Here is a 226,974-nt window from a genome sequence, read left to right on the forward strand (position 1 = left end):
GCAAGTGGCACGGAGCCGCAGACGCTGAACGCACGGGAGGGGTCGTGGCGGGATGACCGAGCGCAGCGTGCCAAGCAACACACTGACGGCGCGATACAACCAGGCAGTGTCCACTACGCGAGCACGGCCATCCCGCCACGACCCCGCCACCCCCACAAACGGAAAGGCGAAAACGCCACCCCCACAACCGGAAAGGCGGGCAAAAACGGCGGCAACCCCCGGCACAAGAACGAAACCCCCCCACGACGAACCGGAGGACAATTGCCGCCCCTAGCCCCCTTGCCGGGCCCACCCCGCCACGTAGGCCCGTACCGACTGCTGGCCACGATAGGAACCGGCGGCATGGGCGAGGTGTACCTGGCCCACGACCCACGCCCGGGCACCAAGCTGGTGGCGGTCAAGACGGTGCGCGCAGGACTGGACCTGGACGACGGCTTCCGGGTGCGCTTCCGGCGCGAGATAGCGGCGGCGCGCGCGGTGAGCGGCGCGGGCACGGCGGCCCTGATCGACGGCGACGCGGACGCCGACGTCCCCTGGCTGGCCACGGAGTTCGTGCCGGGCCCTTCCCTGGCGGAGACGGTGGCGCGCTGCGGCCCCCTGCCGGTGCCCGCGACCCGGGCCCTGGGCGCGGGCCTGGCACGCGCCCTCGCCGCCGTGCACGCGGCCCAGGTGCTGCACCGCGACCTGAAACCGGCGAACGTGCTCCTGACGGCCACCGGCCCCCGGCTCATCGACTTCGGCATCGCCCAGGCCTTCGACGCGACGGCCCTGACGAGCACGGGCCTGATCGTGGGCACGCCCGGCTTCCTCGCGCCGGAACAGGTGGAGGGCAGCCACGCGGTGGTCCCGGCGTCGGACGTGTTCTCGCTCGGCGCCGTCCTGTGCTTCGCGGCGACGGGCCGAGGCCCCTTCGACGACGAGGAGATGGCCTCGGTGGTCTTCCGCGTGGTCCAGGGCGACGCCGATCTGACGGACGTACCGGAGGAGCTGCGGGAACCCGTCACCGCGTGCCTGCGCCCGGCACCGGAGGACCGCCCGACACCCGCGGACCTGGAGCGCACGCTGGCGGCCCCGAAGGCCACAGCAAGGAGCGCTGCCCCGACCGGGACCCACGCGGAGCCGACCGGCCACGCCGTCCCCTGGCCGACCCCGGTCCTGTCCCTGTTCGCGGAGCACCGCGAGGCAGCCGACCACTGGGAACGGGACCTGGCCCGGAGCACGTTCGCGGAGGCGGAGACGCACACGGGCGGGTACCCGGGCACAGGCGCCGCGCACCCGCCACGGCCCCGCCGCAGGAACTGGCCCTGGCTGGTGGCGGCGGCAGCGGTGGGTGTGGCGGTGGCGATCGGCGCGGTGTACGTGCCGGGTGACGGAACATCGGGAACCACACACGGAACAACAGGAACCGCAGACGGAACATCGGGAACGACAGACGGAACGCAAGGAACGGACGACAACTCCCGAACAGACCGAAAAACCCCGCCCACCACAGTGACCCCCTACGGCAACGCGACCCACAGCGGCGACTTCGGCACCACAGCCACGGCGACAGGCGAGCGTCCAGCGGGCTGGAAGCCATGGACGAGACCGCGTGGGGACGGCATGGACGACCTGGGCAGGGGCTGTGTCCTGGTCACCGGGAGTCTGGTGTGCCGGGACGGCAAGGGCGCGGCCACGGCGCTCGACGCGGCGACGGGCGCGCGCAGGTGGACGACGAAGGGTTTCGGGGGCCTGCTCCAGGGCGTGCAGGACAACCCGCCGGACTCCGACGGCAAGCGGGTGTTCGTGCCGTCGGCGCTGGGCACCACGGCCGTCGACGTGGCGTCGGGCAGGGTCGTGTGGCGGCACGGCCTGGACGCGGACGAGGGGCTGATCAATCTTACGTACGCGGACGAGGTCGTGTACTCGGTCGAGCTGGCCCTGGACGCCTCGCCGGCGGACGGCGGCGACCCGGCGGTCGTGCGGGCCAGGCGGGCGGGGGACGGCCGGGAGCTGTGGCACACCCGGCTGCCCAAGCCGCAGCCGGGCGTGCCGCTGCTGGTGAGGGGCGGCCGGGTGTTCCTGGCGTTCGAGGACGGCGGGGTGGCGGCGTTGTCGACGCGGGACGGATCGGTGGCGCGCAGGGCGGACGCGGAGTGCGACGGGGTGTTCGGGCACGGTGGGTCCGTGGTGTGCTGGAGCAGCACGGCGGCGGGCGTCCGCGTCCTCGACGCGGACACGCTGCGGACCACCCGTACGCTGGCGCCCGGCCGCAAGCCGGTGCTCGCGCCGGTCGTCGGGGACGCGGGCGTGCTGGTGACGGCGGCGGAGAACACAGACGAGGACGTCTACACCTCGCACCGTCTGGTCGGCTACGACTGGCGCTCGGGGAAGCAGTTGTGGGACATGCCCGCGCCGGAGCAGGTCAGGGCGGTCGCCCTGGCGGGCCGCCGGGTGCTTTCGGTGGGCGCGTACGAGATCCGGGGCATGGCGCTGAGCGGCGACCCCGACAGCGTACGCACCAAGAGCATCCCGACGACGGACGGCGACGGCACGGACGGCGAGGGCAAGGGCGGCGGCAGTGAGAACGGCGCGGGGGAGTTCCCGGAGCTGGCCCCGCCGCTGTACTGGGGCGGGGTGATGTTCGTGCAGCGGGACGACGGCGGGCTGATCTCCGGGTACGCACCCTGACCCGCCGCCGCCCGCGAGGTCATGTCACCGTCCCTGGGGACCTGTTGGGGCCGGGGGGAACGGGACCTGTGCCAGCACGGGAACCAGCCATGTCTCCTCGTACTCCAGGTGCGCCGTCAGCTCCCCCGCCAGACGGTCGAACGCCGTGAGGAAGACGTCGGCGTCGACCGTGGCGATGTCGGCGAGCAGGGCGAGGAGCCGCTCCTTGGTGCGGCTGAGCGCGCGGTGCTCGTCGGCGAGCCGGTCGAGGGTGGCCCGCAGCTGGGGGTGGTGGGTGAGGACGCCGGGGAGGATGTGGTCGTCCTCGGCGGTGTGGTGGAACGTGAGGGTGTCGCAGAACTCCAGGCAGCGCTGCCGGATCTGGAGGCCGAGCCCCGGGGCGGGCGGCTGCCCGGGCCCTTGGTGGGCGGCGCGTGCGGCGAAGTGCGCGTCGGCCTCGGCGCGCAGGTGGACCAGCTGGTCGCGGAGCCAGTCGTGGATCTCGAGGAGCTTGTCGGCGAGGGAGTTGATCTCTCGGGGTGCGGATGTGGGCACGGTCATGGGGAGGTGCTTCTCCAGACGGGTGGGCGACGCGGAGGAACGCGATGGCGACGTCGCGAAAGGGGACACGGAAGCGTGCAGGCATCGGCGCGCCGAGACGGTTCGGGACCGGCCGATCGGGCCGGACGTGACCAACCGCTGAGGCGGAACGCAAGGGACCGCTCAGAGGGGAAGGGACCGACCGCTCAGGCCGGACGCCCTCGGCGCGCAGGCACGGTCAGGTCGGCGAAGTGCCGTCGCCGTGCGGCGAGGTGAAGTGAGTACGCAAGGTGGAGTCCCTTGGTGAAGGCGCTCGCCCGGTCACCGGCCTGCCCACTGCTCTCTGGCCGGTGCCACGCGGCACCCGCCCATTACAGACAACGCCGACGCCCCCTGTCAACGCGGACCGGGGCGCCCGGTCCTGCGGGACGGGTCGGCACCCACACCGTCACTTGCCGCAGTCCGGACTGCGGCGAGATTCCGAAGCGGGTTGCCGCCCGGGGCCCTGACCGGATCATCGTGCACGACGAAAACCCAAGTCAATCCTCAGCCTTGCTAGCAGGTACCCAAGCAAGGCCTTGGGTCTACTTCGCACCGGAGCGACAGCGCGTACGCGACCTCGCCGGGTACGCCGATGGCGGCACCGCACGTCGCGGGGCGCGGCGGCACGGTATCTCTCCGGCCATCCCTGGAGGCGGCCCGCCGGGGTGGCACAGGCAACCGTGAGGCACGCGGCCCGGGGCCGGTGTCCGGCGGGGGACTCGGTTCACCGGACAAGTCGTCGCAGGTGAACTGGTGTTGGGCGACGGTCCGAGGCCGTGCGTCGCCGCGGCGGGAGCCGTTCCCGCGGGCTCGCGGGGACCCCTCGGGGGTGGCTCGCGGCGGGCGATCGGCGAGGCCGGACTTGTACGGGCCCATACGCACTAGTAGTTAACAAAGCGCCGGATTGCGCACCCGAACAGGGTGGGAAGGCTCCTCCGGTACGCACCCGCACCCGCCGTCGGCGGCCTCGTGCGTGCCGCGGAACCTCTCCACGACCCAGCTGCGCCCACTCGTACGCGGAACAGGAGCGGTCATGTCCCGACCCCGCACTTCCTCGGCGGAGTTCGACGCGCCGAGCGATCCCCCGAGCGACGCCCCGAGTGATCCCCCAACCGCCTCCGAACCCGTTTCCCGGACCGGCCCCCCGACCGGTCCCCCGAGTGGCCACCCACCTCTCACCGGCCGGATCCCCGTACTCGACGTGGGCCCGGTGGTACACGGCGGCCGCAGGCCGGCCAAGGCCGTCGTCGGCGAGACGTTCCAGGTGACGGCGACTCTCTTCCGCGAAGGCCACGAGGCGGTGGCGGGGAACGTCGTGCTGCGCGATCCCGCGGGGCGCCCGGGGCCCTGGACGCCGATGCGTGAGCTGGCGCCGGGCACCGACCGGTGGGGGGCGCGGGTCACGCCCGACCGCGAGGGCGAGTGGACCTTCGCCGTGGAGGCGTGGGGCGACCCGGTGACGACGTGGCGCCACCACGCGGGCATCAAGATACCCGCGGGCATGGACACGGAACTGGTCCTGGAGGAAGGCGCGCGACTGCACGAACGCGCCGCGGCCGCACTGGGAACCAGGCAAGCCGCCGGAGACGCGGCAGCAGCAGCCCGAAGCACGCGAGCGGCCGGAAGCACGGCAGCCCCCGACACCACGCAGGCCACCGGAACCACCGCACCTCCCGAAATCCTGGAAGCCGCAGAGGTCCTGCGCGCCGCGGCCGCCTCCCTGCGTGACCGGAACCGTCAGCCCGCGGCAAGACTCGCCGCCGCCCTCACCCCCGAGGTGGACGCCGTCCTCGCCCGGCACCCGCTGCGCGAACTCGTCACGTCCAGCGCGGAGTTCCCGCTGCGCGTGGACCGCGGGCGGGCGTTGTTCGGTTCCTGGTACGAGTTCTTCCCGCGCTCGGAGGGCGCGGTGGTGCGGGAGGGGCAGGCGCCGGTCTCGGGCACGTTCCGCACCGCCGCCCGGCGGCTGCCCGCCATCGCCGCGATGGGCTTCGACATCGTGTATCTGCCGCCCGTGCACCCCATCGGCACCACCTTCCGCAAGGGCGCCAACAACACCCTGTCCGCGGGCCCGGACGATGTGGGCGTGCCCTGGGCCATCGGCTCCCCCGAGGGCGGCCACGACGCCGTCCACCCCGACCTGGGCACTCTGGCGGACTTCGACGCCTTCGTCGCCGAGGCCGGGCGCCTCGGTCTCGAAGTGGCCCTGGACTTCGCCCTCCAGTGCTCGCCCGACCACCCCTGGGTGGACAAGCACCCCCACTGGTTCGCCCACCGCGCCGACGGCACCATCGCCCACGCCGAGAACCCGCCCAAGAAGTACCAGGACATCTACCCCCTGGCCTTCGACCGCGACCTGCCGGGGCTGGTCGCCGAGACCGTCCGCCTGCTGCGGTTCTGGATGGGCCACGGCGTCCGCGTCTTCCGCGTCGACAACCCCCACACCAAACCCGTCGTCTTCTGGGAACAGGTCCTCACCGACATCCACCGCACCGACCCCGACGTCCTCTTCCTCGCCGAAGCCTTCACCCGCCCCGCGATGCTGAGCACCCTCGCGGCGATCGGCTTCCACCAGTCGTACACGTACTTCACCTGGCGCAACACCAAACAGGAGCTGACCGAGTACCTGACGGAGCTGTCGACGCAGACGGCGCACTTCCTGCGGCCGAACTTCTTCGTGAACACCCCCGACATCCTGCACGCCTACCTCCAGGACGGCGGGCGCCCCGCCTTCGAGGCACGCGCGGTCCTGGCCGCCACGCTCTCGCCGACCTGGGGGGTGTACGCGGGCTTCGAGCTGTGCGAGAACACACCGGTACGGCCCGGCAGCGAGGAGTACCTGAACTCCGAGAAGTACCAGCTGCGCCCCCGCGACTGGGCGGCCGCCGAGCGCGAAGGCCGCACCATCACCCCCCTGATCACCACGCTCAACCGCCTCCGGCGCGCGAACCCGGCCCTCGGCACACTGCGCGACCTGCACTTCCACGACACGGACAAGGACTCCGTGATCGCCTACTCCAAGTCGGCGGAGGGCGCGCGCGGTTCGAACACGGTTCTGGTGGTCGTGAACCTCGACCCCCACCACACCCAGGAAGCCACCGTCTCGTTGGACATGCCACGGCTCGGCCTCGGCTGGCACGAGTCGGTGCCGGTGCGCGACGAGCTCACCGGCGAGACCTACCACTGGGGCAGGACCAACTACGTGCGCCTTGAACCGGGCCGGCGCCCCGCGCACGTACTCGTCCTGCGACCGTCCTCACCGCAGATCGGAGGGTCACCCACACCATGACCGTCAACGAGCCCGTCCAGGACACCTTCGAGGACACGCCCGCCAAGGACCGTGACCCCGACTGGTTCAAACGCGCCGTCTTCTACGAGGTCCTCGTCCGGTCCTTCCAGGACAGCAACGGCGACGGCATCGGCGACCTCAAAGGCCTCACCGCCAAACTGGACTACCTGCAATGGCTCGGCGTGGACTGCCTGTGGCTGCCCCCGTTCTTCACGTCCCCGCTGCGCGACGGCGGTTACGACGTCTCCGACTACACCGCGGTCCTGCCGGAGTTCGGGGACCTCGCCGACTTCGTGGAGTTCGTCGACAGCGCCCACCAGCGGGGCATGCGCGTCATCATCGACTTCGTCATGAACCACACCAGCGACCAGCACCCGTGGTTCCAGGCGTCCCGCGCCGACCCCACAGGGCCCTACGGCGACTACTACGTGTGGGCCGACGACGACAAGCAGTTCCAGGACGCCCGCATCATCTTCGTCGACACCGAGGCCTCCAACTGGACCTTCGACCCGGTCCGCAAGCAGTACTACTGGCACCGCTTCTTCTCCCACCAGCCGGACCTCAACTACGAGAACCCGGTGGTCCAGGAGGAGATCACCTCGGCGCTGCGCTTCTGGCTCGACCTCGGCATCGACGGCTTCCGCCTGGACGCCGTGCCCTACCTCTACCAGGAGGAGGGCACCAACTGCGAGAACCTCCAGGCCACCCATGAATTCCTGAAGCGGGTCCGCAAGGAGATCGACACGCACTACCCCGACACGGTTCTCCTGGCGGAGGCGAACCAGTGGCCCGAGGACGTCGTCGACTACTTCGGCTCCTTCCAGGACGGCGGCGACGAATGCCACATGGCGTTCCACTTCCCCGTCATGCCCCGCATCTTCATGGCCGTACGCCGCGAGTCCCGCTACCCCGTCTCGGAGATCCTCGCCAAGACCCCCGCCATCCCCAGGAACTGCCAGTGGGGCATCTTCCTGCGCAACCACGACGAACTCACCCTGGAGATGGTCACCGACGAAGAACGCGACTACATGTACGCCGAGTACGCCAAAGACCCCCGCATGCGCGCCAACATCGGCATCCGCCGCCGCCTGGCACCCCTCCTGGACAACGACCGCAACCAGATCGAACTGTTCACCGCCCTGCTGCTGTCCCTGCCCGGATCACCGATCCTGTACTACGGCGACGAGATCGGCATGGGCGACAACATCTGGCTCGGCGACCGCGACGCGGTACGCACCCCCATGCAGTGGACCCCCGACCGCAACGCGGGCTTCTCCTCCTGCGACCCCGGCCGCCTCTACCTCCCCACGATCATGGACCCCGTCCACGGCTACCAGGTCACCAACGTCGAAGCCGCCATGAGCAGCCCCTCCAGCCTGCTCCACTGGACCCGGCGCATGATCGAGATCCGCAAGCAGAACCCCGCCTTCGGACTCGGCTCCTACACCGAACTCCCCTCCTCCAACCCCGCCGTCCTCGCCTTCCTGCGCGAGGCGCCCGCGGGCACGGACAACGATCAGGACAGTGACGACCTCGTCCTGTGCGTCCACAACTTCTCCCGCTTCGCCCAGCCCACCGAGCTGGACCTGCGCGCTTTCAACGGCCGGCACCCGGTGGAGTTGATCGGTGGGGTGCGCTTCCCCGCCATCGGTGAACTCCCCTACCTCCTGACCCTCGCAGGACACGGCTTCTACTGGTTCCGGCTGCGCGACGACTCGGCGTAAGGTCGCCGATACGGGCGGCGTGGGTCGGCCTCTCCCGGCGTGACCCACCCCGCACTGGGCACTCGTACACGGCACGCCCCTGCTCGGCACCTGATCCCACAGATCGCGTCTCTGCCTCGTGTCTGACCTCGTACCTGACTTGTCCGCGACGCGGAAAGGACGGGACATCATGTCGGAAGCCGTCACTCGCCCCAGTGCCCACTCCGGCGCGCTCCTCGCGTCGCTCGATCCGCTGCTGCGCGGCTGGCTGCCGCGACAACGGTGGTTCGCGGGCAAGGGGCGGCCCGTCACGGGGTTCGAGATCGCGGCGGCGACGGAGCTGCTTCCGCCCGGTGCCGAGCCGGGACTGCTGCATCTGCTCGTACGGGTGCACCAACCCCTGCCCGCGGCCACCCCGGCGGCCGACCACGAACACCTCACCCCCGACTGCTACCAACTGCTGCTCGGCGTGCGCACCGAACTCCCGCCGCGCCTCGCGCCCGCACTGATCGGCCACGTCGCCGCGGGCGCGCTGGCCGGGCGCACGGTGTACGAGGCGCTGCACGACCCGCGCCTCGCCGCGCTGCTCCTCGAGCGGCTGCGGCGGCCCGGCCGGCTCGGCGCCCTCCGCTTCACCCGCGCCGACGACACCGCGGGCGCCGACATCCCCACCGGGCTGACGCCGCGCGCGCTCGGCGCCGAGCAGTCCAACTCCTCGATCGTGTACGGCGACCGACTGATACTGAAGGTGTTCCGGCGGGTCGTGCCGGGCATCAACCCCGACCTGGAGCTGCCCCTCGCCCTGGCCGGGCGGGACTGCCGCCGGGTGCCGCCGCCTGCCGCCTGGATGACGGCCGAGGGCGGTGCCGAGCCGCTGGTGCTCGGGGTGCTCCAGCCGTACGTGGCCGGGGCGGCGGACGGCTGGGAGCTGGCCCTCCAGGTCCTCGCCAAGGGGGAGGACTTCAGCGCGGAGGCCCGCGCCCTCGGGCAGGCCACCGCCGAGGTGCACGCCGCGCTCGCGGCGGCGCTGCCCACGGTGACGCTCGGGCGGGCGCAGGTGGAAGGGCTCGTCCGCGGCATGACCGAGCGCCTGGACGCCGCGGCGCGCGCGGTGCCCGCGCTGCGCCCGTACGCGCCCGCGCTGCGCACCGCCTACGACGCACTCGCCGACCTCGCCGCGGAGGGTGGCGGCGGTTCCGGGCTCACCGCCCAGCGCGTCCACGGGGACCTGCACCTGGGGCAGTTCCTGCGGGCGCCGTCCGGCGAGTGGACCCTCATAGACTTCGAGGGCGAGCCCGCGCGGCCGCTCCCGGAGCGCCGCATGCCGCAGCCGCCCGCCCGGGACGTCGCGGGTATGCTCCGCTCCTTCGACTACGCCTCCCGCAGCCACCGCCCCTGGTCCCCGCAGTGGGCCGCCACCTGCCGTGCGGCGTACTGCACCGGCTACGCCGACGTGGCCGGCCTCGACCCGCGCACCTCCCCCGTCCTGCTCCGCGCCCACGAGACCGACAAGGCCGTGTACGAGGCGCTGTACGAGGCCCGCCACCGCCCCGACTGGCTCCCCGTACCCCTGGCCGCCCTGAACCACCTGGCGACCGGGGAGGACGCCCCCGGCCCGGAGCCGGACACCGCCCTATGAGCACCACCCGACCCCCCCGGGCCCCGGCGCCCGGGCCCACGCACCCCGCCCCTCCGACCAGCCCCTGACTGGAGGCCGCCCCCGTGACCCCCCGCCCCACCTCCCGCAATCCGTCGGACGAGCCCGCGCCCGAGGTCACACCCCCGCAGCCGGAACCGGCCGGGCCGACCGGGCCGACCGGGACCCCCGAGACGGCAGAGGCCGCGCGTGCCGCGGAGGCCACCGAGGCGGCGGAGGCCGTGGAGACGGCCAAGGCCGCCAAGAAGACCGGGCCACCCCGCCCGGGCAAGCCCCCCCGGCCCACCAAGGCCCCCAAGTCGGCGCGCCCCACTAAGACCTCCGAGTCGGCGCTCCCCGCCGAAGCCGCAGAGTCGGCCCGGCCCGCCGGGTCGGCCGGGAGCACCGGCGCCGCGAAGGCCCCCGCGGGCCTGCGGGGCAAAAAGGTCGCGAAGACCGCGAAGTCGGCGAAGTCGGCGAAGCCGACCGGCACCGCGAAGACCCCCGGCACCGCCAAGCCGAAACGGACCGGCGCCACCAAGCCGACCGGCACCGCGAGCCCGTTCGGCGTCGGCCAGGCCGCCAAGTCCCCCAAGCTCCCCAAGTCCCCCAGGACCCCGGACCCCACAACAACCACCGGAGCCACAGGCACCGCCGCGCCCCCGAAGCCCCCAAAGCCCGCAAAAACCGCAGAGGCCACCGCGCCCAGCGAACCCTCCCCCGCAGTCCAGGATCCCGCCACCCCCCAGACCACGTACACAGCACCCGTACTGCCCGGCGCGGGCGTGCCAGGTGGGCCCGTGAAGGCCGATGCCCCGATGGCCGCCGGGGCGGGGGTCTCCCCCGTGGGTCCGGAGGACCGCAGCCGGCTGTTGGCCGGAACGCATCACGACCCGCACGGCGTGCTGGGAGCGCACCGCGTCGCCGGCGGGGTGGCCTTCCGCGCGCTGCGGCCCTACGCCCGGTCGGTGACCGTGATCGCGGGAGAGCTGCGCGCCGAGCTGGCCGACGACGGCGACGGATTCTTCTCGGCCGTCGTGCCGCTGCGCGACGTGCCCGCCGACTACCGGCTGCACCTCGTGTACGACGAGGCGACCCTGGAGATCCCGGACGTCTACGCGTTCCTGCCCGCGCTCGGCGAGTTCGACCTGCATCTGATCGGCGAGGGCCGGCACGAGCGGCTGTGGGACGCGCTCGGTGCGCGGCCCATGACGCACCAGGGCACCGAGGGCACCCGCTTCACCGTGTGGGCGCCCAACGCGCGCGGCGTACGCGTCGTCGGGAACTTCAACTACTGGGACGGCATCGGCTTCCCGATGCGCTCGCTCGGCGGCAGCGGCGTGTGGGAGCTCTTCGTGCCGGGGGTCGGCGCGGGCGAGCTGTACAAGTTCCAGATCACGCGCCCGGACGGCAGCACGACGTTCCGGGCGGACCCCATGGCGCGCCGCACGGAGACACCACCGGCCAACTCCTCCGTCGTGGACGTGTCGCGGCACGAGTGGCGGGACGAGGAGTGGCTGCGCGGGCGCGGTGACATACCCGTGCACGAGGCGCCGTTCTCCGTCTACGAGGTCCACCTCCCCTCCTGGCGCCCCGGCCTCACCTACCTCCAGCTCGCCGAGCAGCTCCCCGCCTACGTCGCCGACCTGGGCTTCACGCACGTGGAGCTGATGCCGGTTGCCGAGCACCCCTTCGGCGGCTCCTGGGGCTACCAGGTCACCGGCTTCTACGCACCCACCGCACGCCTGGGCACCCCCGACGACTTCAAGCACCTCGTCGACGCACTCCACCAGGCGGGCATCGGCGTCCTCATGGACTGGGTACCCGCCCATTTCCCCCGCGACGACTGGGCACTCGCGCAGTTCGACGGGCTTCCGCTGTACGAGCACCAGGATCCGCGGCGGGCCGCGCACCCCGACTGGGGCACGCTGGAGTTCGACTACGGCCGCAAGGAGGTGCGCAACTTCCTGGTCGCCAACGCCACCTACTGGTGCGAGGAGTTCCACATCGACGGCCTGCGCGTGGACGCCGTCGCCTCCATGCTCTACCTCGACTACTCCCGCGAACACGGCCAGTGGACACCCAACGAACACGGCGGCCGGGAGAACCTGGACGCCGTCGCCTTCCTCCAGGAGATGAACGCCACCGTGTACCGCCGCTGCCCCGGGGTGGTCACCATCGCCGAGGAGTCCACCGCGTGGGACGGCGTCACCCGCGCCACCCACCACACGGGACCCGGCGGCTTCGGGGGGCTCGGCTTCGGCCTGAAGTGGAACATGGGCTGGATGCACGACTCGCTGGGCTACATGGCCAAGGAGCCGGTGTACCGCAGGCACCACCACCACGAGATGACGTTCTCGATGGTGTACGCCTACAGCGAGAACTACGTCCTGCCGATCTCGCACGACGAGGTGGTGCACGGCAAGCGCTCCCTGGTGTCGAAGATGCCCGGCGACTGGTGGCAGCAGCGCGCCAACCACCGCGCCTACCTGGCCTACATGTGGGCCCACCCCGGCAAGCAGCTCCTCTTCATGGGCCAGGAGTTCGCCCAGGGCGCCGAATGGTCGGAGGGGCACGGGCCCGACTGGTGGCTCCTGGATCCCGCGTACGGGGCCGAGGCCGAGCACCGCGGGGTCCGGGACCTCGTCCGTGACCTGAACACCGCCTACCGGGCGCTGCCCGCCCTCTGGAAGCGGGACACCGACCCCGCGGGGTTCGCGTGGGTCCTCGGGGACGCCGCCGAGGACAACGTGTTCGCGTTCCTGCGGTTCGACGCGGAGGGGGTGCCGCTGCTCGCGGTGTCCCATCTGGCGCCGGTGGTGCGGCACGAGTACCGGATCGGGGTGCCGGAGGAGTTCGCCGGGTGGCAGGAGATCCTGAACACGGACGCCGCCCGCTACGGCGGCAGCGACGTCGGCAACCCCTCCCCCCTGAAGCCGGACCCCACCCCCGCCCAGTCCCGCCCCGCCTCCCTCCTGCTCACCCTGCCCCCGCTGACCACCCTCTGGTTCCGCCCCACCTGACCCTGCCCCCGCACCCGTACGCACCCCGGTGCCGCCCCCGCGCGCGAGGCGGACGGCTTCCTTACTTCGTGGTGCGTAGCTGACTAATTAGTCGGTACTTGTGAGCCCTCTCGCGCGAATCAACGATGGAGGCATGCCCAACGACGCGAAGAACGCAGACACCGCAAACACCGCGCAAGCCGCGCGCACCGGAGCACCCGCGACCGCTGCGGCCACCGCACACGCCACAGGCGGCGTGACCAGCCGCACCACCCCCGTCACCGTCATCGGTCTGGGAGCGATGGGGCGGGCCCTCGCCGGGGCCCTGCTGGACGCCGGGTATCCGACGACCGTCTGGAACCGTACGGCCGGGAGGGGCGAGGACCTCGTGGCCCGGGGCGCCACCCTCGCCGCGTCGCCCGCGGAGGCGGTGCGCGCGGGCGAGGTGGTCCTCGTGTGCGTCGTCGACTACGCCGCGTCGCAGGCGATCCTGGAGCCGGTCGTCGCCGATCTGGCGGGGCGTGTCCTGGTGAACGTCACGTCGGACTCCCCGGAGCGCGCCCGGGAGGCGGCGAAGTGGGCGCAGGAGCACGGCATCCGGTATCTGGACGGTGCCGTGATGATCCCGACCGTCATGGTGGGCACCCCGGAGGCGCTGCTCTTCTACGCCGGTGACAAGTCCGCGTACGAGGAGCACGAGCGGGTGTTCACGTCCCTCGGCGGGCGGTCGGCGTACGTCGGCGCGGACCACGGGCTCGCCGCCGTCTACGACCTGTCCATGCTCGACTTCTTCTGGACCTCGGTGTCCGGCCTGGTGCACGGGTACGCGCTCGCTGCGAAGGACGGCGTCGCGGCCGCGTCGCTCGCCCCGTTCCTGAAGGCCCACATCTCGCTCCTGTCCCTCATGGTCGACGAGACGGCCAAGGACCTGGACGCGGGCGAGTACCCGGGTGACGAGGGGAACCTCGCCATGGAGGTGGAGGGCATCGAGCACATCCTGCACGCCGCCGAGCTCCGCGGTCTCGACGTCTCCGTGCTGCGGGCCGTGCGCGACGTGGCCCGGCGGGCGGTGGACCTCGGGCACGGCGCCGACGGCTGGTCCGCCACGGTCGTGGGCGCCCGCAACCCCGCCTGAACCCGCCGCCCCGGGGCTCTGGACTTGACGCCCACGTCAAGGCCTACGGTCGCGGTATGCGGATCGGCGAACTCGCGGACCGGGTGGGGACGACCACGCGGACGCTGCGTTACTACGAGTCGCGCGGGTTGCTGCCCGCGCGGCGGGACGGCAACGGCCATCGCACGTACGGCGAGGCCGACGTGCGGCTCCTGGTGCAGATCAGGACCCTTCAGGACTTCGGGTTCGAGCTGGAGGAGACCCGGCCGTTCGTGGAGTGCCTGCGCTCCGGCCGTCCGGCGGGCGACGCGTGTCCGGCGTCGGTCGCCGTCTACCGCCGCAAGCTCGGCGAACTCGACGCGCTGATCGGCGAGTTGACCGCCGCGCGGGCCGAGGTCGGCGCGCAGCTGGCGCGCGCCGAGCGGGCGATGGCCGGGCTCGCCGCCGAAGCGCGGGCACCGGGGGGACCGGAACCCCGGTGCGAACTGGGTGACGCGACCGATGTGACCTGATGTGACCTGATGCGACCGATGTGAGGGGTGTGCGGGGATGAGTGGGATGCGGGTCGAGGGTGTCGACGAGGTGACGGACGCGGACTTCGGTGTCGCGGTGCTCTCCGGGGAGCGGCCGGTGCTCGTGCAGTTCACGGCAGAGTGGTGCGGGCCGTGCCGGCAGTTGGCGCCGGTGCTCGGGGAGATCGCCGGGGAGGAGGCGGACCGGCTGAAGGTCGTACAGCTCGACGTGGACCGCAACCCGGAGACGACGACGGCGTACGGGGTGCTCTCCACGCCGACGCTGATGGTGTTCCGCGACGGCGAGCCGCTGTGGCAGAGCGTGGGCGCGCGGGCGAAGCGGCGGCTCGTGCGGGACCTGGAGGGCGCGGGGGTCCTCTGAGCGCGCCCGCCTCGCGACAGCGGGAGCTGCGCAACAGTGCAGCGCATAACAGCGCACCGCGCGACAGTGGGCGGTAGCAGCAGGAAAAAGCCCCGGACGAATTGACGTCCGGGGCTTTTCTCTGGGTATATTGGATTCTTTCGCGAAGCCCTGCCCTTTTGGGCACGACAGCTTCACGGGAATCTGTATAAAGTCACTGTAACTGGCGAGGGGCTGAATTGTCAAGCGAGGAATTGCGGGAAGAGCAGCAATTCGTCTCCGAGCTGTACGCGCGCCTCGACGCGCTGCGCGAGGAGGCCGAGTCCGCCGTACAGGCGTCGTTGGCGCAGGTGGGCAACGGACTACAAGCGCGTCTGGAGCGCGACGTCATGGTCGCCGAGCAGTCCGGGCTGCTCACCGCCCTCGACGCGGGCGAGAACGGTCTCTGCTTCGGGCGCCTCGAATTCGGCGACGGGCGTGACCACCACATCGGGCGGATCGGAATCCGCAGGGCCGACACCGAGCGCACTCCGCTCGTCGTCGACTGGCGCGCGGAGGTGGCACGGCCCTTCTATCTCGCGACCGGCCACACACCGATGGGCCTGCGCAGGCGCCGGCACATCACCACGGAGGGCCGCCGGGTCACGGCCCTGCACGACGAGATCCTGGACCTCACCGACACCACCCGCACCGGGCACGAGGCCGCGGACTCCGACGAGGTGCTGCTCGCGGCGCTCGACTCCGCGCGCACCGGCCGCATGCACGACATCGTGCAGACCATCCAGGCCGAGCAGGACCGCATTATCCGCGCCCCGCACCGGGGCGTGCTCGTCGTCGAGGGCGGCCCCGGCACGGGCAAGACGGTCGTCGCGCTGCACCGCGCCGCCTACCTCCTGTACGAGCACCGGGAGGTGCTCGCCAAGCGCGCCGTCCTCGTCGTCGGCCCCAACCCCGCCTTCCTCGGCTACATCAGCGAGGTGCTGCCCGCGCTCGGCGAGACCGGCGTGCTGCTCGCGACGCTCGGCGAGCTGTTCCCCGGTGTCACGGCGACGGGCACCGACTCGCCCGCGGCGGCGCGGGTCAAGGGCCGGGCCGAGACGGCCGACGTCCTCGCGCGGGCGCTGCGGGACCGGCAGCAGCTGCCCGAGCCCGGCGAGCCGCTGGTCATCGAGCACGACGACGGCGAGCTCGTCCTCGACTGGACGATCGCGTACGAGGCGCGGGACGCCGCCCGCGCGACGGAGCTGCCGCACAATCTGGCGCGGCCCACGTTCGCCTTCCAGATCATCGACGCGCTCACCGCGCAGCTCGCCGAGCGCATCGGCCACGACCCGTACGGCGGGCCCAACTTCCTCGGGCCCGACGACATCGCGCAGCTCGGCAAGGCCATCGCGGTCAGCCCCGACGTGCACGCCGCGATCGACGAACTGTGGCCCGTCCTCACCCCGCAGCGCTTCGTCGCCGACTACCTCGCCGAGCCCGTGCACCTGTCCAAGGAGGACGCCGCCGCGGTCCGGCGCCCGCCGGGCGGCGCCTGGACGGCGGCCGACATCCCCCTCCTCGACGAGGCCGCCGAGCTGCTCGGCAAGGACGACAGCGCCGAGCGGGCCCGCGCGGAGGCGGAGCGGCAGCGGGCCGTCGCCTACGCGCAGGGGGTGCTCGACGTGTCGTACGCCTCCCGTACGTACGAGTTCGAGGACAAGGAGGAGAGCGACCCGGACGGGTCCGAGGTGCTCCTCGCGCACGACATCATCGACGCCGAGCGGATGGCCGAGCGGCAGGAGGAGGCCGACCACCGCAGCGCCGCGGAGCGGGCCGCGGCCGACCGGACCTGGGCGTTCGGGCACATCATCGTGGACGAGGCGCAGGAGCTGTCCGCGATGGCGTGGCGGCTGCTCATGCGGCGCTGTCCGACGCGGTCGATGACGCTCGTCGGGGACCCGGCGCAGACCGCCGAGTCCGGCGGCCTCGGTTCCTGGCGGGAGATCCTCTCCCCCTATGTCGCCGACCGCTGGGAGTACGCGCGCCTCGGCGTCAACTACCGTACGCCCGCCGAGATCATGGAGGTCGCGGCGGAGGTGCCGCGCGCCGCGGGGGTCTTCGGCTTCCAGCCGCCCTCCTCCGTGCGGTCCACCGGGGTGCGGCCGTGGGCGCGGCGGGTCGGGGACCTCGCCGCGGGCGTCGCGGAGGCGGTGGCCGCCGAGACGCCCGCCGCGGGGCGGCTCGCGGTGATCGCTCCCCGCGCGCTGCACGAGGAGATCGCCGGGAAGCTGGACGGCGTGCCCGCCGGGGGTGAGCCGGACCTGACGCGGCCCGTCGTCCTCATCGACCCGCGCCAGGCCAAGGGCCTGGAGTTCGACACCGTCCTGGTCGTCGAGCCCGCGCTGTACGGGACCAGTGATCTGTACGTCGCCCTGACGCGGGCCACGCAACGGCTCGGCGTCCTGCACGCACAGGCGCTGCCCCCGGCGCTGACCCGCATCGGCTGATCCCACCGCCCGCCCCGGAGGCCGTGTGCCGGGGCGGGCGGGGCCAAAGGCGGGCCCGGGGGCGGGGGCCGGTTCGAGAGATTGACGGTGTGCGGCCATTGACGGCACCTCCGCCCACAACTACAAAACTGTGAGAGCGCTCTCAGCGACGGACCCGCACCCCACTCCCCACGGAGGTGCCCCATGGGCACGAGCCGCACATCCCGCGCGACCCGCTTCCGCACGAGACGCACCACGCCCCTGCTCGCCGGGCTCGCCGCCGCGGGCCTGTGCGCCGCCCTGCTGAGCCCCGCCGAGGCCCGGGGCGACGTGCCGCCCGCCCCCGGCTGGACCCTTCAGTGGAGCGACGACTTCAACGGGCCCGCCCGCTCGCTGCCCTCGGCCGCGAACTGGCAGATCGACACCGGCCACCACTACCCCGGCGGCCCCGCGAACTGGGGCACGGGCGAGATCCAGAACTACACCGCGTCCCCGGACAACCTGAGCCTGGACGGCAGCGGCAACCTGCGCATCACCCCGCTCCGCGACGGCGCGGGAAACTGGACGTCCGGCCGCATCGAGACCAGGCGCGCCGACTTCAAGGCCCCCGCGAACGGCACCCTCGCCATCGAGGGCCGCATCCGGATGCCGAACGTCACCGGCGAGCAGGCGCTCGGCTACTGGCCCGCCTTCTGGGCGCTCGGCGCGCCCTACCGCGGCAACTACTGGAACTGGCCGGGCATCGGCGAGTTCGACGTCATGGAGAACGTCAACGGGATCAACTCCGTGTGGGGCGTGCTGCACTGCGGTGTGAACCCGGGCGGCCCGTGCGACGAGACCAGCGGCATCGGCGCGAGCCGCGCCTGCCCGGGCGCCTCGTGCCAGTCCGCCTTCCACACCTACCGCTTCGAATGGGACCGCTCCGCGAGCCCGAACGTCCTGCGCTGGTACGTGGACGGGCAGCTGTTCCACAGCGTCGACCAGAACCGGGTGGGCGCCCAGGCGTGGAACGACATGACCGGCCACGCGGGCTACTTCATCCTGCTGAACGTGGCGATGGGCGGCGCGTTCCCCGACGGTGTGGCGGGCCGGTCGACGCCGGTCGCGGCCACCGTGCCCGGCCGTTCGATGGCTGTGGACTACGTGGCGGTGTGGACCCGCGGCGGCGGGGGCGGCGACCCCGGCACTCCCTCCGCGCTGCACCTGCGCCAGGGCGGCACGCTCGGCCCCGCGGCCGGCTCCGCGTCGGCCACCGCGCTGGCGTCGGCGGGCGGCGCCAACCACGACGGCACGCCGCACGCCCCGGCGACCTTCACGGCGACCGGCGTCGACGGCACGTACACCGGCGGCTCGACGGAGTTCGACCTGCTGGCCGACGCGGGCACGGCCGTCGGCAACGGGCAGCAGGTGCGGGTGAGCTACGACCGTACGGGCGACGGCTCCTGGGAGCGCACGGAGACGTACCAGTACTTCGCGACCGACCCGGTGCCGGGGTACGAGCGCTACACCCAGGCCAGAGGCCTCAGGTCGGCCACCGGATCGCACGGCGCGATGTCCGGCGGCACGGTCCGCGTCGAGGTGTGGAACGCCATCGGGAACGCCCCCAGCACGATCGGCACCGGCAACCAGTCGGTGGTACGGATCCCCTTCGGCTGAGGCTTCCCGCAAGACTCGTACAGCACACAGCACACAGCACACAGCACGCAGGGCGCCGTCGCGGAACGACGGCGCCCTGGCGGCTGTGCGCAGCTCAGCCCTGCCCAGCTCTGCTCAGCTCAGCCCTGCTCAGCTGCTCAGCCCTGCTCAGTTCTGCCCAGCTCCGCTCAGCGCGGGGAAACCGGTTCCTTCCCGGCGTCGGCCGCGTCCGCGGGCCTCTCCACGTCCGGCTCCGCGTCCGCCGCCGCCCCGGCCCTGCCCTTGCGCGGCAGCAGCAGTGCGACGAGCACCGTGCCCACGCCGAGGACCACCGCGCCGACCAGGCTCGTGTGCGCCACGGCGTCGGAGAACGAGGCGCCGACGGCGTGCCGCATCTGCTCGGCGCCCTGGGCGAGTTCGCCCGCCTGGGCCTTGAGTTCCGCCGCCTTCTGGGGCGTGGTGCCCGGGGCCCCGGCGCGTTCGGCGAGCTGCCTGGCCTGCTCGCCGATGGCCTGGGCCACGCCACCGCCCGCGCCGACGGAGTCCTGCGCCTGCTCCAGGGCGGACGCCGGGAGCTTGCTGCCCGCCGTCTCGTCGGCGAGGCCGGAGGAGTAGGAGCTGGCGAGGACCGAGCCGAGGACCGCGATACCGAGGGAGCCGCCGAGCTCCAGCGAGGTGTCGTTGACGGCACCGCCGACACCCAGCTCGGACTCGGGGAAGGCACCCATGATCGCGTCCGTGCAGGGCGAGACGGCGAAGCCGAGGGAGAGGCCGAGGATGATCAGGGACGGGACGAAGTCCCCGTACGAGGACGAGGCGGAGACCTGCGTGAGCAGCGCGAGCGCCGTCGTGCCGCCGACCATGCCCGCGCTCACCATGACCTTCGCGCCGAGGCGCGGCGTGAGCACACCGGTGAGGGCGGAGCCGACGAACACGGCGCCCGCCAGCGGCAGCATCCGCACGCCCGTCTCCAGCGGGTCGTACTGGAGGACGAACTGGAGGTGCTGGGTCAGGTAGTAGAAGGCGCCGAACACGGCCACGAAGAACAGGGCGACGGCGAGGTTCGAGCCGGAGAAGCCGCGCTCGGTGAACTTCCGCACGTCGAGGACCGGCCGCGGGTGCCGCAGCTCCCAGACGACGAACAGGACGAGGCCCACCCCGGCGATCACCGCGGCGGTCACCGCGCTCGCGCCCCAGCCGAAGCTCGGGCCTTCGATGATCATGTAGATCAGCGCACCGACCCAGACGACGGAGAGCAGTCCGCCGACGTAGTCGATCCGGCCCGCGTCCTTCGCCTTCGAAGGCGGTACGAGGACGAAGGCGCCGATGATCGCCAGTACCGCCACGGGGATGTTGATGAGGAACGTCGACGCCCAGCCGTAGTCCTTCAGGAGCGCTCCGGCGATCAGCGGTCCGGCCGCGATCGCGATGCCGGAGGTCGCCGCCCACAGCGTGATCGCCTTGGCCCGCTCCGCGCGCGGGAACGTCGCGGCGAGCAGCGAGAGCGTCGCGGGCATGATCATGGCGGCGCCCACGCCCATCACCGCGCGGGAGGCGATGACGGCCGCCGAGCTGTCGGACAGCGCGCCGGCGCCCGCGCCCGCGCTGAGGACGACGAGCCCGAGCACGAGCGCGCCCCGGCGGCTGTACTTGTCGCCGATCGCGCCGAGCAGCAGCATCAGCGCGGCGTAGGGGACGGTATAGGCGTCGATGACCCACTGGAGGTCGGAGCTGGACAGATCGAGGTCGCGGGTCATGTCGGGCGCGGCCACGGTGAGCGCGGTGTTCGTCATGACCGCGATCAGCAGGCTCAGACACAGGACGAGCAGCGCCCACCAGCGGCGGGCGTAGGGCCGGTCCATCCGCTCGACCGGCTCCTTGATCAGCAAAGGCATCGGGTCATCCCCCAGGAAGGTCTTCGGGCGCGGGCAGGTCCCGCACAGCATCTTGCACAGCGCTGTGCAATTACACGACAGTGTGCAATGTAGTCGACGAGCAGCGATCTTGCACATTGCTGTGCAAGTGCGGGAGGGGGCGGCACAATGTCGGCATGAGCCGTACGAAGCCGACGCCGCCGAAGGCCGCGTCAGCCGTCTCCGCCGCGTCAGCCGCGCCGACCGCCTCGGCCACGCCGACCGCCTCGGCCACGCCGACCGCTTCCGCGGCCTCGGCCACGCCGGCGGCCTCGGCCACGTCGGCCGCTTCCCCCGCGCCGGCCGCATCCGCCGCCTCGGTCCGCGCCGACGCCAACCGGCGCCGCATCCTCGATGTCGCCTTCGCCGAGCTGACCCGGGACCCGGACGCGTCCATGGACCAGATCGCGCGCGCCGCGGGCGTCGTCCGCCGGACCGTGTACGGCCACTTCCCGAACCGGGAGGCCCTGGTGACGGCGATCCTCGACGAGGCCGTGACGGCGGTGACGGCCGCGCACACGGCGGGCTACGAGGGCGTCGACGACCCCCCGCGCGCCATCGCCAGCGCGATGCTCGCCGTCTGGGACGTCACCGACCGCTACCGCCTGCTGCTCTCGCTCGCGCAGCGCGCGGTCACGATGGAGGGCATCCGCGAACGCCTCGCCCCCGTCCACGAGACGGGCACCCAGATGCTGCAACGCGCCCTGGACGAGGGCAGGTTCACCACCGCGCTGCCCGCGCGGGCTCTCGTGTACGTCCTGGAGAACATCATGTTCGGCCTGATGGAGGCCGTGAACGACGGTGTGCTCGGCACGGAGGAGGCGGGGCGGGCCGCCGCCGTCACCTTCCTGACCGGCGCGGGCCTGCCCGCCCAGGAGGCGACTACCCTCGTCTCCGAAGTGGCCTCGACCAAGGCCCCGTAAGGGGCGTGGGGAACGGCGCGCTCAGCCCAGGAAAAGCCGCAGACGCATCTGCCGGGTGGCTGTGCGGACGCGTCTGCGGCTTTTCTGCGGCTGGCCGCGCCGTTGCCCGCGCCCCTTGCGGGGCACAGGTCAGGGGCAGGGGTGGGGCCCGGGGCCCCACGCCGCCCGCACGTCGCCCCGCGCGACGACCCCACACACGAGAGCGGTCCGCGGCCCCGTGGGACCCCCGCGTTCGACGAGCACCAGCTTGTCCTCGGTGAACCTGCCGCCCCCGGCGGCACCGTGCGCGTCGGTCCGGCCCGTGGCCCCGTCGAAGCCGCCCTCACCGAGGCCCTGGTGGAGCACGGCCTGGAGGAGGCTGCGGTTCAGGCGTTCGTCGTGCCCGCCGGTGCCGCGCCACGCCTCGTCGATGCCCAGGGCGAGATAGCGCATGGCGTCCCAGGCGAGCCCCACATGGGCGTCGTCCCGCATCGTCGACGTCCGCGCGTCGTGGTCCTTGCCGTACACGGCGTCGTACGCGGAGAGGAAGGCCGCGGCCTCGCTGTTGCCGAGGGCGGCCAGGGGTGCGGCGCGGCCGTGGGAGACGTGGTGGAGGGTGAGGCCGCCGAAGACCTCCCAGGGGCGCGGCACCTCGGAGAGCGCGGTGGTCACGTCGTCGTCACCGAGGACGCTGAGCTTCGGGCAGCGGCGGGAGATCCGCGCGATCTCGTTCAGGAACAGCTGCAACTGGCTGCCGCGCGCCGCCCACACGACGGCGGTGCGCGGCTCGTCGGCGACGGCGTCGCACACCTCGCGCGCCAGGTCCTCCACCGCGTCGAGCTTCGTGCCGTCAAGGCCGTCGGTCAGGGGTGCGGGCTCCGGGGCGTCGGCGGGCGTGTAGAGCAGGACCTCGGCCCTGCCGCGCCGGTGTTCCTTCAGGAAGGAGGTGGCGACGCTGGCGCTGTAGGCGTCGGCCGGGTCGGCGACCAGCAGGGTGCGGCGCGCCGTCCTGCCGTCCGCCGTCATCCGGGCGTGCTGGACGAAGGAGGCCATGACGGCGGCGGCGCGCGAGTCGGTGGGCGCCATCTGGTAGTAGTGCCCGCTCTGGCGCAGGAGGGCGTCCGCCGTGCCCGAAGTGCCGACCATGGGGATGCCCGCCTCGCCGAGGGTCCTTATCGCCTTGTACGTCTGCCTGCGGCTCTGCCCGAAGCCGATGACACCGACGACGGACCGGTCGCGCTCGGCCAGTTCCACCACGTGCCGGGCCACGTCCGGGGCGTCCTTGAAGCGGTCGCCCGCGTTGGCCGCGAGCACCCTGAGCGGCACGCGCTCCCCGGAGCGCAGCGCCTGCGCGTTGACGTACCGCTGGGCGAGGGCGATGCCGCGCAGTTCGGCGAGGGTGCCGCCGCGCACCGGGTCCTCGGCGCCCGCGCCGCCGCTGAGCGGCCCGAAGTACACCACGGTGCGGCTCGCGGGCCCGCCGGCGGCGCTCCCGCCGGTCCGCTTCTGCACCTCGCCGTTCTGTCGTTCGATCAGTTCGAGTACGTCGCGCACGGCACGCTCGCCGCTGCCGCTGCCGAACGAGGCGGCGCCCTCGGCGACGCCCACGCACTGCCCGTCGGTGCCGAGGAACATCGAACCCCGGCACGCGTCGCCCGCCCGGTCCCCGAACGGCACCCCTGCCACGAGTGCGGCCACGGTCACCAGGGCGAGGGACACCACCGCGAACGTGCTGGCGGCCTCGGTGCGCGGGCCCCAGCGCGGGGCGGGCGGAGCGAGGGTCGGTCTGCGCCGCAGCCAGTACGTCGCCGCCGGGTCGTCCGCCGCGGCCCCGTCGAGGACGGACACGACCATGCCGGTGGGCCGCCCGGGCGCGGTGCCGTGCTCCGCGACGTTGGCCAGCTCCGCGCCCGCCGCCGACAGCGTCGCGACCTCGATGTCGGGGATCCGGTGGGCCAGGGACCGCACGCCTCCGGCGACCGCGACGACCGACGTGCAGCCGAGGTCCTCCATGGCGGAACGCAGCTCGCGCAGGAAGCGCTGTTCGCGCGAGTGCTCGTCCCCCGCCTCCGCCACGAGCAGGACGAACCGGCACACGCGCCGGCGCCGCCACGGGTGGAACAGCCGCTTGCGGCAGGCGGCGTCCAGGTCGGCGAGCAGGGCGAGCAGCAGGATCCGGTCGAACTTCTCGGGGTCGACGCCGTGCACGAGGTCGCGCGCCGAGCGGAAGAAGTCGGTGGGCGGCGTGCCCTGCTGCAACCGCGCCCACTGCGCGTACCACCGCGGTCGCCGTCGTGATCCGCCGAGCATCAGCCGCTGGGAACGCCAGGCGTAGACGGCCCGGGGCAGCCGCTGGAACAGCGGTCCCGCGAGGAAGTTCCACAGGAGTTCGAGCAGGGTGCCGCCGCTCGCGTGGTCGCGTCCGCCCAGCCACCACAGCGTCCTGGCGGGCCCCGAACCCTCCCGGTGGGCCTCGTACGCGCGGTCCTTCAGCTCCTGGTGGTGCTCCATCGCGAAGTCCGCGGCGGGCGGCGCGGTCACGATGGACCGCAGCAACTGGTAGCAGGGCAGGCGCAGTCGCCCCGTGCCCTGCGGCATGCTCTCCGTCAGCTGCCGGATGACGTGCGAGAACAGATGCAGTTGCGCGAGCACCGGGTCGTCGGGCGACGCCCCCGCGGAGCCGTCGGGGCAGCCCAGGTGGGCGTGCGGGGCGAGCATCGCCTCCCGGCCGTGCAGCCGCCCGTGCAGTCCCGCGACGATACTGCGCCCGACCTGTCCGTCCCCCGGTTCACTGAACAGCACCACCGGCACCCGACTGCGGTGCCGCCGCGGCTGCGTGACGAGTCTGTCGAAGGCCTCGACGAATCGCTCGATCCCCGCGAACGCCGGGATCCCTCCGTTGCGCGGCTCTCCCATGGACACTCCGCCCTTTCCCCCGACGCGGGCCTCAGGCCGGTGTAGCACCGCCGGGCGGAGGTACGCAGCGCTTCGCGCAACTAGCGCACGACGGGACGACGGTGTGCGACTCGATCGCACCGGCACCGGCGAGAGGGGTTGCCACGGGCCTACCTGCTGGGTTTCGATCCCGCGGGCGACGGCCGCGCGATCACCGCGAACGCACGGCGTGCGAAATAGGAGAACCAAGACGTGCAGATCACAAGGCGTGCCGCAGTGCCCGCCGTATCCCTCGCACTCACGATTCTGACCGGATGTGGCATGACCGACGACAACAACAGCGATGGCGTCCCGTCCGCGGGCACGAGCACCACGCGTGCTGCCGCCGACGCGATGAAGAAGACCTCCCGTGCCCTCTACGACGTGATCGGCGTGAAGGGAAAGACCTCGGAGAACCTTCCGGGAGTCACCGGCTGCTCGGGAAAGGACAAGAAGAAGTACTTCCGCATCTACCACCCGTGGAGCTTCACCCCCGCCTCGGCGGACGACCTCGACGAGGCGATGGCGCACCTCAAGAGGGAATTACCGCGGCACGGGTGGAAGATCGTCGGATACGGGCCGAACAACAGCAAGAACAGAAGCATCACCCTGACCGCCGACAACGACGGGAGGAAGGCCGGCGTAAAGATCATCAAGATGTCCAGGAGTGATCCGCCGATGCTGAGCCTGGACGTGGTCTCCGGCTGCTACAAGGTCCCGGACGGCCAAGAGGCCGACCTCTACCCGTCATGAGGCCCCCGCCCGGGCGCCATGCCCCCGGCCTCCGCCACCGAGGCCGGGCGGCCCCCCCCCTGGACGGCGGAAGGCCCCGCGGCCGTTCTAGTCGCGTCGGATCAGTTCGGGGTTGATGCGGCGGCCGGCAAGAGGAAGAGCCCGGCAGCATAAGCGCCGACCGCCACCTCCGCCTTTCTGCCGTCGTGCTGTAGCGCCATTGACCATATCCACGATCAACAGTCACGGAGCGCGATGCCGTTACGCGACCGGCGTCTTCTGCAACGGCACGGGTTCGGCAGCCCCGCCCTCGGGCACCGCTCCGGGGGAACCGTGTCCGTCGTCCAGCAGCGTCCGCTCGTCGAACGGCAGCTTCCCGGCGAGGACCAGAGCGACCCGGTCCCGGTCCACCTCCTTGGTCCACGTCCCGATGAGCACCGTGGCAACCGCGTTACCCGCGAAGTTCGTCAGCGCGCGCGCCTCACTCATGAAGCGGTCGACGCCGATGATCAGGCCGACGCCGTCGACCAGGGCGGGCTTGTGGGACTGGAGGCCGCTCGCGAGGACCGCGATGCCGGAGCCGGAGACGCCCGCCGCGCCCTTGGACGCGATCATCATGAAGAGGAGCAGCGAGATCTGCTCGCCGACGCCGAGCGGCTGGTCCATCGCGTCGGCGATGAACAGCGAGGCCATCGTCAGGTAGATCATCGTGCCGTCGAGGTTGAAGGAGTAGCCGGTGGGGACGGTGATGCCGACGACCGGGCGGCTCACGCCCAGGTGTTCCATCTTCGCGATGAGCCGGGGCAGGGCCGACTCCGAGGAGGAGGTGGAGAGGATGAGCAGGAACTCACGGCCCAGGTAGCGAAGCAGCTTGAAGAGGTTCACGCCGGTGGCCAGGCGCAGCAGCGTACCGAGTACCACGAGGATGAACAGGGCGCAGGTGACGTAGAAGCCGATCATGATGGTGGCGAGTGCCCGCAGGGCGTCGGTGCCCGTCTCGCCGATGACGGCGGCCATCGCGCCGAACGCACCGAGCGGCGCCGCCCACATGATCATGCCGAGGACGCGGAAGACCAGCTTCTGGATGTGCTGCACCCCGCGCAGGACCGGCTCGCCCGTCTTGCCCATGGCCTGGAGGGCGAAGCCCACGAGGAGCGCGACAAGGAGGGTCTGGAGGACCTCGCCCTCGGTGAAGGCGGACACCATCGTCTTGGGGATCATGCCGAGCGCGAAGTCGACGAGGCCCTCGTCGGCGCTGTCGGCTGCGGTGTGGCCCGCTTTCTTGTCCGACGGCGAGAGGTCCATGCCGGAGCCGGGGTGCAGGATGTTGCCGACGATCAGGCCGATCGCCAGGGCGACCACGGACATCGCCATGAAGTAGGCGAGCGCTAGCCCGCCGACCCTGCCGACCTTGGCTGCCTGCCGCACCGAGCCCACGCCGAGCACGATCGTGCAGAAGATGATCGGCGAGATCATCATCTTGATCAGGTTCACGAAGCCCGTACCGAGCGGCTTGAGTTCCTTGGCGAAGTCCGGGGCGATGAAGCCGACGGCGATGCCGATCAGTACGGCGCCGATGACGGCGATGTACAGATAGTGGGTCCGGTCCCGCTTCGCGGGCGGTGTGCCCGTACCGGCGGCGTCGGCCGGCGTCTGTCCCTGTGCCACGGGGTGCCTCCTAGGGCTGCGTGCGGCTGTGTACGGGTGTGCACGGTTGTGTACAGGTGTGCACGGCTGCGTATGTGTGGGTGCGTCTTCGTACGTTTGGGTGCGTCTTGTACGTGTGGATGCGTCTGTGTACGTGTGGGTGCGTCGCGTCCTCGGATGTCCTCGTCCGGCCGTGCGGCTCACGCCCCGCGATGTCCCGGAACGCGCCGACGAAGTCCAGGCGGACGGGCCGGCGAAGTCCTGGCGGACGGGCCGGTGGACGTGTCGGTGGGTGCGCCGGCGGACGTGTCGGTGATTCCGGGTGACTATCTCCCGGCCTGTGACGGCGGTCACCGTTACGTTCATTTAGTTCGCACACGGACGCCACGGCAGACTGGCACCATGCCCCAGGCCCCCCGACCGCCCCGCAGACCCCGTGGCCCGCGCAGCCTCGCCGGTCAGCTCTTCGCGATGCAGGTGGTCCTGGTCGCGGTCGTGGTCACGGGCTGCGCCCTGTTCACCTACCTCAGCGACCGGCACCAGGCCGAGGAGGCCGCGCGCCGCCAGGCCACGGCGGCGGCCCGCGCGGTCGCCGACGCCCCCTCGGTGCGCGCGGCGGTCCACGCCGAGGACCCCTCGCTCAGGCTCCAGCCGTACGCCTCGGACGTGCAGCGGCACACCGGCGTCGCCTTCGTCACGATCATGGACGTACGCGGCATCCGCTGGACCCACCCCGACCCGGACCGCATCGGCGAGCGCTTCCTCGGCCACACCGCGGAGGCCCTGCGCGGGGCGACCTTCACCGAGACCTACACCGGCACCCTCGGCCCCTCCGTGCGCGTGGTCACCCCGATCCGGGACGGCGGCGCCGACGGGGCCGGGGACGACGGCCGCGTCGTGGGCCTGGTCAGCGCGGGCATCACCATCGAGACGATCAGCGAGAAGGCGCGCGGCCAGCTCCTCGCGCTGCTCGGTGTCGCGGTCGGCGCGCTCGCCATCGGCGCCGTCGGCACGTACGTCGTCAACGCCCGCCTCCGCCGCTCCACCCACGGCATGAACGCCGCCGAGCTGAGCCGCATGCACGACTACCACGAGGCCGCGCTGCACGCCGTGCGCGAGGGGCTGCTCATGCTCGACGGGCGGCGGCGCGTCGCCCTCATCAACGACGGCGCCCGCGACCTGCTCGGCGCGCCCGAGGGCGTCGTCGGCCGGTACGTCACCGACCTCGGCCTGCCCGCGCCCCTCACCGGCGCGCTCCTCGACGCCCGGCCGCGGGTGGACGAGGTGCACCTGACGGCCGACCGGGTCCTGGTCGTCAACACCTCGCCGGTGTCCGGCGGCGACCGCGAGGGCACCGTGGTGACCCTGCGCGACCACACCGAACTCCAGTCCCTGGCGGGCGAGTTGACCTCCGAACGCGGGTTCACGCGGGCGCTGCGCTCGCAGGCCCACGAGGCCGCCAACCGCCTGCACACCGTGGTGTCCCTGATCGAGCTCGGCCGCGCCGACGAGGCGGTGGAGTTCGCCACCGCCGAGCTCGAACTGGCCCAGGCCCTCACCGACCAGGTCGTCGCCGCCGTCAACGAACCCGTCCTCGCCGCCCTGCTCCTCGGCAAGGCCGCCCAGGCCAACGAGCGCGGCGTGGAGCTGGTGGTCTCCGACGACACCCGCGTCGACGACGGCATGCTCCCGCCGGGCCTGCCCCCGCGCGACCTCGTCACCATCCTCGGCAACCTCGTCGACAACGCGGTGGACGCGGCGCAGGGCTCCCCCGCGGCCCGGGTGACGGTCACGGTCCGCGCCACCCCGCAGGGCATCCTCCTGCGCGTCACCGACACCGGCCCCGGCGTGGACCCCGGCCGGCGCGAGTCCGTCTTCGAACACGGCTGGAGCACCAAGGCCGCCTCGGGCCGCGGCCTCGGCCTGGCCCTGGTCCACCAGACGGTGGCACGGCACGCGGGCACGCTGACCCTGGCGGAGCCCCGCGAGGGCGGCGCCGAGTTCACCGCGACGCTCCCTCAGACGGCGACCGCCACCCCGGCCCCCGCTCCCGCGGTGCCGGGCACCGGCGGACCAGGCGCCGACGAGGGCCCCCGTACGGAAGGAAGGCCCGGCAGATGACCGAGCCCGACATCAGAGTCCTGGTCGTCGAGGACGACCGGGTCGCGGCGGACGCCCACGTCCTGTACGTCAACCGGGTGCCGGGCTTCGAGGCCACCGCCACGGCCCACACCGCCGCGCAGGCCCGCCGCGCCCTGGACCGCACCCCGGTCGACCTGATCCTCCTCGACCTGAACCTCCCGGACGGCCACGGCCTGGCCCTCGCCCGCACCCTGCGCGCGGCGGGCCACCGCGCGGACGTCATCGCGGTGACGTCGGCCAGGGACCTGGCGGTGGTCCGCGAGGGTGTGTCCCTCGGCGTCGTCCAGTACGTACTGAAACCCTTCACTTTCGCGACGCTCCGCGACCGCCTCACCCGCTACGCCGAGTTCCGCGCCGCCGCGGGCGAGGCCACCGGCCAGGACGAGGTCGACCGCGCCCTCGCCACCCTGCGCGCCCCCGCGCCCGCCGCCCTGCCCAAGGGCCTGAGCGGTCCCACCCTGGAGCGGGTGACCCGCACCCTCCAGGACGCCGCCCCCGGCGGCCTCACCGCGGCGGCGACCGGGGACACCACGGGCCTGTCCCGCATCACCGCCCGGCGCTATCTGGAGCACCTGGTGGGCACCGGGCGCGCCGTCCGCAGCCCCCAGTACGGCCATGTGGGCCGCCCGGAGCTGATCTACCGCTGGCACGCCGGGGACTGAGCCGCCGACCCACCGGGGCGGAGCCGCCGACCCCGCCGGGGACCGGGCCGCCCACTCCCCCGTGACCGAGGGCGCAGCCGCCGCGGACACGCGGCACCACCCACCCGGCCCAAGCCCGTTGCAAGGGCATTGACCTTGGTCGGAGGCCACGCTTACGTTCACCGGCAGCAGCCTCGCGCGGCAGCGCCCCGCGCCGCGGCGCGGCCGCGCCGGACCGTAGGAGGTCGTGACCCGTGCGCCCCACCGCCCCCGTACCTCTGCTCCTGACAGCCGCCCTCACCGCGACCGCCCTGACCGCGTGCGGCGGCGGCTCCGATGACGACCCGGACACCGTCAAGGTCTCGTACAAGCAGTCGATGGACAACAAGATCCGCGTCATGGACGACTACCTGGAGTCGATGAAGAAGCAGTTCGAGAAGGCGAACCCGGGCAAGAAGGTGAAGCTGGTGCCGATCAAGGCGCCGGACGCGGAGTACTACACGAAGGTGCAGCAGATGCTGCGCTCCCCGAAGACCGCACCGGACCTGGTGTACGAGGACACCTTCCTCATCAACTCCGACATCACCAGCGGGTATCTGAAGCCGCTCGACTCCTATCTGGACAAGTGGAAGGAGTGGCCGCAGTTCGTCGACACGGCCAAGGCGGCGGCGAAGGCCGAGGACGGCAAGACGTACGGCGTACCGGACGGCACCGACACGCGCGGCCTGTGGTTCAGCAAGGACATCTTCAAGAAGGCGGGCCTGCCCGCGAACTGGCAGCCGAAGAACTGGGACGACATCCTCGATGCGGCCCGCACCATCAAGAAGAAGGTCCCCGGCGTCGTCCCGCTGAACGTGTACACGGGCAAGCCGGGCGGTGAGACCTCGTCCATGCAGGGCCTGGAGATGCTGCTCTACGGCACCGGCGAGAACCCGCTGTACGACCCGAAGGCGAAGAAGTGGGTGGTGGGCAGCCAGGGGTTCAAGGACTCCCTGGAGTTCGTGGAGACCGTGTACGAGGAGAAGCTCGGCCCCGACGTCGAGGACGCCCTCGACCCGAACATGGCGACGCGGGTGCGCGGCGAGTTCCTGCCCGAGGGCAAGCTCGGCATCAACCTCGACGGTTCCTGGCTGCCGCAGGACTGGCTGGAGGGCTCCGGGCACGAGTGGCCCGAGTGGCCGAAGGAGCTGGGGCTCGCCGCCATGCCCACGCAGAGCGGCCAGGCCCCCGGCAGGGTCAGCATGTCCGGCGGCTGGACGTGGGCGATCCCCGCGAAGGCGGGCAACCCCGACCTGGCGTTCTCGTTCATCGAGACGATGCAGACCAAGGAGAACGCGAAGAAGTGGTACATCGCGAACTCCGGCATCTCCGTACGGAAGGACGTCGCCGAGGACCCGGAGTACGTGCGGGCGCAGCCCGGCACCGAGTTCTTCACCGACCTGGTCGCCTCGACGCACTACCGGCCCGCGTTCCCCGCGTACCCGAAGGTGTCCACGGCGATGCAGGAGGCGATGGAGCTGGTGACGACGGGTGACGGCTCGGTGGACAAGGCGGCGTCCGGCTACGACGACGAGGTGCGGTCGGCGACGGACGGCGAGGTGATCGAGAAGTGACGGAGCCCCCGGGCCACCGGCGGCTCACCCGCTCCCTGGCCCGGGCCCTGCCCGTGTCGCCCGCGGTCGTCCTGCTGCTCCTCTTCCTCGCGGGGCCGATCGGCTACTGCGCCTACATCGCCTTCACCGACCTCCAGCTGACCGGCCAGGCCCACGAGTCCTTCGTCGGCCTGGAGAACTTCCGCACGGCCTTCGGCGACGAGGACTTCCTGAACGCGGTCCTGCTGACGCTCGTGTTCACGTTCCTGTCGTCGATCGTCGGGCAGAACACGCTGGGCCTCGCCCTCGCGAGCCTGATGCAGCGCGCCTCGAAACCGGTCCGCACGGTCACCGGAGCCGTCGTGATCACGGCGTGGGTGCTGCCCGAGGTGGTGGCGGGCTTCCTGCTCTACGCCTTCTTCCGCCGCGACGGCACCCTCAACGCGGTCCTGGACGTGCTGCACCTGCCGTCCCAGAACTGGCTGTACACGCTGCCGATCATCGCGGTGTCCTTCGCGAACATGTGGCGCGGCACGGCCTTCTCGATGCTGGTGTACTCCGCCGCCCTCAACGACATCCCCAAGGAGATCACCGAGGCCGCCGAGGTGGACGGCGCCGGGGGCTGGCGCCGGATGTGGCACATCACGCTCCCGATGATCCGCCGCTCCATCGGCACCAACCTGATGCTCAACACGCTCCAGACCCTCTCCGTCTTCGGTCTGATCTGGGTGATGACGCGCGGCGGCCCGGGAAACCGCAGCCAGACCCTCCCCTTGTTCATGTACGAACAGGCCTTCCAGAAGAGCATGATCGGCTACGGCACGGCGGTGGCCCTGCTGCTGCTCGTCGTGGGGTCCCTGTTCTCGCTCGTCTACATGCGTCTGCTGCGCACGGAGGTCTGAGTGTCACGGCGTACGAGAAGCCGCAGACTGGCCGCGGACATCGGCCTCCTGGCGGTCGCGGCGGCCTTCGCGGTGCCGCTCGCGTGGGTGCTCCTCTCGGCGGTCGACCCCAAGGCCGACGTGGGCATGAAGACCCCCGACGGCATCACGCTCGACAACTTCGACGCGGTCCTGACCGACGAGATCACGTTCACGCCGATGCTGAACAGCCTGCTCCTGTGCGGCGGCGGCACCCTCCTCACGGTGGTGAGCGCGGCCCTCGCCGCCTACCCCCTGTCCCGCTACACCTCCCGGCTCAACCGCCCCTTCATGCTCACCATCCTGTTCGCGACGAGCCTGCCCATCACCGCGATCATGGTTCCGGTGTACGCGCTCTTCGTACGGGTCGACCTCATCGACACCATGCACGGCACGATCTTCTTCTTCGCCGCCTCCCAACTCCCCTTCGCCATCTGGCTGATGAAGAACTTCATGGACGGGGTGCCGAAGGAACTCGAGGAGGCCGCCTGGACGGACGGCGCGTCGCCCTTCCAGTCCCTGCTGCGCATCGTCCTGCCGTTGATGGGGCCCGGCGTGGCCGTGGTGACCGTCTTCTCCTTCGTGATGATGTGGGGCAACTTCTTCGTCCCCTTCATGCTCCTGCTCTCGCCCGAGCAGATGCCCGCGGCCGTCAGCATCAACGACTTCTTCGGCAGCAAGGGCGCCATCGTCTACGGCCAGTTGGCCGCCTTCTCGCTGATCTACTCGACGCCGGTGATCCTGCTGTACGTGCTGATCGCCCGGCGCCTCGGCGGCGGGTTCGCGCTGGGGGGCGCGGTGAAGGGGTGAACCGGGCCGCCCCGGAACCGTCACGGCATGTCACACGGGAGGGGTGGGCCACCGTCTGCTCGTGGAAGGAACACCTGAGCACACGGGGGTCCACATGCTCGGCGACATGCTGCTGCACACCGAGGACCTGCCCGCGGCCGACCGCTTCGACCGCTGGCGGGACCACCTGTCCCAGACGTCCGTCCCCACGGAACTGACCTGCGCCGACACCACCGACTTCGTCGCCACCCAGCGCCTGGTCGACTTCGGCGCCGTTCAGCTCCTCGCGGTGGCGCACCCGGCGCTGACGCTGGCCCGCACGCCGGAGCTGATCCGGCGCTCGGACCCGGGGCTGCTCCATCTGTCGCTGCCGCACAGCGGCACCGTGGACGTGTCCTCGTCCCACGGCACGTACCGCCACCGTCCCGGCGACGTCGTCGTCCAGGACACCTCGCGCCCCGCCCTGATGACGGCGACGCCCGAGGCCGTGCCCGGGCAGGCCACGGGCACCTGCGTGTTCGTACCCAGAGAGCTGCTCCCGCTGCCCGCGGGGGACCTCACGGAGGCCTTCGCCGGGCGGCGGCTCAGCCACCGCTCGGGCCCCGGCTCCCTGCTCGGCACGTTCCTCGGCCAACTCCTCGCCGACACCGCGTCCTTCTGTCCCGCCGACGCGCCGCGCCTTGAGCGAGTCGTCGTCGACCTCGTCACCGCGCTGCTGTGTCACGCCCTGGACACGGACTCGGCGGTGGCCCGCGACGCCCGGCACCGCACCCTCGTCCTGCGCGTCAAGGACCACATCGGCCGCCATCTGCACGACCCCGGCCTGAGCCCCGGCACCGTGGCTGCCGCCCACCACATCTCCCTCAGCCATCTGCACCGCCTCTTCCGCGGCGAGGAGACCACGGTCACCGCCTGGATCAGGACCCGGCGCCTGGAGGGCGTGCGCCGCGACCTCGCCGACCCGGCACTGCGCGCGCTGCCCGTCCACGCGGTCGCCGCGCGCTGGGGCCTGGTGCGCCCCGCCGACTTCAGCCGCGCCTTCCGCGCCGCGTACGGCACGACACCCCGGGACTTCCGTGCACGCGCTGCGCAGGAAGCGGCCACCGACAGCTAACGACTCGGCGGCGCCCGCTCGGCAGAGTGGGAGTCGACCACCCCGGACGGCCGGGGGCACGGGGAACCGACAAGGGGTATCGACATGCTGCGCGGCAAGAAGAGCTGGGCGCTCATCGCCGGGATCGTCCTTGGGACGAGCACGCTGACGGGTGTGACCACGGCGTCGGCGGACGCGTTCTCCTGCGACAACGGAGAGTTCTGTCTGTGGGAGAACCCCCAGCACAACGGCGGGTCCTGGAACACCTACGGCGTGGCCCAGTGGAACGGGACGGACAAGAGCTACGGCAACAACAAGTGGCGCGACAAGCGGGTGCAGTCCCACGACCGCGTCGACGGCCTCGACAACGAAGCCAGCTCCGTGCAGAACAAGGCACGTTGCAAGGTCAGGCTCTTCCAGCACGTCAATCTCCAAGGAAAGAGCCTCCTCCTGGAGCGCGGGGACAAGAGGGCCGTGCTCAGGGACACGCGCCTCGGTGACAACAGCGCGAGTTCGCACCGGTACGAGTGCTGAGACCTCCGCCGTGAGACGACACGTCCTCCCCGTGTCGGCGCGGCGAGGAGCCGCCCTGCTGTGCCTGGCCCTCACCCTCACCGCGTGCGGCTCCGGCGCCGGTGAGAAGGACGGGCACGGCGGGGCGTTCCGGGGGGGGGGGGGGGGCCCGGGGGGGCCCCCCCCCCCCCCGGGGGCCCCCCCCCCCCCCCGCCCCCGGGGGGGGGGGGGGGCCGGCGCGGGCGCCCCACTGGGGGCGGGGGGGAAGACGCGGGGGGGGGGTTGGGGGGGGGGGGGGGGGGGGGGGGGGGGGGGGGGGGGCGGGGGGGGGGGGGCCGCCCCCCCTCGACCGGTACTCCGACGGCCACGACGGCCTCGGGCTCAGGATGAGCCTGGCCGAGGACCGACTGGTGCGCGCGTGCATGAAGCGGCGCGGTGTGCCCTGGAACCCACCGCCCGTCGCCCGCACGGACACCGACCCGTCCACGGGCCGGTACGGCCTCACCGACGCCGACGACGCCCGCGCATCCGGCTACCACGTGCCGGAGGACCCGGCGCGCGCACGCCGCAACCACTACTTCCTCGACGAACTGACGGCCCGGCAGGAGGCGGCTCTGGACGGCGACAGGAGCCACCCCGGGTGCCAGGCGCAGGCAACCGCCGTGCTCCAGCGGGGTGTGCCCCGGCAGCGACAGCAGCAGCAGCGCCTGCTGGTCTTCAGGCTCGGCTCGCAAGCCATGGAGAACTCCAGGCGGACGCCCGGCGTACGCGCCGCCGAGAAGGCGTGGAGCACCTGTATGCGCGAGCGGGGCCACCGTTACCCGAGCCCCGGGGCCGCCGAGCGGAGCACGCGGTGGGACGCCGACTCCGGGGGCGTCACGCGCCGCGAACGGGAGGTGGCGCTCGCGGACGTCACGTGCAAGGAGGAGGTGTCGCTGGTACGGGTGTGGGCGCGGGCCGAGGCCGCGGAACAGCGCCGCCTGATGAAGGGGTACGGCCCGCAGCTCGCCGCGGTCCTCGACGCGAACGCGGTTCGGCGCGCCAACGCCGAGCGCGTCCTGTCCTGACTCCCCGGCCCCCGACCCCCGGCTCCCGTCCCCTCGCCCCGTGGGCGGGAGCCGGGCCTCCGCGGCACCGGACCTCGCGGCGCGGGGCCGGGCCCGGGCGGCGCGGGGGCGTGCGGTGGGGCGTCCCGGTGGATGTGGCTTCCTACGAGTGCGAGCCTCGTGCGAACACACCGTAGTCGCACCGTCGCCGCACGCATACCGTGTGCCCGTGCGACCCAGCCAGCCCCCACCCCCCTTCGACTTCCCCGCCGCGCGCCGCCTCCGTGAAGCACTGGGGATGGCTCCCGGCCACGTCGCCTACGGCATGCGGGCGAGCTACGGCCTCTCCCATGTCACCCCGGACACGATCGTGTCGTGGGAGCGCGGTCTCACCACCCCGGACGCCACCGAACTCGCCGCGCTCGCCGCCACGCTGTGGTGCTCGCCCGGGGAACTCATGGGCGCCCCCGCGACCCTGCGCGAGCACCGCCTCGCCCGCGGTCTCGCCCCCGAGGACGTGGCGCGCGGCGCGGGCATGGAGATCCAGGCGTACCTCCACATGGAGGAGACGGACCGCTGGCACGGCACCGACCGCCAGTCCACGGCCCTCGCGCGCACCCTCGACCTCTCCCTGCCCGACTTCGTCACGGTGACGGGCCGCGCCGACGAACTGGCGGACCTGCTCCGCAGCGCCGTACAGAACCGCTGGCAGGCCCAGCTGCGCCCGGTCGCCAAGCTCCTGGCGGTGGAGAAACGCGACCTGGAGGGCCCGCTGCGACGGCTCCACGAGGACTACCAGTCCCGGATGGTGCGCACCCTCAACTGGGGCGGCGGCGCAAGCGCGGACGCCTCGGGCCACGCGGGCCGAGACTTCCTCACCCGCATCCTGGACCACTTCTGGCCCCTGCTGCCGACGCATTGAGCCCGTCCGGCGCTTGAGGACGAGCCCGCAGGGCGATGCATGTCAGCCGGTCCGGCGCTTGAGGACAAGCGCGCAAGCGCGGGCAGTTCAAGCCGGTCCGGCGCTTGAGGACGAGCCCGCAGGGCGACAACCCCCCACCGGCCCGCACGGGCATCCGCACAGCAGCCCGCACGGGCAGGGCACCCGCACAGCAGCCCGCACGGGCAACGCACACCTAGAAGACCGACTCGGCCTCGTCCATACGGTCCCGCGGGACCGTCTTGAGCTCGGTGGTCGCCTCCGCGAGCGGGACCATCACGATGTCCGTACCCCGCAGCGCGGTCATGTTCCCGAAGTCCCCGCGGTGCGCGGCCTCCACGGCGTGCCACCCGAACCGGGTGGCGAGCACCCGGTCGTACGCCGTCGGCGTACCCCCGCGCTGGACGTGCCCGAGGATGACCGGCTTGGCCTCCTTGCCGAGGCGGCTCTCCAGCTCGTACGCGAGCGCCGTACCGATGCCCTGGAAGCGCTCGTGCCCGAACTGGTCGATGGCGCCCTTGCCGTAGTTCATGGTGCCGTCGACGGGATGGGCGCCCTCGGCGACGCAGATGACGGCGAACTTCTTGCCGCGCGCGAACCGCTCCTCGACCAGCTTGACCAGGTCGGCGGGGTCGAAGGGCCGCTCGGGCAGGCAGATGCCGTGGGCGCCGCCCGCCATGCCGGACTCCAGGGCGATCCAGCCCGCGTGCCGCCCCATGACCTCGACGACCATGACGCGCTGGTGCGACTCGGCGGTGGTCTTCAGGCGGTCCATCGCCTCGGTGGCGACACCGACGGCGGTGTCGAAGCCGAAGGTGCGGTCGGTGGAGGAGATGTCGTTGTCGATGGTCTTCGGCACGCCGACGACCGGCACACCCGCGTCCGACAGCATCCGCGCCGCGGTGAGCGTGCCCTCGCCGCCGATCGGGATGAGCGCGTCGAAGCCGCTCCTCTCGATGAGCTCCTTGGCGTTGTCGCAGGCGGCGCGGAAGCGGGCGCGCTCCAGGCGGGAGGAGCCGAGGATCGTTCCGCCACGGGCCAGGATGCCGCTGACCGCGTTCAGGTCGAGGGCGCGGTAGCGCCCGTCGAGGAGGCCCGCGTATCCGTCCTCGAAGCCGATGACCTCGTCACCGTGGTGCGTCACGGCGCGGTGCACGACCGACCGGATCACTGCGTTGAGGCCCGGGCAGTCGCCGCCCGCGGTGAGAATTCCGATACGCATCGCGCTGTGTCTCCTGCTCGCTGCTGATACTTGTGAGCCGATCCGATTCTTCCACGGCCCCGACAGGGCCGCCGCCTCTTGTCCGGCGGGCGGCTTATCCAGCCACAGAGGTATTGTCAAGAGGGCACGGCCAACAATATCGGGTGTTTTTCCGGCTCCGTCGGGACAGCCGGAACAGACGAGACCAGCGAAGCAGCCAAGCAGCCAAGCAGCCAAGCAGCGAAGGAACGGAGAGCACGCGTGACGCGCAGCGTGTACGTGACCGGGATCGACCGGGGCGACGGCCGGCAGGTCGTCGAACTGGGAGTCATGGAGCTCCTGACCCGCCAGGTGGACCGGGTGGGCGTGTTCCGGCCCCTGGTGCACGACGGACCCGACCGCCTCTTCGAACTGCTGCGCGCAAGATACCGGCTCTCGCAGGACCCGGCGACCGTGTACGGCATGGACTACCACGAGGCGTCCGCGCTCCAGGCCGAGCAGGGCACCGACGAGCTGGTCTCCCGGCTCGTCGACCGCTTCCACGCCGTCGCGCGCGCGTACGACGTGGTCCTCGTGCTCGGCACCGACTTCGCCGCCACCCAGCTCCCGGACGAGCTGTCGCTGAACGCGCGGCTCGCGAACGAGTTCGGCGCGTCGGTCCTGCCCGTGGTCGGCGGCAAGAACCAGACGGCGGACTCGGTACGCGCCGAGACCCGCAACGCCCACCGCGCGTACGAGTCCCTCGGCTGCGACGTCCTCGCGGTGGTGACCAACCGGGTGGCGCCCGCCGACCGGGACGCGATACAGGAAAGCCTGACGGCCGACCTGCCCGTGCCCTGCTACGTCCTGCCGGACGAGGCCGCCCTCTCGGCGCCGACCGTCGCCCAGATCACCCACGCCCTCGGCGGCAGGGTGCTCCTCGGCGACGACTCGGGCCTGGCGCGCGACGCCCTTGACTTCGTCTTCGGCGGCGCCATGCTGCCGAACTTCCTGAACGCCCTGACACCCGGCTGCCTGGTCGTCACCCCCGGGGACCGCGCCGACCTGGTGGTGGGCGCCCTGGCCGCGCACAGTGCGGGGACGCCGCCCATCGCGGGCGTCCTGCTGACCCTGAACGAGCAGCCGGGCCCGGAGATCCTGCGCCTGGCGGACCGGCTCGCGCCCGGCACGCCGGTCGTCGCGGTGGCCGGCGGCTCCTTCCCGACGGCGGCCGAGCTGTTCGCCCTGGAGGGCAAGCTGAACGCCGCGACGCCCCGCAAGGCGGAGACCGCGCTCGGCCTCTTCGAGCGGTACACCGACACCGCGGACCTGCTCGGGCGCCTCTCGGTCCTCGCCAGCGACCGGCTGACGCCCATGATGTTCGAGCACAAGCTCCTGGAGCGCGCCCGCGCCGACCGGCGCCGCGTCGTGCTGCCCGAGGGCACCGAGGAGCGCGTGCTGCGCGCCGCCGATGTGCTCCTGCGCCGCGGGGTGTGCGACCTGACGCTGCTCGGCCCGGCGGAAACCATCCGCAAGAAGGCCGCCGACCTCGGCATCGACCTGAAGGACGCCCAGCTCACCGACCCGGTGACGTCGGAGCTGCGCCAGGGCTTCGCCGAGGAGTACGCGCGGCTGCGCGCCCACAAGGGCGTGACGGTGGAGCTCGCGCACGACGTGGTGGCCGACGTGAACTACTTCGGCACGCTGATGGTGCAGGGCGGTCTCGCCGACGGCATGGTGTCGGGCTCCGTGCACTCCACGGCGGCGACGATCCGCCCGGCCTTCGAGATCATCAAGACCAAGCCGGACGCCTCGATCGTGTCGTCCGTCTTCTTCATGTGCCTCGCCGACAAGGTCCTGGTGTACGGCGACTGCGCGGTCAACCCCGACCCGAACGCGGAGCAGCTCGCGGACATCGCCGTCCAGTCGGCGGCCACGGCGGCGCAGTTCGGCGTCGAGCCGCGGATCGCGATGCTGTCGTACTCCACCGGCACCTCGGGCTCCGGCGCGGACGTCGACAAGGTCCGCGAGGCCACCGAGCTGGTGCGGGCGCGGCACCCGGACCTGAAGATCGAGGGCCCGATCCAGTACGACGCGGCCGTCGAGCCGTCCGTCGCGGCCACCAAGCTGCCGGGCTCCGACGTCGCGGGCCAGGCCAGCGTGCTGATCTTCCCGGACCTGAACACCGGCAACAACACCTACAAGGCCGTGCAGCGCTCGGCGGGCGCGATCGCCGTCGGCCCGGTCCTCCAGGGTCTGCGCAAGCCCGTGAACGACCTGTCCCGCGGGGCACTCGTCCAGGACATCGTGAACACGGTCGCCATCACGGCGATCCAGTCCCAGGCCCCCGCCCCCGCCCCTTCCTGATCCCCGGCACCCCCGCTCCTCCCACAGAAAGCATCTCCTTCGTGACCGCGACCCGCGTACTCGTCCTCAACTCCGGCTCCTCGTCGGTGAAGTACCAGCTGCTCGACATGGCGGACGGCACCCGGCTCGCCGCGGGCCTGGTCGAGCGCATCGGCGAGGAGTCCTCACGGCTCAAGCACGCGCCGCTCGCGGGCGGCGGCGGGAGCCGGGAGCGCACCGAGCCGATCGCCGACCACGAGGCGGCGCTGCGGGCGGTCGCCGAGGAGCTGGCCGCGGACGGGCTCGGCCTCGACTCGCCGGAGCTCGCGGCGATCGGGCACCGGGTGGTGCACGGCGGTCTGAAGTTCACCGCGCCCACGGTGATCGACGACGCCGTGCTCAAGGAGATCGAGCGCCTCGTGCCGGTGGCGCCGCTGCACAACCCCGCCAACATCACCGGTATCCGCACGGCCCGGGCGCTGCGGCCCGACCTGCCGCAGGTCGCCGTGTTCGACACCGCGTTCCACACGACGATGCCGGAGTCCGCCGCGCGCTACGCCATCGACGTCGAGACGGCCGACCAGCACCGGGTGCGGCGCTACGGCTTCCACGGCACGTCGCACGCGTACGTGTCGCGCGCGACCGCGAAGCTGCTCGGCAGGGCGCCCGAGGACGTCAACGTCATCGTCCTGCACCTGGGCAACGGGGCGTCGGCCTCGGCGGTGCGCGGTGGGCGCTGCGTGGACACCTCGATGGGCCTGACCCCGCTCGAGGGACTGGTCATGGGTACGCGCTCGGGCGATGTGGACCCGGCGGTGATCTTCCATCTGACGCGGGTCGGCGGCATGTCCATCGACGAGATCGACGTCCTGCTGAACAAGCGGAGCGGTCTGGTCGGCCTCTGCGGCGACAACGACATGCGGGAGATCCGCCGCCGCGTGGACGCGGGCGACGAGCGGGCGGCCCTGGCCTTCGACATCTACATCCACCGCCTGAAGAAGTACATCGGCGCCTACTACGCGGTGCTCGGCCGGGTGGACGCCGTCGTGTTCACGGCCGGGGTCGGCGAGAACGCGGCGCCGGTGCGGGAGGCTGCCGTCGCGGGCCTCGAGGAGCTGGGCCTCGCGGTGGACGGCGAGCTCAATTCCGTACGTTCCGACGAGGCGCGGCTGATCTCGCCGGAGTACGCGCGGGTCGCCGTCGCCGTGGTGCCGACCGACGAGGAGCTGGAGATCGCCGACCAGACGTACGCGCTCGTCGGCAAGGGCCGTTCCTGACCGACCGGTGGCACGGCTGAGCGCCCGTCCGCCCATTTGTAGATTCCACCAGACGGAATATTCCGAAGCGAAACAAACCGATAGGATCGCCCCATGCGCCGTTCCAAAATCGTCTGCACGCTGGGTCCCGCCGTCGACACCGAAGAGCAGCTCGTCTCGCTGATCGAGGCCGGCATGAACGTGGCCCGCTTCAACTTCAGCCACGGCACGCACGCCGAGCACCAGGGCCGGTACGACCGGGTCCGTGCCGCGGCCGAGCGGACGGGTCGCGCGATCGGCGTCCTCGCCGACCTCCAGGGACCCAAGATCCGCCTGGAGACCTTCGCCGAGGGCCCCGTGGAGCTGGTGCGCGGTGACGAGTTCGTCATCACCACCGAGGACGTGCCCGGCGACAAGTCGATCTGCGGCACCACCTACAAGGGCCTGCCCGGCGATGTGAGCAAGGGCGACCCGGTCCTGATCAACGACGGCAACGTCGAGCTGAAGGTGACGGGCATCGAGGGCCCGCGCGTGAAGACGATCGTCATCGAGGGCGGCGTCATCTCGGACCACAAGGGCATCAACCTGCCCGGCGCGGCCGTGAACGTCCCCGCCCTGTCCGAGAAGGACATCGAGGACCTGCGCTTCGCCCTGAAGATGGGCTGCGACCTGGTGGCCCTCTCCTTCGTGCGGGACGCGAACGACGTCAAGGACGTCCACAAGATCATGGACGAGGAGGGCCGCCGGGTCCCTGTCATCGCCAAGGTCGAGAAGCCGCAGGCGGTGGCGAACATGGAGGCCGTCGTCGCGGCCTTCGACGGCGTGATGGTCGCCCGCGGCGACCTGGCCGTCGAGTACCCCCTCGAGAAGGTCCCGATGGTGCAGAAGCGCCTCGTGGAGATGTGCCGCCGCAACGCCAAGCCGGTGATCGTCGCGACCCAGATGATGGAGTCGATGATCACCAACTCGCGCCCCACGCGCGCCGAGGCGTCCGACGTCGCCAACGCGATCCTGGACGGCGCGGACGCGGTGATGCTGTCGGCCGAGTCCAGCGTGGGCGCGTATCCGATCGAGACCGTCAAGACGATGTCGAAGATCGTCCAGGCGGCCGAGCAGGAGCTGCTCTCCAAGGGCCTCCAGCCCCTGGTCCCCGGCAAGAAGCCCCGTACGCAGGGCGGTTCGGTGGCCCGCGCCGCCGCCGAGATCGCCGACTTCCTCGACGGCAAGGCCCTGGTCGCCTTCACCAAGTCCGGCGACACGGCCCGCCGCCTGTCCCGCTACCGCGCGGCCCAGCCGATCCTCGCCTTCACCACGGACGCGAGCACCCGCAACCAGCTCGCCCTGAGCTGGGGCGTGGAGACCTACGTCGTCCCGCACGTGGACAACACCGACGCCATGGTCGAACTGGTCGACGCCGAGGTCCTCAAGCTCCAGCGCTACAACGAGGGCGACACCATGATCATCACCGCGGGCTCGCCCCCCGGCATCCCCGGTACGACGAACATGGTCCGGGTGCATCACCTGGGCGGCGGCGAACGCGACTGACACCCCCCCCCGCAATGCGCGAAGGGCGTCCCCTGGATCATCAGGGGGCGCCCTCGCCGTTGTGCGCGACCGCGTCAGTCGGTGATCGACTGGTGGAGGCCCGGGATGGTGAGGTCGCCGCCGAACTGGCCCGCCTGTTGGACCTTCACGTTCGTGAAATAGATCAGCGGCAGGTTCAGGGGCGGCGGGTGCTCCGGGTCGAAAGTGATCGGGATCAGGCCGAAGAGGTTGCCGGAGATCCGCTCCGTGTACATCGTCGTGTCGCCGTTGCGGATCGTGGACATCGAGCCCTTGGCGGCCTCGACGTGGTACTTCTTGCCGCCCGGTCCGTCGACGATCTGGTGCAGGTCGCCGATGTCCGTGCCACCGCTGATGATGTACTTCAGCGCCTGCTTGGTCCGGCCGTCGGGCATCCTCAGGTTCACGACGCCCTTGTAGTCCGCGCCCTTCAGGAGCAGCGAACTGGCCTCCAGGTGCCACGGCTGGTTCGGGATCGGCGCGGGTGACTGTTCGTCGTCCCCGTCGACCTTCTTCTCCACCACGCACGGGAACGGCTTCTTGCCGTCCTCGTCCGGCGCCATGGGGTCATCGGAGTCCGCGGAGGCCTCCGTGCCGGCGTCGGGGTCGGCCTCGTCCTTGGCCTGCTCCGCGGCCCTCTCCGCCTTCTCGGCGGCTTCCTCCGCCTTGTCGAGGGCCTTGTCCGTGGCGTCGTCCGCGGTGCCCTTCAGACCGTCCCGCATCTTGCCGAGGGTGCCGTCGACGGGCTTGGTGACCTTGTCGGTGACCTTGTTCTTGGAGTCGTCGGAGTCGTCGGAGTCTTTGGAGTCCTGAGAGTCCGCTGAGCCGCTGGAGTCCTTGGAGTCGCTGGAGTCCTTGGGGCTGTCGGCCTCGCCGTCTCGGTCGCCCTCGGACTTCGACGCCCCGGAGCGAGCCGACTCCTTCCCGTCCGGTGTGAGGACGTCCTTGATGGCGTCGCCGACGCCCAGCGGGTCCAGGGGGTTCCTGGTCCTGGCGGGGGCGGGACTCCTGGCCGAGTCCTCGTCAGCCTTGGCGTCCTTGTCGCCCTGGGCGTTCCTGACGTCCTCGTTCTTGCCAGAGTCGCCCGACGTACCGCGGGACGACGGCTCGGAGCGAGACCCGCCCGCGTCCTCGGAGCTTTCGGAGCCCTCGGAGTCCTCGGAGGTCCCGGAGCCATCGGAGCCCGCCGAGTCGGCAGAGTCAGCGGAGTCCTCGGCGCCCTCGGCCTTCTTCTTGGCCTTCTTCTCGGCCTCGTCCGCCCTCTCGCGCGCGGCCTCCGCCTTCTCCTCGGCCTTCTTCGCGGCCCTGTCCTTGGCGTCCTGCTCGGCTTCTTCCCTGGTCTTGGACTGCTCGTCGGGCGCGGTCACGCACGGGCCGTCCCGGAAGGGGTTCTTGGGGAGGCCCGGCTTGGCCTGGGCGAGCTGTGGGGTCAGGCCCATGCCCATCAGCACGGCGGTGGGCATGGCCGCGATCGCGATCGCTTTGCCCGCGGGCATCTGGAGCCGGGTAAGGAGTGGCTTCTTCGGGGCCGCGTGGCGCGGCCCCGTTCTCGCGCGGGACCTGGCCGCGTCGGTCCCGCGGTGCACCTCGTCAGCCGGCACGGTGCCTCCCGTTCGTCCCGTTCATCGGGCTCGTTCCTGACAAGTCATCGGTTGCACCGCCCGCCACCGGTACGGTCCCGTTCGCGGCCCCCGCGGCCGCGGGCCCGGGAGCCCCGTCGTGGTCTCCGGCGTCCGGAGCCTTCGCGCGCCGCTTCGGCCGCTTCTCCAGCCTCGTCGGCATCCAGGAGACGCCGAGCGCGCCGCCGATGAGGGCGAGCAGAAAGCCCATGACGAAGCCGCCGAAGTTGGACACCACGAGGGAGACCAGGGCGAGCAGGATCGCGGCGACGCCCGCGAACACGCGGGACTGCGGCTGGAACCACATGGTCAGGCCGAGCACGACCAACAGCACACCGATGATCAGCGATCCGGCGCCGGCGGTGGTCGCCATCCGGATGGTCATCGTGCCCAGTGTGAGGTTCGCGTACGGGAAGTACATGATCGGGATGCCGCCGAGCAGCGTCAGCAGGCCTCCCCAGAACGGGCGCTGACCGCGCCACCCTCGGAACGATCGGCGCATCCGGCCAAGCCTGTTGCCAAGGCCCACTTGCGCTTCGGCGCTCATGTCGTACAGCTCCTCGGGTAGGGCGTTTGGTTCTGTGTATGCGGATTCGGGCACGGGGACGACCGGTTCACGGTGTACGGATGTGAAGACGTACACGGCAAAGACGTACAGCGGTAAAGGCGCCCCCGCGCCCGGCCGTTCGGCACGACAAGTGCGGCTCAGGACAGCAATGGCCTCTGGCACGGCCTCAACGACGGCCTCGATCGAAGACGAAACGAAGCAGCTGGGTTCGCGTCGGCGTGACCGGGGCCGCTACTGCCTCAGTAGCACTCGTGCTTGCCCTTCTTGACCGCCATGTGCAGGCCGGACAGCTTGAAGGTGCCCGCGCTGGTCGCCCAGGCGCGCTGCTTGACGTCGGTGAAGCGCACCTTGTCGGCCTGCTGGGCGAACGAGTCCGGGACGTACTGCTTGCCCGGCTTGTCCTGCGGGTTCGGGCCGGGCCCCTTCGTCGTACGGTCCACCGAGACACCGATGTCGATGTTGGTGAACGTCGCGTTGGCGCTCAGGTCGTCGGCGTCGATGAAGAGCTTCTTCGCGTAGACACGCGGGGAGCCCTTGCCGCCGGCCGTCAGCTTCATCGACACGTCGCCGAACACCGGGACCGGCACGACCACGGACTGGCACAGATTGGTGATGTAGGCCGAGTCCATGCCGACGACGGTGACCGGGTGATTACCCGACTTACCGACGTCCATCGCCCCGTACTGGACGAATCCCTTGCCGTCGAGCTGCTTCGCGGTCACTTTGAACTGTTGACCGGACACACTGAACGATGCCGCGAGCGCGCCCTGTGCGAGGGCCACGCCTATCGCGGCAGTCGCCGCGACGCTCGGCACCATGACCACGGCGAACCGCTTCCATCTGGTTCCGCCACGAGCCACGGACTCCATGACTTTCCTCCTTCTCGGACGTACATCTCCGGCCCTGGCCGCTCCCTCAGGGGCTGTTCAGCCGGGCGGGGATGGGAGAAGTGCTACGTCCTCGGCAAGGAGAGCGCCCGTGTGGGAGGACGCGCTGTGCGCCTCGATCACCGGCGATCACCCCCGAGCGACAACCACTGGTCGCGCCTGACGCATCACGCACAACCTTGCTGGACAGGCCCTGCCGGGAGTGGCAGAGACCCCCCTGTCCCAGACCGGCGACGGCGCCGCCGGCCTGCTCGGTGGGGACCCAGAAGTTCCGTCTCCCGACTGGCGGTCGGGCTGCGGGCAATGGACCGAGCGTGGCCGATCGTGGTGCATTCTCGGCGCCCGCACAAGGGGGTTCATTACTCGCTGGTAACGGGCGGATAACCGGGCGACGACCGCCCGGCATCGATCAGCAACAGACGGTGGCTTCAACAGTCGGGCAAGATCGGGCGATTGACGTACAGGATCGGACAGATCGGTGCCCTGCTCTTACTCCGAGTAACAGTGGCCGCGTTTGCCAAGTTTTGGCAAAACGCGGCCACTGTGGTGTCGCTCGGGCAAGCTGTTCACTTACGCCTCAGGGGTGCGGGGTGCGGAGCCGCGAGACCCCACAAAAAACCTCAGAAAAGCACCCGTGCGAGCGCCGTGCGCGCCGACGCCACGCGCGGGTCGTCCGCGCCCACCACCTCGAAGAGTTCGAGGAGGCGCAGCCGGGCGGCGTCCCGGTCGTCGCCGAAGGTGCGCCGGACCGTCTCGACGAGCCGCCCGAAGGCGTCCTCGACGTGGCCGCCGACCAGGTCGAGGTCGGCCGCAGCGATCTGGGCGCCGACGTCGCCGGGTTTCTCGGCGGCGTCCTTGCGGACGGCGGCCGGGTCCAGGTCCTGCACCCGCTGGAGGAGTTCGGCCTGGGAGAGTCCGAGCTTGGCCTCGGTGTTGCCGGGGTCGTCGCTCAGCACGTTCTTGTACGCCTGGACCGCGCCGGCCAAGTCGCCCGCGTCCAGGGCCTGGACGGCCGCTTCGAGCAGGGCGTCGTACGGCCCCGCGGGGGCGGGGGTCTCGGCGGTGGGGCCGCTGTCCGCGTCGGCGGCGTTCGGGTCGACGGTGAGGCCGGTGAGGCCGAAGCGCTCCTCGCCGACCTGGATGAGCTGGTCCAGCGTGCCGCGGATCTGCGCCTCGGGGGCCGCGCCCTGGAAGAGCGGCAGGGCCTGGCCCGCGACCACGGCGAAGACGGCCGGGATGCCCTGCACCCCGAACTGCTGCATCAGCATCTGGTTCGCGTCGACGTCGATCTTCGCGAGGACGAAGCGGCCGTTGTACTCCCGCGTCAGGCGCTCGAGGAGCGGGCTGAGCTGCTTGCACGGCTCGCACCACTCGGCCCAGAAGTCGATGACGACAGGCACTTCGGTGGAGCGCTGCAAGACATCCCGCTCGAATCCCGCCTCGTCTACGTCGATGACGAGGCTCGCGGGCGACACTCCGGCACCGGCGGCGCCGCCGCCCTGCCTGGCCGCTTCGGCGCGGGCCTGTTCCGCCTTCGCCTTCGCCTCCTGGGCCGCCTTCACCGCGGCGAGGTCGACGACTCCGCTCATGGACATGTTCCGTGGCTGCATGAGTACATCCTCCCCCAAGCCGCGCGGGAACCGTGCCCGTCCGCACCCCTCGCCGGATTGCGGGGCCGCCGGACGGAGCCGGTTCGCTCGATGTCCTTCGTACGATGTCCTGCGGGGCGCGGGGTCCCCACCCCGCTCTGTGGTTGCCGCTCGGGCGTCGGCGCTGGGCGCCCACACCGTCCTACGCGGCTTTCGCTACGGCTCGTAGCGTAACTGGGCAGATGCGGGGCGGGTCGCGCGGGTGGACGTGATCTGCCTCACTCGGTGCTGGTCAGGGCGGTCGTACCGGCCGGTATGGTCGCGGGATGCAGAGCCGCAGCACACCGTCGACGCCCGCCGGGGGGCGCCCGCGCAGCACCGAGGCGGACACCGCCATTCTCGAGGCGACCAGGCAGGCCCTGGTCGACCTCGGCTGGACCAAGCTCACCCTGGGCGACGTGGCCACCCGGGCGGGGGTCGCCAAGACGACGCTGTACCGGCGCTGGGCGGGCAAGAGCGAACTCGTCGTGGACGCGGTCGCCGAGCTGTTCGACGAGTTGGAGCTGCCGGACAGCGGCAGCCTGGCCACCGACATCGAGGGTGTGGTGCTCCAGTTCGCGGCGCTGCTCGGGCGGCCCGAGACGAAGACGGCGCTGATGGCGGTGGTCGCGGAGTCCACCACGGACGAGCCGCTGCGGGAACGTATCCGCGCGTCCATCGTCGACCGCCAGAAGCGGCTCGTGCTGGCCGGGCGGGCCCGGGCCCAGGACCGCGGGGAGCTGCCCGCCGAGCCGGATTCCGTCGCCGCGGCCCGTACCGCCGACCTCATCTTCGATGTGATCGCCGGGGCGGTGGTGCATCGGGCTCTGGTCAGTGCGGAGCCCGTGGACGCGGAGTGGGCGGGGGAGTTCACGTCCCTGGTGCTGGGTGGCCTCACAGCGGTTTCTGGCCGGGGGCCCGCTGCGATGCCCTCCGCCTCCCCCTCCCCTGACGCGTCTCCCTGACTCTGCGGTCCCCGCCGCTACCGCGACCGCGGCGGGGGCTTCCCGCCCGCCCGCCCGTGGCGCTCTGCCCGGGGATGGCCGCCCCTGCGGGGAGTTGCCCGCCGTCGGCGGCTTACCCGTCGTGTCCTGTCCCGCCGCTACCGCGACGGACAGCTCCCCACCCGCCCTCCCATAACCCCCCACCCGAACGGTGAACGCCCCCCGCGGGGGTTGCCCGCCATCGGCGATCGACCCGCCGCCCCTTCCCCCCGCCGCTACCGCGACGGGTGGGTCCCCACCCGCCCACCCATAACCCCCCACCCAGAGGGTGGACGCCTCCCGCGGGGGTTGCCCGCCGTCGGCGACCTCCCCCGCAGGAAGCGTCCACCCTTCGACTAGAGCGCCGAGCGCCACGGACGGGACGGGAATCCACCCGCCGCGACGGCGACAGGACAGGACACAAGGGCCAGCCGCGAAGGACGAGCACTCCCGCAGGGAGCGCCCACCCTCGGGCAGGGGGCCACGGGCGGGCGGGTGGGGAACCAACCGCCGCGAAAGCGGCGGGACAGGACACGACCGGCAAGCCGCCAAGGGCGAGCAACCCCCACAGGGAGCGCCCACCCCCAGGCAGAGCGCCACGGGTGGGCGGGCGGGGGACCAATCCGGCGGGACAGGACACGACGGGCAAGCCGCCGACGGCGAGCACCCCCGCAGGGAGCGCCCACCCCTCAGGCAGGGGGCCACGGGCGGGCGGGTGGGGAACCATCCGCCGCGACAGCGGCGGGACAGGACACGACGGGCAAGCCGCCGACGGCGAGCAAGCCCCGCAGGGAGCGGCCACCCCTCAGGCAGAGGGCCGCGGGCGGGACGGGTGGGGAGCCGTCCGCCGCGACAGCGGTGGGGCAGGGCGCGACGGGGCGACCCCGGGGGGTGGCGAGCCCCACGCCCCCAAGGCGCCCCGCCAGCACCCTCAGACCCCGTACACCCGCGGAGCGAACAGCGAGAGGTTCGCGGCGACCCACGCCGACGTCCGGGCGAGTCCCTCCCGGAGCGGAACGACCGGCGCCCAGCCGGACAACCCCCGGACAGGGAGTTGTCCGAAACAAGCCGCTCGACGTACGGGTCGCTCCGCCAGTGGAGCACCTGTGAACGCGGCACGCGGCCACTGGCCCGTCGTCGCCTTCACCCTCGCCACCGCCCCCGGCGCCGACACTCCCCTCGGAGTGCCGTCGAGGCTCTCCCGCCTGGTCACCAACCTTCCTCGACAACGCGGCGAAGTTCAGCCCGGAAGGCGCGTCGGTGAGGTCTCCTCACCTCCACCGACCCGACCGTCCGCGACCACGGCCCCGGTATCGCGCCGGAGGACCTCCCGCACGTCTTCGACCGCTTCTACCGCGCGGAGCGTGGCACACGCTTGGTGACGAGCCCGGTTCCGTCGGACTCCGGGACAAGCGATGAGTTTCCCCGCCTGCCTCCGTCCTACCTTGTGCAGACCTTCATCCAAAGCTCCTGGACAGGCGGTATCCGTGATGGACAAGCAGTTCACAGCAACCTTGCGGAAGAGTCCGAACAAGGGTGGCTGGACTTACGTCGTGTGGCCCGAGTTGGCCGAGTTCTTCGACACCCGCGGCCTGGTGAAGGTCCGGGGCACGATCGACGGACACCCGTTCCAGAGTTCGTTCATGGCCCTCGGGGACGGCACGCACAAGCTCCCTGTGAAGGCGGAAGTGCGCAAGGCGATCGGCAAGGAGGAAGGGGACACCGTGACCGTCCGTCTACAGGAGCGAGTCACCCCCTGACACTGGGGCCACACCCGAGGGGCCCGGCCTTCACGCCGCCCACGAAGTGGGCGAACGCCTGAGCGGTAACGTCCAGGACCGGGCCGTTCGGGAGCTTGGAGTCGCGTACGGGGACTATGCCGTGGGTTGCGATCAGGTTGGCGGCGATCTCGATGCAGGCGCCCCCGTTGTTGCTGTAGGAGGACGTGAACCAGCGCGGGGATCCGGCCGCCTTCACGCCGTCCACGAACGAGGCGAACGCGTCGGCGTGCACCGCCAGGAGCGGCCCGTTCGAGAGCTTGGAGTCACGAACGGGGACCACGCCCTGCGAGGCGACCAGGTTCGCGGCGACCTCTACGCACTGGCCGCCGTTGTCGCTGTAGGAGGACTTGAACCAGCGCGGGGATTCGGTAGTCATGAGGTGCCCTTCAGACTGGGCCGAACTGTCCTTCCCTCAGGCAGTCCACGAAGGACGAGAACGCGTCGGTGTGGACGGCCAGGACCGGACTGTTCGGGAGCTTCGAGTCACGGACAGGGACTATGCCGTGGGTTGCGACGAGGTTGGCGGCGACCTCTATGCACGCGCCGCCGTTGTCACTGTACGAGGACTTGATCCAGCGGGGAGACCCCGCCGCCTTCACACCGTCCACAAACGAGGCGAACGCGTCGGCGTGCACCGCCAGGAGCGGCCCGTTCGAGAGCTTGGAGTCACGAACGGGGACCACGCCCTGCGAGGCGACCAGGTTCGCGGCGACCTCTACGCATTGGCCGCCGTTATTGCTGTAGGAGGACTTGAACCAGCGCGGGGATTCGGTAATCACGAATGGCCCTTCAGGCTGTGCCGAACCGTCCGGCCTTCAGGCCGTCCACGAAGGACGAGAACGCGTCGGTGTGGACGGCCAGGACCGGACCGTTCGGGCGCTTGGAGTCACGGACAGGAACCACGCCACACGAAGCGACGAGGTTGGCGGCGACCTCTATGCACTGGCCGCCATTGGCGCTGTACGAAGATTTGAACCAGCGGGGGGATTGGGTCGTCACTGAGTGCCCTTTCGCAACTGGTTGATCATGGCTACAGACGCCGCCTGGGAAAGCGCTTCGGCCTGTAGCTGATGGTAGGCCGTCAACATGGGGAGCACGAAGGTGTTGTCCCGCTCGAGGTGCCCGCGCTGGGCAGACTCCGCGTACGACATGAGAGAGCGATCGGGCAGGGTCAGCACCGTGATCGGCAAGTACAGGGGGTGACGCACCCCCAGGTCGAACGGGGCGATTTGCAGAACGGTGTTCGGCAGCTCCGCAAACTCAACCAGGCGAGCCAACTGGGCCTCCCTGACTGTCGAATCGCCGATGGGACGACAGAGGCAGCTCTCGTCCAGCACTACGAAGACCAGAGGGGTTGGTGTCCGCGCGAGGGCAACTTGCCGCTCCGCTACGAGCCTGACCCGCTCCTCGGCCTGCTCGCTTGTGATGGCGCCCCGCTTGACAGCACTCTCCGCGATCGCCGTCGCGTACTCCGGAGTCTGAAGGAGACCGGGAATGACACAGACCTCAAAGAGGCGAATCTCCGCAGCCTCCGCCTCGTGGTCCACGAACTGGGGGAACCCCTCGAGCAGGCCCGCGTTCCGGACCACGCGCCACGCGCGCTCGAACGTCTCCTCGGCTGCGAAGGCCACATCGGCCCGCCGAGCGAGGCGCAAGGTTGGCGCTTTTCGTCCAGTTTCGATTGACGAGAGGTGCGTACTGGAATAACCCATGCGTTCGGCCAGGTCATCCTGGGTCCAGCCCCGCTCGTCGCGCCAAGTGCGCAAACGCGCTCCGAAGGCGGCCTTGGGCGAACTGTCCGGGTCCAGCTCCTTGCGGTTGACCAACTTTCCCTCCCCAGCGTCCACGTTGAATGGTTCTCCCAACGTAGGTCACGCTGACACCCCTTGGTAGTGGATTCGCTACGGAGAGGTACGAAAGATGGTCGACATCCCCCCACGAGGCACCCTCCTCCTGGACGTCTCACGTGACCTGATCGGAGAGTTCCGGGGCGAGTGGTGCGGGGTCTGGTCCCTGCGTCCGATGGCCGGCGGGCGGGAGTGGACCGTCGCCCCGGAGGACGTACGACCGGCCACCCCGGCGCAGCAACTGCGGGCGCGCGCCGCGAGGGCGAACGCCCGCAGTCGGGGTGAGCTGCTGTGACCGCCCACAACCCGATGGCGACCCCGAGGAGCCGGGCGCAGCGGACGGCGATGTTCGGCACGCCCGCGGAGATTCACCCGGCGGCGGTGGTCTTCGACCGGACGTACGACATGCCGGGCACCGTACGGGAGGTGGACGGCGCGTTCGTGGTCCTGGACCGGCCCACGGGCATGACCTGGCGGGTCCACTTCCGGCACCTGCGCCGGGCCACGGCCTGGGAGCACCGTCAACTCCTGGCCCTGGCCCGACTGCACGCGCAACGCCTGCGGGGCGCCCGCTGAGGGCGGGCGGACCGGCGGGCTAGAAGCCCGGCGGCTCCACGTACACACCCCACTCGTCCCGGAGGACCCCGCAGATCTCCCCCATGGTGGCCTCGGCCCGGACGGCGTCCAGCATGGGGGCGATCATGTTGGAGCCGTCCCGCGCGGCGACGAGCATCGCGTCCAGGCAGGAGCGGACCCGGGCGTCGTCCCGGGCGGCCTTGCGCTCCGCGAGGGCCCGCACCTGCTCGCGCTCGACCTCGTGGCTGACGCGCAGGATCTCCAGGTCGCCGGTCACGGAGCCGTGGTGGACGTTGACGCCGACGACCCGCTTGTCGCCCTTCTCCAGGGCCCGCTGGTACTGGAAGGCGGACTCGGCGATCTCGCCGGTGAACCAGCCGTCCTCTATGCCGCGCAGGATGCCGGAGGTGACGGGACCGATGGGGTGCTGCCCGTCGGGGTGCGCACGGCGGCCCCGCTCCTTGATCTGGTCGAAGATCTTCTCGGCGTCGGCCTCGATGCGGTCGGTGAGCTGCTCCACGTACCAGGAACCACCGAGGGGGTCGGCGACGTTGGCGACGCCGGTCTCCTCCATGAGGACCTGCTGGGTGCGCAGCGCGATCTCGGCGGCCTGCTCGCTGGGCAGGGCGAGGGTCTCGTCGAGGGCGTTGGTGTGCAGGGAGTTGGTGCCGCCGAGGACGGCGGCGAGGGCCTCCACGGCCGTGCGGACCACGTTGTTGTACGGCTGCTGCGCGGTCAGGGAGACGCCCGCCGTCTGCGTGTGGAACCGCAGCCACTGCGCCTTCTCGGACTTCGCGCCGTAGACGTCGCGCATCCAGCGGGCCCAGATCCTGCGGGCCGCGCGGAACTTGGCGATCTCTTCGAAGAAGTCCACGTGGGCGTCGAAGAAGAAGGAGAGGCCGGGGGCGAAGACGTCGACATCGAGGCCGCGGCTCAGGCCGAGCTCCACGTACCCGAAGCCGTCGGCGAGGGTGTACGCCAGCTCCTGCGCGGCCGTCGCCCCGGCCTCGCGGATGTGGTACCCGGACACCGAGAGGGGCTTGTACGCCGGGATGTCGCGGGCGCAGTGCTCCATGAGGTCGCCGATGAGGCGCAGGTGCGGCTCGGGTTCGAAGAGCCACTCCTTCTGGGCGATGTACTCCTTGAAGATGTCGGTCTGGAGCGTGCCGTTGAGCACGGCCGGGTCGATGCCCTGCCGCTCGGCGGCGACCAGGTACATGCAGAAGGCGGGGACGGCGGGGCCGCTGATCGTCATGGACGTCGTGACGTCGCCGAGGGGGATGTCCTTGAAGAGGACCTCCATGTCGGCGGCGGAGTCGATGGCGACGCCGCAGTGGCCGACCTCGCCGAGCGAGCGGGGGTCGTCGGAGTCGCGGCCCATGAGCGTCGGCATGTCGAAGGCGACGCTCAGACCGCCGCCGCCCGCGGCGAGGATCATCTTGTACCGCTCGTTCGTCTGCTCGGCGTTGCCGAAGCCCGCGAACTGGCGGATCGTCCACGTGCGGCCGCGGTAGCCGGTGGCGTAGAGGCCGCGGGTGTACGGATACTCACCCGGCCACCCGATCCGCTCGAAGCCCTCGTAGGTGTCCCCGGGCCGGGGCCCGTAGGCAGGCTCGACCGGGTCACCGGAGAGCGTCGTGAAATCGGCGTCGCGCTTCTTCGCGGCGTCGTACCGGGCCTGCCAGCGGCGGCGGCCCTCCTCGATGGCTTCAGCGTCCATGCCCTTGAATTTACTTGGACGTCCTAGTACATGTCCAGGGAAGACCGCCGGGACGTGGCCCGGCGGGTGGGTCAGGCCTTGGCGAGCGGGCTCGGCGCGTCCGTGAGCAGGGGCTCGACCTCGCGTACGACCTTGCGCTCGACGAAGAACGCGGCCGTCGGGATGGTGCCGGACACCAGGACCCAGAGCAGCTTGCCGAACGGCCACTTCGCCTTGGAGCCGAGGTCGAAGGCGAAGACCAGGTAGATGATGAAGAGGACGCCGTGGATCTGTGAGACCGCGAGCGTCAGGCCCTCGCCCTTGTCGAAGCCGTACTTCGCCACCATGCAGGCGCACAGGACCAGCAACATGACGGCGGTGACGTAGGCCATTACCCGGTAGCGGGTCAGCACGCTGCGTTTCATGCCCACGAGCGTAGCCCGCTCCCCTCCGCGATCTTCCCCCGCCCCACATCCCACCCCTCACCCCATATGGGGCTACGCCCCTCTCTCCCCTCTTTCCCCCACCCACCCACCCTCTCCTGGGGCTCCGCCCCTCGCCCCCCATCGGCCCTTCGGGCCTCGTCCTCAAACGCCGGACGGGCTGGAAATCCCACCCGCCCGGGTGCGCGGGGGCGCCGCCACACAGGCAGGTGGGGCTGATGCTCCAGCCCGCAGGGGGAGGAGGAGTAGGAGGACGGGTGGGTGGGATATCCGGCCCGTCCGGTGCCCCAGAGGGGGTGGTGGCTGGGGCATTCAGCCCGTCCGGCGTTTGAGGACGAGGGCCGCCAGGCCCGACGGGGGCGAGGGGCGAAGCCCCAGGAGGGCGGGTGGGTGGGGTATCCAGCCCGTCCGGCGTTTGAGGACGAGGGCCGCCAGGCCCGATGAGGGGCCAGGGGCGAAGCCCCAGAAGGGCGGGTGGGTGGGGTATCCAGCCCGTCCGGCGTTTGAGGACGAGGGCCGCCAGGCCCGATGAGGGGCCAGGGGCGAAGCCCCAGAAGGGCGGGTGGGTGGGGTATCCAGCCCGTCCGGCGTTTGAGGACGAGGGCCGCCAGGCCCGATGAGGGGCCAGGGACGAAGCCCCAGAAGGGCGGGTGGGTGGGGTATCCAGCGCGTCCGGCGTTTGAGGACGAGGGCCGCCAGGCCTGATGGGGGGTTAGGGGCGCAGCCCCAGGAGGGTGGGTGGGGGAAAAGCTGTTCGGGGTTTGGAGGTGCGGGGCGGCAGGGCGGGGCGAGGGAACGGGGGCGCAGGGGCGGTGGAGCTACTGGTCGGAGAAGTCCTGCGCGGCTACGCGAAGCGGCCGCAGCATGGCAAAGATCTCCCCACACTCCTCCGCGTCGTAGACGCCGAGCCCAAAGTCCATACCCATCAGCTCCCGCGTCGCCCCCTCGACAACCTCACGCCCCTTCTCCGTGATGGAGGCCAGCGTCCCACGCCCGTCATTGGGGTTGGGCCGCTTGGCGACCAGACCGGACCGGACCAGCCGGTCGACGGTGTTGGTGACGGACGTCGGGTGCACCATCAGACGCTCGCCGATCTTGGACATCGGCAGCTCCCCCGCCTTGGAGAAGGACAGCAGCACCAGCGCCTCGTACCGCGCGAAGGTCAGTCCGTACGGCTTGACGACCGCGTCGACCTCGGCGAGCAGGATCTGCTGCGCACGCATGATCGAGGTGATGGCACCCATGGCGGGTACGGACCCCCAGCGCTGCTTCCAGAGCTCGTCGGCGCGGGCGATGGGATCGAAGGGGAGACTGAGCGGCTTCGGCACAGCGACGACCTTAGTCCCCGGTCACATACCGGTCAGCCCCGGTCTCAACATTCGGCCCGCCACCGGCCCCCGGCGAACACGACGGCGTCGACGGCGACGCGGACGGCCCGGACGCTGGGGACGCCCCGGGCGCCCCGGGCTGCCCGGACGGCGCCAACTCCCCGGACGAAGACGGCGGCAAGGGTGACGACAACGGCAAGGGCGGCAAGGGCGGCGGCGACGGCGACGGCGGCACCGAAGCCGTCCACCCCGCCGTCGCCCGCACCTCGCGGGCCAACAGCAGGCAGCACACCGTACCGAGCACCCCCGCCCCCGCCACCACCGTACTCACCGCGAAGAACTCGGCGGCGAGCCCGGCCAGGGCCATCCCCACGCCTTGGAGCGTCATCAGGCCCGCCGTGTGCACGGTCATCGCGCGCCCCCGCAGCTCCGGCGGCACCGCGTCCACGAACCAGCGGTCGAGTCCCAGGGTGTACGCCGATCCGGCGCCGGCGAGCACCAGCGCGGGCAGCGCCCAGGCGAGGCCGGGTGTGCAGCCGTACGCGAGGAGCGGGAGCAGTGTGGTCGTGGCCAGCGGAAGGACGATGCGGGCACGGGCGGCGGACGTGAGGGCGGACCCGGCGTACACCTCGCCCGCGACGGTGCCGATGGGCATGGCGCACATCAGCAGCCCGACCCCTGCGGTGCCCGCCCCGATCTGCTCCGCGTACGGGGCGGCGAGCGCCTCCGGCGCGACGGCGAACATCGGGGGCGCCCAGAGCAACAGCAGGAGGGCGCGTACGCGCCGGTGGGCGAGGACGTCGCGAGCCCCGGCCAGGGAGTACCGCACGAGCGCGGGCTGCGGCACCCCTGGGCCAGGAGCACCCCCGCCGCAACCGCCCTCGCCGGAAGCACCCCCGCCGGAAGCGCGCGCCCCCGCGGGCCGCCGCCTCGTACCGAAGCGCAGCAGCAGCGCCGACGCGGCGAACGTCGCCACGGTGATGGCGAGGGCCCCGCGCGGGGAGACGGCGGTGAGCAGCACCCCGCCGAGGCCGAAGCCCACGAGGACGGCGCTCTGCGACACCATCCGCAGCAGCGAACGGCCGAGCACGAACAGGTCCCCGTCCCCGAGGACGTCGGTGAGGGTCGCCATCCGGGTGCCGTTGAACACCGGTGCCACCGCGGCGATGAGGCAGCGCAGCGCGAGCAGCCCGGCCACCGGCGTCACGGGCAGCGCCATCAGCGCGGCGCACCCCGCGCACAGCAGGTCGCAGACGACCAGGACGCGGCGCGGCGCGAAGCGGTCCGCGACGCCCGCGAACAGCGTCCCGCCCACCAGGTACGGCAGCAGGCCGAGCGCGAAGGCGAGCGCGCTCAGGAGCGGCGACCCGGTGAGGTCGTACACGAGGACGGTGAGCGCGATCTCGCTGACGACGACGCCGAGCAGCGAAAGGGCGTGGGCGGCGAACACGGCACGGAACTCCGGCACGGCGAAGACCCGCCGGTAGCCCTCGTCCCCCGTTTCCCGCGCTGCCTCGTCGGTTGGTGGTGACATGCGCACACCCTGGCCGTCACCGCCCCTGCTCCCTAGAGTTTCGGCTCCAGGCGAATCAGGCGCGGAGCAGAGGCGTATCGGGGCAAGGGAAGGTGAGGGTTCGCGTGCCGTTCCAGCTGCACTTCGGTAAGGACGACCTGCTGTGCTGCCGGTTCGCCGTGTCGCCGCTGTGGGAGACGCAGGAGGCGGTGCGGACGCTGAAGCGGCCCGACCGGCACGGCTACCACCCGCGGTGGCTGCGGGAGGTGCGGGCGGCGGGCGCCCGTCTGGACCTGGCGGCGGTGTGGCTCCTGATGCCGTCGCGGGGGCACAGCCCCGACTTCCTCGGGCCGCCGCCGCTCGGGCCCGCCGCGACCTTCGAGGAGGAGATCGCGGCGGTGCGCGCCGCCGACCCCGACGCGGCGCGGCAGGACATGGCGAAGGCGCTCGCGGAGACGCCCGGCGCGGCGGGGAGTGTGATCGGGCGGCGGCTGCTCGCGGATCCGGCGGGCGCCGTGCGCGCGCTGGCGGACGCCGTGGAGGCGGCCTGGCACGCGCTGGTCGAGCCGTACTGGCCGAGGCTGCGCGCCCTGCTCGAAGCCGACGTGGCGTACCACTCGCGGCGGCTCGCCCAGATCGGCCTCGGCGCCCTGCTGCCGGAGCTGGACCGCCGCCTGGCCTGGGACTCCGGGACACTGACCGCGCAGTGGCGCGGGCGGCACACCCGGCAACTGGACGGGCGCGGCCTGGTCCTGATGCCCAGTGTCTTCAGCTGGCCGGAGGTGATCAGCGGCTACGACCCGCCGTGGCAGCCGACCCTCGTGTACCCGGCACGGGGCCTCGCGGGGCTCTGGTCGGCCCCGGCGGACCGCGCCCCCGACGCCCTGGCCCGGCTGCTCGGCCCCAACCGGGCCGCCGTCCTGACCGCACTCGCCGAACCCTCCACCACGTCGTCGCTCGCGCAGCGCCTCGGTCTCGCCCCGTCCTCGGTGTCCGCGCACCTGGCGGCGCTGCGGAACGCGGGCCTGCTCACCTCGCGGCGGTACGGCCACCAGGTCCTGTACGAGCGCACACCGCTCGGCGCGGCGCTTGCGGCGGGTGGCTGACGGGGCCCGCGCGGGCGGTGTCGCGCACGGACGTGAATGAACCCTTATGTCACGATTGCCGCGCGACTCGTCCGTCCGCCTGCCCGTCACCGTCGCCCAAGGGGTCTGGATGCACCGGCTGCTCCGTACGTTCACGGCACTCACGGCCGCCGCCGCCCTCGGGCTCACGGCCGGCTGCTCGTCCGGGTCGGACTCGGGACCGGGCCCGGGCAGGGAGAAGGACGAGGCCACGCCGACCGCGAGCCGCGAGGCCGCACGCTCCGCGCCGCACAGCTTCTGGGTCGATCCGCAGAGCGAGGCGGCCCGCCAGGTGCGCGAGTGGGAGCAGCAGGGCCGCACCGGGGACGCCGACGCGCTGCGGCGGATCTCCGAACAGCCGCTGGCGACCTGGCCCGCGGGGGACGACCCGGCGCCGGACGTCGAGAAGGCCACCGCGGGCGCCGCGCGGGACGGCCGCACGGCGGTCCTCGTCGCGTACAACATCCCGCACCGCGACTGCGGCCAGCACTCCGCGGGCGGCGCCCCCGACGCGGACTACTACCGGCACTGGATCGACGCGTTCGCCGACGGCATCAAGGACCGCAGGGCCCTGGTGGTCCTCGAACCGGACGCGATCCCGCACATCGCCGACGGCTGCACGCCCCCGCAGTACCACGAGGAGCGCTACGAACTCCTCTCGGAAGCCATCGAGCGGCTGAAGCGGCAGCCGAACGTCAAGGTGTACCTGGACGCGGGCAACCCCGGCTGGATCACCGAGGCGTACAAGCTCACGACGCCGCTGCGCCGTGCGGGCATCGCGCGCGCGGACGGCTTCTCGCTCAACGTCTCCAACTTCCAGAGCGACAAGGCCACCAAGAGGTACGGCCGTGAGCTGTCCGCGGGCGTGGGCGGCAAGCACTTCGTGATGGACAGCAGCCGCAACGGCCGCGGCCCGCTCGCCGGTGACCGCGAGGACGCCTGGTGCAACCCGCCGGGCCGCGGCCTCGGCACCCCGCCCACCGACCGCACCGGCGACCCGCTCCTCGACGCCTACCTGTGGATCAAGCGGCCCGGGGACTCGGACGGCCCCTGCCGCGGGGGCCCCGCCGCCGGCCAGTGGTGGCCCGACTACGCGCTCGGCCTCGTACGCAACGCCAAGGCCTGACACCCGTCCGCGGAAAGCCCGTTGACCGGCTGGCCAAAGCGCCACGACACCTGGCAGCCTCGGAGCGCATGGGGCGCGAAGACTTCTCACAGGCGGGCTACGGCGTACGGTTCGAGTGGGGTGCCTCCGGCGCGAAGCGCCTCGCGCCCGCGGTCCGCTGTCTGGTGATCGTGGACGTGCTGTCGTTCAGCACCTCGGTGTCCGTCGCCGTGGAGTCCGGCTCCCGGGTCTTCCCGTACGCCTGGCGCGACGAGAGCGCCACGGCCTTCGCCCGCCAGATGGACGCGCGGCTCGCGGTGGGCCGCCGCGCGGTCAGCGCGGCCAGCCCCTGGTCGCTGTCCCCTGCCGCCCTGCGCAGGGCGCCGCGCGCACAGCGCCTCGTCCTGCCGTCGCCGGGCGGTTCGGCGATCGCCGCGAGCGCGGGAAACGTCACCGTCGCCGCCGGGTCGCTGCTCAACCCCGCCGCCGTCGGCCGCTGGCTCACCGGCCGGGGCGAGGGCACCCCCGAGCACCCCGTCGGCGTGATCGCGGCGGGCGAGCAGTGGCCCGACGGCAGCCTGCGCCCCGCCCTCGAGGACCTCCTCGGCGCCGGCGCCGTGATCGCCGCGCTGCGCGCCGGGAGCGGCACCGACCTCTCCCCCGAGGCCGCGGCCGCGGCCGCCGCGTTCGTCTCGGCCGTCGACGTGGGCGAGGCCGTGGCGTCCTCGTCGTCGGGCCGGGAGCTGGCCGACGGCGGTTACGCGGAGGACGTGGCCGTCGCGACCGAGCTGGACGCGTCCAGCGTGGTGCCGGTCCTGACGCACGGGGCGTTCGTCGCGGCACGGTGAGCGGTACGCGCGCACGGGGCGTTCGTCGCGGCACGGTGAGCGGTACGCGCGCACGGGGCGTTCGTCGCGGCGCCGGTGAGCGGTCCTCCCGCACGCCCGCGCGCCGCGGCTCTCACTTCACGTGCACCCACTTCGCCTCCGACGAGGCGCCGTCCGCGTCCGTCACGAACAGCATGTACCAGCCGGGCGGTACGAGCGCGGTGTCCTCGCGCGGCACGTCCACGGTCACCGCGCCGGGGCCCTTGGTGAGGCCGAGCGCGATCGACCGCTGCTCCACGTCGGTGGTGTGCGTGACGGCGCTCGGCCGCATCAGGCGGGCCGAGGTGATCTTCTCGGGGTGCGCGGTGCGGAACGTGGCGCGGCCGTCGGCGGGCAGCACCTCGGGGCCCGTACCGAGTACGGGACGGTCATCGCCCGCCCGGTGCCGGGACGGCGGGGTGAAGATCTCCATGCGCTGCTCGAAGTGGCCGAGCTTGGTGTTCTGCTGGTTGTCGAACAGCGGGTCCGAGCCGAACGTGGCGACGCGCCCGTCGGGCAGGAGCAGCGCCTCGGAGTGGTAGTTGCGGCCCACCTCGGGCTCGGCGGCGGTGCGGAAGGCGTTCTTCCTCGGGTCGTAGAACTGGGCCTTGAGGATGTTGCTCCCGCTGCGGCCGCGGTAGTCGGACGAGCCGTTGCTGGTGAACACCGAGTCGTCCGGCATCAGGACGCTGTTCAGATAGCGCGTGCCCTGCGGCAGGTCGGGTCCCGTCCTGAAGGTGGGGTTGTCCTCCTTCAGGTCGATCACGGCGGTGCGCTCGGTGGCCTTCTCGGACTCGCCGACGCCTCCCCCGCCGAGGATCATCACCTTCTGGTCCTGGGCGGGCGGCAGGAGCACGGACCCCGACGTCTCGGTCTGGTCGAGGTCGGTGAGGCCGGGGACCTTCTCGAACTTGTTGGTCCTCAGGTCCCACAGACCGGGCTCGCGCCCCATCTCCGCGGGCCCGTAACCGGCGTTGGAGGCGGGGTAGAAGAGCTTGCCACCCTTGGTGAGGAAGAGCGCGGGGTAGGTCGGGAAGTAGCGCTTGGGCCCGTCGGTCCACTTCTTGGTCCGCGGGTCGTAGATCTCGTTGTCGCCGGGGTCGACGACGCCGACGTCGTCGAGCCCGGACACGGCGAGCACGCGGCCGTCCTCCAGACCGACGAGCGTCGGGTACCAGCGGGCCTTCTTCATCGGCTCGACGGCCACGTACCTCTCGGCCTTCGGGTCGAACTCGTACGCCGCCCTGATGCCCTGGAAGTCCTGCTTGTCCATGGTGATCTTCTCGGCGATGCCGTACGTGTTGTCGGCCGCCTTGCCCGTCAGGCCCTCGACCTCGTACTGCGCGGACTCCTTCGTCACCGACTCCTCGCCCTCGTGGACGGCCTCCACGAAGACCCGTGCCTCGCTCGCGACGACCTTCGTCTTCCAGGGCCGCATCGTGCCGGACTTGGAGTACGTGATCTCGTAGTCGCGTTTGGCCTCGGGGACCTTCACGTCGAACTTGCTGACGTACTCGACACCGGAGGGCGAGCGGAACTTCGTGCCCTTCTTCAGGACGACGGGCGCGTCCGGGTTCTCGTTCTTCACCCGCATGCCGCCGCCCGCCCGGTCCACCTCGCCGTCGAGGAGTTCGTAGCGCGCGGTGCCTCCGGCCACCAGGAGGCGGCCGTCGGGGAGCTGGGCGTGGCCCGAGCAGAAGAAGTCCTCGGGGGTGTCGATCTTCTTGAAGGTGTTCTTCTTCGGGTCCCACAGGACCGTGTCGAAGGACCCGGCGTCGAACTTCTTCTGCTCGTTGCCCGATCCGGCGACGATCAGCACCTTCCCGGTGTGCAGCAGGGCCGCGTGGATGGCGTTGGTGCGGAACTCCCGGGGGATGGCGACCTGCTGCCAGGACCCGTACTTCTTCTTGTAGCCGGGTTGATTGATCTTGTACTCGTGGTACTTCTCCTCGGCGAAGGAGACGGCTGCGGGGGCGTTGAGGCCGATGAGGACGGCACCCGCGCCCACGCCGAAGGCGATCTTCTTGGTGCGCTTGGAGAACTCGGGGAGGCGAGGGGGCATGGGTCAGTTACCTCCAGTCGTCGTACCGGTGACGAGGGCGGGCTCCGGCTCGCCGTCGGCGGGGGCCGCGGCGCGTTCGGCGCGTTCCCTGAGCCGCTGCCTGGCCGCCTCGCGGACCTTGCGCGTGCGGCGCTCCCGCAGCTCGGTCACGCCCCACACCGCGACCGGTGCCAGCGAGATGGCCATGGCGAGCACCGCCCACGTCCGCATCGCCACATGGGTGTGGCCGAGCACGAACGAGGCGACGAGCGACACGGCGAGGAGCACCGCCCAGAACAGATGGATACGGAAGGTCAGCAGCCGGTCGGCGGTGGCACCGCCGCCCTTGGGCGTGACGACGAAGCGGCTCGGGCGGCGCAGCACGGCGGCTCCGAGCGACTTGGCGTAGATGGGCGCCGAGAGGGCGGACATCGCCATGCCGGCGAGCCCGCCGGAGCCCTCGGGTTCGTGCGGTGACACGTTGTGCCGCCGGTTCCAGAGGTACAGGCCGATCTGGAGGGCCGCCGCGTCGCTGTAGAGCATCAGCCACACGGAGGCCGCGACCTGCGTCCCCGAGGCGCCGAACCACAGGAACAGCACGCAGCTGAGGACGCCGAGGAGCCAGTTGACGGCCGTCATCGGGTAGTAGACGAGCATCAGCGTGTACGAGAAGAGACGGCCGGGCGGCATGCTGGAAGGCGCCCGCCAGTACTGCTTGAAGAGGGTCTCGTAGGTGCCCCGCGACCAGCGCATCTGCTGGGTGAAGAAGTCCGTCCAGGAGGCCGGGCCCTCGCCGACGGCGAGCACGTCCGGTGTGTACACCGACCGCCAGTGCCTGCCGGTGCGCGGGTTCTTGCGCCGGTGCAGCTCGAAGCCGGTGGCCATGTCCTCGGTGATGGAGTCGTACAGGCCGCCGATCTGGCGCAGGGCGGCGATGCGTACGACGTTGTTGGTGCCGACGAACATGGGCGCCCGGTAGCGGTTGCCGGCGCGCTGGATCAGGGCGTGGAAGAGGAACTGCTGGGACTCGGCGGCCTTGGTGACCGGTGAGGTGTAGTTGCCGTACACCTGCGGGCCGACGACGAAGGCGACGTCGAGGTCACGGAAGAACCCCATCATCCGCTCCAGGAAGTTCGGCAGCGGCACGTGGTCGGTGTCCACGGAGGCGAAGAAGTCGTAGTCACCGCCGTGCATGGCGAGCCAGGCGTTGTAGTTGCCGTGCTTGGTCCTGGTCCTGTGCGGGCCCTTGGAGCGGTTCCACTCCGGTACGCCGAGGCGGGTGAAGTGGCGTACGCCCAGCTCGCGGCAGAGCGCCTTGGCCTCGTCGTCGTCGCCCTCGTCGAGCAGCCAGACGTCGAGCGGCCCGGTGTGGTGTATCCGGACGGCGCCTTCGAGGGTGGCGCGGACCATGGAGAGGGGTTCCTTGCCCGGTACGTACGTCGTCAGGAACGCGACGCGGGTGCCCGCTTCGGGCACGACCGGGACGGGGTCGCGGGCGACCATCGTGGCGTGCGCGATGGACACCACGTTGACCAGCATGAACACCTCGATCAGGCCGATCGCGACGAGCATCGTGACATCGAGTCCGACCAGCCAGGTCTCGCCGCCCTCGCGTTCCGTCCAGTGGGAGGGCCAGACGAGGTACACCAGGAGCGCGCCCGTGAGCAGCGGGGCCAGCGTCATCAGCAGGATGGCGCGTATTCGGTGCGGCTCGCCCGCGAGGAGCGGGCGGTACTGCACCCGGTAGCCGCCGTGCCCGGCGCCGCCGCCACTGCCTTCCGGCTCGGTGAGCGGTCCGGCGAGCCGGCTGTGGGTGTCGTAGTCGTAGCCCTCCGGCCGCACAGCGCCCTCCAGGTATTCGAACTAGTCGATACCCTCACAAAAGTGGAGATTCCCCGGCGTGTCGAACCAGACGCGTCCGTGCGGGGGTTTTACGCCCCGCTCCCCCCTTTCTCCCTCGCCTTGCTCCCCCCGTGAGCAACAGGCCCGCTCCCCCTCTGGGCAACCGCTCCGCCCCCTCTGTGGGCAGCTGGTCCGCCAGGGGCGGAACGGGTGGGCACAGCCCAACCCGCCGGGCAACCGTCAAAGCCCCCGCCGAGAATCCCCGGCAGGGGCTTGGGACGCGCCAGGCAAAGGCGGCGAAGGTGCCGAACCCGGCGGCGGGGCGGTCAAGCGGACAGATACCGCTCCACAGTCTCGACCTTGGTCGTCATCCCGTCCGTCACCCCGGGACGAACATCGGCCTTGAGGACGAGAGAAACACGCGGCGCCCGCGCCTCAACCGCGGCGACGGCCCGCTTGACGACATCCATGACCTCGTCCCACTCACCCTCGAGGGACGTGAACATCGCATCGGTCCGATGCGGCAGCCCCGACTCCCGGACGACACGGACGGCGTCGGCGACGTACTCCCCGACGTCCTCACCGACCCCGAGCGGGGTCACGGAGAAGGCGACGATCACGCGTTCACCACCCCTTCGCGACGGGCGCGCGAGGCGATGACCGCGGCCTCGGCCTCCTGCTTGAGCCTGCGGTCGGCGAAGAAGCCGCCGCCGGGCAGGACGGAGAGGACGAGGTAGAGGGCCGCCGTCCTCAGCTGCCACTTGGCGCGGTTCCAGGCGTCGAGCCAGAACAGCACGTACAGGACGAAGAGCAGACCGTGGATCATGCCCATCGCCGGCACGGCGTTGAAGTCCGTGGTCCGCTTCAGCACCGAGCAGACGATGAGAAGCAGGAAGGACACGGCCTCGGGGATCGAGACCAGACGGAGGCGGCGGAGTGCGGAGGCGGTCTTGATGTCCACGGGTCACCTTCGGGGCGGGGTCGACGTCGATCTTGTGAACGGATGCACAAGCGCCCCCCATTGTGGCATCAGGGCTTTTCCGGGGTGCGTTCAGGGTCGGGTCCCCCTGTCGGGCGGCACCGCGCTGCGACTACCTTCGCTCTCGTGGCTACGTTCCGATTGCAGGGCAGCAGAATGCTCGCCGTCGACATGACCGGGGACGCCGTCAAGGCGAAGAACGGCTCCATGGTCGCCTACGACGGCACGATGATCTTCAAGAAGCTCACGGGGGGCGGCGAGGGCATACGGGGCATGGTGACCCGCCGTCTTACCAACGAGCGCATGACGGTGATGGAGGTGAAGGGCCACGGCACCGTCTGGTTCGCCGACTACGCGACGGAGATCAGCCTGGTCCACCTCCAGGGCGAGAAGCTGTACGTGGAGTCGAGCAACCTCCTGTGCACCGACGCGGGCTTGCGCACGGGCACCACCTTCACGGGCCTGCGCGGCGCGACGCAGGGCAACGGCATCTTCACGACCACGGTCGAGGGCGCGGGCCAGGCGGCGCTCATCTCCGACGGACCCGCGGTGATCCTGCGCGTCACCAAGCAGAACCCGCTCACGGTGGACCCGGGCGCGTACGTCGCCCACCAGGGCAAGCTCAAGCAGAGCTTCCAGTCCGGCGTCACCTTCCGCACGCTGATGGGCGAGGGCGGCGGCGAGGCCTTCCAGATCCGCTTCGAGGGCGAGGGCCTGGTCTATGTCCAGCCCAGCGAGCGGAACACGATCGCGGGGGACGTGTGACATGCCCTTCAGGGAGATCAACCACAAGATGGTCGAGGCGGTAGTCCAGCCCGGCACCAAGATGTTCTCGCAGCGCGGCGCCATGCTCGCCTACAAGGGAGACGTCTCCTTCACCCCGAACATCCGCGGCGGCCAGGGCGGCCTCGCGTCCATGCTCGGACGCCGGCTCGCCAACGAGTCGGTCCCCCTGATGACGGTGGAGGGCGACGGCACGGTCATGTTCGGGCACGGCGGCCACCATGTGCACGTGATCAGCCTGACGGGCGACACGATGTACGTGGAGGCGGACCGCCTGCTCGCCTTCGACGGCACCCTCCAGCAGGGCACGATGTTCCTCGGTTCGCAGGGCGGCGTGATGGGCATGGTGCGCGGCCAGGTGTCGGGCCAGGGCCTGTTCACGACGACGCTCAAGGGTCACGGCGCGGTCGCCGTGATGGCGCACGGCGGCGTGATCGAACTGCCGATCACCCCCCAGCGCCCGGTCCACGTGGACCCCCAGTCGTACGTGGCGCACCACGGCGACGTGCGCAACAAGCTGTCCACGGCGCTCAGCTGGCGCGACATGGTGGGCCGCGGCTCGGGCGAGGCGTTCCAGCTCGAGTTCAGCGGCAACGGCGTGGTGTACGTCCAGGCATCGGAGGAGAAGCTGTGAGCACGCCCGTGATCTTCGACCCGATGACGCTGCCGAGCGACGACAACGTCAACGCGTTCACCTTCTGCGTGGAGCTGACCGGCAGCCAGTGGTTCCTCCAGAAGGGCAAGATGATCGCCTACTACGGGCGCATCGACTTCAACGGCATCGGGCACGGCCGCCTTGAGCGCCTCGTGCGCACGTCGTTCCACTCCCCGCTGCACGCCAGCGACTGGGTGGTGGCCGAGGGCACCGGCAAGATGCTGCTCGCCGACCGCGCCTTCGACGTGAACTCCTACGACCTCGAGGACGGCAACCTCACCATCCGCTCCGGCAACCTCCTCGCTTTTCAGCCAAGTCTGTCCCTGAAGCAGTCCATCGTTCCGGGCTTCCTGACCCTGATCGGCACGGGCAAGTTCGTGGCGGTGTCGAGCGGTCCCGTGGTGTTCATGGAGCCTCCGATCAGGGTGGACCCGCAGGCGCTGGTCGGCTGGGCGGACTGCCCCTCGCCCTGCCATCACTACGACCACCAGTACATGTCCGGGGTGATCGGCGGCCTGCGGGCGCTCACCGGGATCGGCGGCACCTCCGGCGAGGAGCACCAGTTCGAGTTCGTGGGCGCGGGCACGGTGCTGCTCCAGTCCTCGGAGTCCCTGATGGCGGAGACGGCGACGGGCGCGCTGCCGCAGCAGGACGGCGTGCCGGGCGCGCACGGCGGACAGGGCGGGCAGGGGTCCCAGGGTTCATCGGGACACCGCGGGCAACCTGGCCAACGTGGACAGCAGACGCAGGGACCGCGCCTTCCCGGACAACTAGGAGACCTCCAGCGTCGCTTCGGCCTGTGAGCGGTAGTCTGCGGAGTGTGACGGCGAACGCCTGTACCCCTCGCAAACCGAGGGGTGCGAGACGCGTCACACCCCGACACTCGTTCACCATTCAACTTCTTAGGTAGAATCGATTCCATGGAGACCGAGACGGCCCCGCAGTGGCTGACCGACGAGGAACAGTGCGCCTGGCGCACCCACGTGGAGGTCAACAGGATGCTGACGTACCAGCTGGAGAAGGATCTCCAGCCGTTCAACCTCACCATGAACGACTACGACATCCTCGTACATCTCTCCGAATCCGACGACCACCGGATGCGCATGAGCGACCTCGCGGCCGCCACGTTGCAGTCCAAGAGCCGGCTCTCCCACCAGATCACCCGTATGGAGAACGCGGGCCTGGTGCGACGGGAGAACTGCGAGTCCGACCGGCGCGGGCTCTTCACCGTGCTCACCGACGAGGGCATGGACACCATGAAGCGCGTCGCGCCGCACCACGTCACCTCGGTGCGGCAGCACTTCGTCGACCTCATCTCACCGGAGGCGCTCAGCGACCTGCACAAGGCGCTGACACCCATCGCGGAACACCTGCGCGGGCTGCGCGGCAAGCCCTGACACGGCAAGCCCTGATGCCGCCCCGGGTCAGGACGCCGCCGTGGCCGCGGGCAGGCGCAGCACGAAGACCGCTCCCCCGCCCGGGGAGTCGTCGACCGTGAGCGTCCCGCCGTGGCGCGCGGCCACGTCGCGGGCGATGGCGAGGCCGAGGCCCGCGCCACCCTCGTCACGGCTGCGCGCGTCGTCGAGCCTTACGAACCGCTCGAAGATCCGCTCCCGCTCCTGACGCGGCACACCGTCGCCGTCGTCGGCCACCTCCAGGACCGCCCACACCCCGTCGGCCCGGCTGGTGACCGTCACCCCGGACCGGGCGTGCCGCTGCGCGTTGGTCACCAGATTGCCGAGCACGCGCGCCAACTGACCACGGGAACCGGCCACTTCGACGCTGTCGAGATCCGCTGTGACGACCACCCGGTCCCCCGTGCGCTGGGACAGCTCCTCGCGGGCCAGGGCCGCGAGATCCACGCGTCCCCGGCCCGGCTTCTCACCCGCGTCGAGGCGGGCGAGCAGCAGCAGGTCGGCGGCCAGTTCCTGGAGGCGCACGGTGTCCTCGACGGCGCCCGGCACATCGAGCAGCCCGGGATGGGCGGCACCCACTTCGAGCTGGGTGCGCAGGGAGGCGATGGGGCTGCGCAGTTCGTGGGACGCGTCGGCGACGAAACGGCGCTGGCGCTCCACGGACGCCTCCAGCGCGGCCAGGGTCTCGTTCGTCGTCCTTGCCAAACGCGCGATCTCGTCGTGCGTGTCCGGCTCGGGCACCCGGCGCCCCAGGTCCTCGGACGCGGTGATCACGGCCATCTCGGCGCGGATGGCGTCCACCGGGCGCAGGGCGCGCCGGGTCACCAGCCAGGTCACGGCCGCGATCACGGCGAGCAGCAGCGGGAAGCCGATCAGCATCGCGGTCAGGGCCGTCCGCACCGCGTTCTGCTCCGTGGCGAGTGTGGCACCCGCGTGCACGGTCAGTTCACCCCTCGACTCGGTGTTCACCGTCAGCTCCGCGAAGCGGTAGTCCTGGGTCTCGCCGTCGACCCTCGCCGAGCCCTCGCTCGTGTGGGGGTCGTCGGAGATCTCGCCGCGTTCGAGGGGGTCGTCGCCGGAGTCACCGTTGTCGGCCGCGTCGTCGGCGGCTTCCTCGGCGGCTTCCTCCGCGGCCTCGGCGGCCTCCTGCTTCTCACCGGCGTCGTCGGTCTGGTCGCCGTCGTTGCTGTTGTCGCTGTTGTCGGTCGACGTGGGCTGTGGCGTGGGCTTCCGGGGGGTGGGGACAGGGGTCACTGCGGGCACTCCCGTGCCGGTGATCTCCTCCAGGTCGTCGCTGGCCGCGACGAGCCGGTCGTCCTCGCCCACGACCTGAACGGGATGGTCGTCGTTGTCGGGCAGTTCGAGCCTGTCGGGCGCCACACCGGTGGAGAGCTGGGTGGCCACATCCCGGGCGGCGGAAGCGGCCTGCGCGTCGGCCTGGTCGATGAGGCTCGTGCGCAGGGACAGCAGCACGGCGGTGCCCGCGACGACGAGCGCGAGCGCCACCACGAGCGTCGCGCCCACGGCGGCGCGGGCGCGCACGGAGGCGAACAGGCGCTTCACCGGGGTGCCTCCGCGCTGGGCGCCTCCGGACGGGGTTCCTCGAGGCGGTAACCGGCCCCCCGGACCGTCTGGATGAGCGGCGCGCCCAGCTTGCGGCGCAGCGTGCTCACGTACACCTCGACGATGTTGGGGTCGCCCTCGTACGCGAAGTCCCAGACCTGGTCCAGGATGTCGGCCTTGGACACCACCTGTCCGGCCCTGAGGAGCAGCTGCTCCAGGACGGCGAACTCCTTCGCGGTGAGGGTGATCTCCGTGCCGGGTCCGCCCTCGCCGCGGTCGCGCACCACGCGCCGGGCCGCGGTGTCGATCCGCAGGTCGCCCAGGGTGTGGACGGGTGAGGGGGGCGCGGCGCGGCGGCGCAGCAGGGCCTTCACGCGGGCGACGAGGACGACGTACGAGAACGGTTTGGTCAGATAGTCGTCGGCGCCGGTGTCCAGGCCCTCGGCCTCGTCGTACTCGCCGTCCTTCGCGGTGAGCATCAGGATCGGTACGTCGTGTCCCGCGGCGCGCAGCGCGGAGCAGACGCGGTAGCCGTTCATGCCCGGGAGCATGATGTCCAGGACGACCAGGTCGTACGTGCCCTCCGTCGCCCGGTGCAGGCCGTCCGCGCCGTCGTGGACGACGTCGACGGCGTAGCCCTCGGCGGTCAGGCCCCTGGCCAGGGACAGGGCCAGACGCTTCTCGTCCTCCACGATCAACAGGCGGAAGGGGTGACGCGCAGCGTCTGGAGCAGGGTGGTGGTGGGAGACGGGCGGGAGCATGCGTTCAGGATGCCCGAGCGAAGCTGAAGAGTTCTTCAGGCTTCTTCAGGGGGGCTTCAGGATCGTTCAGGCAGCTTGGTTCCCGTCGGAACGGACGGCCCCACCACGGGGCCAACCACTCGGGAGGAACCCTCATGAAGCGCAACATCGTCATCGCCACCATCACCGCCGCCGCGCTCGTCGGAGGCGGGACGGCGACGGCCTTCGCGCTGGGCGGCGACGACGAGCCGTCCGCGGCCGGCAGGGCCGGCGTGCAGCTGAAGGACCACGACGACCGTGGTGACCGGGACGACCGCGACGACGACCGTGGCGATGCCCGGGACGACGCTCGGGACGACAAGGACGACGCCCGCGACGACGCCCGGGACGACAAGGACGACCAGGACGACAAGGCCGAGAACGCCGCCGAGGCCAAGGGCGCGAAGGTCGGTGCCGCCGAGGCGATCGCCGCCGCCCTGAAGTCGACGCAGGGGACCGCGGTCTCCGCCGACCTCGACGAGGACGACGGCGGCCTGGTCTGGGACGTGGACGTGCTGGGCAAGGACGGCCGCACCTGGCACGGCGTCGAGGTCGACCCGGGCACGGGCAAGGTGCTCGGCTCGCACGTCGAGCGTGACGACAACGACAACGACGACGGTGACGACGCCGCGGAGGACTCGCGGGTCGCGGCCGCGGTCAAGGGCTCTTCGGTGACGGCGGGCGAGGCCGCGAAGGCTGCCGCCGGCAAGGGCACCGTGACCTCCGTCGACGTCGACGACGACGGCTCCCGCGTCGGCGTCTGGGACGTCGAGACCGTTTCCGCCGACGGCGCGGAGGGCCACTGGAACGTGGACCTGAGCAGCGGGAAGGTCACCGTCGACCGTTCGGACGACTGATCTTTTCTCGCCCGGGGGCGTTTGGCGTCCCCCTGGAGCCGCCCCCGTCACTGCCCCCCGGTGGCGGGGGCCACCCCTTGTTTGCGGGTGCACCGGCGCTGTGGGTGTGCCCGCCCGTTCCGCCCCCTGGGCGGCCCAGCCGCCCACAAGGGAGGGGCAGGCGCGGTGGGGCGGGCTACGTCGACGTCAGGCCCTCCACCAGGGAGTCCGCCGCCGCGTACGGGTCCAGGTCCCCCGCCACGATGCGTTCCGCGAGGGCGCCGAGGCGGACGTCGCCGCGCAGGTCGGCGATGCGTGCGCGCAGGGCGGTGACGGCGATGGCCTCGACCTCGCCCGCCGCGCGTGCGGTGCGACGCGAGGTGAGGACCCCGTGCTCCTCCATCCACGCCCGGTGCTTCTCCAGGGCCTCGACGAGTTCGTCGGTGCCCTCGCCGCGCGCCGCGACAGTCTTGACGATGGGGGGCCGCCAGTCCCCGGGCGCCCGGGCCTCGCCGAGGCCCAGCATGTGGTTCAGCTCGCGCGCGGTCGCGTCCGCCCCGTCGCGGTCGGCCTTGTTGACCACGTACACATCACCGATCTCCAGGATCCCGGCCTTCGCCGCCTGGATCCCGTCGCCCATGCCGGGCGCGAGCAGCACCACCGAGGTGTCGGCCTGCGCGGCGATCTCGACCTCGGACTGGCCGACGCCCACGGTCTCCACGAGGATCACGTCGCAACCCGCGGCGTCGAGCACCCGGATGGCCTGCGGCGCGGCCCAGGCGAGCCCGCCGAGGTGGCCGCGGGTCGCCATGGAGCGGATGTAGACACCGGGGTCGGACGCGTGGTCCGACATCCGGACGCGGTCGCCGAGCAGGGCTCCGCCGGAGAACGGCGACGAGGGGTCGACGGCGAGCACACCGACCCGCTTGCCCGCCCTGCGGTACGCGCTCACCAGGGCCGACGTCGACGTGGACTTGCCGACGCCGGGGGATCCGGTGAGCCCGACGACGTACGCGTGCCCGGCCAGTGGGGCGAGCGCCGCCATCACCTCACGCAGCTGCGGTGACGCCCCCTCGACCAGGGAGATGAGCCGGGCCACGGCTCGCGGCCTGCCCTCGCGGGCCTGCTCGACCAGGGAGGGGACGTCCTGCATTGCGGCTCCGTTCCGTACGTGTGTGCGTACGCGAATGACGTACGTGCACGAGCGCGAGAGGGGTCAGTGGCAGCGGCGGCGGGAGACCCGCGTCAGCTCTTCGTCACCTTCAGGATGAGCGCGTCACCCTGGCCGCCGCCCCCGCACAGCGCCGCCGCGCCGACACCGCCGCCGCGCCGCTTGAGCTCCAGGGCCAGGTGCAGGACCAGGCGGGCGCCGGACATCCCGATCGGGTGGCCGAGGGCGATGGCGCCGCCGTTGACATTCACCTTTTCTGAGGACAGCCCGAGGTCCTTCATTGACTGCACCGCGACCGCGGCGAAGGCCTCGTTGATCTCGACGAGGTCGAGGTCGTCGACGCCGAGGCCCTCCTTCTTCAGGGCGTGCAGGATCGCGTTCGACGGCTGCGACTGGAGGGAGTTGTCGGGGCCCGCGACATTGCCGTGCGCGCCGATCTCGGCGATCCAGCCGAGGCCGAGCTCCTGCGCCTTGGCCTTGCTCATCACGACCACGGCGGCGGCGCCGTCTGAGATCTGCGAGGAGGTGCCCGCCGTGATGGTGCCGTCCTTGGCGAAGGCGGGGCGCAGCTTGCCGAGCGACTCGGTGGTCGTCTCCGCGCGGATGCCCTCGTCACGGGCGACGAGCACCGGGTCGCCCTTGCGCTGCGGGACCTCGACGGGCGTGATCTCGGCGTCGAAGACGCCGTTCTTCTGGGCGGTGGCCGCGCGCTGGTGGGAGAGGGCCGCGACCTCGTCCTGCTCGGGGCGGGCGATGCCGAGGCGGGTGTTGTGCTTCTCCGTGGACGCGCCCATGGCGATGGACTCGAAGGGGTCGGTGAGGCCGTCGTGCGCCATCGCGTCGAGCATCTCGATCGCACCGTACTTGTAGCCCTCGCGGGACTTCGGCAGCAGGTGCGGGGCGTTGGTCATGGACTCCTGGCCGCCCGCGACGACGACGTCGAACTCACCGGCGCGGATCAGCTGGTCCGCGAGCGCGATGGCGTCGAGGCCGGAGAGGCACACCTTGTTGACGGTGAGCGCGGGGACGTTCATGGGGATGCCCGCCTTGACGGCGGCCTGGCGCGCCGGGATCTGGCCCGCCCCGGCCTGGAGCACCTGGCCCATGATCACGTACTGCACCTGGTCGCCGCCGATGCCGGCCCGGTCGAGCGCCGCCTTGATCGCGAAGCCCCCGAGGTCCGCGCCGGAGAAGGACTTGAGCGATCCGAGCAGGCGCCCCATGGGCGTGCGCGCGCCCGCGACGATCACTGAGGTGGTTCCGGTCGTTCCAGACATGTGGCACGGCCCCTTCCAGCTGGCGAGCTGAGGAGAGTGAACGATTGGGGGGTCTGGGGGCATTCCCCCAGGGAGGAGGTGCACCTGAATGTACTGAGCGGTACGGCGCCCGTCACCGGCCAGCCGGTGTGATCGCGCGCACGTTGCGTAATCACGGTCGCGAGCGCTGCACTTGAGGCATGCTGACGCGCATCGATCACATTGGAATCGCCTGCCGGAACCTCGACGAGACCGTCGAGTTCTATCGTGCTACATACGGCTTCGAGGTGTTCCACACCGAGGTCAACGAGGAGCAGGGCGTACGCGAGGCCATGCTGAAGATCAACGAGACGTCCGACGGCGGCGCCTCGTACCTCCAGCTCCTCGAACCGACCCGGGAGGACTCCGCGGTCGGCAAGTGGCTCGCCAAGAACGGCGAGGGCGTGCATCACATCGCCTTCGGCACCACCGACGTCGACGGTGACGCCGCCGCCGTGCGGGACAAGGGCGTGCGGGTGCTCTACGACCAGCCGCGCATCGGCTCCATGGGGTCGCGGATCACCTTCCTGCACCCCAAGGACTGCCACGGCGTCCTCACCGAACTCGTGACGTCCGCGCCCGCCGAACAGACGGAGCACTGACCCCCACATATCCGGGCCGGTAGGGTTGGGGGCGGCCGTCCGTTCCTCGGGCGGTCGCTTTCCGGGTCCGGGTTTCGGGGGACGAGCATCGGGGCAGACGCCCGAGCTGCGCTGTTGATCTGACACCATTCCCCGGGGGCCCCGTTCGGCGGATGGACGGGGCTCGTACGTCAGGGACATGAGACCAGGAGTGGGGTCTCCCCTGCTCGAGCGGAAGCCGAGAGCTTGGGGAAGGATGGGACCGCGCAGTGCGGGGCTACGAGAGCCAGGACAGCCGACGACCGGCTGAGGCCGACCATCTCACGCGGTTCGAAGCCGAGATGGACCGGCTGAAGACCGAGCGGGAGAAGGCCGTCCAGCACGCCGAGGACCTCGGCTACCAGGTCGAGGTGTTGCGCGCCAAGCTGCACGAGGCGCGCCGCAACCTCGCGTCCCGGCCTGCCTACGACAGCGGCGACCTCGGCTATCAGGCCGAGCAGCTGCTGCGGAACGCGCAGATCCAGGCCGAGCAGCTGCGCGCCGACGCCGAGCGCGAGCTGCGCGACGCCCGCGCCCAGACCCAGCGCATCCTCCAGGAGCACGCCGAGCAGCAGGCCCGCCTCCAGTCCGAGCTGCACGCGGAGGCCGTGTCGCGGCGCCAGCAGCTCGACCAGGAGCTGAACGAGCGCCGCCAGACCGTCGAGTCGCACGTCAACGAGAACGTGGCGTGGGCCGAGCAGCTGCGGGCCCGTACCGAACAGCAGGCCCGGCGCCTCCTCGACGAGTCGCGCGCCGAGGCCGACCAGGCACTCGCCGCCGCCCGCGCCGAGGCCGAGCGCGTCGCCGAGCAGGCCCGCCACCGGCTCGCCGCCGACGCCGAGACCGCCCGCGCGGAGGCCGAGGCACTGCTCCGCCGGGCCCGTACGGACGCCGAGCGCCTGCTGAACGCCGCCTCCACCCAGGCGCAGGAGGCCACCGAGCACGCCGAGGCGCTGCGCTCCTCCACCACGACGGAGTCCGAGCAGGCCCGCAGGCAGGCCTCGGAGCTGACCCGCGGCGCCGAGCAGCGGATGGCGGAGGCCGAGACGGCGCTGCGCGAGGCGCGCGCGGAGGCCGACAAGGTCGTCGCGGAGGCCAAGGAGGCCGCGGCCAAGCAGCTCGCGTCCGCGGAGGCCGCGGGTGAGCAGCGCACGCGTACGGCCAAGGAGCAGGTCGCCCGGCTCGTCGGCGAGGCCACTAAGGAGTCCGAGGCCGCGAAGGCGGAGGCCGAGCAGAAGCTCCAGGACGCCCGCGCCGAGGCCGAGAAGCTGATCGCGGAGGCCGCCGAGAAGGCCCGTTCGATCACCGCGGAGGAGAGCGCCTCCCAGATCGCGAAGGCCGCGCGGACCGCGGAGGAGGTCCTGGACAAGGCCTCCGAGGAGGCGAAGGCGACCACGCGCGCCGCCACCGAGGAGGCCGAGCGGGTCCGCGCCGAGGCCGAGGCCGAGGCGGACCGGCTGCGCGGCGAGGCGCACGACATCGCCGAGCAGCTCAAGGGCGCGGCGAAGGACGACACCAAGGAGTACCGGGCCAAGACGGTCGAGCTCCAGGAGGAGGCGCGCCGGCTGCGCGGCGAGGCCGAGCAGCTGCGCGCCGACGCGGTCGCCGAGGGCGAGCGGATCCGCGGTGAGGCGCGCCGGGAGGCCGTCCAGCAGATCGAGGAGGCGGCCCGGTCCGCCGAGGAGCTGCTCGGCAAGGCCAAGGCCGACGCGGAGGAGGCGCGGCAGGCCGCCGCCACCGAGGCCGAGCGCGTCCGCACGGAGGCCCTCGAACGCGCCGCGTCCCTGCGCCGGCAGGCCGAGGAGACCCTGGAGCGCACCCGCGCGGAGGCCGAGCGGCACCGCACGGAGGCCGTCGAGCAGGCCGAGACCGTCACGTCCGACGCCGAGGCCGCCGCGAGTCGGCTGCGCGAGGAGACCGAGCGCGCCGTCGCGGCCCGCAAGGCCGAGGCGGACGCCGATCTCGCCCGGCTGCGGGCGGAGGCCGACGAGCGCCTCGCCGCCGCCGAGCAGTCCCTGAGCGACGCCCGCGCGGAGGCCGAGCGGATCCGCCGCGAGGCCGCCGACGAGGCGGACCGCCTGCGCACGGAGGCGGCCGAGCGGATCAGGGCGTTGCAGACGCAGGCCGAGACGGAGGCCGAGCGGCTGCGCACGGAGGCCGCGGCGGACGCCTCACAGGCGCGCGCCGAGGGTGAGAACGTCGCGGTGCGGCTGCGTTCGGAGGCGGCCGCCGAGGCGGAGCGTCTGAAGGCCGAGGCGCAGGAGACCGCGGACCGGGTGCGCGCGGAGGCCGCCGCGGCCGCCGAGCGGGTCGCCGCGGAGGCCGCCGAGGCCCTGTCGGCCGCGCAGGACGAGGCCGCGCGCCGCCGCCGTGAGGCGGAGGAGACGCTCGGCTCGGCGCGCGCGGAGGCCGACCAGGAGCGGGAGCGGGCCCGGGAGCAGAGCGAGGAACTGCTCGCCTCGGCGCGCAAGCGGGTGGAGGAGGCGCAGGCCGAGGCGGTCCGTCTGGTCGGCGAGGCCGAGGCGCGCGCCACCGAGCTGGTCTCGGCGGCCGAGCAGAAGGCCCAGTCCGTACGGGACTCGGTGGCCGGGCTCCAGGAGCAGGCGCAGGAGGAGATCGCGGGTCTGCGGTCGGCGGCCGAGCACGCCGCCGAGCGCACCCGGCACGAGGCGCAGGAGGAGGCGGACCGCGTCCGCGCCGACGCCTACGCCGAGCGGGAGCGGGCCGGCGAGGACGCGAGCCGCACCCGCAGCGAGGCCACGCAGGAGGCGGAGGCCGCCAAGGCCCTCGCCGAGCGCACGGTCGCGGACGCCATCGCGGAGTCCGAGCGGCTGCGTTCGGACGCGGCCGAGCACGCCCAGCGGGTGCGCACGGAGGCGTCGGACACCATCGCGACGGCCGAGCAGGACGCCGCCCGCACCCGGGCCGACGCCCGCGAGGACGCCAACCGCATCCGCAACGACGCCGCGGCCCAGGCCGACACCCTGATCGGCGAGGCCACCAGCGAGGCCGAGCGGCTCACCGGCGAGACGGCCGCCGAGGCCGAGCGGGTGCGCACCGAGGCCCTGGAGGCCGCGGAGCGGCTGCGCGCCGAGACGGCCACGGAGGCCGAGCGGCTGCGCACGGAGACGATCACGGAGACGGAGCGGCTCAAGGCCGACACGGTCGCCGAGACCGACCGGCTCACGGCGGAGACCGCCGCGGAGGCGGAGCGGGTGCGTGCCGAGTCCGTCGCGCAGGCCGAGAAGCTGGTCTCGGACGCGACGGGTGAAGCCGAGCGGCTGCGCGCGGAGGCGGCGGAGAACGTCGGCTCGGCACAGCGGCACGCGGAGCGCATCCGCGTGGAGTCCGCGCGCGCCAAGGAGGAGGCCGCCGCCGAGGCCGAGCGGACCAGGGCGCAGGCGCGCGAGGAGGCCGAGCGCACCCTCGACGAGGCCCGCAAGGAGGCCAACAAGCGGCGCAGCGAGGCCGCGGAGCAGGCCGACACGCTCATCACGGAGGCGGCCGCCGAGGCGGAGAAGCTGACCACGCGGGCGCAGGAGAAGGCGCTCAAGGCGACGACGGACGCGGAGGCGCAGGCCGACACCATGGTCGGCGCGGCCCGCAAGGAGGCCGAGCGCCTTGTCGCGGAGGGCACCGTCGAGGGCAACTCGCTGGTGGAGAAGGCGCGTACGGACGCCGACGAGCTGCTGATCGGCGCCCGCAGGGACGCCACCGCGATAAGGGAGCGGACCGAGGAGCACCGCGACCGCGTCACGGCGGAGATCGAGGAGCTGCACGAGCGGGCCAGGCGCGAGTCGGCGGAGGCGATGAGGACGGCGGGCGAGCGCTGCGACGCGCTGGTCAAGGCCGCCGAGGAGCAGTTGGCCGAGGCCGAGGCGAAGGCCGAGGAGTTGCGGGCGCGGGCCGATTCGGAGGCGAGTTCGGTGCGCATCTCCGCCGTGAAGAAGGCCGAGGGCCTGCTCAAGGAGGCCGAGACGAAGAAGGCCGAGCTGGTGCGCGAGGCCGAGCGGATCCGCAGCGAGGCGAAGGCGGAGGCCGAACGCATGGTCGACGAGGGCAAGCGTGAACTGGAGGTGTTGGTGCGGCGCCGCGCGGACATCAATACGGAAATTTCCCGTGTCCAGGATGTGCTGGAGGCGTTGGAATCCTTTGAGGCCCCGCAGACCGGGGGCAAGGATGGTGGCGTCAAGGCGGGGGCCGCGGCCGGTTCGACCCGTTCGGGTGGCAAGTCGTCAGAAGGCTAGCCACGGAGCTTGTTCCGTGCTTGCCGAGGACCTTCGACCCTGTCACTGGCAAGCAGTCTGCCGGTCAGCCACTCAAAAGGGGTGTCATTCTCCAGATGAAACGGGCATACGCTCGATGACACGCCGCAACGCCCCCTAGGATTCCCTCTATCACCTCACCCGGTCTCATTCGACAGGAACCCCATGAGCGACACTTCCCCCTACGGCTTCGAGCTTGTGCGGCGTGGGTACGACCGCGCTCAGGTGGACGAACGTATCTCCAAGCTCGTCTCCGACCGAGACTCCGCTCTCACCCGCATCACTGCTCTGGAAAAGCGCATCGAGGAACTCCACCTCGAAACGCAGAACGCCCAGGCCCAGGTCGCCGACGCCGAGCCGTCGTACGCCGGTCTCGGTGCCCGCGTCGAGAAGATCCTCCGCCTCGCCGAGGAAGAGGCGAAGGACCTGCGCGAAGAGGCCAGGCGCGCGGCCGAGCAGCACCGTGAGCTGGCCGAGTCCGCCGCCCAGCAGGTGCGCAACGACGCCGAGTCGTTCGCGGCCGAGCGCAAGTCCAAGGCCGAGGACGAGGGCGTCCGCATCGTCGAGAAGGCCAAGGGCGAGGCGAACGCGCTGCGTGCCGAGGCGCAGAAGGACGCGTCGTCCAAGCGCGAGGAGGCGGACGCCCTCTTCGAGGAGACCCGCGCCAAGGCCGCTCAGGCCGCCGCGGACTTCGAGACGAACCTCGCCAAGCGCCGCGAGCAGTCCGAGCGCGACCTGGCCTCCCGTCAGGCCAAGGCCGAGAAGCGCCTCGCGGAGATCGAGCACCGCGCGGAGCAGCTGCGCCTGGAGGCGGAGAAGCTGCGCACGGACGCCGAGCGCCGCGCCCGCCAGACCGTCGAGACGGCCCAGCGCCAGGCCGAGGACATCGTGGCCGACGCCAACGCCAAGGCCGACCGCATCCGCAGCGAGTCCGAGCGCGAGCTGGCGGCCCTGACCAACCGCCGCGACTCGATCAACGCGCAGCTGACGAACGTCCGCGAGATGCTCGCGACGCTCACCGGTGCCGCCGTCGCCGCCGCGGGCACGCCCGCGGAGGACGAGTCGATCTCCCGGGGGGTTCCGGCACAGCAGAGCCGCTGACGCGGCACACGTACGGGGTGAACGCGACGGAGCCCCCTGCCACGCCAAGTGGCAGGGGGCTCCGTCCCGTCCTAGCGTGTTGCGCATGATCGAGAGCGGGTGCGCATGATCGAGCTGGAGGGGCTGACCAAGCGGTACGGCGAGAAGGTCGCCGTGAACAATCTGACCTTCGCCGTCCGCCCGGGCATGGTCACGGGCTTCCTCGGGCCGAACGGCGCGGGCAAGTCGACGACGATGCGGATGATGCTGGGGCTCGACAACCCGACCGCGGGCGATGTGCGCATCGACGGCAAGCACTACGCCCAGCTGAAGGACCCGCTGAAGTACATCGGCGCGCTCCTGGACGCCAAGGCCATGCACGGCGGCCGCAGCGCCTTCAACCACCTGCTCTGCCTCGCGCAGTCCAACGGCATCCCGCGCACGCGGGTGCACGAGGTCCTCGACACCGTGGGGCTCACCGCCGTCGCGAGGAAGAAGGCCAAGGGCTTCTCACTCGGCATGGGGCAGCGCCTCGGCATCGCGGGCGCGCTGCTCGGCGACCCCGAGATCCTGATGTTCGACGAGCCGGTGAACGGCCTGGACCCCGAGGGCATCCACTGGATCCGCAACCTCATGAAGTCCCTCGCCCGCCAGGGCCGTACGGTCTTCGTCTCCTCGCACCTGATGAGCGAGATGGCGCTGACCGCGGAGCACCTCGTCGTCATCGGCCAGGGCAGGCTGCTCGCCGACCTGTCGATGCCGGACTTCATCCGGCAGAACTCGCGCTCCTACGTCCGGCTGCGCTCCCCGCAGCGCGAACGGCTCCTGGACGTGCTGCACCGGGCGGGCGTCACCGCCGTCGAGGCGGGCGGCGGCGCGCTCGAGGTCGACGGCGCCACCGCGGAGCAGCTCGGTGAGCTGGCCGCACAGCACCAGCTGGTGCTGCACGAACTCAGTCCGCAGCAGGCGTCGTTGGAGGAGGCCTTCATGCAGCTCACGGCCGAGTCCGTGGAGTACCACGCGCACGCGGACCAGCGGGGCCCCGCGCCGGACGGCGCGCGGCCCCCGGGGCAGGCGGCAGGGCAGGCGGCAGGCCCGGACTGGGGCGCGGGGTGGCAGCAGCCGCGGAAGGGGAAGTAGCCATGGCCGCGACGCAGGTACTGAAGTCGGAGTGGACCAAGATCCGCTCGGTCTCCTCCACGGTGTGGACGCTCGGTCTCGCCCTCGTCGTCACGATCGCCCTCGGCCTGCTGATCAGCATCCTGGCGAAGAACGACTACGACAACCTCAGCCGCGAGGACAAGATCACCTTCGATCCGACCTACATCAGCTTCGCCGGGATGTCCCTCGGCCAGCTCGCCATGATCGTCTTCGGTGTCCTCGTGGTCTCCAACGAGTACAGCACCGCCATGATCCGCACCTCGCTCGCCGCGGTTCCGCAGCGCGCCGCCTTCCTCTCCGGCAAGATCGCCGTCGCCACCGCGCTCGCGTTCCTCGTCGGCCTCGCCACCAGCTTCCTCACGTTCTTCATCGGCCAGGCGGTGCTCGGCGAGTACAAGGCGCGGATCGGGGACCCGGGCGTGCTGCGGGCCGTCATCGGGGGCGCGCTCTACATGACGCTCATCGCGATGTTCTCGATGGGCGTGGCCGCGATGCTGCGCAGCCCGATGCTTTCCCTCGGCATCCTGATGCCGTTCTTCTTCCTGATCTCCAGCATTCTCGGCAACGTCGAGGCGACGAAGAAAGTCGGCCGCTTTCTGCCCGACCAGGCCGGCAGCAAGATCATGCAGGTCACGTCACCCTTCGACGACGACACCCCGTACGGCCCCTGGGGCGGTCTCGCGATCATGGTGGCGTGGACGGCGGCGGCGCTGATCGGCGGTTACGTCCTACTGAAGAAGCGGGACGCGTAACCGAAGAAGCGGGACGTCCGGACGAAAGTCGAGACTTTACCTGTCCTTGGCCGGAACCGTCAGCTCACAGATATCCTCCTAACCCTTACGGGGGCGTGTGCCCCGACGTCCTGAACCATTCGATGGGTGCGGAGAATGATCGAGGCAGTCGGCCTGACGAAGCGCTACGGCGCCAAGACAGCCGTGTACAACCTTTCCTTCCAGGTGCGGCCCGGCACCGTGACCGGCTTCCTCGGTCCCAACGGGTCCGGCAAGTCCACGACGATGCGCATGATCCTCGGGCTCGACGCACCCTCGCAGGGGCAGGTGACCATCGGCGGCTACCCGTACCGGAAGCTGCCGAACGCGCCCCGCCAGGTGGGCGCCCTGCTCGACGCCAAGGCGGTGCACGGCGGCCGGCACGCCCGCAACCACCTGCTGTGCCTGGCGCAGCTCTCCGGCATCCCGGCCCGGCGCGTGGACGAGGTGCTCGGTGTCGTCGGCCTCCAGGACGTGGCGAGGAAGCGGTCCAAGGGCTTCTCGCTCGGCATGGGCCAGCGCCTCGGCATCGCGGCCGCGCTGCTCGGCGACCCGCAGGTGCTGCTCTTCGACGAGCCGGTCAACGGCCTCGACCCCGAGGGCATCCTCTGGGTGCGCAACCTGATGAAGTCGCTCGCCGCCGAGGGGCGCACCGTCTTCGTCTCCTCGCACCTGATGAGCGAGATGGCCCTCACCGCCGAGCACCTGATCGTCATCGGCCGCGGCCAGCTGCTCGCGGACATGAGCGTCACGGACTTCATCTCGGCCAACTCCGCCGACTTCGCCCGGGTCCGCACCCCGGAGACCGAGCCGCAACAGCGCGAGAAGCTGACCGCCGCGCTCACCGAGGCGGGCGGCCAGGTCCTGCCCGAGCAGGACGGCGCGCTGCGCGTCATGGGCCTGCCGCTGCCCCGCATCAGTGACCTCGCGCACGGCGCGGACGTCCGCCTGTGGGAGCTCTCGCCGCACCAGGCCTCCCTGGAGGAGGCGTACATGCGCATGACGCAGGGTGCCGTCGACTACCGCTCGACCGTCGACCAGCGCGCGGGCCTCCAGCAGCAGCTCCCGCCCGGCGCAGCGCCGCAGCCCCAGCCGCCCGTGCCGGGACAGGGCCAGCCCGGCTGGTACGCCCCGCCGTCGCCGCAGCAGGGCGGGCAGCCCTTCGCGATGCCGCAGGGCGCGCCCGCCGCACCGCCCGCCCCCGCCGACGGGAACCCGTACGCCGCGGCCCCCCAGGCTCCGGCCGCCGCCCCCGCCCCGGCCGGGCACGCCACCGGCACCCCCGACACCACCGGCACCCCCGACACCTCCGGCACCTCCGGCACCTCCGACAACAAGGACGCACCCCGATGACCACGCCTCCGACTCCCCAGCAGCCGCAGGCGCAGCCCCAGCAGCCCCAGGCCCCGGGCGCCCCGGCCCCCGCACAGCAGCCCCAGCAGCCCCAGCAGCCCCAGCAGGCCTACGCGGGTGCCGTCGCCGCCCCGCAGAGCCCTCCGGCCATGGTGCCCGCGCCGCCGCCCGCGCCCGCCGCGCCGGCCCCGCCGTCGGCCTGGCAGCAGGCGATGAACAACGCCTACACCTCGCCGATCCCGGTCAAGAAGACCAACCTCGGCCACGCCCTCGCCTCCGAGTGGACGAAGATCAAGTCGGTTCGCTCCACGGTGTGGACGCTGAGCATCTTCCTGATCCTGGTCATCGGCATCGGCCTGCTCGCGGTCGCGAACACGCAGTCCGACGACTACCGGGACGTGCCCTTCACCGTCCCGGCGTTCTTCGGCCTGATGCTCGGCCAGATCTGCCTGATCACGCTGGGCGTCCTCGTGACCTCGTCCGAGTACGGCACGGGCATGATCCGCACCACCTTCACCGCGTCGCCGCAGCGCCACCGCGTCCTCGCCGCGAAGGCCCTGATCTTCTTCGTGGTCGCCTTCGCCGCGTCCGCGAGTTCGATCCTCCTGGTGGGCCTGATGGCGTCGGGCGCGCACAGCGGCCCGGAGGCGGGCGACATCCCGTGGGCGGGCTCGGTCTTCAAGGGTGCCCTGTACGTCTCGCTGCTCGGTGTGCTCGCGCTCGCCGTCGGCTCCATGCTGCGCCACTCCGCGGGTGCCATCACGACGATGCTCGGCGTGGTCCTCGTACCGGCGATCCTGCCGGGCTTCCTGAACATCTGGGAGAGCACCGCGAAGCTCGGCGACAAGATGGCCGACTACAACGCCATCAACTCGCTCGCCAAGATCTTCCGGATCGACGGCATCGACAGCAGCAGCACCGGGAACTCGCAGCTGGTGCTCCTGGTCGTCATCACCGCCGCCGCCGTCGCGGGCGCCTTCGCGCTCCTGGAGAAGCGCGACGTCTGACGCGCCGCGCCCGCAGGGGGCGTCCGACGCGTACGTACTCAGTACCGCGGAGCGTTACGGGACCGCTGCACCCGCGAGGTGCGGCGGTCCTTCGCGTCCCAGCACGCCGTGTGCCAGTGCCTGCGCTCGTCCACGCCGGAGTGCTCGGCCCAGGCCACCACGTGCGCGAGCCGGGAGGGGATCTCCTGGTCGCATCCTGGGCAGCGGTAGGTCTTGCCCGCGGTGCTCGCGCCCGCCACATGGCGTACGCTCCACTCCTCGCCCTGCCAGCGCTCGGCGCGCTGGAAACCGCCGTAGCGGCCGCCCGGCCCGGCCGTGTCGTCGTCGGCGTGGGCGCCTTGGCCCGGCCTGGGAGCTCCGGTGCCCTTCGGGCGATTGCGGCGCGGCGACACGGGACACCTCACGGGTCTGGGAACGGACGGGCGTACGCCCAGCCTACGCACCGCGTGGACGGGTACCCGTCCGCCGCCGACGCCCGCAGGGACCACGTGCCACACAGAAAATCTGCCAATCTGCACGCCAAGCCGTGCCCTTGGCACTTGTCACGCGTTGTTGCCGGTAGGGGAATGCCTGCGTCGGTTCAAGGAGGCAGGAAGTTCGATGCGCTTAGGAACATTTGTCTTGGCAGCCCAGTTTCCGGGCCAGGGTCACGGGGAGGCTCTGCACCGCGCGCTGCGGTCCGTGGAAATGGCCGAGGAAGCGGGCCTGGATTCCGCCTGGCTGGCCGAGCACCACTTCGTGCCGTACGGCACCTGTCCCTCCGCGATCACCCTCGCGGCCCTGCTGCTCGGGCGCACCCGGCGCATCCGCGTCGGCACCGCCGTGAGCGTGCTGCCCACGGCCCACCCGGTGGCCCTGGGCGAGCAGGCGGCCCTGCTGCACCTCACCTCGGGCGGGCGCTTCTCGCTGGGCGTGGGGCGCGGCGGTCCCTGGGTGGACCTGGAGGTGTTCGGCACCGGCGTCGAGGCGTACGAGATGGGGTTCCCGGACTCCCTCGACCTGCTGCTCCGCTGGCTCAGCGGGGCGCCGAGGGTGACAGGGCCCGGCGGCCGGTTCGCGTTCCGCGACGTCGCGGTCGTACCGCTGCCGCAGGAGGAACTGCCCACGGCGACGGGCCCGTTCCCGGATCTGCCCGCCGCCCCCGAGCGGTCCGGCTCCCCGGTGACGGCGGGCCCCGAGGTCGTGGTCGCGTGCACCTCGCCGTCCAGTGTCAGGCTCGCCGCGGCCCGTGGACTGCCGATGCTTCTCGGCATGCACATCGGTGACGGGGAGAAGGCCGAAATGGTGGCCTTGTGGAATCGGCACGCACGGGCCACCGGACGCACGCCGGACGAGGTGGCGCACGTCGCGCACGTCTCGGCCGGAGTGGTGCAGATCGCGGACCGCCGCCCGGAGGCGGCCGAAACGCTCACCAAGGCCATGCCGGGCTGGCTGAGGCACGGCCTTGACGCCCATGTCACGGTCGACGGCCGCCCCCGCTCCATGCGGGACCCCTTGGGGTACACGGAGTTGCTGTGCGACATCCATCCCGTGGGGACGCCGCAGGTGTGCGTGGACCGGTTGGCGGCGACGTCGGAGCGCACGGGCATCACGCGCTTCGCGCTCCTGGTGGAGGGCTCGGGCGATCTGACGACGACGGAGGAGAACGTACGCCGTCTCGGCCTGGAAGTGCTGCCCCAGCTCAAGTGAGGAGCAGGGGCGCCGTGCGAGGGGCTGCCGCCCCGGTACTGAAACACCTCCCGCGTACGGAGCGGCAGCAACCGGGCTCAGCAGTCCCGTAGTTCGGGTGACTGGTTCAGCAACTGACCACGGATGGACGTGAACTTCGCCAACCTGTCGTCCGCGGAGCCGTCCAGCGGGAACACCGCCACGCGGTGGCAGTTCTGGAAGGCCAGGCGGACCCCGAAGTGGCGCTGTAGTGCGCCGCGAATCGCGTCACTCGCCAGTGCGCGCAGCAACTGGCCGCGCGCCTGCTCGTCCGGCGGAGGCGTCTGGTTGTCGGCGAATTCACCGCCGTCGACCTTCAGCTGGGCCACCAGGGAGCTGATCATCTCCCATGCGTAAGGCAGGGAGGTCCGGACGCAGTCGACGAAAGCTGCTTCGTCGACCTCGCCTCGCTCGGCCTGTTCCAACAGTGCCGGTGAGACGTCGAGCGACATGGGTTCTCCTCTCGCACCCCCAGGGAGCAGGGGCCAACGGACAGGGAAGGAGCTCGCATACGCAGCGTGCACACGCGACGACCTCCTGCTTCTACGGTAGGCAACGGCCCGGGCCCGCACCAGGAGATTGGGCGCATAACCGGCCAGGTTCGAACAGGTTCATCGGCGGACAAGTGGTGCGGCCCACCAGGCGTACCGAGCCGGGTCGAGTCGTCCACGAGCGACGGCGGGGGCGCGGGATTCGCTGGAGCACCCCGGGTCGAGTAGCGTTGCCGACCATGCGTCTCGTCATCGCCCGCTGCTCCGTGGACTACGCGGGCAGGCTCACCGCCCACCTCCCGTCGGCTCCCCGCCTGATCCTCGTCAAGGCGGACGGAAGCGTCTCCATCCACGCCGACGACCGGGCCTACAAGCCCCTGAACTGGATGTCGCCGCCGTGCACCCTCAAGGAGGGCACGGGCGACGACGCCGGTGTGTGGACCGTCATCAACAAGGCGGGTGAGAAGCTCATCATCACCATGGAGGAAGTCCTCCACGACTCCTCGCACGAGCTGGGCGTGGACCCCGGGCTCATCAAGGACGGCGTGGAGGCGCACCTCCAGGAACTGCTCGCCGACCGGATCGAGACACTGGGCGAGGGGTACTCACTGATTCGCCGCGAGTACATGACGGCGATCGGCCCTGTCGACATCCTCTGCCGCGACGCCGACGGGCAGACGGTCGCGGTGGAGATCAAGCGGCGCGGCGAGATCGACGGCGTCGAGCAGCTGACGCGCTATCTGGAACTCCTGAACCGCGACCCGCACCTGGCTCCCGTCAAGGGGGTCTTCGCCGCCCAGGAGATCAAGCCCCAGGCACGCGTGCTTGCCACCGACCGCGGCATCAGCTGCACGGTCCTCGACTACAACGCGATGCGCGGCATCGAGGACGACAAGCTGCGCCTCTTCTGAGCCGAACACTCACCGGCTCCGCCGGGCCGAACGCTCACCGGCTCCGCTGGGCCGGACAACGCAGCTCGGTCGAGCCAAACGCCGGGGCTCCGCCGGGCCGGACGCCAGGGCTCGGGCGAGCCGGACACCACGGCTTCGCCGGGCCGGACACCACGGCTCGGTCGGGCCGGACGCCCCGGCTCGGGCGAGCCGGACACCGCAGCTCCGCCGAGCCGGACGCCGGGGCTCCGTTGAGCCGGACGCCACGGCTCGGTCGAGCCAGGCACCGCAGCTCCGCCGAGCCAAACAACGGGGCTCCGCCGGGCCGGACATCACGGCTTCGCCGAGCCGGACACCGTGGCTCGGTCGAGCCAAACGCCGGGGCTCCGGACGCCACGGCTTGGGCGAGCCGGACACCACGGCTCCGCCGAGCCAGACGCCGCAGCTCCGCCGAGCCAGACACCAGGACTCCGCCAGGCCGGACGCCCCGGCTCGGGCGAGCCAGACACCGCGGCTCCGCCGAGCCTGAGCGGAGGCTCCGTCGAGCCGGGCCCCGCAGCTTCGGCGCAGCCGTGCGTCGGCTGGTTCGAGGGCCGGGATCCCCCGGGAGTCCGGCCCTCGCTCAGGTCTACACGCCGTCCGGGCTGCCGTCGCGTCAGATCATCCGTGCCGAGCCGGAGCCACCGCCGGGGCCGCCCGGTGTGCCGGGCCCCACCCTCGTCGGGACGCCCGCGACCGGGCTCGAAGCCGCCGGATCGCTCGCCGAGTTCGAGGTGTCCGGTGGGGACGGCGGCGTCGTCGTCGGGGTGGGCGGCGGGGTCGTCGGCGTGGGGGGCGGAGTCGTGGGCGTGGGGGGCGGGGTCGTCGGCGGCTTCGTCGGCGGCTTGGTGGGTTTCGTCGGCTTGTCCGTCGGCTCCGTGGGCCGGTCCGTCGGCTCGGTCGGCTTGTCGCTCGGCCTGCCCGAGGGCTTGCCACTGGGCTTGCCGGAGGGGCCCTTCGCGTCGTCGCTCGATGCCGGGCGGCCGCTCGTGCTCGGCTTCGGGTCGTCCGATGTGCCGACGACGCCGTCCTCGCCGGGGTCGGACGGGCGTGCAGCGGAGTCGTCGCCGGGCTCGTCGGTGCCGGGCCCGCCGCTCTCGTCGTCGGCGCTCGCCGACTGGCCGGTGCGGACCCGCTCGGCCGGGCCGCCACCACCGTCGTCGGACGTCGCGCCGAGCGTCACCACCGTGCCGAGCACCGCGACGAGCAGGGCGCCCGCGGCGACCGCGACCAGATTGCGCCGGGTGCCCCGCAGGATCGAGCGCCGGGGGGCAGAGTGCGCCGCGCCGGTGCCCGCCGCGGGGGCGGCCCGGTGGGTCACCACGGTGTCGGCTTCGGGCGGCGGTGCGGGCAGCGCGAACGCCGTGGGGACGCCGCCGGGCGGTGAAGCGGACTCCTCGTAACGGGCGTCGGGCACCTCCTCGCCCGCCGCCGACCGGTCCCCGGACAGCAGCCCCCCGGAGCAGTCGGCGACCAGGGCGAGCGCCCTGCGCCCCGCGATCATGCCGCGTTTGTCGGCGAGCGCGCCGCGCAGGCCGATGGAGGCCTCCAGTTCGGCGCGGGCCCGGTCGAGGAGCCCGGTGCAGAGCGCGAGGATCCCCAACTCGTGGTGGAAGTACGCCTCTTCCGCGACCTCGCCCGAGGTGCGCGAGGCCCCCTGGCCGCAGCGCAGCGCCCGCTCCCAGGCACCCCAGTGCAGACCCCCCGCGAAGGCGGGCGCGACCGTGCGGGCGAGCAGCACCGCGGCGGACGGCTCACCGGGGCCGCCGTCGGTGCCGCTGGCCGCGGGGCCGTTGGTCAGGGCGGTGAGGGTGGCGAGCACGGCGTCGGCCTCGGCGGCGACCCGCTCGGGGCCGACCGAGGGGTGCCCCGACCACCAGGCGTAGTGCTGGGCGGCAGACTGCACGTTCGCGGCGGCGTCGTCGGCGTACCCGGCGCTCTCCAACTGGGCACGGACACCGGCCGCGAGGCGGTAGTGGCCGCCGGCGGGGGTGACGAGGGCGCAGTCGACGAGCTCGCAGAGCGCGGCGTCGGCGTGCGTGTCGCCGACGAGCGCGGGCAGGTGGGCCGGGTGCGGCAGCTCCCCGCCGAGCGCGACGGCGAAGCGGAGCGCGGCGCGCGCCGAGGCGCTGAGGCGGGAGGCGAGCAGCGCGGCGGGTGCCGCTCCGTCGGCGAGCGAGGGCAGCGGGACCTCGGTCCCGCCCGCGGCGCCGAACGGGGCGTCGAAGGCGGCGGCGCCGTCGGGTCCGGTGCCGTGTCCGTACGCGTCGAAGGCGCCGGGGTCGGCTCGCAGCCGGTCGCACTGGCGCAGCAGGGCGCCCGCCTGGACGAAGCGCAGCGGCAGGCCTTCGGACTCGAACCACAGGTCGCCCGCCCAGTTGGCCTCGTCGTCGCTGAGGACACGGCCGACGACGCGTTCGAGGAGTTCGATGCTGCTGCCGCGGCCGATCCCGCCGAGGAGGACCTCTTCGAGGTGGGAGTCGGGCGAGGGGGCGGGCACGTCGGGCGTCGCAGAGACCAGGAAGGCGCACTCGGGCGTCGCGGCCAGGAGTTCCTCGAGTGCGGCGCCGCCGAACTCCAGGTCGTCAAGGACGACGACGGCGCCGATCCCGGCGAGCAGTTCCCGCAGCGCCGTCCGGTCGGGGCGGTGCAGGGGCGCGTCGTGGACGGCGGCGAAGAGGTCGTACAGGAGGTCGTTGACCGTGCGGTGGTAGCCGCTGAGGCGGATCACGCCGTCGGGGGCGAGGTCGGCGCAGTCCTCGGCGACGGCGGCGAGCAGGGCGGTACGGCCGGATCCCGCGGGTCCGGTGAGGCGCACGGAGCGGCCGCGGGCGAGCAGGCGGGCCAGGCGCTCGCGCTCCTCCTGGCGTTCGAGGAGCGGAAGCCGGGGCAGGGCGGGGCCCGGCGGTACCGGTGGCAGGGCGGCCCTGCGGTGTTCGGCGCGTTCGGCGGCGGTGCGCTTGCGGGGGCGGGCGGGCCGCTCCCCCGGCGGGCAGGGTTCTATCTCGCTGCCGTCGACGGGGTTGACGGTGAGCAGGAGGTCGCCGGAGATCACCCGCACCGTGCGGGCTATCGCCGGCGGCCCGAAATCGGCCGTGGCCGGGGCGCTCTGGCCCGCCGGTGGCGGGGCGGCGTCGGGTGGCGTGCGGGGCTCGCGCGCCGTGCTGTCGTCGTCGGTGCCTTCGCGGCCGATCCGCGCGTCTTCGCGGTCGTCACCGTCGTGGCCGTACTCTTCGGGTCCCCGGTTCATCGGGTCCATGGTCTCAGCCCCCAGACGCGTCGTGTGCGAAGCCCCCTCGGGCCGTCGGCACACCGCGATGTCGCTTCTGGTCCGGTGCCCCCGAGCGGGTCCGCTCCTCGGCAGGCGACCGAACCCTAAACCGCCCTCAGTATCCCCGCGCGGGGCGGGGTGGCACCCGGCCCGAGACGTCACAGTCTCGTGAGGATTGTGCGCGAAGTGCGCTTCCGCGCCCCCGCGCACCCCTCGCGCGGTTCATACGCGAGGGAGCGATTCGACCCCGATGCCGCCTTCGATGGCGAGGATGCGGTGGAGCCGGGTGGCGACGAGGAGGCGCTGCATCTGCGGGGGCACGTCGCGCAGGACGAGCCTGCGGCCGCAGCGTCCGGCGCGCCGGTGCGCGCCCATGATGACGCCGAGTCCCGTGGCGTCCCACGAGTCGAGTTCGGACAGGTCGAGCACCAGATCGCCGGCGCCGTCGTCGACGGCCGAGTGCAGGACCGTACGGGCGTCCGCCGCGCTGCGTACGTCGAGGCGTCCCCCGACGACCAGCTGGGCCTGGTCGCCCCTGATGTGCATATGCGCTCCCCAAGAGTGCGGTGTCGTATGTGACGCCTGTGCCGCCGAGGCGTCTGTGTATGTCACAGCAACTGACTGTCACTCGGGTACGGAAGTTGCCGTCTGTAAGCGAACCGATACCGAATTCACCCCGAGGGGTGACCCAGGGGGGCGTACGGGCGTGCGCGGCCGCGGTCAGTGCTTGTAGAAGCCCTGCCCGCTCTTGCGGCCGATGTCACCGGCGTCAACCATCCGGCGCATCAGCTCCGGCGGTGCGAACTTCTCGTCCTGGGACTCGGTGTAGATGTTGTCGGTGGCGTGCAGCAGGATGTCGACGCCGGTGAGGTCGGCGGTCGCGAGCGGGCCCATGGCGTGGCCGAAGCCGAGCTTGCAGGCGATGTCGATGTCCTCGGCGCTCGCGACGCCCGACTCGTACAGCTTGGCGGCCTCGACGACGAGCGCCGAGATGAGCCGGGTGGTGACGAAGCCCGCGACGTCGCGGTTGACGACGATGCAGGTCTTGCCGACGGACTCGGCGAACTCACGGGTGGTGGCGAGGGTTTCGTCGCTCGTCTTGTGCCCGCGCACCAGCTCGCACAGCTGCATCATGGGCACCGGCGAGAAGAAGTGCGCGCCGACGACGCGCTCCGGACGCTCCGTCACCGCGGCGATCTTGGTGATCGGGATGGCGGAGGTGTTGGAGGCGAGCACGGTGTCGTCGCGCACGAGCTTGTCGAGCGTCCGGAAGATCTCGTGCTTGACGTCGAGCTTCTCGAACACGGCCTCGACGACGACGTCCGCGTCGGCGGCGGCGTCCAGGTCGGTGGTGGTCGTGATGCGGCCGAGAGCGGCCTCGGCGTCGGCGGCGTCGAGCTTGCCCTTGCCGACGAACTTCTCGAACGAGGCCTTGATGCCGTCGGTGCCCCGGGTGAGCGCTTCGTCGGTGACATCGCGCAGGACGACGTCCCAGCCCGCCTGGGCGGAGACCTGGGCGATTCCGGACCCCATGAGTCCGGCTCCGATGACGGCGAGCTTCCGTGCCACGTTACGACTCCCCTTGCCTGGGTACGACCGAGCGCTTACACGCTGTTTACGTTTCGCTCCTGAGCGGACATTAGCGTCCGTGGGCGGCCGTGTGGCGGTGAAGAGACGCACGCCACGTCCCCTTTGACGGACATCACACGGGGAGGCGGGCCGGGCGGGGCTTCGGGGCGTCAGGCGGGCGCGCGGGTCCCGTAGTTGAGGATCTTCTCGCCGAGCAGCTCCTCCAGTTCGTCGAGCAGGTCGAGGGCTTCGCGGGAGACCTCCGTCGGCGGTCTGCGCTTGGCCATCTCGGCGCCGATCCAGCCGAAGACGGTGCCGTAGGCCCAGCTGAGCTGGCCCGCGACGAGCTCGGGGAGGTGGCTCGGGTCGGCGCCCGCCTCCTCGCGCAGGGTGGTCTCCAGGTCCCGCAGGCTCTCCTGCTGCAAGGCCCACAGCCGGGAGCGCAGCGCGGGCGAGTCGGTGATGACCTTCATGAAGTCGGCGTAGCCCTCGAAGAGGCCGACGGTCGGCGAGACGCCCTCGATCAGGACGCGCAGCTCGCGCAGGACGGCGTCGGCGGCGGACTCCCCCACCCGGCGCCCGCGGACCCAGCGGGAGAGCCGGTCGGTCATCTCCAGGCCGCGGTCGAGGAACAGGTCCTCCTTGGCCGGGAAGTAGTTGTAGACCGTGTTGACCGAGACGTCGGCGGCCTCGGCGATCTCCGCGATGGTCACGGTGACGAACCCGTGCTCCAGGAACAGACCGGTCGCGATGTCCGAGATCCGCTGCTTGGTCTGCCGCTTCTTGCGCTCCCGCAGTCCTTCAGCCATGGCTCAGTCCCTCCGTCATGCCCCCATCGTAGCTTCGTTGGCCTCCATGAAATATTGGGTACGTTGCAAAATTCCACTGCCTCTGTTTTTGTGGTCTCCATGCCAATCATCAGCACCGCGGGCCTCGCCAAGACGTTCACGACGAAGGCGGGCTCCGTCGAAGCCGTGCGCGGCATCGACCTGACCGTGTCCCCCGGCGAGATCCTCGGCTTCCTCGGCCCGAACGGCGCGGGCAAGACGACGACCCTGCGCATGCTCACCACGCTGCTCGCGCCCACCGGGGGCGCGGCCACCGTCGCGGGCTTCGACCTGCGGAAGGACCCGGCGGCCGTCCGCCGGAAGATCGGGTACGTCGCCCAGTCCGGTGGCCTCGACCCGCAGGAGACCCTGCGCGACGAACTCGTGCTCCAGGGCCGGCTGCACGGCCGGAGCAAGGCCGACGCCGAGGCGCGCACCGCCGGGCTCGCGGCGGAACTCGGCCTCACCGAGCTGCTCGACCGCAGGACCGCCGCCCTCTCCGGCGGCCAGCGGCGCAGGATGGACATCGCCCTCGGCCTCGTCCACCGGCCCGATGTGCTCTTCCTCGACGAGCCGACCACGGGGCTCGACCCGGGCAGCAGGGCCGACCTGTGGCGCCTGGTCCGGGCGCTGCGCGACGCGCACGGCACGACCGTCTTCCTCACCACGCACTATCTGGACGAGGCCGACGCGCTCGCGGACCGGATCGTCGTCGTGGACAAGGGCGTGGTCGCCGCCGACGGCACCCCCGCCGCACTCAAACAGCGGTACGCCGGATCGCCCGACGCCTCGCTCCAGGACGCCTTCCTCGCCATCACCGGGCGCGCTCCCGCGCCCGTCGACGCCGCCCCCGTAGCCGTCTGACGGCAAGCACCCCACAGGACACCGCCATGCTCATGCACGACACCGCGCTGCTGTTCGGGCGCTATGCCCGCCAGACCCTGCGCTCGAAGTTCCAGATGCTCTTCGGCGCCCTGATGCCGCTGCTGTACCTGCTGTTCTTCGGGCCGCTGCTCACCGACATGCCGCTGGGCGCGCGCGGCGACTCCTGGCAGGTCCTGGTGCCGGGGCTGCTGCTCCAGCTCAGCCTGTTCGGCGCCTCGTTCAGCGGCTTCGCCCTGATCATGGAGAACAACTGGGGGGTCGTGGAGCGGCTGCGCGCCACCCCGGTGAGCCGTTCCGCGCTGCTGCTCGGGCGGCTGCTGCGGGACGCCGCGCTCTTCGTCGCGCAGTCGGTGCTGCTCGTGCTCGCCGCGCTGGTCATGGGCCTGCGCGCACCGCTGGCGGGCATTCTGCTGGGCTTCGCCTTCGTGGCCCTGCTGACCTGCGCCCTCGCCTCGCTGTCGTACGCGCTGGCGCTGCGGATCGACACCCCGCAGTCGTTCGGCCCGACGGTCAACGCCCTCACCATGCCCTCCATGCTGCTGTCCGGCCTGATGCTCCCGATGGCGCTCGCTCCCGGCTGGCTCGACGTGCTCTCGCACTTCACGCCGTTCCGGTACCTGGTGGACGCGGTGCGGGATGCGTACGTGGGCACGTACACGTCCTCCACCATGGTGTACGGGGTGCTGGTCGCCGTCGGCTTCGCGGCACTCGCCGTGGCCGTCGGCACCCGGGCGTACCGGAACGCCTCGTAAGGGGCGCGGGGAACTGCGCGAGCAGCCGCAGGAGAGCCGCAGACGCGTCTGCGTGGTTCTCGGCAGACGCGTCTGCGGCTTGTCCCTGGCTGAGCGCGCAGTTCCCCGCGCCCCTGAAAAGCCCCTGACGGGGCCCTCCACGCGGCTCACTACGCTGGGCCCATGGTCAATCTGACGCGCATCTACACACGGACCGGCGACCGGGGCACCACCGCGCTCGGCGACATGAGCAGGACCGCCAAGACCGACCTGCGGATCTCGGCGTACGCGGACGCGAACGAGGCGAACGCCGTCATCGGTACGGCGATCGCACTCGGCCGCCTCGACGCGGACGTCGTGAAGGTCCTCACCCGGGTCCAGAACGACCTCTTCGACGTGGGCGCGGACCTGTGCACCCCCGTCGTGCAGGACCCGGAGTACCCGCCCCTGCGCGTCGAGCAGTCGTACATCGACAAGCTGGAGGCGGACTGCGACCGCTTCAACGAGGACCTGGAGAAGCTGCGCAGCTTCATCCTTCCGGGCGGTACGCCGGGCGCGGCGCTGCTCCACCAGGCGTGCACGGTGGTGCGGCGGGCCGAGCGGTCCACCTGGTCGGCCCTCGATGCGCACGGCGAGACCATGAACGCGCTCACCGCGACCTATCTCAACCGCCTCTCCGACCTCCTCTTCATCCTCGCCCGTACGGCGAACAAGGAGGTCGGGGACGTGTTGTGGGTGCCGGGCGGGGAGCGCTAGCGCCGGCTCCCCGTGACCTCCCCGGGGTGCTCGCCGTCCCGCTCCCCCGGGCCCGGCGCCGGCTTGCGCTTCGGGAACAGCGTGTAGCTCAGCGCGATCAGGCCGTGGATGCCCGCCGCGCGCCACGCGGTGCCCATCCAGGAGTCGAGGGACCCGGTGCCGCCCGGGTCGTCGACGTACCACTTGGCGAGGAGCAGCAGTCCCGAGGCGACCGCCGCCGCGACGACCGTGCCGAGCCAGACCTCGCCCTCGTGCCGGGCGCGCGGCCAGCCGTAGCGCGGCGGGCGCGGTACGGGGGTGCCGTCGAAGCGGTGCGCCGCGTGCCCGTCGAGCCACTTCACGGTGCGGTGGCCGTGGCCGACGGTGTAGCCGATGTAGACGGCGGCGAGGCCGTGCTTCCAGCTCGGGTCGGCGCCGTGCTTCAGGTCGAGGGCGGTGACCACGAGCAGCAGCAGTTCGAGCAGGGGTTCGCAGAGCAGGATGGCAAGGCCGAGCCGTGGCATCCGCAGCAGATAGCGGGTCGCGAGCCCCGCGGCGAGCAGCACCCAGAAGCCCACCTCGCAGATGATGATCAGTGTGACGACCACGGCTCGTTCCTCCTGACACCGGTTCCGGTACTCCTCAAGGCTCGCGCCGGGACCGCCGCGGATCGTCGTCGCCAGTGACGAAGTGCGGCTGCATCCTTCGATGTACTGGCGCTTCACCCCCCGTAGGGAGGTCGGGGGGCGCCGTGCCGTGTTGGATGGAGCCATGCCGCTGCCGCTCCCCCGCCGACCGGACGTCGTGGACGTCCGCATCTGTGTGGCCAGCCTGCTCAGCGGTCTCGCGCTGTGGGCGCTCGGCCTGGACATGGAGCAGGACCGCCCGTTCGGTCGCGTCTGGTCGCTGCTCCCGCTGTTCGCCATGGCGGCCCTGGAGCTGACGCGCCGCACGGCTCCGCGGCAGGCGTTGATCGCGGGCACGTTCGTGCTGGTCGCCGACCAGTTCACGACGGGCAACCTGGCGACCGTGGTGATGTTCACGGACCTCGTGTACGCGGCCGTGGTCTACGGCACGCCCGCCGAGGCCCGGCGCATCCCGGTCACCACGGGCCTGATCACGGTGGCCGTCACCGTCGGGCTCCTGGCCTGGTTCCGGGAGCCGGAGGCCATCCTGGTCGGCGCCGTCGTCGCCCTGGTGGCGTTCACGCCCGCCACCACGGGCGTTCTCGTCCGCAACCACCGGGAGGCCGCCGACATGGCCAGGCTGCGCGCCGAGCAGACCGCGCTGCTCGCCGAGGTGGACCGCGCCCAGGCCGTCACGGCCGAGCGCGCGCGCATGGCGAGGGAACTGCACGACATGGTCGCCAACCATCTGTCCGCGATCGCCATCCACTCCACGGCCGCGCTCTCCCTCGACGACCCGGGCACGACCAGGAACGCGCTCACCGTCATCCGTGAGAACAGCGTCGAGGGGCTGGCCGAAATGCGTCGCCTCATCGGCATCCTGCGGGACTCGAGCGGCGACCTGGAGCCGACCGCGGCGCCCACCCTCGACGGCCTCGGCGCCCTCGTCGAGAACGCCCGCACCAACGGCCTGGACGTCCGCCTCCACGACACCCGGGACCCGGGCGCCCCGGGCGAGGCACCGCTGCCCGCACCGGTCGGCCTCGCCGCGTACCGCATCGTCCAGGAGTCCCTCACCAACGCCCTCAAGCACGCTTCACCCGGCCGGGTGACGGTGACGCTCACCCGGCGGCCCACGGCCCTGTGCGTCAGCGTGACCAGCCCGTACGGTGGCTCGCGCGGGCCGCGCGCGCCGGGTTCCGGGGCCGGGCTCGTCGGCATGGAGGAGCGGGCCGCGCTGCTCGGGGGCACCTTCACCTCGGGCCCCGAGCCGCACCCCGACCTGCCCGGCACGAAAGTCTGGCGGGTCGAGGCCCGGCTGCCCGTCGACCCCAAGGACCAAGGAGCCCCCGAATGATCCGCGTGCTCGTCGCCGAGGACCAGACCGCCGTGCGGGCGGGCCTGGTCCTGATCCTGCGCAGCGCGCCCGACATCGAGGTCGTCGGGGAGGCCGCGGACGGCGAGCAGGCCGTGTCCCTGGCTCGTGAGCTGCGCCCGGACCTGGTCCTCATGGACATACAGATGCCGCGCCTCGACGGCGTCTCCGCGACCCGCCAGGTGGTGGCCGAGCACCTCGCGGACGTCCTGGTCCTGACCACGTTCGACCTCGACGAGTACGTCTTCGGGGCGCTGCGCGCGGGCGCTTCCGGCTTCCTCCTGAAGAACACCGAGGCGCGGGACCTGCTCGAAGCGGTGCGCACGGTGGCCCGCGGCGAGGGCCTGATCGCGCCCGCGGTCACCCGCCGGCTGATCGCCGAGTTCGCCTCACCACGGCCCGTACGGTCCGCGAACGCCCCCGAGCCCTCGGTCCTCGACGTCCTCACCCGCCGCGAACGCGAGGTGCTCGCCTGCCTGGGCCAGGGCCTCTCCAACGCGGAGATCGCCACCCGCCTGGACATGGCGGAGGCAACCGTCAAGACCCATGTGAGCCGACTTCTCGGCAAGCTGGAGCTGCGCAGCCGCGTACAGGCGGCGGTGCTCGCGCAGGAGCTGGGCGTGTAAAGGGAACCCCCCGCTGAAGGCCCAGGGGCCAGTGAAAGGTCTTGACCTATGGTCCAGACCTTTCCTACTCTCACCTCACTGCGGTGGGTACATGACATGCACACAAAGTGCACCAGGTGCTCACGGGCGTCGCAGGGCACACCCACCCCGGAACACAACCGAGGAGCACCCCTTGCGCGTCAGACACAGGCCCAGGCATCGGCTGACAGCCGGGCTCACCACCCTGCTGCTCCCCCTCGCCACCCTCGTCGCGATCGGCGGCTCCGCCGAGGCGGCACCGGACAGCGCCGCCCGCGCCGCGCAGACCGCGCCGAAGGCCGCCGCGGGGGCCACCGCCACGTTCACCAAGACCCAGGACTGGGGCTCCGGCTTCGGGGGCAAGTGGACGATCAAGAACACCGGCACCACCGCGCTCAGCTCGTGGACCGTCGAGTGGGACTTCCCCGCGGGCACCAAGGTGACGTCCGCCTGGGACGCGACCGTCACCAACTCGGGCAACAAGTGGACCGCGAAGAACCTCTCCTGGAACGGTTCGATCGCCCCCGGCGCCACCGCCACCTTCGGCTTCAACGGCTCCGGCCCCGGCTCGCCCGCCAACTGTTCGCTCAACGGCGAGAGCTGTGACGGCGGCGGCCAGCCCGGCGACAGCGCGCCCTCCGCCCCCGGCACCCCGACCGCGTCCGGCGTCACCGACACCTCGGTGAAACTGGACTGGAAGGCCGCCACGGACGACAAGGGCATCAAGAACTACGACGTCCTGCGCGACGGCGCCAAGGTCGCGACGGTGACCGGCACGTCGTACGCGGACTCCGGGCTCACCAAGGGCACCGACTACTCGTACAGCGTCCAGGCCCGCGACACCGCGGACCAGACCGGGCCCGCGAGCGACTCGGTCAAGGTGCGCACCACGGGCGGCGGCCCCGACCCGGACCCCGGCGCCAAGGTGAAGATGGGGTACTTCACCAACTGGGGCGTCTACGGACGCAACTACCACGTGAAGAACATCGCGTCCTCCGGCTCCGCCGAGAAGATCACGCACATCAACTACGCCTTCGGCAACGTCCAGGGCGGCAAGTGCACCATCGGTGACGCCTACGCCGACTACGACAAGGCCTACACCGCCGACCAGTCCGTCGACGGCGTCGCCGACACCTGGGACCAGCCGCTGCGCGGCAACTTCAACCAGCTGCGCAAGCTGAAGGCGAAGTACCCGCACATCAAGATCCTGTACTCCTTCGGCGGCTGGACCTGGTCCGGCGGCTTCACCGACGCCATGAAGAACCCCGAGGCGTTCGCGGACTCCTGCTACAAGCTGGTCGAGGACCCGCGCTGGGCCGATGTCTTCGACGGCATCGACCTGGACTGGGAGTACCCCAACGCGTGCGGTCTGACCTGTGACAGCTCGGGTCCCGCCGTCATGAAGACGATGGCGCAGGCGTTCCGCAACAGGTTCGGCGCCAACAACCTGGTGACCGCCGCCATCACCGCGGACGGCTCCTCCGGCGGCAAGATCGACGCGGCCGACTACGGCGGCGCCTCGCAGTACCTCGACTGGTACAACGTGATGACGTACGACTTCTTCGGCGCCTGGGACGCCAAGGGTCCGACGGCACCGCACTCGCCGCTCACCGACTACCCGGGCATCCCGAAGGCGGGCTTCAACTCCGCCGCCGCGATCAACAAGCTGAAGGCCAAGGGCGTGTCGGCCAAGAAGCTGCTGCTCGGCATCGGCTTCTACGGCCGCGGCTGGACGGGTGTCACGCAGAAGGAGCCGGGCGGCACCGCGACCGGTCCCGCGCCGGCCACCTATGAGGCGGGCATCGAGGACTACAAGGTCCTGAAGAACTCCTGCCCGTCCAACGGCACCGTCGCGGGCACCGCGTACGCGCACTGCGGCACCAACTGGTGGTCGTACGACACCCCGGCGACGATCCGCGCCAAGATGGCCTGGGCCAAGGAGCAGGGGCTCGGCGGCGCCTTCTTCTGGGAGTTCAGCGGCGACACCACGAACGGCGAGCTGGCGACCGCCATCCATGACGGTCTGAAGTAGCAGCTCCGGGCGGCTTCGGCCGCCCACCCGGAACGAAGCCGGGGAGACAGGTACGCCCCCTGTCTCCCCGGCTTCTTTGTCTGCGTCCGGCTGCTTCTTTGTCCGCGTCCGGCGTCCCCGAGCATCCGGCGTCCCCGTGCGTCCGGCGTCCCCGTGTTCGTCTGCGGGTCGTGGGGGTCGGGCGCGCAGTTCCCCGCGCCCCTTGGGGGTCGCCCCGCGGCTAGGCCACGTTCACGCGCTGGCCGGGAGGCGCGGCCTCCAGCCAGGCCAGGAAACCGGTGAGTGCGTCCTCGCTCATCGCGAGTTCGATGCGGACCCCGCGGTGCAGACAACCGAGCACAACGGCGTCGGAGAGGAGGGCGAGCTCCTCCTCGCCGTCGGGCGCGCGCCGGTCGACGACCTCGATCGCCGAGCGTTCGAGGACGCGGCGCGGGCGGGGCGCGTAGGAGAAGACACGGAACCACTCGACCCGGTCGCCGTTGTAGCGGGCGACGCCGTAGCCCCAGCCCTTGCCGGAGGTGTCGGCGCTCTCGTCGGCTTTCGGCGCGTGCCAGCGCAGGCTGCAATCGAAGGTGCCGCCGGAGCGCTGGATGAGCCGGCGGCGCAGTCCGAAGACGAAGAGTCCCAGCAATACCAGCGCGATCAACACAAGTCCGCACACGAGCGACACGAGGATCATCGGCACCGACCTCCTCGCCTCAACACGACTTCACGAAACGGACCAAACAACCGCACCCGAAACTGCACCCGCATCGCCTCAGCCGCGACCCGGTCCGGAGAGCTCCGGACCTGGCCGCGGCTGAGTCACGTCACGCCACGCGCTGGGGTCAGCGCGCCGCCACCGCACGCAGTCGGACGTCGGCGCGCCGCTCCGCGGAGGCGTCGGCCTCCGACTTGGCACGCTCGAACGCCCGCTCAGCACGCTGGACGTCGATCTCGTCGGAGAGCTCGGCGATCTCGGCGAGCAGCGACAGCTTGTTGTCGGCGAACGAGATGAATCCGCCGTGCACCGCGGCGACGACGGTCCCGCCGTCAGTGGTGCGGATGGTCACCGGGCCCGACTCCAGCACACCGAGCAGCGGCTGGTGACCGGGCATGACGCCGATGTCGCCGGACGTGGTGCGCGCGACGACCAGGGTGGCCTCGCCGGACCAGACACTGCGGTCCGCGGCGACCAGCTCGACATGCAGCTCAGCAGCCAAGGGTGGCTCCTCGGGTCACCACCCGGCGGTTCAGCCGGGTGTTGGGTCAAATTCTAGTGGGCGTGCGAGGAGGGGCGGGACTCGGTCCCCCACAAGGGGCCGGGCCCGCCCCTCCTCATGAGTCGGGAGACTCAGGAAACGCCGAGTTCCTTCGCGTTGGCCTTGAGGTCCTCGAGGCCACCGCACATGAAGAACGCCTGCTCGGGGAAGTGGTCGTACTCGCCGTCGCAGATCGCGTTGAAGGCCGCGATCGACTCGTCGAGGGGGACGTCCGAACCGTCGACGCCGGTGAACTGCTTGGCGACGTGCGTGTTCTGCGACAGGAAGCGCTCCACGCGACGGGCACGGGAGACGACCAGCTTGTCCTCTTCGCCGAGCTCGTCGATACCGAGAATGGCGATGATGTCCTGGAGGTCCTTGTACTTCTGCAAGATGTTCTTGACCCGCATGGCGGTGTCGTAGTGGTCCTGCGCGATGTACCGCGGGTCCAGGATGCGGGACGTGGAGTCCAGCGGGTCCACGGCCGGGTAGATGCCCTTCTCGGAGATCGGACGGGAGAGCACCGTCGTCGCGTCGAGGTGGGCGAACGTGGTGGCCGGGGCCGGGTCGGTCAGGTCGTCCGCGGGGACGTAGATCGCCTGCATCGAGGTGATCGAGTGACCACGGGTCGAGGTGATGCGCTCCTGGAGGAGACCCATCTCGTCGGCCAGGTTCGGCTGGTAACCCACGGCCGAGGGCATACGACCCAGGAGGGTCGAGACCTCGGAACCGGCCTGCGTGAAGCGGAAGATGTTGTCGATGAAGAACAGCACGTCCTGCTTCTGCACATCGCGGAAGTACTCCGCCATGGTCAGACCGGCGAGGGCCACGCGCAGACGGGTGCCCGGGGGCTCGTCCATCTGGCCGAAGACAAGGGCGGTCTTGTCGATGACGCCCGAGTCCGACATCTCCTCGATGAGGTCGTTGCCCTCACGGGTGCGCTCACCGACACCGGCGAACACGGAGACACCGTCGTGGTTGTTGGCGACGCGGTAGATCATCTCCTGGATGAGCACCGTCTTGCCGACACCGGCACCGCCGAACAGACCGATCTTTCCACCCTTGACGTACGGGGTGAGAAGGTCGATGACCTTGACGCCGGTCTCGAACATCTCGGTCTTCGACTCGAGCTCGTCGAAGTTCGGGGCCTTGCGGTGGATGGACCAGCGCTCGCCCGTGTACTGCTCGTCGACGTTCAGCACCTCACCGAGGGTGTTGAACACCTTGCCCTTGGTGAAGTCGCCGACCGGGACGGTGATGCCGTCGCCGGTGTCGGTCACCGGGGCCTGGCGGACCAGGCCGTCGGTGGGCTGCATGGAGATGGCGCGGATCAGGCCGTCACCGAGGTGCTGGGCGACCTCGAGCGTCAGGATCTTCTTCGCGCCGTCCTGCGCCGGGTCGGCGACCTCGACGTGCAGGGCGTTGTAGATCTCCGGCATCGCGTCGACGGGGAACTCCACGTCGACGACCGGGCCGATGACCCGGGCGACGCGGCCCGTGGCAACGGCCGTCTCAACTGTGGTCGTCATTACTTGTCACTCCCCGCGGTCGCGTCGGCCAGCGCGGACGCGCCACCAACGATCTCGCTGATTTCCTGGGTGATTTCGGCCTGGCGGGCCGCGTTGGCAAGCCGGGACAGATTGTTGATCAGGTCTCCGGCGTTGTCGGTGGCCGACTTCATCGCGCGGCGCGTGGCGGCGTGCTTGGAGGCAGCCGACTGGAGCAGCGCGTTGTAGATCCGGCTCTCGACGTAGCGCGGCAGCAGGGCGTCGAGGACGTCCTCCGCCGACGGCTCGAAGTCGTACAGCGGAAGGATCTCGTCCTTCTTCGCCGACTCCTCGGCAACCTCGTCGAGGCTGAGGGGCAGCAGCCGGCTGTCGACGGCCGTCTGCGTCATCATCGAGACGAACTCGGTGTAGACGATGTGGAGCTCGTCCACACCACCCTCCGCCGTGTCCTTCTCGATGGCCTCGATCAGCGGGCCCGCGACCGTCTTGGCGTCCGCGTACTCGGGCTGGTCGGTGAAGCCGCTCCACTGCTTCGCGATCGTGCGCTCGCGGAAGTTGTAGTGGGCCACACCACGGCGGCCGACGATGTACGAGTCGACCTCCTTGCCCTCCGCCTCCAGGCGCGCGGTCAGCTGCTCCGCGGCCTTGATGGCGTTGGAGTTGAAGGCGCCGGCCAGACCGCGGTCGCTGGTCAGCAGGAGGACGGCGGCTCGCGTCGCCGTCTCCGCCTCCGTCGTCAGCGGGTGCTTGGTGTTCGAGCCGGTTCCCACCGCCGTGACCGCGCGGGTGAGCTCGGTCGCGTACGGCGTGGAGGCCGCCACCTTGCGCTGCGCCTTGACGACGCGCGAGGCGGCGATCATCTCCATCGCCTTGGTGATCTTCTTGGTCGCCGTGACGGATTTGATGCGACGCTTATAGACCCGGAGCTGGGCTCCCATGAGTCAGGTCCCTTCCGTCGTCACTTGCCGGCAGCGGCAGGAGCGTCCTCGCCGAGAAGCTTCCCGTCCGAGGTCTCGAACTGCTTCTTGAAGTCCGCGATGGCGTCGGCGACGGCCGTGAGGGTGTCGTCCGACATCTTGCCGCCCTCCTTGATGGAGGTCATCAGGCCCTGCTCCTTGCGGTGCAGGTAGTCGAGCAGCTCACGCTCGAAGCGGCGGACGTCGGCGACCGGTACGTCGTCCATCTTGCCGGTGGTACCGGCCCAGACGGAGACGACCTGGTCCTCGGTCGACATCGGCTGGTACTGCGCCTGCTTGAGCAGCTCGACCATGCGCTGGCCGCGCTCGAGCTGCGCCTTCGACGCGGCGTCCAGGTCGGAACCGAAGGCGGCGAACGCCTCCAGCTCACGGAACTGGGCGAGGTCCACGCGCAGACGGCCGGAAACCTGCTTCATCGCCTTGTGCTGAGCGGAACCACCGACTCGGGACACGGAGATACCGACGTTCAGCGCGGGGCGCTGTCCGGCGTTGAACAGGTCCGACTCCAGGAAGCACTGGCCGTCGGTGATGGAGATGACGTTGGTCGGGATGAACGCCGAGACGTCGTTGGCCTTCGTCTCGACGATCGGCAGACCCGTCATCGAGCCCGCGCCCATCTCGTCGGAGAGCTTCGCGCAGCGCTCCAGGAGGCGGGAGTGCAGGTAGAAGACGTCACCGGGGTAGGCCTCGCGCCCCGGCGGGCGGCGGAGCAGCAGGGACACGGCGCGGTAGGCGTCGGCCTGCTTCGAGAGGTCGTCGAAGATGATGAGGACGTGCTTGCCCTCGTACATCCACTGCTGGCCGATGGCCGAGCCGGTGTACGGCGCCAGGTACTTGAAGCCGGCCGGGTCGGACGCCGGGGCGGCGACGATGGTCGTGTACTCCAGGGCGCCGGCCTCTTCGAGGGCACCACGCACGGAGGCGATGGTCGAGCCCTTCTGACCGATGGCGACGTAGACGCAGCGAACCTGCTTCTTCGGGTCGCCGGTGCGCCAGTTGTCGCGCTGGTTGATGATCGTGTCGACGGCCAGGGCGGTCTTGCCGGTCTGGCGGTCGCCGATGACCAGCTGACGCTGGCCGCGGCCGATCGGGGTCATGGCGTCGACGGCCTTGTAGCCCGTCTCCATCGGCTCGTGCACCGACTTACGGGCCATGACGCCCGGAGCCTGCAACTCGAGGGCGCGGCGGCCGGACGTCTCGATCTCGCCGAGGCCGTCGATCGGGTTGCCGAGCGGGTCGACGACGCGGCCGAGGTAGCCCTCGCCCACCGCGACCGAGAGGACTTCGCCGGTGCGCTGCACCGACTGGCCCTCCTCGATGCCGCTGAACTCGCCGAGGATGATCGAACCGATCTCGCGCTCTTCCAGGTTCAGCGCGAGACCAAGGGTCCCGTCCTCGAACTTCAGCAGCTCGTTGGCCATGGCCGAGGGCAGGCCCTCGACCTTCGCGATGCCATCGCCGGCCAGGGTGACCGTACCGACCTCCTCGCGCGAGGCCGCGTCCGGCTTGTACGCCTGGACAAAGTTCTCCAGCGCGTCCCGGATCTCCTCCGGCCGGATCGTGAGCTCCGCCATCTGGGTTCCCTGCTCTCCTTGTTGGGCCCGAAGTTTCTTTGGGGGATCTGGGGGCTCCCCCCAGAAACTTTGCATCCTCTGCACGGCCCAACCAGGGCCGTTGTCCTGCATATTGCGTTGCTAGCCCGCCATGCGGCGGTGCGCGTCCTCGATGCGGTCCGCGATGGAGCCGTTGATGACCTCGTCGCCCACCTGCACCCTGATCCCGCCGAGGACCTCGGGGTCCACGTCCAGGTTCAGGTGCATCCGACGCCCGTAGATCTTCGCGAGCGCCGCACCGAGCCGCTCCTTCTGCTGGTCCGCGAGCGGAACAGCGGAGGTGACGACCGCGACCATGCGCTGTCGGCGGTCCGCGGCCAGCTTGGAGAGGGACTCGAGTCCCGCTTCCAGGCTACGTCCACGGGGCGCGGTCACCAGACGCGTGACCAGACGCTCCGTGGCGGCGTCCGCACGCCCGCCGAGCAGGCTGCGCAGCAGCTCGCTCTTGGCGGTGCCGGACGCGGCACGGTCGGTGAGCGCCGCCCGCAGACCGGTGTTCGCGGCCACGATCCGGCCGAACCGGAACAGCTCGTCCTCGACGGTGTCCAGCGCGCCCGACTTCTGCGCGGCGGTCAGGTCGGCGAGGTCCGTGAGCTCCTCCAGGGCGTCCACCAGGTCGCGGGACTGCGACCAGCGGGAGCGCACCAGGCCCGCCACCAGGTCCGCGGCTTCGCCGCCGACCTTGCCGCCGAGCAGCCGCCCGGACAGCTCCGCCTTGGCCTCGCCGGGCTGCGCCGGGTCGGTCAGGACCCGTCGCAGCGAGACCTCGCGGTGCAGCAGCGCGGTGACCGCGGCCAGCTCGTCGGCCAGCCGCTCGGCGTCGACCGCGGTGCTGTCGGTCAGCGCGTCCAGACGCTCACGGGCGGCGGCCAGCGCCTCGCGGCTGGCTCCGTGCGCCGTCTGCGCCGTCTGCGCCGTCATCGAGTCGCCTCTGCCTTCGCGTCGAGCTCGTCGAGGAAGCGGTCGATCGTGCGGCTCTGGCGGGCGTGCTCCTCGAGGGACTCACCCACCAGCTTGCCGGCCAGTTCGGTGGCCAGCTGGCCCACGTCCTGGCGCAGCGCCTGCGCGGCGGCCTTGCGGTCGGCCTCGATCTGGGCGTGGCCTGCGGCGACGATCTCCTCGCGCTGACGCTGGCCCTCGGCCCGCATCTCGGCGATGAGCTGGGCGCCCTGCTCCTGCGCCTCCTGGCGCAGCCGCGCGGCCTCGTGGCGGGCCTCGGCGAGCTGAGCCTTGTACTGCTCCAGAACGCTCTGGGCCTCGGTCTGAGCGGCGTCGGCCTTCTCGATACCGCCTTCGATCGCCTCCCGGCGCTCTTCCAGAACCTTGTTGATGTTCGGGATGAGCTTCTTCCAGAAGAAGAAGAAAACGATGGCGAAGGCGATGGCGCCGACGAGCAGCTCGGGGCCCGGGGGAATGAGCGGGTTCTGCTCTTCCTCGGCCGCCAGCTGAACCAGGTTGGCGATCACATCAGTGCCTTTCGTCGAACGGGACTATTCGTCTTCGGCGATCAGGAGCCGTAGACGAACGGCATGACGATGCCGATGAGGGCGAGCGCCTCACAGAAGGCGAAACCGAGGATCTGGTTGGCACGGATCAGACCGGCGGCTTCGGGCTGACGGGCGAGAGCCTCGGTGCCCTTGCCGAAGACGATGCCAACACCGATGCCGGGGCCGATGGCCGCGAGGCCGTAGCCGATGGAGCCGAGGGCCTTGATGTCACCCTGGAGGGCGGCGAGCTCGAGAGTCGCGGACATGCCGTTACTTCCTTCTCTTTCATGGACCGGTGGGGGTTGGCCACCGGGCGCTTAGGGGGTGGAGGGTCTCAGTGGTGCTCGGCGAGAGCGCCCTGGATGTACGAGCAGGCGAGGAGCACGAAGACGTACGCCTGGACTGCCTGCACGAAGAGTTCGAAGCCGATCATGGCGATCGTCATCACGAAGGAGACACCGGCGGCCGGGATCAGCCAGCTGTTCAGCAGGTACCAGGAGGCGACGGTGAACATCACCAGCATCAGGTGACCGGCGAACATGTTGGCGAAGAGCCGGACCGCGTGCGTGAACGGGCGCACCAGCAGATTCGAGAAGAACTCGATGAACGCTACGAGCCACTTGATCGGGCCGAGCGAGTTGTCGTAGCCGGTGATGTTCTTCCAGCCGCCGACGAAACCATGGCGCTTGAACGTCAGGGGCACCCAGACGAAGTAGACGATGCCCGCGAGCACGAACGGGTAGGCGATGACCGACGACACTGGGAACTGGGCCAGCGGGATCACCGACCAGATGTTCATGATCCAGATGAAGAAGAACAGGGAGACCATCAGGGGGACGTACTTCTCGCCGTCCTTCTTGCCCATGGTCTCGTAGACGATCCCGCGGCGTACGAAGTCGTAGCCGGCCTCACCGATCATCTGCAGCTTGCCGGGGACCAGCTTCGCCCTCCCGAAAGCGGCGTAGAAGAAGGTCACCACCAGCGCCGTCGAGATCAGAGCGAGCAGCATCACCTTGTTGAACTCGAACCCACCGACCTCGAAGATCGGCTTGAAGAGGAACGAGTGCAGGCCCGGAGCCGGGAAGCCACAGCCGTTGTCGGACATGATCCGACAGCTCCAGTCAAAGGCGAGCTCAGTTTGGTCAGCACTCACCGCGGGCTCCTTCGGCGTGACGCATAGGTACGGCAACCTCGTTGTCGTGTCGGCGCGGCGCGCGGCCGCGGGTCGGCACCGGACTGGTGTTTCGGAAGTGTGAGCGGCGTTCAGGCATCGAGCCTCGCGATGGTGCAGGCGTCAGCTCAGATGCCCGCGCCTGCAGTGCCGCAGTTGGCACCGGACGATAGCAGCATCTCGAACGTGCATTTATCCCGGCCCTACCTCTCACGTCGAGGACCCCGACTTCTCCGCCTTCTCGCTCTTTTCGGAGGAGGAGGCGGAGGAAGGTTCGGGCTCCGGGTCGACGTAGAAGATCTTGGCCTTCATGTGTGCACGGGCCTGTGCCGCCATCCACACGACGGTCGAGACGGCGAGCGCAAGCGCGAAAACCCTGGGGTTGAACAGGGTGGTGTCCTTGAACAGACCCATGAAGAGAAGAAGCAGCAGCAGCTGGGCGACGTAGAGCATCATGCCCATCGCCTGGAACAGCTGCGGAAGCGATTTTGCCGTTCGCTGGAGGACGTACACACCGAGCCCCATGAAGGCCACGACCACCGCCGTGCCGACGACAGCGCCGAGCGCTCCCTTGCCGCCCGAGACCACGCCGCTGACGATGGCGATGATCGCGCCGACGGCAGCCGTGGGCACGGCGCACTGCAGGAGATTTCGGGTGTCTTGAGACGGCATGGCGGCAGCTCCGCTTACAGACGGGGGCAGGGTGTCGTCATGGACGAGCGTAGACCCGGACCGAGTGGGATCCTCGGGCCAAGAGGACCGTCGCACTACGGTCCTTCGGCTCTGTCCCCGGGTCTCGTGAACGGTATCACAAACTATTTGATGAGTCCTTTACCTGTCGGGTGTGCTTGCCGTCACACATGAGGGCTAATCCGCGCGTCTGTGCACGCAGTGGGTTGATTTATCCGCTATTGCAGGCACATCGGACGTGCACTTCAGTGGCTTGTCATGGACCCGGACGAGGTGGGGGCTCCTGCTCCGGTTCCTGTGGGCCCGCTTGCTCATGATCCAGCAGGCAAGGCGTGGGCACGAAGGCTTCGACCGAGCATCGGATCGGGTCGTGCTGCCCGTCAACGTCGTCGGCCCCACCTCCACCGCTCGGGGTGAAGGTGAGGCCGTGAGGTTCACTCGGTGAACGCGGTCCGCGCTCCGACTACGGTCAGCAGGAGGACCGGTAGACCTTCCTGCCCTTGGTCCAGGCGATCCCGCCGTAGCGGAAATCCTCGGTCTTCCTCTTGCCGATGGCGAACTCGGGGTCGCGCGAGGCGGGCAGATCCACCTTGAAGCAGACCTTGTAGTTGCAGGAGTTCTTCACCTTCACATAGCGGTTGAAGCGCTTGTTGAACCACTTCTTCGCCTTGACGCACTGGGGTGCCGCGGCGGCGAAGTCCCCTGCGTCCTGCGGAGCCGTCGTAGCTGTCGTGCCTTGAGTGCTCTGAGTGCTCTGCGGGGTGGCAGCCGCGGCGCTGCCCGAGAAGCCAAGTGTCCCCACCAGAGCTGCCACAGCGAGCGTGGAGCCTACGAACTTGCGCATGCTTCCTCCGTTTATCCGGTGCGGTTCATCGGGCGCGGTGGTCATCCGCGCCCTGCCGTACTGAACGGAGAGTTTCTAGCACGCACATACGCTCGAGACCAGCAAACGCCAGCCCGAGGTGCGATTTCCCGCCAGTCTCAGGGCGTCTGTCCGCAACAGCACATGATCCGGAGGGGGTGTCAGCCGCGCGTACGGTCCGTCGGAACCCGCTCCGCGAGGTGCGTGCGGGCGCCCATGGCCGTGGCGCCGCTCCCACGCGGGGCGCTCGCCGTCACCGGTTCCCCGGGCTGGTCCTCGGGTGCCTCCTGCATGACCTCCGCGACGGCGTCGGCAGAGGCCGCCGCCTGAGCCAGAGCCGCACGGCGGCGCCGGTAGCGCGGTGGTACGAAGCCCTCCGCCCAGCCGGGCGTCCGCGGGGTGAAGCGCGGCAGCAGGAGCAGCACGAGCCCGACGGCGCTGAGGGCGACGATCAGGAGCAGGATCCACATGTTCGTGGAGTGCACGGAGTACGCGACGGTGCCGAAGGCGATCAGGGCCGACCAGAAGTACATGATCAGCACGGCCCGGCTGTGCGAGTGGCCGACTTCGAGCAGCCGGTGGTGCAGATGGCCGCGGTCGGCGGCGAACGGCGACTGGCCCTTCCAGGTGCGGCGCACGATGGCGAGGACCAGGTCGGCGAACGGGATCGCGATGATCGTCAGCGGCATGAGCAGCGGGATGAAGACGGGGAGCATCGCGTGCGTCGCGTCGCGGGTGCCGCCGAGGTTCAGCTTCATCGCGTCCGGGTCGACCTGCCCGGTGATGGAAATGGCGCCGGCGGCGAGCACCAGGCCGATGAGCATCGACCCGGAGTCGCCCATGAAGATCCGGGCCGGATGCATGTTGTGCGGCAGGAAGCCCAGGCACATGCCCATCAGGATGGCGGCGAAGAGGGTGGCGGGGGCCGCTGCCTCGATGCCGTACCCGTACCAGATCCGGTACGCGTACATGAAGAACGCCGCGGCGGCGATGCACACCATGCCCGCCGCGAGGCCGTCGAGGCCGTCGACGAAGTTGACCGCGTTGATGGTGATGACCACCAGGGCGACGGTGAGCAGCGTGCCCTGCCACTGGGTCAGGGACACCGTCCCCGCGCCCGGGATGGGCAGCCACAGGATCGTCAGACCCTGCATGACCATCACGCCCGCGGCGATCATCTGGCCGCCGAGCTTGATCAGCGCGTCGATCTCGAACTTGTCGTCGAGGACGCCGATGAGCCAGATCAGCGCGGCGCCGGAGAGCAGCGCGCGCGGCTCGTTCGACTTCGTGAAGACCTCATTGAGGTTCGGCAGGTGGTCGGCGACCAGGAGCCCCGCGCACAGGCCGAAGAACATCGCGATTCCGCCGAGCCGGGGTGTCGGTTCCCGGTGCACGTCGCGGGCGCGGATCTCCGGCACGGCACCGGCCACGATCGCGAACTTCCGCACCGGGCCGGTCAGCAGGTAGGTCACCGCGGCCGTGATGCAGAGCGTCAGCAGATATTCACGCACGGGCTTCCCCACAGGTATCGCTGGCCATCTCAGCACCACACCCTAGCTTCGCGTGCATAAGCTTGGGGACGCCTGGGTAGCGAGGATCGTTGCACAGACGCGCTACGACGTCGCCGGGCCCGGTGTCCCCGCGGTGGGATACGGCGGAAACCGGCCAGCCAGTTCCCGTACCGCGTCCCTGACGTTGTCCTCCTCGCGGACGGCCCCGGCGAACAGTGCGGCGATCCGCGCCATTTCACCCTCCCGCATGCCCTGGGTGGTGACGGCCGCCGTCCCGAACCTGAGCCCGCGGCCGTCGGCGCCCGGCAGCGCGCAGGCGTCCACGACCAGGCCCGCCGCGGCGAGGCGGCCGCGGGCGACATGGGCCGGTACGCCGTGCGGGGCGGGGTCGGCGAGGATCAGATGGGTGTCGGTGCCGCCGGTGCTCAGACCGAAGCCCTCGCCGGCGAGCGCCTGCGCCAACACCCTTGCGTTGGCAACGACTTGATGCGCGTACGCCGTGAAGGCCGGGGTCGCCGCCTCGCCGAAGGACACCGCCTTGGCGGCGATCGTGTGCATCTGGGCGCCGCCCTGCGTGAACGGGAAGACCGCCCGGTCCACCCGTTCCGCGAGCTCCCCGCGGCACAGGAGCATGCCCCCGCGGGGGCCGCGCAGGACCTTGTGGGTGGTGGCGCACACGATGTCGGCGTACGGCACGGGGCTGGGCGCGGCGCCCCCGGCGACCAGGCCCATGGGGTGGGCGGCGTCCGCGACGAGGTAGGCCCCCACCTCGTCCGCGACGGCCCGGAACGCCGCGTAGTCGATGTGGCGGGGGTAGGCGATGGAACCGCACACGATCGCCTTCGGGCGGTGCGCCCGGGCCAGGGCCGCGACCTGGTCGTAGTCGATCAGGCCGCTCTCCGGGTCGAGGCCGTACCCCACGAAGTCGAACCAGCGGCCGGAGAAGTTCGCGGGCGAGCCGTGCGTGAGGTGGCCGCCGTACGGAAGCCCCGTCGCCAGGACCGTGTCCCCGGGGCGCAGCAGGGCCGCGTAGGCCGCCAGGACGGCGGAGGAGCCCGAGTGGGGCTGCACGTTCGCGTGGTCGGCGCCGAAGAGGGCCCTGGCGCGGTCCGTGGCGATGCGCTCCGCCGCGTCCACCAGCTCGCAGCCGCCGTGGTGGCGGGCTCCCGGGTAGCCCTCGGCGTACTTGTTCGCCAGCGGGGAGCCTAGGGCCGACAGGACGGTCCGGGACGTGAAGTTCTCGGCGGCGATCAGCTGGAGGGTCGTCGACTGGCGGGCGAGTTCGCCGAGGAGTACGTCGGTCAGCTCGGGGTCCTGGCGGCGCAGCGCGGTGTACGCCGCCGGGTCGGCGGCGCGTTCTGCCTCGGCCGTCGTCATCCTTCCAATGTAGGTCGGGGGCGGGCTTGCTGCCCGGTGGGCGCTACCGCGGGGTCCCCGAGCCCGCCCCTTCCCGATCCTGGGGCTTCGCCCCAGACCCCGTTATCGGCCTTCGGCCTCGTCCTCAAACGCCGGACGGGCTGAAAACCTTCGCCGGTGCGGCAGCGTCTTTGGGTGCGGCTCAGTCTCAACCCGTCCCGGCGAAGTAATCAGCCCGTCCGGCGTTTGAGGACGAGGCGCGGAGCGCCGACAAGGGGGCCCCGGCTTGCGAGCTACGCGCGGGCCGCCGGCACCCCCGTCAGCGCCGTCACCACCGGCTCAAGCGCCTGCTGGATCTCGCCGCCGACGGAGCGGAAGAAGGGCAGCGGCGCCCCGTAGGGGTCGTACACCTCGTCGGCCTCCGCGCTGGGGGCGAGCAGCCACCCGCGCAACGCGGCGGCGGCCCGCACCAGGGCGCGGGCACGTTCGACGACGCCGTCGGCCCCGTCGGGGTCGGGCAGGGTGGCCGGGTCTATGGCCCGGACGAGACGGGTGAACTCCTTCAGGGTGAAGGTGCGCAGCCCGGCGGAGTGCCCCATGGAGATGACCTGCGCCCGGTGGTCCCGCGTCGCGGTCAGGACGAGGTCGGCGCGGATGACGTGGTCGTCGAGGAGCTCACGGCCGACGAAGCCGGAGGCGTCCGCGCCGAAGTCGGCGAGCACGGTCTCGGCGTTGGTCTCCATGGGGGCGCCCTCGTGCCCCCAGGTGCCCGCGCTCTCCACGATCAGCCCACCGGTGAGCGGATCGCCGAGCCGGTCGGCGAGGGCGTGCCGGGTCAGCCGCTCGGTGATCGGCGAGCGGCAGACGTTGCCGGTGCTGACGTGGAGGATGCGGAAGCCGCCGGGGGCACCGGCGCTGCCCGGGGCACCGAAGACCACAGAGGGCTCGGTGCGGCCCGCTATGCCACGCCCCGTCTCAGGGGCCCTCAATTGGCCACCTCGAGGTCGGGTACCACCTTGCGGAGCTCGTCGGCGTCGAGAGCGCCCGCGCGGAGCAGCACGGGGACCTTGCCGGTGACGTCGACGATCGAGGAGGGCACGATGCCGGGCGTGGGCCCGCCGTCCAGGTACACGGAGACGGAGTCGCCGAGCATCTCCTGGGCGGCGTCGCAGTCCTCGGGCGCCGGGTGCCCGGTGAGGTTGGCGGAGGACACGGCCATCGGCCCGAACTCGGTGAGGAGCTCGATGGCGACCGGGTGCAGCGGCATCCGGATGGCGACCGTGCCGCGGGTGTCGCCGAGGTCCCACTGGAGCGAGGGCTGCTGCCGGGCGACCAGCGTGAGAGCACCGGGCCAGAAGGCGTCCACGAGCTCCCAGGCGGACTCGGAGAAGTCCGTGACGAGGCCGTGCAGCGTGTTCGGGGAGCCGATGAGGACGGGCGTCGGCATGGACCGGCCGCGGCCCTTGGCGTCCAACAGGTCGGCGACCGCCTCGGCGCTGAACGCGTCGGCGCCGATCCCGTACACGGTGTCGGTGGGCAGCACGACCAGTTCGCCACGGCGGACGGCGGACGCGGCCTCGCGCAGACCGGTCGTACGGTCGGTCGCGTCGTTGGTGTCGTATCGCCGTGCCATCTAGCGGGCCTCCTCGTACACGTACGTCTCGTCGGCGTACATCACGTACATCGTCGTCTTCGTCGCCGCCGTCGTCACGGCAGCGCCTTGCGGGCGGTCGCGAACCGCGGCCGGTTGTTCAGGTCGGGGTGGTCCGCGGCGTCCGCCCAGCCCCGCTCCTCGGTGAAGATCCACGGCACCAGGCCGCCCTGGGTGTCCGCGTGCTCCACCACCACGACACCGCCGGGCCGCAGCAGCCGGTGCGCGGTGCGCTCGATGCCGCGGATCAGGTCGAGGCCGTCCTCGCCGGAGAACAGGGCGAGTTCGGGATCGTAGTCGCGGGCCTCCGGCGCAACGTACTCCCATTCCGTCAACGGGATGTACGGGGGGTTGGAGATGACGAGGTCGACCTGGCCGTCGAGTTCGGGGAACGCCTCGCGCGCGTCGCCCTGGCGCAGCTCGACCCGGGACCCCTCGACGTTCTTGCGGGTCCACTTCATGGCGTCCGCGGACAGCTCCACGGCGTGCACGCGCGAGCGCGGCACCTCCTGGGCCATGGCGAGCGCGATGGCGCCCGAACCGGTGCACAGGTCGACGATCAGCGGCTCGACGACGTCCATCGCGCGGACCGCGTCTATGGCCCAGCCGACGACCGACTCGGTCTCCGGGCGCGGGACGAAGACGCCGGGGCCGACCTGGAGCTCCAGATAGCGGAAGAAGGCGCGGCCGGTGATGTGCTGGAGCGGCTCACGCGCCTCGCGGCGCGCGATCGTCTCCCAGTAGCGGGCGTCGAAGTCCGTGTCCTTGACGGAGTGCAGCTCGCCCCGCTTCACGCCGTGCACGAAGGCGGCGAGTTCCTCCGCGTCGTTGCGCGGCGAGGGTACGCCGGCGTCGGCAAGCCGCTGGGTGGCCTGGGCCACTTCCGCGAGCAGCAGGTTCACGCTGTCCTCCGGGGCGTCGTACGGGACAAGGGCGGGGCGTCAGGCGGCGGCGAGCTTCGCTGCGGAGTCCGCGTCGACGCAGGCCTGGATGACCGCGTCGAGATCACCGTCGAGCACCTGGTCCAAGTTGTACGCCTTGAAGCCGACGCGGTGGTCGGAGATGCGGTTCTCCGGGAAGTTGTACGTACGGATCTTCTCGGAGCGGTCCACGGTGCGGACCTGGCTGCGCCGGGCGTCCGCCGCCTCCTTCTCCGCCTCCTCCTGCGCCGCGGCCAGCAGCCTGGAGCGCAGGATACGCATCGCCTGCTCCTTGTTCTGCAACTGGCTCTTCTCGTTCTGGCAGGAGGCGACGACGCCGGTGGGCACGTGCGTGATGCGGACGGCGGAGTCCGTGGTGTTGACGGACTGCCCGCCGGGCCCCGATGAGCGGTAGACGTCGATCCGCAGGTCGTTCGGGTTGATCTCGACGTCGATCTCCTCGGCCTCCGGCGTCACCAGGACACCGGCGGCGGAGGTGTGGATGCGGCCCTGCGACTCGGTGGCCGGAACCCGCTGCACGCGGTGCACGCCGCCCTCGTACTTCAGGCGCGCCCAGACGCCCTGTCCTGGCTCGGTGGCGCCCTGGCCGCCCTTGGTCTTCACGGCGACCTGGACGTCCTTGTAGCCGCCGAGCTCGGACTCGGTGGCGTCGATGATCTCCGTCTTCCAGCCGACGCGCTCGGCGTAGCGCAGGTACATGCGCAGCAGGTCGCCGGCGAACAGCGCGGACTCGTCGCCGCCCGCACCGGCCTTGACCTCGAGGATGACGTCCTTGTCGTCGCTCGGGTCGCGCGGCACGAGGAGCAGCCGCAGCTTCTCGACGACCTCGTCGCGCTGCTTGTCGAGCTCCTTGACCTCGGCGGCGAAGTCGGGATCGTCCGCGGCGAACTCACGCGCGGTCTCGATGTCGTCACCCAGGCGCTTGAAGGTGCGGTACGTGGAGACGATCGGCGTCAGCTCGGCGTAGCGCTTGTTGAGCTTGCGCGCGTTGGCCTGATCCGCGTGGACCGAAGGGTCGGCGAGCTTCTTCTCCAGGTCGGCGTGCTCGCCGATCAGTTCCTCGACCGCCTCGAACATCAGGGGCTCCTGTGGTGTCTTCGTGAAGGGGCTGCGGGACGGCAAACGCCGGTCCCGGCCGCCCGGTGCGGGGCGGCCGGAGACCGGCGCAGGTGGCTCGCTACTTCTTGGCGGAGCCGGCAGCCTTGCCGAAGCGGGCCTCGAAGCGGGCCACACGGCCACCGGTGTCGAGGATCTTCTGCTTGCCCGTGTAGAACGGGTGGCACTCGGAGCAGACCTCGGCGCGGATGTTGCCGCCGGTGATCGTGCTGCGGGTGCTGAACGACGCGCCACAGGTGCAGCTGACCTGCGTCTCGACGTACTCGGGGTGAATGTCGCGCTTCAAGGTGTCTCCTAGTTTCGGGAGGGCACCGGGTCGCAGGCGCGGGATGCGGATGCGTGAACCGGGGCCGACGTACCAGTCTGCCAGGACTGGCCGCATCTGCCCAAACCGGGGTGGGACCGGAAGTATTCCCGGCCCGCCCCGGCGGGGGTCGGTCGCTGGTGCCGAGCGGGTCAGTCGCTGGTGACGACGTCGCCGACGGTGCCCTTGTCGCCCGCCGACTTGTCCGTGGCGGACTTCGGGATGGGCCTGTCCTCGCGCAGGGCGTCCCAGACCTGCCGGTCGGCCTTCTCCAGGGGCAGCACGCGGTTGACGTCGGCCGGGTCGTACTGGACGGGCAGCGTGACCATCTTCATGTCGCCGGAGCCGATGCCCTTGAGGCCGCCCGCGAAGGCGTACAGGTCCTTGACCGAGTCCAGGTCGGAGTCGGTGGTGATGGCACTGGTCGCGGAGTCGGCGAGGTCGTACAGCTTCTTCGGGTTGCCGAAGAGGTCGATGTCCTTGACCTGGTCCATGAGGGCCTTGATGAAGGCCTGCTGGAGCTGGATGCGGCCGAGGTCGCTGCCGTCCCCGACGCCGTGCCGGGTGCGGACGAGGCCGAGGGCCTGCTCGCCGGAGAGCTGATGGGTGCCGGCCTCCAGGTCGAGGTGGCTGTCCTTGTCGTGGATGGCCTTCTTGGAGGTGATTTCCACACCGCCGAGGGTGTCGATGAGCTTCTTGAAGCCCGTGAAGTCGACTTCCACGTAGTGGTCCATGCGGATGCCGGACATCTTCTCGACGGTCTTCACGGCACAGGCCGGGCCGCCCACCTCGTACGCCGTGTTGAACATCTGGCGCTGTCCGCCCCGGTCGGTGCCGCCGTCCTTGGCGGGGCACTCGGGGCGGGTGATGAGGGTGTCGCGGGGTATGGAGACCACGCTGGCCTTCTTGTGGCCCTTGTACACGTGCACGATCATCGCCGTGTCGGAGCGGGCGGCGCCCTCGTCCTTGCCGTACTTGGCGTTCTTGCCGGAGCGCGAGTCGGAGCCGAGGACGAGGATGTCCTGGGAGCCGTTGTCGACGTTCGCCGGACGGTCCGTACCGAGGGCGGCGTTGATGTCGACGCCCTTGATGTTGCCGTTGAGCTTGAAGTAGACGTAGCCGAGGCCGGTGCCCCCCAGGACGGCCACGCCCGCCGCGGTCCAGGCCGTGACGACGAGCGCCTTTCTGCGCTTGCTGCGCGGCTTGCGACGGCGGCCGCGCTTGCCGCGCTTCTGCGCGTCGGCGGCTCTGCTCTCGTCCGTCATGCGCTCCTCAGTCCTCGTCGGTCGGGTACCCCCTGCTTCAGGGTCAGGCGTGGCTTTCCGTCACCTGTCAGACGTGAAATCCGAAAGAAGGGTTGCATAGCACCCTGTGTGCGCCCCGGGTACCGACCGCTACGGAGCGTGCGGTCCTTCTCGCGCTTTCGGCCCCCCACCTGGGCTTTTATGTGCGGCAGCGCTACCGCGGGTGACCGTGAGAATCTCTTGTACGTGTGGTCAAGGTCTCCCGACCGCCGCTGCTCCGGCCCGGACGCCGCCCTGTGGCCCTGTCCTGGTCCTGGTCCCGCCCCGGTGCCCCGCCCAGCTCGTGGGCGCAAACGGAAGGGGCCGGTCCCGTCGTGTGACGGGACCGGCCCCTCGCGTTCACGCGGCAGAAGGCGCAGGCGCCAGATCAGTCGTTGCCGTTGCCCGGCGTCGGCGTGGTCTTCTGGATCTGGAGCAGGAACTCGGCGTTCGACTTCGTCTGCTTCATCTTGTCCAGGAGGAGCTCGATGGCCTGCTGCTGGTCGAGCGCGTGCAGCACCCGGCGCAGCTTCCACGTGATGGCCAGCTCGTCGCTGCCGAGCAGGATCTCTTCTTTGCGGGTGCTGGACGAGTCCACGTCCACCGCCGGGAAGATCCGCTTGTCGGAGAGCTTGCGGTCCAGCTTGAGTTCGAGGTTGCCGGTGCCCTTGAACTCCTCGAAGATCACCTCGTCCATGCGCGAGCCGGTGTCGACGAGCGCGGTGGCCATGATGGTCAGCGAGCCGCCGTCCTCGATGTTGCGCGCGGCACCGAAGAAGCGCTTCGGCGGGTAGAGGGCCGTGGAGTCGACACCACCGGACAGGATGCGCCCGGACGCCGGGGCCGCGAGGTTGTACGCACGGCCGAGACGGGTGATGGAGTCGAGCAGCACGACGACGTCGTGGCCCAGCTCCACCAGGCGCTTGGCACGCTCGATGGCGAGCTCGGCGACCGTCGTGTGGTCCTCGGCCGGACGGTCGAAGGTCGAGGAGATGACCTCGCCCTTCACCGACCGCTGCATGTCGGTGACCTCTTCCGGACGCTCGTCGACCAGGACGACCATCAGGTGGCACTCGGGGTTGTTGGTGGTGATCGCGTTGGCGATCGCCTGCATGATCATGGTCTTGCCGGTCTTCGGCGGGGCCACGATCAGACCGCGCTGGCCCTTACCGATCGGCGCGACGAGGTCGATGATGCGGGTGGTGAGCACGCCCGGGTCGGTCTCCAGGCGGAGCCGGTCCTGCGGGTAGAGGGGCGTCAGCTTGTTGAACTCCGGCCGTCCGCGCCCGGATTCGGGCGCCATGCCGTTCTGCGAGTCCAGGCGGACGAGGGCGTTGAACTTCTCGCGCCGCTCGCCGTCCTTGGGCTGGCGCACCGCGCCGGTGACGTGGTCGCCCTTGCGCAGGCCGTTCTTGCGGACCTGGGCGAGCGAGACGTACACGTCGTTCGGGCCCGGGAGGTAGCCCGACGTACGGATGAACGCGTAGTTGTCGAGGATGTCGAGGATGCCCGCGACGGGGATCAGGACGTCGTCGTCGGACACCTGCGGCTCGCCCGCGAAGTCGTCGCGGCCGCGACGGCCGCGGCGGTCGCGGTACCGGCCCCGACGGCCGCGGCGGCCACTGCCGTCGTCGTCGAAGTCGTCCTGCGGGCCGTTGTCGCGCTGCTGCCGGTCCTGGCGTTCCTGACGGTCCTGGCGGCCGCCCTGCTCCTTGCGGTTGCCGCCGCCCTGCTGGTCGTCGCCCTTGCTGCCGCGGCGGTCACGCTCGCGGTCCCGGCCGCGGCCCTGGCGGTCGCGGCGGCCCTGGCGGCCGTCGCCGCCGTCCGCGTCGCCCTTGTCGCCCCGGTCGCCCTTGGCCTCGGACTGCTCCGTCCGGGTCTCTGCGACCTTGGTGTCGCCCTGGGACCTGGCCTCGGCGGTCACGGTCTCGGGGCTGCCGGCCTCGGCGGTGACGCGGCGCCGGCCACGGCTGCCGGACTTGTCGTCGGCGGCGGCGCCGCCCTGCTCCGGCGGGGCCGAGAGCTTGGGGGCGGGCTGGCCGGGGATGTCGATCTGCTGCTGGGCGGCCTTGGGCTGCTCGGCCGGGGCCTCCTCGGCCTTGGCGGGCTTGGCGGCGGCCTTGTCCGTGCTGTCGGCGTCGGCGGCCGCGGCGCCGGTGCGCGCCCTGGAGGTGGCGCGGCGCTTCGGCTTGGCCTCGGCGTCAGCGGCGGAAGGGGCGCTCTTGGCCGGGGCGCCGCCGGTGGCCTGCGCCTCCTTGATGACCTCGATCAGCTGGCTCTTGCGCATCCGCGCGGTGCCCTTGATTCCGAGGCCCGATGCGACCTGTTGCAGTTCCGCCAGCACCATGCCCTCGAGGCCGGTGCCGCGGCGCCGCCGGGACCCGGCCGAAGCACCGGTGGCAGGCGCCGCGGAGGCGTCCGTGGCGGGCGTGTCGGCAGTCACGCCCATCAGATCGGTGGTGTCGCTCACGAAGGGTCCTTCCCTGGAGCGGACGTCGGCCTGTCTGGCTCGGCGACCGGTTGTGCTGTCCGGCGATCCTTGGTGTGTGGACCGGGCCGGGGCGGTGGTCCGCCAACGCGGCGGAAGAATTCACAGATGTGGCATTACCCGATGCCTGGCCACTGAGGTGCGGTGGTCACTCGGCTCGGTCACGCCGGTTCCGGAGCGTGCTCGGCACAGCTCAGTGCGATGCACAGAGTTGTTCTGGAGGCTCCCGGAAGGATGGATGTCCCGGACGGGGACACAAAGCACCTCGCCATGGTGAGGTCGGGTGCAGACTTGAGGTTAACACTACCGGATCCAACAAACATTCCCCCTCTCCAAATCCGGACACCGCGTGTGCCGCACCGCCCCTCAGGGCGCGAGCGGCAGCACGCTCGCTCCGGTGGCGTCGAGCGCCAGGCGGTTGGCCGCCCAGCCCTCTCCCGCCAGTCGTGCGACCTTGTCGGCCGCACTGTCCTCGGCCAGCGCGAGGACCGTGGGCCCCGCGCCGGAGATCACCGCGGGCACGCCGTCGGCGCGCAGGCGCTCCACCAGGGCGGCGCTCTCCGGCATGGCGGGGGCGCGGTACTCCTGGTGCAGACGGTCCTCGGTGGCGGGCAGCAGCAGTTCGGGGCGCCTGGTCAGGGCCTCGACGAGCAGGGCCGCCCGGCCCGCGTTGGCGGCCGCGTCCACGTGCGGGACGGTGCGCGGCAGCAGTCCGCGGGCGGTTTCGGTGAGCACGGGCTTTCCGGGTACGAAAACCACCGGAACGATGGAATCGGCGGGCTCCATCCTGATAGCGCGGGCGGCGGAGCCGTCCATCCAGGACAGCGTGAAGCCGCCGAGCAGGCAGGCGGCGACGTTGTCGGGGTGGCCCTCGATCTCGGTGGCCAGCTCCAGGAGCGCGGTGTCGTCGAGCTTGCTGTCGCCGCCTATGGTCACCGCGCGGGCGGCGATGATGCCGGCGCAGATGGCGGCGGACGAGGAGCCGAGGCCGCGGCCGTGCGGGATGCGGTTGGCGCAGACGATCTCCAGGCCGCGCGGCTGCCCGCCGAGCAGGTCGAAGGCGGTGCGCAGGGACCTCACGAGCAGATGCGACTCGTCGCGCGGCAGGGTCTCGCTGCCCTCACCGGCGATGTCGACACCGAGCCCGGAGTCGGAGACGCGGACCACCACGTCGTCGTAGAGCCCCAGCGCCAGGCCGAGGGCGTCGAAGCCCGGGCCCAGGTTTGCGCTGGTGGCGGGCACGCGCACCCTGACGGCGGCGGCGCGGAACGCGGGACCGGCCATCGCTCGATGACTCTCCTTGAGTTCTGATGTGTGGAGGGGTTGCCGCCTCGGCCGGCACTCGTCCGGCGAGGGACAGCACCCCGGGGCCGCCTCTGCGGGCGGCACCGTGGCATATGCGGCGGCATATGCGTCGGGGTGGGTTCAGCACAGCCTATCGAAGGAAGGTTCTGTGGCGACATAGGGCGCACAGGAGGCGCACGATGCGTGTCGCGAGCCCCCTGTGCCACCCCTGTACGGAGTTGCGAGGTTTGGACGTTACGCCGGGCCTGGCCTCACGCCGGGCCCGGTGCTGCGCCGACCTCTGACGCCAGGTCCGACGGTGCGCCGGACCCAGCGGTACGCCAGGTCCGACGGTACGCCGAGCCCAGCGGTACGCCGGACCCAGCGGACCCGGCCTCCCCCGAGACCCGGCCCCACCCGAGGCCCAGCCCCACCCCTAAGCCAGCCCCAACCGCTCCGCCGCGGCGGCCGCGTCGACCGGGACCGTGACCGGCTGCGGGGCGCCCGCGACGGCCCAGTCCGGGTCCTTCAGGCCGTTGCCGGTGACCGTGCAGACGATGCGCTGACCCTTGTCGACCTTGCCCTGCTCGGCGGCCTTCAGCAGGCCCGCCACCGACGCGGCGGACGCGGGCTCGACGAAGACGCCCTCCTGCGACGCCAACAGCTTGTAGGCGCGCAGGATCTCACGGTCCGTCACCTCGTCGATGAAGCCGCCCGACTCGTCGCGCGCGGCGAGCGCGTGCTGCCACGACGCGGGGTTGCCGATGCGAATCGCGGTGGCGATGGTCGAGGGGTCCTTGACGATCTCGCCGCGCACGATCGGCGCCGAGCCGGAGGCTTGGAAGCCCCACATGCGCGGGGTGCGCGTCGACACCGCGTCGGCCGCGTACTCCTTGTAGCCCTTCCAGTAGGCCGTGATGTTGCCCGCGTTGCCGACCGGCAGGACGTGGAGGTCGGGCGCGTCGCCGAGGGCGTCCACGATCTCGAAGGACGCCGTCTTCTGACCCTCGATGCGGAACGGGTTGACCGAGTTGACCAGCGCGACCGGGTAGTTCTCGGAGAGGCCGCGCGCCAGGTTCAGGCAGTCGTCGAAGTTGCCGTCCACCTGGAGGATCTTCGAGCCGTAGACGAGCGCCTGCCCCATCTTGCCGAGGGCGATCTTGCCCTGCGGGACCAGGACGGCGCAGACCATCCCGGCGCGTACGGCGTAGGCGGCGGCCGACGCCGAGGTGTTGCCGGTGGAGGCGCAGATGACGGCCTGCGCGCCCTCCTCCTTGGCCTTGGTGATCGCCATGGTCATGCCGCGGTCCTTGAAGGACCCCGTCGGGTTCGCGCCCTCGACCTTGAGGTGGACCTCGCACCCCGTGCGCTCGGAGAGCACGGCCGCGGGCACGAGCGGCGTGCCGCCCTCGCGGAGCGTGACGACCGGTGTGGTGCCGGAGACCGGGAGGCGGTCCCGGTACTCCTCGATGATTCCGCGCCACTGGTGGGTCATTGCTGCTTACTCCCCTTCAACCCGCATGATGCTGGCGACACCACGCACGGTGTCGAGTCGGCGCAACGCGTCGACGGTGCCGGTGAGGGCGGCGTCGGGCGCGCGGTGGGTGACGACGACGAGGGAGGCCTCGCCGCCCTCCCGTCGCCCTCCGCCACCGTCGGCCGAGACGCCTTCGGCGACGCTGCTCTTTCCTTTGCCCGTCTGACGGACCGTATCGATCGATACGCCGTGCTCGGCGAAGACCGTCGCGACCTGGGCGAGCACGCCCGGCTTGTCGGCCACGTCGAGGCTGATGTGGTACCGCGTGACGACCTCGCCCATGGAGCCCACGGGCAGCCGGGTGTACGCGGAGTCGCCGGGCCCGGTGGCCTCGCCGAGTTTGTTGCGGCAGACCGCGACGAGGTCGCCGAGCACCGCGGACGCGGTGGGCGCGCCGCCCGCGCCGGGGCCGTAGAACATGAGCCGACCGGCCGCCTCGGCCTCCACGAAGACCGCGTTGTACGCCTCGCGCACACTCGCGAGCGGATGGCTGAGCGGGATCATCGCGGGGTGCACGCGGGCGGTGACGGAGCCGCCGTCGGCGGCCCGCTCGCAGATGGCGAGCAGCTTGATGGTGCAGCCCATGCGCTTCGCGGACGCGAAGTCGGCGGCGGTGACCTCGGTCATGCCCTCGCGGTAGACGTCGTCGAGGCGCACCCGGGTGTGGAAGGCGATGCCGGCGAGGATCGCGGCCTTGGCGGCGGCGTCGAAGCCCTCGACGTCGGCGGTCGGGTCGGCTTCGGCGTACCCGAGGGCGGTGGCCTCGTCGAGGGCCTCCTGATAGCCGGCGCCCGTCGAGTCCATCTTGTCGAGGATGAAGTTCGTCGTGCCGTTCACGATGCCGAGCACGCGGTTCACCTTGTCGCCGGCGAGGGATTCGCGCAGCGGCCTGATCAGCGGGATCGCACCGGCGACGGCGGCCTCGTAGTACAGGTCGCGGCCGTGCTGCTCGGCCGCTGCGTGCAGGGCCTCGCCGTCCTGGGCGATGAGTGCCTTGTTCGCGGAGACCACGGACGCGCCGTGCTCGAACGCGGTGGTGATCAGGGCCCTCGCGGGCTCGATGCCGCCGATGACCTCGACGACCACGTCGATGTCCCCGCGCTTGACGAGCGCGGTCGCGTCCGTCGTCACCAGGGTGGGGTCGATGCCCGCTCGCACCTTGGAGGGGCGGCGGACGGCGACCCCGGCGAGCTCCACCGGGGCGCCGATCCTGGCCGCGAGGTCTTCGGCGTGCGTCGTCATGATGCGCGCCACCTCTGAGCCGACGACCCCACAGCCCAGCAGCGCCACCTTCAGCGGACGCGTACGCATCATCCGACCTCGTTTCCTTCTCCAAGTACGGTGGGTCCAGTCTCACCCACCCAAACAGTGTTTCTGACCATAGTCCGGATCGTGAGACATCCGTTCCACGAACCGAGTATCACCTGTACCGCTCACGGACCGGGGGCAACCCGCGTGCGCCGGGCCGCCGTCACCCGACGTCGAGACGCAACAGGTCCTCCTCCGTCTCGCGGCGCACGATGACGCGGCCCGCGCCCTCCCGCACCGCCACCACCGGCGGACGCAGCGCGTGGTTGTAGTTGCTGGCCATCGAGCGGCAGTAGGCGCCGGTCGCGGGCACGGCGATGAGGTCGCCGACCGCGAGGTCGGCGGGCAGGAAGGCGTCGCGCACGACGATGTCGCCGCTCTCACAGTGCTTGCCCACGACGCGGACGAGCATCGGCTCGGCGTCGGAGGAGCGCGAGACCAGGGCGACGCTGTACTCGGCGTCGTAGAGCGCCGTACGGATGTTGTCGGACATGCCGCCGTCCACCGAGACGTACGTACGCAGCCCTTCGAGGGGCTTGATGGTCCCCACCTCGTACAGCGTGAAGGCGGTCGGGCCGACGATGGCGCGGCCCGGCTCGACGGAGATGCGCGGCACGGCGAGTCCGGCCGCGGCGCACTCGCGGGTGACGATGTCGTGCAGCCCCTGCGCGATCTCGTGCGGTTCCCGCGGGTCGTCGGCCGAGGTGTACGCGATGCCGAGGCCGCCGCCGAGGTCGATCTCGGGGAGTTCGACGCCGTGCTCGTCGCGGATCTCGGCGAGGAGCGACACCACGCGGCGGGCGGCGACCTCGAAGCCCGCCGTGTCGAAGATCTGCGAGCCGATGTGGCTGTGGATGCCGACGAGTTCGAGGCCGTCGAGCTTCAGCGCCCGCCGCACGGCCTCGGCGGCCTCTCCCCCGGCGAGCGCGATGCCGAACTTCTGGTCCTCGTGCGCGGTGGCGATGAACTCGTGCGTGTGCGCCTCGACGCCGACCGTCACCCGGATCTGTACGCGCTGACGCGTGCCGAGCCGGTCGGCGATGTGGGCGACCCGCACGATCTCCTGGAAGGAGTCGAGCACGATGTGGCCGACGCCCGCGGCCACCGCGCGCTCGATCTCCTCCGGCGTCTTGTTGTTGCCGTGGAACGCGATCCGCTCGGCGGGCATGCCCGCGTCCAGGGCGGTCGTCAGCTCGCCGCCCGAGCACACGTCGAGGTTGAGGCCCTCCTCGTGCAGCCAGCGCACGAGGACCCGGGACAGGAAGGCCTTGCCCGCGTAGAAGACGTCGGCGTCCGCGCCGAAGGCGTCGCGCCATGCCCGGCAGCGGGCCCGGAAGTCCTCCTCGTCCAGGAAGTAGGCGGGCGTGCCGAACTCCTCGGCGAGGCGGGTCACTTCGACGCCGCCGACGGTGACCTCGCCGCCGGGCGCCCGGGTGACGGTCCGGGACCAGACCTTGGGGTCGAGGGCGTTGAGGTCGCTGGGCGGTGCGGAGTAGTGGCCTTCGGGGAGAACGTCCCCGTGCCGGGGTCCTGCGGGGTGGGCGGAACGGCTCATGGCTCTTTCGACTCTTCTCGTGTCACAAGTGTTCGGGCGCGCTGATGCCGAGCAGGGACAGGCCGCCTGCGAGCACCGTCCCGGCGGCTTCGGCGAGCGCGAGCCGGGCGCGGTGGGCGGCCGAGGGTTTCTCGTCGCCGAGGGGCAGCACGGTGTGCGCCTGCGCGAGGAAGGCGTCGGCGGTCCGGACGAGGTGCCGGGTCAGGCGGTCCGGGGCGTGCCGGTGGGCGGCGGTGGCGAGGACGGTGGGGTGGTCGCCCAGGGCGGAGAGGAGGGGGTGTGCGGTGTCTTCTCGTACGGGGGTGCCTTGGGCTGGCGTGCCGCCTTGGGCGGGGGCGCCTTGGGCGAGGGTGCCTACCGGGCCGGGGGTCGCGGTGAAGCCCAGGTCCGCCGCGTTGCGGGTGAGGGCGCGGGTGCGGGCGTGGGCGTAGCGGACGCGGAACAGGGGGTTCGACTCGCGCTGGGCGAGGTGTTCGTCGCCGGTGCGGGGGCGGTCGTGCGGCGCGGGGTGCAGCAGGGCCCAGCGGGCGGCGTCGCGGCCGAGGGCGAGGGGGTCGGGGGTGCGGGGCGCCGGGACCGGGCGCAGCGTGGTCGGCGGGACCGGGGGCTCGCCGTGTCCGTCGACGCGCACCCCGAGGACGTCCTGCCAGGCATCGGCGGGGGCGGCGGCGCAGGTGACGCGGACGAGGACGCCCTGGGAGCGGAGCAGGCGGCGGGTGGCGTCGGCGACGACGAGGGCGCGCAGCTCGTGGGGGGTGTGCAGTTGGGCGAGGGCGCCGGTGTCGGGACTGACGTGGCCGTAGCGCTCGCCGCTGTCCAGGATGCGCTGTACGAGGCCGGCGCCGCCGTCGTCGTCGAGGGTGACGCTGAGGAACCCGGGCCCGGTGACGTCGGCGCGGGCGATGCCGGGTTCGGCGGTGAGGCGGGCGGCGAGGAGCTCGGCGATGCGGAGGGGGGGTGCGCCTGCGTCGCGGGCGATGCGGAGGGCGAGGTTCGTGGCGTAGTCGCCGGTGCCGCCAGGGCGGGGGCGCTCGATGTGGGCGCGGTCCGGGACGGGGGCCGTGAGCTCTCCGGCGTCCACTGCGCGGCGCAGGGCGCGCAGTGCGGTGCGGGAGAGCTCTTCGGGGGTCACGGGACAAGGGTAGGGGAGGGTGGGGGTGCCGTGCCCCGGGGTTTCTGACCTGGGGTTCCGTGAGCTGTGCCGCGTGGGTGTGTGTGCGGGTGCGGGTGTGTACGGGTGTGGGTGTGTACGGGTGCGGGTGTGTGCGGGTGCGGGTGTGTACAGGTGTGGGTGTGCGTGCGGCCGGGCCAGGGCTTGGGGGGCCTAGGGATGGCCCGGGACGGTGGAGGGGTCGGGGGCGCGGTCGAGGGGGCCGGTGCCGCGCTCGACCAGGTGCCGCACGATCCCGAGCAGCTCCGCGGGCTCGAACGGCTTCGCCAGGAAGGCGTCCACCCCCACCTCGCTGCCGGCCTCCACCTCGTACTGCGTACAAGCGCTGACGACGACGAGTGGCACGTCCCGCGTACGCGGATCGGAGCGCAGCCGGGCCGCCGTACGCAGCCCGTCGAGCCGCGGCATCACGACGTCGAGCGTCACGACGTCGGGCCGCACCTCATGGATGACATCCAGACACTCGGCACCATCGGCCGCGGTCACGACCTCGAAGCCCTCCAGCTCGAGATTGACCCTGATCAGTTGCCGGATGACCTTGTTGTCGTCCACAACAAGCACACGGCCGGACGCGCCTGGCACAACTCGAGAGTAGGTCGAGAGCCGCCATCGCGTCCGGGTTTTGCCTACTTCTGCCACTTGCGGGGGAGCTGCAACACGCCACCCGGCCGGAACGCGCTGGGCCTGCGCTCGGTGTATCCGCAGGACAGCGCCGTGGCCGCGGGGGTGGGTTGCGGCGGTGCTTGGGCCCCCGGGGGGAGGGGCGCCACCGGGAGTTGCTGTCGGCCATGGGGCGGCGGCTTCCGGGGGGGGCGCTTCCCGGGGGCGGGGGTGGTCGCCTTCCGGGGGGCGGTCGCCTCCTGGGGCGGGGGCGGTCACCTCCCGATGACAGTCACCTCCCGGGGGTCATTCGCCTCCTGGCGTGAGGTGCGCGCGCTCCCCCTGCGCGCCGAACAGGGCGAGCAGCTCCGCGGGGCGGGTGTCGGCGCTGCCGATCCAGTGCGGGATGCGGGTGTCGAACTCCGCGGCCTCGCCGACACCGAGCCGGAACTCCTGCTCACCGAGCACGAATCTGACGTTCCCGTCGAGGACGTAGAACCACTCGTACCCCTCGTGGGTCTGGAGCTTCATCGTGGGTGCGCGGCCCGCGGGCGGATGGATCACCTTGTACGCCTGGATGCCACCGGCCCGCTTGGTCAGCGGCACCAGGACGAGACCGGATCGCCGTACCGGTCGCAGATGGACCCGCGGATCGCCGGTGGGCGGCGCGGCGACCAGATCGTCGAGGGGTACGCCGTGCGCGCGGGCCAGCGGAAGGAGTTGCTCCAGCGTGGGGCGGAGCTTGCCGGTCTCCAGGCGGGAGAGGGTGCTTGCCGTGAGGCCGGTCTCGGCGGCGAGCGCCGCGAGGGTGGCGCCGCGCGCCCGGCGCAGGGCGCGGAGGCGGGGTCCTACACCGGTGAGTACGTCTTCGGTCGCGCCTGCCGCGGGGGTGTCCATGACCATGCTCCCCGATGATGCGGATCCGCAAGTTTTCTTGCAAGGGAGGAAGGGGGGTGTCGATGCTGGCGGGACCGGCACGTCTCCGAACTCCGAACTCGGGACTTGATGAAGGGCGGCACGTATGGGCACCGCAGGCACCTCAGACACCCCAGGAACCGTCGCATACACCTCAGGCACCTCAGGCACCTCAGGCACCTCAGGCACCTCAGGCACCTCAGGCACCTCAGGCACCTCAAAAACCTCATACACCTCGGAAACCGCAGGCACCTCAGGAACCCCAGGTACCGAGGACGCCGCCCGGTTCTGGGAGCGCCACTACAGCACCGGCGCTCGGCGGGCCTGGGGCGCACGCGTCAATCCGCTGCTCGCCGAGACGGCCGCGGCGCTGCGCCCCGGTACGGCCCTGGACCTGGGCTGCGGCGCGGGCGGTGACACCATCTGGCTGGCGCAGCAGGGTTGGCGCGTGACGGCGGTGGACATCTCGACCACGGCCGTCACGCAGATCCAGGCCCGCGCCCTTGAACTCGGCGTCGCGGACCGGGTCCTCACCGAGCAGCACGACCTGGCCGAGAGCTTCCCGGCCGACCGGTACGACCTCGTCTCGGCGCAGTACTTCCACACCCCGTTCCCGCTGGCCCGCACCCGCGTCCTGCGCACCGCCGCACACGCCCTGCGCCCCGGCGGCCTCCTCTTGATCGTCGACCACGGCTCCACCGCGCCCTGGTCCTGGAACCAGGACCCCGACATCCACTACCCGACGCCGACCGAGGTCGCCGCCGATCTGGAACTCGACCCCGCACGCTGGACGGTCCTGCGGGCAGACATGCCGCGCCGCAGAGCCACGGGACCTGCCGGAGAGACCGCGACCGTGGTGGACAACGTCCTGTTGATCCAACGAACAACGGCACCCAACTGACCACAGAGCAGAGCCGGGCAGAGCCGGGCAAGCCCCACAGCGACGGAGCGACTCCATGCCCAAGACCAAGACCCACACCCCGAAGGAATCCGGGACCGAGAAGGCGATTCTGCGGGACACCCTCGACCGGCTGCGGAACTCGATCGCGGCCAACGTCACGGGCGTACCGGAACCGGATGTCCGAACGGCGGGAGTACCTTCGGGCACCAACCGACCCTGACCCACATGATCGAGGAAACGGCCCGCCACGCGGGCCACGCCGACATCCTCCGCGAACGGATCGACGGCTCCACGAGCCACTGACCCCGCGCCAGGAGCCGAACACCCCAAACGCAAAGACCCCGTCCGCAGCGAACTCGCTGGCGGCGGGGTCTTCGGGCACTTCGAATCGAAGTGCCCCCGGCAGGATTCGAACCTGCGCACACGGCTCCGGAGGGCGATTGCTTCCCGGTCGTTCGTGCAGGTCACAGAGGCAGAGCGACCTGCAGCGATTGATCCTCGTCCACTCGTCGTCCACGTCGGCGGACTCCAAAGCACCCGAGGGCACCCGAGCTACGGGCGCGGCACCGGTCCCGCCTCCTACGTCCTAGCTGGGGTTCGGCTAGGCATGAGCCGCTTGGACATCAGGCAGCAACCGGCGTGAGAACGGTCCCCCGGATCCGGGAGTGGTGGCTCCGCTCGCTAGCGCCACTGTAGCGATCAAGGTCCCTCTGAGGTTGCGATACGTTAGGGTGGCGCGGTGAACCATGAGCTTCCTGTGATCAGCTTGTTCTCCGGGGCTGGCGGCCTCGACTGCGCGATCGAGAGCTGTGCTGAGCCACCGCTGATCCAGGACGGCTCTGGCTCTCCGCTCCGTGTCGCGGTTGCCACTGACTATGAGCAGACGGCTTTGGACACGCTGTCAGCCAACTTCCCGCACACAAAGACGCTCTGCGGTGACATCCAAAGGATCCCAACTGCCGAGTTGCTGGAGGCCGGCGGACTGAAGCCCGGCGATCCTACCTTGGTCATCGGTGGTCCTCCCTGCACACCCTTCAGCAAGTCCGGCTTCTGGATCGAAGAGAAGCGCAACAGCGCCGACCCCAATGCCTCTCTCCTCGATGAGTACGTCCGCGTGGTCCGTGAGAGCAAGCCCGAAGCCTTCATCCTGGAGAATGTGCAGGGTTTGACATACAAGACGCATAAAGCTCAGTTTGACCGGCTAATTGCGGGTCTTAAGGATGCGGGCTACAAGCCGACCTTCCGTGTGCTCCTTGCGGCCGAGTACGGAGTTCCGCAACTTCGTAGGCGGGTATTCGTCGTGGGTCGCCGTGACGGTAAGGCTTTCCACTTCCCGGAGACCACCCATTCCGGAGAGTCGGAGCGGGATCGGGTGATTGATAAAACGAAGCTCCCGTTCGTGAGTCTCCGCCAGGCGCTTGCTGGGCTGCCAGAAGTCTCCGAACACGGAGAGATTGTCGAGGGGACTTACGCAGAACTTGCTGCAGAGGTCCCGCCAGGGCAGAACTACCTTTGGCACACTGATCGATATGACGGTCGTAACGAGTTCAAGTGGCGTAGTCGCTATTGGACTTTCCTTCTGAAAGCAGATCCAGATCGTCCTTCTACAACGTTGCAGGCTCAGCCGGGTCCATGGGTCGGACCATTTCATTGGGAGACAGTTACCAATGCGAATGGGGAAGCGCGGGCTCGTAGGTTTCGTGTTGCTGAGATGAAGCGAATCATGACTTTCCCCGATGGGTTCGCTTTTACCGGGGGGAAGAGGGAAGTGCAACGACAGATTGGGAATGCGGTTCCAGTGGAGCTGGGGAAGGTCGTCGCCCGAGCGCTGATGGAACAGCTCGGATACCTTGACTCTACCGGCGCTGGCATTCGTGGTCATGTTCCCGAACAGCTTGAGCTGATCTAGAGTAATAAGGGGGGGGCAGTGGGAGTAACAATTCAAAAAACTGAGGCCGAGAACGTTCTTCGGGCTGCTTACGAATCTGCCAGCATGGGAGGCGATTTTCCCGAGGAATGGACACTTCTAGCAAAGACGCTTCGCGAAGACGATGCGCCGAAAACTTACACGGCTGCTTTGGTAACCGAACTGCTGGCGCGATCCTGTGATGAACAGATTGATCCGCAGTCTATAAAAATGAAATATGGGGATCGCTGTTTTTCCTTGCGTAGCCTCTGTCATGGCGTCGTGGTTCCACTGTCAAGCGCACTGGGATTTGACCTTGGTGCAACTGGACCGGAGCCGATAAATAATCAGCCCTTTTTCCGATACCAGCACTTTTCGGAGATCGACGCTGTCTTGGGTAAGGCGCGACCTTACCTTGAGCGTTTGAGGAGTGCGCTCGCCAAGGTTGACGAAGAGGACTATTCTACGGCTGAGGCATTTGCTGCGCTTGCTGCGGTATTGACGGTGTGCATTGCTGTGGCAGAAAAAAGACGCCGGGTCACGGTGGGCGGCGCAATCGTCGAGGCGAGCCTCATTTCTGCCACGCAAGATTTTGTCACGAGTGGTAGCGACGTCCCGCGCAAACTTCAGGCGTGTGTTGCAGCTGGCCTTGATATGGCTTACGGCGAAGTTATCTCTCGCAGGGTCAACGATCCGTCTCGGGACCTTCCTGGGGACGTTCAGGTGATCTCAAATGGTGAGCCGTTGCTCACTGTTGAAGTACGTGGGAAAAAAGTTACGGTCGAAGCGCTTGATCAATTCGTAGGTAAGGCAGCATATGCTGGCTTCAGGCGAGTCGCGCTTATGGTAGATGCCGTGGCACACGCGTCACTCGTAATGACGGATGAATCGATACTGGAGCTTGAGCGGAAGTACGCGTGCCTTGTTAAGGTGAACGAAAATGTATCAAGCTTCCTGCGTGACGTGTTTATTTGGTCTGCTCGTGACACTCACTCGATCCTCTCGTCCTTTCCTGAAGCCTTGTATCGGCGAATGGTAGAGATCGAGGTGCGGGACGCCGAGATTGAGCGGTGGGTCAGGCAGTTCCCCGAAGACAGGTGAATGAGTGCCAGCAGCAGTACCCGAGTGGCAAGCGGCCGGCGGTGCACTGTGTGCACTGGCCGCTGCGCCTCTCACGTGTCCTGCCTTGACAGCACGCTACGTACTGGAGTTGCGCACACCGCTGGCTACGGCAGGGGGCCTGTTGGCTGGCCTGCACGCGGGCATGACGCGCGCAGCGCGTGCGGCCGCTCGCAGACACTGAATGGCATGGGCTCAGAGGTTTACATGCATGGGATGCCTGCGCTAGATTTTGCGACGGAGCCGGATCTTTCCGGCCACCGAAGTATCCGGCTTCGGTGCCGATTGGTGTAATGGTGTGCGAACGTGAGCCGGTCACTTCGCACAGGAACACACTCACCCGGTGAGAATTCCTCGGTTCGATTCCGAGGTCGGCAGAGTTTATCATTCCTGGTAGATTCTGCCGACTTCGGATATCAGATGGTGAGGGGTGTTCTTGGAGCGCGAGAAGCGTCATAGGGCGCACGTGCGCAACTTTGAGGCTCTCGAAACGTCTTTCGAGGTAGCCAGCAGGTCCTGTAAGGAATCCATTCGCCACGGCAATGAGCACGAGATCGTTGCGCTAACCAGGACCTGCGCGCTGCTCCTTGGCGCCACGCTTGAAGATCGCCTAATGACGATCATCAGCTCGCCTCACTTTCCGGAATCCTCTGAGCTGCGCGTAATGGATGAACGAACCGTTCTTGACATGTGGAACCAGGTTCTCGTCGAGGCCTTTTCTGTTCGGTATGCAGTGCCTCGTTCGAAAGTTCCATCCTCTCTCCCTTATACCAGCGCAGCTTATTTTGCAGGAATGAAGTCTGTTCTTGATGACTGGATGGAACCGTTGATCAACACCAGGAACTCTCTGGCTCATGGTCAGTGGATCGTAGCCTTCAATGAGCAGCGTAATAGCGTAAATCAGGATCGAACTAAGAGGCTGAACGCGCTTACTCTCTGGCATCTTCGCCTGCAAAAGAATATGTTGAAGCATCTGGAGCGGCTCATCTTCGACCTTACTGCCACGCAGCACGCCTTCGAGCGTGATTTCGACAGGCATTGGGCTAACTTGAAGGCCGCGCAAAGTAGAATTTCAGCAGATAAGTCAAACGAGTGGGAACTCCTTCTCCAGCGTCGCCATCTGAGAGGTAGGGGGCACATGAGGCGGAACTATCGACAGCTTATTGATGCTGGGCTTATTTAGCCGGTCAGGCTGCGATCTAGGTCGGCGGAGCGGCTTTGGGCTGGAGCTGCTTTGGGGCGAGTGATCATGGCCCCGTAAGCTGATGGCGAGTCGGGCAGTCTGTGGACCTGCCCGTTAAGCACGACGTTGGGGCCATGATCTTAGAGGCTCGCCCCAAAGTGGCTGCCTAAAGCCGTGGAGCCGACCGTCCCAGCCACGACGGGGCTCGAACCTCAGCATCACCCCCCCCCACGCCAGCCCCGGCCTGGTCTTCGCCCCTTTGTGGGCGCGGGCGGGCGACGGCGCGCGGCCCCGGTGACGAAGGCAAGGAGGGGCGGCGCGGCGGCGACCGGCCGGCGCCGCCGCGCTGTGCGCGGCACCTCCGATCTCCGATCGGACTGCTTGCAGTTCCAGGAGGCCGGGCGCGCGAGCGAGCGCAGCGAGCCTTGATGATGTAGGGAAACTCTTACCGCGCCATGCCTGAGCGGCTGGTCCCAGGGTGTCGGCAACGCGCTGATCTGGGCTACCGTGCGGTCTATGCCCTCTGGACTGGACACGCCTCACGGCGCGGCTGAACTGGCTGAGTCGCTCTTGCCTCCGCTCGGGAACCGCTGGCTGCACACTCAGGCGGTGGCGGCCAGGGCAAGCGAAGCATCCGCGGCTGTGCCCGAAGAGGACCGTGATCTGCTCGTCGCCGCTGCCTGGCTGCATGACATCGGCTACGCCCCGGAACTGCGGGACACAGGATTCCACCCGCTCGATGGCGCTCGTCACCTGGAAGCGATCGGGGCGCCCTCACGGCTCGTCCGCCTCGTCGCCCACCACTCCGGGGCCGTGTACGAGGCTGAGCAACGCGGCCTGTCTGTTGAGCTTGACGCGTATGAGCGGGAGGACTCTGCCGTCCTCGACGCGCTGATCTACGCCGACATGACGACCGGGCCGGCCGGACAGTCCTTCGACTTCGATCACCGTATTGACGAGATTTTGGTGCGGTACGAGCCGGGCAGTGAGGTGCACAACGCGATCAGCAAGGCGCGTCCGTACCTCGGGGCTGCCGTTGAGCGGACGCGCTCTCGCCTCGCAGGTCAGCCGACGTAGGGGGCGGGGCTGTCGGTCAGCCCGTGGTCGATCCGCATCCGCATCGACGGGTGGATGTTCAGGCCGTCCAGTCGGCTGGGATGGACGAACGCCACTTCCTTGCTCTCGCTGCTCGTGCGCAGCTCGCCGCCCACGATGCGGGCGCGGAAGCAGATCGAGAACTGTTGGCGAACCTCGCCATCGTCGTACGCCATGACGTGCGCCGGGTTGGTGTAGATGCCGACCATTCCAGTCACCTGGACGTCGAACCCGGTCTCTTCCTTGGTCTCGCGCACGGCGGCATCGGGTGCGGACTCGCCGACGTCGACGCCACCGCCGGGGAGTGCCCACAGGTTGTTGTCCGTCTTGTGGATCAGCAAGACTTCGCCGGCATCGTTGAGCGCCACAGCGGTGACGGACGGAACGATGCTGTTCGCCTTCGGGGCGTTCGGATCGTTGAAGTAGTCGACTCGGGCCATGTCCCAAGCCTTGCACGCTCCGTCAGGTGGTCGCGTGTCCTGGTTGCCTACTCGTGCCGGCCGCGCTCCCATGCGTAGTCGAAACTCCGCATGTAGTGCCGGAAGGTTCGGGCGCCCGGGATGTAGCGGAAGTGCAGCACCGGGTTCTGTCCCGCGGGCGCTCCGAGTACGTGCGGGTTCACCAACACGTCGTCGTCGAAACGGTAGATCGAGTTGTAGAGGATCGTGTCGTGCAGCCGGACGTCGACGCCCGGCGTCGTCAGTGCCGGTTCGAGGTATCGCCGGGTGATCCTGGCGCGGGCGGCCAGATCGCCACCGATGCCTTCCTCCTCGCCGCGCTGGCGAACCATCTCTGAGTCCGGGTCACCGAGCAGGATGCGAACCTGCCCGCCGGCCTTCGCCTTCTCCGCCAACTGGTCCGGCAGGTCCGGGTGGCTGTCGAAGAGGAACAGCCCTGCGTACACGAGGATATCCACGTGGTCCCGCGCCTTCTCGATCAGCGATGACCACAGCGTCGTCGGCACAGCCCCGCGGTGCGGGTAGTACGTGATCAGCTCGGAAGTGCTCGCTGACTCGGCTTGCTTCTGCACGGCGGGCCAGATGTAGACCTCATCGACGCCGAGGAAGCTTGCGGCCTTCCAGCGGTGTCCCCGGTGCGGCGTGCGGTCCGTCGTGATCCACCGTTCCACGCTCTTGGGGTCCACCCCGACGTGCTGTGCCACGGACTGGATCGTCTCGCCCTTCGCTGAAATCGCCGCGCGCAGACGCTCGTTCGCCATGACGTGTCCTTCCATGGACGCCGTAGGGACGTTTTGACGATACCTCAGACGTCCCCAAACGTCCATACGGACCGTGATGCGTCCACTACCTCTCGCGGTCTCCTGATCTCACCGCCGGATGGCGGTTCAACTCCCGTGAGATCAGGAGAACAGACGATGCGTCAGATTCCCGTCGACACCTCCACCGCCACCGTGATGGTGGCCCAGTCCCCCCAGCCGAAGGTGAAGGACCGCCGTACCGGCGAACGGGCGATGGACGCCGAGACCGGCGCCGCGCTGTCGACCGTGGACGTCATGTTCGCGGCCAACGGCGAGGTGGAGATCCTGTCCGTGACCGTCCCCGAGACCGGCATCTCCGGTGACCTGATGATGGGCACCCCGGTCGCGCTGACGGGGCTCATCGCCCGGCCGTGGGAGAACGAGTTCAACGGCCAGAAGCGCCACGGCATCGCCTTCCGCGCGGTCGCCGTGACCTCCCTCGCCGTCGGCGCCTCGCCCTCGAAGGCGGCCTGAGCCATGACGTGGCTGACCATCGCCCTGGCGCTGGTCGTCGCCGCTGCGGGTCTCCTGCGGTGGCGGCGCCCCGCCTGGTACTGGATGACCTTCGGCGTCACCCTCGCCGCCCTGCGGGTCCTGGTCCGCTACGGCTCGGTCATGGACGCCTGCGGCCTCACGGTCCCGGCACCGCGCTGGCGCCTGACCCTGGCCCGGATGACCAACCGGCCGATCCCCGGGCCTCGTGCCCCGCGCATCCTGCGGCTGCGGGTGACCCGTACCGGCCTGGTCCTGCGACTCAAGCTCCGGCCCGGTCAGGACGCCTTCGACGTGGCCGCCTCGTGCGACCGACTGCGGCACTCCTTCGCCCTCTACGGTGTCACCTCCCGTGAGCTGCGCTCGGGTGTCGTCGAGCTGCGGATGACCGGCTACGACGTGCTCAAGCGGGTGCAGATGCCGGCCCGTGCCGAAACCCGGCCGATGCGGGTCCCGGTTGCCCTGCGCGAGGACGGAGCCGTGCACTTCCGCGACTACCGCACCGTGCCTCACGGGCTCACCCTCGGGGCCACGGAGTCCGGCAAGTCCGTCTATCAACGCACCCTCGTGGCCGCGCTCGCGCCGCAACGGGTCGCCCTGGTCGGCATCGACTGCAAGCAGGGTGTAGAGCTGTTCCCGCTGGCCCGCCGGTTCTCCGCGCTCGCGGACAACCCCGACACCGCCGCCGAACTCCTCGCCGCCCTCGTGTCGCACATGCAGGACGTGTATCAGCTCATCCGGGCTCACCAGCGGATCACCGCTGACGTGCCGGATGCCGAGATCGCCGCCGACATCTGGGACCTGCCTGAGGACCTGCGTCCGGTGCCGATCGTGGTCCTGGTCGACGAGGTCGCCGAACTCGCCCTCTTCGCCACCAAGGACGACGAGAAGCGCCGCGACCGGATCATCACCGCACTCGCCCGGCTCGCTCAGCTTGGCCGTGCCGCCGGCGTCTACCTGGAGATCTGCGGGCAGCGCTTCGGCTCCGAACTCGGCAAGGGCATCACGATGCTCCGCGCCCAGCTCACCGGCCGCACCGCGCACCGCGTCAACGACGAATCCTCGGCGAACATGGCCTTCGGCGACATCGCCCCGGACGCCGTACTGGCCGCGATCCAAATCCCCACCGACACCCCCGGCGTCGCCGTCACCGGTGACTCGTCCGGCGGCTGGGCCCGCATCCGCGCCCCGCATACCTCGCTGCGCCAAGCCGTGAACGTCTGCAACCGGCACGCCGACCTGACCCCGGACCTGCCCGCCCTCGCGCCGTTCCGGCCCGCCCTCGGCACCCTCGCCCCGGTCCCGGCCCCGGCCGTCGAGTCGGCCCCGGCCGCCGCCTGACCCGCTCGGGAGGTTCCTCATGGCTACCGCGAAGAAGCCCACCACCCGCCGCAAGACCACGCCCGCCAAGCCTGAACCGGCGACCTGCCCCGACTGCGACGGCAAGGGCGAGATCCGCGAAACCGTCCACGTCGGCGCCCGCAAGGGCCGCGCCACCGACGACCACCAGACCGCCCTCTGCCTCACCTGCTGGGGCACCGGCCAAACCCCCGACTGACCAGGGAGGAGGACACCATGCCCCGCGCCGCCCTTCGTGTAGATGCCGTCCTGGTGCAAGCCGTCATCGCCGGTGCCTTGTCCTTCGCCCACCTGCACGACCTGGCCGCCGCCGCCGGGCAGGACGGCTGGAAAGCCTGGGCCTACCCGGTCTCCGTCGACCTGCTCCTGGTCGCCGCCTGGCGCCGCCTGCGCGCGAATGGTCCGTCCCGGCTGGCCTGGTGCTGGTTCCTGATCGCTCTGATCGCCTCGCTCGGCGCCAACGTCGCCACCGCCGGCCTGCTCGACCTGAGCAACGTCCCGGCCTGGCTGCGCATCCTCGTCGCCGCCTGGCCCGCCCTGGCGTTCATGGGTGGCACCCTCCTCGTCCACTCACCCGCGGAACGCTCCTCGACCTCGACGGCACCCGCCGTCCCGGAACCGGAGCCCGCGCCAGACGTGGAGTCCGCTCGGGGTCCCGCTGCCGACCCGGCCCCGGCCCCGGCTCCGGTCGACTCCGCCGACGACGCCCCGGCTCTCCCGCCCGCCGACCCGGCCCCGGCACCGCCGCCGGCCGTTCCGGTCCCGGCCGCGCTGGTCAACCACGCCCGCAAGGTCGCCGCCGACCACGAACACCGCACCGGCGCCCGGATCGACACCGACACCCTTCGCGCCCGTCTCGGCGTCCCGCCACACCTGGCCGACGCCATCGCCGCCCAACTCTCCTGAGAGGAGATCACCGTTATGCCTGCCCGTGACTTCTTCCACTCCGTGATGCGGATCGGACCGGTGCAGATCGGCACCCACCGCGACCGCCACGGCCAGACCAAGCACGCCGCCGTGTGCAGCAACGACGGCTGTGGCTGGTCCGCCGACTACACCAGCCAGTCCGCCGCCCAGCTCGCCGCCCGCACCCACCGCTGCAAGGTCCGCTAGGAGGCCCTGATGGACGTCCCGCTCTGGTTCGCCCTGCTGGTCGTCGGAGTCCTCGGCGTCAAGCTCATCCGCCCGCCCTGGTGGCTCATCGGCGTGCTCCTGCTCGGAGGGTTCCTCCTTGCCGACAGCGTCCTCGCCCCGGTCATCGACACCGCCCTCAAGTAACCCACGGAAGGAGGAACGTTCATGTTCCGGCCCAAGCTCCCGACCATGCCCCAGCCCACCGGCATCGTCACCCCGCCCGCCGTCATCGAACCGACCACGATCACCCCCGGCACCCCGACCACGCCGCCGGCCCCGGCCGCCCCGGTTCCGGCCTCGACCCGGCCCACGATCCAACTCACGCCCGGTACCGCGCTCGCCCTCGTCGGCGGCGGCACCGCCGTCGTCCTGGTCGTCGGCGCCGTGCTGGTCTCCATGCTCCTGGCAGTCGCCATCACCGGCGCCTCGGTCGCCGTCTGCGCCGTCGTCCTGCGCTCCCTGCTCGCCTCCGACACCCGGCGCCGCTAACGGCCCCCGGGGCGGCTCTCTCGCCAAAGAACCGCCGCCCCGGGCGCCTTCCCACCTTCCAGACCCAACGGACCCGAAAGGCACCCTCATGATGCCCCAGCACGCCCCGACCGCGCGCATCTGCCGCGACTGCGACGGCTTCCCGACGGTCGCCATCACCACCGGCACCCGCCACACCGACGGAACCCGCGCCACCCTCCGCGTCACCTGCTCGACCTGCAAGGGCACCGGCCACACCACCCCGGCCGCCGCGCTGACCCGGACGGCCGGTGCCCGATGACCGCCACCGGCCGCATCCTCGACCTCTTCGCCGGCCCCGGCGGCTGGTCCGAGGGACTGCGCACCCTCGGCCTGCGAGACATCGGCATCGAGATCGACCCGGCCGTGTGCGCCACCCGCGCGGCTGCCGGACACACCACGATCCGCGCCGACGTTGCCGCCTACCCCACCGCGCCTCTGCGCGGGAAGGTCTCGGGGCTCATCGCCTCCCCGCCGTGCCAGACCTTCAGCGCCGCCGGCCTGCGCGCGGGCAACACCGACCTGCCCCTGTGCCACCAGGTCCTGGATGACCTCACCCGCGGGCACGACACCCGCACCACCGCACGGGCCGCCTGCACCGACCCTCGGTCGCTGCTCGTCGTCGAACCACTGCGCTATGCCCTCGACCTGCGGCCGGACTGGATCGCCCTGGAGGAAGTCCCCGCGGTCCTGCCCCTGTTCGAGCACACCGCTTGGTCCCTCACGGCCGCCGGCTACTCGACCTGGACCGGCGTCCTCAACGCCGCCGACTTCGGCCTCGCTCAGACTCGGCGCCGGGCCTTCCTTATCGCGTCGCGTACGCGTTCGGCGCTACCTCCGGAGCCCACCTACGCCGACGGCGGAACCGCCGCTGACCTCTTCGGCGACGGCCTGCCCATCTGGCGCACGATGGGTGACGTCCTGGGCTGCCCGCCCGGAGAGGTCATCACGCGCGGCAACCACACCACCGGCGGAAGCCGCTTCCCCACCACCGGCCCCTCCTGGGCGCTGACCGGCCGGGCTCGGTCCTGGATGCTCCGCGTCGGCAACCGCCCCTCCGCCACCCGCCGGCGCCTCGACCAGCCCGCACCCACGCTGCTGTTCGCCAAGGCCCTCAATGACGTCTCTTGGATCGACGCGGACGGGCATCCGGTCCGCCGCCTGACCGTTCGGGAAGCCGCCGTTCTCCAGGGCTTCCCCGCGACCTACCCGTGGGCCGGGTCGCGCACCAAGCAGTTCGAGCAGATCGGCAACGCCGTCCCCGCACCCCTCGCCGCCGCAGTGTTGCGCCCCCTTGTCCCCGCCGCGCTGGAGGTGGCCGCGTGAGTGATACCGCCACTCTGGCGGGCCTGGACCCGATCACCCTCGGCGATCTGCTGCGGGTGGCCGGGGCCCCCGGCTTCGACCGCTGGCAAGACCAGATCAAGCGCACCGGCGGCTGCTCCGACCCGATCCACCTGACCGGCTGGACGATCCACAAGGACAAGACCACCGGCGAGACCCTGCACCACTACACCACCGCCGACGAACCCGGCGGACGGATGCGCCTCGCCTGCGGCAACCGCCGGGCCTCCCGCTGCCCCTCCTGCGCCTGGACCTACGCTGGCGACACCTACCACCTGATCCGTGCCGGACTCGCCGGCGACGACCGCCGAGACATCCCCGCCACCGTCCGGGATCACCCGCGGGTCTTCGCCACGCTCACCGCCCCCTCCTTCGGCCCGGTCCACAACCGCCCTGACCGAGGCGCCTGCCGCTGCGGCACCCGCCACACCTCGGACGCTGAGGAGCTGGGCACCGCCCTCTACCCGGCGACGTACGACTACGCGGGCGCCGTGCTGTTCAACAACCACGCCGGGCAGCTCTGGCAGCGCTTTACCAACCGCCTCCGCCGCGAGATCGCCGCCCGCGCCGGCATCACCCAACGGGAGCTGAAGGAGTGCGCCCGGCTGTCGTATGGCAAGGTCGCCGAGTTCCAGAAGCGCGGTGCCGTGCACTTCCACGCCGTGATCCGCATCGACGGACCCAACGGCCCGGACACCCCGCCGCCGTCCTGGGCCACGGTCGATCTCCTCACCGACGCGATCCGAGCCGCCGCCGCACACTCCTACACCTCGGTCTCGGCCCCGGCCGCCGGCGACCAGCCGGCCCGCACCTTCCGGTGGGGCACGCAGCTCGACGTGCGGCCCGTGAAGGCGTTTGGGGACGGCTCCGATATCACCGAACAGGCCGTCGCCTCCTACGTCGCCAAGTACGCCACCAAAGCGGCCGAGAACACCGGCACCCTCGACCGCCGCGTGGGGGAGCTGTCCGAACTCGACCGCCACGACGTACCCGACCACGCCCGCCGCCTCATCGCCGCGTGCAAGACCCTCGATCCGCTCTACCCCGACCGGCGCCTGTGGGCGTGGGCTCACATGCTCGGCTTCCGCGGCCACTTCTCCAGCAAGAGCCGCCGCTACTCGACCACCCTCGGCGTCCTCCGCCAGGCACGCGCCGACTACCGCGCCGCACAGGAACACGACGCCCTCGGCCTCGACGACCGCGAGCCGGACACCGTTCTAGTCCTCACCGACTGGCAGTACGCCGGCCACGGCCACACGCCCGGCGAATCCGTCCTCGCCGCCACCATCGCCCGAGATCTCCAGCTCAACCGCCAAACCGCCCGCGAAGAACTCGCAGCCCTGGAAGGAGCCTGACGTGAAAGACGAGCTGATGACCGTCCCGCAAATCCTTGACGAACTCGGGGGCGTCTCCCGGCGAACGTTCTATCGGTGGCGGGAGCTCGGTCAAGGGCCATCTGCATTCAAGCTGCCCAATGGGGAATTGCGAGTGTGGCGGAGTGACTTCCGGACTTGGCTGCGGCAGCTGGAGACCGCAGCGTGAAATCTCTCGATGTAAAAGTCTGGAGTGTTCGCAAACGGGACACAAAGACGCCATCCTACGGAGTGCGTTGGTCAGTGGCTGGCAACGTGTTCTCGGAGTCCTTCCGTACGAAGGCGCTCGCCGACCACTACCGCACCAAGCTCATGCGTGCGATGCGCGATGGCGAGGAGTTCGACACGGGGACCGGTCTTCCGGCATCGATGGAGGAGACGAAGTCGGCCGTCTCCTGGTACGCCTTCGCGCTGCGGTACCTCGCCATTAAGTGGCCGCATGCCGCCCCCAACACGCGCGACGGCATCAACGAATCGCTCACCAGCGTGACCATGCAACTTCTCGGCGAGCATCCCGGTCGGCCGTCTGACGAGACGATCCGCAGAGCACTCCGCAACTGGGCTTTCGTGCTGCCGGCGCCGAACGACCGCGAAGTCCCGGACGACGTGCGGAACGTTCTTCATTGGGTGTCCAAGGCATCTCGGCCGCTTGCCGATCTTGCCGGACCTGCCACTGCTCGCGCAGTGCTCGACGCACTGAAACTCAAGCTTGACGGAACAGCGGCAGCAGCGGAAACCGTGCGACGCAAGCGCCGGACCCTCGTCAACGCTACGAACTACGCAGTCGACCTGGGGGAGTTGCGGGAGAACCCGATCACGGCCGTTCGCTGGCAGAAACCGAAGGTGTCCAACCAAGTCGATCCGCGGGTGGTCGCCAATCCGGAGCAGGCTCGGAACCTCTTGGCGGCTGTCTCTTACGTCGGTGGGTACCGCCGTGCGCGTGGCCGTCGGCTCGTAGGTCTGTTCGCCGCCATGTACTTCGGTGGGCTCCGGCCGGCTGAAGCGGTCGGCCTCGTCGAGACTGATCTGAACCTCCCCGAACACGGCTGGGGCTCGGCACTGCTCCACCGGACCCGCCCGTCCGCTGGCAAGCAGTGGACCGACTCGGGGGAGACCCACGACGACCGCGGGCTGAAGAACCGGCCCACCGAGGACGTCCGGCGGGTGCCTATCCCGCCACACCTCGTCGCCGTGCTCCGTGAGCACCTGGCCACCTTCGGCACGGCGGGCGACGGTCGGCTGTTCTTCAGTGAGAAGGGCGCGGTCGTCCCGTCCTCGACCTACTACCGCGTCTGGCAGGAGGCCCGGCTCCTCGCGCTTCCGCCGGCCGCCGCGGCCTCACCGCTCGCGAGTCGGCCGTACGACCTTCGGCACTCGGCGCTGTCGACGTGGCTCAACGCGGGCGTCGACCCGACGGAGGTCGCCGAGCGGGCCGGCAACAGTGTTGAGGTCCTGCTCACTCGCTACGCGAAGTGCCTCGACGGGCGACAGGACGTCGCCAACCGGCGCATCGAGGACCTGCTCCGCGAGTACGACTGATACGACCCGACCGTGTCCGAGGCCCCTGGCAGCCTGTCCAGGGGCCTCGCCGTTTTCGACGGCTCACCTGGGACAACGCTTCAAGATCCCGTCCACGCCTCGTCCACAGACCCCGACATACGCCCGCTCAGGGCGGCATACGCCTGCACATACGCGAAGACCCCGCTCTCAGCGTTTCCGCTGGTGACGGGGTCTTTGGGCACCTCATACAGGGTGCCCCCGGCAGGATTCGAACCTGCGCACACGGCTCCGGAGGCCGTTGCTCTATCCCCTGAGCTACGGGGGCGTGTCGGCCGCTGTGGGGCGGCGACGGGTAGAACACTACCAGCTTCGTGGGGGTCCGGATGAACAGGTATTTGTGCGGCGTCCGGGGGTCCGGGCGGGGCCCCCGGACGCGTGCGGGGACGGGGGTTTACGGCTTGCGGGCGACGCCTGCGTAGGCGTCCACCGGGGGTGTGGTGTCCGGGGTGGGCTCGGGGCGCCAGTGGGTGACCTGGACCACTCCGGGGTCGGTGAGGGTGAGGCCGTCGAAGAAGCCGGTGACCTCTTCGACGCTGCGGACGTGGTACGGGATCGCGCCGCTCTCGTTGTACGCCGTAGACGCGGCGATCATGCCCTCGCTCGTGGCCGTGGAGTCGCTTATCACCAGGTAGCTGCCGGACGGCAGGCCCGCGAGGAGGCGGTTCACCAGGTCGCGTGCCTGGGCGTAGTCCCCTACGTGGCCCAGGGTGTTCAGGATCATGAGGGCCACCGGCCGGGTCAGGTCGAGGGTCTCCCCCGCCTTCTCCAGGATGGCCTCCGGCTCGTACATGTTCGCGTCGATGTACGACGTCACACCCTCGGGCGTGCTCGTCAGGAGGGCGCGGGCGTGCGCGAGGACCAGGGGGTCGTTGTCCACGTACACGATCCGGGAATCGGGTGCGACGCGCTGGGCGACCTCGTGGGTGTTGTCGGCGGTCGGCAGGCCCGTACCGATGTCCAGGAACTGGCGGATGCCCTGCTCGCCCGCCAGGTGGCGGACGGCGCGGCCGAGGAAGAGCCGGCTCGTGCGGGCGACGTCCACCAGGCCCGGGAAGATCTCCTGGATCTGGTCGCCGAGCTCCCGGTCCTTCTCGTAGTTGTCCTTGCCGCCCACGAAGTAGTTCCAGAAGCGCGCCGAGTGCGGCTTGCTCGTGTCGATCCGTGCGCGTATCTCGGCGGACGATTCGAGTCTCGGGTCCGTTCCTGACACGGGGGCCTCCTGCGCTGCGTGTACGTGAGCCGTTCGTCCAGATCGAGGCGTCGGTCGATCCGTCCGGCCGCCTCTGCCCGCCCGGCCGCTTCGGCCGGCTTCGGTTGGCTTGATCTGTTCGATCTGGTTGATCAAGGGCAACTTAGCAAGTGCGGGCCCGTTGGGGGAGGTTGCGGGGGTTACGGGTGGGTTTCCGCGCGGCCTACGGGCGTGGTTCCTGCATCGTCGCGCAATGGATGCCGCCCCCTCCTCCCCTCAGGCGGGTCACGTCCAGCTGCACCACCTCCCGGCCCGGGAACGCCGCCGCCGGCGCCCTGCGCGCCCCCTCGTCCGTCCTGCGGTCGCCGAAGCGCGCGGTGATCACCGCGCCGTTCACCACGTGGAAGTCGAGGTACGAGTCGACCAGGTCGGGGTCGGCCGTACGGATGTCCTCGGGGCCCTCGACCTCGATGATCCGCAGGCGGCGGCCCCGCGCGTCCCGGACCCACCGCGTCCACGCCGCCCCCGCCGTCCGTGCGGAACACCGCGCAGGTGTCCCGCATCCCCAGGTCGTCCGTGGGGACGGAGTCGAGCACCGTGACCGTCCGGCCGCACCTCGCCCGCGCCCGCGCCGCCGACCGTTCGTCCGGCGCGCACACGGTCACCGGCTCGTACGCCGCCACCGTCCTGGCGATCAGCGCGATGTCCCGCTGCACGCCCGGGAGGCCACCGCCCCAGATCGCCCGGGACGTCGGCCAGGACATCCAGGTGCGTACGTGGGGGGCCTCGTCCGCCGGGACCACCATCCCGCGCCGCGCCCGGTCCTCCGCGGCGCTCCCCCGGTCCCGGGGCGACGATCCGGCCACGGCGACCAGGCCCCCGCCGAGCCCCGCCACCCGCCACCCCCGCACCGGCCGCCCACAGCACACCCCTGCGGGAGGGGCGCGGGCTCGCCGTGCGGCCTTCCCCGCGATCGGCCTGCGGCTCGTTCACCGGTGCCTCCGAATGGTGTGCGTACGTCCCTCTCTCCCTCCACTGGGCCAGGCCCTGCGCCGTCCCCTGCGCCTCCCGGCGCCACGCCCTGCGCCGTTGTGCGCCGCACCCCCGCACCGTCGCACCCCCGCGCCGTCACGCGCCCGCACCGTCACGCGCCCGCGCCGCCTCGGCCAACACAGCCGTGGGCCTACGCCGACGCCTTCTTCCGCGGCGCCGCCTTCTTCGCCGTCGCCGACTTCTTAGTCGCCGCCCCCTTCGCCGCGGTCTTCTTGGACGCGGTCTTCGCGGTCTTCGCGGTCTTCGCGGACTTCTTCGCCGTCGTCCCGGCGGCCGGCGACCCCGCCCCCGGCTTCTCGGCGGTGCCCTTCGCCGTGCTCCTCTTGGTGGCCGCGGACGTGGACTTCGTCGCCGTGCCGGTGGTCCTCGCGGTTTTCGCGGTTTTCGCGGTCTTCGCGGTCTTCGCGGTCTTCGCGGTCGACTTCTTGCCGCCCACCTGTTTGGGGGCCGTCGGCGCCGACTTGCGGGCCGGGGTCTTCGCGGTGCGGGAGCGGAGGGGCGTCACCTCGGCGTCCCGGCCCCGGCCCGACCCCGCGTCGGGCTTCTCGCCGCGGGCCGCGCGGACGCTGTTCTCCAGGGCGGCCATCAGGTCGATGACCTTGCCGCCGCCCTCCTCCGCCGCGGGCTCGGGCGCGGCGGTCCCGCCGCCCTCGACCTTGGCGGCGATCATCTCCTCCACCGCGGCGCGGTAGTCGTCGTGCAGGGAGTCCAGGTCCACCTCGCCGAGCGTGTCCATCAGGGCGTCCGCCAGGTCGAGTTCCGCGTCGCGCACCTTCACGCCGGTTTCCGGGCCGACGCTGTCGGCGGGGCGGATCTCGTCCGGCCAGAGCAGGCCGTGCAAGGCGATCACGTCGTCGACGACCCGCAGCATGCCGAGCCGTTCGCGCCCGCGCAGCGCGAACCTGGCGACGGCCACCTTCTCGCTGCGCTTGAGCGCCTCACGCAGGAGGGTGTACGGCTTGGCGGCCGGTACTCCGTTGGCGGACAGGTAGTACGAGGTGTCCATCTGGAGCGGGTCGACGGATCCTGCCGGTACGAAGGCGACGATCTCGATGGTCTTCGCGGTCGGGAGCGGCAGTGCGGCCAGGTCGTCGTCCGTGATCGGGACGACCGAGCCGTCCGCGTCCTCGTACCCCTTGCCGATCTCCGACGTCGGCACCTCGTGGTCCTCCAGCTCGCACACCTTGCGGTAACGGATGCGGCCGCCGTCCTCCGTGTGGATCTGGCGGAAGGAGACGGCGTGGTTCTCCGTGGCGTTCATGAGCTTGATCGGGATGTTGACCATGCCGAAGGAGACGGCGCCGTTCCAGATCGACCGCATGGGGAGCACCTTTCGGCGAGTGTCACTGACCGGGTCCGCTACCTTTGTCCAGGTTTCGTGGGATTCTCATCGTATGACGCCCATCACCGAGGTGGAGGGGCGGCGGCTCACGCTCAGCAACCTGGACAAGGTGCTCTACCGGGCGAGCGGGTTCACCAAGGCCGAGGTCCTGCACTACTACGCCACCGCCGCGGAAGCCCTGCTCCCCCATCTGCGTGACCGTCCCGTCTCCTTCCTGCGCTTCCCCGACGGGCCCGAGGGCCAGCAGTTCTTCGCCAAGAACGTGCCGCCGGGTACCCCCGACTGGGTGCGCACGGCCGAGGTGGTCCGGTCGGACGGGACCACCCGGCAGATCCTCGTACAGGACCTGCCGACGCTGATGTGGGCGGCCAACCTGGTCACCGAGTTCCACACGCCGCAGTGGCGCGCGGACGCGGCGGGGCTCGCCGACCGGCTCGTGCTCGACCTCGACCCCGGGCCGCCCGCCGACGTCGTCCAGGCGTGCGAGGCGGCGCTGTGGTTGCGCGAGCGGCTCGCGCAGGACGGCTTCGCGCCCTGCGTCAAGACGTCCGGCAGCAAGGGGCTGCATCTGCTCGTACCGCTGCGGCCCGTCCCGTCCGCCGACGTCACCGCGTACGCGAAGCTGCTCGCCGTGGAGGCGGAGCGGGCGCTGCCGCGGCTCGTGGTGCACCGGATGACGCGGAGCCTGCGGCCGCGGAAGGTCTTCGTCGACTTCAGCCAGAACGCGGCGGCGAAGACCACCGCCACGCCCTACACCCTGCGGGCCAGGGCCGAGCCCACGGTGTCCACACCCGTCTCCTGGGACGAGGTGACGGAGTGCCTCGACCGCCGCGACCCGGACCTGCTGGTCTTCCGCGCGCCGGACATCGCGCCCCGCCTCGAACGGTACGGGGACCTGCTCGCGGCGCTGTTCGACCCGGACCGGGCGAGGGCACTGCCCTCCCCGGCATGACCCGGGGCTCACCCGGCACGGCCATGACCGCCCCCGGTCAGACGCGCTGCCACGTCCTGCGGTCCCGCGCCAGCGCGTGCAGTGCCTCGACGTCCGCGGGCTTGAGTACGCCGCCCGCGCGGGCCAGCGCGTGCAGGTCGTGTTCGCGCAGGACACGGACATCCCGCGGCGGTACGGCGACGTCCACGTCCACCGCCCCCACCGGTACGAGCACCGCCCGCACCTCCGCCGTCAGCGCGAACGACGCCCGCCCGGCGTCCGCCCGCAGGCCCCGTAACAGCGGCACCGGCTGGTTCCGCCCCACGGTCACCATCGGGTCCGCCACCCGCACGCGCTGCCTGCGCACCGGCAGTGTCCGTACGCAGAACAGGCCGCCGGGGCCGATCAGCAGGTGGTGCAGGCGGTCTCCGCCGGGCAGGGCGATCGAGTGCAGGGCGTGCCAGCCGATCGCGTCGAGGCGGTCGAGGGCGTCACCCACGGCCGTCTCCGCCGCGAGTGCCCGCTGCCGCGGGTCGGACCGCAGCTTGCGCGCGGGCGGCGGGTCGCGGTCGATGGCGATGCGCAGGGCCTCCCCGGGGCGGTTCGGCGCGAGGTCGTCGTCCGGGTGGAGGGTGAGGCGGGCCAGCTCCGCGGGAGTGGGCACGGGGGGCGGCCCCACCGTGACGTTCCCCGTCAGGAACGGCGCGAGCACGTCGAGGACGTCCGCCTCACGGTCGGCGTTCAGGAGGTTCACCCGGGCGGCGTCCCGGTCGTACCAGGCCACACTTCTGCCGTCCGTCCGGCAGACGTAGAGCCGCTCGTGTCCGTGCCGCCACGCCGGTACGACGCGCAGTCCGCTCATGCCCCACCACCCCACGTCCCCGTGTCCCCACGGCCCTGTGGCCCTGTGGCCCATGCCCCATCGCCCCTGCCCCACGACCATGGGAGCAGCCCGGACGCCGCTCCGGCAAGAAGCCGGTGCCCGCCCACGGAAGTTGACGCCCATTCGCCCCGCGCTCGCCACCCCGGGCGGGTCCGCGCGCCATGTCGGCACCCGTCCCGTAACAACACCGCCCGCACAGCTATGGCCCTCTGTTACCGAGCTGCCGAGTCACCGCAACGGCGAACGCCTAGCTTCGTGACGGTCACCGTCACCCTCACCGCTCCCCAGCCAAGGAACGCACCGTGAGTCTCCGCCGCCGCACCTCCGCCCTCCGTACCGCCGCCGTCACCGCGCTCGCGGGCGGGGCGCTGCTGCTGCCGGTCGCCGCCGCGTTCGCCGACGACGCCCCGGGGGCCTCCGCGCCCGCCTCCCCGCCCGGTGCGACGCGGACCGTCGTCCCGGTCCGGGGGCCCGGCGCCGAGACCGTCGTGCCCGGGGGCGAGGTGGAGGCGGGCGCGGACGGCGTGGACACCGCCACGAACCCGGCGTTCCTGGTGGCGGGCGGGGCCATGGCGGCCGCGGGCGCCGGGGGCCTCGGGTTCGCCCTGGTCCGCCGGGGCCGCACCGATGCCTGAGCGCGACGGCACCGGATCCGACCGCCACCGCGCTTCCGCACCCGCCCGTGCGGACGGCTCCACGGCGACGCCGAGGGTCCGGAGGGTCGGCGGACCGATCAGGATGGCCAGCGGACCGGCCAGGACGGCCAGCGGACCGGCCAGGACGGCCAGCGGACCGGCCAGGACGGCCAGCGGACCGGCCAGGACGGCCAGCGGGTCGACCAGGACGGCCAGTGGGTCGACGAGGATGGCCAGCGGGTCCACCAAGATGACCGGCGGGTCGACAAGGAAGACTTTCCACCCCATAAGGTGTACGGGGCGACCGACCCGCCTGAGCCGCGCCTCGTGACCCGCGGCAGCCCCAAGACGGTGCCTCGCACGAGGCGCCACGACGATGCCTCGCACGAGGCGCCACGACGATGCCTCGCACGAGGCACCCGCGAGCAGGAGTGCCAGGTGAACCGGAGCCGCGACCGCAGCCGCAGGGGCGGGTCGCGCCGCCGCGGTCCTGTGCGCCGCGGTGCGCCCGTAGCCGCGGCGCTGCTCGCGCTGTCCGCGGCCGCCCTCTCGGGCTGCGGCGACCCCGGGGACCTGCGCGGCGCGGGCACCACACCGACGGCCGTCGGCCCGACGCGGCTGTGGCCCGACCTGCCGCCCGCGTCCTCGCCCGTCGCCGACTACGGCGAGGCCGACACCGAGGTGGTCAAGGGCGTCCGCGTGCCCGGCGGCGATCTGCGCAAGGTCGACCCCCTCGCCGTCGTCAGGGCGGAGGTGGCCGCGAACCCCGACGTCTACAGCGGTCCCGACGCGCTCTACAAGGAAACCGTCAGGGCCCTGAAGGACTGCGGCGACCGGTCCGACGACTGCCCGGTCCTGAAGGCGTACTACCGCGATCTCACCGGCGACGGGAGCGACGACCTCGTCATCGGCATCCGCATGCCCGAGGAGCAGCTCGCCGTACGGGTCTACGCGATGGAGAAGGGGCTCCTCACGCAGATCATGGGCACGTCCGACGCGGTGCTCGGCGTCGAGCTGGCGGGGCGCGCCCTGGTGGTGCGCGCCGTCTCCGGCATCCCCGGGTACGAGTACCGCACGGCCTGGTCCTGGGACCGGCACCAGCGCGCGATGCTGCCCACCCGCGACGAGATCCTGCGCTCGTCGGACGCGCCGCGGCCCAAGGGCGTCCGCAGCCAGGCGCCCGCCCTGACCGACGGCCCGGAACCCGCGCCGGGCCCCGGGGAGACCTCCGGCCCGGGGGTCCAAGGACCGACCGAGAGCCGCAGGCCGACGCCCGGCCCGAGCGGCGACGGCGACAGCGACGACGGCGGCACGGGCGGACGCCCATGACCGCCGGGTCCGGAAGCTCCCGCGCCGACTCCGGGGCCTCCCGCTCCGGGTCCGGAGGCTCACGCCCCGAGTCCGGAAGCTCCCTCCCCGACTCCTCCGGCTCCGGGGCCCCGGGGGCTCACCGCGCCGATCTCGGTGCCGCACACCCCGAGGCCGAAGCCGCCCCGTCGCGGACCCGCGGCTTCCCTCGGCGCCCCACACGTCGTACGCGCCCCACACGCCCCACACGCCCACCCAGGCTCCCGTTCCGCCTGCCCGCCTGGACGGCGACGCTCGCCTGGAAGGCGGCGGTGTTCATTGCCGTGATGTGCTGCGCGCTCGCGGCGCTGCTCGGCGTCCTCGTCCACGTGGCGGTGACCAACCAGACCGTGGGGCAGGCCCGCGACCGCGCCCTGACCCGGCTCGAGGACGCCACCGAGCAGTACGAGGCGGGCGGTCGGCTCGACCCCGGCGCGGGCATCGACCCGCCGGGGCTTCCGGGGCCGCTGCGCGACCTGGCGGTGGGCGGGGAGCGCGGCACGATGGTCGGTGACCACGACGCGCGTCCGACGGTGTGGGCGGCGGGCCCCGCGGACGGTCGGCGCGCCATCGCGGTACAGGTGGACTACGCGCAGGGCGCCCGCACCATCGACGGCCTCGACCGGGCCATCCTCGGCTCGTCCGTGCTCGCGATCGGGGCGACGCTCCTCGTCGGCGCGTTCGCGGTGACGCGGGTGACCAGGCGCCTGCATCTGACGGCCCGGGTCGCGCGCCGCATCAGCGCGGGCGACCTGGACGCGCGCGTGCACGACCCGCGCACCCGGGACGCCGGCCGCCACCAGGACGAGGTGGCCACGGTGTCCGGCGCCCTGGACACGATGGCCTCGTCGCTCCAGGGCAAGCTCCTGAGCGAGCAGCGGTTCACGGCGGACGTGGCGCACGAGCTGCGCACTCCCCTGACCGGGCTGCACGCCGCCGCCGAGCTGCTGCCGCCGGGCCGCCCCACGGAGCTGGTGCGGGACCGGGTCTCGACGCTGCGCACGCTCACCGAGGACCTCCTGGAGATCTCCCGGCTCGACGCGCGCAGCGAGCGCGTGGACCTCGACGCCGTCCGGCTCGCTCCACTGGCCGAGCGGGTGGTGCGCGCCTGCGGGGGCGAGGTGGAACTGCGGATCGTACGGGACCTGGTGGTGGACACGGACGAGCGGCGCCTGGAGCGGGTGCTCGGCAATCTCGTGGGCAACGCGCTGAAGCACGGGGCGCCGCCGGTGGTCCTCACCGTGGACGGGCCCGTGATCACCGTGCGGGACCACGGCCCCGGATTCCCCGCCTATCTGGTCGACCATGGGCCGCAGCGCTTCCGCACGGAGGGGACGAGCAAGGGGCACGGGCTCGGGCTCACCATCGCCCTCGGCCAGGCCGGGGTCCTGGGGGCACGCCTGGTGTTCTCCCACGCGACGTGGGGCACGGGGGCGGTGGCGGTCCTCACCCTTCCGTACGAGGAGTCGGCCGACCTTCCGTACGAGGAGTCGGCCGACGGCGCCGCGGGGCCCGGGGCGGGACCGAGCGGGACCACCTGACCGCCCGTGACCTTTTGCGCACTCAGCGCGTCACTCTTAGTGTGCATTTGCGGCCTTTGGCCAGTAGTTCCCTCCGTCCCCCACCCCTCTCCCAGGAGGCCCCGATGGCCCACCGACCCCGCTCCTCCGTCGCCACCCGCCTCTCCATAGTCCTGGCCGGCGGCGCCCTCGCCGCCGCCACCGTGCTGACCGCCGCGCCCGCCGCCGTCGCCGACGACGCGAACAACAACCCGCCGGTCTACAAGGGGCGGGTCACCGCCAAGAGCGGGCTGCTCCTCCGCGACGCGCCGACCCGGGGCAGCAGGGTCATCCGACACGAGCCGCACGGCAAGATCGTGCACATCTACTGCAAGACGCGCGGCCAGTACGTGCACCACAACGACCGTTGGTACCTCCTCACGGACGGCACCTGGGCGTGGGGCGCCGCGCACTACATCGACAACATCGGGCCCGCACCCCGCTGGTGCTGACCCGTACCGGAGTCGACGCCCCATCAGGACACCGGCGACATAACCGGACATCGGACCCACCGCTTGCTACGTTCCCGGCATGACCGGAACAGCAGCGGAGTCCACCCCCGTCCCCGCTGTCCGTGTCCCACGGCGCCGCGGCACCGAACTCGCGCTGATCGTCGTGGCCGTACTCCTGTCCGTGTACGGCTACTGCGAGGTGGGTTTGGCCCGCAGCGGCTCCGTCCCGCCCGGCGCCGCCGGTTACGGCGCCGGGCTCGGGGTGCTCGCCCTGCTCGCCCACGCCGCGGTCCGGCTGCGCGCCCCGTACGCCGACCCGCTGCTGCTCCCCATCGCCGTGCTGCTCAACGGACTCGGCCTGGTCCTGATCTACCGGCTCGACCTGGAGACGCCGGAGGACCGCGCGGCCCCCGCCCAGCTGATCTGGTCCACGGTGGGCGTCGCCCTGTTCATCGCCGTCGTCCTGCTGCTCCGCGACCACCGCGTGCTGCGCCGCTACGCCTATCTGTCGGTGGTCACGGCGCTCGTCCTCATGATCGTGCCGATCTTCTTCCCCGCGGTGAACGGCGCCCGCATCTGGATCCGGGTCGGCGGATTCTCCTTCCAGCCCGGCGAGTTCGCCAAGATCCTGCTCGCGGTCTTCTTCGCCGGCTATCTCGCGGCCAACCGCACCGCGCTCGCGTACTCCGGCCGCACCGTCCGGCGGTTCACCCGGCCGCAACTGCCCACGGGGCGGGTGCTCGGGCCGATCGTGGCGATCTGGCTCCTCAGCGTCGGCGTCCTGGTCCTGGAGCGCGACCTCGGCACCTCGCTGCTGTTCTTCGGGCTCTTCGTGATCCTGCTGTACGTCGCCACCGGGCGCACCGGCTGGATCGCCTTCGGCCTGCTGCTCGCGGCGGTGGGCGCGTACGCCGTGGGCTCGCTCGAACCGCACGTGCACAGCAGGGTCCAGGACTGGCTGCACCCCTTCGCGTCCATCGAGGCAGGTCAGGGCGCCAACCAGCTCGCGCAGTCGCTGTTCGCGTTCGCCGCGGGCGGCGTGCTCGGCACCGGGCTCGGCCTCGGGCACTCCGTCCTCATCGGCTTCGCCGCCAAGTCGGACTTCATCCTGGCGACCGCGGGCGAGGAGCTGGGGCTCACCGGCCTCTCGGCGATCTTCCTCCTCTACGCCCTGCTCGTGGAGCGCGGCTACCGGGCCGGGCTGCTGCTGCGCGACCCGTTCGGGCGGCTGCTCGCGATCGGTCTGGCGTCGATCGTGGCGCTCCAGGTGTTCGTGATCGCGGGCGGGGTGACGGGCCTCATTCCGCTGACGGGCATGGCCATGCCGTTCCTGGCGCAGGGCGGGTCGTCCGTGGTCACCAACTGGATCATCGTGGCGCTGCTCATCCGGGTCAGCGACTCGGCACGCGCCCAGCACCTGCCCGGGCCCGGCGTCCGGGGAGAGGACCGCGGGTGACCAGGTACATCCGGCGGGCCGCCGCGCTCTGCGCCCTGCTCCTGGTGGCGCTGCTCGTCAACGCCACCCGCATCCAGGTCCTCGACTCCGGGGCGTACGACGACAATCCCGCCAACCGCCGCAAGGACATCGCCCGCTACGACCGGCCGCGCGGCGACATCCTGGTCGGCGGCAGGGCCGTCACCGGCTCCCGGGACACCGGCGAGCAGCTCCGCCACGAACGCACGTACACGAACGGGCCGCTGTACGCGCCGGTGACCGGCTTCGCCTCGCAGGTGTACGGCACCACGTTCCTGGAGCACGCCGAGGACGACCTGCTCGCGGGCACCGACCCCATGCTCGCCCCGCTGCCCCTGTGGAACGACCTGGCCCGCACCCGCAGCCCCGGCGGCAAGGTCGTCACGACCGTCGAACCGGCCGCGCAGCAGGCGGCGTTCGCGGGGCTCGGCGGCAGGAAGGGGGCCGTGGCCGCCCTCGATCCGGCCACCGGCGCGGTGCTCGCCCTCGTCTCCACGCCCAGCTACGACCCCGAGCGGCTCGCGGGCACCGGCGGCGCGGTGACCGGCGCGTGGGCCGCGCTGAACGCCGACCCCGACAAGCCGATGCTCAACCGCGCGCTCGACCGGACCTATCCGCCGGGTTCGACGTTCAAGGTGGTGACGGCGGCGGCCGCGCTCGACGCGGGCCGGATCTCCGACCTGGACGCCGCCACCCGCTCCCCCGATCCGTACACCCTGCCCGGCACCTCGACGAGCCTCGCCAACGAGGTCGAGGGGTGCGCGGACGCCAGCCTCCGGTACGCCTTCAAGTGGTCCTGCAACACCGTCTTCGCCAAGCTCGGCGTGGACACCGGCACACACGCCCTTGCGGACACCGCGAAGAGGTTCGGCTTCGACGGGCCGGGGCCGCGGGTGCCCTCCCCGGCGGCCCGCAGCACCTTCGCCACCGCCACGGACGAGGCGCAGCTTGCCCTGTCCGCCATCGGCCAGTTCGACACCCGGGCCACCCCGCTCCAGATGGCGATGGTCGCGGCGGCCGTGGCGGGCGGCGGCTCGGTCAAGGCGCCCCACCTGGTGGACCGGACGACGACCGACGACGGCGACACCGTGGCCACGACCCACACGAGGACGCTCCGGCAGGCGATGACCCCGCGGACGGCGGCGCGGCTGCGCGAGCTGATGACGGACGCCGTCGAGGAGGGCACCGGCACGAACGCGGCCATCGACGGCGTGACCGTCGGCGGCAAGACGGGCACGGCCCAGCACGGCGTGGGCAACGCGGGAACCCCCTACGCCTGGTTCATCGCCTGGGCCAGGAAGCCCGCCGCCGCCGAACCCTCCGTGGCCGTCGCGGTCGTCGTCGAGGACGCCGCCGCCGACCGCGCGGACATCAGCGGCGGCGGCAGCGCGGCACCGATCGCGAAGGCGGTGATGGAGGCGGTGCTCCGTTCCTAGCGGGGCGGTCCGCCCGGCCCGCTAGGTCCGGTCGCCGCATCCGCTGGTCGCCGCCACCGGTCGCCGAGCCCGCGGTCACCGCCGGTCACCGCGCCCGCCGGTCGCCGCCGGTCGCCGCGCCCGCTAGTCGCCGAGCTGCGCCGTGGTGCCGGCCCCGTCGATCGCCTCCCTGACGATGTCGGCGTGCCCGGCGTGCTGTGCCGTCTCGCGCAGCAGGCGCAGCACGATCCACCGCACCGGCCGGCGCGCGACGACGCCGGGCTCCCAGGGCGCCTCGGGCAGCGGCACGACGCGGTCGAGCCCGACGCGTGCCACGGCGTCGTCGGTGGCGCGCGCGGCCTCCTCGTACGCGGTGAGGAGAGCGGTCACGGTCGCGCCGGGGGGTGTCTCGTACTGCTCCATGTCGAACATGCCGGGCGGTGTCCCGCCGGTGCCGCTGCTCAGGACGTGCGTCCAGGAGCGCTCGCCCCGCGTGAGGTGGTTGACGATGCCGCCGAGCGTCAGCTCGCTGACCGTGGAGCGGACGGCGAGCTGATCGTCGGCCAGGCCGCGCAGGGTGATGCGGAGGGTGTCGCGCTGCTCGCGCAGGGCGGTCAGGAGTTCCCGGGTTTCGGTCATGCGGCCACGGTAGGACGCAACTAGGTCAGCTTCAGGCCTAGTTGGCGGACTCCGCCGCGCCCGACGCGATGGCATCGGAGACCTCCGCGACCCGGTCGCGCTCCTCCGCGGCGAAGCGCTCCGCGTCCAGCTTCTCGGCGATCTCCTCGTCCTGCTCCATCAGCCGGTCGAGGTTGGAGTCACCCATCTCGAACACGCCCATGTCGACGTACGCCTGCTGGAGCCGCCGGCCCCACAGGCCGATGTCCTTGACGCAGGGCACGATGCGGCTGAAGAGGAGCTGCCGGAAGAGCTGGAGGTACTCGGAGCGTTCGCTGCACTCCTCGGCGTCCCGCTTGGGGATGCCGAAGTTCTCCAGGACCTCCACGCCGCGCAGCCGGTCGCGCATCAGGTGACAGCCCTCGATCACGAACTCCTCGCGCTCGCGCAGTTCGGCGTCGCTGAGCTGCCGGTAGTAGTCGCGCAGCGCCATCCGCCCGAAGGCCACGTGCCGGGCCTCGTCCTGCATGACGTACGCGAGGATCTGCTGCGGCAGCGGCTTGTCGGTGGTGTCGCGGATCATGCCGAAGGCGGCGAGGGCGAGACCTTCGATGAGGACCTGCATGCCCAGGTAGGGCATGTCCCAGCGGGAGTCGCGCAGGGTGTCGCCGAGCAGCGCCTTGAGGTTGTCGTTGACGGGGTAGAGCATGCCGATCTTCTCGTGCAGGAAGCGGCCGTAGATCTCCGCGTGCCGGGCCTCGTCCATGGTCTGGGTGGCGGAGTAGAACTTCGCGTCCAGGTCCGGCGCGGACTCCACGATGCGCGCGGCGCACACCATCGCGCCCTGCTCACCGTGCAGGAACTGGCTGAACTGCCAGGAGGCGTAGTGCTTGCGCAGCTCACCGCGGTCGGCGGCGGACATCCGGTCCCAGTAGCGGGTGCCGTGGATGGAGATGGCCTCGTCGGGGGTGCCGAGCGGATCGAGGGGGTCCACCTCCAGGCCCCAGTCGATGCGCGTGGCGCCGTCCCACTGCTTGTCCTTGCCCTTCTGGTACAGGTTGAGGAGACGTTCGCGGCCCTGGTCGTACTCGAAGCTGAAGCGGGCCGCGCCCGTCGCGGGCACCTCCCAGTCGAGGGGGCCCCGGCCGGGGACGCCCTGGTCGTGACCGGCCTTGACGTACAGATCGCGCGTAGACACTGACGGCTCCTCGCGAGTCTCGGCGGCCCCCGCTGCCGCGCAACCCCGCGAAGGGGTTGCTCCTTCGCAGGCTCACACGCCGGTAGACGCCGGGTCAACAAGTCGCGCACAGGGGATTGACGGCCTTGCTGACAAGCAGTCTCATAAGACGTGACCCCCGGTAACCCGCTTGAGAGAGCACACGAGAGCAGGAGATCTCATGACGACCGTGGCCGAAGACAGCGAACTTGCGGGTCTGCGGGACGCGCTCGGCCTGCTCAAGGACCGCGAGCAGGTGGCGCAGCGCCTGCTCGAGTCGTCCGCCAGGCACTCCTTCGACCCGGACAAGGAGCTCGACTGGGAGGCCCCCGCCGAGGACGGCAAGTGGTTCTGGCCGCCGGAGCTCGTCTCCCTGTACGACACCCCGCTGTGGCGGCGGATGTCCGAGGAGCAGCGCATGGACCTCGCCCGGCACGAGGCGGCCTCGCTCGCCTCGCTGGGCATATGGTTCGAGATCATCCTGATGCAGCTCCTCGTACGGCACATCTACGACAAGTCCGTGACCAGCGCGCATGTGCGGTACGCCCTCACGGAGATAGCCGACGAGTGCCGGCACTCGATGATGTTCGCCCGCATGATCCAGAAGGGCGGGGCACCGACGTACCCCGTCACCAGGCTGAACCACAACCTGGCCCGCGTGCTCAAGACCGTCTCCACCACCCCCGGCTCCTTCGCCTGCACCCTGCTCGGCGAGGAGATCCTCGACTGGATGCAGCGCCTGACGTTCCCCGACGAGCGGGTGCAGCCCCTCGTCCGCGGCGTCACCCGCATCCACGTCGTGGAGGAGGCACGCCACGTCAGGTACGCCCGTGAGGAGTTGCGGCGCCAGATGGTCACCGCGCCGCGCTGGGAGCGGGAGCTGACCCGCGTCAGCTGCGGCGAGGCGGCCCGCGTCTTCTCCCTCGCCTTCGTCAACCCCAAGGTCTACACGGACGTCGGCCTCGACCGGCGCGAGGCCCTGGCCCAGGTCAAGGCGAGCGGTCACCGGCGCGAGGTGATGCAGTCCGGCGCCAAGCGCCTGACGGACTTCCTGGACGACATCGGCGTGCTGCGCGGGGTGGGGCGACGGCTGTGGAAGTCCTCGGGCCTGCTCGCCTGACCGGCCGGGCCCCCGGCGCTCCCGCGCCCCCGGAGGCCGCCCCCGCGACCGGCTCTCCGTACGGGATCACGGTTACGCTGCGGGACATGACCCAAGCCGTCGGCCCCACCCGCGCGTACCGGCGCCTCAGCGTCGAGGAGCGGCGCAGCCAGCTCCTCGACGCCGCCCTGAACCTCTTCGCGCACCGTGCGCCCGAGGAGGTCTCGCTCGACGACGTCGCGGAGGCGGCCGGGGTGTCACGGCCACTGGTGTACCGCTACTTCCCGGGCGGCAAGCAGCAGTTGTACGAAGCGGCGCTGCGCACGGCCGCCGACGCTCTCGAGCAGTGCTTCGCCGAACCGCAGGACGGCCCGCTGACCCGGCGCCTCGGCCGTGCCCTGGACCGCTACCTGGCGTTCGTCGACCAGCACGACGCCGGGTTCAGCGCGCTGCTGCACGGCGGCAGCGTCGTGGAGACCTCGCGCACGACCGCGATCGTCGACGGGGTGCGCCGGGCCGCCGCCGAGCACATCCTCGCCCACATGGAGCTGCCCGAGCCGCCGGGGCCGCGGCTGCGGATGACCGTCCGGATGTGGATAACGGCCGTCGAGGCGGCCTCCCTGATCTGGCTCGACGAGGACAAGCAGCCGCCCCTCGACGAGCTGCGGGACTGGCTGGTCGAACAGTTCGTCGCCCAGCTCGCCGCCACCGCGGGACGCGACCCGCAGACCGCCGCCGTGGCCGTGCGCGCCCTGTCCATGGAGAGCGCGGACGGCGCCGTGGGCGAGCTGGTCCGCCGGGTGCTTCCGGTGGTGGCGGAGGCCGCGCACCTGCTGTGAGGGGCCGCCGCGGGTGCGGCCCGCGGGGCGGGGTCGGCCTGGGGCAAGCCCGCGGGGCGGGGTCGGCTGGGGCGAGCCCGCCGGGGCGGGGTCGGCCTGGGGCAAGCCCGCCGGGGGGCGGGGCGGCGGCAGGGTGCCGTGGCGGGGACGGGTGACACTGGTGCCGTGAAGAGTGAAGACACCCCCTTCGTGGGCGGGCCCCTCGACGGCCGCGTGCTCCCGGTCCTGCTCGGCCCGACCGGGCACCCGCCGAAGGTCTACCGCGTGCCCGTGCCGGACGACGCGGGCGGCGACCCCACGGTCCTTGTGTACCGCCGGGTGCCCGCGGGCCCCGCCCGGCGCTTCGGGCTGCACCCCGGCTGGCGGTACGAGTACGACGCGGAGGGGCGCGGGGGCGGGGGCGGTCTCCGCGACCTGAAGTGGCCGTGGTCGAAGCCGGGGCAGGGGCGCCCGCGCAAGGCGCCGCGCCGGGGTTCCCTGGACGAGTGACCGCATTGCGCCGACCGCCGACCGCCGGCGGGCGGGGCCCGCGGGCGGGGCCGATGCTCGCGGTGCGCGGCGGAAGGACCGCGGCGCACCGGAGGTGATGTCGTGTCAGGAAGGTTGCTGCGCTGGGTGTGCACCGGGTCCGCGCTCTCCGCGCTGGTGACGGCCGCGCCCCTGGCCCCGTACCCGGTGACGGCGGCGCACGCGGCGCCGGGTCCCGGCCGGCGCACCGTCACCGAACTCCTGACGGACCTCCAGCGCCTGTACCGCCGGGCCGAGGAGTCCACCGAGCAGTACAACGCCGCCGAGGAGCAGCTGAAGGACAAGCGCCGCGAGGTCGCCGAACTCGACCGGGGCCTCGCGCGGGCGCGGGCGGCCGCGCACGACGGCAGGGCGGCCGCGGGCCGCCTCGCCCGCCAGCAGTACCAGAACAGCACCGTGGAATTCTCCCCCTACGTCCGCCTGCTCCTCGCCCGCGACCCGCAGGGCGTACTCGACCAGCGGCACGTGCTGCACCGCGCGGGCGCCGAGCGGGCCGCCACCGTCACCCGGCTCGTCGAGGGCGCGCGGAGGGCCGACGCCCTTGCGGACGCGGCCCGGCGAGCCCTGGCCGCGCGGGAGTCGCTCGCGCAGCGGCAGAAGTCCGCCCGCGACAAGGTGCACGCGCGGCTGCGGGAGGTCGAGGGGCTGCTCTCCGCCCTCAGCGCCGACGAGCTGGCCGCCCTGGGGCGGGCCGAGGAGCGGGGCGCCGAGCGGGCGCAGCGCACGCTCGTGGCGTCGGGGGCGCTCGGTGCCCCCGGCGCGGGGCGGGCGCCGTCCGCGCGCGGGGCGCGGGCCCTTCGCTACGCCCTCAAGCAGATCGGGAAGCCGTACGCGTGGGGCGCCAAGGGGCCTTCGGCCTTCGACTGCTCCGGGCTCACCCAGCGGGCCTGGGGGGTGGCGGGGCGGGGGATCCCGCGGACCAGTCAGCAGCAGTGGGCGCGGTTGCCGCGCGTTCCCCTGCGGGGGCTCCGCCCCGGCGACCTGGTCGTCTACTTCCCCAAGGCCACCCACGTCGCCCTTTACCTCGGCGGCGGCAAGGTCGTCCACGCCCCCCACCCCGGCGCCCGCGTCAAGGTGTCCCCCCTCGCCACGAACCCCGTACTCGGCGCGGTGCGGCCCGATCCACGGGCGGCTTCCCTGTCCGGGTACCGGCTGCCGCGGCTGCCCGCGGGCGCTACGCGCGGGGCGGATGCCGGGTAGGCGTCGCGGGCGCTCCCCACGCCGGAGGGGCTGTTTTCAGCCCCTCCGGCGTTTGAGGAGCGGGGTCTGGGGCGGAGCCCCAGTTTCGGGAAGGGCGGGCCTCGGGGCTACGCGGCCGCGGCCCTCGCCAGGTACTCCTCCGTGCGCCCCGCCTCGTAGAAGTAGTGCTCGAAGTCGGCCGGATCGTCGAAGCCGTTGGCGAACCGGTCGGCGACCGCCTGGATGCCCCCCGCGGCGCCGAGGAGCCCGAGGACGTGCCCCGGCGCCACCCCCAGCATGGCGTTGGTCCACTTCGTGGCGTGCCGCGCGGTGTCCCAGTACCGGTCGAAGGCCCCCTGCATCCACTCCTCGTCGAAGGGCCGGTCCCCGTGGGCCACGATCGACGCCAGATAGGAGGCCGCGCACTTGGCGGCGGAGTTGGAGCCCTGCCCGGTGACGGGATCGTTGGTGACGACGACGTCACCGACGCCGAGGACGAGCCCCCCGGAGGGCAACCGGCCGACGGGCTTGCGCACCGTGGGGGCGTACCGCCCGGACAGGGTGCCCCCGGCGTCGGTGAGCTCGACCCTGGTGGCACGGGCGTACTCCCAGGGCGCGAACCTCTCCAGGAGTTCGAGGGTGAGCGCGAGGTGCTCGCCGGGGTCCTTGACGCCCCGGAAGACGTCGAGCGGACCGCCGGGAACCCCCTCCCAGAAGAGGATGTCGGCACGGCCGGACGTGGTGAGCGTCGGCATGACGAACAGCTCCCCCACACCGGGCAGCAGGTTGCACCGCGCGGCGTCGAACTCGGGGTGCTCGGCGCGCGGCCCGAGCCCGTGGACGTACGCCACGGCGAGCGCCCGCTGCGGCGCGCCGTACGGCGAGCGCTCCGCGTCCCGCTCGAACATCGACACCAGCTCGCCCTTGCCCGCGGCCACCAGGACCAGGTCGTACGTACGGGAGAAGTAGTCGAGGTCGGAGACCGCCGCGCCGTGGATGACCAGCTGCCCGCCGCGCCGCGCGAACGTCTCCATCCAGCCGGCCATCTTCACGCGCTGGTCCACGGACTGCGCGTGCCCTTCGAGCCTGCCGACCCAGTCGACGGCACGCCCCGTCCCGGGGCCCGCGACGGAGATGCCCACGCCCTCGATGTCCGGGGCCTGCGACTCCCAGAAGTTCAGCTCCAGGTCGCGCTCGTGCTGGAGCGCCGTGTGGAACATGAGCTGCGTCGACATGACCCGGCCCGACCGCAACTCGTCCGCGGTGCGGTTGGCCATCAGGGTGACCTCGTACCCCTTGGACTGGAGGCCGAGTGCGATCTGGAGTCCGGCCTGACCGGCCCCGACGATGAGTACCTTGCGCATGGTGCTGGGTCCTTGGGTCCTTCCGCTCGGGGCGGCCGCGGGGCGACGGTCCGTGGCCACCGGCTACACGGGGGTGGCGTCCAGGGCGTGGCCGACGAGGGCGAGCAGCGACTCGATCACCGGGATCCGCTGCCGCGCGTCCATGAGCAGGACGGGTACGCGGTCGGGCACCCGCAGCGCCTCGCGCACGTCCTCGGCCTCGTACCGCTCGGCGCCGTCGAAGTGGTTGACGGCCACGACGTAGGGCAGCCCGCAGCTCTCGAAGTAGTCGAGCGCCGGGAAGCAGTCGGTGAGGCGGCGGGTGTCGGCGAGCACGACGGCGCCGATCGCGCCGCGTACGAGGTCGTCCCACATGAACCAGAAGCGCTCCTCGCCCGGCGTGCCGAACAGGTACAGGACGAGGTCGTCGTCCAGGGTGATGCGGCCGAAGTCCATGGCGACCGTGGTCGTGGCCTTCGCCGGGGTCGCGCTCAGGTCGTCGGTGCCGGCGCTCGCCCGCGTCATCAGTGCCTCCGTCCGCAGGGGCGTGATCTCGGAGACCGCGCCGACGAAGGTCGTCCTGCCCACGCCGGAGCCGCCCGCGACGACGATCTTCGCGGCGACCGGCGCGCGGGAGCGGTCGGTCTGCCAGGCCCGGGGCTCCTCCTCGGCGGCGAGGACTTCGGCGGCGAGGAGTTCGGCCGGTGCGGGGTCAGAGACGGCGGAGTCCACCCAGCACCCTTTCGAGCAGTGCGCGGTTCGGCTGCCCCGGGCCGTGGCCCGTCCCGTACACGCGGATCCTTCCCTGGTCGGCGAGGTCGCTGAGGAGTACGCGGACCACGCCGAGCGGCATCCTCAGGAGCGCGGAGATCTCGGCGACCGTACGCATCCGGCGGCAGATCTCGACGATCGCCCGCATCTCCGCCTCGCCCCGCGAAGCCGACGCGTCCCCCGGGGCCGGTTCGCGCCGCTCGTCGGGGGCCCCGATGGCAGGGTCGGCCGGGTCGGCGGGGTTGGCGGGGTTGGCGGCCACGAACGTCTCGACGAGCAGCACGTGGCCGAACCGGGTGCGGCCGCCGGTCAGCGAGTACGGGCGCACCCGCGCGGGCTTGCGGTCACCACGGCCACCGCGGCCGTCACGACCACCACGACCATCACAGCCACCATGATCACTGCGGCCACCGCCGCGCACCGGCAGCTTCGGCGCGGCGCCCATCAGCCGCTCTCCACCGACTGGCGCAGCTCGCTGCGGAGTTCGGGCGTCAGGACGTGTCCGGCCCGGCCGACGAACATCGCCATGTGGTATGCGACGGCCGTCATGTCGCAGTCGGGCGTCGCGTGCACACCGAGCAGCGAGCCGTCGCTGATCGCCGTCACGAACAGGCTGCCCTCCGCCATGGCGACGACGGTCTGGCGCACCTTGCCCCCGTCCATCAGGTGGGCCGCACCGGCGGTGAGGCTGCCGAGCCCGGACACGATGGTGGCCAGGTCCGCGCTGGAGCTCCTGGGTCCTGTCGGGCTCGTCACGGGGCGGCGCCGGGCGTTGCACGCGGGGTCGGAGGAGAGCAGCAGGAGGCCGTCGGACGAGACGACGGCGACGGAGAGGATGCCGGGCACCTCGTCGACCAGGCCGGTCAGGAGCAGGTGCAGGGTGCGGGCCTCGCTGCTGAGTCCGTACGCGAGGAGTTCGCCCTCGGCGTCTGCGGGGGGCTCGCCCTCGGGGTCCGTGCGGGGGGCGCCCTCGGGGTCCGTGCGGGGCTCGCCCTCGGCGTCCGTAGGGGGCTCGTCCTCGGTGGGCTTCTTCGCCCCGTCGGGTGGTGCGGGCTCGGTGGAAGAACCGGGCGTGCGCATGGGCGCAGTCAACTGCTTGCCTCCTCGACTGAGTCCCCCGGAACATCTACGGCTCGGTTGCCTTGGGTGCGGTCGCTTTCGGCGCTGCGGTCGCTTTGCCCGCTTGCGGCGCGGTCGCTTTCGGTGCTGCGGTCGCTCGACTCGTTGGCAGTGCGGTTGCCTTCGGTGGTGCTTGCGGCACGCTGGCCTTCGGTGGTGCCGGTGGCTCCGGCCAGCTCCGCCGCCACGTCGCGGCGGCCGCTGAGCGCCCCCCGCTGGAATCCGCGGAGGCGACGGCGCAGCTCCTCGGGGTCCACCGCGGCCCGTGGCTCGGGCTCGGCTGCCGCGGCGGGCGCGCCGACCTTCGGGGTGCGCTTCGGCAGCCCCTTGGCGGTGAGTGCCTGGGCGGCGCCGTCCGGCGCGGGTCCGGCGTGCTCCGCGGCCGGTGCGGGCCTCGGCTTCGGTACGGGTGCGGGCCTGCGCGGAAGCGGCGACTCGCGTACGGGTGCCTCGTCGCGCGGCAGTTCCTCCGCGGGGAGTGCGGCGTCGGGCTCCGCCGGGGACTGCGCGGCCGTCTTGGGACGCGCCTCCTGCTCCGGCAGGACCCCGTCGTCCGGCCGCGCGTGCGGCTCCGCCTCGTCCGGGGGGTCGGCCGGGACGGGCGGCGCCAGGAGTTCGAGTGTCGTCTCCGCGGTGGCGTCCAGGGGGTCCCGGTCGCCCGTGCGGGAGGGCAGGACGTTGGAGTTGGCCTCGGCCTCGGAGCCGGGCAGGTGCACGAGCGGCCCCTCCGCGCCGGTGCCGGGGACCGGCCGCAGTCCCTCCGCGGCGGGCGGCTCGGTGAGGATCCCGTGGGGCAGTACGACCACCGCGGCCACGCCCCCCTGCTTCTGTTCGCGCAGCCGCACCCGCGCCCCGTGCCGGGCGGCGAGCCGGGCCACCACATAGAGGCCGAGCCCGAGGCCCTCGTCGCTCTCGTGGTCGTACACGTCGTCGGCGGAGAACTCCGCGAGCCGCGCGTTCAGCTCGTCGAGCCGCTCGGGGCCGACGCCGATGCCCTCGTCCTGTACGGAGAGCATGACCTCGCCGTTCTCCAGGAGCCAGCCGGAGACCTCGACTCCGGCGTCGGGCGGTGAGAAGGAGGTCGCGTTCTCCAGGAGTTCGGCGACCAGGTGACTGATGTCGTCGGCGGCGGACCCGGCGATGTGGGCGTGCGGCGGAAGCGCCGCGATACGGACCCGCTCGTACCGCTCGATCTCGCTGACCGCGGCGCGTACGACGTCGACGAGCGGCACGGGCCCGGCGTGCTGGTGGCCGTGCTCGGCACCGGCGAGGACGAGCAGGTTCTCGCTGTGCCTGCGGGTGACGGTGGCGAAGTGGTCGAGCTTGAAGAGCGTGGCGAGGCGGTCGGGGTCCTGCTCGCGCTCCTCCAGGCCCTCGATGACGGCGAGCTGGCGTTCGACGAGGCCGAGGGTGCGCAGCGCGAGGTTCACGAAGGTGCCGTGGATACCTCGCCGTACGCGGTCCAGGTGGACGGCGGCGTCGGCGAGTTCGGCACGCAGCGCGTCACGCTCGTCGGCCGTGGCCTGCCGCGCGTCGGCCATCGTCTGGCGCTGCCCGATCAGGTGCTTGCGGTCGGACTCCAGTGTGGTGAGGCGTTCGTGCAGGGCGACGGTGTGGCCGTGCAGCGCGTTGACGCACCGTACGACGGCGGCGAACTCGTCGTCGCGGCCGGTGAAGCGCACCGGCTCCGCGGTCGTGGGCGCCGCCGCGACCCGCGCGGAACCGAGCCGCAGCACGGCGAGCGGGCGGGTCAGCGAGCGGGCCGTCCCCGTGCACACGCCGACGGCGAGGAGCAGCAGCGCGCCGACGAGCGCGATGCGCAGCTCCAGGGCGGTGACGTCCTTGTCGCGCAGTTCGCCGAGGCTCTTGGTGCGCTCACCGGCGAGCGCGTTCTCCGCGCTGCGCATCGCTTCGATGCGCGCGGTCAGCGCGGCGTCCAGCTTCCCGCGGTCCAGGCGCCGGTCGGCGGCGGAGAGCCGGGGCTCGTCGGTGAGGCGGGTCAGATACTGCTCGGCGGTGGTCACGCCGTTGCCCGCGACGGTCGACTCGTAGGTGTCGCGGGCCTCGGCGGGCGCGGACTCGTCGAAGTCGGCGAGCGCCGCGAGCTCCCGTACGTGGGCCTGCTGGGCGGCGGCGCTGAGGCCGTCGCGGCGGCCGTCCTCCTCGCTGTCACCACTCGCGGTGCCGGACGAGACCGGCAGGCCGGTGACGGGGTCGACGGTGCTGCCGGTCGACGCGGGGCGGGGCACGGCGAGCGCGGCGAGGAGCAGGCCGCGTGCGGCACCGGCCTGGCCGACGGCGTGGTCGAGGTCGGCGACGGCGTACGTACCCGGGCCCGCGCGCGGCGGGAGTCTCTCGGCGAGGTCGCGGGTGAGGCCGTGCAGTTCGCCGATGGCCTTGCCGTACGCCTTGTGGGCGGCCAGCGCGCTGGTCCCGTCGGCGAGGGCGGTTCTGCGCACCGACGCGAGGCGGGCGAGGCCGCGGCGCAGCCCGGCGGTGACGGAGCTGTTGGTGTTCGCGTCGGCCGCGGCCTCGCGCAGCTCCTCCGCCCGCCGATCCACGCGGGCGCGGCGGTCCTCGGAGAGCCTTCTGCCCTCGGGTCGGCCCGCGGCGATGTACGCGGTGACCTCGTCGCGCTCGTCGGCCAGGGAGTGACTGAGCGTGATGGCCTGCTGGGTGAGCTCGGAGAGCGTCACCAGGCTCTGCGACTCCTTCAGTTGCCCCGACGCGCTGACGACCACCGGCGCTCCTGCTCCGGCGACGGTGGCGGCGACGACGAGTACGGCGACGAGGAGCCGGTTGCGGACGCGGGCTCTGGGGGGTGCGGGCGGGGTGGTTCTCGGGGGTGCGGTCGGGTGTGCGGTCGGGGGCTCCGCTTGGGGCGCGGGGTCCTCGTCGGGGGGTGGTGTGTGGGTGGCTTGGGGTTGTGCGCCATGAGCCGGTGCGCCGGGGGGCGGGGCGTCGAGAGGGTGTGGGCCTTGTGACGGTGCGCCGAGGGGCTGGGGGCCTTGGGGCTGTGTGCCGGGGGGTAGTGCGCCTTGGGACGGTGCGTCTCGGGAGGACGGTGTGCCGGAGGGCTGTGCGCCTTGCGACGGTGCGCCGGGGGGCGGCGTACCCGTGCCGGGCTCCGGAGTACGGTTCGCCGTCGCGGCGGACTCCCGATTCGCGGGAGAGGTCACGCCCCGCGGGTTCCCTTCCGGGGCCTGCTGCCCGCCTTCGCGCCGAGGCCGCATCTCTTGCACCGGTGCTCGCATTCCTGTTTTCGTCTGCCCTGGAGCCCGGGTGACGATCCGTCAACGCGAGCGCTCCCGGCCTGGATCCCGACCTTCGCAGACGATTCCAGTGCCGGTGCGCGGCAGTCGCGCATCGCCTGCCTGGCCACCTGAAGGAGTGAACATCGACAGGGAGTTGGTGGGCAAGTCACCCTGAGTGGCCCGGAGGCTGCCCGCGGTGGCCCGGTTGGACGTCCGTGGGCGGCTTTGGCAGGATGCGCCGCCACACTCTCGCCGGAGCGGTTCGTTCCGACCGGAAACCGGCTCCTGACCTGCCGCTGTCTCGTTCCTCGCGACCGCGCGCTCCGGCCGGGGAAGCGGACGCGGACCTCATGCAGACTGACGGTATGCGCATCGAACTGGCCACCGAGCCCGGCGACCCGAACCGCCCCAACGAGGACTACGCGTCGGTGGCGCTCCCCGCGTCCGGACAGGGCGGATCGCTGGTGCTCCTGGACGGCGTGACGCCTCCCCCGGAGGACGTGGGCTGCCTGCACTCCGTTCCCTGGTTCACCGCCCGCCTCGGCGGCGCACTGAGCGAACTGTCCGTTTCACGCCGGGATATGACGCTGACTGAGATCCTCGCGACGGCCATCTCGCGCACGGCGGACAGCCACCGTGACACCTGTGACCTTTCTCACCCACGTACCCCGCAGGCAACCGTGGTCCTCGCGCGGTGGGACGGGGAGCGGTTCGAGCACCTCGTCCTCTCGGACTCGGCGCTGCTCGTCGCGGGCCCCGACGGCGCGGTCGAGGCGGTCCTGGACCAGCGGCTCGCCCAGCTCCCGGCGGCGATCGGCGCGCTGCGCGACGAGGTGCGGGCGCTGCCGCGGGGCTCGGCGGAGCGGGAGGCGGCGGGCCGCCGGTACGCCGCCGCAGTCGAGGCGCTGCGCAACGCCGAGGGCGGCTTCTTCACGGCCGCGGCGGACCCCGCGTCGGCGGCCCTCGCGGTCACCGGCGAGCGACCGCGCTCCACCGTCACCGCGTTCGCGGCCCTGACCGACGGCGCGGGCCGCTGGGTCGAGACATTCCGCGAGGGCGACTGGGCGGAGTGCCTCGCCCTGCTGCACAAGAGCGGCCCGCAGGCACTGGTCGACCGCGTACGGGAGGCGGAGCGCGCCGACCCGGACGGCACCCTGTTCCCCCGCGGCAAGCGGCATGACGACGCGGCGGTGGTGTATGCGGAGTTGTGAGGGGTGCGGGGTGCTTGGCCGCGGGGCGCGGGGTGCTTGGCCGCGGGGTGCGGGGTGGTTGTGCTGGGCGGTGGGGGCTGCGCTGAGCGGCGGATGACTGTGCCGGGCGGTAGGCGGCTGCCCTGAGCGGCGAGGGGCCCGAGGTGCGGGGGTGACTGTGCTGGGCGGTGGGTGGCTGCCCCGCGCGGCGGGGACTGCGCTGAGCGTCGGGCGGCTGCGCTGAGCCGTGGGCGGGGCTGTCAGCGGCGGATGGCTGCCCTTGAACGGTAGGCGGGGGGCCGCGAGGTGCGGGGGTGACTGCGCTGGGCGGTAGGCGGCTGCCCTGAGCGGCGAGGGGCCGCGGGGTGCGGGGGTGACTGTGCTGGGCGGTGGGGGTGTGCTGAGCAGTGGGTGACTGTGCTGAGCGGTAGGCGGCTGCGCTGGGCGGCGGAGGCACCGGGCGGTGCGGGGCGGCGGGGTCAGGGAGCCGGCCCGGCACCCACAGGGCGGCGGTGCGGCGCGGAGTGGGTCCGGTGGCCGCCGTCCGCCCTAGGACTCGGCGCCGACGTTGAGTTTGTGGAGCAGCCGAGCCAGCTCGGCGACCTCCCCCCGGTCCCACCCGGCAAGCTGCCGAACGTACCGTGCCCGCCGCGCCACCCGAACCGTCCGGAACCGCTCGCGCCCCTCATCCGTGAGCCGTACGAGCCAGGCCCTGCCGTCCGCGGGATCCGGCTCCCGCGCGACCAGCCCCAACTGCTCCAGGCTGCGCAGCTGCCGGCTCATCGTCGCCTTGCCGACCCCGATGAAGGCGGCGAGATCGGTGGCGCGCCGCGGCCCCGACTCGTCGAGGAACGCGAGCAACCCGTACGCCGCCGGCTCCAGCTCCGGATGCACCTGCCGGGCCATCTCCCCGGAGGACGCCCGCGCCCGGCGAAGCAGCAGCGTCAACTCACGCTCCAGGGAGAGGAACTCGTGGTCCACACCGCCCTCGGCCGCCGCCTCGCCCCTCTCGGCCCCACCGCCGTGCGCCGCGCCCTCGCGCATGTCAGCACCCATCCCACACTTTCCCGATCCTGAAAGTTTCCGCCCACCGCGGCCATCGCCGCAGCTCGCCCAGTATTTCGCAGGAGTAGACCAACGGCGGGCACCGGCGCCCCTTCCCTCCCCCGGTCTACGTGCGTAGCGTCCCTTCTGACATGTCCACACCATCGACATGTCGACAGGTCCCCCCACCGAGTCCCCTACGTACGGCGTGCCCCGCCCCCACGGCGTGGGAACCGTGAACCACACGCAGGGCGCCGTACGCCGGCGCACGGGACTCCACGAGGCCTTTCGGAGGCACGCCATGCCCGTGCACAGACCCGGTACGGCCCGCCGCGCCCACCACGACGCGGCCGGCATTCTCCTCGCCGTCCTCTCCGCCCTCGCCCTGCTGATCACCCTGCCCGGCGCCGCGCGGTCCGCCGACGGCCACGCTTCGGGTTCCGGCTACGGTTCCTCCCGCGGTGACGGCGTCCCCCCGCGCGGCTCCGCCCATATGGGCATGGGTGTCGTCGAGCACGACGGGCGTGGCAACCTCCCGCGCGGCGGCTCCGCCGTCCAGACCGAGGGCGTCGACGTCAGCAGCCACCAGGGCAACGTCAACTGGTCGGCCCTGTGGAACAGCGGCGTGCGGTGGGCCTACGTCAAAGCGACGGAGTCCACCTCCTACAACAACCCCTACTTCGCCCAGCAGTACAACGGGTCCTACAACATCGGCATGATCCGTGGCGCCTACCACTTCGCCACCCCCGACACCTCGAGCGGTGCCGCCCAGGCCAACTACTTCGCGAGCAACGGCGGCGGCTGGTCCCGCGACGGCAGGACCCTGCCCGGCGCCCTCGACATCGAGTGGAACCCCTACGGCGCCGCCTGCTTCGGCAAGTCACAGGGCGCGATGGTCGACTGGATCCGCGACTTCCTCACCACCTACAAGGCACGCACCGGCCGCGACGCCGTCATCTACACCGCCACCACTTGGTGGAAGCAGTGCACGGGCAACTACGGCGGCTTCGGCGCCACCAACCCCCTGTGGATCGCCCGCTACAACACCAGCCCCGGCGAACTCCCCGCCGGCTGGGGCTTCCACACCATGTGGCAGTACACCTCCACCGGCCCCGTCGTCGGCGACCACAACAAGTTCAACGGCGCCTATGACCGCGTCCAGGCCCTGGCCAACGGCTGATCCCTCCGCACGGGCGGATTCCGCGTACGGCAAGTCCTGTGCGCGGCACACTCCCGCGTACGCCAAGGCCTTGAGTACGGGACGGTCCCGTGTACACCTGGGCGCCGAGTACGGGACGGCCCCGCGTACACCTGGGCGCCGAGTACGGCACGGCCCCGCGTACACCTGGGCGCCGAGTACGGCACGGTCCCGTACACCTAGGCCCCGAACACGCCAAGTCCCGGGATCCGCGGGGATCCCGGGCCTTGGCTCCCCCGCCGCGCCCGTCACGCCGAGGCGGGGAAACCGGGTCACGCCTGCGCAGCCCTGCCGCGCGGGCGCCTTCGTCACGCCGCCGCGGGTACCCGCACCTCGGCCGGGACTAGGGCCAGTTCGAGGACCTGCCGGACGTCCGTCACCGCGTGCACGTCCAGCTTCTCCAGGACCTCGGCCGGGACGTCGTCCAGATCCGGCTCGTTCCGCTTGGGGATCACCACGGTCGTGATGCCCGCCCGGTGCGCGGCGAGCAGCTTCTGCTTCACCCCGCCGATGGGCAGCACCCGCCCCGTCAGCGACACCTCACCGGTCATCGCCACATCCGTACGGACCAGGCGGCCGCTCAGGAGCGACGCCAGAGCCGTCGTCATCGTGACGCCCGCGCTCGGGCCGTCCTTGGGCACCGCGCCCGCCGGGAAGTGGATGTGCACACCCCGGTCCTTGAGGTCGCCCACGGGCAGTTCGAGCTCCGCGCCGTGCGAGCGCAGGAAGGAGAGCGCGATCTGCGCGGACTCCTTCATCACGTCGCCGAGCTGCCCGGTGAGCGTCAGTCCCGCCGCGCCCGTCTCCGGGTCGGCCAGGGACGCCTCGACGTACAGCACGTCGCCGCCCGCGCCGGTTACCGCAAGGCCCGTGGACACCCCGGGCACCGCCGTACGACGCTCCGCCGGGTCCTGCGCGGACTCCGGCACGTGGTGGGGGCGCCCGATGAGACCGCGCAGTTCCTCCGCGCCGACCGTGAACGGAAGCTCGCGCTCGCCCAGTTCGTGCTGGGCCGCGACCTTGCGGAGCAGCCGGGCGACGGACCGCTCCAGATTGCGCACGCCCGCCTCGCGGGTGTACTCCCCCGCCAGCTTGCGCAGCGCGTCCTCGCCGATCGTCACCTCGCCGTCGCCGAGCCCTGCCCGGTCCAGCTGGCGCGGCACCAGGTGGTCACGGGCGATGACGACCTTCTCGTCCTCCGTGTACCCGTCGAGCCTGACCACCTCCATACGGTCGAGCAACGCCTCCGGGATCGCCTCGAGGACGTTGGCCGTGGCCAGGAACACCACGTCGCTCAGGTCGAGTTCGACTTCCAGGTAGTGGTCGCGGAAGGTGTGGTTCTGCGCCGGGTCCAGCACTTCGAGGAGCGCGGCCGCCGGGTCGCCCCGGAAGTCCGAGCCGACCTTGTCGATCTCGTCGAGCAGCACCACCGGGTTCATGGACCCGGCTTCCTTGATGGCCCGCACGATCCTTCCGGGCAGCGCGCCCACGTACGTCCGCCGGTGCCCGCGGATCTCCGCCTCGTCCCGCACCCCGCCGAGCGCGACCCGCACGAACTTGCGTCCCATCGCGTGCGCCACGGACTCCCCGAGCGAGGTCTTGCCGACACCGGGCGGGCCGACCAGGGCCAGGACCGCGCCGCCGCGCCGCCCGCCGACGACGCCCAGACCGCGGTCCGCGCGCCGCTTGCGCACCGCCAGGTACTCGGTGATGCGCTCCTTGACGTCCTGAAGACCCGCGTGCTCGGCGTCGAGGATCTCCTGGGCGCCCTTGATGTCGTTCGCGGAGGCACCGTCGTCGGTCCGCTCGTTCCACGGCAGTTCGAGCACCGTGTCCAGCCATGTGCGGATCCAGGAGCCCTCGGGCGACTGGTCGCTGGCGCGCTCCAGCTTCTCGACCTCCTTCAGCGCCGCGTCGCGCACGTTCTCCGGCAGGTCGGCCGCCTCGACGCGGGCGCGGTAGTCGTCGGACTCGTCCTCGCCCTCCTTGCCGTCGAGCTCACGCAGCTCCTTGCGCACGGCGTCCAACTGGCGCCGCAGCAGGAACTCGCGCTGCTGCTTGTCCACGCCCTCCTGCACGTCCTTGGCGATGGACTCCGCCACGTCCTGCTCGGCCAGGTGCTCCCGCAGCTGCTCGGTGGCGAGCTTCAGGCGCGCCGTGGGGTCCTCCGTCTCCAGGAGCCGGATCTTCTGCTCAGTGGTGAGGAACGGTGAGTACCCGGAGTTGTCCGCCAGCGCCGACACGTCGTCGATCTGCTGCACGCGGTCGACGACCTGCCAGGCACCGCGCTTCTTCAGCCAGCTCGTGGCCAGCGCCTTGTACTCCTTGACCAGCTCCGCGGTGGCTCCGGGCAGCGGATCGGGCACGGTCTCCTCGACGCGCGTGCCCTCCACCCACAGGGCGGCGCCCGGCCCGGTCGTACCCGCCCCGATGCGCACCCGCCCACGTGCCCGGATCAACGCTCCCGGGTCCCCGTCCGCGAGCCGCCCCACCTGCTCGACCGTGCCGAGCACACCGGTGGCCGCATACGTCCCGTCGATCCGAGGAACAAGCAGCACCGTGGGCTTGCTACTGCTTCCACTGGACCGCGCGGCAGCCTGAGCGGCCTCCACCGCGGCGCGTACATCGGCATCGGACAAGTCGAACGGCGCCACCATGCCGGGCAGCACGACCTCGTCGTCGAGCGGCAGCACAGGCAGGGCAAGCGGCGCATTGGCCCCTGACGCAACAGACTCAGCAGTCATGATCTCCCCTTCGGCATCCAAGTTGAGCTATACCAACTCAATGCTTGTGAGCCCCTGAATGTTCCTCGGCCGTGTTCGCTGTCAGCGATCACCCCTGTCACCGCGGGAAAGCCTCTAAGTAAGGTTCACTCACGCCTTGGAGCTATTACTTCTCCGCAGCGATCACTTTCCCGGCCCGCCAACTGACCCATCGGCCCATTGGTCCGCTGCTCACTGCCCCACTTACCTAAGGGATGCTTCATGCACGGCACAGAAGGAGCTCGGATGTCGGGCAACGAGGTCGTACGCGCCTGGATCGACGGCTGGGTCGTCTCCCGCGGGGCCGCCCCGCCGCTCATGGAACCGTGGGGCTTCACCGTGGACGTCGGCCACATCAAGCACCCCACCAGGCACGTCCTCGGCAGTACGGGCACGAATGTCCAGGAGGTCGACGTCCGCAAGGTCGCCACGGCGGTAACCGGAGCCGATGTGTGGCTGAAGGTCTTCGACCCCCCCGCCCGTGTCGCCCCCTGGCTCGGCCCCGAGTGGTGGCTCGACCCCGAGCCCGGCTACCTGATGACCGTGCCCCTCGCCCCCGTCACCCCGGACCGCCTGACCGTCCCCGACGACTACCGTCAGCGCACCTGGGCGCGCGGCGGCGTGATCCGCACCATGATCTCCTCCGCCGACGGCGCCTGGGTGGCGCGCGGCCAGATCGCACCGACCGGCCGCACGGCGGTCGCCGACCAGATCGAGACGTCCCCGCAGCACCGGCGCAAAGGCCTGGGCAGCCTGGTCATGCGCACCCTCACCGCCGCGGCCTTCGACCAGGGCGCGGAGATCGGCGTACTGGCGGGGACTCCGGAAGGACGCGCCCTGTACGAGTCCCTGGGGTGGCGGGTGGTCGCGGACCTGACGAGCGCGCGGCGGAAGGGTCCGGAGGAGGCCTGAGGCCAGCCCCCCCGAGAGGGGCCGCCCACCCTGCGCGTTATCTGGCGCCCGCCGCAGCGCCGGCCTTTCTCGCGCGAGTGTCCACGTACGCGTACGGCAGCCCGGGCACCATCAGCAGCAGCGTCACCCACAGAGGCACTCGGAAAAAGGTGTCGTCGCCGAACAGCGACGAGGCAATCTGTGCGAACGCCAACCCCGCTCCGCCGACGAGCAGCCACCCCTTGAAGCCGAGGGAGCCGCGCTTTATCTCCACGGCGACGGTGCCCGCGAGTATCACCGCGTAGAACGCCAGTCGCGGTCCCTCTATGGACAGCGTGAGCGTCCGGTCGATCAGGTGCGTGAGGAACAGCAGCGAGCCGAGGACGAACGGGGTGAGCGCTGCCATTCGCAGCACCCGCCGATGCAGGGGTGCGCGGGCTCGGGCCCAGGTGGCGGCGAACGCCTTGGCGTCCGGGCCTACCACGTCCTGGGCGGAGCGGCCTGCCGCGGCGGCCTCCTCGAGGTGCGCGGAGAGCTCGGCCAGCATCTCGCGCATGGAGGCGTCGTCAATGCCTCTGTACTCCCAGTTGCTGCGGCAGATCGCCAGGACGCGGGCTCTTTCCGCAGTGGCGGCTGCCCTGCCGGGGTCGGGTTCGAGTTCGGGTGCGGTTGCGGTCGCTCCGTCACGGGCCGATGTCTTACTCGTCGTCTGATCCGTCATGTCGTGCGTCCCCCCAATCACTCTGCCGCTGGTCTCCACTGATTCCGTGGCCCTGCGGCCCTTGCCTGGCCCAGAGGCCCAGCTGGCCCTACTCGTGCTGCTCGCGCTGCTCGCGCTGCCCGTCGTGCAGCGTTCTGGAGACCGCCACCGTGAAGGTGCTCCAGGTGGCGCGGCCGGCGGTCAGCTCGGCTGCGCCCGCCTCGGTGAGGCGGTAGTACTTGCGCGGAGCCCCGCCCGCCGCGGACGGCGCGCGGTAGGAATCGATCAACCCTGCTCGCTCCATACGGGCGAGCAAGGGATAGATGCTGCCCTCGCTCACCAGATCCAGGCCGCTCTGCGTCAGAGCTTCCACGAACTCATATCCGTACCGAGGCCGTTCCCCGATGAGCGCGAGCAGGCACAGATCAAGCACCCCGCGCAGCAACTGACTGCGACGCTGGTCGTGCGACGCGGACAGTTCCTTTGTCATGCAGTACAAGGTAGTCGCCATTACCTTGCACCGCAAGACATTTATACGGAGGCCAGAGTTCCGGCAGGTGGCGGTGGGCGAAGCTGGCGCGGAGTGGAGTGGAGTAGAGCTGAGGAGCCGAGTAGAGGGAGAAGGAGTGGAGTGGTGAACGGGACGCGCAAACGGGCTAAGCGGTCAGGCCGGGGTCCGCAGACCTCCAGCGCCGCAGCAACGGCCACGTCACCACGCCCACGACGAGCGCCAGCAGGTGACCCCAGTTGGTCATCGGATCGGCGAAGGCCACGAGGTCCTCGACGAGCATCCAGCCGAACCCGGCGAGAACGGTCCAGCGCAGCCACGACGAGAGCAGCCCGGCGAGGGCGCCGACGCTGGCGGCGACGCCGAAGCTGATGCCGTAGTCCAGTCGGTGCAGGGAACTGCCGGGGAGGTGTCCGGCCAGGACCGAGAGCCCGACCGGCACTTCGGTGACCAGCGTGGCGACGACGTGCCCGAGCAGGAACACGCCCGCGGTGCGCAGGCCGCCGATCCGGCGCTCCAGCGCGGTGAGGACGAGCAGGAACACGATGGCGTACGGCGATGTGATGCCACCGGCGATCCAGAGGGCGCTGGCGAGGAGGACAAACACCGGCCGGTCCGCGAGGTGCGCCACGTCGGTGCTGGACCCCTGATAGAGGGAGGAGACGAAGGAGGGGTCCGCGAACTCAGCGAACAGCGAGGTCAGGAGGAGGAGCGCGGCGTACGCGAAGGTGAAGGGAGTTCCGATCGGCGTCGGCAGGACCCGCCACGGCCGCAACCGCAGCAACCCGCCCACCCACGGCCCCCGATCGGCGCGCGCACCGCGAGCACCGAAAGCGCCACCAGTGTCACTGACACCACCAGCATCAAAGACCTCAGGGTCAACCGACCCCACGAGGGAGCGCACGGAACCAGAACCCGCCCCCTCCACGCCCCCCTCAGCAGCTCCCTGCCTGCCCACCTGCCGCGGCACACCGTCAAGCGTCGACACAGCTCCGGAAACCCCGGCGGCCCCGGAGGCCCCAACCGCCCCGCACGACAGAACCACCGCCTCGGCACCCACCCCCGCCTCGCCCGCGTCAGCGGAGACATCGGCCCCCACGCCCACCCCCACCCCGGCGCCCCCGCCAGAATCCCGCACTCTCCGGTTCACCCCGAGGCGCCCCTTCCCTCACGGACCTTCCATCACGGATAGATCACGGTTTACGCTCTACTGATCGTTCCCGCGCTGTCTATGACCGACGCCACGTGAGACGCGAGTCACAGGAACTCATATCAACCTCACGGCTCTCCCCAGCGTCACCGAAACGGCCCGTCCGCGCATCTTCCGGAGGCATGCGGACGGCCATGGCGCAGGGGCGCGGAAAAGCCCGGGACAGCCGACGCGCGATGGAGAGAATGGGCCGATGCACACCCCGTACCGACCTGATCCCCCCGTGGTTCTCGACCGGCGCGAAGGCCCGCACGGAGAAGTCGTCCTGCGGCGCCACGGAGACCTGCTCCAGATCATTGCCAATGGCACTTTCCTGATGGACACCTCGGACGGCCGCTCGGAGCGCCTCCTGGTCGACGCCGCCTACGAAGCACTCGACGGACGCCCCCGCCCGAGCGTTCTCGTCGGCGGTCTGGGCGTGGGCTTCTCCCTGGCCCACGCGGCCGCGGACCCGCGCTGGGGCCGCATCACCGTGGTCGAGCGCGAGCAGGCCATCATCGACTGGCACCTCGAAGGGCCGCTCTCCGCGCTCTCCCGAGAAGCGCTCTGCGACCCGCGCACGGACATCGTGCACGCGGACCTGGTCGCATATGTCAGCGGCTCATTCGCAGCCGCCAACGGCACATCGGACGCACCTCCGTCCCCGCCCGCGGCGACGTATGACGCCCTGTGCCTCGACATCGACAACGGACCGGACTGGACCGTCACACAGAGCAACGAAAATCTCTACTCGGCAGCCGGTCTGGCCGCCTGCCACGCCCGTCTGAACCCCGGCGGAGTGCTCGCCGTGTGGTCCGCCAAACCCTCATCCGCTTTCGACTCCGCTCTACGGAATGCCGGGTTCCAGCAGGTACGTACGGAAGAGATCACCGTTGCCCGGGGCGTACCGGACGTGGTGCATCTCGCGACAAGGGCTGCGTAGCCGAGGTGCCGTCACGCCCCGTACTCTGCTGACCGGACACCAAGCGATCACGTCAGGGGCGGGGCGATGGAGCAGACACACACCTCCCACAACAGCGCCACGGCAGCGATGCCTGGCGCCCAGCGCCGAGTACTGGTGGTCGAGGACGACCCGACGATCGTCGATGCCATCGCCGCCCGGCTGCGCGCCGAGGGTTTCGTCGTGCAAACAGCGGCGGACGGACCGGCGGCAGTGGACACAGCACAGGCCTGGCAGCCGGATCTGCTGATCCTCGACATCATGTTGCCGGGCTTCGACGGCCTGGAGGTCTGCCGTCGTGTGCAGGCCCAGCGTCCGGTGCCGGTGCTGATGCTCACCGCGCGGGACGACGAGACGGACATGCTGGTGGGGCTCGGCGTCGGCGCCGACGACTACATGACCAAGCCGTTCTCGATGCGCGAGCTCGCCGCGCGCGTGCATGTGCTGCTGCGCCGCGTCGAGCGCGCGGCGCTCGCCGCCACGACACCGCGCAGCGGCATCCTGCGCCTCGGTGAGCTGGAGATCGACCACGCGCAGCGGCGTGTGCGGGTGCGCAGCGAGGACGTGCACCTGACACCCACGGAGTTCGACCTCCTGGTGTGCCTCGCCAACACCCCGCGCGCGGTGCTCTCGCGCGAGCAGCTGCTCGCCGAGGTGTGGGACTGGGCCGACGCGTCCGGCACCCGCACGGTCGACAGCCACATCAAGGCACTGCGCCGCAAGATCGGGGCGGAACGCATCCGCACCGTCCACGGCGTCGGGTACGCCCTGGAGACCCCGACGCCATGACGGCGGACCCAGGTGCCGCGGCCGACCCCGGCGGGACGGCGCACGGCGCCCTGAGCGGCACGCCGGGCAGCGCCCACGGCACTCCCGGCGGCTCCGTGGAGGGCGGCCGGGGCGCGGCGCTGCGGTGGCGCTGCGACCGCGGTGGAGGCATGGGCCCGAACGGTCCCTTCGCGGGCCTGCGGCCTTTCTCCATCAAGACCAAGCTCGGCACCCTGGTCGTCGTCTCGGTGTTCATCACCACCGGGCTGCTGATGGTGGCCATGGAGACGGAGACCGAGCTGCGCTTCATCACCGTCTTCTCGGTGATCGCGACCCTGCTCATCACGCAGTTCGTGGCGCACAGTCTCACCGCGCCGCTCGACGAGATGAACTCGGTGGCCCGCGCGGTCTCGCTCGGCGACTACACCCGCCGGGTGCGCGGAGCCGACCGGCGCGACGAGCTCGGTGACGTGGCCACGACGATCAACCGCATGGCGGACGATCTGGAGGCCCAGGACCAGCAGCGCAAGGAACTGGTCGCCAATGTGTCGCACGAGCTGCGCACCCCCATCGCGGCGCTGCGCGCCGTCCTGGAGAACGTCGTGGACGGCGTGTCCGCCGCCGACCCGGAGACGATGCGGACGGCCCTGAAGCAGACCGAGCGGCTCGGCCGCCTGGTGGAGACCCTGCTCGACCTCTCCCGCCTCGACAACGGCGTCGTACCGCTGAAAGCGCGTCGCTTCGAAGTGTGGCCCTATCTGTCGGGTGTCCTGAAGGAGGCCAACATGGTGGCCTCCGCGCGCAAGGGGATGCCGTCCGGATCCGGGCGGCACACGCGTACGGACGTCCATCTGCACCTGGACGTCTCGCCGCCGGAGCTGACGGCGCACGCCGACGCCGAGCGCCTGCACCAGGTGGTGGCCAACCTCATCGACAACGCCGTCAAGCACAGCCCGCCGCACGGCCGCGTGACGGTGCGCGCACGGCGCGGCCCCTACCCGGAGTCCTTGGACATGGAGGTCCTCGACGAGGGCCCCGGCATCCCGAAGTCGGAGTGGCACCGGGTCTTCGAGCGCTTCAACCGCGGCGCGCACGCCGGTGTCCCGCCCGGTGGCGACGGCGGGACCGGGCTCGGCCTCGCCATCGCGCGCTGGGCGGTGGATCTGCACGGCGGACGCATCGGCGTGGCCGAATCGGCCCGGGGCTGCCGCATCCGGGTCACCCTTCCGGGCCTTCCAGAAGATTGAAGTTGACGTAAGGTTCGAGATGGAAGTGCTCCTGAGGCGCGCGCACGGCGCGCAGCAGGGGCCGCAGCCGCGTGTCGACGTACCCAGGGCGAGCACAGCCGCCCCCACCAGGGCTCCACGCGGTTCAGCGTCATTGGCAAACCGGGCTTGTTTCCCGCCATTTCCCACGCCGAAACCAGCTTTCCGGTGTGACTTACGCGACGGATGCCGGGCCCGGTCTGCACTGGACGACGATGGAGGCGTAGCCTTTATTTCCGCTGTCCATCACCTTGTGAAGCGGAAGAGGGCGGTTGCCGCCGTGTCGTCACAGTCCCCCAGTAACTCGAGCACCACGACCGACCAAGGAACGCAGGGCAAGAACCCTGCTGCCGCGTTCGGTCCCAATGAGTGGCTCGTCGACGAGATCTATCAGCAGTACCTCCAGGACCCGAATTCGGTCGACCGAGCCTGGTGGGACTTTTTCGCCGACTACAAGCCAGGCGTAGGCGCCACCGTCGTCGCCGCCCCGGCCAAGCCGGCGGGTGACGCGGCCGCGGGGGCCGCGTCCACCTCGTCCCCCGCCCCGGCCGCCGCGCAGCCCGCGGCACCGGCCGCTCCCGCGGCGCAGCCCGCTGCTGCCGCGCAGGCCCCGGCCCCGGCCCCCGCCGCCAAGCCCGCCACCGCGAAGCCCGCAGCCGCCAAGGCCGCGCCCGCGAAGGCGGAGCCCGCCAAGCCCGCGAAGGACGCCAAGGCTCCCGCGGACGGCAAGGAGGCGACGGGACCCGAGTACGTCACGCTGCGCGGCCCGTCCGCGGCCGTGGCGAAGAACATGAACGCCTCCCTGGAACTGCCCACGGCCACGTCCGTGCGCGCCGTCCCGGTGAAGCTGCTGTTCGACAACCGCATCGTCATCAACAACCACCTGAAGCGCGCCCGCGGCGGGAAGATCTCCTTCACGCACCTGATCGGGTACGCGATGGTGCAGGCCATCAAGGCCATGCCGTCGATGAACTACTCCTTCGTGGAGAAGGACGGCAAGCCCACTCTCGTCAAGCCGGAGCACATCAACTTCGGCCTGGCCATCGACCTGGTGAAGCCCAACGGCGACCGCCAGCTCGTGGTGGCGGGCATCAAGAAGGCCGAGACCCTGAACTTCTTCGAGTTCTGGCAGGCCTACGAGGACATCGTCCGTCGTGCCCGTGACAACAAGCTCACCATGGACGACTTCTCCGGCGTCACGGTCTCCCTGACCAACCCGGGCGGCCTCGGCACGGTCCACTCCGTGCCGCGCCTGATGCCCGGCCAGTCGGTCATCATGGGCGTCGGCTCGATGGACTACCCGGCGGAGTTCCAGGGCACCTCCCAGGACACCCTGAACAAGCTGGGCATCTCCAAGGTCATGACGCTGACCTCGACGTACGACCACCGTGTCATCCAGGGCGCGGCGTCCGGCGAGTTCCTGCGCATCGTCGCGAACCTCCTCCTGGGCGAGAGCGACTTCTACGACGAGATCTTCGAGTCGCTGCGCATCCCCTACGAGCCGGTCCGCTGGCTCAAGGACATCGACGCCTCGCACGACGACGACGTCACCAAGGCCGCCCGCGTCTTCGAGCTGATCCACTCCTACCGCGTCCGCGGCCACGTGATGGCCGACACGGACCCGCTGGAGTACAAGCAGCGCAAGCACCCGGACCTGGACATCACCGAGCACGGCCTGACGCTCTGGGACCTGGAGCGCGAGTTCGCCGTCGGCGGCTTCGCCGGCAAGTCGATGATGAAGCTCCGCGACGTCCTCGGGGTGCTGCGCGACTCGTACTGCCGCACCACCGGCGTCGAGTTCATGCACATCCAGGACCCGAAGCAGCGCAAGTGGCTCCAGGACCGCATCGAGCGCCAGCACGCCTCCAAGCCGGAGCGCGAGGAGCAGCTGCGCATCCTGCGCCGGCTGAACGCCGCCGAGGCCTTCGAGACCTTCCTGCAAACGAAGTACGTCGGCCAGAAGCGCTTCTCCCTGGAGGGCGGCGAGTCCGTCATCCCGCTCCTGGACGCCGTCATCGACAGCGCCGCCGAGTCCCGTCTCGACGAGGTCGTCATCGGCATGGCCCACCGCGGCCGGCTGAACGTCCTCGCGAACATCGTGGGCAAGTCCTACGCCCAGATCTTCCGCGAGTTCGAGGGCAACCTCGACCCGAAGTCGATGCACGGCTCCGGAGACGTCAAGTACCACCTGGGCGCCGAGGGCACCTTCACCGGTCTCGACGGCGAGCAGATCAAGGTCTCCCTGGCCGCCAACCCCTCCCACCTGGAGGCGGTCGACCCGGTCCTGGAAGGCATCGTCCGCGCCAAGCAGGACATCATCAACAAGGGCGGCACGGACTTCACCGTCCTGCCGGTCGCCCTCCACGGAGACGCGGCCTTCGCGGGCCAGGGCGTCGTCGCGGAGACCCTGAACATGTCGCAGCTGCGGGGCTACCGCACCGGCGGCACGGTTCACGTCGTCATCAACAACCAGGTCGGCTTCACGGCCGCTCCGGAGTCCTCGCGTTCGTCGATGTACTCCACGGACGTGGCCCGGATGATCGAAGCGCCGATCTTCCACGTGAACGGCGACGACCCGGAGGCCGTCGTCCGTGTCGCGCGGCTCGCCTTCGAGTTCCGCCAGGCGTTCAACAAGGACGTCGTCATCGACCTGATCTGCTACCGCCGCCGCGGACACAACGAGTCCGACAACCCGGCGTTCACGCAGCCGCTGATGTACGACCTGATCGACAAGAAGCGCTCGGTCCGCAAGCTGTACACCGAGTCCCTGATCGGCCGCGGCGACATCACCCTGGAAGAGGCCGAGCAGGCTCTCCAGGACTACCAGGGCCAGCTGGAGAAGGTCTTCACGGAGGTCCGTGAGGCCACCTCGCAGCCCGCCCCGGCGGAGGTCCCCGAGCCGCAGGCCGAGTTCCCGGTGACCGTCTCCACGGCGATCAGCCAGGAAGTCGTCAAGCGGATCGCCGAGTCCCAGGTCAACATCCCCGACCACGTCACCGTGCACCCGCGTCTACAGCCCCAGCTCCAGCGCCGCGCGGCCATGGTCGAGGACGGCACGATCGACTGGGGCATGGGCGAGACCCTCGCCATCGGCTCCCTCCTCCTGGAGGGCACCCCGGTGCGCCTGGCGGGCCAGGACTCCCGCCGCGGCACGTTCGGCCAGCGCCACGCGGTCCTCATCGACCGCGACACGGGCGACGACTTCACGCCGCTCCTGTACCTCTCCGAGGACCAGGCCCGCTTCAACGCCTACGACTCGCTGCTCTCCGAGTACGCGGCCATGGGCTTCGAGTACGGCTACTCGCTGGCGCGTCCCGAGTCCCTCGTGATGTGGGAGGCGCAGTTCGGCGACTTCGTCAACGGCGCGCAGACGGTCGTGGACGAGTTCATCTCGTCGGCCGAGCAGAAGTGGGGCCAGACCTCCGGCGTCACCCTGCTCCTGCCGCACGGTTACGAGGGCCAGGGCCCCGACCACTCGTCGGCACGCCCGGAGCGGTTCCTCCAGCTCTGCGCCCAGAACAACATGACGGTCGCGATGCCGACCCTGCCGTCGAACTACTTCCACCTCCTGCGGTGGCAGGTGCACAACCCGCACCACAAGCCGCTGGTGGTCTTCACGCCGAAGTGGATGCTGCGCCTGAAGGCCGCGGCCTCCAAGACGGAGGAGTTCACCACGGGTGGCTTCCGCCCGGTCATCGGCGACGCTTCGGTGGAGGCCGACGCGGTCCGCAAGGTCGTCTTCTGCGCGGGCAAGCTCTACTACGAGCTGGAGGCCGAGCGGCAGAAGCGCGGCGTCAAGGACACGGCGATCATCCGCATCGAGCGTCTCTACCCGCTGCCGGGTGCCGAGCTCCAGGCGGAGATCGCCAAGTTCCCGAACGCCGAGAAGTACCTGTGGGCGCAGGAGGAGCCGGCGAACCAGGGCGCGTGGCCCTTCATCGCCCTCAACCTCATCGACCACCTGGACCTGGCGGTCGGCGCCGACATCCCGCACGACGAGCGGCTGCGGCGCATCTCGCGGCCGCACGGCTCGTCCCCGGCGGTCGGCTCCAAGAAGCGCCACGAGCAGGAGCAGGAGCAGCTCCTGAACGAGGTCTTCGAGGCCTAGTCCGCGGCGGTCCACGCCGTTCGGTACGCCGGGAGGGCCCGGCCCCCAGTCCTGTACGCGACTGGGGGCCGGGCCCTCCGGCGTGCCGCCGTACGATGAAACGGAACACATCCCGGCCGCAGGGCCGGGTCCCGCCCGCACCAGGAGCAAGAGTTGTACTTCACCGACCGTGGCATCGAGGAGCTGGAGAAGCGGCGCGGCGAGGAGGAAGTCACCTTCGAGTGGCTCGCCGAACAGCTCCGCACCTTCGTGGACCTCAACCCGGACTTCGAGGTCCCGGTGGAGCGGCTCGCCACGTGGCTGGCGCGTCTGGACGACGAGGACGAGGACGAGTAACAGCTCTCTACGTAGAGGCCGCTTCGGAACCCGGAGCTCGGGCATGGGCCGCTTCAGGTCCCTGGCTGAACTCCGGATCTCCGTGGCTCCGTACCTCCGTGCCGCTGTGCCGCCGTGCCGCCGAGAAATCAGTTGCCGAAGGGCCCTGGAGGCCCTCTACGCTGACCGGCATGTGCGCATTCGCAGCCATGGCTCTGACGAGGACCCGCCGCGCCTAGCGGCGGGCTGCCTCACTTCACTCAGGACGTGCCCGCCGCTCCCACGCGTCAGCGCCGAGCGGCCCTTCGTGCTGCCCGGCTCACCTCGAAGCCGCGGAGATCTTGTGCGCACGCACCACCATGGCCGCCATGAGTTCGGCCAGAACTTCCTCACCGACGACGCCGTCATCAGTGCCTTCGTAGACCTCGTGTCCCGCACCCGCGGGCCCATCGTCGAGATCGGCACCGGAGACGGTGCTCTGACCCTTCCCTTGCAGCGCCTGGGCCGACGCCTGACAGGCATCGAGATCGACAGCCGCAGGGCGGAGCGGTTGCGGCGGCGGGTCGGCCCCTCGACGACGATCGTCACCGTCGACTTCCTCCGTCACCGGCTCTCCGCCGGGCCGCACGTCCTGGTCGGCAACCTCCCCTTCCACGAGACGACCCCCATGCTGCGCCTCATCCTGCGCTCGCCGGGCTGGACCGACGCCGTGCTGCTCGTGCAGTGGGAGGTCGCACGCCGCCGCGCCGGGGTCGGCGGGGCGACGCTGATGACCGCCCAGTGGTGGCCCTGGTACGAGTTCGGCCTCTCGGGCCGCGTACCGGCGGCGGCGTTCCGGCCGCGGCCCAACGTCGACGGCGGCCTGATGACGATCACCCGTCGGGAGCGCCCGCTGGTGGCGGGCGCACGGCAGCGGGAGTACCAGGACTTCGTCCAGCGCGTGTTCACCGGGCGGGGCCGCGGGCTTCCCCAGATCCTCACCGCCGCGGCCCCCGACCTGCCGAGGCGCCGGGTCCAGGAGTGGGTGCGGCGGGGCGCCGGACCAGCCCGCCTGCCCAAGGACCTGGACGCGCGGGACTGGGCGGAGCTGTTCGGGATGCGGGGTGCTGAGGGCCGGAGGATGTAGGCGCGGCGGGGGCGGTCCCTCCGGGGGCAGCGCGCAGTCGGGCGGCGGGGGGACCTGTCCTCCTACGTCGTGCCCCGCGCCCGTCCACGCTCCTGGGCCAGACCGAGCCCCCCGTACAGCACCAGCAGCGCCCCGGCCGCCGCCCAGCCGTGGTTGCGGCGGCTGAGGGACCGGAGCAGGAGCGGGACCCCGGCCGCCAGCTGGGCGCCGGCCAGGGCGCGGCCGAGCGGACCGTGCCCGGTCGCGTCGAGCTCCGCACGCACCGCTCCGTGCCAGCCGGCCCATGCGACGTGCCGGACGTCGTCCCGCGTCCGGGCGGCTGTGCGCAGCCTGTCCGCCGGTTCGCCGGGGCCGAGGCCGGTCGGCAGGGCGACACCCACTCGGGTGAGGACCGCCACGAGGCCTCGCATGCGGGCGCGCGCGTCGGCCGCCGGGTCGGGCCGGGTCAGCGTGTCCAGGGCCTGCATGTCGAGCACCGGGTCCAGGCCGAGGCGGGCGGCGAGCGTCCGCATGGCCTCGTCCTCACCGACCGCCGTGCCGTTGGCGAGCCACACGTATCCGACCGTGCGGCGGAACCCGGCCGCGAGCGTGCAGCCGGCTCGGTCGGCGTCCCACCACAGCGCCAGCACCGGCCACGTCGAGCCGACGGCGAGCGCCGTGGCCCATCCGGTGAGGACCCGGTCCACCGGCTCACCCCCGTCCGGCCACGGCGTTCCCTCGGGCACGAGCACGCTCCACTCGTCGCCTGCGGGCAGCAGGAGCATCCGCTCCCGCAGCAACTGCGCGACCGTCTCGACGGAGTCCGCCCCGGCCCGGCAGAGCAACAGGGCACCGGCGGAGGCAGAGGTGCCGGAGAGATCGGAGCGACCGAAGGGGCTAGATGGTTCGGACGGCTCGGATAGTCCGGGTGGCCCGGGCGGTCCGGGTAGTCCGGGTGGTCCGGATGGTCCGGACGATTCGGGTAGTTCGGGTGGTCCGGATGGCATGGTTCCACGCTAGGACAATTCACACATAGCAGCCCACGCACCTCCATGCAGGAGCACCCGGTGAAGATCAGGACGAACACGGAGTGACGCGGAGGGAGAAGTGGAGAAGTCACAGGTCTTGACTTACCGGATCCGCGATATATCGTGTATGGCAGATACGCGATATTGCGTGTCGTGCCGCAACGACCCGCTCGAGGAGGTCCGTCACCATGCCGGAGTGGTCTGTCGCCGAACCCGGAATGCTGACATTCGACGAGCCCGTGAGGACACTGCGCGTCCGCGTGGTGAACGGCACGGTGAATGTCGTCGGCACGGATGCGACCTCGTCGAGATTGGAGGTCACCGAGATGTCGGGCCCTCCCCTCAGCGTGACGCATCGCGGTGGCACGTTGTCCGTCGCCTATGAGGACCTGCCGTGGAAAGGCTTGCTGGAGTGGCTCGACCCCAGAGGCTGCGGCCGGGGCAGGCGCCGTCACGTGGTGGTCTCGCTCACCGTGCCCGCCTGGACCCGGGTCGAGGTGGGCGCCATCGGGGCGGGCGCGGTGATCTCCGGCATCGAGGGCGGGGCGGCGGTTCGAGGCGTCTCGGGTGACGCGACCCTCGTCGGCCTCTCCGGCTCCGTCCGCGCCGAGACGGTCTCGGGTGATGTCGAGGCCCAGGGGGTCACCGGGGACCTGCGGTTCGACTCGGTCTCGGGCGACCTGACCGCCGTCGAGTGCTCGGGATCCTCCGTCCGGGCCGAATCGGTGAGCGGCTCGATGATCGTGGACCTGGACCCGGCCATGGGCATCGTCGACGTGGGGCTCATGAGCGTGTCCGGCGAGATCGCCGTCCGCCTCCCCCACCCGTCCCACACGGAGGTGTCGGCGAACACCACGAGCGGTTCTGTCTCCAACGACTTCGAGGACCTGCGGGTCAGCGGCCAGTGGGGGGCGAAGAAGATCACCGGCAGGCTCGGCTCGGGAGGCGGGCGACTGCGGGCGACGACGATCTCCGGCTCGATCGCACTCCTGCGCAGACCGTCGACGGAGGATGATCTGTACGGGGCGCAGAACCGGCCAGGGGACGCGCCCCCCGGAGGCTTCCCGCCCCGGCCCGAGCGCCCTGCGGCCGCCGCCCCGACCGGCGTCCAGGACGCGGACGACCCGACTGCCGCCCCGAAGGTGGAAGCCGCCGACGGCCCGACCGACAAGAAGGTGCTCTGAGATGTCTCCCGTGTTCGCCCACGGCCGCCTGCGCCTGTATCTGCTCAAGCTCCTGGACGAGGCCCCGCGCCACGGCTACGAGGTGATCCGCCTCCTGGAGGAGCGCTTCCAGGGCCTGTACGCCCCTTCGGCGGGAACGGTCTACCCCCGTCTGGCCAAGCTGGAGGCGGAGGGCCTGGTCACGCACACCACGGAGGGCGGCAGAAAGGTGTACGCCATCACCGACGCGGGCCGCGCCGAGCTGGCCGACCGCAGCGGTGAGCTGGCCGACCTGGAGCTGGAGATCCGCGAGTCGGTCGCGGGGCTCGCCGCCGAGATCCGCGAAGGGGTGCAGGGAGCGGCGGACGAGCTGCGGCGAGAGATGCGGGCGGCCGCACAGGAGGCTCGGGCCGACGGCGGCTCCAGCGCGGGTCTCGGCCCAGGCTTCCCGAACGCCTCCGACTTCCTCGACGGCTCCTGGGCGGACGGCGACGGCTGGCGTCAGGCGAAGGAGGAATTCCGGCGCGCCCGCAAGGAGTGGAAGGAGCAGGCGCGGCGGGCCAAGGACGAGAGCCGTCGGGCCCGCGAAGAGGCACAGCGGGCGCGCAGACAGGCCAAGGACGCGCAGGAGCAGATGCGGGCACAGGCGCAGGAAGAGCTGCAACGCATGGCCAAGCTCGTGCAGGAGCAGGTGCAGGTCCACTTCTCGCGGGGCGACTGGCCGACGGGCGTCCACGAAGGCCTGGCCGAGCTGGCGAAGGAGTTCGGCGACCTCGGGAAGCAGTTCGGGAAGGAGTTCGGCAAGGACTTCGCCAAGGACTTCGGCTTCGGGACGTCGGACAGTACGAAGCCTTCCGGGCAGGAACCCTCAGGGGAGGAGCCGTCCGGGGATGAGCCGTCCGGGGGGAGGAGCTCCGAACAGAAGACCGACGGGGAAACGGTCGCCGGGGAGAAGGCCGATGGAGGGAAGGCCGGGGCTAAGGCTGACGGGGAAACGGTCGCCGGGGAGAAGGCCGGCGGGAAGCCCGCTGGGCAGACGGCCTCAGGGAAGACAGCGGGGGCCGGAGCAGCCGGGAGCGACGCACGCAGGGGCGAGCCGTTCGAGCCGGGACCCGTCTTCGCGGCCGAGCGTGACGAGGTGCCCGTCGAGTACGTCCCGGACTGGGCGAAGCAGGACTCGACCGGCGACCCCGGCCGCGACCTGGACCGCCTCTTGGACCGCTTCCGTGACGACATCCGCGACGCCGCCCGTGACCACGGGGTGTCGGAGGAGCAGCTCCGCGAGGCCCGCCGCCACCTCTCGGAAGCGGCGGCCCACATCGCGGTGACGCTGCGCGCACCCAAGTCCCCCGGGGCCTCCACGCCCTGAGCCGGACTGCCCCCGACCACGCCTTGACCCGCACCCGGCAGGTCTACGCGCGTGAGGGCAGACCTCACGCCGACGATTGCGGAGACGGATAGAGCACGCGCTCGACCGACCCCAGGGTCACGCCGTGGTCCGCGAGGACCTCGCACACCACGCCGGGCCGGGTGGTGAGGGCGAGGAGGATGTGTTCGTCGCCGATGCTGCGCTCGCGTCGGGCGGTGGCGATGCGCAGGGCACGTTCCAAGGTGCTCTTGGAGTCCGGGGTGAAGGCGCGGTGCCCGATCCACGCGGCGAGACCCTTGCGCTGTCTGGTGCCCGCACCCGCGAGTGCGCCCGCGCCATGGGTCTGCTCGACGCGGGAGACGATCTCCTCGACGTCGATGCCGAGACCGGCGAGGGCCTCGGTCTCGGCCTGGCTGAGGCCACCGCGGCGGCGCGTCTCCGTCAGTGCCCGGGCGATGTCGTCGCGGCGCCGGTCGGCCCCGAGGACGGCCAGCGCGAAGGAGGCGCGGGTACCCTCGCGGTCGAGGAGTGCCAGCAGCAGGTGACCGTCGTCGACGGAGTCGGCGCCCGCCCGTTCGGACTGCTCGACCGCGCCTGCCACCACATCTCGCGCACCCCTGGTGAACCGTTCGAACATCACTGCCTCCCGTACTTCTTGTGCACGGCCTGCCTGCTCACACCGAGTTCGACGGCGATCTCCTGCCACGACCAGCCCTGCCGACGCGCGCTGCGTACCTGCACGGCCTCCAGCTGCTCCGCCAGGCGCCGCAGCGCGGTGACGGCACGCAGGCCGACTCGTGGATCGCTGTCGCCCGCACGCTCGGCGAGATCCGTAGCCTTGGTCATGCCCGTCAACGTACGTTGACGAGCCCGCGCTGTCAACTAGAGTTGACGGCGCGGGCTCGACGGAGCGGCGGGGTTCAGAGGGTCAGTACGATCTTGCCGAACTGGCCGCCCGCCTCCAGGCGCTCGAAGCCCTCGCGGGCACGGTCGAGGGGCAGCTCTTCGTCGATGACGGGCCGCACCCCGGCGGTGGCGCAGAACGACAGCAGGTCCTCCAGTTCGTCCTTGGAGCCCATGGTGGAGCCGACGATCTTCAGCTCCAGGAAGTAGACGCGGGTCAGCTCGGCGTGGGAGGGGCGGTCGCCGCTGGTCGCGCCGGAGATGACGAGGGTGCCGCCGGGGCGCAGGGACTTGATCGAGTGGGACCAGGTGGCGGCGCCGACGGTTTCGATGACCGCGTCGACCCGCTGCGGCAGCCGGGCGCCGGACGGCACGGCCTCCAGGGCGCCCAGTTCGAGGGCACGCCTGCGCTTGGTCTCGTCGCGGCTGGTGGCGAAGACCTTCAGCCCTGCCGCCTTGCCGAGCACGATCGCGGCGGTGGCGACACCGCCGCCCGCCCCCTGGACGAGGACGGAGTCGCCGGGGCGTACGCCGGCGTTGGTGAACAGCATGCGGTAGGCGGTGAGCCAGGCCGTGGGGAGGCAGGCGGCCTCGGCGAAGGAGAGTTCCTTGGGCTTGGGGAGGACGTTCCAGGTGGGTACGGCGACCTGCTCGGCGAAGGTGCCCTGGTACTTCTCCGTGAGGATGGAGCGGCGCTCGTTCGGGCCGACGCCGTGGCCGCTCTGGCCGACGACGGAGTGCAGGACGACGTCGTTGCCGTCCTCGTCGGTGCCGGCCGCGTCGCAGCCGAGGATCATCGGGAGCTTGTCCTCGTCCAGGCCGACTCCGCGCAGGGACCACAGGTCGTGGTGGTTGAGGGAGGCGGCCTTGACGTTCACGGTCGACCAGCCGGGGCGTGGCTCGGGGGCCGGGCGGTCCCCCAGTTCCAGGCCGGTGAGGGGCTGGTCGCGGTCGATTCGGGCGGCGTAGGCAGCGAACATGGCGCCGACGATATGCCTGGCCCCTGGGCCTTCGGAACGCCACACCGGTGTGACCCGCACCGCGCCGACGCCCGCCCCCCTGTCCCGCCCCGGGCCACCGTGGGCACCGCCCCGCCCACGCACCGCAGCTGTGCCCACCCGTCCCGCCCAGCGGGACGATTGCCCACAGCAGCAACCCATCCCCCGCACCCGCCACCGGCGAGAACCCCCACAGACGAAGCCGACCCCACGCCCGACCAGAAACGGCCGGGCAGAAACAGAAAGCCTCCACGCACCCGCACCCGCACCCGCCACCGGCGACAAAGCCCCACAAGCGACGCCCACCCCACGGCCAACCAGAAACGGGCGGGCGGGCGGGAAACAAACCCACCCACACACCCGCACCCGCCAACGCCGGCAAACTCCCACAAGCGACGCCCACCCCCACAGCCGACCAGAAACGGGCGGGCGGGCGGGAAAGAACGGGCCCCGCCCCACGAAGGCGGGCGGGGCCGGAGCGTCAGGCGCGGGCCACACCCTCCGCCCGAGCGGCCGCCGCAACAGCCGCGGTGACCGCCGGCGCCACCCGCTCGTCGAACGGCGACGGAATGACGTACTCCGCGGACAGCTCGTCGCCGACGACCGCGGCGAGCGCGTCCGCCGCGGCGATCTTCATGCCCTCGGTGATCCGGGAAGCCCGCACCTGGAGCGCCCCCGCGAAGATCCCGGGGAAGGCGAGCACGTTGTTGATCTGGTTCGGGTAGTCCGAGCGCCCGGTCGCCACCACGGCGGCGTACTTGTGGGCGATGTCGGGGTGCACCTCGGGGTTCGGGTTGGCCATGGCGAACACGAACGAGTCCGGGGCCATCGAGGCGACCGCGGGCTCGGGCACCGTACCGCCTGAGACACCGATGAAGACGTCCGCGCCTGCCAGGGCCGATTCGAGCGAGCCGCTGAGCCCGGCCTCGTTGGTGAGCTCGGCCAGCTCCCGCTTGACCGGCGTCAGGTCGTCACGGTCCCGCGACACCACGCCCTTGCGGTCCGCGACGGCGACATCGCCGAGCCCCGCTTCGAGCAGGAACTTCGCGATGGCGACACCGGCCGCGCCCGCGCCGGAGATCACGGCCCGCAGGTCGCCGAGGGTGCGCCCGGTCAGCCGCGCCGCGTTGCGCAGTGCGGCGAGGGTCACCACGGCCGTGCCGTGCTGGTCGTCGTGGAAGACCGGGATGTCGAGGCGCTCCTGGAGGCGCCGCTCGACCTCGAAGCAGCGCGGCGCGGAGATGTCCTCCAGGTTGACTCCGCCGAAGGACGGTGCGAGGCGCACCACCGTGTCGACGATCTCGTCGACGTCCGTCGTGGCGAGCGCGATGGGCACCGCGTCGACGCCGCCGAACTGCTTGAACAGGATGGCCTTGCCCTCCATCACGGGGAGCGAGGCCTCCGGGCCGATGTCGCCGAGGCCGAGGACGGCGGTGCCGTCGGTGACGACGGCGACGACGTTGGACTTCCACGTGTAGTCGTGGACGAGCTCGGGCTTCTCGGCGATGGCGCTGCACACCTTCGCGACGCCGGGCGTGTACGCCAGGGACAGGTCGTCCTTGTCGCGCACGGGAACGGTCGCCTGGACGGCCATCTTGCCGCCGCGGTGCAGTGCGAAGGCCGGATCGAAGGGCTCCTCCGCGCCTTCGTGACCGGTTGTGGTGCCGCTGGGAAGACGGCTGTCGCTGCTGTCGCTGCGAGGATTGACGATCTCCGCTGCCACTGTGTCTGACCCCTTAAGTCTTCATGGTTGAGGGTGGTCCACTTCCTGGTGCAGAAGTGGGGCGGGCACCGCGTCCGTGCTGAAGCCGCGGGCCTGCCGGCCGTTGGCTCTCCGCCTGTCGGCGGAGCGGTACGGGAAGTACGTACGAACGCGCGGGCACGCCGCACACGTGCCCTGGGCCCCGGATGAGGGGTGTAACCGTCTTTTCTACCGGATGCTTCCGACCGCCGACGAGCCCTATCTGTGTCAGACCGATGTGAACAGCAAGTATCTAGTAGACCTCCAGGGTGAAATGTCCCTATTATTGGGAAAAAGCCACCCCGGCGATCCGCGTCGGTCCGCATGGCGGGATTGGGTGGTTATCAATCGGTTGTCGATTGTTCGTCCCGGCGACTCAATGACCGCGACGCACCGGCCTGTTGTGGTTTGCCGATCGCTCGTTATCCGATTTTGACATCTTCAGCCCCCAGTATCGGGCAGTCCGAATGGCAAGATGCCTCATCACACGAGGTCGCGACACCCGAAGGTGTGTGCACGACCGCATGGCTACTCCCCCATCCGCCGGAGGACCCCTATGACCGCAGGCCCCATATGTCGCAAGCCCGCCGCGAAGTCCGCGAAGTCCCGGATCGTCGCTGTCGGCGCGATCGCGGTCGCCGGTTCGCTGCTGCTCACCGGCTGCGGTGACCAGACGAACGACAAGAAGGACGGTGGCGACAAGGTCGTCAGCGCTCCGCTCTCCGACGAGCTGCCCTCGAGCATCCGCAACCAGGGCGTCATCAAGGTCGGCTCCGACATCGCCTACCCGCCGGTCGAGTTCAAGGACAAGGACGGCAAGACGGTCGGTATCGACCCGGACATCGCCGACGCGCTCGGCAAGCAGCTCGGCGTCCGGTTCGAGTTCGCCAACGGCACCTTCGACACCCTCCTCGGCGGCCTGCGCTCCAAGCGCTACGACATCGCCATGTCGGCCATGACGGACACCAAGAACCGTCAGGAGGGCATCGACGAGGAGACCGGCAAGAAGGTCGGCTCCGGTGTCGACTTCGTCGACTACTTCACCGCGGGCGTCTCGATCTACACCAAGAAGGGCGCCGACCAGGGCATCAAGACCTGGGCCGACCTCTGCGGCAAGAAGATCGTGGTCCAGCGCGGCACCGTCTCGCACGACATGGCCAAGGCCGAGTCGAAGAAGTGCAAGGGCGGCAAGAAGATCGCGATCGAGTCCTACGACAACGACCAGCAGGCCCAGACCCGGCTGCGTTCCGGTGGTGCCGACGCCGGCTCGTCGGACTTCCCGGTCGCCGCGTACGCGGTGAAGACCTCCGGCGGCGGCAAGGACTTCCAGCTCGTGGGCGACCAGGTCGAGGCCGCCCCGTACGGCATCGCGGTCTCCAAGAACAACTCCGAGCTGCGCGACGCGATCAAGATGGCGCTCGACGCGATCATCGCGAACGGCCAGTACGAGAAGATCATCAAGAAGTGGGGCGTCGACGCAGGCGCAGTCGAGGAAGCCAAGATCAACGGCGGCAAGTGACCGCGTCTCGTCATCTCGTCGCTGAAAGGCCACACCCGTGACAACGGACATCAGCAAGTCGGGCGGCTCCGCCCCCAAGGACGAACCACCGCGCTCCGCCCCCGAGGCGATCAAGGCGATCCCGGTGCGCCACTACGGCCGCTACGTCGCCGCCGTCCTCGCCATCGCCGTACTCGTCGCGATCGTCCTCGCGTTCGCGGGCGGTGACATCAACTGGGGCGCCATCCCGGACAACTTCTTCGACGAGCGCATCCTCAAGGGCGTCCGCGAGACCCTGATCCTCACGGTCCTCTCGATGCTCATCGGCGTCGTCGGCGGCGTCGTCCTGTCGGTGATGCGGCTGTCGAAGAACCCGGTGACCTCGTCGATCGCGTGGTTCTACATCTGGTTCTTCCGCGGTACGCCGGTCCTGGTCCAGCTCTTCGTCTGGTTCAACCTCGGCTTCGTCTTCGAGTACATCAACCTCGGTCCGATCTACAAGGACGAGTGGTCGGACTTCATGACGCCGTTCCTGACGGCGCTCCTCGGCCTCGGCCTCAACGAGGCCGCGTACATGGCGGAGATCTGCCGCGCGGGCCTGCTCTCGGTCGACGAGGGCCAGACGGAGGCGTCCCAGGCGCTCGGCATGAGCCACGGCAAGACCCTGCGCCGCATCGTCATCCCGCAGGCGATGCGCGTGGTCGTGCCGCCGACGGGCAACGAAGTCATCAACATGCTCAAGACGACGTCGCTGGTCGCGGCGGTGCAGTACTACGAGCTCCTGAAGTACGCCCAGGACATCGGCACCTCGTCCGGCGCCACCGTGGAGGTGCTGCTGCTCGCCGCCACCTGGTACCTGATCATGACGTCGATCCTCAGCGTCGGCCAGTACTACCTGGAGCGCCACTACGCGCGCGGCTCCTCGCGTGCGCTGCCCGACACCCCCTGGCAGAAGATCAAGGCCAACATGCTGTCCCTGAGCAACCGCGCGGGAGGTGTCCGCTGATGACCGCCATGGTCAAGGCCGAGAACGTGCACAAGTCGTTCGGCCACATCGAGGTCCTCAAGGGCATCGACCTCCAGGTCGAGTCCGGTGAGGTCTTCTGCCTCATCGGCCCCTCGGGGTCCGGCAAGTCGACGTTCCTGCGCTGCATCAACCACCTGGAGAAGGTCAACGCCGGTCGCCTCTACGTCGACGGGGAGCTGGTCGGCTACCGCCAGAAGGGCGACAAGCTGTACGAGCTGAAGGACAGCGAGGTCGCCCAGAAGCGCCGGGACATCGGCATGGTCTTCCAGCGCTTCAACCTCTTCCCGCACATGACGGCGCTGGAGAACGTCATGGAGGCGCCGGTCCAGGTCAAGGGCCAGCCCAAGGCGGAGGCGCGGGAACGTGCCGGTCAGCTCCTGGAGCGGGTCGGGCTCGCCGACAGGGCGAAGAACTACCCCTCGCAGCTGTCCGGCGGCCAGCAGCAGCGGGTCGCGATCGCCCGTGCGCTGGCGATGGACCCGAAGCTGATGCTCTTCGACGAGCCCACGTCGGCGCTCGACCCGGAGCTGGTCGGTGACGTCCTCGACGTCATGCGTGACCTCGCCGAGTCCGGTATGACGATGATCGTCGTCACGCACGAGATGGGCTTCGCGCGGGAGGTCGGCGACAGCCTCGTGTTCATGGACGGCGGTGTGGTGGTCGAGTCCGGGCGCCCGCGCGACGTCCTGACGAACCCGTCGCACGAGCGGACGAAGTCGTTCCTGTCGAAGGTTCTGTAAACCGTCGTCTACGTAGAGGGGCGGTACGGGTCACTGATCCGTACCGCCCCTCTACGTAGCGCGCGAAGTCCCTACTTGAGGCCTAGGACCAGGGCGTCCGACGGGGACGACCAGACCGTGCGGGCCTCGGTGAAGCCCGCTTCACGAAGGGTGCGGATGTGCCACTCGGCGGGCGGGGTGTCGCCGTCGGCGTGCTCTCCGTAGATCGCGAAACGCTTGGCGGTGGGCTCGGCGAGCACGGGGTCCTCGGCGGCGAGACCCCACCAGTCGGCCCAGTCGAGGGCGCCGGAGTTCTTGGCGGCCTCCTGGCGCGCGTGCCGCTGCTCGCGGTCGGCGGCGTTGATGCGCGGGGTGCTCGGGTCCGGCATGTGGTCGGCGTTCATGAAGACACCGCCGTCGGACACGACCTTGGCGAGCTGCCCGTACAGCGCGGCGAGGGGCTCGCTGAACAGCCAGTGCAGCGCGGTCGCGGTGAGCACGGCGTCATAGGAGTCGTGGGGCAGCTGCGAGGTCCAGTCGGGGTCCTTCAGGTCCGCGGTCACGAACGTGACGCGGTCGTCCCCGGCGAAGGTGCCCTCCGCTATGGCCAGCAGGGCGGGGTCGAGGTCGACACCCGTACTGACCGCCTTCGGGAACCTTTCGAGGAGGCGGGCCGTAATACTTCCTGTACCGCACGCGAGGTCCAGCACGCGCGGCTCGGGGCCCACGAGGGCCTCGACCATGTCGAGCATGACGCGGAACCGCTCCTCGCGGTCCGGCATGTACCACTCCTGCTGCCGGTCCCAACTCTCCTGCCAGGCACGCCAGTCGGTTCCGAACCCCGTACCGCCAGCCGTTTCCGTCACCGGAAGACCTCCATCCCGTACTACGCTCGACTGAACGTGTCGCGTAACACCCACGAAGCCAGTGTGACCGTTACCACGCACAGAGATGAAGATATCCCGCGCCCGTAAGGACTACAAGTGGAACTGGCCTATTACTCGGACTACGCCGTACGCCTGGTCAACACCGAGGAGCCGGCTCGCAACAAGGACTCCCTGACCTCCGTCGACGCGGTCCGCGAGCTGTTCGGTGCGAACCAGCAGGCCGCACGGCGCGCCACGGACTCCGACGTGACGCGCTTCCGCTCCGTACGGGGACGGCTGCGCGGCGTCTTCGAGGCGGCGGACGGCGGGGACGAGACACTGGCCGTCGACCTGCTGAACTCCCTGCTCCTGGAGTTCCCCGTGAGCCCGCAGATCTCCGGCCACGACTACCGCGACGACGACGGCCGCCCGCTGTGGCACATGCACCTGGCCGACCACCCCTCGAACGCCACCGCGGGGTTCGCCGCGATCGCCGCGATGGGCCTCGCCTTCCACCTGACGGAGTACGGCGTGGACCGGCTCGGTCTGTGCGAGGCCGCGCCGTGCCGCAACGCCTTTCTGGACACCTCCACCAACCGGTCCCGGCGCTACTGCTCGGACCGCTGCGCGACCCGCGCGAACGTCGCCGCCTACCGGGCCCGCAAGCGCCTGGAGAGCGAGCGGTCCGCGAGCACGGGGCGCACCGCCGAGAAGGCCCAGCAGGCGAGCGCGGCCGGCGACAGCTGACGCCGCCCCTGCGCCGCCCGCTCCTGGCGGAACCGCAGCAGCGGCCGGAACCGCGCGCGCACCCGGGCGAGGACCAGTTCCTCCGGCACGATCCCGTACACCGTGCTGTCACCGCCCGCGTTGTACGGGTTGTCGCCCAGCACCCACCAGCCGCCCTCGCGCCGCTCTACGGCGCGCTTGACGACCAGCAGGTCCTGTTGCAGCGGGTGGCGCAGGATCACCACGTCGCCGGGGCGGACCCGGGCGCCGTGCCGCACCAGTATCCAGTCCCCCGGATTCAGCGTCGGCACCATGGACGGGCCGTCGACCTCGATCAACTGGAACGGCACGCGTGTCTCCCGCCCGTCTGCCGTCGTCTCCGGCATCAGACACCTCCCGGACCCATCCTCCACCGGCCTCCCGGTCCATCCTCCACCGTCTTCAGTCTGACCCTGGACTTTTGTCCTAAGCCCATGGGGGCGCTCGCGAAAACAGGTCCCTCACGGAGTAATGTCCCCCCTGAGAAGACGATCACGAGGAAGGACAGCTCAATGCTCTCCCGCCTGTTTGCCCCCAAGGTGAAGGCCAGCGCGCACTGCGACCTGCCCTGCGGCGTGTACGACCCGGCCCAGGCCCGCATCGAGGCGGAGTCGGTGAAGGCCGTCCAGGAAAAGATGGCCGGCAACGACGACCCGCACTACCAGGCCCGCGCCACTGTCATCAAGGAACAGCGCGCCGAGCTCGCCAAGCACCACGTATCGGTGCTCTGGAGCGACTACTTCAAGCCCCCGCACTTCGAGAAGTACCCGGAGCTGCACGCCCTGGTCAACGAAACCCTCAAGGCCCTTTCGGCCGCGAAGGCTTCGACGGACCCGAAGACCGGTGAGAAGGCGCTCGAACTGATCGCCGAGATCGACCGCATCTTCTGGGAGACCAAGAAGGCCTGATCCCTGGCCGGGCCGTCCGATCCGCACTGTCGCGGGACGCACGGCCTACCTGTCCGCACCCGGTCCGCGGGCCGCCGAGAACGGCGTCCATGACGGTCCGGGTGCGGTCTTTTTTGCCCCGCAGCCAGCAAAGTTCCTGTCGACGAGCGTGTCATGGCCCTTCGGGGCCGACGTGATCAACCAACTGAGGTCGGCACTGGAGAGCGCCTGCTCCTCACAAATTCGGTTGCCGTCGACGACGGCTCCCTGCTGCACTGATCACGTCAGCACCCGTGCCGCCCGAGTCGAACCAGGAGCCCCCAGATGCGCCAGACGTCCATGTCCCACCAGGAAGGAAGCACCCCCCGACCCGAGGACATGACGCCTAGTGGCATCTCACCCGCAGCAAGACCCGCAGGACTCCCTCACCGCACCTGAGCCGCCCTCGCCCGCCGAGCACACGCACACCGGCCCCCGCATCCTCAACCTGGGCATCCTCGCCCATGTGGACGCCGGCAAGACCAGTCTGACCGAGCGGCTGCTGCACACCGCCGGTGTCATCGACGAGGTCGGCAGCGTCGACGACGGCAGCACCCGGACCGACACCCTCGCTCTCGAACGGCAGCGCGGCATCACCATCAAGTCGGCCGTCGTCTCGTTCGCGATCGACGACGTCACCGTCAACCTCATCGACACCCCGGGCCACCCGGACTTCATCGCCGAGGTGGAGCGGGTCCTGAGCGTGCTCGACGGCGCCGTGCTCGTCGTGTCCGCCGTCGAGGGCGTACAGGCGCAGACCCGCGTCCTGATGCGCACGCTGCGCAGGCTCGCCATCCCCACGCTCGTGTTCGTCAACAAGGTGGACCGCGGCGGAGCGGACCCCGAGCGCGTGCTCGCCGACCTGGCGCGGAAGTTGACGCCCGCCGTCGTCCCCCTGGGCACGGTGGACGCCCCCGGCACCCGCACGGCGCGCTACGTCCCCCACGCCGCCGACGACCTGGGTTCCACCGCCCGCCTGACCGAACTCCTCGCCGAACACGACGACGCGCTCCTCTCCGCGTACGTCGAGGACGCCGCCCTCCACCACGACGAGCTGCACAGGGCCCTCGCGGCCCAGACCCGGCGGGCCCTGGTCCACCCGGTCCTCTTCGGCTCGGCCACGACCGGTACCGGGCTCGACGCGCTGACCGGCGCGATCAAGGAGCTGCTGCCCGCGGCCGCCTACCCCGCGGACGGGCCCGTCGCGGGCACCGTCTTCAAGGTCGAACGCGGCCCCGCGGGCGAGAAGGTGGCGTACGCGCGGATGTTCTCCGGGACGGTGCGCGTACGGGACCGGGTCCGGGTCGGCGGGGCCGCGGGCGAGTCCGGCAGCGGGTTCAAGAACGCCAAGGACAAAGTCACCGGCATCGGGGTCTTCGAGCAGGGTGCGGTGGCTCCGCGCGAGTCCGTGTCGGCCGGGCGGATCGCGCTCCTGTGGGGGCTGCGCGGCGTACGGATCGGAGATGTACTCGGTCACGAGCGGGACGTACCGGAGCGGCACCGGGCACGGCACCACTTCGCGCCGCCCACGCTGGAGACCGTCGTGGAACCGCGCCGTCCCTCCGACCGTTCCGCCCTGCACTCCGCGCTCACCCAGCTCGCGGAGCAGGACCCGCTGATCGGCCTGCGGCAGGACCCACTGCGGCAGGAGCTCTCCGTGTCCCTGTACGGCGAGGTCCAGAAGGAGGTCATCGAGGCCACGCTCGCCGACGAGTTCGGCATCGGCGCCGACTTCCGCGAGACCACGACGATCTGCGTCGAACGGGTCGTCGGCACCGGTGCGGCCGTGGAGATCATCGACACCGACCCGAACCCGTTCCTCGCCACGGTGGGACTGCGGGTGGAGCCCGCGCCGGTCGGGTCGGGCGTGCGGTTCCGGCTCGGCGTGGAACTCGGTGCGATGCCGTACGCGTTCTTCAAGGCCGTCGAGGAGACGGTCAGGGAGACGTTGCGGCAGGGGCCGCACGGGTGGGAGGTGCCCGACTGCCTCGTCACCATGACGCACTGCGGGTACTGGCCGCGCCAGAGCCACTCCCACGCCGTCTTCGACAAGAGCATGTCGAGCACGGCAGGCGACTTCCGTCAGCTCACGCCGCTCGTCCTGATGGACGCGCTGCGGCGCGCGGGCACGCGGGTGCACGAGCCGATGCACCGGTTCCGGCTCACCGTGCCCGCCGATGTATTCGGGACGCTGCTCCCGGCCCTCGGGCGGCTGCGCGCGGTGCCGCACACACCGACGGCACACGGGTCCACGTACGTCGTCGAAGGGGTGGTGCCCGCCGCGCGGGTGCACGGCCTGGAGCAGGCACTTCCCGGGCTCACCCGTGGCGAGGGCGAGTTGGAGGCCGCCTTCGACCACTACGCGCCGGTCCACGGCACCCCGCCGGGCCGCCCGCGCACGGACCACAATCCGCTCGACTGGAAGGAGTACGTGCAGCGGGTGACGCGGCGCACGCGGGTGGGGTGAGTCAGCCCGAGGCCGGGCCCGCGCTGCTTCCGGGCCCGGTCCCGGCTCGCGGCTGGAACCCGGCTTCCGGCTCGGTCCCGGGCCCCGGCTCAGTCCCGGCTTCCGACTCGAACCCGGCTCCCGGTCCACTCCCGGCTCCCGGCCCGTTCCCTGCTTCGGCGCTCGTGAGTTCCCTGATCACCCGTGCGTCCAGGAGGGTGCCCAGCCGCTCCTGGTCGGCCAGGATGTTGATCTCGACGATCCGGCCGTCCCTGACGGTGAACTCCCCGACGGAGAACGGCTTCCCGTCGCGCACCGCGATCTGGCCGACCCGGCCGTTGACCAGGGCCAGATAGGTGGTGCCTGCCAGCGCGGAGAACGAACGCGCCCCGGCGACCACCTCGCGCGCACCCCGCACCAACCGGGAGAGCCCGGAGACGTCGCCGCCGTCGGCGCGCAGCACCACGTCCGGGTCGAGCAGTTCGAGCAGCGCGTCGAAGTCGCCGCCGCGGGCCGCCGCGAGGAACGCCTCGACGACCTGGCGGTGGCGGGTGCGGTCCGGTTCCGGCTCGGGGGCGGCGTCGCGGACCCGGCGGCGGGCACGGCTGGCCAGCTGCCGGGTCGCGGCCGGGGCCCGCTCGACGATGGGCGCGATGTCCTCGAACGGCACCGCGAACATGTCGTGCAGCACGAACGCCAGACGCTCCGCGGGGCTCAGCGTGTCCAGGACGACGAGGAGCGCGAGCCCCACCGAGTCCGAGAGCAGCGCCTCGTGTTCGGGGTCGACGGGTGCACGACCACCCGGCAGCGGGCTGATCTGCGGATCGGGCACATGCGTGGCGGGCACCTCGATGTCCAGGGGCTGCTCCCCGCGCTGCTTGCGCGTCCGCAGCAGATCCAGGCAGACGCGGCCGACGACCGTGGTGAGCCAGCCGCCGAGGTTCTCCACCCGCTCGGCGTCGGCACGGCTGAGCTTCAGCCAGGTCTCCTGCACCGCGTCCTCGGCCTCGCTGAGGGAGCCGAGCACACGGTAGGCAACGGCCTTCAGGCGAGGTCTTTGCTCCTCGAACCGCGCCGCCAGGAGCTCTCTTCCGTCCATCCGTCACATTCCTCCGTCGCGATCCGTCATATCAGTGACGCACCCGCAACCTATCCGTGTACCAGGGAGACCCCGCCATGCACCCCAGCAGCAAGAACCCCGTCACCGTGGGGCAGTTCGACTCGGGGTGGGGGCGTGGTGTCCTGGCCGGACGAGGCGCCTAGGGCCGGGGGCCGAACAGCGTCTGCTGTCGGCGCCGACGTCCAGGAATCCGTGCAGCGTCGTCGAGTCGGTGCGGTTCGTTCCGTTGGCCGGAGCGGGCTTCACCCGAGTGGCGGGTTCGGTGCCGTGTCCGGGTCCGTGTCGACGAGGGGTACGGTCCCCGGGCCGTCGGCGGGTTCGGTGCCTCTGCCGGCACCGGCTTCGGGGGCCGCGGGCTTCGGTTCGGGCTTGAGGTCCCGCCGGGTCGGATGCCCGCGCTTGTGCTTGTTCTTGTAGCCGCGGGCCGCACGCGCCTTCCCCTGCGGCTCGTCGACCACGCACGCTTCGCACGCGGAGTTGCGGCAAGGAGCGGGGCCCCACACCGGGACGTACGCACCCAGCACCTTGCGTCGTTTGATGGCGGTACCGACTGGCCGTCCGCAGTGCGCACACACAGGTTCGCCCTGCGGACGGGGGCCGGACCGGCGTCCGTCGCTGCCCATGGCCTCAGGGTATGGCGGTTCCCCGGGGCCGGACAGTCCAGCGGTCAGTTCTGCGGGCGGTTGCGGGAGTACGTACGGACGACGACGCCGTTGCCGAAGACCCGGGAGGAGGTCAGCTCGAACTCGCCGACCGCGGACTCCACGCCCTCGAACATCGGCATGCCCGAGCCGAGAAGCACCGGGTAGGTCTTCAGGACTAGTTCGTCGACCTCGTCGAACAACTGGCCCGCGATCCGCGCACCGCCGCACAGCCAGACGCCGAGCTCGCTGTCCTCGGCCTTGAGCGCGCGGACCTTGCCGACGAGGTCGTCGGCGATGATCTCGACGTTCGGGTCGGGTGACGTGCCGAGGCCGCGCGAGGCCACGTACTCCCGCAGGTGCCCGTACGGGCTGGGCATGTTCTCGTTGAGTCCGAGCTGGTAGCTGCCCATGCCCTGGACGACGGTGTCGAACTTCTTGTTGGCCACGTCGCCGAAGCCGAGGACGCTGCGGCCGGCGGCGGAGACCGTCTCCGGATACTCCGTCCTGAGGAACTCCAGGAACTCTTCGTCCACGAACTTCATGAAGGAGTTGGCGTCCCCGCTCGGGTCACCGATGAACCCGTCGATGGAGACGGCGACGAAGTAGGTGAGCTTGCGCAAGCTGAGTCTCATTTCGCAGATGACAGAGGCGGGAGGGCGGAGCCGAACGGCCGGGCGGCCACTGCGCGCGACCGCCCGCCCTCTAACTACTCCGGTTATAGTGGTGCAGGCGCAGTGGTTTGACAACCCCTTTTTTTCGAACGGGTGCAAAAAAGTCGGCCCCGGAAACCGGATCAACCGATTCCGAGGCCGTGCCCGGGGCCGTTCCCCGAGTCCCTTGTCCGAAGCCGTGCCCGGGGCCGCCCCCCAGTCCCTCGTCCGGGGCCGTGCCCTAGCCGCTCGTTCGAGACCGTCCCCGAACCCCTCGCCCGGGCCCCCCGGTCCCTTGGTCCGAAGCCGTGCCCGAGGGCCACGCTTCGCCCTACACCCTGGCCCGCGCTCACCGTCCGTGCTCACACCGCCCGCGGTTCCCGCCACATCGGCCACAGCCGCGGCCCCTCCGGCAGGTCGATCGCGCTGCCGAGGTCGGCGAAACCGAGGCGCAGATACAGTTCCCTACTGCGCGCGTTGCTCGCTTCCAAGTAGGCGTGCAGGCCCTCCCGGTCGCACCGTTCGAGCACCGGGGCGACGAGTGCCGAACCCATGCCCTGCCCCTGCCGCTCCGGCTTCACCGCGATCAGGTGCAGATACTGGTGCGGGCGGTCGGCCGGATGGGCCTGCGACGTCAGTCGCCCGATCACCTCGATCCGTTCGTTGTCCGGATCGACGGCGCGCCGCAGCAGCGCGGGCCCCTCCGTGGCGTCCTCGTGCGCGGAGCCGGCGGGCACCGACCACCACAGCGCGGCGGCCGAGCCGTCCTCGGCGACGTCCACATGGCCCTCCGCGAAGGCGAGGTCGAGGAAGGCGCCCATCAGCGCGCCGTGCCGGTCGCGCCGCCGCCCCTCGTCAGGGAACAGCCAACTGCTCACCGGGTCCCGCATGAACGCCTCGTCGAGCAGCCGGACCACGTCCGCCCGGTCGCTCTCGTCCGCTCTCCGGATCGCCACGCCCATGACTTCTCCCCTTCGCCCCGGCGGCTCACCACTTCCGCCCCAGCTGTCCCGCCCGCAGCCTAAGTGACCGCGCCGGTCGCGACGACAGGTCCCGCACCACCGGCTTCAGGGGCTGCGCATCACCGGCTTCAGGAGCTGCGCACCACCGGTTGCTGCGCCTCCCACCACCAGTTGCCTGGCCTCGCACCACCGCCTGACGTCCCCCGCCCCCACCGGTTGACGGGCCCCGCCCCACCGGCTGACGGGCCCCGCCCCACCGGCTCTCCGCGGTGGCACAAGACCCGTCGTCCCGTCGCGAGGCACCCGGCGGCGGACACGGCGTCGCGTTGCGACAGCGTGGTCGCCCTCCCGGTTGGGCCTCGAAACCGCCCGGCGGAGCGCCCCCTCACACGCCCCGCCGGGACTTCCTCAATCCGTCGTCGCACCCTTGGAGTCAGTACGACCTCCGCGTGACGTACTCCGTGAGTGCGAGGAGACCGTCCGCCCGCACGGGGTCGGGCACCGCGCGGGCGAGTTCCCCGAGCGCCCGGGACATGCGGTCCGCCGCGTGCGACTGCGCCCAGTCCCTGCCTCCGGCCCGCTCGACGACCTGGGCCACCCGCTCCGGATCGCCCGCGAACGCCTCCCGCCCCCGCCCGTACAGACCGGCGAGCGCCGCCCCCTCGAACGTCCCGGAGGCCAGCGCGGCGAGCACCGGCAGCGACATCCCGCGGACGGCCAGGTCCGAGCGCGCGGGCGTGCCCGTGCGCGCGGGGTCTCCCCAGATGCCGATCACATCGTCGATGAGCTGGAAGGCGAGGCCGGCCTGCCGCCCGAACCCGTCGAGCGCCGCCACCGTGTCGGCCCCCGCCCCGGCGTACACCGCGCCGATCGCGCAGGCACAGCCGAGCAGCGCACCCGTCTTCGCCTCGGCCGTGCCGAGGCACTCCTCCAGGGAGACGTCTTCGAGGGCCCTGCCCTCCAGGGCGCGGTCCGCGCGCTGTCCCGCGCGGAGTTCGACGGCACAGGCGGCCAGGCGGGCGGCGGCCGCGGGGGCGCCCGGGTGCGGGTCCTCGGCGAGCAGTCGCTGCGCCAGCCTCCCTAGGGCGTCACCGGCGAGGCTCGCGTCGGCGTCGCCGAATGCGGTCCAAACGGCCGGGCGGTTCCGACGCGTGACGTCGCGGTCCCTGACGTCGTCGTACAGCGGTGTGTCGTGCAGCAGTGTGGAGTTGTGCGTCAGCTCCACGGCCGCGGCGGCCCCGACCGCGGTCAGCGGGTCCCCGCCGAGGGCCCGCACCGCGGTGAGGACGAGAGCCGACCTGGCGGCCTTGCCCGCGTTCCCGGCCGCGGGCGTCCCGTCGGCGCCCTCCCTGCCGAAGTGGTGGAGCGCGGTCCGGCGCAGCCATCCCGGCAGCGAGTCGACCGCCGCGCGCAACTCCAGGTCGACTCGCAGCCGTGCCGCCGCCAGGTTCTCTGCGGCCTCGCACTCCTCCGTCGGTCCCGGTCCGAGAGGCCGGGGCGCGCAGCGCGTCATGTCTGTGGTGCCCGTCATGGGCTTCCTCCGCCGGGGAGGCGGACGGTGGCAGCGCCCGGGTCTGTGGGTGCGTACGCCGGAGGTCCGCCCTCCTCGGCGTACGCGGGCACGGACGGCGGTCGGCCGCCCGCGACGACGAGGCTTCGCCTCACCTCCACCGGCCGATCTCGACGTTCTCCAGGATGCCGAGCGCGTCCGGCACCAGGACGGCCGCGGAGTAGTACGTCGTAACCAGGTAGGAGATGATCGCCTGCTCGCTGATGCCCATGAAGCGCACCGACAGGCTCGGCTCGATCTCGTCCGGGATGCCCGTCTGGTGCAGTCCGATCACGCCCTGATCGTCCTCGCCCGTACGCATGCAGATGATCGAGGTGGTCCGCTCCTCGGTCACCGGGATCTTGTTGCACGGAAAGATGGGCACGCCGCGCCAGGTGGGAATGCGGTTGCCGGACATGTCGATGCTCTCGGGCACGAGCCCGCGCTTGTTGCACTCGCGTCCGAACGCGGCGATCGCGCGCGGGTGGGCGAGGAAGAGCTTCGATCCCCGTCGGCGGCTGAGCAGTTCGTCCAGGTCGTCGGGGCTCGGCACACCGTCGTGGGGCTGGAGCCGCTGGTCGTACTCGCAGTTGCTGAGCAGCCCGAACTCGCGGTTGTTGATCAGCTCGTGCTCCTGGCGCTCCTTCAACGCCTCGACGGTGAGCCGCAGCTGGTGCTCGGTCTGGTTCATAGGCTGGTTGTAGAGGTCTGCCACGCGCGTGTGGATGCGCAGGACGGTCTGGGCGACGCTCAGTTCGTACTCGCGCGGCTGCGACTCGTAGTCGACATACGTACCGGGCAGGACCGCTTCCCCGACGTGACCGGCGGAGAGGTCGATGGCCGCCTCTCCATAGGCGTTGGTGCGCTGGGCGGGGATGGAGCGCAGGCCGTCGAGGTGGGCCCGCAACGACTCGGAGCGCTCCGCGACCTGCTCGAGGTCCTGGCGCGGGAGGGTGAGGACCGTGCAGGTCGTCACCGCGCGCACCGAGTACTCCCAGATGGCTTCCGGGTCGATGAGGGCCTGCTCGCCGAAGTACGCGCCGTCGGCGAGTGTGCCGAGAACCGAGTCCTCGCCGTAGGGCCCCGTACCGAGCTTCTCCGCTCGGCCGTGGGCGAGCAGGAACACCTCGTCCGCCTGGTTGCCGAACGACGTGAGGATCGCGCCGGGCTCGAACTCCCGCTGCTGGCAGCGGCGCGCCAGCTCCGTGAGCACCTCTTGGTCCTCGAAGTCCCGCAGCACCGGCAGTTCACCCAGTTCGGCAGGGATCACCTCGACGCGGTCCCCGGTCTTGACGAAGGTGACACGGCCGTCGCCCACCGAGTAACTCGTCCTGCGGTTCACCCGATACGTGCCGCCCTGCACCTGCACCCAGGGCAGCATCCGCAGCAGCCAGCGGGAGCTGATCTCCTGCATCTGCGGCGCGGACTTGGTGGTGGTGGCCAGATTCCGCGCCGCGGATGTGCCGAGACTCTGCTGCGGCCTGTCCGGCTCCGTACGGATCTCTTCGCCTACCGACATGGTGAATACCCTCCCGATCACGCGCTGACCTCGCCTGCAACCCTTTCAGCACGGCGAGTGCGGGCGCCATCACACAAACGAGCGGGAATGGATGGGCAAAGGACCGGGCAGGTCGCCGCCCGCCTGGTCGAATCCTTCGTACGTTCGTCCAAGAAACCCGTGCTGAGCGGCCTGTGCGAGGCCGGAAGCCGGATACCGGCCGACGAGTGAAAGGTTTTCGGCCAACCCCTGTGTGCGGGCCGACCGGCTGACGCGGACGCGGGGCCGGGTACGGCGGCGGGGCGGAGGGGAACTGCAAGATCCGGGCGCTCGTTCAACGGGACGAGCGCAGCGCAAGCACCATCCGCACCACATCGTCAGGAGAAGCGACATGGCAGGCTTCCTGGACCGCGCCAGAGAACAGGTGCAGCAAGGTCTCACCCAGGGCAAGCAGAAGCTGGACGACGTACAGGCGCAGCGCGCGGGGAACGACCTGCTCAAGCAGCTGGGAGCGGCCTACTACGCGGAGCGGCGCGGCAGCGGCACCCCCGACGCCACCCAGCAGGCGCTCTCCGCCCTGGAGGCACATGTCGCGACCCACGGCGACGGCTTCCTGCGCGCCTGACGCCACCTCGCTGACCAGCCCTTCGATTGACCGGATCGGCTCGCACGGTGCCCGAACAGAGGGTTCGGGCACCGGCAGTTCCGGTATGAGCTGCGTACGAGGCGGCCGCGACGGGCGACCGTCGCGCCCCGAAGGAGACGGTCATGGCCCCACCCATGTCCGCGAACAGGTTCCTGGACGTACTGGAGGACGAAGGCGTCACGGTCGTCGAGGTCGACGACTGGCGCGAGCACAACCGCGATCATGTGGGCCCCTGGGGCCCCGTGCACGGCGTGATGATCCACCACACGGTCACCTCCGGCAGCGAGGCGACGGTGCGGCTGTGCCGCGACGGCCACCCCTCGCTCCCGGGCCCGCTCTGCCACGGCGTCATCACCAAGGACGGCCGCGTGCACCTCGTCGGCTACGGCCGCGCCAATCACGCGGGGCTCGGCGACGACGACGTCCTGCGCGCGGTCATCGCGGAGAAGGCCCTGCCCCCCGACAACGAGGCCAACACCGACGGCAACCGCCACTTCTACGGCTTCGAGTGCGAGAACATGGGCGACGGCGAGGATCCCTGGCCCGACGCCCAGCTGGAGGCCATCGAAAGAGTCTCGGCCGCCATCTGCCGACAGCACGGCTGGACGGCCCGCTCGGTCATCGGGCACCTGGAGTGGCAGCCGGGCAAGGTCGACCCCAAGGGCTTCACCATGGACGCGATGCGGGACCGCGTCCACGAGCGGCTGAAGTAGCGGCGGCACACCATCGGAGGGCACGCGAGGGACAATGGCGGGGTGCCCTCCATCCCGCCCGCGTCCGCGCTGCACGCCCGGCTCCCCACGGCGCTCCAGCCGGTCACGGACCCCCGTTTCGAGGCTCGAGGCCTGCGGCTGCTGCTCAAGCGCGACGACCGGATACATCCCCACCTGCCCGGCAACAAGTACCGTAAGCTCGTCCTGAACCTGGAGCGGGCCCGTGCCGGGGGCCATGAAACGCTGCTGACCTTCGGCGGCGCCTACTCCAACCACCTGCGGGCCACCGCCGCGGCCGGCCGTCTCCTGGGTTTCGGCACGGTCGGGATGGTCCGCGGCGACGAACTGGCCGACCGCCCCCGCAACGCCTCCCTCGCCCGGTGCGAGGCGGACGGCATGCGCCTGCACTTCATCGACAGATCGACGTACCGCCGAAAGGCGGAACCGGAGGTCCTGGCCGCGCTCCGACGCGAGACGGCCACCGAGGACGCGTACGTCATCCCCGAAGGCGGCAGCAACGCCCTCGCCGTCCGGGGATGCGCCGTCCTCGGCGCGGAGCTGCGCGGCCACACGGATGTCGCGGCCGTCGCCTGCGGCACCGGCGGCACCCTCGCGGGCCTGGCGGCGGGCCTCGGCCCCGGCCAGCGCGCGCTCGGCATACCCGTGCTCAAGGGCGGCTTCCTGGGCGCCGGGACGGCGGCGCTACAGCGCGCCGCGTTCGGCGCTGTCGGCACCAACTGGACTCTCGACGACCGCTTCCACTGCGGCGGCTACGCCCGCACCACCGCGGAACTGAACGCCTTCGCCGACGACTTCGAGGACCGGCACGGCCTTCCGGTGGAGCGGATCTACGTAGCCAAGCTCCTGTACGCGCTGACCGCACTCTCCGAAGAGGGCGCCTTCGCCCCGGGGACCAGGGTCACGGCTGTCGTCACCGGCACCCCGCAGGTCGCCTGAGCCCGCCTCAGTCCTCGACCTCCCGGTGGGCCGCCGCCTCCTCCAGGTCCAGCTTGCGCAGCAGCGTCCGCAGCATCTCGTCGTCGATGCGCCGCTCGTCCCGCATGCGCACGAACACCTCGCGCTCGGCGGCGATCGCCTCGCGCGCGAGTCTGCGGTAGGTGGCGTCCGCGGTCTCCCCCGTCACCGGGTTGGGCTGGCCGAGGCGTTCCCACACCGCGTTGCGGCGCCGTTCGAGAACGGTCTCCAGACGGTCCTGGAGGGGCCCTGGCAGGCTGTTGCGCTCGTCCTCCATCAGGTCCCGCAACCGGGCCTCCGCGGCCTGTGAGGCGGCGTTCTGCGCCTGCGCCTCGGCCAGCGTCTGCTGCTGTGCGTCCCTGCCCGGCAGCTTCAGGACCCCGATCAGCCACGGCAGCGAGAGTCCCTGCACCACCAGCGTCCCGATGACCGTGGTGAAGGTCAGGAAGAGCACGAGGTTGCGCGCGGGGAAGGGTTCGCCGTGCTCCGTCACCAGCGGGATCGAGAACGCGATCGCCAGCGACACCACACCGCGCATTCCCGCCCAGCTGACGACCAGCGGGCGCCGCCAGTCCAGATCGTCCTCGCGCTCCCGGATACGCGCCGACATCGCGCGCGGGAGGTACGTCGCGGGATACGACCACACGAAGCGCACCAGTACGACGCACACGAAGACCGCGACGGCGTACCAGACCGCCTGTCCCACGCTGTACTCGCCGAGCTCCCCGAGCACGATCGGCAGCTGGAGACCGATGAGCGCGAACACCGCCGACTCCAGGAGGAACCCCACGACCTTCCACACCGCGGCCTCCTGGAGCCGCGTCTCGAAGTCGACCTGCCAGGAACGATGCCCCAGGTAGAGGGCCACCACGACCACGGCGAGCACTCCGGAGGCGTGCACCTGCTCGGCGGCCGCGTACGCGACGAAGGGGATCAGGAGCGACAGCGTGTTCTGTAGCAGCGCCTCCTTCAGATGGGTGCGCAGCCAGTGGAGGGGCACCATGAGGACGAGCCCCACCCCTACCCCGCCCACCGCCGCCACGAGGAACTCCTCGATGCCGCCGGCCCAGCTCGCGCCCTCACCGACGGCCGCCGCGAGCGCCACCTTGTAGGCGGTGATCGCCGTCGCGTCGTTCACCAGGGACTCGCCCTGGAGGATCGTCGTGATGCGCGAGGGCAGCCCCACGCGGCGCGCGATGGCCGTCGCGGCGACGGCGTCCGGCGGCGCGATCACCGCCCCCAGGACGAGCGCCGCGGTCAGCGGGAGGTCCGGGATCAACAGATAGGCGAGCCAGCCGACAACCAGCGTCGCGAACAGAACGTAACCGACCGATAGGAGCGCGACGGGCCTGACATTGGCCCGCAGGTCCAGATACGAGCTCTCCAGGGCGGCCGTGTGCAGCAGCGGCGGCAGAATCAGTGGCAGCACCACGTGCGGGTCGAGGTGGTAGTCCGGCACCCCCGGCACGTACGCGGCGATCAGTCCGGCGCCGACCAGAAGCAGGGGTGCGGGCACCGGGGTGCGCCGCGCGGCACCGGCCACGGCGGCACTCGCGGCGATCAGCGCCACCAGGGGCAATACGTCCATCGGCACGATCCTCCACCGTCCGCTCTCCCGTCGTAACCTGGCCATCATGAACGAGTGCTCGCACGTCAGCGCACTGCCCCACCCCGAACCCGCACCCCTGAGCGAAACGTGCCGGGAGTGCCTCGCGGCCGGCAGCCACCCCGTGCAGCTGCGGCTGTGCCTCAGCTGCGGGCACGTCGGATGCTGCGACTCCTCGCCCTTCCGGCACGCGACGGCGCACTTCCAGGAGACCGGGCATCCGGTGATGCGCACGTTCGAACCCGGCGAGGTCTGGCGCTGGTGTTTTGTCGACGGTTCGATCGTCTGAGGCCTGGGTACGTCAACCCGACGCTCGTTCTTTCCAATTGGGCCCGCAAAACCCCTAGCCACTGTCCGTACCCGTAGGCTTACTATGAGTGACAGCAACGGGGCGGGGCCCCCGGGACACGGAACTGAGCAGCGCGGTAGCGTCACCGCTTGAATACGTGGGGCGTCACCCGTGTGACCCAGTCCGGACCACCGTGACACGGCGGCCGGAGCCCCGAAAGTGCTTGTACCACCTTGGAGGTGAGGGTGTCCCAGATCGCAGGCGAGCCCGGGAATCAGGACTTCGTGGAGGTCCGCCTTCCGGCTGCGGGTGCCTACCTGTCGGTGTTGCGTACGGCCACGGCCGGCCTCGCGGCGCGCTTGGACTTCACCCTGGACGAGATCGAGGACCTCCGCATCGCTGTCGACGAGGCCTGCGCGATCCTGCTCCAGCAGGCCGTGCCCGGCTCGGTGCTCAGCTGCGTCTTCCGGCTCGTGGACGACTCCCTGGAGGTGACTGTTTCGGCACCCACCACGGACGGCCGTGCCCCGGAGCGCGACACCTTCGCCTGGACTGTCCTGTCGGCCCTCGCGGGCATGGTCGACTCCTCGGTCGCCGACGACAAGACCGTTTCGATCAGCCTCTACAAAAAGCGCGGCGCGGGACCCGGGCCGGCGTGAGGAACGGGGACGGGCCGGTGCGGGACGACGAGCGCGGCACACGTGACACACACGGTCTGCCCGCCCGCGGCAGGGGCGGCACGCGTCCGGCCACCGGGCGCGGTCCGATGCAGCCGGGGCCTGCCGCCCCGGGCGGCATCCCCGAGCAGCAGGCGAGGCCGCACCCACAGGATCCGGAGCGGCCGGGTCCACCGACGGGCGGGACGATGAGCGAGCACGAGCAGCACAGCCGGCACGATCCACGGGACCGCAGCGGCGCGCGAGCGATGTTCGTGAAGCTGCGCTCGTTGAATGACGCCAGCCCGGAGTACGCGGAGCTGCGCAATCAGCTCGTCCGCATGCATCTGCCGCTCGTGGAGCACCTGGCGCGCCGCTTCCGCAACAGGGGCGAGCCCCTGGACGACCTGACGCAGGTCGCCACGATCGGCCTGATCAAGTCGGTGGACCGCTTCGACCCGGACCGCGGCGTGGAATTCTCCACGTACGCCACCCCGACGGTCGTCGGTGAGATCAAGCGCCACTTCCGCGACAAGGGCTGGGCGGTGCGGGTGCCGCGGCGCCTTCAGGAGCTGCGCCTGGCCCTGACCACGGCGACGGCCGAGCTCTCACAACTGCACGGCCGCTCCCCCACGGTGCACGAACTGGCCGAGAAACTGGCGATCTCCGAAGAGGAGGTTCTGGAGGGCCTGGAGTCGGCCAACGCCTATTCCACGCTGTCGCTCGACGTGCCGGACACGGACGACGAGTCACCGGCCGTCGCGGACACCCTCGGCGCCGAGGACGAGGCCTTGGAGGGCGTCGAGTACCGCGAGTCCCTCAAACCGCTCCTGGAGGACCTGCCCCCGCGCGAGAAGCGGATCCTGCTGCTGCGGTTCTTCGGGAACATGACGCAGTCGCAGATCGCGCAGGAGGTGGGTATCTCGCAGATGCACGTGTCACGGCTGCTGGCCCGCACCCTCGCGCAGCTGCGCGAGAAGCTCCTCGTGGAGGAGTGAGCGCTTCCCGGGCGGGTCGGCTCGTGAGCGGCGGCTCCGGGGCGGGTCGGCTTCCCGAACGGGTTGCCGCCGCCGAGCGGCACTGAGGGCGGCGAGGTCTTCCTCGCCGCCCTCAGCCGTCCGCCACCGCCGCACGTCGTCACCCCCGCACGCGGAGGCGGCACCCCCGCACGCCTTTTCGGGTGGAGCTACTTGCCGCCCTCTTGTACGTTGCCGGGGCCGGTGATGCCGAGCGCCTCGGTCGTCGCGGGGTTGACCAGCAGAACGAGCGTGGCGACCGCGACCCCGGCGAGCGCGATGCCGCCGGGGATCATCGCGCTGTCCGCCTGGAGCAGCTGCCACGCCACGGGCAGCGCCATGATCTGCGTGATGATGGCCGGTCCTCGCGCCCAGCGGCGCAGCCGGAGCAGACCGCGCGCGGCGAGCAGCGGAAGCAGCGCGAGGACGAGCAGCGTGATGCCGCCCGTCGTGGCCTGCCGAGGGTTGTCGGGTTCGCCCGCGAGGCCCATCACGAGCATGTAGGCACCGCCGACGACGAGGGCCAGGCCCTCCAGCGCGGCGAGCGCCGCGGCGGCCGTGAGGCGCCCGGGGCGGGGGCCCGACGCGGGGGCTTCTGGGGTGGTCTTCGGCTCAGTGCTCACGCATCGAGGGTAGCCCCGGGCGCCCTGAGCCCGGCACCTCGGTGGGGTCCGCGCGAGACCTCGGTCTGGGCCAGGTACAGACCGCTAGGTAGTCTGCTGCGCATGCGTGCACTTCTCGTGGTCAATCCGGCGGCTACTACTACCAGTGCGCGCACCCGTGACGTACTGATCCACGCTCTCGCGAGCGAGATGAAGCTGGAAGCGGTCACTACGGAGTACCGCGGTCACGCCCGCGACCTCGGCCGGCAGGCCGCGGAGAGCAAGGACATCGAGCTGGTCGTGGCCCTCGGCGGCGACGGCACCGTCAACGAGGTCGTCAACGGTCTGCTGCACGACGGTCCCTCTCCGGAGAACCTGCCCCGCCTCGCCGTCGTCCCCGGCGGCTCGACCAATGTGTTCGCCCGTGCCCTGGGGCTGCCGAACGACGCGGTCGAGGCGACCGGTGCCATCTTGGACGCGCTGCGTGAGGGAAGCGGACGGACAGTGAGCCTCGGCCGGGTCTCGGGCACCCCGGGCACGGAGGACGAGGCGGTGCCGGCGCGCTGGTTCACGTTCGCTGCGGGGCTGGGATTCGACGCCGGCGTGGTCGGCCGGGTGGAGCAGCACCGGGAGCGCGGCAAGCGCTCGACGCACGCCCTCTACGTGCGCCAGGTGGTACGCCAGTTTCTCGGCGAGAGCGACCGCCGCCACGGTGCGATCACGCTGGAGCGGGCGGGCGAGGAGCCGGTCACCGACCTGGTGATGTCCATAGTCTGCAACACCTCCCCCTGGTCCTACCTGGGCAATCGTCCGTTGTACGCGTCTCCGAAGGCCTCCTTCGACACGGGCCTCGACGTGCTCGGCCTCAAGCGGCTCTCGACGGCTGCGGTCGCCCGGTACGGCACCCAATTGCTGCGTTCGACGCCCGAGCGCGGACCGCACGGAAAGAACGCGGTCGCGCTGCACGACCTGACGGACTTCACCTTGCATTCGAAGGTGCCCCTGCCGCTCCAGATGGACGGCGACCACCTGGGACTGCGGACGAGCGTGACGTTCACAGGCGTACGCCGTGCACTGCGTGTGATTGTGTGAGTGGAAGGGCCTAAAGTCCTTTCACTCGAACGTTTAGGCCAGGATCCACCCCATGGAAGTACGGCTGTGACTCAGTCGACACCGAGGAATCAAAAAAAACTTTCCGGAAGGGGTTGTATCCGCCGCCGAGGTTTGCGAATCTCTACATGGCGATCGGGACGGCCCGCAACACCGGCCTCTATAAGTCGCCAGAACCCCTCCTCTCACCACAGGTCCACACCAGGCAACTGGGAGTCGACCCTTCCCGTGCGGGGGGATTCGTGAAAGCGTTCACATTCACAAGCAATCTTCATGTATGACCAAGGAGAGGTAGCAGCCATGGACTGGCGTCACAACGCCGTTTGCCGCGAGGAAGACCCCGAGCTGTTCTTCCCCATCGGCAACACCGGTCCTGCGCTGCTGCAGATCGAGGAAGCCAAGGCCGTATGCCGTCGCTGCCCCGTCATGGAGCAGTGCCTGCAGTGGGCGCTCGAGTCCGGCCAGGACTCCGGCGTCTGGGGTGGCCTCAGCGAGGACGAGCGCCGCGCGATGAAGCGCCGCGCCGCCCGCAACCGGGCGCGCCAGGCCAGCGCCTGACGCCCACGCCCCTTACGAGCCCGAGCTTGGCGGCGCGTATGCCTGACGGCGGTCATCCGTAGACAGTGCGTACGCACCCCCCCCCGCCCCCGAGCCGCAGCCGCGCAGTACCCCTCGATGCGCATCGCAACGTGAGCAAGAAGCCCTGGACCCGACCGGTCCGGGGCTTCTTGCTGTGCTGCCCCGGCGCCCCCTTCCGCACCTTCAGCAGTGCGGCTTGGTTGCCGTGGGTCTTGGTTTCTGTGGGTTGTGCCGTGGGTCTTGCTGCGCGTCCCGCTGCGGGTCTTGCTACGGGCCAGGTCGGGGCGTTCACATACCGTCACCTTGACAGCTGTTTGCGAACGCTACTGCCTGGTCCGCAAGGACCCGAGGGACGGGTGTCGGCTACTTGTCCCCGCGCACCGGGATGTCGAGAACGACCCGAGTGCCCCGTTCCGGCGCCCTGACCATGTCAAACGTGCCGCCCAGCTCACCCTCTACGAGGGTGCGCACGATTTGCAGACCCAGGTTGCCCGAGCGATGCGGGTCGAAGTCGGCGGGCAGGCCGACGCCGTCGTCCTGGACGGTGATCAGGAGCCTGGCGTCCTTCGCGGTGCCGCCGCGGACCGCGGAAACCTCGACGCTACCGGTGTCCCCCTGCGCGAAGCCGTGCTCCAGGGCGTTCTGGAGGATCTCCGTAAGCACCATCGACAGCGGCGTCGCGACTTCGGCGTCGAGAATGCCGAAGCGTCCGGTGCGCCGGCCCGTCACCGTACCGGGTGAGATCTCCGCGACCATGGCGAGGACACGGTCGGCGATCTCGTCGAACTCCACCCGCTCGTCCAGGTTCTGCGACAGCGTCTCGTGGACGATGGCGATCGAACCCACCCGGCGGACCGCCTCCTCCAGGGCCTCGCGCCCGGAGACGGAGTCGATGCGGCGGGCCTGGAGCCGCAGCAGCGCCGCGACCGTCTGGAGGTTGTTCTTCACCCGGTGGTGGATCTCCCGGATGGTGGCGTCCTTGGTGATCAACTCGCGCTCGCGGCGGCGTAGTTCCGTGACGTCCCGCAGCAGCACCAGCGAACCGATCCGCGGCCCCTTGGGCTTGAGCGGGATGGCACGCAGCTGGATCACGCCGTCGCCGCCCTCGATCTCGAACTCACGGGGAGCCCAGCCGCTGGCGAGCTTGGTCAGGGCCTCGTCCACAGGGCCCCTGGACGGCGCGAGTTCAGCGGTGGCCTTGCCCAGGTGGTGCCCCACGAGGTCGGCGGCGAGCCCGAGACGGTGGTACGCGGACAGGGCGTTCGGCGACGCGTACTGGACGACGCCCTCCGCGTCCAGACGCAGCAGGCCGTCGCCCACGCGCGGGGACGCGTCCATGTCGACCTGCTGCCCCTCGAACGGAAACGATCCTGCGGCGATCATCTGCGCCAGGTCGGACGCCGATTGCAGATACGTGAGTTCGAGCCGCGAAGGGGTGCGCACCGTGAGGAGGTTGGTGTTGCGGGCGATGACTCCGAGGACGCGTCCCTCCCTGCGCACGGGAATGGACTCGACGCGCACCGGGACCTCTTCGCGCCACTCCGGGTCGCCCTCGCGCACGATGCGGCCCTCGTCGAGCGCCGCGTCGAGCAGCGGCCTGCGGCCGCGCGGGACCAGGTGGCCGACCATGTCGTCCTGGTAGGAGGTCGGTCCGGTGTTGGGCCGCATCTGCGCGACGGAGACATAGCGCGTGCCGTCGCGCGTGGGCACCCACAGCACGAGGTCGGCGAAGGAGAGGTCGGAGAGCAGCTGCCACTCCGAGACCAGCAGATGCAGCCACTCGAGGTCGGAGTCGCCTAGGGCCGTGTGCTGGCGTACGAGGTCGTTCATGGAGGGCACGTCTGCGAGCGTACCCGGCGTTTCCGGCCGTACCCGGCGGCGCAGGCTGTGCCTGCCCGCGCTCGGCGGTCCCGCTGTGTCCACCAGTGCCCTGCTCCGCCCGGCTGTGCCCGCCCGTCCCGGCGGCGCCTTCGTGTGCCGACGGTCCCGGACGGACCCGGCGGCCTCTCCAGGCCCGGCAGGCCCGACAGGCCGCGGCGCCGGGGCGGGACCCTCAACCCGACCCCAACACCGCAGCCCTTCAGGTGCACCGACGACCGGAATGTGCGGTACCGGCCGCCGATTCGGGAGAATCCGGCGCGGTCAGGGCAGAGAGCGCCGGCTCCTCGGACCGCTCTTCTGTGCGGGAAGAGCGGGGCTTTACTCCCGCATTGTGGACTAGACCATTCTCCCATGTCTATGCGCGGGGAGCGGTTTGTTCTCGGGGCTTCCTCCAGTGGGCAGGTGCCGAACTGGCGTCCCCGAGACAGGCTCGGTGCCGACCCGGTGCCGAGCCGGTGCCGACGCGGTGCCGAGCCGGGGGCTGCGCGGTCAGGCCGTGGGCCAGCCCCGCATCGCCAGGTCGACGACGGCGTCCAGGTCCTCCTTGCCGGCGCCGTCGCGGGACTGCTGCGAGAGCCCCTGAAAGACCGCTCCCACATAGCGGGCCAGGTGCGCGGCGTCCGCGTCCCCGGGCAGTTCCCCGGCGTCGATGCCCTGCTGGATGCGGGCCGCGAAGGTCGCGATGTTCGCGTTGCGCTGCGCGCGCAGGGTCTGCTCGACCTCCGGGGTCGTGCAGTTGGTCGCCGCGTGGATGACCATGCAGCCGTGCGGGTGGCCGGGCTCGGTGAAGACCTCGGCGGCCTCGCGCAGGACGCGCTCCATCGCGCCACGGGCCGTCGGCTCCTCCGCCAGCGCCCGCCCGCCGAAGGCGCCGTAAGAGCCCGCGTAACGCACCAGGACCTCCTCGAACAAGGTCCGCTTGTCGCCGAACGCGGCGTACAGGCTCGGGGCGCCGATGCCCATCTCCCGGGTGAGATCGGAGACGGTCGTCGCCTCGTACCCGTGCTCCCAGAACCGGCGCAGGGCCTTCTCCAGAGCCGTGTCCCGGTCGAAGGAGCGCGGTCTGCCTCGCTGTTTCGTCGCCATGGAAAAAATTCTATAGCGTCCGCTAGAAAAGCGGGAGCGGGTCGGGTACGGTTTTTGTGTAGCGACCGCTAGAGATAGTTGGGGGCCTGATCATGGGTGCAGCCGGGACGGACAGGGCGAGCATGCGCGCGGCGGACGTGAGCGCGGTGGAGACGGGGGCGGGGGCGGGTACAGCAGGGACAGGTACGGCGGTGGCGGGGACGACCGGTGGACGGCTGGTCGGCAGAACCGCCCTGGTCACGGGCGGCAGCCGGGGCATCGGGCGCGGCATCGCCGAGCGGCTGGCACGGGACGGCGCGCGGGTCGGCGTGCACTACGGCAGCAACGCGGCCGCGGCGAAGGAGACGGTGGCGGCGATCGAGCGGTCCGGCGGCTCCGCGTTCGCGATCGGCGCGGAGCTTGGCGTGCCCGGCGACGCGGCGGCGCTGTGGGCGGCCTTCGACGCCCACGCGGACGGCCTGGACATCCTGGTGAACAACGCCGGGATAGGTACGTCACGGCCGTTCGCGGACACGGACGAGGCCGAGTACGACCGGTTGTTCGCAGTGAACGCCAGAGCTCCGTACTTCATCACCCGGCTCGGCACGGAGCGGCTGCGGGACGGCGGACGCGTCATCAACATCTCGTCGGGCGTCTCCCACGCGGCCGTGCTGCCGGACATCATGACGTACGCCATGACGAAGGGCGCCCTCGACGTCTTCACGCGGAACCTGTCCAAGGTGCTCGGCCCCCGCGGCATCACAGTCAACGCGGTGGCACCCGGCATCGTGGACACGGACGTCAACGCCGCCTGGCTGCGCGGCGAGGAGAACAAGGACGCGTGGGAGGGTGCGGCGGCGATGTCGGCACTCGGCAGGGTCGGGACGACACAGGACATAGCCGACGTGGTCGCCTTCCTCGCCTCGCCGGACGGACGGTGGGTGACGGGTCAGTGGATCGACGCGACGGGAGGATCACTGGCCTGAGCGGATACTCCGCCCGAGCCCCGCCCGGCCCGGCTCCCGGCTCTCGGGTTGCTCACCGAGTCTCCGTCACCTTCGCCAGCGCCCGGGGCGCGTCCGGGTCCTGACCACGGGCGATGGTGACCTCGTGGGCGAGCAATTGCAGAGGGATGATCTCCAGGATCGGCTGGACCTCCTCGGGTACGCCCTCGGTGGGCAGGACGAACCCGGCGGACGCCTGCTCGACCTGGGGCCTGGGGCCGATGACCACGAGGTCGGCGCCGCGGCCGCGCAGCCGGTCCAGGACGGGTTGCAGCGCCTGCCCTCCCCTGCCGTCCGGGACCACGGCGATGACCGGTGAGATGTTGTCGACCATGGCGAGGGGGCCGTGCAGGAGGTCGGCGCCGGAGTAGGCGAGGGCGGGGATGTAGCTGGTCTCCATCAGTTTCAGGGCGGCTTCCTTGGCGGTGGGGTAGCCGTAGCCGCGGGAGGTGATGACCATGCGCTCGGCGAAGCGGTAGCGGGCGGCGAGGGCCCGGACCTCCGGTTGGCGGGCGAGGAGGTCGGTGGCGAGTCCTGGCAGGGAGCGTGCCGCGGTGCCGTCGCCGTCGCGCAGGCCCTCGACGAAGAGGTAGAGGGCGAGCAGGGACGCCGTGTAGGTCTTCGTGGCGGGCAGGGCCCTCTCGGGGCCCGCGAGGATGTCGATGTGGTGCTCGGAGACGGCGGCCAAGGGGGAGTCGGGGTTGTTGGTGACCGCGAGGGTGAGGGCGCCGGCCTCGCGGGCGGCCTGGGTGGAGGCCACCAGGTCCGGTGAGCCGCCGGACTGGCTCACGGTGATGACCAGGACGTCCCTGAGATCGGGTTCGGCGCCGTAGGCGGTGGTCGTGGACATGGAGGTGAGGCCGCAGGGCAGACCGAGGCGGACCTCGAGGAGGTACTTGGCGTACAGGGCGGCGTTGTCCGAGGTGCCGCGGGCGGTGAGCAGGACGAAGCGGGGGCTCCGGGCGGCGACGCGGGCGGCGGTCTCGCGGATCTGCGGGGCGCCGGTGTCGAGGAGCCGCCGCAGGACATCGGGCTGCTCGGCCATCTCACGGGACATGATGCGGCCGGGCTGCTCACGGTAGGTGAAGGACGACGACACAGTCATGCCTCCCACTGTGCTTGCTCCTGGGCGGGAGCGCTTGCCCACTCAGGTAGTGGGGGCCGAGCACCGCCCCCGCCTCCCCTCGGGCCGCGCCACGCCCCCGTGCCGCGCCGCACCTCCTCACACGCCCGCGCCGCACCTCCTCCCCCGACCCGCGCCACGCCTCCTCCGGCCGCGCCTCCCCCCGGGCGCGCCACGCCTCCTCCGGGCCGCGCCGCACCTCCTCACACGCCCGCGCCACGCCTCCCCCGACCCGCGCCACACCTCCCCCCGGGCCGCGCCACACCTCCCCGGCCCGCGCCACGCCTTGCCACACCCATGCCCACGCAGCACCCCCCGCCATGTGTTAGGCCCCCCGGGGGCGCGCCGCACCGCTTCGGGATCGCAGCCCACCCCTCTCCCCACCACCCCCGGAACCGCACCCCACCACTCCCGCGAGCCATACGCCGTCCCACCCGGCAGCCGCACCCCACCACTCTCGCGAGCCATACGCCGTCCCACCCGGCAGCCGCACCCCGCCGCTCTCGCGAGCCATACGCCGTCCCACCCGGCAGCCGCACCCCGCCACCCCCGCAAGCCCTACTCCGACCCACCCGCCAGCCACACCCCCCTGCTCCCGGCAGCCGCACCCCACCACTCCCGCGAGCCGTACACCGTCCCACCCAACAGCCGTACTCGCTCCCCCCCTCCCCTCCCAGGAACCGCGCTTCGTCCTCCCGGGTGGGGGTGGGGAAGCGGGCGCCGGAGGGAGAGGGCCTCTGCTAGATTGGTCTATACCACACTGCGGGCGCACCTCTCCCTCCTCCCCTACTCCAGATCGGCAGGCACAGCGTGGAAGTTGTCATCGTCCCGGACGCCAAGGCAGGCGGCGAGCTCATCGCGGAGGCCATGGCCGCCCTGGTTCGCGGCAAGCCCGAGGCCCTGCTCGGTGTCGCCACCGGCTCGACCCCGCTGCCCATCTACGAGGCGCTGACGGCGAAGGTCCGCGAGGGTGAGGTGGACGCGTCGCGGGCGCGGATCTGTCAGCTGGACGAGTACGTGGGGCTGCCGGCCGGGCACCCGGAGTCGTACCGGTCGGTGGTGCTGCGGGAGGTCGTGGAGCCGCTCGGGCTGAGCGAGTCGGCGTTCATGGGGCCGGACGGGAGCGCTGAGGACGTGCAGGGCGCGTGCGAGGCGTACGACCGGGCGCTCGCGGAGGCGGGCGGGGTCGACCTGCAACTCCTCGGGATCGGTACCGACGGGCACATCGGGTTCAACGAGCCCTGTTCGTCGCTGGCGTCGCGTACGCGGATCAAGACGCTGACCGAGCAGACGCGGGTGGACAACGCGCGGTTCTTCGAGGGCGACATCGCGCAGGTGCCGCACCACGTCATCACGCAGGGCATCGGCACGATCCTGGAGGCGCGGCACCTGGTGCTGCTCGCCACGGGTGAGGGCAAGGCGGATGCGGTGGCGGCCACCGTCGAGGGGCCGGTGGCATCCGTGGTGCCCGCGTCCGCGTTGCAGTTGCACCCGCACGCGACGGTGGTCGTGGACGAGGCGGCCGCGTCCAAGTTGAAGCTGGCGGACTACTTCCGGCACACCTACGCCAACAAGCCCGGTTGGCAGGGGCTCTAGGCTTCCGGCCGGTTACGCGGCGAACGGCGCCGGGCTCCCCCACAGCTGGGGGGGGGGAGCCCGGCGCCGTTCTGCGTCAGTGCCTCAGGAGCCGGTCGGAACCGGTCAGGAACCGGTCAGGAACCCGTCAGGACCTCTGCCGCCGCCTGGCCGCAGACGCGTGCCGCGCCGTGGGTGGCGATGTGGAGGGCTCCGGTCGGCTTGGCCTGGGGCACGCCCATCTCGACGACGACGGTGTCGGGGCGGGCGGCGAGGAGGTGGTCGACGGCGGCTGCCATCCACGGGTGGCGGTGGGCGTCGCGGACGACGGCGACGATGCGCCGCTCCCCCGCCGCGGCAAGCGCGTCGGCGCCCGCGCGGTCACCGGTGAAGGAGCCGGTCTCGGTGCCGGGCAGACGGCGGGTGAGTTCGGCGGCCACGCCCCAGGGGGTCTCGTCGCCGACGGCGATGTTGGCGACGGGGGTGAAGGCGGCGACGTACGGGGTGCCGGTGAGGGGGCCCGCGTAGGTCTCGGTGTGGGTGACGGTGAGGGCACGGCGGGCCGCGCGCAGGCCGATCTCGGGGTCGGCGGCGCCGGCCGGTCCCGACGCCCGGGAGGCGGAGGTCCAGTCGGCGAGCGCGCGCACCCGGGCGGCGGCGTCGGCGAGGCGCTCCTCGGGGAGTTCGCCCGCGCGGACCGCGGCCACGAGGGCGTCGCGCAGCCGCAGGACCGTGAGCTCGTCGTGCAGGCCGCCGCCCACGCAGATCGCGTCGCAGCCCGCGGCGACGGCGAGGACGGTGCCGCGCTCGATGCCGTACGCCCCGGAGATCGCTCGCATCTCGATGCCGTCGGTGACGATCAGACCGTCGAAGCCGAGTTCGCCGCGGAGCAGATCGGTGAGGACGCGGCGGGACAGGGTGCCCGGCAGGTCCGGGTCGAGGGCGGGGACGCTGATGTGGGCGCTCATCACCGCGCGCGTGCCGGCGGCGATCGCGGCGCGGAACGGGACGAGTTCGCGGGCGTTCAGGACGTCCGTGTCGACGTCGATGTGCGGCACCGCGTGGTGCGAGTCGACGGCGGTGTCGCCATGACCGGGGAAGTGCTTGGCGCAGGCGGCGACGCCCGCGGACTGCATGCCCTCGATGTAGGCGGCGGTGTGCCGGGCGACCAGGGCGGTGTCGGCGCCGAAGGAGCGTACGCCGATGACCGGGTTGCCCGGGTCGGAGTTGACGTCGGCGGACGGCGCCCAGTTGAAGGTGACGCCGCAGTCCGCGAGGCGGCGGCCGAGTTCGGCGGCGACGCCGCGGGTCAGGTCGGGGTCGTCGACGGCGCCGAGGGCGTGGTTGCCGGGGAAGGAGGAGCCGGTGCGCACCTCCAGTCGGGTGACGTCACCGCTCTCCTCGTCGATGGCGACCACGATGTCCTCGCGCTCGGCCCGCAGCTGGGCGGTGAGCGCGGCGACCTGCTCGGGGGTCTGGATGTTGCGGCCGAACAGGCCTACGGAGGCCAGGCCCTCGCCGATGCGGCGCAGCAGCCAGTCGGGCGCGGTGGTGCCGCCGAAGCCGGGCTGGAGCACGGCAAGGGCGTCACGCGTCAGCGAGTCCTGCGCCCCCGCCGAACGGGTACCGGACGTGCCCGCGGAACGGGTACCGGACACCCCCTCGGCAGGGGAGCCGGACACCGCCACGGAAAGCGAGCCGGACGCCCCCGCCGAACGGGAGTCGGAGCCGAGGCCGGACGTCTCTGCGGAAGTGGAAGTCATGGTGCATCAGCCCTTCACGGCGCCGTCGGTCAGGCCGGCCACGGCCCTGCGCTGGAGGAAGACGAAGAGGATCAGGATCGGGATGGCGAACAGCGAGGCCGCGGCCATGGTGGCGCCCCAGTCGTCGCCGAACGCGGTCTGGAAGCTGGACAGCCACACCGGCAGGGTCTTGGCCTCGGCGTCCTTGTTGAGTACGAGGACCAGCGGGAACTCGTTCCAGGCGGTGATGAAGCCGAAGAGCGACGTCGACATCAGGCCCGGCGCGAGCAGTGGCAGGATCACCCGGCGGAAGGCCTGCATCCGGGTGCAGCCGTCGACCATGGCGGACTCCTCGAGCTCCTTCGGCACGGCGGCGACGAAGCCGCGCAGCGTGAGGAGCGTGAAGGGCAGGATCATCACCATGTAGAACAGGGTCAGCGGGATCAGGCTGTTCAGCATGTCCGCGTCGCGCACGATGATGTAGATCGCGATGACCATGACTTCCCACGGCGCCATCTGCGCCAGCATGAAGCCGATGATGAAGCCGCGCCGGCCCTTGAAGCGCATCCGGGCGAGGGCGAACGCCGCGGTCACACCGATGATGAGGGAGAAGACGACCGCGAGGATCGTCACGGTGAGGGAGTTGCCGACCATGGTCCAGAAGTGGTCGGCGTCCATCGCCTTCTTGAAGTGCTCAAGGGTGGCGTCGGTCGGGAACCAGACCGGGTCCTCGGCGATGATGTCGCCGGTCGGCTTGAAGGCCGTCGCGAACATCCAGTACACGGGGAAGACGCAGAAGACGAAGAGTACGACGGCGACCAGGTTGGGCCACAGACGGCCCATCAGCGAGCGCTTCACAGCTCGTCCTCCTCTTGCTTGAGCACGATCCGCAGGTAGAACGAGGTGATGGCCAGCAGGATGACGATGGTGAGCAGCGCGATCGCGGCGCCCATGCCGAAGTGCTGGTTGCCCATGCCCTCGATGTAGGCGTAGACGGGAAGGATCTCGGTGAGCCGGTCGGGGCCGCCCTCGTTGATCGTGAAGACCTGCACGAACGCCTTGAAGACCCAGATGATCTCCAGGAACGTCGTGGCGTAGAGGAAGGGCCGCAGGTACGGCAGCGTCACCTGGGTGAACTGCTTCCAGGCCCCGGCGCCGTCCAGGGACGCGGCCTCGTACAGCTCCTTGGGGATGGTGGTCGTGGCGGCGTACAGGTTGATCGCCACGAAGGGGATGGACATCCAGACGATGAGCAGCAGGACCACGAAGAAGGTCGAGTACTGCGTGGCCAGCCAGTCGTGGTCGGCCATCGACTCGAAGCCGACCTTCGCGAGCATCCAGTTCACGACGCCGAAGCGCTGCGCGAACAGCCACTGGTAGACGGTGCTCGCCGCGACGACGGGCATCGCCCAGGCGAGTACGAGGCCCACCAGGAGGAAGGTGCGCATCCTGCGGCCGAGACGTGCCAGGAGCAGGCCGACCAGGGTGCCGATGATCATGATGAGGACGACGTTGACGGCGGTGAAGGCGACCGAGCGGCCGGTGACCCGCCAGAAGTCCTCGCCGGTGAGGACCTCTTTGTAGTTGTCGAATCCGTTCCACTCCGTGAGGTGCAGAATGAACTGCCTCATGTTGAGGTTCTGGAACGACAGGATCCCGTTGTTGACCAGCGGCCAGCCGAGCAGCAGCAGGGTGACGATGATCGCGGGGGCAAGAAGCAGATAGGGCGTGAGGCCGGCGAGACGCTCCGCGGGCCTGCGCGGGCCCCGTGGTCGTGGCCCGCCGTCCGGTGTCTGCACCTCCGTCGGGCCGGAGGGCGGCCGTTCGGTCTTCTGCACGGTCATGCTCGCCATCTCTTTCGTGGGCAACGCGAAGCGCCGGGGGCGGCGCGGGATGCGCCTGGGCGGCGCGGGGTGCGCCGGGGGCGGCGCGAGGTGCGCCGGGGGCGGCGCGAGGTGCGCCTGGG

205 protein-coding genes, 1 tRNA gene and 5 pseudogenes are annotated in these 226,974 nt (G+C 71.2%); 109 read left to right on the plus strand and 102 right to left on the minus strand.

Annotated elements, in window-relative coordinates; all coding sequences use genetic code 11:
* The first annotated feature begins 279 nt into the window (after window positions 1–279).
* Entirely contained in the window at window positions 280–2,670 is a 2,391-nt protein-coding gene (locus ACH4DX_RS10110; protein WP_398154780.1) for a protein kinase, read from the plus strand.
* A gap of 24 nt (window positions 2,671–2,694) precedes the next feature.
* On the opposite strand, the gene ACH4DX_RS10115 is transcribed toward ACH4DX_RS10110, so the two are convergent.
* Window positions 2,695–3,210 (minus strand): hemerythrin domain-containing protein, encoded by a 516-nt coding sequence (locus tag ACH4DX_RS10115; RefSeq protein WP_398154781.1) that lies wholly within the window; start codon window positions 3,208–3,210, stop codon window positions 2,695–2,697.
* 1,054 nt (window positions 3,211–4,264) lie between these two features.
* Here ACH4DX_RS10115 and ACH4DX_RS10120 point away from each other — a divergent pair.
* The 9 genes from ACH4DX_RS10120 to ACH4DX_RS10160 all read left to right on the plus strand — a co-directional run bounded on the left by ACH4DX_RS10120 (window position 4,265) and on the right by ACH4DX_RS10160 (window position 18,972).
* Complete coding sequence (locus ACH4DX_RS10120) at window positions 4,265–6,520, plus strand: maltotransferase domain-containing protein (RefSeq protein WP_398154782.1); 2,256 nt, start codon at window positions 4,265–4,267, stop codon at window positions 6,518–6,520.
* Window positions 6,517–8,244: a maltose alpha-D-glucosyltransferase gene (treS, locus tag ACH4DX_RS10125; protein WP_398154783.1), complete on the plus strand. Its 1,728-nt coding sequence runs from the start codon at window positions 6,517–6,519 to the stop codon at window positions 8,242–8,244. The genes ACH4DX_RS10120 and treS overlap by 4 nt, the downstream gene beginning before the upstream one ends.
* Window positions 8,245–8,413: 169 nt before the next feature.
* On the plus strand, window positions 8,414–9,862 hold the full coding sequence (locus ACH4DX_RS10130) for a maltokinase (RefSeq protein WP_398154784.1): 1,449 nt from the start codon (window positions 8,414–8,416) through the stop codon (window positions 9,860–9,862).
* A gap of 83 nt (window positions 9,863–9,945) precedes the next feature.
* Complete coding sequence (gene glgB, locus ACH4DX_RS10135; RefSeq protein ID WP_398154785.1) at window positions 9,946–12,882, plus strand: 1,4-alpha-glucan branching enzyme; 2,937 nt, start codon at window positions 9,946–9,948, stop codon at window positions 12,880–12,882.
* Window positions 12,883–13,015: 133 nt separating this feature from the next.
* Complete coding sequence (locus ACH4DX_RS10140; RefSeq protein ID WP_398154786.1) at window positions 13,016–13,996, plus strand: NAD(P)-dependent oxidoreductase; 981 nt, start codon at window positions 13,016–13,018, stop codon at window positions 13,994–13,996.
* Window positions 13,997–14,052: 56 nt separating this feature from the next.
* Window positions 14,053–14,487: a MerR family transcriptional regulator gene (locus tag ACH4DX_RS10145; protein WP_398120769.1), complete on the plus strand. Its 435-nt coding sequence runs from the start codon at window positions 14,053–14,055 to the stop codon at window positions 14,485–14,487.
* Between the two features lie 37 nt (window positions 14,488–14,524).
* Window positions 14,525–14,869, plus strand: a complete 345-nt coding sequence (locus ACH4DX_RS10150; protein ID WP_398120767.1) for a thioredoxin family protein — start codon at window positions 14,525–14,527, stop codon at window positions 14,867–14,869.
* Window positions 14,870–15,087: 218 nt separating this feature from the next.
* Window positions 15,088–17,337, plus strand: coding sequence for a HelD family protein (locus tag ACH4DX_RS10155; RefSeq protein ID WP_398154787.1), 2,250 nt, complete (start codon window positions 15,088–15,090; stop codon window positions 17,335–17,337).
* A gap of 183 nt (window positions 17,338–17,520) precedes the next feature.
* Entirely contained in the window at window positions 17,521–18,972 is a 1,452-nt protein-coding gene (locus tag ACH4DX_RS10160; protein ID WP_398120763.1) for a glycoside hydrolase family 16 protein, read from the plus strand.
* A gap of 167 nt (window positions 18,973–19,139) precedes the next feature.
* On the opposite strand, the gene ACH4DX_RS10165 is transcribed toward ACH4DX_RS10160, so the two are convergent.
* Window positions 19,140–20,846 (minus strand): MFS transporter, encoded by a 1,707-nt coding sequence (locus ACH4DX_RS10165; RefSeq protein WP_398154788.1) that lies wholly within the window; start codon window positions 20,844–20,846, stop codon window positions 19,140–19,142.
* Between the two features lie 365 nt (window positions 20,847–21,211).
* Here ACH4DX_RS10165 and ACH4DX_RS10170 point away from each other — a divergent pair, with 365 nt between their 5' ends.
* Window positions 21,212–21,787 carry a TetR/AcrR family transcriptional regulator gene (locus ACH4DX_RS10170; RefSeq protein WP_398155237.1) on the plus strand — a complete coding sequence of 192 codons (576 nt, stop codon included), beginning with the start codon at window positions 21,212–21,214 and terminating at the stop codon, window positions 21,785–21,787.
* 129 nt (window positions 21,788–21,916) lie between these two features.
* Here ACH4DX_RS10170 and ACH4DX_RS10175 read toward each other — a convergent pair whose 3' ends face one another.
* The gene (locus ACH4DX_RS10175; protein ID WP_398154789.1) at window positions 21,917–24,682 is read right to left on the minus strand and encodes an ABC transporter substrate-binding protein; all 2,766 of its coding nucleotides are present in this window, start codon (window positions 24,680–24,682) and stop codon (window positions 21,917–21,919) included.
* A gap of 300 nt (window positions 24,683–24,982) precedes the next feature.
* Here ACH4DX_RS10175 and ACH4DX_RS10180 point away from each other — a divergent pair, with 300 nt between their 5' ends.
* Window positions 24,983–25,453 carry a hypothetical protein gene (locus ACH4DX_RS10180; RefSeq protein WP_398120757.1) on the plus strand — a complete coding sequence of 157 codons (471 nt, stop codon included), beginning with the start codon at window positions 24,983–24,985 and terminating at the stop codon, window positions 25,451–25,453.
* A 240-nt stretch (window positions 25,454–25,693) separates the two neighbouring features.
* Here ACH4DX_RS10180 and ACH4DX_RS10185 read toward each other — a convergent pair whose 3' ends face one another.
* Window positions 25,694–27,100 (minus strand): cation:dicarboxylate symporter family transporter, encoded by a 1,407-nt coding sequence (locus tag ACH4DX_RS10185; RefSeq protein ID WP_398154790.1) that lies wholly within the window; start codon window positions 27,098–27,100, stop codon window positions 25,694–25,696.
* 381 nt (window positions 27,101–27,481) lie between these two features.
* Between ACH4DX_RS10185 and ACH4DX_RS10190 the strand changes: the two genes are divergently transcribed.
* The 9 genes from ACH4DX_RS10190 (at window position 27,482) to ACH4DX_RS10230 (ending at window position 36,737) form a co-directional block, all read left to right on the plus strand.
* Window positions 27,482–29,200, plus strand: a complete 1,719-nt coding sequence (locus tag ACH4DX_RS10190; RefSeq protein ID WP_398154791.1) for an ATP-binding protein — start codon at window positions 27,482–27,484, stop codon at window positions 29,198–29,200.
* On the plus strand, window positions 29,197–29,883 hold the full coding sequence (locus ACH4DX_RS10195) for a response regulator (protein WP_398154792.1): 687 nt from the start codon (window positions 29,197–29,199) through the stop codon (window positions 29,881–29,883). The genes ACH4DX_RS10190 and ACH4DX_RS10195 overlap by 4 nt, the downstream gene beginning before the upstream one ends.
* Window positions 29,884–30,116: 233 nt before the next feature.
* On the plus strand, window positions 30,117–31,475 hold the full coding sequence (locus ACH4DX_RS10200; protein ID WP_398154793.1) for an extracellular solute-binding protein: 1,359 nt from the start codon (window positions 30,117–30,119) through the stop codon (window positions 31,473–31,475).
* Entirely contained in the window at window positions 31,472–32,356 is an 885-nt protein-coding gene (locus ACH4DX_RS10205) for a carbohydrate ABC transporter permease (protein WP_398154794.1), read from the plus strand. Before ACH4DX_RS10200 ends, ACH4DX_RS10205 begins: the two co-directional genes overlap by 4 nt.
* Window positions 32,357–33,184: a carbohydrate ABC transporter permease gene (locus ACH4DX_RS10210; RefSeq protein ID WP_398120739.1), complete on the plus strand. Its 828-nt coding sequence runs from the start codon at window positions 32,357–32,359 to the stop codon at window positions 33,182–33,184.
* A gap of 61 nt (window positions 33,185–33,245) precedes the next feature.
* Window positions 33,246–34,277 (plus strand): helix-turn-helix domain-containing protein, encoded by a 1,032-nt coding sequence (locus ACH4DX_RS10215; protein WP_398154795.1) that lies wholly within the window; start codon window positions 33,246–33,248, stop codon window positions 34,275–34,277.
* Window positions 34,278–34,361: 84 nt separating this feature from the next.
* Window positions 34,362–34,790, plus strand: a complete 429-nt coding sequence (locus ACH4DX_RS10220; RefSeq protein WP_398120735.1) for a peptidase inhibitor family I36 protein — start codon at window positions 34,362–34,364, stop codon at window positions 34,788–34,790.
* A 389-nt stretch (window positions 34,791–35,179) separates the two neighbouring features.
* Window positions 35,180–35,836, plus strand: coding sequence for a hypothetical protein (locus ACH4DX_RS10225; protein WP_398154796.1), 657 nt, complete (start codon window positions 35,180–35,182; stop codon window positions 35,834–35,836).
* Window positions 35,837–36,044: 208 nt separating this feature from the next.
* Window positions 36,045–36,737: a helix-turn-helix domain-containing protein gene (locus tag ACH4DX_RS10230; protein WP_398154797.1), complete on the plus strand. Its 693-nt coding sequence runs from the start codon at window positions 36,045–36,047 to the stop codon at window positions 36,735–36,737.
* Between the two features lie 214 nt (window positions 36,738–36,951).
* Here ACH4DX_RS10230 and ACH4DX_RS10235 read toward each other — a convergent pair whose 3' ends face one another.
* The gene (locus ACH4DX_RS10235; RefSeq protein WP_398120729.1) at window positions 36,952–37,977 is read right to left on the minus strand and encodes an ATP-dependent 6-phosphofructokinase; all 1,026 of its coding nucleotides are present in this window, start codon (window positions 37,975–37,977) and stop codon (window positions 36,952–36,954) included.
* 240 nt (window positions 37,978–38,217) lie between these two features.
* Between ACH4DX_RS10235 and pta the strand changes: the two genes are divergently transcribed.
* The 3 genes from pta to pyk all read left to right on the plus strand — a co-directional run bounded on the left by pta (window position 38,218) and on the right by pyk (window position 43,082).
* Window positions 38,218–40,302, plus strand: coding sequence for a phosphate acetyltransferase (gene pta, locus ACH4DX_RS10240; protein WP_398120727.1), 2,085 nt, complete (start codon window positions 38,218–38,220; stop codon window positions 40,300–40,302).
* A 41-nt stretch (window positions 40,303–40,343) separates the two neighbouring features.
* Window positions 40,344–41,558 carry an acetate kinase gene (locus ACH4DX_RS10245; RefSeq protein ID WP_398154798.1) on the plus strand — a complete coding sequence of 405 codons (1,215 nt, stop codon included), beginning with the start codon at window positions 40,344–40,346 and terminating at the stop codon, window positions 41,556–41,558.
* Between the two features lie 93 nt (window positions 41,559–41,651).
* Window positions 41,652–43,082, plus strand: coding sequence for a pyruvate kinase (gene pyk, locus ACH4DX_RS10250; protein WP_398120724.1), 1,431 nt, complete (start codon window positions 41,652–41,654; stop codon window positions 43,080–43,082).
* A gap of 74 nt (window positions 43,083–43,156) precedes the next feature.
* Here the strand turns inward: pyk and ACH4DX_RS10255 are convergent, their stop codons facing one another.
* The 4 genes from ACH4DX_RS10255 to ACH4DX_RS10270 all read right to left on the minus strand — a co-directional run bounded on the left by ACH4DX_RS10255 (window position 43,157) and on the right by ACH4DX_RS10270 (window position 47,784).
* Window positions 43,157–44,596, minus strand: a complete 1,440-nt coding sequence (locus ACH4DX_RS10255; RefSeq protein WP_398154799.1) for a hypothetical protein — start codon at window positions 44,594–44,596, stop codon at window positions 43,157–43,159.
* Window positions 44,597–44,690: 94 nt separating this feature from the next.
* Window positions 44,691–45,266 carry a DUF6114 domain-containing protein gene (locus ACH4DX_RS10260; RefSeq protein WP_398120720.1) on the minus strand — a complete coding sequence of 192 codons (576 nt, stop codon included), beginning with the start codon at window positions 45,264–45,266 and terminating at the stop codon, window positions 44,691–44,693.
* Between the two features lie 260 nt (window positions 45,267–45,526).
* Window positions 45,527–46,156 (minus strand): DUF6230 family protein, encoded by a 630-nt coding sequence (locus tag ACH4DX_RS10265; protein WP_398120718.1) that lies wholly within the window; start codon window positions 46,154–46,156, stop codon window positions 45,527–45,529.
* Between the two features lie 638 nt (window positions 46,157–46,794).
* Window positions 46,795–47,784 (minus strand): tetratricopeptide repeat protein, encoded by a 990-nt coding sequence (locus ACH4DX_RS10270; RefSeq protein ID WP_398154800.1) that lies wholly within the window; start codon window positions 47,782–47,784, stop codon window positions 46,795–46,797.
* A 305-nt stretch (window positions 47,785–48,089) separates the two neighbouring features.
* Between ACH4DX_RS10270 and ACH4DX_RS10275 the strand changes: the two genes are divergently transcribed.
* Window positions 48,090–48,767 (plus strand): TetR/AcrR family transcriptional regulator, encoded by a 678-nt coding sequence (locus tag ACH4DX_RS10275; protein ID WP_398154801.1) that lies wholly within the window; start codon window positions 48,090–48,092, stop codon window positions 48,765–48,767.
* Between the two features lie 1,508 nt (window positions 48,768–50,275).
* Window positions 50,276–50,545 carry a DUF1905 domain-containing protein gene (locus ACH4DX_RS10280; protein WP_398154802.1) on the plus strand — a complete coding sequence of 90 codons (270 nt, stop codon included), beginning with the start codon at window positions 50,276–50,278 and terminating at the stop codon, window positions 50,543–50,545.
* On the opposite strand, the gene ACH4DX_RS10285 is transcribed toward ACH4DX_RS10280, so the two are convergent.
* From ACH4DX_RS10285 to ACH4DX_RS10310, 6 genes and pseudogenes are all read right to left on the minus strand, one after another.
* Window positions 50,535–50,762, minus strand: a complete 228-nt coding sequence (locus ACH4DX_RS10285; RefSeq protein WP_398155238.1) for a DUF397 domain-containing protein — start codon at window positions 50,760–50,762, stop codon at window positions 50,535–50,537. The genes ACH4DX_RS10280 and ACH4DX_RS10285 overlap by 11 nt on opposite strands.
* A pseudogene (locus ACH4DX_RS10290) lies at window positions 50,754–50,942 on the minus strand (DUF397 domain-containing protein); the annotation flags it as partial. The pseudogene ACH4DX_RS10290 and the gene ACH4DX_RS10285, both read right to left, overlap by 9 nt.
* A gap of 10 nt (window positions 50,943–50,952) precedes the next feature.
* The gene (locus tag ACH4DX_RS10295) at window positions 50,953–51,165 is read right to left on the minus strand and encodes a DUF397 domain-containing protein (protein ID WP_398155239.1); all 213 of its coding nucleotides are present in this window, start codon (window positions 51,163–51,165) and stop codon (window positions 50,953–50,955) included.
* Window positions 51,157–51,345, minus strand: a pseudogene (locus ACH4DX_RS10300) (DUF397 domain-containing protein); the annotation flags it as partial. The gene ACH4DX_RS10295 and the pseudogene ACH4DX_RS10300, both read right to left, overlap by 9 nt.
* A 10-nt stretch (window positions 51,346–51,355) precedes the next feature.
* Window positions 51,356–51,565: a DUF397 domain-containing protein gene (locus ACH4DX_RS10305; RefSeq protein WP_398154803.1), complete on the minus strand. Its 210-nt coding sequence runs from the start codon at window positions 51,563–51,565 to the stop codon at window positions 51,356–51,358.
* On the minus strand, window positions 51,562–52,392 hold the full coding sequence (locus ACH4DX_RS10310) for a helix-turn-helix domain-containing protein (RefSeq protein ID WP_398154804.1): 831 nt from the start codon (window positions 52,390–52,392) through the stop codon (window positions 51,562–51,564). Before ACH4DX_RS10310 ends, ACH4DX_RS10305 begins: the two co-directional genes overlap by 4 nt.
* 94 nt (window positions 52,393–52,486) lie before the next feature.
* Here ACH4DX_RS10310 and ACH4DX_RS10315 point away from each other — a divergent pair, with 94 nt between their 5' ends.
* Together ACH4DX_RS10315 and ACH4DX_RS10320 are read left to right on the plus strand one after the other, a co-directional pair.
* Window positions 52,487–52,708, plus strand: a complete 222-nt coding sequence (locus ACH4DX_RS10315; protein ID WP_398120707.1) for a hypothetical protein — start codon at window positions 52,487–52,489, stop codon at window positions 52,706–52,708.
* Entirely contained in the window at window positions 52,705–52,989 is a 285-nt protein-coding gene (locus ACH4DX_RS10320) for a hypothetical protein (protein WP_398120706.1), read from the plus strand. The genes ACH4DX_RS10315 and ACH4DX_RS10320 overlap by 4 nt, the downstream gene beginning before the upstream one ends.
* A gap of 19 nt (window positions 52,990–53,008) precedes the next feature.
* On the opposite strand, the gene ACH4DX_RS10325 is transcribed toward ACH4DX_RS10320, so the two are convergent.
* The 4 genes from ACH4DX_RS10325 to ACH4DX_RS10340 form a co-directional block, all read right to left on the minus strand.
* A complete protein-coding gene (locus ACH4DX_RS10325; protein ID WP_398154805.1) occupies window positions 53,009–54,709 on the minus strand; it encodes a methylmalonyl-CoA mutase in 1,701 nt (566 codons plus the stop codon).
* Window positions 54,710–54,780: 71 nt separating this feature from the next.
* A complete protein-coding gene (locus tag ACH4DX_RS10330) occupies window positions 54,781–55,113 on the minus strand; it encodes a DUF3817 domain-containing protein (RefSeq protein ID WP_157169124.1) in 333 nt (110 codons plus the stop codon).
* A gap of 836 nt (window positions 55,114–55,949) precedes the next feature.
* Window positions 55,950–56,459: a MarR family winged helix-turn-helix transcriptional regulator gene (locus ACH4DX_RS10335; protein ID WP_398120702.1), complete on the minus strand. Its 510-nt coding sequence runs from the start codon at window positions 56,457–56,459 to the stop codon at window positions 55,950–55,952.
* Window positions 56,460–56,469: 10 nt separating this feature from the next.
* Entirely contained in the window at window positions 56,470–57,993 is a 1,524-nt protein-coding gene (locus ACH4DX_RS10340; protein WP_398154806.1) for an MFS transporter, read from the minus strand.
* A gap of 104 nt (window positions 57,994–58,097) precedes the next feature.
* Between ACH4DX_RS10340 and ACH4DX_RS10345 the strand changes: the two genes are divergently transcribed.
* The 3 genes from ACH4DX_RS10345 to ACH4DX_RS10355 all read left to right on the plus strand — a co-directional run bounded on the left by ACH4DX_RS10345 (window position 58,098) and on the right by ACH4DX_RS10355 (window position 61,049).
* A complete protein-coding gene (locus tag ACH4DX_RS10345) occupies window positions 58,098–59,078 on the plus strand; it encodes a DUF5937 family protein (RefSeq protein ID WP_398154807.1) in 981 nt (326 codons plus the stop codon).
* Between the two features lie 109 nt (window positions 59,079–59,187).
* Window positions 59,188–60,222: a glycoside hydrolase family 6 protein gene (locus tag ACH4DX_RS10350; RefSeq protein ID WP_398155240.1), complete on the plus strand. Its 1,035-nt coding sequence runs from the start codon at window positions 59,188–59,190 to the stop codon at window positions 60,220–60,222.
* Between the two features lie 68 nt (window positions 60,223–60,290).
* Complete coding sequence (locus ACH4DX_RS10355; protein WP_398154808.1) at window positions 60,291–61,049, plus strand: 2-phosphosulfolactate phosphatase; 759 nt, start codon at window positions 60,291–60,293, stop codon at window positions 61,047–61,049.
* 112 nt (window positions 61,050–61,161) lie between these two features.
* Here the strand turns inward: ACH4DX_RS10355 and ACH4DX_RS10360 are convergent, their stop codons facing one another.
* The 4 genes from ACH4DX_RS10360 to ACH4DX_RS10375 all read right to left on the minus strand — a co-directional run bounded on the left by ACH4DX_RS10360 (window position 61,162) and on the right by ACH4DX_RS10375 (window position 65,911).
* Window positions 61,162–63,129 (minus strand): galactose oxidase-like domain-containing protein, encoded by a 1,968-nt coding sequence (locus tag ACH4DX_RS10360; RefSeq protein WP_398120695.1) that lies wholly within the window; start codon window positions 63,127–63,129, stop codon window positions 61,162–61,164.
* A 3-nt stretch (window positions 63,130–63,132) separates the two neighbouring features.
* Complete coding sequence (locus tag ACH4DX_RS10365) at window positions 63,133–64,950, minus strand: glycosyltransferase family 2 protein (protein WP_398154809.1); 1,818 nt, start codon at window positions 64,948–64,950, stop codon at window positions 63,133–63,135.
* Window positions 64,951–65,276: 326 nt separating this feature from the next.
* Complete coding sequence (locus ACH4DX_RS10370) at window positions 65,277–65,570, minus strand: MTH1187 family thiamine-binding protein (RefSeq protein WP_398120691.1); 294 nt, start codon at window positions 65,568–65,570, stop codon at window positions 65,277–65,279.
* On the minus strand, window positions 65,567–65,911 hold the full coding sequence (locus ACH4DX_RS10375; protein WP_398120689.1) for a DUF3817 domain-containing protein: 345 nt from the start codon (window positions 65,909–65,911) through the stop codon (window positions 65,567–65,569). Before ACH4DX_RS10375 ends, ACH4DX_RS10370 begins: the two co-directional genes overlap by 4 nt.
* Before the next feature lie 144 nt (window positions 65,912–66,055).
* Here ACH4DX_RS10375 and ACH4DX_RS10380 point away from each other — a divergent pair, with 144 nt between their 5' ends.
* The 4 genes from ACH4DX_RS10380 to ACH4DX_RS10395 all read left to right on the plus strand — a co-directional run bounded on the left by ACH4DX_RS10380 (window position 66,056) and on the right by ACH4DX_RS10395 (window position 68,764).
* Complete coding sequence (locus ACH4DX_RS10380; RefSeq protein WP_398120687.1) at window positions 66,056–66,694, plus strand: AIM24 family protein; 639 nt, start codon at window positions 66,056–66,058, stop codon at window positions 66,692–66,694.
* Window position 66,695: 1 nt separating this feature from the next.
* The gene (locus ACH4DX_RS10385; protein ID WP_398120685.1) at window positions 66,696–67,346 is read left to right on the plus strand and encodes an AIM24 family protein; all 651 of its coding nucleotides are present in this window, start codon (window positions 66,696–66,698) and stop codon (window positions 67,344–67,346) included.
* 23 nt (window positions 67,347–67,369) lie between these two features.
* On the plus strand, window positions 67,370–68,170 hold the full coding sequence (locus ACH4DX_RS10390; protein ID WP_398120829.1) for an AIM24 family protein: 801 nt from the start codon (window positions 67,370–67,372) through the stop codon (window positions 68,168–68,170).
* A 117-nt stretch (window positions 68,171–68,287) separates the two neighbouring features.
* Window positions 68,288–68,764 carry a MarR family winged helix-turn-helix transcriptional regulator gene (locus ACH4DX_RS10395; RefSeq protein WP_398120683.1) on the plus strand — a complete coding sequence of 159 codons (477 nt, stop codon included), beginning with the start codon at window positions 68,288–68,290 and terminating at the stop codon, window positions 68,762–68,764.
* A gap of 27 nt (window positions 68,765–68,791) precedes the next feature.
* On the opposite strand, the gene ACH4DX_RS10400 is transcribed toward ACH4DX_RS10395, so the two are convergent.
* Both ACH4DX_RS10400 and ACH4DX_RS10405 read right to left on the minus strand, forming a co-directional pair.
* Complete coding sequence (locus tag ACH4DX_RS10400; RefSeq protein ID WP_398154810.1) at window positions 68,792–70,345, minus strand: sensor histidine kinase; 1,554 nt, start codon at window positions 70,343–70,345, stop codon at window positions 68,792–68,794.
* Window positions 70,342–71,106, minus strand: a complete 765-nt coding sequence (locus ACH4DX_RS10405; protein ID WP_398154811.1) for a response regulator transcription factor — start codon at window positions 71,104–71,106, stop codon at window positions 70,342–70,344. Before ACH4DX_RS10405 ends, ACH4DX_RS10400 begins: the two co-directional genes overlap by 4 nt.
* A 134-nt stretch (window positions 71,107–71,240) precedes the next feature.
* On the opposite strand from ACH4DX_RS10405, the gene ACH4DX_RS10410 reads away from it, so the two are divergent.
* Window positions 71,241–71,981: a PepSY domain-containing protein gene (locus tag ACH4DX_RS10410; RefSeq protein WP_398154812.1), complete on the plus strand. Its 741-nt coding sequence runs from the start codon at window positions 71,241–71,243 to the stop codon at window positions 71,979–71,981.
* A 175-nt stretch (window positions 71,982–72,156) separates the two neighbouring features.
* On the opposite strand, the gene meaB is transcribed toward ACH4DX_RS10410, so the two are convergent.
* Both meaB and ACH4DX_RS10420 read right to left on the minus strand, forming a co-directional pair.
* Window positions 72,157–73,113 carry a methylmalonyl Co-A mutase-associated GTPase MeaB gene (meaB, locus tag ACH4DX_RS10415; RefSeq protein WP_398120677.1) on the minus strand — a complete coding sequence of 319 codons (957 nt, stop codon included), beginning with the start codon at window positions 73,111–73,113 and terminating at the stop codon, window positions 72,157–72,159.
* 92 nt (window positions 73,114–73,205) lie between these two features.
* Window positions 73,206–74,408 (minus strand): acetyl-CoA C-acetyltransferase, encoded by a 1,203-nt coding sequence (locus ACH4DX_RS10420; RefSeq protein WP_398120675.1) that lies wholly within the window; start codon window positions 74,406–74,408, stop codon window positions 73,206–73,208.
* 179 nt (window positions 74,409–74,587) lie between these two features.
* Between ACH4DX_RS10420 and mce the strand changes: the two genes are divergently transcribed.
* The 7 genes from mce to ACH4DX_RS10455 all read left to right on the plus strand — a co-directional run bounded on the left by mce (window position 74,588) and on the right by ACH4DX_RS10455 (window position 84,682).
* The gene (gene mce, locus ACH4DX_RS10425; protein WP_398154813.1) at window positions 74,588–75,028 is read left to right on the plus strand and encodes a methylmalonyl-CoA epimerase; all 441 of its coding nucleotides are present in this window, start codon (window positions 74,588–74,590) and stop codon (window positions 75,026–75,028) included.
* Between the two features lie 248 nt (window positions 75,029–75,276).
* Window positions 75,277–79,293 (plus strand): polarized growth protein Scy, encoded by a 4,017-nt coding sequence (scy, locus tag ACH4DX_RS10430; RefSeq protein WP_398154814.1) that lies wholly within the window; start codon window positions 75,277–75,279, stop codon window positions 79,291–79,293.
* Window positions 79,294–79,476: 183 nt separating this feature from the next.
* Window positions 79,477–80,412, plus strand: coding sequence for a cellulose-binding protein (locus ACH4DX_RS10435; protein WP_398120669.1), 936 nt, complete (start codon window positions 79,477–79,479; stop codon window positions 80,410–80,412).
* A 105-nt stretch (window positions 80,413–80,517) separates the two neighbouring features.
* Window positions 80,518–81,531 carry an ABC transporter ATP-binding protein gene (locus tag ACH4DX_RS10440; RefSeq protein ID WP_398154815.1) on the plus strand — a complete coding sequence of 338 codons (1,014 nt, stop codon included), beginning with the start codon at window positions 80,518–80,520 and terminating at the stop codon, window positions 81,529–81,531.
* A gap of 2 nt (window positions 81,532–81,533) precedes the next feature.
* A complete protein-coding gene (locus tag ACH4DX_RS10445) occupies window positions 81,534–82,304 on the plus strand; it encodes an ABC transporter permease (protein WP_398154816.1) in 771 nt (256 codons plus the stop codon).
* A 135-nt stretch (window positions 82,305–82,439) separates the two neighbouring features.
* Window positions 82,440–83,675 carry an ABC transporter ATP-binding protein gene (locus ACH4DX_RS10450; RefSeq protein WP_398154817.1) on the plus strand — a complete coding sequence of 412 codons (1,236 nt, stop codon included), beginning with the start codon at window positions 82,440–82,442 and terminating at the stop codon, window positions 83,673–83,675.
* A gap of 149 nt (window positions 83,676–83,824) precedes the next feature.
* Window positions 83,825–84,682, plus strand: coding sequence for an ABC transporter permease (locus tag ACH4DX_RS10455; RefSeq protein ID WP_398155241.1), 858 nt, complete (start codon window positions 83,825–83,827; stop codon window positions 84,680–84,682).
* A 38-nt stretch (window positions 84,683–84,720) separates the two neighbouring features.
* Here the strand turns inward: ACH4DX_RS10455 and ACH4DX_RS10460 are convergent, their stop codons facing one another.
* Entirely contained in the window at window positions 84,721–85,074 is a 354-nt protein-coding gene (locus ACH4DX_RS10460; protein ID WP_398120661.1) for an ATP/GTP-binding protein, read from the minus strand.
* A gap of 208 nt (window positions 85,075–85,282) precedes the next feature.
* Here ACH4DX_RS10460 and ACH4DX_RS10465 point away from each other — a divergent pair, with 208 nt between their 5' ends.
* Entirely contained in the window at window positions 85,283–86,371 is a 1,089-nt protein-coding gene (locus ACH4DX_RS10465) for an LLM class flavin-dependent oxidoreductase (RefSeq protein ID WP_398120659.1), read from the plus strand.
* 77 nt (window positions 86,372–86,448) lie between these two features.
* Here the strand turns inward: ACH4DX_RS10465 and ACH4DX_RS10470 are convergent, their stop codons facing one another.
* Entirely contained in the window at window positions 86,449–86,841 is a 393-nt protein-coding gene (locus ACH4DX_RS10470) for an SCO5389 family protein (protein WP_398120657.1), read from the minus strand.
* 278 nt (window positions 86,842–87,119) lie between these two features.
* On the opposite strand from ACH4DX_RS10470, the gene nucS reads away from it, so the two are divergent.
* A complete protein-coding gene (gene nucS / locus ACH4DX_RS10475) occupies window positions 87,120–87,791 on the plus strand; it encodes an endonuclease NucS (RefSeq protein ID WP_398120655.1) in 672 nt (223 codons plus the stop codon).
* Between the two features lie 634 nt (window positions 87,792–88,425).
* On the opposite strand, the gene ACH4DX_RS10480 is transcribed toward nucS, so the two are convergent.
* The 4 genes from ACH4DX_RS10480 to ACH4DX_RS10495 all read right to left on the minus strand — a co-directional run bounded on the left by ACH4DX_RS10480 (window position 88,426) and on the right by ACH4DX_RS10495 (window position 93,458).
* Window positions 88,426–91,068, minus strand: a complete 2,643-nt coding sequence (locus ACH4DX_RS10480) for an ATP-binding protein (protein ID WP_398154818.1) — start codon at window positions 91,066–91,068, stop codon at window positions 88,426–88,428.
* 234 nt (window positions 91,069–91,302) lie between these two features.
* Entirely contained in the window at window positions 91,303–91,626 is a 324-nt protein-coding gene (locus ACH4DX_RS10485) for an STAS domain-containing protein (RefSeq protein WP_016643271.1), read from the minus strand.
* A 174-nt stretch (window positions 91,627–91,800) separates the two neighbouring features.
* Entirely contained in the window at window positions 91,801–92,649 is an 849-nt protein-coding gene (locus ACH4DX_RS10490) for a 3-hydroxyacyl-CoA dehydrogenase family protein (RefSeq protein ID WP_398154819.1), read from the minus strand.
* Between the two features lie 170 nt (window positions 92,650–92,819).
* Window positions 92,820–93,458 carry a TetR/AcrR family transcriptional regulator gene (locus ACH4DX_RS10495; protein ID WP_398120649.1) on the minus strand — a complete coding sequence of 213 codons (639 nt, stop codon included), beginning with the start codon at window positions 93,456–93,458 and terminating at the stop codon, window positions 92,820–92,822.
* A 99-nt stretch (window positions 93,459–93,557) separates the two neighbouring features.
* Here ACH4DX_RS10495 and ACH4DX_RS10500 point away from each other — a divergent pair, with 99 nt between their 5' ends.
* The 3 genes from ACH4DX_RS10500 to ACH4DX_RS10510 all read left to right on the plus strand — a co-directional run bounded on the left by ACH4DX_RS10500 (window position 93,558) and on the right by ACH4DX_RS10510 (window position 95,848).
* Complete coding sequence (locus ACH4DX_RS10500; protein ID WP_398154820.1) at window positions 93,558–94,340, plus strand: ABC transporter ATP-binding protein; 783 nt, start codon at window positions 93,558–93,560, stop codon at window positions 94,338–94,340.
* Between the two features lie 26 nt (window positions 94,341–94,366).
* Window positions 94,367–95,113 (plus strand): ABC transporter permease, encoded by a 747-nt coding sequence (locus ACH4DX_RS10505; protein ID WP_398154821.1) that lies wholly within the window; start codon window positions 94,367–94,369, stop codon window positions 95,111–95,113.
* A gap of 162 nt (window positions 95,114–95,275) precedes the next feature.
* Complete coding sequence (locus tag ACH4DX_RS10510; RefSeq protein WP_398154822.1) at window positions 95,276–95,848, plus strand: cob(I)yrinic acid a,c-diamide adenosyltransferase; 573 nt, start codon at window positions 95,276–95,278, stop codon at window positions 95,846–95,848.
* On the opposite strand, the gene ACH4DX_RS10515 is transcribed toward ACH4DX_RS10510, so the two are convergent.
* A complete protein-coding gene (locus tag ACH4DX_RS10515) occupies window positions 95,845–96,435 on the minus strand; it encodes a hypothetical protein (protein ID WP_398120641.1) in 591 nt (196 codons plus the stop codon). The two genes, ACH4DX_RS10510 and ACH4DX_RS10515, sit on opposite strands and share 4 nt — an antisense overlap.
* 163 nt (window positions 96,436–96,598) lie before the next feature.
* On the opposite strand from ACH4DX_RS10515, the gene ACH4DX_RS10520 reads away from it, so the two are divergent.
* The 3 genes from ACH4DX_RS10520 (at window position 96,599) to ACH4DX_RS10530 (ending at window position 100,504) form a co-directional block, all read left to right on the plus strand.
* On the plus strand, window positions 96,599–97,810 hold the full coding sequence (locus tag ACH4DX_RS10520) for a sensor histidine kinase (RefSeq protein WP_398120639.1): 1,212 nt from the start codon (window positions 96,599–96,601) through the stop codon (window positions 97,808–97,810).
* Complete coding sequence (locus ACH4DX_RS10525; protein WP_398120637.1) at window positions 97,807–98,454, plus strand: response regulator; 648 nt, start codon at window positions 97,807–97,809, stop codon at window positions 98,452–98,454. Before ACH4DX_RS10520 ends, ACH4DX_RS10525 begins: the two co-directional genes overlap by 4 nt.
* Before the next feature lie 172 nt (window positions 98,455–98,626).
* Entirely contained in the window at window positions 98,627–100,504 is a 1,878-nt protein-coding gene (locus ACH4DX_RS10530; protein WP_398154823.1) for a glycosyl hydrolase family 18 protein, read from the plus strand.
* Window positions 100,505–100,724: 220 nt separating this feature from the next.
* On the opposite strand, the gene ACH4DX_RS10535 is transcribed toward ACH4DX_RS10530, so the two are convergent.
* From ACH4DX_RS10535 to ACH4DX_RS10665, 27 genes are all read right to left on the minus strand, one after another.
* On the minus strand, window positions 100,725–101,183 hold the full coding sequence (locus tag ACH4DX_RS10535; protein WP_398120633.1) for a DUF2550 domain-containing protein: 459 nt from the start codon (window positions 101,181–101,183) through the stop codon (window positions 100,725–100,727).
* 148 nt (window positions 101,184–101,331) lie between these two features.
* Window positions 101,332–101,706, minus strand: a complete 375-nt coding sequence (locus ACH4DX_RS10540) for a F0F1 ATP synthase subunit epsilon (RefSeq protein WP_164320637.1) — start codon at window positions 101,704–101,706, stop codon at window positions 101,332–101,334.
* 131 nt (window positions 101,707–101,837) lie between these two features.
* Window positions 101,838–103,274, minus strand: coding sequence for a F0F1 ATP synthase subunit beta (gene atpD, locus ACH4DX_RS10545; RefSeq protein WP_398120631.1), 1,437 nt, complete (start codon window positions 103,272–103,274; stop codon window positions 101,838–101,840).
* On the minus strand, window positions 103,274–104,191 hold the full coding sequence (locus tag ACH4DX_RS10550) for a F0F1 ATP synthase subunit gamma (protein WP_398120629.1): 918 nt from the start codon (window positions 104,189–104,191) through the stop codon (window positions 103,274–103,276). The genes atpD and ACH4DX_RS10550 overlap by 1 nt, the downstream gene beginning before the upstream one ends.
* A gap of 20 nt (window positions 104,192–104,211) precedes the next feature.
* Window positions 104,212–105,804, minus strand: coding sequence for a F0F1 ATP synthase subunit alpha (gene atpA, locus ACH4DX_RS10555; protein WP_398120628.1), 1,593 nt, complete (start codon window positions 105,802–105,804; stop codon window positions 104,212–104,214).
* A 120-nt stretch (window positions 105,805–105,924) separates the two neighbouring features.
* Window positions 105,925–106,764 (minus strand): F0F1 ATP synthase subunit delta, encoded by an 840-nt coding sequence (locus ACH4DX_RS10560; protein WP_398120626.1) that lies wholly within the window; start codon window positions 106,762–106,764, stop codon window positions 105,925–105,927.
* Window positions 106,761–107,309 (minus strand): F0F1 ATP synthase subunit B, encoded by a 549-nt coding sequence (locus ACH4DX_RS10565; RefSeq protein ID WP_398154824.1) that lies wholly within the window; start codon window positions 107,307–107,309, stop codon window positions 106,761–106,763. Before ACH4DX_RS10565 ends, ACH4DX_RS10560 begins: the two co-directional genes overlap by 4 nt.
* 41 nt (window positions 107,310–107,350) lie before the next feature.
* On the minus strand, window positions 107,351–107,596 hold the full coding sequence (gene atpE, locus ACH4DX_RS10570) for an ATP synthase F0 subunit C (RefSeq protein ID WP_016643250.1): 246 nt from the start codon (window positions 107,594–107,596) through the stop codon (window positions 107,351–107,353).
* A gap of 68 nt (window positions 107,597–107,664) precedes the next feature.
* Complete coding sequence (gene atpB, locus ACH4DX_RS10575) at window positions 107,665–108,435, minus strand: F0F1 ATP synthase subunit A (protein ID WP_398155242.1); 771 nt, start codon at window positions 108,433–108,435, stop codon at window positions 107,665–107,667.
* A gap of 276 nt (window positions 108,436–108,711) precedes the next feature.
* On the minus strand, window positions 108,712–109,173 hold the full coding sequence (locus ACH4DX_RS10580; RefSeq protein WP_398154825.1) for a hypothetical protein: 462 nt from the start codon (window positions 109,171–109,173) through the stop codon (window positions 108,712–108,714).
* Between the two features lie 487 nt (window positions 109,174–109,660).
* Window positions 109,661–110,035 (minus strand): hypothetical protein, encoded by a 375-nt coding sequence (locus tag ACH4DX_RS10585; protein WP_398154826.1) that lies wholly within the window; start codon window positions 110,033–110,035, stop codon window positions 109,661–109,663.
* 179 nt (window positions 110,036–110,214) lie between these two features.
* Window positions 110,215–111,564 (minus strand): MraY family glycosyltransferase, encoded by a 1,350-nt coding sequence (locus ACH4DX_RS10590; RefSeq protein WP_398154827.1) that lies wholly within the window; start codon window positions 111,562–111,564, stop codon window positions 110,215–110,217.
* 102 nt (window positions 111,565–111,666) lie between these two features.
* Window positions 111,667–112,941, minus strand: a complete 1,275-nt coding sequence (gene glyA / locus ACH4DX_RS10595; protein WP_398154828.1) for a serine hydroxymethyltransferase — start codon at window positions 112,939–112,941, stop codon at window positions 111,667–111,669.
* A gap of 272 nt (window positions 112,942–113,213) precedes the next feature.
* Window positions 113,214–113,909, minus strand: coding sequence for a protein-tyrosine-phosphatase (locus ACH4DX_RS10600; protein WP_398120614.1), 696 nt, complete (start codon window positions 113,907–113,909; stop codon window positions 113,214–113,216).
* Complete coding sequence (locus ACH4DX_RS10605) at window positions 113,906–114,553, minus strand: L-threonylcarbamoyladenylate synthase (RefSeq protein WP_058849576.1); 648 nt, start codon at window positions 114,551–114,553, stop codon at window positions 113,906–113,908. Before ACH4DX_RS10605 ends, ACH4DX_RS10600 begins: the two co-directional genes overlap by 4 nt.
* A 74-nt stretch (window positions 114,554–114,627) precedes the next feature.
* Entirely contained in the window at window positions 114,628–115,473 is an 846-nt protein-coding gene (gene prmC / locus ACH4DX_RS10610; protein WP_398154829.1) for a peptide chain release factor N(5)-glutamine methyltransferase, read from the minus strand.
* A gap of 39 nt (window positions 115,474–115,512) precedes the next feature.
* Window positions 115,513–116,589: a peptide chain release factor 1 gene (prfA, locus tag ACH4DX_RS10615; RefSeq protein ID WP_398120611.1), complete on the minus strand. Its 1,077-nt coding sequence runs from the start codon at window positions 116,587–116,589 to the stop codon at window positions 115,513–115,515.
* 100 nt (window positions 116,590–116,689) lie between these two features.
* The gene (gene rpmE / locus ACH4DX_RS10620) at window positions 116,690–116,914 is read right to left on the minus strand and encodes a 50S ribosomal protein L31 (protein WP_398120610.1); all 225 of its coding nucleotides are present in this window, start codon (window positions 116,912–116,914) and stop codon (window positions 116,690–116,692) included.
* Window positions 116,915–117,084: 170 nt separating this feature from the next.
* Window positions 117,085–118,197, minus strand: coding sequence for an LCP family protein (locus ACH4DX_RS10625; RefSeq protein ID WP_398154830.1), 1,113 nt, complete (start codon window positions 118,195–118,197; stop codon window positions 117,085–117,087).
* A 406-nt stretch (window positions 118,198–118,603) separates the two neighbouring features.
* Complete coding sequence (rho, locus tag ACH4DX_RS10630; protein ID WP_398154831.1) at window positions 118,604–120,685, minus strand: transcription termination factor Rho; 2,082 nt, start codon at window positions 120,683–120,685, stop codon at window positions 118,604–118,606.
* Window positions 120,686–121,069: 384 nt separating this feature from the next.
* Window positions 121,070–121,987: a homoserine kinase gene (gene thrB / locus ACH4DX_RS10635; RefSeq protein ID WP_398120605.1), complete on the minus strand. Its 918-nt coding sequence runs from the start codon at window positions 121,985–121,987 to the stop codon at window positions 121,070–121,072.
* 436 nt (window positions 121,988–122,423) lie between these two features.
* Window positions 122,424–123,482, minus strand: coding sequence for a threonine synthase (gene thrC / locus ACH4DX_RS10640; protein ID WP_398154832.1), 1,059 nt, complete (start codon window positions 123,480–123,482; stop codon window positions 122,424–122,426).
* Window positions 123,483–123,488: 6 nt separating this feature from the next.
* A complete protein-coding gene (locus ACH4DX_RS10645) occupies window positions 123,489–124,838 on the minus strand; it encodes a homoserine dehydrogenase (RefSeq protein WP_398154833.1) in 1,350 nt (449 codons plus the stop codon).
* A 157-nt stretch (window positions 124,839–124,995) separates the two neighbouring features.
* Window positions 124,996–126,387: a diaminopimelate decarboxylase gene (gene lysA, locus ACH4DX_RS10650; protein ID WP_398154834.1), complete on the minus strand. Its 1,392-nt coding sequence runs from the start codon at window positions 126,385–126,387 to the stop codon at window positions 124,996–124,998.
* Between the two features lie 22 nt (window positions 126,388–126,409).
* Entirely contained in the window at window positions 126,410–127,519 is a 1,110-nt protein-coding gene (gene nrtL / locus ACH4DX_RS10655; RefSeq protein WP_398154835.1) for an ArgS-related anticodon-binding protein NrtL, read from the minus strand.
* A gap of 192 nt (window positions 127,520–127,711) precedes the next feature.
* Window positions 127,712–128,197: a response regulator gene (locus ACH4DX_RS10660; protein WP_398120596.1), complete on the minus strand. Its 486-nt coding sequence runs from the start codon at window positions 128,195–128,197 to the stop codon at window positions 127,712–127,714.
* A gap of 267 nt (window positions 128,198–128,464) precedes the next feature.
* Window positions 128,465–129,055 (minus strand): helix-turn-helix domain-containing protein, encoded by a 591-nt coding sequence (locus tag ACH4DX_RS10665; protein ID WP_398120594.1) that lies wholly within the window; start codon window positions 129,053–129,055, stop codon window positions 128,465–128,467.
* Window positions 129,056–129,179: 124 nt separating this feature from the next.
* Here ACH4DX_RS10665 and ACH4DX_RS10670 point away from each other — a divergent pair, with 124 nt between their 5' ends.
* The 7 genes and pseudogenes from ACH4DX_RS10670 (at window position 129,180) to ACH4DX_RS10700 (ending at window position 135,259) form a co-directional block, all read left to right on the plus strand.
* Window positions 129,180–129,974 carry a class I SAM-dependent methyltransferase gene (locus tag ACH4DX_RS10670; protein WP_398154836.1) on the plus strand — a complete coding sequence of 265 codons (795 nt, stop codon included), beginning with the start codon at window positions 129,180–129,182 and terminating at the stop codon, window positions 129,972–129,974.
* A 55-nt stretch (window positions 129,975–130,029) separates the two neighbouring features.
* Window positions 130,030–130,194 (plus strand): hypothetical protein, encoded by a 165-nt coding sequence (locus ACH4DX_RS10675; RefSeq protein WP_398154837.1) that lies wholly within the window; start codon window positions 130,030–130,032, stop codon window positions 130,192–130,194.
* Window positions 130,191–130,277 (plus strand): annotated as a pseudogene (locus ACH4DX_RS10680) (DUF664 domain-containing protein); the annotation flags it as partial. The gene ACH4DX_RS10675 and the pseudogene ACH4DX_RS10680, both read left to right, overlap by 4 nt.
* 436 nt (window positions 130,278–130,713) lie before the next feature.
* Window positions 130,714–131,883 (plus strand): DNA cytosine methyltransferase, encoded by a 1,170-nt coding sequence (locus ACH4DX_RS10685; protein ID WP_398154838.1) that lies wholly within the window; start codon window positions 130,714–130,716, stop codon window positions 131,881–131,883.
* An 18-nt stretch (window positions 131,884–131,901) separates the two neighbouring features.
* Window positions 131,902–132,981 (plus strand): restriction endonuclease, SacI family, encoded by a 1,080-nt coding sequence (locus ACH4DX_RS10690; RefSeq protein ID WP_398154839.1) that lies wholly within the window; start codon window positions 131,902–131,904, stop codon window positions 132,979–132,981.
* A gap of 631 nt (window positions 132,982–133,612) precedes the next feature.
* Window positions 133,613–134,182, plus strand: a complete 570-nt coding sequence (locus ACH4DX_RS10695) for a hypothetical protein (protein WP_398154840.1) — start codon at window positions 133,613–133,615, stop codon at window positions 134,180–134,182.
* Window positions 134,183–134,698: 516 nt separating this feature from the next.
* A complete protein-coding gene (locus tag ACH4DX_RS10700) occupies window positions 134,699–135,259 on the plus strand; it encodes an HD domain-containing protein (RefSeq protein ID WP_398154841.1) in 561 nt (186 codons plus the stop codon).
* Here the strand turns inward: ACH4DX_RS10700 and ACH4DX_RS10705 are convergent.
* Window positions 135,247–135,717: an NUDIX hydrolase gene (locus tag ACH4DX_RS10705; RefSeq protein ID WP_398154842.1), complete on the minus strand. Its 471-nt coding sequence runs from the start codon at window positions 135,715–135,717 to the stop codon at window positions 135,247–135,249. The genes ACH4DX_RS10700 and ACH4DX_RS10705 overlap by 13 nt on opposite strands.
* 47 nt (window positions 135,718–135,764) lie before the next feature.
* Window positions 135,765–136,496: an XRE family transcriptional regulator gene (locus ACH4DX_RS10710; protein ID WP_398154843.1), complete on the minus strand. Its 732-nt coding sequence runs from the start codon at window positions 136,494–136,496 to the stop codon at window positions 135,765–135,767.
* Between the two features lie 156 nt (window positions 136,497–136,652).
* On the opposite strand from ACH4DX_RS10710, the gene ACH4DX_RS10715 reads away from it, so the two are divergent.
* The 12 genes from ACH4DX_RS10715 (at window position 136,653) to ACH4DX_RS10770 (ending at window position 144,283) form a co-directional block, all read left to right on the plus strand.
* Window positions 136,653–137,009, plus strand: coding sequence for a hypothetical protein (locus ACH4DX_RS10715; protein WP_398154844.1), 357 nt, complete (start codon window positions 136,653–136,655; stop codon window positions 137,007–137,009).
* 3 nt (window positions 137,010–137,012) lie between these two features.
* Entirely contained in the window at window positions 137,013–138,368 is a 1,356-nt protein-coding gene (locus tag ACH4DX_RS10720; RefSeq protein WP_398154845.1) for an FtsK/SpoIIIE domain-containing protein, read from the plus strand.
* A gap of 19 nt (window positions 138,369–138,387) precedes the next feature.
* Window positions 138,388–138,585 (plus strand): hypothetical protein, encoded by a 198-nt coding sequence (locus ACH4DX_RS10725; protein WP_398154846.1) that lies wholly within the window; start codon window positions 138,388–138,390, stop codon window positions 138,583–138,585.
* 17 nt (window positions 138,586–138,602) lie between these two features.
* Window positions 138,603–139,292 (plus strand): DUF2637 domain-containing protein, encoded by a 690-nt coding sequence (locus ACH4DX_RS10730; protein WP_398154847.1) that lies wholly within the window; start codon window positions 138,603–138,605, stop codon window positions 139,290–139,292.
* 15 nt (window positions 139,293–139,307) lie between these two features.
* The gene (locus ACH4DX_RS10735) at window positions 139,308–139,499 is read left to right on the plus strand and encodes a mobile element transfer protein (protein ID WP_189414978.1); all 192 of its coding nucleotides are present in this window, start codon (window positions 139,308–139,310) and stop codon (window positions 139,497–139,499) included.
* Window positions 139,500–139,508: 9 nt separating this feature from the next.
* On the plus strand, window positions 139,509–139,664 hold the full coding sequence (locus ACH4DX_RS10740; protein WP_037835743.1) for a hypothetical protein: 156 nt from the start codon (window positions 139,509–139,511) through the stop codon (window positions 139,662–139,664).
* 21 nt (window positions 139,665–139,685) lie between these two features.
* Entirely contained in the window at window positions 139,686–140,009 is a 324-nt protein-coding gene (locus ACH4DX_RS10745; RefSeq protein WP_398154848.1) for a SpdD-like protein, read from the plus strand.
* 91 nt (window positions 140,010–140,100) lie between these two features.
* Complete coding sequence (locus tag ACH4DX_RS10750) at window positions 140,101–140,289, plus strand: hypothetical protein (RefSeq protein ID WP_398155243.1); 189 nt, start codon at window positions 140,101–140,103, stop codon at window positions 140,287–140,289.
* Entirely contained in the window at window positions 140,286–141,353 is a 1,068-nt protein-coding gene (locus ACH4DX_RS10755) for a DNA cytosine methyltransferase (protein WP_398154849.1), read from the plus strand. The genes ACH4DX_RS10750 and ACH4DX_RS10755 overlap by 4 nt, the downstream gene beginning before the upstream one ends.
* Entirely contained in the window at window positions 141,350–142,726 is a 1,377-nt protein-coding gene (repSA, locus tag ACH4DX_RS10760) for a replication initiator protein RepSA (RefSeq protein ID WP_398154850.1), read from the plus strand. Before ACH4DX_RS10755 ends, repSA begins: the two co-directional genes overlap by 4 nt.
* A 16-nt stretch (window positions 142,727–142,742) precedes the next feature.
* Window positions 142,743–142,913: an AlpA family transcriptional regulator gene (locus ACH4DX_RS10765; protein ID WP_166661819.1), complete on the plus strand. Its 171-nt coding sequence runs from the start codon at window positions 142,743–142,745 to the stop codon at window positions 142,911–142,913.
* Window positions 142,910–144,283, plus strand: a complete 1,374-nt coding sequence (locus ACH4DX_RS10770) for a tyrosine-type recombinase/integrase (protein WP_398154851.1) — start codon at window positions 142,910–142,912, stop codon at window positions 144,281–144,283. The genes ACH4DX_RS10765 and ACH4DX_RS10770 overlap by 4 nt, the downstream gene beginning before the upstream one ends.
* A gap of 214 nt (window positions 144,284–144,497) precedes the next feature.
* On the opposite strand, the gene ACH4DX_RS10775 is transcribed toward ACH4DX_RS10770, so the two are convergent.
* From ACH4DX_RS10775 to ACH4DX_RS10795, 5 genes and pseudogenes are all read right to left on the minus strand, one after another.
* A tRNA-Arg gene (locus ACH4DX_RS10775) sits at window positions 144,498–144,569 on the minus strand.
* A gap of 126 nt (window positions 144,570–144,695) precedes the next feature.
* Complete coding sequence (locus ACH4DX_RS10780; RefSeq protein ID WP_398120578.1) at window positions 144,696–145,514, minus strand: SAM-dependent methyltransferase; 819 nt, start codon at window positions 145,512–145,514, stop codon at window positions 144,696–144,698.
* Window positions 145,515–145,716: 202 nt separating this feature from the next.
* A complete protein-coding gene (locus ACH4DX_RS10785) occupies window positions 145,717–145,974 on the minus strand; it encodes an agmatine deiminase family protein (protein ID WP_398155244.1) in 258 nt (85 codons plus the stop codon).
* 109 nt (window positions 145,975–146,083) lie between these two features.
* Window positions 146,084–146,299: pseudogene (locus ACH4DX_RS10790) on the minus strand (agmatine deiminase family protein); the annotation flags it as partial.
* 377 nt (window positions 146,300–146,676) lie between these two features.
* On the minus strand, window positions 146,677–147,867 hold the full coding sequence (locus tag ACH4DX_RS10795) for a Ku protein (protein WP_398154852.1): 1,191 nt from the start codon (window positions 147,865–147,867) through the stop codon (window positions 146,677–146,679).
* Between the two features lie 73 nt (window positions 147,868–147,940).
* Between ACH4DX_RS10795 and ligD the strand changes: the two genes are divergently transcribed.
* Window positions 147,941–148,840 carry a non-homologous end-joining DNA ligase gene (gene ligD, locus ACH4DX_RS10800; protein ID WP_398154853.1) on the plus strand — a complete coding sequence of 300 codons (900 nt, stop codon included), beginning with the start codon at window positions 147,941–147,943 and terminating at the stop codon, window positions 148,838–148,840.
* A gap of 37 nt (window positions 148,841–148,877) precedes the next feature.
* Here ligD and ACH4DX_RS10805 read toward each other — a convergent pair whose 3' ends face one another.
* Window positions 148,878–149,681, minus strand: a complete 804-nt coding sequence (locus tag ACH4DX_RS10805; protein ID WP_398120572.1) for a nuclease-related domain-containing protein — start codon at window positions 149,679–149,681, stop codon at window positions 148,878–148,880.
* Window positions 149,682–150,004: 323 nt separating this feature from the next.
* On the opposite strand from ACH4DX_RS10805, the gene ACH4DX_RS10810 reads away from it, so the two are divergent.
* The 6 genes from ACH4DX_RS10810 (at window position 150,005) to ACH4DX_RS10835 (ending at window position 156,605) form a co-directional block, all read left to right on the plus strand.
* Entirely contained in the window at window positions 150,005–150,337 is a 333-nt protein-coding gene (locus tag ACH4DX_RS10810) for a hypothetical protein (protein ID WP_398154854.1), read from the plus strand.
* Window positions 150,338–150,775: 438 nt separating this feature from the next.
* Window positions 150,776–151,666 carry a hypothetical protein gene (locus ACH4DX_RS10815; protein WP_398154855.1) on the plus strand — a complete coding sequence of 297 codons (891 nt, stop codon included), beginning with the start codon at window positions 150,776–150,778 and terminating at the stop codon, window positions 151,664–151,666.
* Window positions 151,667–151,971: 305 nt separating this feature from the next.
* Entirely contained in the window at window positions 151,972–153,225 is a 1,254-nt protein-coding gene (locus tag ACH4DX_RS10820) for an ATP-binding protein (protein WP_398155245.1), read from the plus strand.
* A 104-nt stretch (window positions 153,226–153,329) separates the two neighbouring features.
* Window positions 153,330–153,695 carry an SH3 domain-containing protein gene (locus tag ACH4DX_RS10825; RefSeq protein ID WP_398154856.1) on the plus strand — a complete coding sequence of 122 codons (366 nt, stop codon included), beginning with the start codon at window positions 153,330–153,332 and terminating at the stop codon, window positions 153,693–153,695.
* 79 nt (window positions 153,696–153,774) lie between these two features.
* Window positions 153,775–155,151 carry an FtsW/RodA/SpoVE family cell cycle protein gene (locus ACH4DX_RS10830; protein ID WP_398154857.1) on the plus strand — a complete coding sequence of 459 codons (1,377 nt, stop codon included), beginning with the start codon at window positions 153,775–153,777 and terminating at the stop codon, window positions 155,149–155,151.
* On the plus strand, window positions 155,148–156,605 hold the full coding sequence (locus ACH4DX_RS10835) for a penicillin-binding transpeptidase domain-containing protein (protein ID WP_398154858.1): 1,458 nt from the start codon (window positions 155,148–155,150) through the stop codon (window positions 156,603–156,605). The genes ACH4DX_RS10830 and ACH4DX_RS10835 overlap by 4 nt, the downstream gene beginning before the upstream one ends.
* 123 nt (window positions 156,606–156,728) lie before the next feature.
* Here the strand turns inward: ACH4DX_RS10835 and ACH4DX_RS10840 are convergent, their stop codons facing one another.
* The gene (locus ACH4DX_RS10840; RefSeq protein WP_398154859.1) at window positions 156,729–157,223 is read right to left on the minus strand and encodes a DinB family protein; all 495 of its coding nucleotides are present in this window, start codon (window positions 157,221–157,223) and stop codon (window positions 156,729–156,731) included.
* A 37-nt stretch (window positions 157,224–157,260) separates the two neighbouring features.
* Window positions 157,261–158,400 (minus strand): ferritin-like domain-containing protein, encoded by a 1,140-nt coding sequence (locus tag ACH4DX_RS10845; RefSeq protein WP_398154860.1) that lies wholly within the window; start codon window positions 158,398–158,400, stop codon window positions 157,261–157,263.
* A 199-nt stretch (window positions 158,401–158,599) separates the two neighbouring features.
* Between ACH4DX_RS10845 and ACH4DX_RS10850 the strand changes: the two genes are divergently transcribed.
* From ACH4DX_RS10850 to ACH4DX_RS10865, 4 genes are all read left to right on the plus strand, one after another.
* Window positions 158,600–159,538 (plus strand): diiron oxygenase, encoded by a 939-nt coding sequence (locus ACH4DX_RS10850; protein WP_398154861.1) that lies wholly within the window; start codon window positions 158,600–158,602, stop codon window positions 159,536–159,538.
* Window positions 159,539–159,624: 86 nt separating this feature from the next.
* Window positions 159,625–160,356, plus strand: coding sequence for a TetR/AcrR family transcriptional regulator (locus ACH4DX_RS10855; protein WP_398154862.1), 732 nt, complete (start codon window positions 159,625–159,627; stop codon window positions 160,354–160,356).
* Window positions 160,357–160,521: 165 nt separating this feature from the next.
* Window positions 160,522–160,845, plus strand: coding sequence for a hypothetical protein (locus tag ACH4DX_RS10860; protein ID WP_398120551.1), 324 nt, complete (start codon window positions 160,522–160,524; stop codon window positions 160,843–160,845).
* Window positions 160,846–160,947: 102 nt separating this feature from the next.
* Complete coding sequence (locus tag ACH4DX_RS10865; RefSeq protein WP_398154863.1) at window positions 160,948–162,084, plus strand: NlpC/P60 family protein; 1,137 nt, start codon at window positions 160,948–160,950, stop codon at window positions 162,082–162,084.
* A gap of 107 nt (window positions 162,085–162,191) precedes the next feature.
* On the opposite strand, the gene ACH4DX_RS10870 is transcribed toward ACH4DX_RS10865, so the two are convergent.
* The 5 genes from ACH4DX_RS10870 to ACH4DX_RS10890 form a co-directional block, all read right to left on the minus strand.
* Window positions 162,192–163,427 carry a styrene monooxygenase/indole monooxygenase family protein gene (locus ACH4DX_RS10870; RefSeq protein ID WP_398154864.1) on the minus strand — a complete coding sequence of 412 codons (1,236 nt, stop codon included), beginning with the start codon at window positions 163,425–163,427 and terminating at the stop codon, window positions 162,192–162,194.
* A gap of 63 nt (window positions 163,428–163,490) precedes the next feature.
* A complete protein-coding gene (locus ACH4DX_RS10875) occupies window positions 163,491–164,138 on the minus strand; it encodes a GTP-binding protein (protein WP_398154865.1) in 648 nt (215 codons plus the stop codon).
* Window positions 164,119–164,622, minus strand: coding sequence for a DUF742 domain-containing protein (locus ACH4DX_RS10880; RefSeq protein ID WP_398154866.1), 504 nt, complete (start codon window positions 164,620–164,622; stop codon window positions 164,119–164,121). Before ACH4DX_RS10880 ends, ACH4DX_RS10875 begins: the two co-directional genes overlap by 20 nt.
* Complete coding sequence (locus ACH4DX_RS10885; RefSeq protein WP_398155246.1) at window positions 164,622–165,056, minus strand: roadblock/LC7 domain-containing protein; 435 nt, start codon at window positions 165,054–165,056, stop codon at window positions 164,622–164,624. Before ACH4DX_RS10885 ends, ACH4DX_RS10880 begins: the two co-directional genes overlap by 1 nt.
* A gap of 209 nt (window positions 165,057–165,265) precedes the next feature.
* On the minus strand, window positions 165,266–168,037 hold the full coding sequence (locus ACH4DX_RS10890) for a nitrate- and nitrite sensing domain-containing protein (protein WP_398154867.1): 2,772 nt from the start codon (window positions 168,035–168,037) through the stop codon (window positions 165,266–165,268).
* Between the two features lie 878 nt (window positions 168,038–168,915).
* Here ACH4DX_RS10890 and ACH4DX_RS10895 point away from each other — a divergent pair.
* Entirely contained in the window at window positions 168,916–169,761 is an 846-nt protein-coding gene (locus ACH4DX_RS10895) for a hypothetical protein (RefSeq protein WP_398154868.1), read from the plus strand.
* 528 nt (window positions 169,762–170,289) lie between these two features.
* Here the strand turns inward: ACH4DX_RS10895 and ACH4DX_RS10900 are convergent.
* On the minus strand, window positions 170,290–170,784 hold the full coding sequence (locus ACH4DX_RS10900) for a MarR family winged helix-turn-helix transcriptional regulator (protein ID WP_398120818.1): 495 nt from the start codon (window positions 170,782–170,784) through the stop codon (window positions 170,290–170,292).
* A gap of 301 nt (window positions 170,785–171,085) precedes the next feature.
* Between ACH4DX_RS10900 and ACH4DX_RS10905 the strand changes: the two genes are divergently transcribed.
* Window positions 171,086–171,964, plus strand: coding sequence for a lysozyme (locus tag ACH4DX_RS10905; protein ID WP_398154869.1), 879 nt, complete (start codon window positions 171,086–171,088; stop codon window positions 171,962–171,964).
* A gap of 326 nt (window positions 171,965–172,290) precedes the next feature.
* On the opposite strand, the gene lon is transcribed toward ACH4DX_RS10905, so the two are convergent.
* Window positions 172,291–174,726 (minus strand): endopeptidase La, encoded by a 2,436-nt coding sequence (gene lon, locus ACH4DX_RS10910; protein WP_398154870.1) that lies wholly within the window; start codon window positions 174,724–174,726, stop codon window positions 172,291–172,293.
* Between the two features lie 264 nt (window positions 174,727–174,990).
* On the opposite strand from lon, the gene ACH4DX_RS10915 reads away from it, so the two are divergent.
* Entirely contained in the window at window positions 174,991–175,656 is a 666-nt protein-coding gene (locus ACH4DX_RS10915; protein ID WP_398154871.1) for a GNAT family N-acetyltransferase, read from the plus strand.
* Between the two features lie 37 nt (window positions 175,657–175,693).
* On the opposite strand, the gene ACH4DX_RS10920 is transcribed toward ACH4DX_RS10915, so the two are convergent.
* The 3 genes from ACH4DX_RS10920 to ACH4DX_RS10930 form a co-directional block, all read right to left on the minus strand.
* Complete coding sequence (locus ACH4DX_RS10920) at window positions 175,694–176,356, minus strand: hypothetical protein (RefSeq protein ID WP_398154872.1); 663 nt, start codon at window positions 176,354–176,356, stop codon at window positions 175,694–175,696.
* 88 nt (window positions 176,357–176,444) lie between these two features.
* A complete protein-coding gene (locus tag ACH4DX_RS10925; protein ID WP_398154873.1) occupies window positions 176,445–176,825 on the minus strand; it encodes a PadR family transcriptional regulator in 381 nt (126 codons plus the stop codon).
* A 166-nt stretch (window positions 176,826–176,991) separates the two neighbouring features.
* Window positions 176,992–177,813: a rhomboid-like protein gene (locus ACH4DX_RS10930; RefSeq protein ID WP_398154874.1), complete on the minus strand. Its 822-nt coding sequence runs from the start codon at window positions 177,811–177,813 to the stop codon at window positions 176,992–176,994.
* A gap of 433 nt (window positions 177,814–178,246) precedes the next feature.
* Between ACH4DX_RS10930 and ACH4DX_RS10935 the strand changes: the two genes are divergently transcribed.
* From ACH4DX_RS10935 to erm, 6 genes are all read left to right on the plus strand, one after another.
* On the plus strand, window positions 178,247–178,975 hold the full coding sequence (locus tag ACH4DX_RS10935) for a spermidine synthase (RefSeq protein ID WP_398154875.1): 729 nt from the start codon (window positions 178,247–178,249) through the stop codon (window positions 178,973–178,975).
* A 66-nt stretch (window positions 178,976–179,041) separates the two neighbouring features.
* Complete coding sequence (locus tag ACH4DX_RS10940; protein WP_016641312.1) at window positions 179,042–179,782, plus strand: response regulator transcription factor; 741 nt, start codon at window positions 179,042–179,044, stop codon at window positions 179,780–179,782.
* Between the two features lie 149 nt (window positions 179,783–179,931).
* Window positions 179,932–181,008, plus strand: a complete 1,077-nt coding sequence (locus ACH4DX_RS10945) for an ATP-binding protein (RefSeq protein WP_398155247.1) — start codon at window positions 179,932–179,934, stop codon at window positions 181,006–181,008.
* A gap of 298 nt (window positions 181,009–181,306) precedes the next feature.
* A complete protein-coding gene (locus ACH4DX_RS10950; RefSeq protein ID WP_398154876.1) occupies window positions 181,307–185,134 on the plus strand; it encodes a multifunctional oxoglutarate decarboxylase/oxoglutarate dehydrogenase thiamine pyrophosphate-binding subunit/dihydrolipoyllysine-residue succinyltransferase subunit in 3,828 nt (1,275 codons plus the stop codon).
* A 153-nt stretch (window positions 185,135–185,287) separates the two neighbouring features.
* Window positions 185,288–185,470, plus strand: a complete 183-nt coding sequence (locus ACH4DX_RS10955; protein ID WP_003961784.1) for a DUF6104 family protein — start codon at window positions 185,288–185,290, stop codon at window positions 185,468–185,470.
* Window positions 185,471–185,792: 322 nt separating this feature from the next.
* Window positions 185,793–186,575, plus strand: a complete 783-nt coding sequence (gene erm / locus ACH4DX_RS10960) for a 23S ribosomal RNA methyltransferase Erm (protein ID WP_398154877.1) — start codon at window positions 185,793–185,795, stop codon at window positions 186,573–186,575.
* A gap of 62 nt (window positions 186,576–186,637) precedes the next feature.
* Here the strand turns inward: erm and ACH4DX_RS10965 are convergent, their stop codons facing one another.
* Window positions 186,638–187,399 (minus strand): hypothetical protein, encoded by a 762-nt coding sequence (locus ACH4DX_RS10965; protein ID WP_398154878.1) that lies wholly within the window; start codon window positions 187,397–187,399, stop codon window positions 186,638–186,640.
* A gap of 371 nt (window positions 187,400–187,770) precedes the next feature.
* On the opposite strand from ACH4DX_RS10965, the gene ACH4DX_RS10970 reads away from it, so the two are divergent.
* Window positions 187,771–188,766, plus strand: a complete 996-nt coding sequence (locus ACH4DX_RS10970) for a hypothetical protein (protein WP_398154879.1) — start codon at window positions 187,771–187,773, stop codon at window positions 188,764–188,766.
* Window position 188,767: 1 nt separating this feature from the next.
* The gene (locus ACH4DX_RS10975) at window positions 188,768–190,114 is read left to right on the plus strand and encodes a helix-turn-helix transcriptional regulator (protein WP_398154880.1); all 1,347 of its coding nucleotides are present in this window, start codon (window positions 188,768–188,770) and stop codon (window positions 190,112–190,114) included.
* A gap of 64 nt (window positions 190,115–190,178) precedes the next feature.
* Here ACH4DX_RS10975 and ACH4DX_RS10980 read toward each other — a convergent pair whose 3' ends face one another.
* The 4 genes from ACH4DX_RS10980 to ACH4DX_RS10995 form a co-directional block, all read right to left on the minus strand.
* Window positions 190,179–190,751 carry a Clp protease N-terminal domain-containing protein gene (locus ACH4DX_RS10980; protein WP_398154881.1) on the minus strand — a complete coding sequence of 191 codons (573 nt, stop codon included), beginning with the start codon at window positions 190,749–190,751 and terminating at the stop codon, window positions 190,179–190,181.
* Window positions 190,751–190,960, minus strand: a complete 210-nt coding sequence (locus tag ACH4DX_RS10985; RefSeq protein WP_398120516.1) for a helix-turn-helix domain-containing protein — start codon at window positions 190,958–190,960, stop codon at window positions 190,751–190,753. The genes ACH4DX_RS10980 and ACH4DX_RS10985 overlap by 1 nt, the downstream gene beginning before the upstream one ends.
* A gap of 74 nt (window positions 190,961–191,034) precedes the next feature.
* Complete coding sequence (locus ACH4DX_RS10990) at window positions 191,035–191,997, minus strand: zinc-binding dehydrogenase (RefSeq protein ID WP_398154882.1); 963 nt, start codon at window positions 191,995–191,997, stop codon at window positions 191,035–191,037.
* Between the two features lie 499 nt (window positions 191,998–192,496).
* A complete protein-coding gene (locus ACH4DX_RS10995) occupies window positions 192,497–193,738 on the minus strand; it encodes an NADP-dependent malic enzyme (RefSeq protein WP_398154883.1) in 1,242 nt (413 codons plus the stop codon).
* Window positions 193,739–194,312: 574 nt separating this feature from the next.
* On the opposite strand from ACH4DX_RS10995, the gene ACH4DX_RS11000 reads away from it, so the two are divergent.
* The 3 genes from ACH4DX_RS11000 to ACH4DX_RS11010 are packed head-to-tail and all read left to right on the plus strand — an operon-like array spanning window position 194,313 to window position 197,021.
* Entirely contained in the window at window positions 194,313–195,275 is a 963-nt protein-coding gene (locus ACH4DX_RS11000; protein ID WP_398154884.1) for an ABC transporter substrate-binding protein, read from the plus strand.
* Window positions 195,276–195,312: 37 nt separating this feature from the next.
* Window positions 195,313–196,260, plus strand: a complete 948-nt coding sequence (locus ACH4DX_RS11005; RefSeq protein ID WP_398120508.1) for an amino acid ABC transporter permease — start codon at window positions 195,313–195,315, stop codon at window positions 196,258–196,260.
* Window positions 196,260–197,021 carry an amino acid ABC transporter ATP-binding protein gene (locus ACH4DX_RS11010; RefSeq protein WP_398120506.1) on the plus strand — a complete coding sequence of 254 codons (762 nt, stop codon included), beginning with the start codon at window positions 196,260–196,262 and terminating at the stop codon, window positions 197,019–197,021. Before ACH4DX_RS11005 ends, ACH4DX_RS11010 begins: the two co-directional genes overlap by 1 nt.
* Window positions 197,022–197,092: 71 nt before the next feature.
* Here ACH4DX_RS11010 and ACH4DX_RS11015 read toward each other — a convergent pair whose 3' ends face one another.
* The gene (locus ACH4DX_RS11015) at window positions 197,093–197,866 is read right to left on the minus strand and encodes a class I SAM-dependent methyltransferase (RefSeq protein ID WP_398154885.1); all 774 of its coding nucleotides are present in this window, start codon (window positions 197,864–197,866) and stop codon (window positions 197,093–197,095) included.
* A 117-nt stretch (window positions 197,867–197,983) separates the two neighbouring features.
* On the opposite strand from ACH4DX_RS11015, the gene ACH4DX_RS11020 reads away from it, so the two are divergent.
* On the plus strand, window positions 197,984–198,613 hold the full coding sequence (locus tag ACH4DX_RS11020) for a CGNR zinc finger domain-containing protein (RefSeq protein WP_398120502.1): 630 nt from the start codon (window positions 197,984–197,986) through the stop codon (window positions 198,611–198,613).
* Here the strand turns inward: ACH4DX_RS11020 and sodX are convergent.
* The gene (gene sodX / locus ACH4DX_RS11025; protein ID WP_398154886.1) at window positions 198,517–198,978 is read right to left on the minus strand and encodes a nickel-type superoxide dismutase maturation protease; all 462 of its coding nucleotides are present in this window, start codon (window positions 198,976–198,978) and stop codon (window positions 198,517–198,519) included. The two genes, ACH4DX_RS11020 and sodX, sit on opposite strands and share 97 nt — an antisense overlap.
* Window positions 198,979–199,143: 165 nt before the next feature.
* On the opposite strand from sodX, the gene sodN reads away from it, so the two are divergent.
* Together sodN and ACH4DX_RS11035 are read left to right on the plus strand one after the other, a co-directional pair.
* Window positions 199,144–199,539, plus strand: a complete 396-nt coding sequence (sodN, locus tag ACH4DX_RS11030; protein ID WP_398120498.1) for a superoxide dismutase, Ni — start codon at window positions 199,144–199,146, stop codon at window positions 199,537–199,539.
* A 457-nt stretch (window positions 199,540–199,996) separates the two neighbouring features.
* A complete protein-coding gene (locus ACH4DX_RS11035) occupies window positions 199,997–202,024 on the plus strand; it encodes a GTP-binding protein (RefSeq protein ID WP_398155248.1) in 2,028 nt (675 codons plus the stop codon).
* Between the two features lie 193 nt (window positions 202,025–202,217).
* On the opposite strand, the pseudogene ACH4DX_RS11040 reads toward ACH4DX_RS11035, so the two are convergent.
* From ACH4DX_RS11040 to ACH4DX_RS11065, 6 genes and pseudogenes are all read right to left on the minus strand, one after another.
* Window positions 202,218–203,102, minus strand: a pseudogene (locus ACH4DX_RS11040) (sigma-70 family RNA polymerase sigma factor); the annotation flags it as partial.
* 263 nt (window positions 203,103–203,365) lie between these two features.
* Window positions 203,366–203,581 carry a hypothetical protein gene (locus ACH4DX_RS11045; protein WP_398120496.1) on the minus strand — a complete coding sequence of 72 codons (216 nt, stop codon included), beginning with the start codon at window positions 203,579–203,581 and terminating at the stop codon, window positions 203,366–203,368.
* Between the two features lie 209 nt (window positions 203,582–203,790).
* Complete coding sequence (locus ACH4DX_RS11050) at window positions 203,791–204,387, minus strand: dihydrofolate reductase family protein (RefSeq protein WP_398120810.1); 597 nt, start codon at window positions 204,385–204,387, stop codon at window positions 203,791–203,793.
* Window positions 204,388–204,779: 392 nt separating this feature from the next.
* Window positions 204,780–205,379 (minus strand): GNAT family N-acetyltransferase, encoded by a 600-nt coding sequence (locus ACH4DX_RS11055; protein WP_398120494.1) that lies wholly within the window; start codon window positions 205,377–205,379, stop codon window positions 204,780–204,782.
* Between the two features lie 433 nt (window positions 205,380–205,812).
* Window positions 205,813–206,910, minus strand: coding sequence for a polyprenyl synthetase family protein (locus ACH4DX_RS11060; protein ID WP_398154887.1), 1,098 nt, complete (start codon window positions 206,908–206,910; stop codon window positions 205,813–205,815).
* A 130-nt stretch (window positions 206,911–207,040) separates the two neighbouring features.
* Window positions 207,041–208,447: a family 2B encapsulin nanocompartment shell protein gene (locus tag ACH4DX_RS11065; protein WP_398120490.1), complete on the minus strand. Its 1,407-nt coding sequence runs from the start codon at window positions 208,445–208,447 to the stop codon at window positions 207,041–207,043.
* Between the two features lie 87 nt (window positions 208,448–208,534).
* Here ACH4DX_RS11065 and ACH4DX_RS11070 point away from each other — a divergent pair, with 87 nt between their 5' ends.
* From ACH4DX_RS11070 to ACH4DX_RS11085, 4 genes are all read left to right on the plus strand, one after another.
* Complete coding sequence (locus ACH4DX_RS11070; RefSeq protein ID WP_398154888.1) at window positions 208,535–208,657, plus strand: hypothetical protein; 123 nt, start codon at window positions 208,535–208,537, stop codon at window positions 208,655–208,657.
* Window positions 208,658–208,817: 160 nt separating this feature from the next.
* Window positions 208,818–209,051 (plus strand): hypothetical protein, encoded by a 234-nt coding sequence (locus ACH4DX_RS11075; RefSeq protein WP_398120488.1) that lies wholly within the window; start codon window positions 208,818–208,820, stop codon window positions 209,049–209,051.
* Window positions 209,052–209,194: 143 nt separating this feature from the next.
* Window positions 209,195–209,785, plus strand: a complete 591-nt coding sequence (locus ACH4DX_RS11080; RefSeq protein WP_398154889.1) for an N-acetylmuramoyl-L-alanine amidase — start codon at window positions 209,195–209,197, stop codon at window positions 209,783–209,785.
* A 42-nt stretch (window positions 209,786–209,827) separates the two neighbouring features.
* The gene (locus tag ACH4DX_RS11085) at window positions 209,828–210,742 is read left to right on the plus strand and encodes a 1-aminocyclopropane-1-carboxylate deaminase/D-cysteine desulfhydrase (RefSeq protein WP_398154890.1); all 915 of its coding nucleotides are present in this window, start codon (window positions 209,828–209,830) and stop codon (window positions 210,740–210,742) included.
* Window positions 210,743–210,749: 7 nt separating this feature from the next.
* On the opposite strand, the gene ACH4DX_RS11090 is transcribed toward ACH4DX_RS11085, so the two are convergent.
* A complete protein-coding gene (locus tag ACH4DX_RS11090; RefSeq protein WP_398120482.1) occupies window positions 210,750–212,348 on the minus strand; it encodes a Na+/H+ antiporter in 1,599 nt (532 codons plus the stop codon).
* Window positions 212,349–212,394: 46 nt separating this feature from the next.
* On the opposite strand from ACH4DX_RS11090, the gene ACH4DX_RS11095 reads away from it, so the two are divergent.
* From ACH4DX_RS11095 to ACH4DX_RS11105, 3 genes are all read left to right on the plus strand, one after another.
* Window positions 212,395–212,655 (plus strand): UBP-type zinc finger domain-containing protein, encoded by a 261-nt coding sequence (locus ACH4DX_RS11095; RefSeq protein WP_398120480.1) that lies wholly within the window; start codon window positions 212,395–212,397, stop codon window positions 212,653–212,655.
* A 245-nt stretch (window positions 212,656–212,900) separates the two neighbouring features.
* Window positions 212,901–213,314, plus strand: coding sequence for an anti-sigma regulatory factor (locus ACH4DX_RS11100; RefSeq protein WP_030560675.1), 414 nt, complete (start codon window positions 212,901–212,903; stop codon window positions 213,312–213,314).
* Window positions 213,311–214,309 carry an RNA polymerase sigma factor SigF gene (locus ACH4DX_RS11105; protein WP_398120478.1) on the plus strand — a complete coding sequence of 333 codons (999 nt, stop codon included), beginning with the start codon at window positions 213,311–213,313 and terminating at the stop codon, window positions 214,307–214,309. The genes ACH4DX_RS11100 and ACH4DX_RS11105 overlap by 4 nt, the downstream gene beginning before the upstream one ends.
* A gap of 188 nt (window positions 214,310–214,497) precedes the next feature.
* Here ACH4DX_RS11105 and ACH4DX_RS11110 read toward each other — a convergent pair whose 3' ends face one another.
* Window positions 214,498–214,950 (minus strand): hypothetical protein, encoded by a 453-nt coding sequence (locus ACH4DX_RS11110; RefSeq protein ID WP_398120476.1) that lies wholly within the window; start codon window positions 214,948–214,950, stop codon window positions 214,498–214,500.
* A 102-nt stretch (window positions 214,951–215,052) separates the two neighbouring features.
* On the opposite strand from ACH4DX_RS11110, the gene ACH4DX_RS11115 reads away from it, so the two are divergent.
* The gene (locus ACH4DX_RS11115) at window positions 215,053–216,021 is read left to right on the plus strand and encodes a diacylglycerol/lipid kinase family protein (protein WP_398120474.1); all 969 of its coding nucleotides are present in this window, start codon (window positions 215,053–215,055) and stop codon (window positions 216,019–216,021) included.
* Window positions 216,022–216,339: 318 nt separating this feature from the next.
* On the plus strand, window positions 216,340–216,597 hold the full coding sequence (locus ACH4DX_RS11120; RefSeq protein ID WP_016639615.1) for a WhiB family transcriptional regulator: 258 nt from the start codon (window positions 216,340–216,342) through the stop codon (window positions 216,595–216,597).
* A gap of 384 nt (window positions 216,598–216,981) precedes the next feature.
* Here ACH4DX_RS11120 and ACH4DX_RS11125 read toward each other — a convergent pair whose 3' ends face one another.
* Both ACH4DX_RS11125 and ACH4DX_RS11130 read right to left on the minus strand, forming a co-directional pair.
* Window positions 216,982–218,448 carry a PAS domain-containing sensor histidine kinase gene (locus ACH4DX_RS11125; RefSeq protein ID WP_398120808.1) on the minus strand — a complete coding sequence of 489 codons (1,467 nt, stop codon included), beginning with the start codon at window positions 218,446–218,448 and terminating at the stop codon, window positions 216,982–216,984.
* A gap of 540 nt (window positions 218,449–218,988) precedes the next feature.
* Window positions 218,989–219,585, minus strand: a complete 597-nt coding sequence (locus tag ACH4DX_RS11130; RefSeq protein ID WP_398154891.1) for a TetR/AcrR family transcriptional regulator — start codon at window positions 219,583–219,585, stop codon at window positions 218,989–218,991.
* A gap of 122 nt (window positions 219,586–219,707) precedes the next feature.
* Between ACH4DX_RS11130 and ACH4DX_RS11135 the strand changes: the two genes are divergently transcribed.
* Entirely contained in the window at window positions 219,708–220,550 is an 843-nt protein-coding gene (locus tag ACH4DX_RS11135) for an SDR family oxidoreductase (protein WP_398154892.1), read from the plus strand.
* A 52-nt stretch (window positions 220,551–220,602) separates the two neighbouring features.
* Here the strand turns inward: ACH4DX_RS11135 and ACH4DX_RS11140 are convergent, their stop codons facing one another.
* Window positions 220,603–221,673, minus strand: coding sequence for an SIS domain-containing protein (locus tag ACH4DX_RS11140; RefSeq protein WP_398154893.1), 1,071 nt, complete (start codon window positions 221,671–221,673; stop codon window positions 220,603–220,605).
* Between the two features lie 828 nt (window positions 221,674–222,501).
* Between ACH4DX_RS11140 and nagB the strand changes: the two genes are divergently transcribed.
* Window positions 222,502–223,287, plus strand: a complete 786-nt coding sequence (gene nagB, locus ACH4DX_RS11145) for a glucosamine-6-phosphate deaminase (RefSeq protein ID WP_398154894.1) — start codon at window positions 222,502–222,504, stop codon at window positions 223,285–223,287.
* 116 nt (window positions 223,288–223,403) lie between these two features.
* Here the strand turns inward: nagB and ACH4DX_RS11150 are convergent, their stop codons facing one another.
* The 3 genes from ACH4DX_RS11150 to ACH4DX_RS11160 are packed head-to-tail and all read right to left on the minus strand — an operon-like array spanning window position 223,404 to window position 226,852.
* Window positions 223,404–225,029, minus strand: coding sequence for a glycoside hydrolase family 3 protein (locus ACH4DX_RS11150; protein ID WP_398154895.1), 1,626 nt, complete (start codon window positions 225,027–225,029; stop codon window positions 223,404–223,406).
* A 6-nt stretch (window positions 225,030–225,035) separates the two neighbouring features.
* A complete protein-coding gene (locus ACH4DX_RS11155; RefSeq protein ID WP_398120461.1) occupies window positions 225,036–225,866 on the minus strand; it encodes a carbohydrate ABC transporter permease in 831 nt (276 codons plus the stop codon).
* Entirely contained in the window at window positions 225,863–226,852 is a 990-nt protein-coding gene (locus ACH4DX_RS11160; protein ID WP_398120459.1) for a carbohydrate ABC transporter permease, read from the minus strand. Before ACH4DX_RS11160 ends, ACH4DX_RS11155 begins: the two co-directional genes overlap by 4 nt.
* Window positions 226,853–226,974 lie beyond the last annotated feature (122 nt).

Source organism: Streptomyces sp. NPDC017940, from assembly GCF_044328435.1.
Taxonomy (GTDB): Bacteria; Actinomycetota; Actinomycetes; order Streptomycetales; family Streptomycetaceae; genus Streptomyces.

Bases quoted from the DNA above. Each gene is read 5' to 3' on its own strand.
- ACH4DX_RS10160 (WP_398120763.1), top strand. From the start codon at position 17,521: ATGGGCACGAGCCGCACATCCCGCGCGACCCGCTTCCGCACGAGACGC.
- pyk (WP_398120724.1), top strand. From the start codon at position 41,652: ATGCGCCGTTCCAAAATCGTCTGCACGCTGGGTCCCGCCGTCGACACC.
- ACH4DX_RS10455 (WP_398155241.1), top strand. From the start codon at position 83,825: ATGGTGCCCGCGCCGCCGCCCGCGCCCGCCGCGCCGGCCCCGCCGTCG.
- ACH4DX_RS11095 (WP_398120480.1), top strand. From the start codon at position 212,395: ATGAACGAGTGCTCGCACGTCAGCGCACTGCCCCACCCCGAACCCGCA.
- ACH4DX_RS10405 (WP_398154811.1), bottom strand. From the start codon at position 71,106: ATGCTCCCGCCCGTCTCCCACCACCACCCTGCTCCAGACGCTGCGCGT.
- ACH4DX_RS10805 (WP_398120572.1), bottom strand. From the start codon at position 149,681: ATGAGCGGACTGCGCGTCGTACCGGCGTGGCGGCACGGACACGAGCGG.
- ACH4DX_RS10120 (WP_398154782.1), top strand. From the start codon at position 4,265: ATGTCCCGACCCCGCACTTCCTCGGCGGAGTTCGACGCGCCGAGCGAT.
- lon (WP_398154870.1), bottom strand. From the start codon at position 174,726: ATGACTGCTGAGTCTGTTGCGTCAGGGGCCAATGCGCCGCTTGCCCTG.
- ACH4DX_RS11010 (WP_398120506.1), top strand. From the start codon at position 196,260: ATGACCGCCATGGTCAAGGCCGAGAACGTGCACAAGTCGTTCGGCCAC.
- ACH4DX_RS11115 (WP_398120474.1), top strand. From the start codon at position 215,053: ATGCGTGCACTTCTCGTGGTCAATCCGGCGGCTACTACTACCAGTGCG.
- ACH4DX_RS11080 (WP_398154889.1), top strand. From the start codon at position 209,195: ATGGCCCCACCCATGTCCGCGAACAGGTTCCTGGACGTACTGGAGGAC.
- ACH4DX_RS10470 (WP_398120657.1), bottom strand. From the start codon at position 86,841: ATGTCGCTCGACGTCTCACCGGCACTGTTGGAACAGGCCGAGCGAGGC.
- ACH4DX_RS11150 (WP_398154895.1), bottom strand. From the start codon at position 225,029: ATGACTTCCACTTCCGCAGAGACGTCCGGCCTCGGCTCCGACTCCCGT.
- ACH4DX_RS10465 (WP_398120659.1), top strand. From the start codon at position 85,283: ATGCGCTTAGGAACATTTGTCTTGGCAGCCCAGTTTCCGGGCCAGGGT.
- ACH4DX_RS10880 (WP_398154866.1), bottom strand. From the start codon at position 164,622: ATGGGCGCCGCGCCGAAGCTGCCGGTGCGCGGCGGTGGCCGCAGTGAT.
- ACH4DX_RS10925 (WP_398154873.1), bottom strand. From the start codon at position 176,825: ATGACAAAGGAACTGTCCGCGTCGCACGACCAGCGTCGCAGTCAGTTG.
- ACH4DX_RS10850 (WP_398154861.1), top strand. From the start codon at position 158,600: ATGACGACCGTGGCCGAAGACAGCGAACTTGCGGGTCTGCGGGACGCG.
- ACH4DX_RS11125 (WP_398120808.1), bottom strand. From the start codon at position 218,448: ATGAACGACCTCGTACGCCAGCACACGGCCCTAGGCGACTCCGACCTC.
- ACH4DX_RS10560 (WP_398120626.1), bottom strand. From the start codon at position 106,764: ATGACGGCGCAGACGGCGCAGACGGCGCACGGAGCCAGCCGCGAGGCG.
- thrC (WP_398154832.1), bottom strand. From the start codon at position 123,482: ATGACCCACCAGTGGCGCGGAATCATCGAGGAGTACCGGGACCGCCTC.
- atpB (WP_398155242.1), bottom strand. From the start codon at position 108,435: ATGTCCGACAACGGCTGTGGCTTCCCGGCTCCGGGCCTGCACTCGTTC.
- ACH4DX_RS10525 (WP_398120637.1), top strand. From the start codon at position 97,807: ATGATCCGCGTGCTCGTCGCCGAGGACCAGACCGCCGTGCGGGCGGGC.
- ACH4DX_RS10480 (WP_398154818.1), bottom strand. From the start codon at position 91,068: ATGGACCCGATGAACCGGGGACCCGAAGAGTACGGCCACGACGGTGAC.
- ACH4DX_RS10390 (WP_398120829.1), top strand. From the start codon at position 67,370: ATGACGCTGCCGAGCGACGACAACGTCAACGCGTTCACCTTCTGCGTG.
- ACH4DX_RS10750 (WP_398155243.1), top strand. From the start codon at position 140,101: ATGCCCCAGCACGCCCCGACCGCGCGCATCTGCCGCGACTGCGACGGC.
- ACH4DX_RS10605 (WP_058849576.1), bottom strand. From the start codon at position 114,553: ATGGCACGGCGATACGACACCAACGACGCGACCGACCGTACGACCGGT.
- ACH4DX_RS10195 (WP_398154792.1), top strand. From the start codon at position 29,197: ATGACCGAGCCCGACATCAGAGTCCTGGTCGTCGAGGACGACCGGGTC.
- ACH4DX_RS10755 (WP_398154849.1), top strand. From the start codon at position 140,286: ATGACCGCCACCGGCCGCATCCTCGACCTCTTCGCCGGCCCCGGCGGC.
- ACH4DX_RS10350 (WP_398155240.1), top strand. From the start codon at position 59,188: ATGCACCGGCTGCTCCGTACGTTCACGGCACTCACGGCCGCCGCCGCC.
- ACH4DX_RS10340 (WP_398154806.1), bottom strand. From the start codon at position 57,993: ATGTCACCACCAACCGACGAGGCAGCGCGGGAAACGGGGGACGAGGGC.
- ACH4DX_RS10275 (WP_398154801.1), top strand. From the start codon at position 48,090: ATGCAGAGCCGCAGCACACCGTCGACGCCCGCCGGGGGGCGCCCGCGC.
- ACH4DX_RS10585 (WP_398154826.1), bottom strand. From the start codon at position 110,035: ATGCGCAAGTTCGTAGGCTCCACGCTCGCTGTGGCAGCTCTGGTGGGG.
- ACH4DX_RS10440 (WP_398154815.1), top strand. From the start codon at position 80,518: ATGATCGAGCTGGAGGGGCTGACCAAGCGGTACGGCGAGAAGGTCGCC.
- ACH4DX_RS10325 (WP_398154805.1), bottom strand. From the start codon at position 54,709: ATGGACGCTGAAGCCATCGAGGAGGGCCGCCGCCGCTGGCAGGCCCGG.
- ACH4DX_RS11055 (WP_398120494.1), bottom strand. From the start codon at position 205,379: ATGGGCGTGGCGATCCGGAGAGCGGACGAGAGCGACCGGGCGGACGTG.
- ACH4DX_RS10670 (WP_398154836.1), top strand. From the start codon at position 129,180: ATGGGCACCGCAGGCACCTCAGACACCCCAGGAACCGTCGCATACACC.
- atpD (WP_398120631.1), bottom strand. From the start codon at position 103,274: ATGACGACCACAGTTGAGACGGCCGTTGCCACGGGCCGCGTCGCCCGG.
- ACH4DX_RS10505 (WP_398154821.1), top strand. From the start codon at position 94,367: ATGCTCATGCACGACACCGCGCTGCTGTTCGGGCGCTATGCCCGCCAG.
- ACH4DX_RS10705 (WP_398154842.1), bottom strand. From the start codon at position 135,717: ATGGCCCGAGTCGACTACTTCAACGATCCGAACGCCCCGAAGGCGAAC.
- ACH4DX_RS10665 (WP_398120594.1), bottom strand. From the start codon at position 129,055: ATGGACACCCCCGCGGCAGGCGCGACCGAAGACGTACTCACCGGTGTA.
- ACH4DX_RS10935 (WP_398154875.1), top strand. From the start codon at position 178,247: ATGCACACCCCGTACCGACCTGATCCCCCCGTGGTTCTCGACCGGCGC.
- ACH4DX_RS11160 (WP_398120459.1), bottom strand. From the start codon at position 226,852: ATGACCGTGCAGAAGACCGAACGGCCGCCCTCCGGCCCGACGGAGGTG.
- ACH4DX_RS10115 (WP_398154781.1), bottom strand. From the start codon at position 3,210: ATGACCGTGCCCACATCCGCACCCCGAGAGATCAACTCCCTCGCCGAC.
- ACH4DX_RS10535 (WP_398120633.1), bottom strand. From the start codon at position 101,183: ATGATCCTCGTGTCGCTCGTGTGCGGACTTGTGTTGATCGCGCTGGTA.
- lysA (WP_398154834.1), bottom strand. From the start codon at position 126,387: ATGAGCCGTTCCGCCCACCCCGCAGGACCCCGGCACGGGGACGTTCTC.
- ACH4DX_RS11120 (WP_016639615.1), top strand. From the start codon at position 216,340: ATGGACTGGCGTCACAACGCCGTTTGCCGCGAGGAAGACCCCGAGCTG.
- ACH4DX_RS10450 (WP_398154817.1), top strand. From the start codon at position 82,440: ATGATCGAGGCAGTCGGCCTGACGAAGCGCTACGGCGCCAAGACAGCC.
- ACH4DX_RS10980 (WP_398154881.1), bottom strand. From the start codon at position 190,751: ATGTTCGAACGGTTCACCAGGGGTGCGCGAGATGTGGTGGCAGGCGCG.
- meaB (WP_398120677.1), bottom strand. From the start codon at position 73,113: ATGCAGGACGTCCCCTCCCTGGTCGAGCAGGCCCGCGAGGGCAGGCCG.
- ACH4DX_RS10825 (WP_398154856.1), top strand. From the start codon at position 153,330: ATGGCCCACCGACCCCGCTCCTCCGTCGCCACCCGCCTCTCCATAGTC.
- ACH4DX_RS10520 (WP_398120639.1), top strand. From the start codon at position 96,599: ATGCCGCTGCCGCTCCCCCGCCGACCGGACGTCGTGGACGTCCGCATC.
- mce (WP_398154813.1), top strand. From the start codon at position 74,588: ATGCTGACGCGCATCGATCACATTGGAATCGCCTGCCGGAACCTCGAC.
- ACH4DX_RS10975 (WP_398154880.1), top strand. From the start codon at position 188,768: ATGTCTCCCGTGTTCGCCCACGGCCGCCTGCGCCTGTATCTGCTCAAG.
- ACH4DX_RS11075 (WP_398120488.1), top strand. From the start codon at position 208,818: ATGGCAGGCTTCCTGGACCGCGCCAGAGAACAGGTGCAGCAAGGTCTC.
- sodN (WP_398120498.1), top strand. From the start codon at position 199,144: ATGCTCTCCCGCCTGTTTGCCCCCAAGGTGAAGGCCAGCGCGCACTGC.
- ACH4DX_RS10855 (WP_398154862.1), top strand. From the start codon at position 159,625: ATGACCCAAGCCGTCGGCCCCACCCGCGCGTACCGGCGCCTCAGCGTC.
- ACH4DX_RS11135 (WP_398154892.1), top strand. From the start codon at position 219,708: ATGCGCGCGGCGGACGTGAGCGCGGTGGAGACGGGGGCGGGGGCGGGT.
- ACH4DX_RS10330 (WP_157169124.1), bottom strand. From the start codon at position 55,113: ATGAAACGCAGCGTGCTGACCCGCTACCGGGTAATGGCCTACGTCACC.
- ACH4DX_RS10410 (WP_398154812.1), top strand. From the start codon at position 71,241: ATGAAGCGCAACATCGTCATCGCCACCATCACCGCCGCCGCGCTCGTC.
- ACH4DX_RS10895 (WP_398154868.1), top strand. From the start codon at position 168,916: ATGCGCATCGAACTGGCCACCGAGCCCGGCGACCCGAACCGCCCCAAC.
- ACH4DX_RS10580 (WP_398154825.1), bottom strand. From the start codon at position 109,173: ATGCCGTCTCAAGACACCCGAAATCTCCTGCAGTGCGCCGTGCCCACG.
- ACH4DX_RS10500 (WP_398154820.1), top strand. From the start codon at position 93,558: ATGCCAATCATCAGCACCGCGGGCCTCGCCAAGACGTTCACGACGAAG.
- ACH4DX_RS10165 (WP_398154788.1), bottom strand. From the start codon at position 20,846: ATGCCTTTGCTGATCAAGGAGCCGGTCGAGCGGATGGACCGGCCCTAC.
- ACH4DX_RS10355 (WP_398154808.1), top strand. From the start codon at position 60,291: ATGGGGCGCGAAGACTTCTCACAGGCGGGCTACGGCGTACGGTTCGAG.
- ACH4DX_RS10130 (WP_398154784.1), top strand. From the start codon at position 8,414: ATGTCGGAAGCCGTCACTCGCCCCAGTGCCCACTCCGGCGCGCTCCTC.
- ACH4DX_RS11140 (WP_398154893.1), bottom strand. From the start codon at position 221,673: ATGACTGTGTCGTCGTCCTTCACCTACCGTGAGCAGCCCGGCCGCATC.
- ACH4DX_RS10510 (WP_398154822.1), top strand. From the start codon at position 95,276: ATGGTCAATCTGACGCGCATCTACACACGGACCGGCGACCGGGGCACC.
- atpE (WP_016643250.1), bottom strand. From the start codon at position 107,596: ATGTCCGCGACTCTCGAGCTCGCCGCCCTCCAGGGTGACATCAAGGCC.
- ACH4DX_RS10140 (WP_398154786.1), top strand. From the start codon at position 13,016: ATGCCCAACGACGCGAAGAACGCAGACACCGCAAACACCGCGCAAGCC.
- ACH4DX_RS10190 (WP_398154791.1), top strand. From the start codon at position 27,482: ATGCCCCAGGCCCCCCGACCGCCCCGCAGACCCCGTGGCCCGCGCAGC.
- sodX (WP_398154886.1), bottom strand. From the start codon at position 198,978: ATGCCGGAGACGACGGCAGACGGGCGGGAGACACGCGTGCCGTTCCAG.
- ACH4DX_RS10280 (WP_398154802.1), top strand. From the start codon at position 50,276: ATGGACAAGCAGTTCACAGCAACCTTGCGGAAGAGTCCGAACAAGGGT.
- ACH4DX_RS10725 (WP_398154846.1), top strand. From the start codon at position 138,388: ATGGCTACCGCGAAGAAGCCCACCACCCGCCGCAAGACCACGCCCGCC.
- ACH4DX_RS10915 (WP_398154871.1), top strand. From the start codon at position 174,991: ATGTCGGGCAACGAGGTCGTACGCGCCTGGATCGACGGCTGGGTCGTC.
- ACH4DX_RS10710 (WP_398154843.1), bottom strand. From the start codon at position 136,496: ATGGCGAACGAGCGTCTGCGCGCGGCGATTTCAGCGAAGGGCGAGACG.
- ACH4DX_RS11000 (WP_398154884.1), top strand. From the start codon at position 194,313: ATGACCGCAGGCCCCATATGTCGCAAGCCCGCCGCGAAGTCCGCGAAG.
- prfA (WP_398120611.1), bottom strand. From the start codon at position 116,589: ATGTTCGAGGCGGTCGAGGAACTGATCGGCGAGCACGCCGACCTGGAG.
- ACH4DX_RS10830 (WP_398154857.1), top strand. From the start codon at position 153,775: ATGACCGGAACAGCAGCGGAGTCCACCCCCGTCCCCGCTGTCCGTGTC.
- ACH4DX_RS10700 (WP_398154841.1), top strand. From the start codon at position 134,699: ATGCCCTCTGGACTGGACACGCCTCACGGCGCGGCTGAACTGGCTGAG.
- ACH4DX_RS10695 (WP_398154840.1), top strand. From the start codon at position 133,613: ATGACGATCATCAGCTCGCCTCACTTTCCGGAATCCTCTGAGCTGCGC.
- ACH4DX_RS10940 (WP_016641312.1), top strand. From the start codon at position 179,042: ATGGAGCAGACACACACCTCCCACAACAGCGCCACGGCAGCGATGCCT.
- ACH4DX_RS10235 (WP_398120729.1), bottom strand. From the start codon at position 37,977: ATGCGTATCGGAATTCTCACCGCGGGCGGCGACTGCCCGGGCCTCAAC.
- ACH4DX_RS10485 (WP_016643271.1), bottom strand. From the start codon at position 91,626: ATGCACATCAGGGGCGACCAGGCCCAGCTGGTCGTCGGGGGACGCCTC.
- ACH4DX_RS10145 (WP_398120769.1), top strand. From the start codon at position 14,053: ATGCGGATCGGCGAACTCGCGGACCGGGTGGGGACGACCACGCGGACG.
- ACH4DX_RS10990 (WP_398154882.1), bottom strand. From the start codon at position 191,997: ATGTTCGCTGCCTACGCCGCCCGAATCGACCGCGACCAGCCCCTCACC.
- ACH4DX_RS10730 (WP_398154847.1), top strand. From the start codon at position 138,603: ATGCCCCGCGCCGCCCTTCGTGTAGATGCCGTCCTGGTGCAAGCCGTC.
- ACH4DX_RS10905 (WP_398154869.1), top strand. From the start codon at position 171,086: ATGCCCGTGCACAGACCCGGTACGGCCCGCCGCGCCCACCACGACGCG.
- treS (WP_398154783.1), top strand. From the start codon at position 6,517: ATGACCGTCAACGAGCCCGTCCAGGACACCTTCGAGGACACGCCCGCC.
- ACH4DX_RS10745 (WP_398154848.1), top strand. From the start codon at position 139,686: ATGTTCCGGCCCAAGCTCCCGACCATGCCCCAGCCCACCGGCATCGTC.
- ACH4DX_RS10255 (WP_398154799.1), bottom strand. From the start codon at position 44,596: ATGCCCGCGGGCAAAGCGATCGCGATCGCGGCCATGCCCACCGCCGTG.
- ACH4DX_RS11070 (WP_398154888.1), top strand. From the start codon at position 208,535: ATGGATGGGCAAAGGACCGGGCAGGTCGCCGCCCGCCTGGTCGAATCC.
- ACH4DX_RS10945 (WP_398155247.1), top strand. From the start codon at position 179,932: ATGGGCCCGAACGGTCCCTTCGCGGGCCTGCGGCCTTTCTCCATCAAG.
- ACH4DX_RS10180 (WP_398120757.1), top strand. From the start codon at position 24,983: ATGACCGACGACAACAACAGCGATGGCGTCCCGTCCGCGGGCACGAGC.
- ACH4DX_RS10985 (WP_398120516.1), bottom strand. From the start codon at position 190,960: ATGACCAAGGCTACGGATCTCGCCGAGCGTGCGGGCGACAGCGATCCA.
- ACH4DX_RS10175 (WP_398154789.1), bottom strand. From the start codon at position 24,682: ATGGGAGAGCCGCGCAACGGAGGGATCCCGGCGTTCGCGGGGATCGAG.
- ACH4DX_RS10625 (WP_398154830.1), bottom strand. From the start codon at position 118,197: ATGACGGACGAGAGCAGAGCCGCCGACGCGCAGAAGCGCGGCAAGCGC.
- ACH4DX_RS10435 (WP_398120669.1), top strand. From the start codon at position 79,477: ATGAGCGACACTTCCCCCTACGGCTTCGAGCTTGTGCGGCGTGGGTAC.
- ACH4DX_RS11065 (WP_398120490.1), bottom strand. From the start codon at position 208,447: ATGTCGGTAGGCGAAGAGATCCGTACGGAGCCGGACAGGCCGCAGCAG.
- ACH4DX_RS10315 (WP_398120707.1), top strand. From the start codon at position 52,487: ATGGTCGACATCCCCCCACGAGGCACCCTCCTCCTGGACGTCTCACGT.
- ACH4DX_RS10150 (WP_398120767.1), top strand. From the start codon at position 14,525: ATGAGTGGGATGCGGGTCGAGGGTGTCGACGAGGTGACGGACGCGGAC.
- ACH4DX_RS10395 (WP_398120683.1), top strand. From the start codon at position 68,288: ATGGAGACCGAGACGGCCCCGCAGTGGCTGACCGACGAGGAACAGTGC.
- atpA (WP_398120628.1), bottom strand. From the start codon at position 105,804: ATGGCGGAGCTCACGATCCGGCCGGAGGAGATCCGGGACGCGCTGGAG.
- ACH4DX_RS10795 (WP_398154852.1), bottom strand. From the start codon at position 147,867: ATGCGGTCGATCTGGAACGGCGCCGTCTCCTTCGGCATGGTCAACATC.
- ACH4DX_RS10495 (WP_398120649.1), bottom strand. From the start codon at position 93,458: ATGGCTGAAGGACTGCGGGAGCGCAAGAAGCGGCAGACCAAGCAGCGG.
- nucS (WP_398120655.1), top strand. From the start codon at position 87,120: ATGCGTCTCGTCATCGCCCGCTGCTCCGTGGACTACGCGGGCAGGCTC.
- ACH4DX_RS10420 (WP_398120675.1), bottom strand. From the start codon at position 74,408: ATGTCTGGAACGACCGGAACCACCTCAGTGATCGTCGCGGGCGCGCGC.
- ACH4DX_RS10270 (WP_398154800.1), bottom strand. From the start codon at position 47,784: ATGCAGCCACGGAACATGTCCATGAGCGGAGTCGTCGACCTCGCCGCG.
- ACH4DX_RS10675 (WP_398154837.1), top strand. From the start codon at position 130,030: ATGCCCAAGACCAAGACCCACACCCCGAAGGAATCCGGGACCGAGAAG.
- ACH4DX_RS10220 (WP_398120735.1), top strand. From the start codon at position 34,362: ATGCTGCGCGGCAAGAAGAGCTGGGCGCTCATCGCCGGGATCGTCCTT.
- thrB (WP_398120605.1), bottom strand. From the start codon at position 121,987: ATGGCCGGTCCCGCGTTCCGCGCCGCCGCCGTCAGGGTGCGCGTGCCC.
- ACH4DX_RS11060 (WP_398154887.1), bottom strand. From the start codon at position 206,910: ATGACGGGCACCACAGACATGACGCGCTGCGCGCCCCGGCCTCTCGGA.
- ACH4DX_RS10550 (WP_398120629.1), bottom strand. From the start codon at position 104,191: ATGGGAGCCCAGCTCCGGGTCTATAAGCGTCGCATCAAATCCGTCACG.
- ACH4DX_RS10445 (WP_398154816.1), top strand. From the start codon at position 81,534: ATGGCCGCGACGCAGGTACTGAAGTCGGAGTGGACCAAGATCCGCTCG.
- ACH4DX_RS11130 (WP_398154891.1), bottom strand. From the start codon at position 219,585: ATGGCGACGAAACAGCGAGGCAGACCGCGCTCCTTCGACCGGGACACG.
- ACH4DX_RS10820 (WP_398155245.1), top strand. From the start codon at position 151,972: ATGTGCTGCGCGCTCGCGGCGCTGCTCGGCGTCCTCGTCCACGTGGCG.
- ACH4DX_RS10765 (WP_166661819.1), top strand. From the start codon at position 142,743: ATGACCGTCCCGCAAATCCTTGACGAACTCGGGGGCGTCTCCCGGCGA.
- ACH4DX_RS11090 (WP_398120482.1), bottom strand. From the start codon at position 212,348: ATGGACGTATTGCCCCTGGTGGCGCTGATCGCCGCGAGTGCCGCCGTG.
- ACH4DX_RS10740 (WP_037835743.1), top strand. From the start codon at position 139,509: ATGGACGTCCCGCTCTGGTTCGCCCTGCTGGTCGTCGGAGTCCTCGGC.
- ACH4DX_RS10360 (WP_398120695.1), bottom strand. From the start codon at position 63,129: ATGCCCCCTCGCCTCCCCGAGTTCTCCAAGCGCACCAAGAAGATCGCC.
- ligD (WP_398154853.1), top strand. From the start codon at position 147,941: ATGACGCCCATCACCGAGGTGGAGGGGCGGCGGCTCACGCTCAGCAAC.
- ACH4DX_RS10385 (WP_398120685.1), top strand. From the start codon at position 66,696: ATGCCCTTCAGGGAGATCAACCACAAGATGGTCGAGGCGGTAGTCCAG.
- ACH4DX_RS10840 (WP_398154859.1), bottom strand. From the start codon at position 157,223: ATGACCGAAACCCGGGAACTCCTGACCGCCCTGCGCGAGCAGCGCGAC.
- ACH4DX_RS10970 (WP_398154879.1), top strand. From the start codon at position 187,771: ATGCCGGAGTGGTCTGTCGCCGAACCCGGAATGCTGACATTCGACGAG.
- ACH4DX_RS10260 (WP_398120720.1), bottom strand. From the start codon at position 45,266: ATGAGCGCCGAAGCGCAAGTGGGCCTTGGCAACAGGCTTGGCCGGATG.
- ACH4DX_RS10720 (WP_398154845.1), top strand. From the start codon at position 137,013: ATGACGTGGCTGACCATCGCCCTGGCGCTGGTCGTCGCCGCTGCGGGT.
- ACH4DX_RS10715 (WP_398154844.1), top strand. From the start codon at position 136,653: ATGCGTCAGATTCCCGTCGACACCTCCACCGCCACCGTGATGGTGGCC.
- ACH4DX_RS10735 (WP_189414978.1), top strand. From the start codon at position 139,308: ATGCCTGCCCGTGACTTCTTCCACTCCGTGATGCGGATCGGACCGGTG.
- ACH4DX_RS10920 (WP_398154872.1), bottom strand. From the start codon at position 176,356: ATGACGGATCAGACGACGAGTAAGACATCGGCCCGTGACGGAGCGACC.
- ACH4DX_RS10265 (WP_398120718.1), bottom strand. From the start codon at position 46,156: ATGGAGTCCGTGGCTCGTGGCGGAACCAGATGGAAGCGGTTCGCCGTG.
- ACH4DX_RS10900 (WP_398120818.1), bottom strand. From the start codon at position 170,784: ATGCGCGAGGGCGCGGCGCACGGCGGTGGGGCCGAGAGGGGCGAGGCG.
- glyA (WP_398154828.1), bottom strand. From the start codon at position 112,941: ATGACGACGGCCGAGGCAGAACGCGCCGCCGACCCGGCGGCGTACACC.
- ACH4DX_RS10870 (WP_398154864.1), bottom strand. From the start codon at position 163,427: ATGCGCAAGGTACTCATCGTCGGGGCCGGTCAGGCCGGACTCCAGATC.
- ACH4DX_RS10645 (WP_398154833.1), bottom strand. From the start codon at position 124,838: ATGATGCGTACGCGTCCGCTGAAGGTGGCGCTGCTGGGCTGTGGGGTC.